This is a genomic window from Bacillus sp. A1, assembly GCF_042296235.1.
Lineage (GTDB): Bacteria > Bacillota > Bacilli > Bacillales > Bacillaceae > Bacillus > Bacillus velezensis.
Genome location: NZ_CP141181.1, coordinates 879,558 through 1,110,243, shown reverse-complemented (window position 1 = coordinate 1,110,243; position 230,686 = coordinate 879,558). Strand labels below are relative to the sequence as shown.

222 protein-coding genes, 17 tRNA genes, 3 rRNA genes, 9 pseudogenes and 1 riboswitch (2 of these 252 only partly in view) are annotated in these 230,686 nt (G+C 46.3%); of the genes and pseudogenes, 92 read left to right on the top strand and 159 right to left on the bottom strand.

Features of this window, described 5'->3' with window-relative positions; all coding sequences use genetic code 11:
• Positions 1 to 171, top strand: the 3' end of a protein-coding gene (locus U2H13_RS05725; RefSeq protein ID WP_014417377.1) for a DUF2777 family protein. The gene continues 372 nt to the left of window position 1, outside the view; the window shows 171 of its 543 coding nt (coding positions 373–543); the start codon falls outside the window, past its left edge; it ends in the stop codon at positions 169 to 171.
• A gap of 200 nt (positions 172 to 371) precedes the next feature.
• Here U2H13_RS05725 and U2H13_RS05720 read toward each other — a convergent pair whose 3' ends face one another.
• On the bottom strand, positions 372 to 728 hold the full coding sequence (locus tag U2H13_RS05720) for a YisL family protein (protein ID WP_003155128.1): 357 nt from the start codon (positions 726 to 728) through the stop codon (positions 372 to 374).
• Between the two features lie 93 nt (positions 729 to 821).
• A complete protein-coding gene (locus tag U2H13_RS05715; RefSeq protein ID WP_031378473.1) occupies positions 822 to 1,727 on the bottom strand; it encodes a fumarylacetoacetate hydrolase family protein in 906 nt (301 codons plus the stop codon).
• Between the two features lie 217 nt (positions 1,728 to 1,944).
• Between U2H13_RS05715 and U2H13_RS05710 the strand changes: the two genes are divergently transcribed.
• The 7 genes from U2H13_RS05710 (at position 1,945) to U2H13_RS05680 (ending at position 4,299) form a co-directional block, all read left to right on the top strand.
• On the top strand, positions 1,945 to 2,160 hold the full coding sequence (locus tag U2H13_RS05710; protein ID WP_014417374.1) for an aspartyl-phosphate phosphatase Spo0E family protein: 216 nt from the start codon (positions 1,945 to 1,947) through the stop codon (positions 2,158 to 2,160).
• Between the two features lie 189 nt (positions 2,161 to 2,349).
• Positions 2,350 to 2,571 (top strand): spore germination protein, encoded by a 222-nt coding sequence (locus U2H13_RS05705; RefSeq protein ID WP_003155135.1) that lies wholly within the window; start codon positions 2,350 to 2,352, stop codon positions 2,569 to 2,571.
• 12 nt (positions 2,572 to 2,583) lie between these two features.
• Positions 2,584 to 2,820, top strand: coding sequence for a spore germination protein GerPB (locus U2H13_RS05700; protein ID WP_007409164.1), 237 nt, complete (start codon positions 2,584 to 2,586; stop codon positions 2,818 to 2,820).
• Positions 2,821 to 2,855: 35 nt separating this feature from the next.
• On the top strand, positions 2,856 to 3,473 hold the full coding sequence (locus U2H13_RS05695; protein WP_003155139.1) for a spore germination protein GerPC: 618 nt from the start codon (positions 2,856 to 2,858) through the stop codon (positions 3,471 to 3,473).
• A complete protein-coding gene (locus U2H13_RS05690; RefSeq protein WP_003155141.1) occupies positions 3,470 to 3,646 on the top strand; it encodes a hypothetical protein in 177 nt (58 codons plus the stop codon). Before U2H13_RS05695 ends, U2H13_RS05690 begins: the two co-directional genes overlap by 4 nt.
• Positions 3,646 to 4,041 carry a spore germination protein GerPE gene (locus U2H13_RS05685; RefSeq protein WP_014417372.1) on the top strand — a complete coding sequence of 132 codons (396 nt, stop codon included), beginning with the start codon at positions 3,646 to 3,648 and terminating at the stop codon, positions 4,039 to 4,041. Before U2H13_RS05690 ends, U2H13_RS05685 begins: the two co-directional genes overlap by 1 nt.
• A 39-nt stretch (positions 4,042 to 4,080) precedes the next feature.
• Positions 4,081 to 4,299 carry a spore germination protein gene (locus tag U2H13_RS05680; RefSeq protein WP_003155143.1) on the top strand — a complete coding sequence of 73 codons (219 nt, stop codon included), beginning with the start codon at positions 4,081 to 4,083 and terminating at the stop codon, positions 4,297 to 4,299.
• A 43-nt stretch (positions 4,300 to 4,342) separates the two neighbouring features.
• Here U2H13_RS05680 and U2H13_RS05675 read toward each other — a convergent pair whose 3' ends face one another.
• The 5 genes from U2H13_RS05675 to addB all read right to left on the bottom strand — a co-directional run bounded on the left by U2H13_RS05675 (position 4,343) and on the right by addB (position 16,469).
• The gene (locus U2H13_RS05675) at positions 4,343 to 4,636 is read right to left on the bottom strand and encodes a hypothetical protein (RefSeq protein ID WP_017417418.1); all 294 of its coding nucleotides are present in this window, start codon (positions 4,634 to 4,636) and stop codon (positions 4,343 to 4,345) included.
• 15 nt (positions 4,637 to 4,651) lie between these two features.
• Positions 4,652 to 8,044, bottom strand: a complete 3,393-nt coding sequence (sbcC, locus tag U2H13_RS05670) for an exonuclease subunit SbcC (protein ID WP_160216804.1) — start codon at positions 8,042 to 8,044, stop codon at positions 4,652 to 4,654.
• Positions 8,041 to 9,213 (bottom strand): exonuclease subunit SbcD, encoded by a 1,173-nt coding sequence (sbcD, locus tag U2H13_RS05665; RefSeq protein WP_029973171.1) that lies wholly within the window; start codon positions 9,211 to 9,213, stop codon positions 8,041 to 8,043. Before sbcD ends, sbcC begins: the two co-directional genes overlap by 4 nt.
• A gap of 64 nt (positions 9,214 to 9,277) precedes the next feature.
• Positions 9,278 to 12,982, bottom strand: coding sequence for a helicase-exonuclease AddAB subunit AddA (addA, locus tag U2H13_RS05660; RefSeq protein ID WP_154817894.1), 3,705 nt, complete (start codon positions 12,980 to 12,982; stop codon positions 9,278 to 9,280).
• Positions 12,969 to 16,469, bottom strand: a complete 3,501-nt coding sequence (gene addB, locus U2H13_RS05655; protein WP_376700725.1) for a helicase-exonuclease AddAB subunit AddB — start codon at positions 16,467 to 16,469, stop codon at positions 12,969 to 12,971. Before addB ends, addA begins: the two co-directional genes overlap by 14 nt.
• 140 nt (positions 16,470 to 16,609) lie before the next feature.
• On the opposite strand from addB, the gene U2H13_RS05650 reads away from it, so the two are divergent.
• From U2H13_RS05650 to U2H13_RS05630, 5 genes are all read left to right on the top strand, one after another.
• Entirely contained in the window at positions 16,610 to 17,323 is a 714-nt protein-coding gene (locus U2H13_RS05650; RefSeq protein ID WP_017417413.1) for a DUF421 domain-containing protein, read from the top strand.
• 68 nt (positions 17,324 to 17,391) lie between these two features.
• Positions 17,392 to 17,901, top strand: coding sequence for a ferritin-like domain-containing protein (locus tag U2H13_RS05645; RefSeq protein ID WP_007610501.1), 510 nt, complete (start codon positions 17,392 to 17,394; stop codon positions 17,899 to 17,901).
• 223 nt (positions 17,902 to 18,124) lie between these two features.
• On the top strand, positions 18,125 to 18,745 hold the full coding sequence (locus U2H13_RS05640) for a TetR/AcrR family transcriptional regulator (RefSeq protein ID WP_376700724.1): 621 nt from the start codon (positions 18,125 to 18,127) through the stop codon (positions 18,743 to 18,745).
• 15 nt (positions 18,746 to 18,760) lie between these two features.
• On the top strand, positions 18,761 to 19,957 hold the full coding sequence (locus tag U2H13_RS05635) for an MFS transporter (RefSeq protein ID WP_204530425.1): 1,197 nt from the start codon (positions 18,761 to 18,763) through the stop codon (positions 19,955 to 19,957).
• A gap of 167 nt (positions 19,958 to 20,124) precedes the next feature.
• Positions 20,125 to 21,282, top strand: coding sequence for an AbrB family transcriptional regulator (locus U2H13_RS05630; protein ID WP_022553582.1), 1,158 nt, complete (start codon positions 20,125 to 20,127; stop codon positions 21,280 to 21,282).
• A gap of 35 nt (positions 21,283 to 21,317) precedes the next feature.
• On the opposite strand, the gene U2H13_RS05625 is transcribed toward U2H13_RS05630, so the two are convergent.
• The 4 genes from U2H13_RS05625 to U2H13_RS05610 form a co-directional block, all read right to left on the bottom strand.
• On the bottom strand, positions 21,318 to 21,839 hold the full coding sequence (locus U2H13_RS05625; RefSeq protein WP_012117244.1) for a MarR family transcriptional regulator: 522 nt from the start codon (positions 21,837 to 21,839) through the stop codon (positions 21,318 to 21,320).
• Between the two features lie 88 nt (positions 21,840 to 21,927).
• The gene (locus U2H13_RS05620; protein WP_376700722.1) at positions 21,928 to 23,406 is read right to left on the bottom strand and encodes a monooxygenase; all 1,479 of its coding nucleotides are present in this window, start codon (positions 23,404 to 23,406) and stop codon (positions 21,928 to 21,930) included.
• A 144-nt stretch (positions 23,407 to 23,550) separates the two neighbouring features.
• Positions 23,551 to 24,066 carry a signal peptidase I gene (gene lepB, locus U2H13_RS05615; protein WP_003155158.1) on the bottom strand — a complete coding sequence of 172 codons (516 nt, stop codon included), beginning with the start codon at positions 24,064 to 24,066 and terminating at the stop codon, positions 23,551 to 23,553.
• Positions 24,063 to 24,689 (bottom strand): TVP38/TMEM64 family protein, encoded by a 627-nt coding sequence (locus U2H13_RS05610; RefSeq protein ID WP_156735226.1) that lies wholly within the window; start codon positions 24,687 to 24,689, stop codon positions 24,063 to 24,065. Before U2H13_RS05610 ends, lepB begins: the two co-directional genes overlap by 4 nt.
• Positions 24,690 to 24,842: 153 nt before the next feature.
• On the opposite strand from U2H13_RS05610, the gene U2H13_RS05605 reads away from it, so the two are divergent.
• From U2H13_RS05605 to U2H13_RS05590, 4 genes are all read left to right on the top strand, one after another.
• Positions 24,843 to 25,202, top strand: a complete 360-nt coding sequence (locus tag U2H13_RS05605) for a hypothetical protein (RefSeq protein WP_012117241.1) — start codon at positions 24,843 to 24,845, stop codon at positions 25,200 to 25,202.
• Between the two features lie 120 nt (positions 25,203 to 25,322).
• Positions 25,323 to 25,523 (top strand): DUF3311 domain-containing protein, encoded by a 201-nt coding sequence (locus U2H13_RS05600; RefSeq protein ID WP_003155162.1) that lies wholly within the window; start codon positions 25,323 to 25,325, stop codon positions 25,521 to 25,523.
• On the top strand, positions 25,520 to 26,989 hold the full coding sequence (locus U2H13_RS05595) for a sodium:solute symporter (protein ID WP_015388467.1): 1,470 nt from the start codon (positions 25,520 to 25,522) through the stop codon (positions 26,987 to 26,989). Before U2H13_RS05600 ends, U2H13_RS05595 begins: the two co-directional genes overlap by 4 nt.
• A gap of 40 nt (positions 26,990 to 27,029) precedes the next feature.
• The gene (locus tag U2H13_RS05590; protein ID WP_003155166.1) at positions 27,030 to 27,347 is read left to right on the top strand and encodes a YbjQ family protein; all 318 of its coding nucleotides are present in this window, start codon (positions 27,030 to 27,032) and stop codon (positions 27,345 to 27,347) included.
• A 32-nt stretch (positions 27,348 to 27,379) separates the two neighbouring features.
• Here U2H13_RS05590 and U2H13_RS05585 read toward each other — a convergent pair whose 3' ends face one another.
• Positions 27,380 to 27,649 (bottom strand): excalibur calcium-binding domain-containing protein, encoded by a 270-nt coding sequence (locus tag U2H13_RS05585; protein ID WP_003155168.1) that lies wholly within the window; start codon positions 27,647 to 27,649, stop codon positions 27,380 to 27,382.
• 195 nt (positions 27,650 to 27,844) lie between these two features.
• Between U2H13_RS05585 and U2H13_RS05580 the strand changes: the two genes are divergently transcribed.
• Positions 27,845 to 28,555 (top strand): YrpD family protein, encoded by a 711-nt coding sequence (locus U2H13_RS05580; protein WP_003155170.1) that lies wholly within the window; start codon positions 27,845 to 27,847, stop codon positions 28,553 to 28,555.
• Positions 28,556 to 28,808: 253 nt separating this feature from the next.
• On the opposite strand, the gene U2H13_RS05575 is transcribed toward U2H13_RS05580, so the two are convergent.
• The 17 genes and pseudogenes from U2H13_RS05575 to U2H13_RS05495 all read right to left on the bottom strand — a co-directional run.
• Positions 28,809 to 29,318 carry a MepB family protein gene (locus U2H13_RS05575; RefSeq protein WP_154817817.1) on the bottom strand — a complete coding sequence of 170 codons (510 nt, stop codon included), beginning with the start codon at positions 29,316 to 29,318 and terminating at the stop codon, positions 28,809 to 28,811.
• A 122-nt stretch (positions 29,319 to 29,440) separates the two neighbouring features.
• The gene (locus U2H13_RS05570; protein WP_376700721.1) at positions 29,441 to 29,812 is read right to left on the bottom strand and encodes an iron chaperone; all 372 of its coding nucleotides are present in this window, start codon (positions 29,810 to 29,812) and stop codon (positions 29,441 to 29,443) included.
• A 26-nt stretch (positions 29,813 to 29,838) separates the two neighbouring features.
• Positions 29,839 to 30,207, bottom strand: coding sequence for an iron chaperone (locus U2H13_RS05565; RefSeq protein WP_022553588.1), 369 nt, complete (start codon positions 30,205 to 30,207; stop codon positions 29,839 to 29,841).
• Positions 30,208 to 30,352: 145 nt separating this feature from the next.
• Positions 30,353 to 30,517 (bottom strand): annotated as a pseudogene (locus tag U2H13_RS05560) (competence protein); the annotation flags it as partial.
• Between the two features lie 383 nt (positions 30,518 to 30,900).
• The gene (locus U2H13_RS05555) at positions 30,901 to 31,719 is read right to left on the bottom strand and encodes a TIR domain-containing protein (RefSeq protein WP_376700720.1); all 819 of its coding nucleotides are present in this window, start codon (positions 31,717 to 31,719) and stop codon (positions 30,901 to 30,903) included.
• Positions 31,720 to 32,063: 344 nt separating this feature from the next.
• Positions 32,064 to 32,228, bottom strand: coding sequence for a hypothetical protein (locus tag U2H13_RS05550; protein ID WP_263121754.1), 165 nt, complete (start codon positions 32,226 to 32,228; stop codon positions 32,064 to 32,066).
• A gap of 137 nt (positions 32,229 to 32,365) precedes the next feature.
• Complete coding sequence (locus U2H13_RS05545; RefSeq protein ID WP_185650147.1) at positions 32,366 to 32,773, bottom strand: hypothetical protein; 408 nt, start codon at positions 32,771 to 32,773, stop codon at positions 32,366 to 32,368.
• 228 nt (positions 32,774 to 33,001) lie between these two features.
• Positions 33,002 to 33,475, bottom strand: a complete 474-nt coding sequence (locus U2H13_RS05540) for an SMI1/KNR4 family protein (protein ID WP_289414568.1) — start codon at positions 33,473 to 33,475, stop codon at positions 33,002 to 33,004.
• A gap of 24 nt (positions 33,476 to 33,499) precedes the next feature.
• Complete coding sequence (locus tag U2H13_RS05535; RefSeq protein WP_376700719.1) at positions 33,500 to 35,428, bottom strand: T7SS effector LXG polymorphic toxin; 1,929 nt, start codon at positions 35,426 to 35,428, stop codon at positions 33,500 to 33,502.
• An 89-nt stretch (positions 35,429 to 35,517) separates the two neighbouring features.
• Positions 35,518 to 36,492, bottom strand: a complete 975-nt coding sequence (locus U2H13_RS05530) for a hypothetical protein (RefSeq protein ID WP_376700718.1) — start codon at positions 36,490 to 36,492, stop codon at positions 35,518 to 35,520.
• 15 nt (positions 36,493 to 36,507) lie between these two features.
• Positions 36,508 to 37,203 carry a hypothetical protein gene (locus U2H13_RS05525; RefSeq protein ID WP_263121876.1) on the bottom strand — a complete coding sequence of 232 codons (696 nt, stop codon included), beginning with the start codon at positions 37,201 to 37,203 and terminating at the stop codon, positions 36,508 to 36,510.
• A 60-nt stretch (positions 37,204 to 37,263) separates the two neighbouring features.
• Entirely contained in the window at positions 37,264 to 37,815 is a 552-nt protein-coding gene (locus U2H13_RS05520; RefSeq protein ID WP_263121875.1) for a hypothetical protein, read from the bottom strand.
• A 438-nt stretch (positions 37,816 to 38,253) separates the two neighbouring features.
• Positions 38,254 to 39,066 (bottom strand): hypothetical protein, encoded by an 813-nt coding sequence (locus tag U2H13_RS05515; RefSeq protein WP_376700717.1) that lies wholly within the window; start codon positions 39,064 to 39,066, stop codon positions 38,254 to 38,256.
• 426 nt (positions 39,067 to 39,492) lie between these two features.
• A complete protein-coding gene (locus U2H13_RS05510; RefSeq protein WP_069448644.1) occupies positions 39,493 to 39,930 on the bottom strand; it encodes a hypothetical protein in 438 nt (145 codons plus the stop codon).
• Positions 39,923 to 42,061: a site-specific integrase gene (locus tag U2H13_RS05505; RefSeq protein WP_045508937.1), complete on the bottom strand. Its 2,139-nt coding sequence runs from the start codon at positions 42,059 to 42,061 to the stop codon at positions 39,923 to 39,925. Before U2H13_RS05505 ends, U2H13_RS05510 begins: the two co-directional genes overlap by 8 nt.
• Positions 42,062 to 42,066: 5 nt before the next feature.
• A complete protein-coding gene (locus U2H13_RS05500; RefSeq protein ID WP_052364747.1) occupies positions 42,067 to 43,146 on the bottom strand; it encodes a site-specific integrase in 1,080 nt (359 codons plus the stop codon).
• 541 nt (positions 43,147 to 43,687) lie between these two features.
• Positions 43,688 to 44,131 (bottom strand): annotated as a pseudogene (locus tag U2H13_RS05495) (competence protein ComK); the annotation flags it as partial.
• A 315-nt stretch (positions 44,132 to 44,446) separates the two neighbouring features.
• Between U2H13_RS05495 and U2H13_RS05490 the strand changes: the two are divergent.
• Positions 44,447 to 44,680 carry an IDEAL domain-containing protein gene (locus U2H13_RS05490; protein ID WP_007610478.1) on the top strand — a complete coding sequence of 78 codons (234 nt, stop codon included), beginning with the start codon at positions 44,447 to 44,449 and terminating at the stop codon, positions 44,678 to 44,680.
• 30 nt (positions 44,681 to 44,710) lie between these two features.
• Here U2H13_RS05490 and U2H13_RS05485 read toward each other — a convergent pair whose 3' ends face one another.
• Positions 44,711 to 45,568, bottom strand: coding sequence for an SDR family oxidoreductase (locus U2H13_RS05485; protein WP_007610477.1), 858 nt, complete (start codon positions 45,566 to 45,568; stop codon positions 44,711 to 44,713).
• A 124-nt stretch (positions 45,569 to 45,692) separates the two neighbouring features.
• Here U2H13_RS05485 and U2H13_RS05480 point away from each other — a divergent pair, with 124 nt between their 5' ends.
• The 7 genes and pseudogenes from U2H13_RS05480 to U2H13_RS05450 all read left to right on the top strand — a co-directional run bounded on the left by U2H13_RS05480 (position 45,693) and on the right by U2H13_RS05450 (position 52,472).
• A complete protein-coding gene (locus U2H13_RS05480) occupies positions 45,693 to 47,216 on the top strand; it encodes an FAD-dependent oxidoreductase (protein ID WP_376700716.1) in 1,524 nt (507 codons plus the stop codon).
• Positions 47,132 to 47,872, top strand: a pseudogene (locus U2H13_RS05475) (protoglobin domain-containing protein); the annotation flags it as partial. The gene U2H13_RS05480 and the pseudogene U2H13_RS05475, both read left to right, overlap by 85 nt.
• Before the next feature lie 243 nt (positions 47,873 to 48,115).
• Positions 48,116 to 48,631: a methyl-accepting chemotaxis protein gene (locus U2H13_RS05470; RefSeq protein WP_369719112.1), complete on the top strand. Its 516-nt coding sequence runs from the start codon at positions 48,116 to 48,118 to the stop codon at positions 48,629 to 48,631.
• A 130-nt stretch (positions 48,632 to 48,761) separates the two neighbouring features.
• Positions 48,762 to 49,319 (top strand): biotin transporter BioY, encoded by a 558-nt coding sequence (locus U2H13_RS05465; RefSeq protein WP_003155185.1) that lies wholly within the window; start codon positions 48,762 to 48,764, stop codon positions 49,317 to 49,319.
• 11 nt (positions 49,320 to 49,330) lie between these two features.
• The gene (locus U2H13_RS05460; protein ID WP_376700715.1) at positions 49,331 to 50,767 is read left to right on the top strand and encodes an acyl-CoA synthetase; all 1,437 of its coding nucleotides are present in this window, start codon (positions 49,331 to 49,333) and stop codon (positions 50,765 to 50,767) included.
• On the top strand, positions 50,755 to 51,846 hold the full coding sequence (locus U2H13_RS05455; protein WP_376700714.1) for an acetyl-CoA C-acyltransferase: 1,092 nt from the start codon (positions 50,755 to 50,757) through the stop codon (positions 51,844 to 51,846). The genes U2H13_RS05460 and U2H13_RS05455 overlap by 13 nt, the downstream gene beginning before the upstream one ends.
• 50 nt (positions 51,847 to 51,896) lie before the next feature.
• A complete protein-coding gene (locus tag U2H13_RS05450; protein ID WP_109566835.1) occupies positions 51,897 to 52,472 on the top strand; it encodes a histidine phosphatase family protein in 576 nt (191 codons plus the stop codon).
• Positions 52,473 to 52,487: 15 nt separating this feature from the next.
• Here the strand turns inward: U2H13_RS05450 and U2H13_RS05445 are convergent, their stop codons facing one another.
• Entirely contained in the window at positions 52,488 to 53,366 is an 879-nt protein-coding gene (locus tag U2H13_RS05445; RefSeq protein WP_376700713.1) for an ABC transporter substrate-binding protein, read from the bottom strand.
• Positions 53,367 to 53,854: 488 nt separating this feature from the next.
• Here U2H13_RS05445 and U2H13_RS05440 point away from each other — a divergent pair, with 488 nt between their 5' ends.
• A complete protein-coding gene (locus U2H13_RS05440) occupies positions 53,855 to 55,003 on the top strand; it encodes a S8 family peptidase (protein WP_077722018.1) in 1,149 nt (382 codons plus the stop codon).
• A gap of 43 nt (positions 55,004 to 55,046) precedes the next feature.
• Here the strand turns inward: U2H13_RS05440 and U2H13_RS05435 are convergent, their stop codons facing one another.
• Positions 55,047 to 56,297 (bottom strand): M48 family metallopeptidase, encoded by a 1,251-nt coding sequence (locus U2H13_RS05435; RefSeq protein WP_376700712.1) that lies wholly within the window; start codon positions 56,295 to 56,297, stop codon positions 55,047 to 55,049.
• 154 nt (positions 56,298 to 56,451) lie between these two features.
• Here U2H13_RS05435 and U2H13_RS05430 point away from each other — a divergent pair, with 154 nt between their 5' ends.
• Positions 56,452 to 56,847 carry a hypothetical protein gene (locus tag U2H13_RS05430; protein WP_048368015.1) on the top strand — a complete coding sequence of 132 codons (396 nt, stop codon included), beginning with the start codon at positions 56,452 to 56,454 and terminating at the stop codon, positions 56,845 to 56,847.
• A 47-nt stretch (positions 56,848 to 56,894) separates the two neighbouring features.
• On the opposite strand, the gene U2H13_RS05425 is transcribed toward U2H13_RS05430, so the two are convergent.
• From U2H13_RS05425 to U2H13_RS05410, 4 genes are all read right to left on the bottom strand, one after another.
• Complete coding sequence (locus U2H13_RS05425; protein ID WP_007409202.1) at positions 56,895 to 58,436, bottom strand: fatty acid--CoA ligase family protein; 1,542 nt, start codon at positions 58,434 to 58,436, stop codon at positions 56,895 to 56,897.
• A 131-nt stretch (positions 58,437 to 58,567) separates the two neighbouring features.
• Positions 58,568 to 59,212: an SDR family oxidoreductase gene (locus U2H13_RS05420; RefSeq protein WP_017417391.1), complete on the bottom strand. Its 645-nt coding sequence runs from the start codon at positions 59,210 to 59,212 to the stop codon at positions 58,568 to 58,570.
• Between the two features lie 80 nt (positions 59,213 to 59,292).
• A complete protein-coding gene (gene lplJ, locus U2H13_RS05415) occupies positions 59,293 to 60,288 on the bottom strand; it encodes a lipoate--protein ligase LplJ (protein ID WP_003155205.1) in 996 nt (331 codons plus the stop codon).
• Positions 60,289 to 60,300: 12 nt separating this feature from the next.
• Positions 60,301 to 61,035 carry an MBL fold metallo-hydrolase gene (locus U2H13_RS05410; protein ID WP_017417389.1) on the bottom strand — a complete coding sequence of 245 codons (735 nt, stop codon included), beginning with the start codon at positions 61,033 to 61,035 and terminating at the stop codon, positions 60,301 to 60,303.
• Between the two features lie 151 nt (positions 61,036 to 61,186).
• On the opposite strand from U2H13_RS05410, the gene yhfH reads away from it, so the two are divergent.
• Both yhfH and U2H13_RS05400 read left to right on the top strand, forming a co-directional pair.
• Positions 61,187 to 61,327 (top strand): protein YhfH, encoded by a 141-nt coding sequence (yhfH, locus tag U2H13_RS05405; RefSeq protein ID WP_012117221.1) that lies wholly within the window; start codon positions 61,187 to 61,189, stop codon positions 61,325 to 61,327.
• Between the two features lie 234 nt (positions 61,328 to 61,561).
• Complete coding sequence (locus U2H13_RS05400) at positions 61,562 to 62,851, top strand: cation:dicarboxylate symporter family transporter (RefSeq protein WP_003155211.1); 1,290 nt, start codon at positions 61,562 to 61,564, stop codon at positions 62,849 to 62,851.
• A 40-nt stretch (positions 62,852 to 62,891) separates the two neighbouring features.
• Here U2H13_RS05400 and U2H13_RS05395 read toward each other — a convergent pair whose 3' ends face one another.
• Positions 62,892 to 63,923 carry a M42 family metallopeptidase gene (locus U2H13_RS05395; protein ID WP_216631575.1) on the bottom strand — a complete coding sequence of 344 codons (1,032 nt, stop codon included), beginning with the start codon at positions 63,921 to 63,923 and terminating at the stop codon, positions 62,892 to 62,894.
• 131 nt (positions 63,924 to 64,054) lie between these two features.
• On the opposite strand from U2H13_RS05395, the gene U2H13_RS05390 reads away from it, so the two are divergent.
• Positions 64,055 to 64,258, top strand: coding sequence for a hypothetical protein (locus U2H13_RS05390; protein WP_021494937.1), 204 nt, complete (start codon positions 64,055 to 64,057; stop codon positions 64,256 to 64,258).
• Positions 64,259 to 64,394: 136 nt separating this feature from the next.
• Complete coding sequence (gene fabHB, locus U2H13_RS05385; RefSeq protein WP_014417343.1) at positions 64,395 to 65,372, top strand: beta-ketoacyl-ACP synthase III FabHB; 978 nt, start codon at positions 64,395 to 64,397, stop codon at positions 65,370 to 65,372.
• A gap of 62 nt (positions 65,373 to 65,434) precedes the next feature.
• On the opposite strand, the gene U2H13_RS05380 is transcribed toward fabHB, so the two are convergent.
• The 6 genes from U2H13_RS05380 to U2H13_RS05355 form a co-directional block, all read right to left on the bottom strand.
• Complete coding sequence (locus U2H13_RS05380) at positions 65,435 to 67,768, bottom strand: YhgE/Pip domain-containing protein (protein WP_021494936.1); 2,334 nt, start codon at positions 67,766 to 67,768, stop codon at positions 65,435 to 65,437.
• 74 nt (positions 67,769 to 67,842) lie between these two features.
• Positions 67,843 to 68,415, bottom strand: coding sequence for a TetR/AcrR family transcriptional regulator (locus U2H13_RS05375; RefSeq protein ID WP_003155219.1), 573 nt, complete (start codon positions 68,413 to 68,415; stop codon positions 67,843 to 67,845).
• Positions 68,416 to 68,563: 148 nt separating this feature from the next.
• Positions 68,564 to 69,997, bottom strand: a complete 1,434-nt coding sequence (hemY, locus tag U2H13_RS05370; protein WP_014417341.1) for a protoporphyrinogen oxidase — start codon at positions 69,995 to 69,997, stop codon at positions 68,564 to 68,566.
• A 27-nt stretch (positions 69,998 to 70,024) separates the two neighbouring features.
• Positions 70,025 to 70,960, bottom strand: coding sequence for a ferrochelatase (gene hemH / locus U2H13_RS05365; RefSeq protein WP_003155221.1), 936 nt, complete (start codon positions 70,958 to 70,960; stop codon positions 70,025 to 70,027).
• 75 nt (positions 70,961 to 71,035) lie between these two features.
• A complete protein-coding gene (gene hemE, locus U2H13_RS05360; protein ID WP_014417339.1) occupies positions 71,036 to 72,097 on the bottom strand; it encodes a uroporphyrinogen decarboxylase in 1,062 nt (353 codons plus the stop codon).
• Between the two features lie 123 nt (positions 72,098 to 72,220).
• Entirely contained in the window at positions 72,221 to 74,362 is a 2,142-nt protein-coding gene (locus U2H13_RS05355) for a transglycosylase domain-containing protein (protein ID WP_103527013.1), read from the bottom strand.
• Positions 74,363 to 74,484: 122 nt separating this feature from the next.
• On the opposite strand from U2H13_RS05355, the gene hmoB reads away from it, so the two are divergent.
• From hmoB to U2H13_RS05310, 9 genes and pseudogenes are all read left to right on the top strand, one after another.
• Entirely contained in the window at positions 74,485 to 74,985 is a 501-nt protein-coding gene (hmoB, locus tag U2H13_RS05350; RefSeq protein ID WP_017417382.1) for a heme-degrading oxygenase HmoB, read from the top strand.
• Between the two features lie 117 nt (positions 74,986 to 75,102).
• A pseudogene (locus tag U2H13_RS05345) lies at positions 75,103 to 75,600 on the top strand (TRAP transporter large permease subunit); the annotation flags it as partial.
• Positions 75,601 to 75,647: 47 nt separating this feature from the next.
• Positions 75,648 to 77,168 carry a recombinase family protein gene (locus tag U2H13_RS05340; protein ID WP_053220186.1) on the top strand — a complete coding sequence of 507 codons (1,521 nt, stop codon included), beginning with the start codon at positions 75,648 to 75,650 and terminating at the stop codon, positions 77,166 to 77,168.
• Between the two features lie 620 nt (positions 77,169 to 77,788).
• The gene (locus U2H13_RS05335; RefSeq protein ID WP_223204400.1) at positions 77,789 to 78,022 is read left to right on the top strand and encodes a helix-turn-helix domain-containing protein; all 234 of its coding nucleotides are present in this window, start codon (positions 77,789 to 77,791) and stop codon (positions 78,020 to 78,022) included.
• A 22-nt stretch (positions 78,023 to 78,044) separates the two neighbouring features.
• Positions 78,045 to 78,401, top strand: coding sequence for a hypothetical protein (locus U2H13_RS05330; RefSeq protein WP_053220184.1), 357 nt, complete (start codon positions 78,045 to 78,047; stop codon positions 78,399 to 78,401).
• 92 nt (positions 78,402 to 78,493) lie between these two features.
• Positions 78,494 to 78,844, top strand: coding sequence for a cysteine-rich VLP protein (locus U2H13_RS05325; RefSeq protein WP_053220183.1), 351 nt, complete (start codon positions 78,494 to 78,496; stop codon positions 78,842 to 78,844).
• Between the two features lie 124 nt (positions 78,845 to 78,968).
• Positions 78,969 to 79,253: a hypothetical protein gene (locus U2H13_RS05320; RefSeq protein ID WP_179155968.1), complete on the top strand. Its 285-nt coding sequence runs from the start codon at positions 78,969 to 78,971 to the stop codon at positions 79,251 to 79,253.
• A 64-nt stretch (positions 79,254 to 79,317) separates the two neighbouring features.
• Entirely contained in the window at positions 79,318 to 79,944 is a 627-nt protein-coding gene (locus U2H13_RS05315; RefSeq protein WP_053220181.1) for an HAD family hydrolase, read from the top strand.
• Between the two features lie 643 nt (positions 79,945 to 80,587).
• On the top strand, positions 80,588 to 81,142 hold the full coding sequence (locus U2H13_RS05310; RefSeq protein WP_179155967.1) for a recombinase family protein: 555 nt from the start codon (positions 80,588 to 80,590) through the stop codon (positions 81,140 to 81,142).
• 296 nt (positions 81,143 to 81,438) lie between these two features.
• Here the strand turns inward: U2H13_RS05310 and U2H13_RS05305 are convergent, their stop codons facing one another.
• On the bottom strand, positions 81,439 to 82,068 hold the full coding sequence (locus tag U2H13_RS05305; protein WP_179155966.1) for a hypothetical protein: 630 nt from the start codon (positions 82,066 to 82,068) through the stop codon (positions 81,439 to 81,441).
• A gap of 719 nt (positions 82,069 to 82,787) precedes the next feature.
• Between U2H13_RS05305 and U2H13_RS05300 the strand changes: the two are divergent.
• Positions 82,788 to 83,693 (top strand): annotated as a pseudogene (locus U2H13_RS05300) (hypothetical protein); the annotation flags it as partial.
• A gap of 69 nt (positions 83,694 to 83,762) precedes the next feature.
• Positions 83,763 to 84,950, top strand: a complete 1,188-nt coding sequence (locus U2H13_RS05295) for a M20 family metallopeptidase (RefSeq protein WP_095060911.1) — start codon at positions 83,763 to 83,765, stop codon at positions 84,948 to 84,950.
• Between the two features lie 28 nt (positions 84,951 to 84,978).
• Here the strand turns inward: U2H13_RS05295 and U2H13_RS05290 are convergent, their stop codons facing one another.
• From U2H13_RS05290 to ecsA, 3 genes are read right to left on the bottom strand one after another with little or no spacing between them, the layout of a single operon-like run.
• On the bottom strand, positions 84,979 to 85,683 hold the full coding sequence (locus U2H13_RS05290; protein WP_095060912.1) for an EcsC family protein: 705 nt from the start codon (positions 85,681 to 85,683) through the stop codon (positions 84,979 to 84,981).
• A 42-nt stretch (positions 85,684 to 85,725) separates the two neighbouring features.
• The gene (locus tag U2H13_RS05285) at positions 85,726 to 86,952 is read right to left on the bottom strand and encodes an ABC transporter permease (protein ID WP_095060913.1); all 1,227 of its coding nucleotides are present in this window, start codon (positions 86,950 to 86,952) and stop codon (positions 85,726 to 85,728) included.
• The gene (gene ecsA, locus U2H13_RS05280) at positions 86,945 to 87,688 is read right to left on the bottom strand and encodes an ABC transporter ATP-binding protein EcsA (protein WP_003155231.1); all 744 of its coding nucleotides are present in this window, start codon (positions 87,686 to 87,688) and stop codon (positions 86,945 to 86,947) included. The genes U2H13_RS05285 and ecsA overlap by 8 nt, the downstream gene beginning before the upstream one ends.
• Positions 87,689 to 88,179: 491 nt before the next feature.
• On the opposite strand from ecsA, the gene U2H13_RS05275 reads away from it, so the two are divergent.
• The 3 genes from U2H13_RS05275 (at position 88,180) to U2H13_RS05265 (ending at position 90,472) form a co-directional block, all read left to right on the top strand.
• On the top strand, positions 88,180 to 88,617 hold the full coding sequence (locus tag U2H13_RS05275) for an HIT family protein (RefSeq protein WP_021494930.1): 438 nt from the start codon (positions 88,180 to 88,182) through the stop codon (positions 88,615 to 88,617).
• Between the two features lie 136 nt (positions 88,618 to 88,753).
• The gene (gene serC, locus U2H13_RS05270) at positions 88,754 to 89,833 is read left to right on the top strand and encodes a 3-phosphoserine/phosphohydroxythreonine transaminase (RefSeq protein WP_121984140.1); all 1,080 of its coding nucleotides are present in this window, start codon (positions 88,754 to 88,756) and stop codon (positions 89,831 to 89,833) included.
• A 120-nt stretch (positions 89,834 to 89,953) separates the two neighbouring features.
• A complete protein-coding gene (locus U2H13_RS05265) occupies positions 89,954 to 90,472 on the top strand; it encodes a tryptophan transporter (protein WP_014417331.1) in 519 nt (172 codons plus the stop codon).
• A gap of 57 nt (positions 90,473 to 90,529) precedes the next feature.
• Here the strand turns inward: U2H13_RS05265 and U2H13_RS05260 are convergent, their stop codons facing one another.
• Entirely contained in the window at positions 90,530 to 90,721 is a 192-nt protein-coding gene (locus U2H13_RS05260; RefSeq protein ID WP_007409223.1) for a hypothetical protein, read from the bottom strand.
• Between the two features lie 116 nt (positions 90,722 to 90,837).
• On the opposite strand from U2H13_RS05260, the gene U2H13_RS05255 reads away from it, so the two are divergent.
• Both U2H13_RS05255 and U2H13_RS05250 read left to right on the top strand, forming a co-directional pair.
• The gene (locus U2H13_RS05255; RefSeq protein ID WP_014417330.1) at positions 90,838 to 91,194 is read left to right on the top strand and encodes a YtxH domain-containing protein; all 357 of its coding nucleotides are present in this window, start codon (positions 90,838 to 90,840) and stop codon (positions 91,192 to 91,194) included.
• A gap of 179 nt (positions 91,195 to 91,373) precedes the next feature.
• Positions 91,374 to 91,985, top strand: coding sequence for an HTH-type transcriptional regulator Hpr (locus U2H13_RS05250; protein WP_021494928.1), 612 nt, complete (start codon positions 91,374 to 91,376; stop codon positions 91,983 to 91,985).
• Here U2H13_RS05250 and U2H13_RS05245 read toward each other — a convergent pair.
• Positions 91,982 to 92,323 carry a YhaI family protein gene (locus U2H13_RS05245; protein ID WP_003155243.1) on the bottom strand — a complete coding sequence of 114 codons (342 nt, stop codon included), beginning with the start codon at positions 92,321 to 92,323 and terminating at the stop codon, positions 91,982 to 91,984. The genes U2H13_RS05250 and U2H13_RS05245 overlap by 4 nt on opposite strands.
• A 210-nt stretch (positions 92,324 to 92,533) precedes the next feature.
• Between U2H13_RS05245 and U2H13_RS05240 the strand changes: the two genes are divergently transcribed.
• Both U2H13_RS05240 and U2H13_RS05235 read left to right on the top strand, forming a co-directional pair.
• The gene (locus U2H13_RS05240) at positions 92,534 to 93,064 is read left to right on the top strand and encodes a DUF3267 domain-containing protein (protein WP_007409225.1); all 531 of its coding nucleotides are present in this window, start codon (positions 92,534 to 92,536) and stop codon (positions 93,062 to 93,064) included.
• Positions 93,065 to 93,124: 60 nt separating this feature from the next.
• On the top strand, positions 93,125 to 93,343 hold the full coding sequence (locus tag U2H13_RS05235) for a hypothetical protein (protein ID WP_376700711.1): 219 nt from the start codon (positions 93,125 to 93,127) through the stop codon (positions 93,341 to 93,343).
• Positions 93,344 to 93,399: 56 nt separating this feature from the next.
• Here the strand turns inward: U2H13_RS05235 and yhzE2 are convergent, their stop codons facing one another.
• Together yhzE2 and yhzE1 are read right to left on the bottom strand one after the other, a co-directional pair.
• Entirely contained in the window at positions 93,400 to 93,486 is an 87-nt protein-coding gene (yhzE2, locus tag U2H13_RS05230) for a sporulation protein YhzE2 (RefSeq protein WP_003155248.1), read from the bottom strand.
• 124 nt (positions 93,487 to 93,610) lie between these two features.
• Entirely contained in the window at positions 93,611 to 93,697 is an 87-nt protein-coding gene (gene yhzE1, locus U2H13_RS05225; protein WP_017417375.1) for a sporulation protein YhzE1, read from the bottom strand.
• 158 nt (positions 93,698 to 93,855) lie between these two features.
• Between yhzE1 and U2H13_RS05220 the strand changes: the two genes are divergently transcribed.
• Positions 93,856 to 94,707 carry a peptidylprolyl isomerase gene (locus U2H13_RS05220; RefSeq protein WP_021494927.1) on the top strand — a complete coding sequence of 284 codons (852 nt, stop codon included), beginning with the start codon at positions 93,856 to 93,858 and terminating at the stop codon, positions 94,705 to 94,707.
• A gap of 38 nt (positions 94,708 to 94,745) precedes the next feature.
• Here U2H13_RS05220 and U2H13_RS05215 read toward each other — a convergent pair whose 3' ends face one another.
• From U2H13_RS05215 to U2H13_RS05190, 6 genes are all read right to left on the bottom strand, one after another.
• Positions 94,746 to 94,973, bottom strand: a complete 228-nt coding sequence (locus U2H13_RS05215; RefSeq protein ID WP_137987995.1) for a sporulation YhaL family protein — start codon at positions 94,971 to 94,973, stop codon at positions 94,746 to 94,748.
• A gap of 115 nt (positions 94,974 to 95,088) precedes the next feature.
• Positions 95,089 to 96,033 carry a 3'-5' exoribonuclease YhaM gene (gene yhaM / locus U2H13_RS05210; RefSeq protein ID WP_003155251.1) on the bottom strand — a complete coding sequence of 315 codons (945 nt, stop codon included), beginning with the start codon at positions 96,031 to 96,033 and terminating at the stop codon, positions 95,089 to 95,091.
• 73 nt (positions 96,034 to 96,106) lie between these two features.
• Positions 96,107 to 98,989 carry an AAA family ATPase gene (locus tag U2H13_RS05205; RefSeq protein WP_215522782.1) on the bottom strand — a complete coding sequence of 961 codons (2,883 nt, stop codon included), beginning with the start codon at positions 98,987 to 98,989 and terminating at the stop codon, positions 96,107 to 96,109.
• The gene (locus U2H13_RS05200; RefSeq protein ID WP_029973199.1) at positions 98,986 to 100,209 is read right to left on the bottom strand and encodes a DNA repair exonuclease; all 1,224 of its coding nucleotides are present in this window, start codon (positions 100,207 to 100,209) and stop codon (positions 98,986 to 98,988) included. The genes U2H13_RS05205 and U2H13_RS05200 overlap by 4 nt, the downstream gene beginning before the upstream one ends.
• 110 nt (positions 100,210 to 100,319) lie before the next feature.
• Complete coding sequence (locus U2H13_RS05195; RefSeq protein WP_053573530.1) at positions 100,320 to 101,579, bottom strand: ABC transporter permease; 1,260 nt, start codon at positions 101,577 to 101,579, stop codon at positions 100,320 to 100,322.
• Positions 101,572 to 102,468: an ABC transporter ATP-binding protein gene (locus U2H13_RS05190; protein WP_003155257.1), complete on the bottom strand. Its 897-nt coding sequence runs from the start codon at positions 102,466 to 102,468 to the stop codon at positions 101,572 to 101,574. Before U2H13_RS05190 ends, U2H13_RS05195 begins: the two co-directional genes overlap by 8 nt.
• A 105-nt stretch (positions 102,469 to 102,573) precedes the next feature.
• Here U2H13_RS05190 and U2H13_RS05185 point away from each other — a divergent pair, with 105 nt between their 5' ends.
• On the top strand, positions 102,574 to 102,759 hold the full coding sequence (locus tag U2H13_RS05185; protein WP_071392043.1) for a YhzD family protein: 186 nt from the start codon (positions 102,574 to 102,576) through the stop codon (positions 102,757 to 102,759).
• A gap of 24 nt (positions 102,760 to 102,783) precedes the next feature.
• On the opposite strand, the gene U2H13_RS05180 is transcribed toward U2H13_RS05185, so the two are convergent.
• A complete protein-coding gene (locus tag U2H13_RS05180) occupies positions 102,784 to 103,551 on the bottom strand; it encodes an enoyl-CoA hydratase (protein ID WP_007409232.1) in 768 nt (255 codons plus the stop codon).
• A 184-nt stretch (positions 103,552 to 103,735) separates the two neighbouring features.
• Here U2H13_RS05180 and U2H13_RS05175 point away from each other — a divergent pair, with 184 nt between their 5' ends.
• Genes U2H13_RS05175 through U2H13_RS05165 form a run of 3 tightly spaced genes read left to right on the top strand, consistent with a single transcriptional unit; the run spans position 103,736 to position 105,836 of the window.
• Positions 103,736 to 104,089, top strand: coding sequence for a hypothetical protein (locus tag U2H13_RS05175; protein ID WP_007610381.1), 354 nt, complete (start codon positions 103,736 to 103,738; stop codon positions 104,087 to 104,089).
• Positions 104,090 to 104,116: 27 nt separating this feature from the next.
• On the top strand, positions 104,117 to 104,614 hold the full coding sequence (locus U2H13_RS05170) for a cation:proton antiporter regulatory subunit (protein WP_003155265.1): 498 nt from the start codon (positions 104,117 to 104,119) through the stop codon (positions 104,612 to 104,614).
• 7 nt (positions 104,615 to 104,621) lie between these two features.
• Positions 104,622 to 105,836 (top strand): cation:proton antiporter, encoded by a 1,215-nt coding sequence (locus tag U2H13_RS05165; protein ID WP_003155266.1) that lies wholly within the window; start codon positions 104,622 to 104,624, stop codon positions 105,834 to 105,836.
• 26 nt (positions 105,837 to 105,862) lie between these two features.
• Here U2H13_RS05165 and U2H13_RS05160 read toward each other — a convergent pair whose 3' ends face one another.
• The 3 genes from U2H13_RS05160 to U2H13_RS05150 form a co-directional block, all read right to left on the bottom strand.
• The gene (locus U2H13_RS05160) at positions 105,863 to 107,152 is read right to left on the bottom strand and encodes a lysine N(6)-hydroxylase/L-ornithine N(5)-oxygenase family protein (RefSeq protein ID WP_003155267.1); all 1,290 of its coding nucleotides are present in this window, start codon (positions 107,150 to 107,152) and stop codon (positions 105,863 to 105,865) included.
• Between the two features lie 102 nt (positions 107,153 to 107,254).
• The gene (locus tag U2H13_RS05155; RefSeq protein ID WP_376700710.1) at positions 107,255 to 108,757 is read right to left on the bottom strand and encodes a coproporphyrinogen III oxidase; all 1,503 of its coding nucleotides are present in this window, start codon (positions 108,755 to 108,757) and stop codon (positions 107,255 to 107,257) included.
• 112 nt (positions 108,758 to 108,869) lie between these two features.
• Positions 108,870 to 109,736 (bottom strand): Cof-type HAD-IIB family hydrolase, encoded by an 867-nt coding sequence (locus U2H13_RS05150; RefSeq protein ID WP_012117197.1) that lies wholly within the window; start codon positions 109,734 to 109,736, stop codon positions 108,870 to 108,872.
• Positions 109,737 to 110,119: 383 nt separating this feature from the next.
• On the opposite strand from U2H13_RS05150, the gene U2H13_RS05145 reads away from it, so the two are divergent.
• Entirely contained in the window at positions 110,120 to 111,259 is a 1,140-nt protein-coding gene (locus tag U2H13_RS05145; RefSeq protein ID WP_021494920.1) for a DNA alkylation repair protein, read from the top strand.
• Positions 111,260 to 111,297: 38 nt separating this feature from the next.
• Here the strand turns inward: U2H13_RS05145 and U2H13_RS05140 are convergent, their stop codons facing one another.
• Together U2H13_RS05140 and U2H13_RS05135 are read right to left on the bottom strand one after the other, a co-directional pair.
• Positions 111,298 to 111,648, bottom strand: coding sequence for a YlbF family regulator (locus tag U2H13_RS05140; protein WP_014720937.1), 351 nt, complete (start codon positions 111,646 to 111,648; stop codon positions 111,298 to 111,300).
• 85 nt (positions 111,649 to 111,733) lie between these two features.
• Positions 111,734 to 112,867, bottom strand: coding sequence for a DUF445 domain-containing protein (locus U2H13_RS05135; RefSeq protein WP_376700709.1), 1,134 nt, complete (start codon positions 112,865 to 112,867; stop codon positions 111,734 to 111,736).
• A 238-nt stretch (positions 112,868 to 113,105) separates the two neighbouring features.
• On the opposite strand from U2H13_RS05135, the gene U2H13_RS05130 reads away from it, so the two are divergent.
• From U2H13_RS05130 to U2H13_RS05105, 6 genes are all read left to right on the top strand, one after another.
• Positions 113,106 to 114,197, top strand: coding sequence for a YheC/YheD family protein (locus tag U2H13_RS05130; RefSeq protein WP_014417317.1), 1,092 nt, complete (start codon positions 113,106 to 113,108; stop codon positions 114,195 to 114,197).
• Positions 114,187 to 115,545 carry a YheC/YheD family protein gene (locus tag U2H13_RS05125; RefSeq protein WP_103527023.1) on the top strand — a complete coding sequence of 453 codons (1,359 nt, stop codon included), beginning with the start codon at positions 114,187 to 114,189 and terminating at the stop codon, positions 115,543 to 115,545. The genes U2H13_RS05130 and U2H13_RS05125 overlap by 11 nt, the downstream gene beginning before the upstream one ends.
• A gap of 82 nt (positions 115,546 to 115,627) precedes the next feature.
• Entirely contained in the window at positions 115,628 to 115,843 is a 216-nt protein-coding gene (locus tag U2H13_RS05120) for a YheE family protein (RefSeq protein ID WP_012117190.1), read from the top strand.
• 224 nt (positions 115,844 to 116,067) lie between these two features.
• Complete coding sequence (locus U2H13_RS05115; protein ID WP_007610368.1) at positions 116,068 to 116,274, top strand: alpha/beta-type small acid-soluble spore protein; 207 nt, start codon at positions 116,068 to 116,070, stop codon at positions 116,272 to 116,274.
• Between the two features lie 102 nt (positions 116,275 to 116,376).
• Complete coding sequence (locus tag U2H13_RS05110; RefSeq protein WP_007409245.1) at positions 116,377 to 116,502, top strand: hypothetical protein; 126 nt, start codon at positions 116,377 to 116,379, stop codon at positions 116,500 to 116,502.
• Positions 116,503 to 116,530: 28 nt separating this feature from the next.
• Positions 116,531 to 117,151: an NAD(P)-dependent oxidoreductase gene (locus U2H13_RS05105; protein ID WP_121984137.1), complete on the top strand. Its 621-nt coding sequence runs from the start codon at positions 116,531 to 116,533 to the stop codon at positions 117,149 to 117,151.
• Positions 117,152 to 117,190: 39 nt separating this feature from the next.
• Here the strand turns inward: U2H13_RS05105 and U2H13_RS05100 are convergent, their stop codons facing one another.
• Both U2H13_RS05100 and U2H13_RS05095 read right to left on the bottom strand, forming a co-directional pair.
• Complete coding sequence (locus tag U2H13_RS05100; RefSeq protein ID WP_103527025.1) at positions 117,191 to 119,212, bottom strand: ABC transporter ATP-binding protein; 2,022 nt, start codon at positions 119,210 to 119,212, stop codon at positions 117,191 to 117,193.
• Complete coding sequence (locus tag U2H13_RS05095; RefSeq protein ID WP_376700708.1) at positions 119,209 to 120,966, bottom strand: ABC transporter ATP-binding protein; 1,758 nt, start codon at positions 120,964 to 120,966, stop codon at positions 119,209 to 119,211. Before U2H13_RS05095 ends, U2H13_RS05100 begins: the two co-directional genes overlap by 4 nt.
• Before the next feature lie 418 nt (positions 120,967 to 121,384).
• On the opposite strand from U2H13_RS05095, the gene U2H13_RS05090 reads away from it, so the two are divergent.
• Positions 121,385 to 121,885, top strand: coding sequence for a universal stress protein (locus tag U2H13_RS05090; protein ID WP_103527027.1), 501 nt, complete (start codon positions 121,385 to 121,387; stop codon positions 121,883 to 121,885).
• 38 nt (positions 121,886 to 121,923) lie between these two features.
• On the opposite strand, the gene U2H13_RS05085 is transcribed toward U2H13_RS05090, so the two are convergent.
• Positions 121,924 to 122,475 carry a hypothetical protein gene (locus tag U2H13_RS05085; RefSeq protein ID WP_014417310.1) on the bottom strand — a complete coding sequence of 184 codons (552 nt, stop codon included), beginning with the start codon at positions 122,473 to 122,475 and terminating at the stop codon, positions 121,924 to 121,926.
• Positions 122,476 to 122,583: 108 nt separating this feature from the next.
• On the opposite strand from U2H13_RS05085, the gene U2H13_RS05080 reads away from it, so the two are divergent.
• Positions 122,584 to 123,171, top strand: coding sequence for a TetR/AcrR family transcriptional regulator (locus U2H13_RS05080; protein ID WP_232489518.1), 588 nt, complete (start codon positions 122,584 to 122,586; stop codon positions 123,169 to 123,171).
• Positions 123,172 to 123,209: 38 nt separating this feature from the next.
• Here the strand turns inward: U2H13_RS05080 and dat are convergent, their stop codons facing one another.
• The gene (dat, locus tag U2H13_RS05075; RefSeq protein ID WP_014417308.1) at positions 123,210 to 124,061 is read right to left on the bottom strand and encodes a D-amino-acid transaminase; all 852 of its coding nucleotides are present in this window, start codon (positions 124,059 to 124,061) and stop codon (positions 123,210 to 123,212) included.
• 256 nt (positions 124,062 to 124,317) lie between these two features.
• On the opposite strand from dat, the gene U2H13_RS05070 reads away from it, so the two are divergent.
• A complete protein-coding gene (locus U2H13_RS05070) occupies positions 124,318 to 125,166 on the top strand; it encodes a polysaccharide deacetylase family protein (protein ID WP_376700706.1) in 849 nt (282 codons plus the stop codon).
• A 32-nt stretch (positions 125,167 to 125,198) separates the two neighbouring features.
• Here the strand turns inward: U2H13_RS05070 and U2H13_RS05065 are convergent, their stop codons facing one another.
• From U2H13_RS05065 to U2H13_RS05055, 3 genes are all read right to left on the bottom strand, one after another.
• Positions 125,199 to 125,930 carry an NAD-dependent protein deacylase gene (locus U2H13_RS05065; protein WP_376700805.1) on the bottom strand — a complete coding sequence of 244 codons (732 nt, stop codon included), beginning with the start codon at positions 125,928 to 125,930 and terminating at the stop codon, positions 125,199 to 125,201.
• Between the two features lie 63 nt (positions 125,931 to 125,993).
• On the bottom strand, positions 125,994 to 127,109 hold the full coding sequence (locus tag U2H13_RS05060) for a mechanosensitive ion channel family protein (RefSeq protein WP_376700705.1): 1,116 nt from the start codon (positions 127,107 to 127,109) through the stop codon (positions 125,994 to 125,996).
• 162 nt (positions 127,110 to 127,271) lie between these two features.
• Positions 127,272 to 127,376 (bottom strand): YhdX family protein, encoded by a 105-nt coding sequence (locus U2H13_RS05055; protein WP_003155299.1) that lies wholly within the window; start codon positions 127,374 to 127,376, stop codon positions 127,272 to 127,274.
• Between the two features lie 169 nt (positions 127,377 to 127,545).
• Here U2H13_RS05055 and U2H13_RS05050 point away from each other — a divergent pair, with 169 nt between their 5' ends.
• The 3 genes from U2H13_RS05050 to crcB are packed head-to-tail and all read left to right on the top strand — an operon-like array spanning position 127,546 to position 129,015.
• Positions 127,546 to 128,262: a glycerophosphodiester phosphodiesterase family protein gene (locus tag U2H13_RS05050; RefSeq protein WP_063636877.1), complete on the top strand. Its 717-nt coding sequence runs from the start codon at positions 127,546 to 127,548 to the stop codon at positions 128,260 to 128,262.
• Between the two features lies 1 nt (position 128,263).
• Positions 128,264 to 128,659, top strand: coding sequence for a CrcB family protein (locus U2H13_RS05045; protein WP_063636878.1), 396 nt, complete (start codon positions 128,264 to 128,266; stop codon positions 128,657 to 128,659).
• The gene (gene crcB, locus U2H13_RS05040; protein ID WP_007610339.1) at positions 128,656 to 129,015 is read left to right on the top strand and encodes a fluoride efflux transporter CrcB; all 360 of its coding nucleotides are present in this window, start codon (positions 128,656 to 128,658) and stop codon (positions 129,013 to 129,015) included. The genes U2H13_RS05045 and crcB overlap by 4 nt, the downstream gene beginning before the upstream one ends.
• A gap of 13 nt (positions 129,016 to 129,028) precedes the next feature.
• Here crcB and U2H13_RS05035 read toward each other — a convergent pair whose 3' ends face one another.
• The 3 genes from U2H13_RS05035 to U2H13_RS05025 all read right to left on the bottom strand — a co-directional run bounded on the left by U2H13_RS05035 (position 129,029) and on the right by U2H13_RS05025 (position 133,108).
• Positions 129,029 to 130,417, bottom strand: a complete 1,389-nt coding sequence (locus tag U2H13_RS05035) for a hemolysin family protein (RefSeq protein ID WP_007610337.1) — start codon at positions 130,415 to 130,417, stop codon at positions 129,029 to 129,031.
• A 229-nt stretch (positions 130,418 to 130,646) separates the two neighbouring features.
• On the bottom strand, positions 130,647 to 131,891 hold the full coding sequence (locus U2H13_RS05030) for a beta-ketoacyl synthase N-terminal-like domain-containing protein (RefSeq protein WP_121984132.1): 1,245 nt from the start codon (positions 131,889 to 131,891) through the stop codon (positions 130,647 to 130,649).
• A gap of 32 nt (positions 131,892 to 131,923) precedes the next feature.
• On the bottom strand, positions 131,924 to 133,108 hold the full coding sequence (locus U2H13_RS05025) for a pyridoxal phosphate-dependent aminotransferase (RefSeq protein WP_015417125.1): 1,185 nt from the start codon (positions 133,106 to 133,108) through the stop codon (positions 131,924 to 131,926).
• 179 nt (positions 133,109 to 133,287) lie between these two features.
• Between U2H13_RS05025 and U2H13_RS05020 the strand changes: the two genes are divergently transcribed.
• Positions 133,288 to 133,713 (top strand): MerR family transcriptional regulator, encoded by a 426-nt coding sequence (locus U2H13_RS05020; protein ID WP_007409263.1) that lies wholly within the window; start codon positions 133,288 to 133,290, stop codon positions 133,711 to 133,713.
• 61 nt (positions 133,714 to 133,774) lie between these two features.
• Positions 133,775 to 135,109: a hemolysin family protein gene (locus U2H13_RS05015; protein ID WP_007409264.1), complete on the top strand. Its 1,335-nt coding sequence runs from the start codon at positions 133,775 to 133,777 to the stop codon at positions 135,107 to 135,109.
• 45 nt (positions 135,110 to 135,154) lie between these two features.
• On the opposite strand, the gene U2H13_RS05010 is transcribed toward U2H13_RS05015, so the two are convergent.
• Entirely contained in the window at positions 135,155 to 135,754 is a 600-nt protein-coding gene (locus tag U2H13_RS05010; RefSeq protein ID WP_007409265.1) for a 1-acyl-sn-glycerol-3-phosphate acyltransferase, read from the bottom strand.
• 242 nt (positions 135,755 to 135,996) lie between these two features.
• Here U2H13_RS05010 and sigM point away from each other — a divergent pair, with 242 nt between their 5' ends.
• From sigM to U2H13_RS04995, 3 genes are read left to right on the top strand one after another with little or no spacing between them, the layout of a single operon-like run.
• A complete protein-coding gene (gene sigM, locus U2H13_RS05005) occupies positions 135,997 to 136,488 on the top strand; it encodes an RNA polymerase sigma factor SigM (protein ID WP_003155312.1) in 492 nt (163 codons plus the stop codon).
• The gene (locus tag U2H13_RS05000; RefSeq protein WP_087920756.1) at positions 136,478 to 137,554 is read left to right on the top strand and encodes an anti-sigma factor; all 1,077 of its coding nucleotides are present in this window, start codon (positions 136,478 to 136,480) and stop codon (positions 137,552 to 137,554) included. The genes sigM and U2H13_RS05000 overlap by 11 nt, the downstream gene beginning before the upstream one ends.
• Positions 137,542 to 137,832, top strand: coding sequence for an anti-sigma-M factor (locus U2H13_RS04995; RefSeq protein ID WP_003155315.1), 291 nt, complete (start codon positions 137,542 to 137,544; stop codon positions 137,830 to 137,832). The genes U2H13_RS05000 and U2H13_RS04995 overlap by 13 nt, the downstream gene beginning before the upstream one ends.
• A 36-nt stretch (positions 137,833 to 137,868) precedes the next feature.
• Here the strand turns inward: U2H13_RS04995 and U2H13_RS04990 are convergent, their stop codons facing one another.
• From U2H13_RS04990 to U2H13_RS04975, 4 genes are all read right to left on the bottom strand, one after another.
• Positions 137,869 to 139,224, bottom strand: coding sequence for a sodium-dependent transporter (locus U2H13_RS04990; RefSeq protein WP_022553614.1), 1,356 nt, complete (start codon positions 139,222 to 139,224; stop codon positions 137,869 to 137,871).
• A 114-nt stretch (positions 139,225 to 139,338) separates the two neighbouring features.
• Positions 139,339 to 140,742, bottom strand: a complete 1,404-nt coding sequence (locus U2H13_RS04985; protein ID WP_014417297.1) for an amino acid permease — start codon at positions 140,740 to 140,742, stop codon at positions 139,339 to 139,341.
• Positions 140,743 to 141,075: 333 nt separating this feature from the next.
• On the bottom strand, positions 141,076 to 141,945 hold the full coding sequence (locus U2H13_RS04980) for an SDR family oxidoreductase (protein WP_021494913.1): 870 nt from the start codon (positions 141,943 to 141,945) through the stop codon (positions 141,076 to 141,078).
• A 79-nt stretch (positions 141,946 to 142,024) separates the two neighbouring features.
• A complete protein-coding gene (locus U2H13_RS04975; protein WP_042893802.1) occupies positions 142,025 to 143,128 on the bottom strand; it encodes a citrate synthase/methylcitrate synthase in 1,104 nt (367 codons plus the stop codon).
• 109 nt (positions 143,129 to 143,237) lie between these two features.
• On the opposite strand from U2H13_RS04975, the gene U2H13_RS04970 reads away from it, so the two are divergent.
• Positions 143,238 to 144,113, top strand: coding sequence for a LysR family transcriptional regulator (locus tag U2H13_RS04970; protein WP_007409271.1), 876 nt, complete (start codon positions 143,238 to 143,240; stop codon positions 144,111 to 144,113).
• 68 nt (positions 144,114 to 144,181) lie between these two features.
• Here U2H13_RS04970 and U2H13_RS04965 read toward each other — a convergent pair whose 3' ends face one another.
• Positions 144,182 to 145,006 (bottom strand): C40 family peptidase, encoded by an 825-nt coding sequence (locus U2H13_RS04965; protein WP_014417294.1) that lies wholly within the window; start codon positions 145,004 to 145,006, stop codon positions 144,182 to 144,184.
• A gap of 458 nt (positions 145,007 to 145,464) precedes the next feature.
• Between U2H13_RS04965 and U2H13_RS04960 the strand changes: the two genes are divergently transcribed.
• A complete protein-coding gene (locus U2H13_RS04960) occupies positions 145,465 to 146,844 on the top strand; it encodes an alkaline phosphatase (RefSeq protein ID WP_043021357.1) in 1,380 nt (459 codons plus the stop codon).
• Positions 146,845 to 146,882: 38 nt separating this feature from the next.
• On the opposite strand, the gene U2H13_RS04955 is transcribed toward U2H13_RS04960, so the two are convergent.
• Positions 146,883 to 148,289: a SpoVR family protein gene (locus U2H13_RS04955; protein WP_159353954.1), complete on the bottom strand. Its 1,407-nt coding sequence runs from the start codon at positions 148,287 to 148,289 to the stop codon at positions 146,883 to 146,885.
• Positions 148,290 to 148,393: 104 nt separating this feature from the next.
• On the opposite strand from U2H13_RS04955, the pseudogene U2H13_RS04950 reads away from it, so the two are divergent.
• From U2H13_RS04950 to U2H13_RS04940, 3 genes and pseudogenes are all read left to right on the top strand, one after another.
• Positions 148,394 to 149,973, top strand: a pseudogene (locus tag U2H13_RS04950) (mechanosensitive ion channel); the annotation flags it as partial.
• 133 nt (positions 149,974 to 150,106) lie between these two features.
• Positions 150,107 to 150,541, top strand: coding sequence for a nitric oxide-sensing transcriptional repressor NsrR (gene nsrR / locus U2H13_RS04945; RefSeq protein WP_007610306.1), 435 nt, complete (start codon positions 150,107 to 150,109; stop codon positions 150,539 to 150,541).
• 178 nt (positions 150,542 to 150,719) lie between these two features.
• Positions 150,720 to 152,174 (top strand): LysM peptidoglycan-binding domain-containing protein, encoded by a 1,455-nt coding sequence (locus U2H13_RS04940; RefSeq protein WP_014417290.1) that lies wholly within the window; start codon positions 150,720 to 150,722, stop codon positions 152,172 to 152,174.
• A 44-nt stretch (positions 152,175 to 152,218) separates the two neighbouring features.
• Here the strand turns inward: U2H13_RS04940 and U2H13_RS04935 are convergent, their stop codons facing one another.
• Complete coding sequence (locus tag U2H13_RS04935) at positions 152,219 to 152,542, bottom strand: DUF3889 domain-containing protein (RefSeq protein ID WP_003155332.1); 324 nt, start codon at positions 152,540 to 152,542, stop codon at positions 152,219 to 152,221.
• Positions 152,543 to 152,733: 191 nt separating this feature from the next.
• On the opposite strand from U2H13_RS04935, the gene U2H13_RS04930 reads away from it, so the two are divergent.
• The gene (locus U2H13_RS04930; RefSeq protein WP_003155335.1) at positions 152,734 to 152,976 is read left to right on the top strand and encodes a YhdB family protein; all 243 of its coding nucleotides are present in this window, start codon (positions 152,734 to 152,736) and stop codon (positions 152,974 to 152,976) included.
• 13 nt (positions 152,977 to 152,989) lie between these two features.
• Here U2H13_RS04930 and U2H13_RS04925 read toward each other — a convergent pair whose 3' ends face one another.
• The 13 genes from U2H13_RS04925 to U2H13_RS04865 all read right to left on the bottom strand — a co-directional run bounded on the left by U2H13_RS04925 (position 152,990) and on the right by U2H13_RS04865 (position 167,118).
• On the bottom strand, positions 152,990 to 153,514 hold the full coding sequence (locus U2H13_RS04925; protein ID WP_109566813.1) for an NADPH-dependent FMN reductase: 525 nt from the start codon (positions 153,512 to 153,514) through the stop codon (positions 152,990 to 152,992).
• Positions 153,511 to 154,158, bottom strand: a complete 648-nt coding sequence (locus tag U2H13_RS04920) for a response regulator transcription factor (protein WP_103527031.1) — start codon at positions 154,156 to 154,158, stop codon at positions 153,511 to 153,513. The genes U2H13_RS04925 and U2H13_RS04920 overlap by 4 nt, the downstream gene beginning before the upstream one ends.
• Positions 154,158 to 155,294 carry a GAF domain-containing sensor histidine kinase gene (locus U2H13_RS04915; protein ID WP_029973220.1) on the bottom strand — a complete coding sequence of 379 codons (1,137 nt, stop codon included), beginning with the start codon at positions 155,292 to 155,294 and terminating at the stop codon, positions 154,158 to 154,160. Before U2H13_RS04915 ends, U2H13_RS04920 begins: the two co-directional genes overlap by 1 nt.
• A 145-nt stretch (positions 155,295 to 155,439) precedes the next feature.
• Entirely contained in the window at positions 155,440 to 157,182 is a 1,743-nt protein-coding gene (locus U2H13_RS04910; RefSeq protein ID WP_029973221.1) for a phospho-sugar mutase, read from the bottom strand.
• Between the two features lie 139 nt (positions 157,183 to 157,321).
• Positions 157,322 to 158,989: a glycerol-3-phosphate dehydrogenase gene (gene glpD / locus U2H13_RS04905; protein ID WP_014417285.1), complete on the bottom strand. Its 1,668-nt coding sequence runs from the start codon at positions 158,987 to 158,989 to the stop codon at positions 157,322 to 157,324.
• Between the two features lie 138 nt (positions 158,990 to 159,127).
• Complete coding sequence (gene glpK, locus U2H13_RS04900; RefSeq protein ID WP_095060939.1) at positions 159,128 to 160,618, bottom strand: glycerol kinase GlpK; 1,491 nt, start codon at positions 160,616 to 160,618, stop codon at positions 159,128 to 159,130.
• A 16-nt stretch (positions 160,619 to 160,634) separates the two neighbouring features.
• On the bottom strand, positions 160,635 to 161,462 hold the full coding sequence (locus tag U2H13_RS04895; RefSeq protein ID WP_021494903.1) for an MIP/aquaporin family protein: 828 nt from the start codon (positions 161,460 to 161,462) through the stop codon (positions 160,635 to 160,637).
• 172 nt (positions 161,463 to 161,634) lie between these two features.
• Positions 161,635 to 162,210 (bottom strand): glycerol-3-phosphate responsive antiterminator, encoded by a 576-nt coding sequence (locus U2H13_RS04890; protein ID WP_007610287.1) that lies wholly within the window; start codon positions 162,208 to 162,210, stop codon positions 161,635 to 161,637.
• Between the two features lie 16 nt (positions 162,211 to 162,226).
• On the bottom strand, positions 162,227 to 163,579 hold the full coding sequence (locus U2H13_RS04885) for an aspartate aminotransferase family protein (protein ID WP_061861304.1): 1,353 nt from the start codon (positions 163,577 to 163,579) through the stop codon (positions 162,227 to 162,229).
• Positions 163,580 to 163,821: 242 nt separating this feature from the next.
• A complete protein-coding gene (locus U2H13_RS04880; protein ID WP_007408451.1) occupies positions 163,822 to 165,360 on the bottom strand; it encodes a bifunctional GNAT family N-acetyltransferase/carbon-nitrogen hydrolase family protein in 1,539 nt (512 codons plus the stop codon).
• Positions 165,353 to 166,042: an HAD family hydrolase gene (locus tag U2H13_RS04875; RefSeq protein WP_003155347.1), complete on the bottom strand. Its 690-nt coding sequence runs from the start codon at positions 166,040 to 166,042 to the stop codon at positions 165,353 to 165,355. The genes U2H13_RS04880 and U2H13_RS04875 overlap by 8 nt, the downstream gene beginning before the upstream one ends.
• A 127-nt stretch (positions 166,043 to 166,169) precedes the next feature.
• Positions 166,170 to 166,592, bottom strand: coding sequence for a CBS domain-containing protein (locus tag U2H13_RS04870; protein WP_007408449.1), 423 nt, complete (start codon positions 166,590 to 166,592; stop codon positions 166,170 to 166,172).
• A 130-nt stretch (positions 166,593 to 166,722) separates the two neighbouring features.
• A complete protein-coding gene (locus tag U2H13_RS04865; RefSeq protein ID WP_007408448.1) occupies positions 166,723 to 167,118 on the bottom strand; it encodes a DUF5365 family protein in 396 nt (131 codons plus the stop codon).
• Between the two features lie 109 nt (positions 167,119 to 167,227).
• Between U2H13_RS04865 and U2H13_RS04860 the strand changes: the two genes are divergently transcribed.
• Entirely contained in the window at positions 167,228 to 168,136 is a 909-nt protein-coding gene (locus U2H13_RS04860; RefSeq protein WP_014417281.1) for an RluA family pseudouridine synthase, read from the top strand.
• Here U2H13_RS04860 and U2H13_RS04855 read toward each other — a convergent pair.
• Positions 168,133 to 168,729 carry a class D sortase gene (locus U2H13_RS04855; protein ID WP_167408964.1) on the bottom strand — a complete coding sequence of 199 codons (597 nt, stop codon included), beginning with the start codon at positions 168,727 to 168,729 and terminating at the stop codon, positions 168,133 to 168,135. The genes U2H13_RS04860 and U2H13_RS04855 overlap by 4 nt on opposite strands.
• Positions 168,726 to 170,780, bottom strand: a complete 2,055-nt coding sequence (locus tag U2H13_RS04850; RefSeq protein ID WP_376700703.1) for a 5'-nucleotidase C-terminal domain-containing protein — start codon at positions 170,778 to 170,780, stop codon at positions 168,726 to 168,728. Before U2H13_RS04850 ends, U2H13_RS04855 begins: the two co-directional genes overlap by 4 nt.
• Before the next feature lie 192 nt (positions 170,781 to 170,972).
• Here U2H13_RS04850 and U2H13_RS04845 point away from each other — a divergent pair, with 192 nt between their 5' ends.
• Positions 170,973 to 171,638 (top strand): spore coat protein, encoded by a 666-nt coding sequence (locus tag U2H13_RS04845; RefSeq protein ID WP_007610275.1) that lies wholly within the window; start codon positions 170,973 to 170,975, stop codon positions 171,636 to 171,638.
• Here U2H13_RS04845 and U2H13_RS04840 read toward each other — a convergent pair whose 3' ends face one another.
• Together U2H13_RS04840 and U2H13_RS04835 are read right to left on the bottom strand one after the other, a co-directional pair.
• Entirely contained in the window at positions 171,639 to 172,541 is a 903-nt protein-coding gene (locus U2H13_RS04840) for a hypothetical protein (protein ID WP_025649518.1), read from the bottom strand.
• A gap of 120 nt (positions 172,542 to 172,661) precedes the next feature.
• The gene (locus U2H13_RS04835; protein ID WP_003155362.1) at positions 172,662 to 173,201 is read right to left on the bottom strand and encodes a YhcN/YlaJ family sporulation lipoprotein; all 540 of its coding nucleotides are present in this window, start codon (positions 173,199 to 173,201) and stop codon (positions 172,662 to 172,664) included.
• 144 nt (positions 173,202 to 173,345) lie between these two features.
• Between U2H13_RS04835 and U2H13_RS04830 the strand changes: the two genes are divergently transcribed.
• The gene (locus tag U2H13_RS04830) at positions 173,346 to 173,918 is read left to right on the top strand and encodes a hypothetical protein (RefSeq protein WP_109566808.1); all 573 of its coding nucleotides are present in this window, start codon (positions 173,346 to 173,348) and stop codon (positions 173,916 to 173,918) included.
• 64 nt (positions 173,919 to 173,982) lie between these two features.
• On the opposite strand, the gene U2H13_RS04825 is transcribed toward U2H13_RS04830, so the two are convergent.
• A complete protein-coding gene (locus U2H13_RS04825) occupies positions 173,983 to 175,374 on the bottom strand; it encodes an L-cystine transporter (protein WP_376700702.1) in 1,392 nt (463 codons plus the stop codon).
• 151 nt (positions 175,375 to 175,525) lie between these two features.
• Here U2H13_RS04825 and U2H13_RS04820 point away from each other — a divergent pair.
• Positions 175,526 to 176,605: pseudogene (locus U2H13_RS04820) on the top strand (GGDEF domain-containing protein).
• Between the two features lie 16 nt (positions 176,606 to 176,621).
• On the opposite strand, the pseudogene U2H13_RS04815 reads toward U2H13_RS04820, so the two are convergent.
• Positions 176,622 to 177,453 (bottom strand): annotated as a pseudogene (locus U2H13_RS04815) (MetQ/NlpA family ABC transporter substrate-binding protein).
• Positions 177,454 to 177,834: 381 nt separating this feature from the next.
• Here U2H13_RS04815 and cspB point away from each other — a divergent pair.
• A complete protein-coding gene (gene cspB, locus U2H13_RS04810) occupies positions 177,835 to 178,035 on the top strand; it encodes a cold shock-like protein CspB (protein ID WP_003155376.1) in 201 nt (66 codons plus the stop codon).
• 90 nt (positions 178,036 to 178,125) lie between these two features.
• On the opposite strand, the gene U2H13_RS04805 is transcribed toward cspB, so the two are convergent.
• From U2H13_RS04805 to queG, 18 genes are all read right to left on the bottom strand, one after another.
• Entirely contained in the window at positions 178,126 to 179,073 is a 948-nt protein-coding gene (locus tag U2H13_RS04805; RefSeq protein ID WP_014417273.1) for an ABC transporter permease, read from the bottom strand.
• Positions 179,066 to 179,983 carry an ABC transporter ATP-binding protein gene (locus U2H13_RS04800; protein WP_012117151.1) on the bottom strand — a complete coding sequence of 306 codons (918 nt, stop codon included), beginning with the start codon at positions 179,981 to 179,983 and terminating at the stop codon, positions 179,066 to 179,068. The genes U2H13_RS04805 and U2H13_RS04800 overlap by 8 nt, the downstream gene beginning before the upstream one ends.
• Positions 179,984 to 180,700, bottom strand: coding sequence for an ATP-binding cassette domain-containing protein (locus U2H13_RS04795; protein ID WP_061862006.1), 717 nt, complete (start codon positions 180,698 to 180,700; stop codon positions 179,984 to 179,986).
• Complete coding sequence (locus tag U2H13_RS04790; protein WP_031304429.1) at positions 180,690 to 181,067, bottom strand: GntR family transcriptional regulator; 378 nt, start codon at positions 181,065 to 181,067, stop codon at positions 180,690 to 180,692. The genes U2H13_RS04795 and U2H13_RS04790 overlap by 11 nt, the downstream gene beginning before the upstream one ends.
• A gap of 2 nt (positions 181,068 to 181,069) precedes the next feature.
• Complete coding sequence (locus tag U2H13_RS04785; RefSeq protein ID WP_109566807.1) at positions 181,070 to 181,837, bottom strand: hypothetical protein; 768 nt, start codon at positions 181,835 to 181,837, stop codon at positions 181,070 to 181,072.
• Positions 181,838 to 181,956: 119 nt separating this feature from the next.
• Positions 181,957 to 182,328 carry a hypothetical protein gene (locus U2H13_RS04780; RefSeq protein ID WP_014417269.1) on the bottom strand — a complete coding sequence of 124 codons (372 nt, stop codon included), beginning with the start codon at positions 182,326 to 182,328 and terminating at the stop codon, positions 181,957 to 181,959.
• Between the two features lie 12 nt (positions 182,329 to 182,340).
• The gene (locus U2H13_RS04775; RefSeq protein ID WP_003155386.1) at positions 182,341 to 182,874 is read right to left on the bottom strand and encodes an NAD(P)H-dependent oxidoreductase; all 534 of its coding nucleotides are present in this window, start codon (positions 182,872 to 182,874) and stop codon (positions 182,341 to 182,343) included.
• 24 nt (positions 182,875 to 182,898) lie between these two features.
• Positions 182,899 to 184,494 (bottom strand): MFS transporter, encoded by a 1,596-nt coding sequence (locus tag U2H13_RS04770; RefSeq protein WP_003155387.1) that lies wholly within the window; start codon positions 184,492 to 184,494, stop codon positions 182,899 to 182,901.
• Positions 184,495 to 184,534: 40 nt separating this feature from the next.
• The gene (locus U2H13_RS04765; protein ID WP_007610259.1) at positions 184,535 to 185,200 is read right to left on the bottom strand and encodes an HlyD family secretion protein; all 666 of its coding nucleotides are present in this window, start codon (positions 185,198 to 185,200) and stop codon (positions 184,535 to 184,537) included.
• Positions 185,201 to 185,236: 36 nt separating this feature from the next.
• The gene (locus U2H13_RS04760; protein WP_003155389.1) at positions 185,237 to 185,701 is read right to left on the bottom strand and encodes a MarR family transcriptional regulator; all 465 of its coding nucleotides are present in this window, start codon (positions 185,699 to 185,701) and stop codon (positions 185,237 to 185,239) included.
• Positions 185,702 to 185,887: 186 nt separating this feature from the next.
• The gene (yhbH, locus tag U2H13_RS04755; RefSeq protein ID WP_017417325.1) at positions 185,888 to 187,066 is read right to left on the bottom strand and encodes a sporulation protein YhbH; all 1,179 of its coding nucleotides are present in this window, start codon (positions 187,064 to 187,066) and stop codon (positions 185,888 to 185,890) included.
• Between the two features lie 190 nt (positions 187,067 to 187,256).
• Positions 187,257 to 189,152, bottom strand: a complete 1,896-nt coding sequence (gene prkA, locus U2H13_RS04750) for a serine/threonine protein kinase PrkA (protein ID WP_003155391.1) — start codon at positions 189,150 to 189,152, stop codon at positions 187,257 to 187,259.
• A gap of 358 nt (positions 189,153 to 189,510) precedes the next feature.
• Positions 189,511 to 190,221 carry a hypothetical protein gene (locus tag U2H13_RS04745; RefSeq protein ID WP_109566805.1) on the bottom strand — a complete coding sequence of 237 codons (711 nt, stop codon included), beginning with the start codon at positions 190,219 to 190,221 and terminating at the stop codon, positions 189,511 to 189,513.
• A gap of 11 nt (positions 190,222 to 190,232) precedes the next feature.
• Complete coding sequence (locus U2H13_RS04740; protein ID WP_053285082.1) at positions 190,233 to 190,946, bottom strand: polymer-forming cytoskeletal protein; 714 nt, start codon at positions 190,944 to 190,946, stop codon at positions 190,233 to 190,235.
• Positions 190,937 to 191,569, bottom strand: coding sequence for a YhbD family protein (locus U2H13_RS04735; protein ID WP_015417094.1), 633 nt, complete (start codon positions 191,567 to 191,569; stop codon positions 190,937 to 190,939). The genes U2H13_RS04740 and U2H13_RS04735 overlap by 10 nt, the downstream gene beginning before the upstream one ends.
• A 136-nt stretch (positions 191,570 to 191,705) precedes the next feature.
• Complete coding sequence (gene trmL / locus U2H13_RS04730) at positions 191,706 to 192,188, bottom strand: tRNA (uridine(34)/cytosine(34)/5-carboxymethylaminomethyluridine(34)-2'-O)-methyltransferase TrmL (protein ID WP_007610253.1); 483 nt, start codon at positions 192,186 to 192,188, stop codon at positions 191,706 to 191,708.
• A gap of 36 nt (positions 192,189 to 192,224) precedes the next feature.
• Entirely contained in the window at positions 192,225 to 193,136 is a 912-nt protein-coding gene (locus tag U2H13_RS04725) for an amidase domain-containing protein (RefSeq protein WP_038461770.1), read from the bottom strand.
• Between the two features lie 76 nt (positions 193,137 to 193,212).
• Positions 193,213 to 194,373 (bottom strand): tRNA epoxyqueuosine(34) reductase QueG, encoded by a 1,161-nt coding sequence (queG, locus tag U2H13_RS04720; RefSeq protein ID WP_022552810.1) that lies wholly within the window; start codon positions 194,371 to 194,373, stop codon positions 193,213 to 193,215.
• Between the two features lie 84 nt (positions 194,374 to 194,457).
• Here queG and U2H13_RS04715 point away from each other — a divergent pair, with 84 nt between their 5' ends.
• Positions 194,458 to 195,081 carry a hypothetical protein gene (locus U2H13_RS04715; RefSeq protein WP_167408959.1) on the top strand — a complete coding sequence of 208 codons (624 nt, stop codon included), beginning with the start codon at positions 194,458 to 194,460 and terminating at the stop codon, positions 195,079 to 195,081.
• 90 nt (positions 195,082 to 195,171) lie between these two features.
• Here U2H13_RS04715 and U2H13_RS04710 read toward each other — a convergent pair.
• Positions 195,172 to 195,245: transfer RNA gene (locus U2H13_RS04710), tRNA-Gly, on the bottom strand.
• 189 nt (positions 195,246 to 195,434) lie between these two features.
• Here U2H13_RS04710 and U2H13_RS04705 point away from each other — a divergent pair.
• Together U2H13_RS04705 and U2H13_RS04700 are read left to right on the top strand one after the other, a co-directional pair.
• A complete protein-coding gene (locus tag U2H13_RS04705; protein ID WP_003155407.1) occupies positions 195,435 to 195,638 on the top strand; it encodes a helix-turn-helix transcriptional regulator in 204 nt (67 codons plus the stop codon).
• Positions 195,635 to 196,102 (top strand): hypothetical protein, encoded by a 468-nt coding sequence (locus U2H13_RS04700; RefSeq protein ID WP_094295644.1) that lies wholly within the window; start codon positions 195,635 to 195,637, stop codon positions 196,100 to 196,102. The genes U2H13_RS04705 and U2H13_RS04700 overlap by 4 nt, the downstream gene beginning before the upstream one ends.
• Before the next feature lie 20 nt (positions 196,103 to 196,122).
• Here U2H13_RS04700 and rpsN read toward each other — a convergent pair whose 3' ends face one another.
• The 6 genes from rpsN to U2H13_RS04670 form a co-directional block, all read right to left on the bottom strand.
• Positions 196,123 to 196,392 carry a 30S ribosomal protein S14 gene (gene rpsN / locus U2H13_RS04695; protein ID WP_007610245.1) on the bottom strand — a complete coding sequence of 90 codons (270 nt, stop codon included), beginning with the start codon at positions 196,390 to 196,392 and terminating at the stop codon, positions 196,123 to 196,125.
• Between the two features lie 174 nt (positions 196,393 to 196,566).
• On the bottom strand, positions 196,567 to 197,703 hold the full coding sequence (ssuD, locus tag U2H13_RS04690) for an FMNH2-dependent alkanesulfonate monooxygenase (RefSeq protein WP_167408957.1): 1,137 nt from the start codon (positions 197,701 to 197,703) through the stop codon (positions 196,567 to 196,569).
• A gap of 24 nt (positions 197,704 to 197,727) precedes the next feature.
• Positions 197,728 to 198,561, bottom strand: a complete 834-nt coding sequence (locus tag U2H13_RS04685; protein WP_014417257.1) for an ABC transporter permease — start codon at positions 198,559 to 198,561, stop codon at positions 197,728 to 197,730.
• Entirely contained in the window at positions 198,561 to 199,550 is a 990-nt protein-coding gene (locus U2H13_RS04680) for an aliphatic sulfonate ABC transporter substrate-binding protein (RefSeq protein ID WP_014417256.1), read from the bottom strand. The genes U2H13_RS04685 and U2H13_RS04680 overlap by 1 nt, the downstream gene beginning before the upstream one ends.
• 15 nt (positions 199,551 to 199,565) lie before the next feature.
• Positions 199,566 to 200,333 carry an ABC transporter ATP-binding protein gene (locus U2H13_RS04675; protein WP_014417255.1) on the bottom strand — a complete coding sequence of 256 codons (768 nt, stop codon included), beginning with the start codon at positions 200,331 to 200,333 and terminating at the stop codon, positions 199,566 to 199,568.
• 222 nt (positions 200,334 to 200,555) lie between these two features.
• Positions 200,556 to 201,491, bottom strand: coding sequence for an amidohydrolase family protein (locus U2H13_RS04670; RefSeq protein ID WP_014417254.1), 936 nt, complete (start codon positions 201,489 to 201,491; stop codon positions 200,556 to 200,558).
• 256 nt (positions 201,492 to 201,747) lie between these two features.
• Here U2H13_RS04670 and katA point away from each other — a divergent pair, with 256 nt between their 5' ends.
• The gene (gene katA / locus U2H13_RS04665) at positions 201,748 to 203,193 is read left to right on the top strand and encodes a catalase KatA (RefSeq protein ID WP_003155420.1); all 1,446 of its coding nucleotides are present in this window, start codon (positions 201,748 to 201,750) and stop codon (positions 203,191 to 203,193) included.
• Positions 203,194 to 203,264: 71 nt separating this feature from the next.
• Here the strand turns inward: katA and U2H13_RS04660 are convergent, their stop codons facing one another.
• From U2H13_RS04660 to U2H13_RS04635, 6 genes are all read right to left on the bottom strand, one after another.
• Positions 203,265 to 204,230: an ABC transporter ATP-binding protein gene (locus U2H13_RS04660; protein ID WP_014417253.1), complete on the bottom strand. Its 966-nt coding sequence runs from the start codon at positions 204,228 to 204,230 to the stop codon at positions 203,265 to 203,267.
• The gene (locus U2H13_RS04655) at positions 204,223 to 205,209 is read right to left on the bottom strand and encodes an ABC transporter ATP-binding protein (RefSeq protein ID WP_014417252.1); all 987 of its coding nucleotides are present in this window, start codon (positions 205,207 to 205,209) and stop codon (positions 204,223 to 204,225) included. The genes U2H13_RS04660 and U2H13_RS04655 overlap by 8 nt, the downstream gene beginning before the upstream one ends.
• A complete protein-coding gene (gene opp4C, locus U2H13_RS04650; protein WP_017417311.1) occupies positions 205,206 to 206,111 on the bottom strand; it encodes an oligopeptide ABC transporter permease in 906 nt (301 codons plus the stop codon). The genes U2H13_RS04655 and opp4C overlap by 4 nt, the downstream gene beginning before the upstream one ends.
• Before the next feature lie 12 nt (positions 206,112 to 206,123).
• Entirely contained in the window at positions 206,124 to 207,080 is a 957-nt protein-coding gene (locus U2H13_RS04645; RefSeq protein ID WP_014417250.1) for an ABC transporter permease, read from the bottom strand.
• A gap of 67 nt (positions 207,081 to 207,147) precedes the next feature.
• Entirely contained in the window at positions 207,148 to 208,869 is a 1,722-nt protein-coding gene (locus tag U2H13_RS04640; protein WP_014417249.1) for an ABC transporter substrate-binding protein, read from the bottom strand.
• A 2-nt stretch (positions 208,870 to 208,871) separates the two neighbouring features.
• Entirely contained in the window at positions 208,872 to 209,051 is a 180-nt protein-coding gene (locus U2H13_RS04635) for an FbpB family small basic protein (protein ID WP_003155431.1), read from the bottom strand.
• Between the two features lie 259 nt (positions 209,052 to 209,310).
• On the opposite strand from U2H13_RS04635, the gene U2H13_RS04630 reads away from it, so the two are divergent.
• The gene (locus tag U2H13_RS04630; RefSeq protein WP_376700698.1) at positions 209,311 to 210,666 is read left to right on the top strand and encodes an FAD-binding oxidoreductase; all 1,356 of its coding nucleotides are present in this window, start codon (positions 209,311 to 209,313) and stop codon (positions 210,664 to 210,666) included.
• A gap of 40 nt (positions 210,667 to 210,706) precedes the next feature.
• On the opposite strand, the gene thiC is transcribed toward U2H13_RS04630, so the two are convergent.
• The 24 genes and pseudogenes from thiC to U2H13_RS04510 all read right to left on the bottom strand — a co-directional run bounded on the left by thiC (position 210,707) and on the right by U2H13_RS04510 (position 224,299).
• The gene (thiC, locus tag U2H13_RS04625; RefSeq protein ID WP_376700696.1) at positions 210,707 to 212,479 is read right to left on the bottom strand and encodes a phosphomethylpyrimidine synthase ThiC; all 1,773 of its coding nucleotides are present in this window, start codon (positions 212,477 to 212,479) and stop codon (positions 210,707 to 210,709) included.
• A 121-nt stretch (positions 212,480 to 212,600) separates the two neighbouring features.
• Positions 212,601 to 212,711: riboswitch (TPP riboswitch) on the bottom strand.
• Between the two features lie 49 nt (positions 212,712 to 212,760).
• Positions 212,761 to 213,459: a peptidase E gene (locus U2H13_RS04620; RefSeq protein WP_128496520.1), complete on the bottom strand. Its 699-nt coding sequence runs from the start codon at positions 213,457 to 213,459 to the stop codon at positions 212,761 to 212,763.
• A gap of 84 nt (positions 213,460 to 213,543) precedes the next feature.
• Positions 213,544 to 213,840, bottom strand: a pseudogene (locus U2H13_RS04615) (Na+/H+ antiporter NhaC family protein); the annotation flags it as partial.
• A gap of 320 nt (positions 213,841 to 214,160) precedes the next feature.
• Complete coding sequence (locus U2H13_RS04610; protein ID WP_053285094.1) at positions 214,161 to 216,008, bottom strand: AIPR family protein; 1,848 nt, start codon at positions 216,006 to 216,008, stop codon at positions 214,161 to 214,163.
• Between the two features lie 543 nt (positions 216,009 to 216,551).
• Positions 216,552 to 216,633: transfer RNA gene (locus tag U2H13_RS04605), tRNA-Leu, on the bottom strand.
• 245 nt (positions 216,634 to 216,878) lie between these two features.
• Positions 216,879 to 216,967, bottom strand: a tRNA-Leu gene (locus tag U2H13_RS04600).
• Between the two features lie 7 nt (positions 216,968 to 216,974).
• Positions 216,975 to 217,045: transfer RNA gene (locus U2H13_RS04595), tRNA-Cys, on the bottom strand.
• Positions 217,046 to 217,051: 6 nt separating this feature from the next.
• Positions 217,052 to 217,126, bottom strand: a tRNA-Gly gene (locus U2H13_RS04590).
• Between the two features lie 53 nt (positions 217,127 to 217,179).
• Positions 217,180 to 217,251, bottom strand: a tRNA-Gln gene (locus U2H13_RS04585).
• 9 nt (positions 217,252 to 217,260) lie between these two features.
• Positions 217,261 to 217,336: transfer RNA gene (locus U2H13_RS04580), tRNA-His, on the bottom strand.
• Positions 217,337 to 217,365: 29 nt separating this feature from the next.
• Positions 217,366 to 217,439, bottom strand: a tRNA-Trp gene (locus U2H13_RS04575).
• Positions 217,440 to 217,449: 10 nt separating this feature from the next.
• Positions 217,450 to 217,534: transfer RNA gene (locus U2H13_RS04570), tRNA-Tyr, on the bottom strand.
• Between the two features lie 11 nt (positions 217,535 to 217,545).
• A tRNA-Thr gene (locus U2H13_RS04565) sits at positions 217,546 to 217,618 on the bottom strand.
• A 3-nt stretch (positions 217,619 to 217,621) separates the two neighbouring features.
• A tRNA-Phe gene (locus tag U2H13_RS04560) sits at positions 217,622 to 217,697 on the bottom strand.
• Between the two features lie 10 nt (positions 217,698 to 217,707).
• A tRNA-Asp gene (locus tag U2H13_RS04555) sits at positions 217,708 to 217,784 on the bottom strand.
• A gap of 10 nt (positions 217,785 to 217,794) precedes the next feature.
• Positions 217,795 to 217,871 (bottom strand) — tRNA-Met (locus tag U2H13_RS04550).
• Positions 217,872 to 217,878: 7 nt separating this feature from the next.
• Positions 217,879 to 217,954: transfer RNA gene (locus U2H13_RS04545), tRNA-Val, on the bottom strand.
• A gap of 10 nt (positions 217,955 to 217,964) precedes the next feature.
• A tRNA-Glu gene (locus tag U2H13_RS04540) sits at positions 217,965 to 218,036 on the bottom strand.
• 36 nt (positions 218,037 to 218,072) lie between these two features.
• Positions 218,073 to 218,163: transfer RNA gene (locus tag U2H13_RS04535), tRNA-Ser, on the bottom strand.
• A gap of 5 nt (positions 218,164 to 218,168) precedes the next feature.
• Positions 218,169 to 218,243: transfer RNA gene (locus U2H13_RS04530), tRNA-Asn, on the bottom strand.
• A 9-nt stretch (positions 218,244 to 218,252) separates the two neighbouring features.
• A 5S ribosomal RNA gene (gene rrf, locus U2H13_RS04525) occupies positions 218,253 to 218,368 on the bottom strand.
• Positions 218,369 to 218,471: 103 nt separating this feature from the next.
• Positions 218,472 to 221,401 (bottom strand): 23S ribosomal RNA (locus U2H13_RS04520).
• A gap of 233 nt (positions 221,402 to 221,634) precedes the next feature.
• A 16S ribosomal RNA gene (locus U2H13_RS04515) occupies positions 221,635 to 223,184 on the bottom strand.
• Together the 16S, 23S and 5S rRNA genes with 16 tRNA genes alongside form the textbook arrangement of a ribosomal RNA operon.
• A 230-nt stretch (positions 223,185 to 223,414) precedes the next feature.
• Entirely contained in the window at positions 223,415 to 224,299 is an 885-nt protein-coding gene (locus U2H13_RS04510) for a nucleotidyltransferase-like protein (RefSeq protein WP_014417244.1), read from the bottom strand.
• 202 nt (positions 224,300 to 224,501) lie between these two features.
• Between U2H13_RS04510 and U2H13_RS04505 the strand changes: the two genes are divergently transcribed.
• Positions 224,502 to 224,855, top strand: coding sequence for a YgzB family protein (locus U2H13_RS04505; RefSeq protein WP_007408568.1), 354 nt, complete (start codon positions 224,502 to 224,504; stop codon positions 224,853 to 224,855).
• Between the two features lie 34 nt (positions 224,856 to 224,889).
• Here the strand turns inward: U2H13_RS04505 and perR are convergent, their stop codons facing one another.
• Together perR and bcp are read right to left on the bottom strand one after the other, a co-directional pair.
• Entirely contained in the window at positions 224,890 to 225,327 is a 438-nt protein-coding gene (perR, locus tag U2H13_RS04500; protein ID WP_003155465.1) for a peroxide-responsive transcriptional repressor PerR, read from the bottom strand.
• A 124-nt stretch (positions 225,328 to 225,451) separates the two neighbouring features.
• On the bottom strand, positions 225,452 to 225,925 hold the full coding sequence (gene bcp / locus U2H13_RS04495) for a thioredoxin-dependent thiol peroxidase (protein ID WP_003155466.1): 474 nt from the start codon (positions 225,923 to 225,925) through the stop codon (positions 225,452 to 225,454).
• 157 nt (positions 225,926 to 226,082) lie between these two features.
• On the opposite strand from bcp, the gene U2H13_RS04490 reads away from it, so the two are divergent.
• Together U2H13_RS04490 and U2H13_RS04485 are read left to right on the top strand one after the other, a co-directional pair.
• A complete protein-coding gene (locus U2H13_RS04490) occupies positions 226,083 to 227,372 on the top strand; it encodes a glutamate-1-semialdehyde 2,1-aminomutase (protein WP_007408567.1) in 1,290 nt (429 codons plus the stop codon).
• A gap of 209 nt (positions 227,373 to 227,581) precedes the next feature.
• Positions 227,582 to 228,646, top strand: a complete 1,065-nt coding sequence (locus U2H13_RS04485) for an aromatic acid exporter family protein (RefSeq protein WP_007610190.1) — start codon at positions 227,582 to 227,584, stop codon at positions 228,644 to 228,646.
• Positions 228,647 to 228,725: 79 nt separating this feature from the next.
• Here U2H13_RS04485 and U2H13_RS04480 read toward each other — a convergent pair whose 3' ends face one another.
• Positions 228,726 to 230,468, bottom strand: a complete 1,743-nt coding sequence (locus U2H13_RS04480) for an ABC transporter ATP-binding protein (protein WP_014417243.1) — start codon at positions 230,466 to 230,468, stop codon at positions 228,726 to 228,728.
• Between the two features lie 82 nt (positions 230,469 to 230,550).
• On the bottom strand, positions 230,551 to 230,686 hold the final stretch of the coding sequence (locus tag U2H13_RS04475) for a DUF402 domain-containing protein (RefSeq protein ID WP_003155475.1). Its footprint extends 395 nt past the window's final position; 136 of the gene's 531 nt are visible here — the last part of the coding sequence; its start codon lies off the right edge, out of view; the stop codon is at positions 230,551 to 230,553.

Here is a 230,686-nt window from a genome sequence, read left to right as displayed (position 1 = left end):
CTGTTTTCCGGTGAAGGCGTTTCGTTTTATCACTTCTCGGCGGATGACGCACAATGCGCCCTGCAGCATCACCGCGGCAGCTCGGGTAAACACGACAGATTTGAATGGACGGCATCTGACGGGCGGCGCTCCATTATGTATTCAGCGGCAAAACAAGACGGCACCGCGTAACAAACAGGCGGCACCTTTTAAATAGGTGCCGCCTGATGGATTTAGCTTTGTTTTTCACGCTGACTGACGCCCGGCGTTTGCTTTTACCCTTTACAGCCGTAGCTTTTGCGGTAACGAGAGTGATTGACGCTGGCACAGTTGCGCAAAATGTATGCGCAACTAAAAAAACCCGGATGCATCCGGGTTTTTAAAGCGACTGATTAAAATACGTGAAAGCCGATCGGCAAGTGAAGGCCGAGCAGCACCGTCAGGACGAGCACGATAATAAAACCGATCCACAGTCCGCCGGTTGATTTGCCTTTTTTCTTGCGGATGACGAGCATTTCCATCAGTCCGATGGTAATGATGCCGAGCAGCATTTTTCCGGCATATTCTCCGTTCCAATTCGCAAAACGGACGAAAAGCTCAGCTCCGGTCAGAATAATAATAATGTAGAATAAGCGCAGAATCATATGCGTAATTTTTGCGCCCTTCGCTTTTCCGGCACCGTACAGCCCGTAGCTGACAAACACCAGGATAAGCGCAACGACCCATGAAGTAATATGCCAATGTGTCATTATGTTCAATTCCCCCTATCAGATCAATCTGCCTCACTTATGGTACCACAACAAGCCGCTCGGAGCATTATCAATCGTGCGAAAGACACACAATTATCCGATTTGGTTCGACAGCGTGCCGATCGGTTCAATTGTAATGTCAATGCGGTCCCCCGGCTTTAAAAATTTCGGCGGCTTAAACCCTTTTCCGACACCGGACGGCGTCCCCGTCGCTATAATGTCACCGGCTTCAAGCGTCATCCCTTTTGACAGCGTCTCGATTAATTCAGCTATCGGAAAAATCATGTCCCCCGTTGATCCTGATTGGCGCAGTTCTCCGTTCACCCGCGTTTCAACTTTCAGGCTTTGCGGATCACTGACGGCCGACTTATGTACAATGACCGGGCCCATCGGGCATGTCGTATCCAGGCTTTTGCCGATAAAAAACTGTTTATGTTTTTTCTGCAGATCGCGCGCTGTTATATCATTTACAATGGTATAGCCGAATATATGATCAAGCGCATGTTCTTTGGAGATGTGCGATCCGCTTTTTGATATGATTACCGCAAGCTCCCCTTCATAATCAAGCTGCTCCGTTACGTCCAAGTGGCTGTCCACTGTTTCTCCGTGTCCTGTAACGGCAGCGGGGGCTTTCGTAAAAACCATGGGATGCTCCGGTATATCAGCCTCACTCCCCATTTCAACGGCATGATCACGATAATTTTTCCCGATGCAGATCACGTTCTTTGAAGGTCTCGGAATAGGCGCGCAAAGCTTTACGTCAGACAGCGCATACATAAATGAACCCGACTCGTCATTCGGTTTTTTCGCCCATTCCGCAAGCTGTCCGGCATGCGCGACAAACTTATCTCCTTTTTGAATGCACTCGATCAGCGAACCCGGAATCGTCTCAAGTTCAAACAATTTTTTTTCAGCCTTTTGCAGATCTAAGATTTTGTCATCATCAATGATCAGACCGACAAATGTTCGGCTGTTCAGTTCCCCTGTCGCAAATTTCATGTTAATCCCCCATCATTTTTAAATCTGGCATTCCTTTATGTATTCTTCCTCCGGGCGGGAAATTCCTCTTTTAAACAGGCTGAAAATAAGTGTAAAAGAGTATCAAAAATTGTCACTTTTTTAGTCATATTGACGAAATAAAACCTTCTTGCCCAAAATGGGTTATACTATTATCATCCTATGTTTTCCAAAATAATCGAGAATTGGAGATCACACGATGAACAAAATTGAAGAAAAAAGATTAACTTTATTCGAGACAGCGCAAAAATTCGGAATCAATGCGACGGAGACCATCAGGTGCAGCCAGGAGCTGGACAGCCTTTTAAACGGGTGCCGGGGCGGGCTCATCCAACAAACGAAAGACAGCGGGCTGAACCCGTCCGTACAGATTGAGCACGGCCGCACCGCAGGAAAAAAAGAGGCTTTCTCATAAACGTGATGTGTATATAAATCTGTATCATTTATGTATAAGGCCCGGCATGCGTATAGCGCCGGTGTTTTTACGTCTAAAGTTTTTTCCGCTCACAAAAATGTGCATTTGTCATAAGCTATTTTAGGCAGGCAGCCCAGATAAGCTCCTGGAGTATAGTCATGAAAATCTTCACGAAAAGGATGTGCTCGTATGCCCGCAATTGTCGGAGCGTTTAAAATTAATGCCGTCGGTACGAGCGGAGTCGTTCATATAGGCGACTGCATCACCATTTCTCCAAAAGCAGAGGTTAAGACATTTGCCGGAGCGGGCAGCTTCAATACCGGAGACAATCTCACACTGACGAATTACAGAAATTCAACGAATGTGTACGATAATGATGTAATCGATCAGCCGATGGCAGGAAACGCATAAAGGAGGCGCCGTATGAATTTTTACGTCAATCAGTCGATCCATATCAATTACATGCGTGTAGAATCTGTCAGCAATTCCTCCATACTGCAAATCGGAAGCGCCGGTTCAATTAAATCTCTTTCCAATCTGTACAATACAGGGAGTTATGTTGAGCCGGCGCCGCCTGTCACCGCGGGGCAGCAGACTGTAACAACAGGGGGAGGTCCCGGCACCTCATCATTTGTACCGCTCCAGCCGCCAAGCCGGTAGTTTTAATGAAGGAAACGAGACGCGAGGTGAATGTCATGTATGATCAATCCGTTTCATCCTACCTGCAGAATTTAAATTCTTTCGTCCAGCAGCAGGCGCAGCAGATTCAGGAGCTCGAACGGCAGCTGAAAGAATTCCAAAATGAAATTTCAACGCTGAAGCAGCAGCCTTCTACAAGAATCGATCGGCTCGAGTATAAATTTGATCAGCTGAAAATTGAACGGCTGGAAGGAACGCTGAATATCGGATTGAATCCGACTGATCCGAATGCCGTGCAAAACTTCGAGGTCGGCCAGACATCTCCGCAGGTCGGAATGATGCAGCAGGAACAGGCGGGCCAGCAAATGCAGCAAATCCGTCAAAACGTCGATATGTACCTGAATGAAGAAATCCCCGCGCTTTTAGAACAGCTCGAAACTCAGTATGAGAGCAGGCTGGACGAAACGAACAAATATCATATTATTGAAGATATCAGAAAGCAGATGGACAGCCGGATTCAGTATTATCTGTCCCATGTCCCGAAAGAAGAAAATACGGCGCCCGCGCAATATGCCGAGCAGATTGCCGAACATGTGAAGCGTGATATTGTCAGGGCCGTCGAGCACTTTATTAAGCACATACCTGGTGAAATGAAAGGTGATGATCCGTCATGATTTTTACAGTGATTAACCGGAATATTGAAGTTGGCGACATCCGGTCTACCGGTGTGTCCAGTTCTTCCTTATTATTAATCGGCGACACCGATTCCGTCTATCTGTCTTCCATCTTTGACACGCCTCCGGAATCTCTTATTATCGGGCCTTATGTGCCGCTGGCGCCGGAATAATGTTAAAGCGCATTTCACGCCTCCGGAACGCCAAAATCAATTCAGTCGGGATTGCGAGTGTCTTTCAAGCAGGCGATACGAATGAAATCAATATGCGGGTCAAAGTATTGGCCGATCAGCGTAGTCTTGCTGTATACAGAGATGATGAAGGCTCATTTAACAAAAAAGAATACCAGATCTTTCGGCAGCCGGCCGTCATGCCGTTACCGGAAACGGGAGTCCAAAGCGCATTCTGCCATGAAAACCCTTCAATTCGGGTAAGGAATGTGAAAGTTCAAGGGGTATCGTCAGCGTCCGTGGTTCAAATCGGATCGACGTCGATCGTTCTGGGAGATTCGCGGCTGAAACATATTAGGCAGATCTTCACATCAAGCTCACAATCACAGCAGCCCTGACATATAATGACGGTGAGACTTCTATAAAGGGTGTCGTTTATGCCAGCAATTACCGGACCTATAGCTATCAATTCCATATCGGGCGGAGTCGTAAACTTTGGTGATTCCTTTTACCTTTCTCCAAAAAGCTCTTCTAAATCTGCGCTCGGTTCGGGAGCAGGCAATACCGGAGATTTCCTGTTATTAAACAACGTTGTCAATGCGACAAACTATATAGACCCCGATGTCAGCGATCAAAATGTGGTCGGAAACGCCTAAAAAGCAGCCGCTCTTTCAGAAGAGGGCTGCTTTTGGTTCAGCGTTATGTTCGTTCATTTGCTTTTTTTGTTTTTACAAGCTTTTTTGGCGGCTGTTTTCTGATCCATTTCACAAACCGCGCGAGTTTCGGGTCACGCCGCAGCTCTTCTATTCCCGCGAGCCTTGCCGCAAGCTCCTGATTCGTATAGAGCGCGTGAACCTGTTTATGACAAGGGATGCAGAGCATTGCGGTCGGAAGGAATGTCCCGCCTTCTTCCTTAGGCGTTAAGTGGTGCTCCGTCAGCCGCACATGATGGCGGCCGCATAATTCACATGTGCCCTCGGCAGAATCGGCCATAATTCCTTCTCCTTTCTACATGATCTCCAATGTGACCCGGGTGCCTTTCCCGCCCGGTTCGGACGGATGAACGATTAATTTTTTCGGCAGACGCGCTCTCAGCTCCTGCACATGGCTGATCACTCCGACGGATAAGTTGTCCGATTGCAGCTTTTCGAGCGCTGTGACAACGGTGTCTAAGAGCCCTTGGTCAAGAGTCCCGAATCCTTCATCTAAGAAAAAGAATTGCAGCGGGTATTGCCCCCGCAGCTGAATCTGGGCGGACAAGGCAAGCGCAAGCGACAGCGATGTCAGAAACGTCTCCCCGCCGGAAAGGCTTGATACGGGCCTTTTGACGCCTCCGTTCGCGTCATCACGCATGACGAAACCGCCTTCTGAATCGACTAATATGGCATACCGCTGCCTTGTCAGCGCTCCGAGACGGGCAGAGGCGTCCCGAGCCACGCTTTCCAGCTGTTCTTCCGCTAAAAATTCGACGAATGTATTGCCTTTACATACAGACTGGAGCTTATCAAGCCTGTCAATCTGTGTCTGCCAGCTTTTCAGTTCGGCTTCAATCTCTTTAAAGCGCTTATGCTGTTTTTGCATAACCGCGTAGGCTTTTGCCTGTGCTCCTTTTTCCTCCATGGCGGCGCCTGACTCAGCCTCTGCCTGCTTCAGCAGAGAAACGGATGCTGTCCATTCTTCCTCCGATATCCGGCGGTCGGCTAATTTATCAGTAACACGGCTGATATTTGCCGATAGCTGTTTTGAGGTGTCCAGGAACTCATCAATTTCTTTTTTCATTTCCTCTGCACGCCCTTGCGGAAGCAGACTTTTTTTGACTTGGTCCGGCTCGGTAAACCCGGTGTCTTTTGACCTCACGCGCCAGTCGTTTTGCGCTTTCTCAAGGGAGGTCTCAGCATCCCTGAGTGACATGAGACTCCCGGATTCCCGGCCTTTTGCGTCATTCAGTGATTGCTGCGCCTGCTTCAGCGCGTCGAATAGGGACTGCTCTTTCGATTTTAACAGCTGTAATTCCTGCCGCACCGCTTCAAGCTTTGCGGAAATTGATGTTTCTTCAGCTGCTGTTCCGAGCTCTTGTTCATATCCGTCAATCACCTGCTGCAGGCGCTCCGACGCATAGTGAAGCTCGAGCCGTTCCCGTTCAAGCCGATGCTTCATCTCCTGCAGGCGTTCTTTCTCCTCTTCATGTTCCTTGAGGAATGCGATGCTTGTTTCAATGCGCTTCTCACATTCTTCTGCCTGCCTGTCCTTCTCATCTATCGAAGCCTGCCAGGCGTCAATCCGGTTTGGCGGAATATCACCGCAGACTTCGTTGTACTGATTCAATCGGCTTTCTGACAGCGATTCAAGCTCTTCTAATGAATGTCTGAGACGGGCGGCTTCTTTTTCCTCGTAGCGGATTCGTTCGGCAAGCTGCTCAGCTTGTTTCACCGTCTGCTGATGCGCGCTGATCAGTCTTGTGACCTTCTCTTTTACCGACAGCATATCCTGTTTCATTTGTTTCCACTCCAAGCGGACGGCGCTGAACGCTTCATCAAGCGGGCGTCCGCTGATGGAGGAAGCGGCTTCCAGCTCCGGAACCCGGGCGCTTTGCAGAAACGGACATTCTTCGGTAAAACGCCCCGACTGTTCTTCTAATGCAACCTTGGCTGTCAGCACTTCCTGAGAAAGAGCCGCCGCCTCAGAAAGCAGTGCTTCAACCTGCTGCAGCTGTTCCTGTACAGCTGTATCAGGCGAGAATGTTTCATGAGCGGAACGCGGGCGGTCATGCTGCGTCGAGCCGCATACAGGACAAGGCTTTCCTTCGATTAGTTTTTCCGATAATTCTTTTGTTAATGCAGCCGTTCTCGCTTCCTCTGAGCGCCTGCGGAGATCGGCTTGCGTTTTGTCAGCCCGTTCGGCTGCGGCTTTCAGTGAACGCTCCGTTTCACAGACCATATGGTAAACGGTTTGAAGCGTTTGATAAGCGCGCGTAATGTCTTCCTCTTCCGTTTTCGCTTTCGCTGTGAGCGACTCGCTTTCTCCGTTCAGCTTCTCCACGTTTTTCAGCTGCGTTGTCAGATTGGCCCGTTCTTTCGTGATTTGTTCCTGTGTCTGCTGAAAGCCCGCCGCCAGCTGTGCTGCGGTCTGGCATTTTTTCCGTTCATCGGCGGTCACTTGAACTGCTTTCAGCTCTTCTTTCAGCTCATTCTGCCTGTTTTGGCCGCGGGTCAGGCGGTCTTTCACTCCGGCCAGCTGTTTCGAGGCGGCTTCGTATTCTTCCTCTTTTTTGCTGTGTTCCGCATTTGTTTTTTCCGCTTCTTTTTTCGCTTCAAGCAGTTTTTGTTCTATGGCTGAAAGTCTTTGATACAGCTCTTCTTCCTTGACAAGCTTCGGCTCCTGTTCGGCCTTATGGGCCCGCCATGCTTCATAGGCTTCATTTTGCCGGGTAAATGAAACGGTTTCCGCCTCTGATTTCCGTTTGGCCAGTTCGTGCTCCTGTTCGGCGCGCTGCTTCCGGCGGACGGCTTCTGTGTAGCGGTCTGCGTACGGCTCAAGGGCGAGAGCTGTTTCAGCCTCTTTAAGACGCTCAGTCAAATCCGTGATGTACGGGCGTCTTTCCTCAAGCTTTTTCTCCCGGCGCTCATATTCATCTCTTTCTGTCTGCAGGTTCCAAATTTCCTGGTGATTCTCAAAACGCTCTTTTGCCCGGACCCGTTTCTTCTCAGCTGCTTCAAGCCGTTCGTTCGCTTCGTGAAACTGCTGTTCAGCCTGCTTCAGCGCATCTTCTCCTGCGTCTCCGAGGCCGGATTGTTCGGCCAGCATTTCATTTTTTTTCGCTGCCGCTTCCTGCGCCCGCCGCCGCAATTTTTTGACAAGCCTGTCCCCGTACTGTTCCAGATTAAACAGGCGCTGGAGCATATGTCTTCTTTCCGCGCCTTTAAGCGACAGAAACTCGGCAAACTTTCCTTGCGGCAGCACGACCGCTCTTGTAAAGTCGTCAATGGTCAGGCCAAGAAGCTCCTCTACCTTTTTGTTCACTTCATTCGCTTTATCGGCCAGCACCGTTTGTTCGTCTTTGATTTCAATCAGGCGGCAGAGGGCGGTTTTTACTTTCGTTTCATCCGTTCTCTTAAAAACGCGCTCGACCTTGTAGGAAACCCGGTGGCCGGATTGAAGCGCGAATGTAAATGAGACGGCGAGCTGATCTTCGGCATGATTCAGGATGCCGTGCGTATTATTTGCGGCGCGCTCCACTTTTCCGTATAAAGCGAGTGTCATGGCATCAAGGATCGACGATTTTCCGCTTCCGGTCGGCCCGAAAATCCCGAACACCCCGGCTCCTGACAGTCCGGCAAAATCAATGGTCTGTTCCTCCCTGAAGCTGTGGAGCCCTTTTATCGTTAACAGAATCGGCTTCATGTCGCATCCTCCTCATCATCTGCTGACGCAAGCTCTAAAAACAGCTTGACCATCTCCTCATCCGGCACGCCGCCGCCCGTTTGTTTTTCATAAAACTTCTTAAATCGATCCTCAATTGATGTGTGTTTCACTTCAATCCGGTCATTGCCGGTCTCTTTTTCTTCAAAAACCGGCCTGATATGGATAAAGCCGGGATGCGCCTTTCTCAGCCGATGAATTTCCTCGAGAGAAAGCTGATCCGTCAAATGGATATCAAGGTCGATCCAGGCATTCCGGTCACGCCCTTCATCGAGCCAGCCGTGAACCTCGCTCAGCCCCTGCGCTTTCCATTTGACGAGCGGTTTACCGGAAGACAGGAAAACCTCTTCCCACTTCGCTTCTCCGCCGGGCTTCGCTTCTACCACCGTGACCGATTTGGCATAACCGGCTTCTGAAAAGCTGTATGCGAGCGGAGAGCCTGAATAACGGGCAGCCGTCTTGGCGCGCTTGATCGTTTGCGGACGGTGGAGATGGCCGAGAGCCACGTAAGCCGCATCAGCCGGCAGGCTGTCAGCGGCAACTGTGTAAGCGCCCCCGACTTCAATCGGACGCTCTGAATCGGTCTGATTTCCCCCCGCGACATAAATGTGGCTCGCCGCAATTTTCACGGCATCGTCCCGGCACAGTCCGCACATGTGAGCAAACGCCTCTCTGATTTTGACATCGTAATGATCGCGAAGAAGCTTTTCCTCAAACGTATCAGAAAGCACTTCGTTTAATCTCGCCTCTGACGGATATGCCAGCGCGGCTACGGCTAACAGCTCGTCCGCCGACGGCACCTCAATATGCACGGGTTCTGTCCGCGGATAGCCGATTAAATGAATGCCGCGCTCATTTGTTAACGGAGAAGCCGCCGCCAGCCTGTCGGGATTGTCATGGTTTCCGGCAATGACGACGACCGGTCGTTTTCCGCCGTCAGAAAGCGCGGAAAGACTTTCGTAATACAATTGTTCAGCGAGCGCAGGCGGGTTGACCGTATCAAATACATCCCCCGCCATAATGACCGCATCAATATTTTCTTCCTTGACAATGGTATTCAGCTCTTCCAATACCTCGGCCTGCTCGCTCAGCCGGCTTCTGCCTTCCAGCGTTTTGCCGAGGTGCCAGTCAGCTGTATGTAAAATGCGCATACCGCATTCACCTCACTTTTTGATAGAAAAAAAGATCCGCTCCAAAAAGGAGCTTCGGATCTTGTTACAGTGTAAGAACGTGACCTCCATCGAAGAAATAGAGCGCACGCCCTTTCACTTTCGTTTTCGTAATTTGTTCAACCGCTTTTGTATACAATTCGATTTGTGTTTCATACCTTTTTTGCAGAATCGGAGCCGCGCCTTCAAATCCGTTCCGGAATTTCCCCTCTATCCGATCTGTCTTATAGTCCAGCAAATAGAGACCGTCCGCAGTTTCGTAGAGGCAGTCAATAATCCCCTGCACGAGCAGCGGTTCACCGGCCGTTTCGGCATCCTTGTACACCTCGCCGGCCGGAAGCGCCATACTGAACGGCACTTCCCGGTCAATCCGCAGCGCCCCGAGAAGGTCTTTACCGATTTCAGTTCCGAAAAACTGAACAATTTCTTCTATATCAATAGCTTCCTGCTGTTCTTCTGTCAGCAGCTCTTTTTCGTAAAGCATCCGGACCGTCCGCTCCGCTTCTTCGGCAGTCGGCACGTGCGTCAGCGGTATGTGCTGCATCACCGTATGCATCGCCGTTCCTTTTTCGGCAGCTGTCAGCCCTTTTTTCATCATAAAACCGGGACGCCTGTATAAAAGCGTGTCTCCTGACGGTTTGATGAGAGAGCGGCCGCTGTATTCATCCTCGTATTCTTGCTTTCTCTTCAGCTCAGAAACTGACTGCTTCGTTCTGATAGCCGTCAGCTCTCGGTACGGATATTCCCATTCAAGCAGACGGCGCGCCTGATCATCAAATGAAAACGAACCAGGAATCGGCTCGCCCTGCTGAATCGCTTTGAGACGTTTGCTCTTTTCTTCAGCACGTTCTTTTGGATTCTCTTCCAGCAATTCACTTTGCTGCAGCATCCGGATGTGAAAACGCGACGGGTCGCGCGCGATATCCTCAGACGATGAAAGTCCCGGCGTCCTGTGCGCCTCCATGTCACGGTGGCGGATGAGCGCCGGCCCGATAAAGTCCAAATAAGATGACGCCTGATAGCGGTCGAATTCAGAAAGAAGCCAATCAGCCCGGTCTGCTTGCGCCTGCCATTTGGCCAGCTGTTTTTCCCGGTTTTTGCAGGAACCGACGAGAAACAGCTTTTCCTTCGCTCTGGTCAGCGCCACATACAATACGCGCAATTCTTCGGATAAGAGCTCTCTGCGCATCTTTTTCTTCATCGCCACAAGCGGAAGAGTCGGATAGCTGATTCTGAGTTCCGGATGAATGTACTTCGTGCCGAAACCGAGCTCTTTATCAAGCAGGTATGATTTGTTGAGATCCATCATATTAAAACTTCTGCCGAGTCCGGCGGTGAAAACGACGGGGAATTCAAGTCCTTTGCTGCTGTGAATCGTCATCAGCCGAACGACATCCTCCTGCTCGCTGAGCGCCCGGGCCGTCCCCAGATCATCGCCGCGCTCCTGCATCCGTTCAATGAACCGCAAAAAGCGGAATAACCCGCGGAACGCCGTCGCTTCGTACGAGCGCGCCCGGTCATACAAGACGCGCAGATTGGCCTGGCGCTGCTTTCCGCCGGGCATGCCGCCTGCATAGTCAAAATATCCGGTATCGCGGTATACTTCCCAAATCAGCTCAGACACCGAATGATTCGTCGAAAATGACCGCCACTTTTGCAGACTGTCATAAAAGGTTCTCAGTTTTTGATATAGTTCATCATGCCTGTCACCGTTCGCTATATATGCTTTCAGCGCTTCATAAAACGGCGCTTTTTTCTTTTCAAGGCGTATCAGCGCAAGTTCATTTTCATCACATCCGACGATGGGCGAGCGCAGCACGGAAGCAAGCGGAATATCCTGATACGGATTATCAATCACCTTCAAGACTGAAAGCGCCGCAGCCACCTCCACGGCTTCAAAGTAACCCGACGTCAAATTGGCGTACACCGGAATGCCCTGGTTTTTCAGCTCTTCCATTAATTGCGGCGCCCACGGCATGGAGCGCAGCAAAATCACGATATCCCGGTACTGGATATTCCGGTGTGTTTTTGTTTTGCCGTCATATACCTTAAACGGAGATGAGACAAGCTTTCGGATCTCCCCGGCTATCGCTTTCGCTTCCCAGTGCACGGTTTCAAAGTCTTCGGCATCCTCGGCGCTGTCTGCGTCATCAGCGCTGTCAATCAGCAGCAGTTCCGTTTTTGCCGCGTCATTCGGCGGATACGATGCGCCGAGCTTCAATGCCGCCTGTTCATCGTAGTCCACTTCACCGATTTTTCCGCCCATCAGCTGCTTAAACAAGAAATTCGTACTGTCCAAAATATCGGAGCGGCTGCGGAAATTTTGGTTCAGATCAATTTTCTGCCCCGCGCCTTCCCCGCTTTCTGTAAACCTTTTATATTTCCCGAGAAACAGCAGCGGCTCAGCAAGTCTGAAACGGTAGATCGATTGTTTGACGTCGCCTACCATAAACAGATTTCCCGCCTCTTCATTCCCGCTTTTAACAAGCTGCAGGATAGACTCCTGCACAAGATTGGTATCTTGATATTCATCAACCAGAACTTCATGAAACTGGTCTTGATAATAAACGGCCGCTTCGCTCGGCACCCGCCGGCCTTCTTCATCAACCGCAGTTAAAATCGCCAGGCAGTAATGTTCCAAATCTGAGAAATCAATAATTGATTTTTCTTGTTTCGCCGCTTCAAATCGTTTTCCGTACGATATCACGAGCTGAACGAGCGTTTCGATGACAGGCTTCATATCTGTTAAACTCTTTAAGTGATCTTGCGGACTTCTTGTAAAGTAATCTGTCTTTACCTTTTCGATCAGTTTCTTCGCGCCGTTTCGCAAATCGGTCGCTTCGTCCAAAAGCGCTTTGTCAAATTCATCACCCTTTACCGCCTTCGCCCGCTTAAATGAGACTGCGGGAACCCGTTCATACAGCGCATCGAAGTCATGCCGGCAGCTGATCAGCTCTTCTATCTGCTGAAGGTCATCCAGAAAATTATCAGCGCGCGGGGCCGGCCCGCCGGGCGCTTTTGTCAGTTCAAGCGCCTTCTCAAGCTTTTGTTTTGCCCCGAAGAGCGCCATTTCAACATCTTCTCTCACATACTGGTAAAACGGAAGCTCTTCCATTTTGCTTTCTTCCGTCACGTCATACAAGCGGACAAAGCTTTGCAGCCACGCTTCCGGGTCAGGATGCGACCGGGAATACTCGTACACCCGTTTGACAAGGTCTTGAAGATCCAGATCATGCCTGTCTGTCGTATATCTGTCCGCAAGCTCAAAAAACGCCTGATTCCCTTTTGCGTATTCATCTTCAAACAGCTCATCAAGCACTTCGTCTCCGAGCAATTCGCCTTCCGTCTGGTCAGCCATCCGAAAACCGGGGTCAAGATCAATCATATAATAATATTTTTTAAGCACTTGCAGACAGAAAGAGTGAAGCGTCGAAATGCTCGCCCGATTTAATAGAGAGAGCTGCCGTCTGATATGCAGAGATCCCGGATTTTTGGCGAGCTCTTTTTCTAATGCTTCCGCGATCCGATGCTTCATCTCCGCTGCTGAGGCGTTTGTAAAGGTCACCACAAGGAGCCTGTCAACATCAAACGGATCTTCTTCCGCGGTTATCTTTCTGATCATCCGTTCCACGAGCACGGCCGTTTTACCTGATCCGGCTGCGGCAGCGACCAGAATATCGCGGCCGGAAGAAACGATGGCGCTCCATTGGTCATCCGTCCATATGCTGTCTTTCGGTTTAGGAATTTGCATCATCATCCGCCTCCTTCTTCAGCCAATCCAGTATAGTGCCGTCTTTTTCCGCTTTCAGGCTGCGGTATTCATTTTCCTTAAGCGACTCATCAAACTGGCACACCGATTGAAACGCACAATACGTACAAGGCGTCTTATCTTTCAGCTTATACGGGGTAATGGACACAAGCCCGTCCGTTATCGCTTCGCCCGCCTGTTCAAATGTCCGCCGCACATGGTCTGTCAGCAGATGAAAATCCTGTTCGCTGACCGCGGCTGAGTCGGATCTTAAAGACCCGTCCTTTTTCAAACCGGCATTGACGATATTTGAACGCCCTTCCTCCAACGTCGTGTCCATCAGGCTGATCGCCTCCCGGTCACCGAGGAGAAGGCCTTTCATTTTAAATTTCTTAAAAATTTCCTGCTCGATTTCATCAAGCCCCATCGGCAGACTGGCCTGAATCATCGGATCATGAATATGGAAATACAAAACGCCTGCCGGGGTCGCTTTCATGCCGAGCCAATCCGCGGAATGTGTAATCGATAAGTCAAGATATGTGAGCATTTGCAGAGCGAGCCCGTAATACACCTCAGCCAGATCAAGCCCTCTGTCGCTTGATTTATAATCAACGATTCTCAGCAGCAGGCCTTTTGAGCTTTCCGCTTTATCCACGCGGTCGATCCGTCCGACGAGTTCCATCGTACAGCCGTTTTTCAGCGTGAAAGTGAGCGGAGGCAGCGGCCCGCTTCCGCCGAAACCGAGTTCAAGACCGACCGGGACGAAACCGCTCGCCTTCGCATGCTCGCTTAATATGCCTGAAACACGCGTGACGATCTTCTGCAGTTTTTCCTTCACATAAAAGTGTCTGTTTGAGCTGAGCAGAATCTCTTTTTGCAGCTTTGGCGCAAGCCGTTCCACCGCTTCATAGGAGAAATTCCGGCACTGATCTTTCGTCAGATCGCGCCATTCCAGCTTCTGCTCACGAAGCCGGTCTGAAATCAGCTTCAGGCTGGAGTGAAACAGCTGGCCGATATCCGGGGCTTCCAGCTTGAAAAACTGCCGCTCTTTTAATTGAAGCCCGTGTGATGCAAAATGGGAAAACTGGCAGGCATTAAACGCCTCCATCCGGGAGACGCTTCCTTTAATATGCTCGCCGTAAAGCTGGCGCGAAACAGGCCGTTCAAGACGCTTCGCCTCATTGCGGAAAAACAGGCTTGAAAACAGCTTTTTCGCACGCCGGTGATCAGACTCTTTCATCAGCACATTGTATGCGCTCCACCATACGTCACTGATCTCGTACTCTCTTGTCCACAGCCTGAGCTGACTTGCCGTATATGTCTGAGCCACCTGTTTATTGACGAGATACTGGAGCTGCTCTTCTTCGCTTACCTGCTCGGGATCAGCCGCTGACAGCTTTTCCTGATGATCGGGAAACAGCTCGCCAAGCCTGTTTACAACGATTGACGGCAGGAGCGTTTTTCCTTCCGCATCGGCAATCGGGTATGACACATAAAGACGGTCAGACGGACTCGACAGCGCCATATAGATGAGAAAATGCTCATCAAGCAGCCGCTCACGCCCCGCGGAAGACAGCTCCACTCCGACCGCTTTCAGCCACTCCCTGTCATCATCAGACAGCACGCCGTTTTCATCCGGGCGCGCCGGAAGAATGCCGTCATTGGCCCCGATGACGAATGTGCAGGACGTGCCGTACATTCTTGAGAGATCCATATTCCCTACAAATACTTGGTCAAGCGCAGGAGGAATTAAAGAAAAATGAAGCGATTCCGTTCCCGTTTCAAGCATTTGCTGGAACAGCGCCAAAGATATTTCATCTTCACCCATCATGCCGGCAAACTCCTCGAGAAGCTGGATAACGGCATCCCACGCTTGGCCGTGCTGCTGCGCTTCGATCATGTTTCCGGCCTCTTCGGCCCGCTGCCTTTTTCGGTCCAGCTTCAGGGGAACATCGGTATCTTCCAAAAAGAGATAAAGAGCCTCCGCCATACTTTGAACCGTTTTCGCCTTTTTCATCCGGTTTTGAAGCCGGACAAGGGGCGCGGCCATCCACTCTTTCGTCTCATTCAGCATTTGCTCCATCTCTATTTCCTGATCTGTCTGCGCGAAATCCACATCGAGCGATACGAAGCGCCTGTATACAAACCGCTCGCCGCTCGTCCAGCGCTCCCCTTTAATGCCGTAGGCGATACAGTAGTTTTCAAGCTGATCAACCTGCTCTCTTATTTTCTGCTCCGGCTGATCAAGCGGGAATAACAGTTCGGTTTTCGCACAGCGGAACACCGCTTCATATCTCCAGTTCCCCTTCACGACATCCAGGCTTGAACGGATGAATTCAATAAGCGGGTGATGCTGCATAGAAGCTTTTCCGTCAATAAAATAAGGAAGCCCGTAATCGGCAAACACTTCCTTCAGCAAATCTTTATAATCTTCCGGCTGACGGATGAGAATCGCCATATCTTTGTACCGGTATCCTCCGTCCCGGACAAGCGATTGAATTTCCCGGGCAATACCTTCAAGCTCAGCTCTTCTGTTTTGCGCCTGCATGACGGTAAAAGCTTCCTGTCCGCCGGTGTACGCCGCGGCGGGACGCACATCGTACTGCGACTCTATACAGGCAAGCTCCGGCACATGCCGATGCCGCTTCGTGCCATGCAGTTCCTTGCAGGAAATATCGGCATTCAATTCCTTTGCCGTCTGATAAAGCTTATAGTATGTGCTTCCCGTCATTCTGAACAGATCGAGCTCATCCGGTGCCTGTTCCGCCGAAGGACTGTCCGCCGTCAGCGAGAATGTGACATGTTCAGCATGCATGATCAGCTGCTCCAGCACCCTTAATTCCTGCGGCGTAAATTGATAGAATCCGTCGACGTAAACACGGGCGCCTTTTACAACGTCCGCCAAAGGAATCTGCTGAGCGAGCAGCGTCAAATAATCCTCTGAATGCAAATAGTGTCCGGCGAGGCTTCTTTCCATCTGCTGATATAAAATGCCTAAATCATGAAGTTTTTCAGACAGCATCCGCTCTCCGCGATATTCTGACGCCGTTCCGCTTTCCGCCATGCGGCGGACGTCTTCAGGCTCAATACAGTACCGCTTAAACTCTGTCAGCATCCGTTCCACCTGCTCAGTGAACCCGGTTTTGTCACTCGCTTTTTGATACACTTTAAACTCGTGCTTATGTTCTTCAATCAGTTTCCTTAAAAGCATCTGCACACCCGTCGTCGTCACAAACGGGCGGTTCATGCCCCCGGTATGCTGAAGCACGCGCCACGCCAAACGCGAAAAACTGAACACTTGAGCGCGTATCATGCCGCCGATATCCGGCGTTTTAGCAAGCTCATATTCCATTAAAAACGTCATTTGATCCGGGACTAGAAAAATGATCGGTTTCCCGAACGGCTCCCGGCGCAGTTCATCTTGAATGCTGTCGATAATCAGCCTCGTTTTCCCACTCCCCGATCTGCCTACTAAAAACTCAACACCCAAATTAGAAGACCCCTCTCTTTTTATCTTTCTACATTTTATCGAAAGTTGACGAAAATGACCAATCTCATCTGCTGGTAAAAACGGGATGACTGTTTTAAAAAGTATCGCTTCTGACCAAAATAAAGAAAAAAGGACTAATGATGATGTCAGAATATCCCGAAGTGATTGTACGGACGGCTCTGTCGTTCAGCATTCTGTTTATCGGCGCCCGGATACTCGGTAAACAAACCATTTCACAGATGACGCTTTTTGATTTCATTGCGGCCATCTCGCTCGGCGCCATCACGGCAAATCTGTCGTTTAATACAAAGCTGCCGATTCATTATAATGTCATTGCCTACATTATTTTCGTGGCAATCATTTACCTTGTCGCATATCTTTCTATGAAAAACAGGGCCCTTAGGGGTTTCTTTGCAGGCAAACCGACCATTATCATTCAAAACGGTAAAATACTTGAGCATAATATGAAAACGATGCGTTATACCATCGACTACTTGAACCAGCAGCTGCGTGTAAATGACGTATTTGACATTTCTCAGGTTCAGACTGCCATCATTGAAACAAACGGCAGCATGTCAGTGGAGGTCAAACCGGAATTTGCGCCCGTTACAAGACAGGATCTCGGCATCTTTGCCGGACATGAAAAGAACTTTGCCGTTGAGCTGATTATGGACGGCCGGCTGGTGATGAAGAATCTGGAAGAAAACCACGTATCGGAAAAATGGCTGAGAGAAGAATTGGACAAGAGAAACCTCAAACCGGAAGACGTCGTATACGCTGTGCGCGGAAGCAACGGCCGGCTTTTTGTCGACACATACGACGACCATATTACATCGCCGCTAGATCAAGAATAAAAATGACATCCGCACATGTCACGGGCTGCCGCCGTATAATACCCTATAAACATCCGGGGGTGAGTCCAATGCACGAGAATTTTTTTCATTATACAGCCATCTGCAGTGACGATTCTGTGCTTATCAAGGATCTGGTAAAATCCATAAACGGTGAATACAGCGCTGTGATTTGCTACTCAATATTAGCCGAAAAAGCGCCGACCGCAGAAATCAGAAGACGAATCGAACATATCAGAGAAGAAGAAGTGCGCCACCTGCACGCTTTCTCTTCACTGTATACGTCAATTACCGGAAAACAGTTGACGCCGAAACAGACGGAGCATTGTCCGCACACATACAGAGAAGGACTGAGGGCGGCGTTTTATGATGAGCAGAAAACGAATGATTTTTATTTGCAGGCATCCGATAGAGCGGTGCATCCGGAAGCGAAGCGGTTATTTGCCCGCACGGCATTTGACGAGCAGCGTCATGCCGTCTGGTTTTTATACGATATGGCCCACTCTCCTTTCCACCATACAGGGGGAACGGTATCAAACGCGCCGAACACAAGCTACACCGAGGTAAATACCGGAAAATAACGGTTCAGGCAGACCGCAGACAAACCCCGTTCTTTCAACATGAGAGAATGGGGTTTACTTTTCGAACCGTTTTTATACTCCCTCTAAACAATGGATAACTTCTTCATTGTATAATCAGCAAAAACCCTTTATAATAAAATAAACCAACTGGTCGGTTTTAAACGAACCGAGCCCCGCTTTGCCGGGACAACGATATGAATGAGGCGGAAAGGATCTGTGTGAAGTGACAAATACAAAAGGCGGTGCCGGAAAGAGCGAAAAGACGAAGAACAGGCTCGTATCCGCTTCGCGTGACTTATTTGCAAAAAAAGGATATTCAGAAACATCGATTCGGGATATTTTAGAGGCGGCCGAAATCAGTAAAGGCAATCTATATCACCATTTTAAAGGAAAAGAGTTTCTGTTTCTTCATATCATGGAAGAGGATCACCGCGTGATGATCGAGACGTGGAGGGAAATGGAAGCTGATCTGAAAGATGCTGCCGAAAAACTGGCGGGCTTTGCGGAGCTGCTCAGCCGGATGAGCATCAATTACCCGCTTATGAGAGCAAGTGAAGAGTTTTATGCGAGTGCGTTTACGTCAGAAGAGGTCGTAAAGCGGCTCAACAAAATTGATATTGAATATGACGATGTGATGAGAGAGATCTTAGAAGAAGGAAATCAAGACGGAAGCTGGTCCATTCATCATGTCGAATCAAAAGTAAAAATCCTGCTATCCGTCTTCTACGGTTTAGATGTGTTATATAAAAACGATACCATTCAGCAAAGAATCGAATTGCAAAAAGAAGCCATCTCCGTGTTTATTCACGGGTCGATCAACGCTGATAAACAGAATGACAGCTGACAAAGGAGAAACAACATGCAAAAACCGATCAGAGAACAAAAGGCTGTACTCATCATCTTATTAAGCAACATATTTATTGCGTTTTTAGGCATCGGATTGATCATTCCCGTTATGCCGCTGTTTATGAATGTGATGCACTTGACGGGCAGCACAATGGGATACCTTGTCGCTGCCTTCGCCGTCGCGCAATTAATTGCATCCCCCATTGCGGGAAGATGGGTTGACCGCTTCGGCAGAAAAATCATGATTCTCGCCGGACTGTTTTTATTCGCATTATCCGAACTGACCTTCGGGTTGGGCACACATGTCTCCATTTTATATTTCGCAAGGGTGCTGGGGGGCATCAGTGCCGCTTTTATCATGCCCGCCGTTACAGCGTATGTCGCAGATATTACGACGGTGCAGGAAAGATCGAAGGCGATGGGCTATGTATCTGCCGCCATCAGCACAGGGTTTATCATCGGGCCCGGCATAGGAGGATTTATTGCCGATCACGGCGTTCGTATGCCGTTTTTCTTTGCGGCGGGAATTGCATTTATCGCAGTGATTTCCTCTGTCTTTATGCTGAAAGAGCCGTTAACTAAAGATGAACGCGCAAAGCAGATGGAAAGCGTCAAAGAATCAACCTTCTTAAAAGATTTGAAAAAGTCGATTCATCCAAGCTACTTGATCGCCTTTATCATCGTCTTTGTTTTGGCATTCGGGCTGTCGGCGTACGAAACGGTATTCAGCTTATTTACAAACCATAAATTCGGCTTCACGCCAAAGGATATCGCCATTATTATTACGTTCAGCTCCATTGTGGCGGTCCTCATTCAAGTGCTCGCGTTCGGCAGACTTGTCAACTTCCTCGGGGAGAAAAAAGTCATTCAGCTTTGTCTGATCATCGGCGCTGTGCTGGCTTTCGTTTCTACGGTGATGTCAGGGTTTTTGCCCGTGCTCGCTGTCACCTGCATCATTTTCCTTGCGTTTGATTTACTGCGCCCGGCACTGACTACTTATCTATCGAAGATCGCAGGAAATCAGCAGGGGTTTGTTGCCGGTATGAACTCAACATACACGAGTTTGGGCACCATTTTCGGTCCGGCTCTGGGCGGTATTTTATTTGATATGAATATTCACTTCCCGTTTCTGTTCGCAGGTGTGGTTTTATTTCTCGGTCTGGGATTGACGCTTGTGTGGAAAGGAAAAGCGGGCGAGGTTTCGGAGTAGGGTGCACTCACCCATCTCCGGAGCTTTTTTTGCGTTTGCGATAAGAAAAATGAATGGATTATGAGAAATAATTCATTATTTATTTATCTCAAAATCTATACTATAGTAATAGTAAGGTTAACGAGCTTAACAATTTAATATGAATGTTTCAGGAAGAAGGGTTTTCATTGAAGAAAGACAAACATCTCCTTACAGATATCTGGTTTATTCTCATCAGTGCGGCAGGGGGGTTTCTTCTTTCGCTTACAGGGATGTCGATCGCCTGGATGCTCGGAACGCTGGCCGCCGGCTGCATCCTATCCATGACGAGGCCCCGCTGGCTGTTCATGGCGCCTGACAGAAGAGGGATTCACCGCAGATGGCTTGCGGCGGGACAAATGATCCTCGGCATCGAACTCGGCCAGAAACTGAACCTGTCCGTTCTGTCGGTTTTACGGGAGCATTGGCTTCCGGTAGGCTTCATGCTGATTTTCTCTATCGTGATGGCGCTTGTTTCCGGATATGTGCTCTTTCGGTTCAGCCGGACGGACATGATGACAAGCTTTGTAGGCACGGCGCCGGGCGGTTTATCCGCCATGCCCGGTATCGCCCAGGAAGTCGGCGCAAACACTGCGATTGTAAGCCTTATTCAGCTGACGCGCGTCCTTTTGGTCGTCATGACAATACCGTTTCTCGTCATTTTCTTATTTACCAAACAAAACGGTACGGCTCAGACATCAGCCGGAGCCGTTTCGGCAGGAGCTTCACATCCGGGCCTTATTCCCGTCTTGTTAACGGCCGGATTTATTTTGGCTGCCTGGCTTGCAAGCAAAGGCGCAAAACGGCTGAAATTTCCCGCCCCTTGGCTGCTCGGCAGCATGATCGGCGTTGCTGCTGCGGAAATCGGCGTGTCCGCCTTGGCGGGCAAAGACATGCTGGCCTGGTGGCCGCCGGAAGCGAACCAGCTGTCACAAATTTTTCTCGGCGCCACAATCGGATCAAAAATGTACAAAAGCATGTTCACCGGCGTGACGAGAGTGCTGACCGTCGGATTTATTTCTTCCGTCGGATTAATCGCCGCCATGATTCTGAGCGCGGTTGCGGTTTCTAAATTAACGGGCATCTCCATGATTACATCTGTTCTCGCCTTTTCTCCCGGCGGGATCGCCGAGATGGCGGCGACTTCGATCACCCTGCACGAAGACTCGACTTTCGTCGTCGCGGTTCAGGTCATCCGGATCGTTCTCGTCATCGCCATGCTTCCGCCCTTCTATCGGCTGCTGCACCACCTTTCTCAGCTGAAACGGGCACACGGCGAAAGAGGCCGGGCAGAAAGAGGAACATGATCCGAATAAAAAACACGCATCCATATGCGTGTTTTTTATTTGAACAGCTCTCCGCCGCCATTTACAGACCGCCAGTTTGCTGAAAGATCACGGAACAGCCGTTCAGCAAATAACAGTTCTTCATCTGTATAGCGGTCTAAAAACGCCAAGAGCCGCTTTTTTATCAATTCATGATATTCATGATGAAGGGAATGCAGCTCTTTCCCGGCAGGAGTCAGCCGGAAATAGACTTCTTTTTTATTGTCGCTCAGCCGGGTTCTGCGCAGAAAGCCGGCTTCCAAAAACTTCGCGCAGCTTCTCGACACGGTCGGCTTTGTCGTCTTCATTTTTTCCGCTATTGACGTGACATTGATCGGTTCATGATCTCCGATACACGACAAAATGTGAATTTCCGTCAAGGTCAGCTGTAATTTTTTCCCGTTTTCTTCACGGAGTTCGTCCATCCGTCCGGCCAACGACGCCCTGATGTCCTCCTGACACCTCTCCTGCTCGTGAAAAATATCTGTCAGCCCTTCAAGAATCATGTGTTTTGCATGGTCTGGCTGTCTTCTGTCCAACTGCTGAGTCACCCTTCCGTATTGATTGTTTCTTTTACTATAACGTTTTGTTACACAAGAAACAATCACACAGGCGCATAAAAGGGTATCAGATGAATCCCCATCTCTCCAAACCGGCCAGAACGGCTTCTTCCGCTTCACGTCCCGAGCGGCCGGCTGCCCATGCCGCGTGGCCGTCCGGCCGGATTAAAACGGTGTGAACATCATCCCAATCGGCACGTGTTTCAGCAAGCTCCGCCCTGACAGCAGCCACGCTGTCCGTATCAATACCGGCGGGAATGCTCCCTCTTAATGACAGAAGCACAAAGCCGCCCTTGCGGAGAAAATCATACAGCCGGGCCGGCCGCCCGTCATGAAGGGTCAGTTCGATATCCGGCAGGCGTTTTCCGTTCAGCGTATGCGGCGGCAGCTCCGCATCCGGTTCATAATGCAGATCAAGCGCGGATACTTTTCCCGCCAATAAACGGTTGGACTCCTGAAAATCCAGCAAAGCGGTCATCGTTTCTCTTAATGCCATCCCCGACTCGGTAAAATCCATGAGCTTGATCTGCGTTTTGATATTGTGCAGCACTTCTTTTCCTGTGCTGTGCCTTTCCTGATGATAGCTGTCCAGAAGATGAGGCGCCGCTTTTCCTTTCATTTGCGCCGCCAGCTTCCAGCCGAGATTGACGGCATCCTGAAGCCCCGTATTCAGGCCTTGGCCGCCTGCGGGAAAATGAATGTGCGCCGCATCCCCGGCCACAAAAACCCGGCCGGAGCGGTACTGCTCAGCCTGACGCTCGGCATTGCCGAACCGCGACATCCATACCGGATCACTCAATCCGAAATCAGTGCCGCATATCCGCCGCAGGTCTTCTTTCAGCTCATTTTCGGTGACCGGCTCTTCCTTCCGCTTTTGCGGGACGTGCGGAGAAACGATGAGGACGCGGAAAAGTCCGTCCGTAAGAGGGATAATCACAACCGATCCCTCCAGGCGGCACGTTGAAAAAAAGGAAGATTCGGGCGGATGTTTCAAAGCGGCATCACAAAGGGTTCCTGTTAAGTCGGCATCTGTGCCCGAAAAAGCGATGCCCGCCTGTTTCCGGACAATGCTCCCCGCCCCGTCTGTACCCGCGGCATATAAGCTGTGAAGAGTGCGGATTCCGCTTTCGTCCCGGAACACCGTCTCCACTCCGTCATCCGTCTGGGTGACAGCCACCGCTTCCGCCCCGCGGATGATGTCTGCGCCGAGACTTGATGCATACTCCTCCAAAATCCGCTCCGTTTCTGCCTGTGGCAGCATTAACGAATAATTCTGCTTCGTATCCAGCCGAGAAAAATCCAGCCGTGTATCCAGCATGGAAAAATGGCCGGAAGACACCTTCGTCCCTTGATCCGCAAAGCGTTCCAATATGCCTCTCATGGCAAAAAGCTCAAGTGTGCGCGGATGCATGATAAGCGCTTTGGAATATGGCACCGTCTTCTTCAATCGTTCAATGACAGTCGTTTTCACTCCGGCCAGCGCCAGTTCTGATGCAAGCATAAGCCCGACCGGACCTCCCCCGATAATGGCAACCTGTGTTTTCATCTCATCAGCCCTCTTTCCTTTTTTGTTACACGCGTAACAAAACCACTAAAAAATAAACGCCTCCTTTTTTGTTTCGCGCGTAACAATTTTCATTATAGTCTTTCCTCCGCTTTTTGACAATCATTTCCGAAAAAAAGACGCCGTTCACTTGGCGTCTGATTCACTGATGACTCCGACAATGTCTTTATCCTTAATCGGACCGAAATGACGGCTGTCGAGGCTGTATATGCGGTTGTCGCCAATAACAAAGTATTGTCCCTTCGGTATGCTTTTGCGCCCGGTCGTTTCCTTCAGCGTATAATCACCGGTCACATGGCTCCCGGCGGACAATGATGACTTTAACGGTTTTAAAAACGGTTCCGCCACCCGTTTTCCATTCACATACAGCTGATCCTCCCTGTATGCGATTGACTCGCCGGGGAGCCCGATGACACGTTTGATCAGCACTTTGCGGTGCGGGCCTTTAAACAGAACAATATCGAAACGGCGGATCGTTTTGTAACGATGGGAAAACTTGTTGACCATCAGCTCATTTCCTTGTTTAAAGGTCGGATTCATGCTGATTCCTTCGACTTTATAATCAATAAAAATGGCATTCTTTAATTGTATGGCCAAAACAACGATAAGCACGCCGGCTATAAACCAAAATCGTTTTTTCAAGATTCCTGTCTCCCTCCGTCTTTCTCATGCTGACTGATTCTCGTCTGTAAACGCCGTTCGATATGCTTTCCGGCATACCACAGCACCGCGATCACCATTATGGCGCCCGCCATCCTGAAAGGCTGTGTCATGAGTGCGTGAAGATCATACCCGATAAAACTGATCATAAAGATCATAACCATTTTCCCCATCGCGGCTGCTGATATAAACTGCAGCGCCCCTACCCGTGACAGACCGGCAACGATATGAACCGCAGCGGACGGCGTAAAGGGGAAGCAAAGTAAAATAAACAGCGGACCGAAACCGTGCCGCTCAACCCAGAGCATCATCCGCCTTATGGTCTGATGCCTGCGGATGAAACCGAAAGCTCTCTTCTGTCCGAAACGGCGGACGGCATAAAACATCAGCATCGATCCTGACGCAGACCCGAGCCATGACAGAAAAAAACCTTCCCACAAACCAAATGCATTCGTATTCGCCACCACAAATACAACGAGCGGCAAAAACGGAAGAAACGCTTCAATAAAAGGCAGTGCAGCCGCAGCCGCCGGGCCGAAAGCTCTATAGCTTTGGAACCATTCCGTCAGCTGTTCCTCAGTCAAATATGATAAAAATTGCTCCAACGTTTATACTCCTTAACGAGTTTGTCTATCCTTATTCTACACATTATCTCCAAAAAACGAAAATGTTTACGAGATTTTCCGACTTGAAATATCGTGTAAGCGAGTATAAAATAAGAACAAATGTTCTCTTTTTTTAAGAAAGAAGGAGTATTTATGCCTGACATTCGGAGCGGCACCCGCGATCTCATCGAAAAAGGGCTGTTTCTGCCCATGGCGGCTGCCATCCTGAACCGGGACCTCGAAGCGCTTGATTCGTGCCCGTTCAAATTAAAACAACCCTATAAACAGCTTATCAGCTGCTCTTTAAAATTAGCACAAAAGGATTTGAGTGATGTTCGAAAAGAGTTAAGAAAGCGTAAAATTAAAATATACGAAGCGGAAAGAGACGAAGCATTTACGCTTTATATATGCACCATTAACGGCTATGAAGAAAAACACCGTTATTTCAACCCGAGAATACGGGAACAGGTCACCGCCTTATTGGAATATTACCTGTCTCTTGCGACCATTTAAAAAGCAGCCGGGACTGCTTTTCCTTTTTAAAAAATAAAATTCAGACTATTCACACTATACATTCGACATGATTTTTTTTATAATCGGGACACGCTGTTTTCAATGAAAAGGAGGAATGTTATGAAACTGATTCATGTTCTCGCCGCCCTGCCCTTTTTCGGAATTCTCGCCGGCATTCCATTTGCAAACCGGGTGACGCCTTATGTTTTCGGAATGCCTTTCATTCTCGCATATGTCGTCATCTGGGCGGTGCTGACTTCCGTTCTGATGGCCGCCGTTTACAAATTGGACAAAGAAAACAAGGCGGGTGAGACGGAATGAATGCAGCATTTCCCGTAATGGCCGCCGTGCTCCTGTTTTGTGTATATCTCGGAATCCGGGCCCGAAAAGGAAAACATATGGACCTTGAACAATGGACGGTGGGCGGACGCGGCTTCGGCACGATGTTTGTCTTTTTATTAATGGCGGGAGAAATATACACGACCTTCACATTCCTCGGCGGAAGCGGATGGGCTTACGGAAAAGGAGGCCCGGCCTTTTATATTATCGCGTACGGCTGCCTTGCCTACATTTTGTCATATTGGCTTCTGCCAGCCGTGTGGACTTACGCCAAACAACACAAACTGATGTCGCAATCAGATTTTTTTATTTCAAAATACAACAGCCCGCTCCTCGGCATTCTCGTATCGCTCGTCGGCATCGCATCCCTCATCCCCTATCTCGTTCTGCAGCTGAAAGGGCTCGGATTAATTGTTTCAGCAACGTCATACGGACAGATTCCGCCCTCCGCCGCTGTCTGGATCGGCGCTGTCTCCATCACAATTTATGTGATGATTTCAGGAATCCATGGTTCAGCGTGGATATCCGTCGTCAAAGATATCATGATTTTAGGCATCGTCCTGTATTTAGGCATTTATCTGCCCATTCATTACTATGGCGGGTTTACGGAGATGTTCAAACAAATTGACGCCGCAAAACCCGGTTTTCTCACGCTGCCGGAAACCGGACAGAGCGTTTCCTGGTTCAGCTCAACGGTTTTGCTGACCGCCCTCGGCTTTTATATGTGGCCCCATACCTTTGCCGCTTCCTATTCGGCGGAGCATCCGCGGGTGTTTCGGAAAAACGCGATCATCATGCCTCTTTATCAGCTCGTCCTGCTGTTTGTCATCTTTACCGGATTTGCGGCAATTCTGCAGGTGCCCGGTTTAAAAGGGGCGGACACGGATCTCGCCTTATTAAAGCTGTCTGTGAAAACCTTTGATCCCTGGTTTGTCGGACTGATCGGATCGGCGGGCATTCTGACGGCGCTAGTACCCGGTTCAATGATACTCATGGCCTCAAGCACGCTGTTCGCCAAAAATGTGTACAAAGCCATTCTGCCCGGCACGACTGACGAAAAAGTCTCACGGCTCGCAAAATACGCCGTACCCGTCATCGCGCTGATATCCGTATATTTTACGCTGAAAGGCGGAAATACCATCGTCACCTTGCTTTTAATGGGCTACAGCCTTGTCACCCAGCTTTTCCCCGCCCTCTTATTCAGCCTGCCGAAGCGGCGTTTCATCACAAGCCACGGCGCTTTTGCCGGCATAACGGCCGGGGTCGGAACGGTGGCCTTCATTACGCTGACCGAATCAACCGTCGGAACCCTCTTTCCGTTTCTTCCGCAGATCGTTAAGGATATGAATACAGGCATCATCGCGCTGGTTCTGAACATTGCCGTCATGTTTGCAGTCAGCGCCGCAGTCAGAAAAAAACAAATCAGCGCAGCCGAAAAGGCGGCTTAATGATAAAATAGCGGTAAGACACATGAAGGGGGAAAGCCGCATGATCATGACAACGACCGAAACCGTCGCCGGAAAACAGATTACGGAAGTAAAAGGCTTAGTGACAAGCAGTATCGTCCAGTCCCGTCACATCGGAAAAGACTTGCTTGCAGGCTTAAAATCTGTCGTCGGCGGCGAATTAAAAAGCTATACCGAAATGCTGGAAGACTCCAAAAAAGCGGTGAAAGAGCGGCTGATCAGAGAGGCGGAGCAGCTCGGAGCGAACGCCATCGTCGGCCTGCGGTTCGAACTGACCGCTGGACAGAACACATCCGAATTAATCGGATACGGAACCGCCGTCACCGCCGAATCCATTTAAAAAAACAAGCCTCTTTAAAGAGGCTTGTTTTTTTATTTCTCACATGCGATATAGTCTTTATCCCGGTCAAGTCTTTTATTTGCATTATAAAGCGCTTTTGATACATACGGCTTGTACTTTGTTCTGCCGCCCTTGTTTTTCACTTTCGACGATTTGGCCACGCCGCCCTTATACACCTTATTCAGCGCCTTGCAGTTTTGATACGTTTTTACCTTTGTTTTCGCTTCTGCCGTCTGCCCCGCTCCGTATGAACAACCGAACACCAGGCCGAAAGACAAAAGCACAGCTGCCGTCTTTTTCATTTCTATCCTATCCCCTTTCCTGAATCATGCTGTATGGCTGAACATATCATAGTTCAAATAATCTCCATTTACAAGATAAATAGGAAAATAGTTTTAATTTATGTCCGCCCGTATATCTTTTATGGAATTTTTCCCAAAACCTTTTATAATATGAATTGATAGCGCTATCTGACTATGATGATAGGAGGAGAAATGATGATGAAAAAAGGGCTTGTTGCGGGTGTTCTCACTACAGCCGTTCTATTCGGCGCATGTACGGCGGATATTCCGGGGGTGATCAGTCCAAATACGGCGGAAGCGGCGTCCCAGCTCAGTAAAGGAATCGGCGGAAGGGCCTATCTGAACAGCACGGGCTCAGTTCTCGTCACGAAAATTCAGCTTCCAAGCTCGATTCAGGTGTCAAATGGGACAGCCTATATTTACTCAGGATTTACCGGAGGCACAGAGGCTGATATCGGGCTTCAGTACAGTGACACCTATCATGTATGGAAACCGATCATGAAAGTCGGTTCAAAGGGACAAGGCCAGGTCCGGTATCTGGAAGGAGAAAGCCAATTCACCTATACGAAAGGCTTCCGACCCGGCAGCACCGTACAGCTGACCATTTACAAAAATCTGAACGGCAATACCCGCGCCACATATTGGGGCACGAATAATGACGGATACACCGGCCGCATCATCTCAGAACTCGCCCAAACAAATGTAGGCTCTGTCTCAAAATGGAAAGCGCTCGCCACCGTCGCGGTCACATCAGAGGATCAGCGCCCTTACATCAAATCAAACTTCTCAACAGCCTTTACGAACATCACGATCGACAATAAAGCAGTCACCCCTGTGATTGATACACAGGATTTTGCCAAATTGACAGTGTCAGGCAGCAGCGTCAGCATGTCTGTCGTCAAATAAAGAATGTTGAACGCACGATTTCTGCCATCGTGCGTTTCGTGAGGGTCTGCCATCGTGCGTTTCGTGAGGGTCTGCCGGATACGCAAATCCTTTATTTTTCGGATTACGTTTAATAAACAAACTCTGTTACATTCAAAATGTCGATTTCTATATAACAATTAGAGGAACCTCATTTGTTGAGGTTCCCCGTTATTCTCCAACTCACGCACCGGTTAACTTCACATACTGTCAGCCGGCTCAGGGCTGTCCAATTTTAGTTAGAATATAGCTTTAACAGGTCTTGTGCTGGAAAACGATCTGCATCGTTCGCCTCTACAAAATATGCCAACTGCCATTTTTGTGTTTTGATAGCTTGTTTGCTAGTGGGATTTTCCCATTTAGGGTAAACTCTAATTGCCATTTTTCCTTTTGCAGCGGCTGTTTTAAGGATATTTTGCTTTACAAGAACTTCTTTTGGAAAAACAAATTGTCCAAAATGATGATTACCGGCAAAAGTATTGATAACCAATAAATCAGCAGCTTTTTCATATGAAAAGGCGTGGTTTTTACCATCTCCATCTTTTTCCCAAAAAGCAACAAACTGTCCTATCTTGTTAGGCGTTATTTTTGCGACTCTGAATCGAACTGATTTTGAATGCAGTTGAAACATACCGGCCCCATACTCTGAATTTTGAGCTTCTTCTTGAATATCATGTATCGTTAAGTGATTTGGTTCATAAAAAATTTTATTTACATGTGTTAACGCCTTATAAAATTCATTCACTGCTTCGTACTCCTTATTTTTTATAGTACGTCATCCATTGCTTCTTGATTAAAATGGGCTGATCATGTGTTTCCAATAAAAAAACAGCCCTCCTCAGGGTTGTTTTTTTAACATTTCTTTCATTATTTCCGCCAAAATGCTGAGCAGTCCGCCTTATCCTGAATATTGAATTGAATCATGCGTTCAAGCAGCTCATAATGCACCGGTTCAGTCCATTGAATTCTGAACAAACGGGAAGTAGCGCTGTAGCCGGCACGGGCAATGTCGTCGGCAAAATGCGCAATTCCAGCTTCTTCGGGGGAAACACTTACATGATGCTTTGCTGCCGCAAAGCCGATAATAAAGGTGCCGTGATCGGTAAACATCGGCGTGTTCCACTTGATCTGCGCTTCTAAGTTCGGAAATTGGCCAGCCGTCCACGACAGGATTTCCTCCATTCGCAGACGATGATCAGGACTGTCGATACTTGATAAATAGTCTTTGAAAACGCCCATGTCTTCCTCCTTCAACATCACGTCCGCTAGCGCCAAAACCCCGGATTTTCAGCTTTTTCCTTGATGTTAAATTCGATGATCTTCTTAAGCAGATCATAGTGCACCGGATCAGTCCATCGAATTCTGAAGAGGCGCGAAGAAGCGCTGTACCCGGCCTGGGCGATGTCATCGGCAAAATGCTCCATCGTCTCTTTTTCAGGTAAAATGCTCAAATGATTTTTTGCCGCGGCAAACATAATGATATAGGTGCCGTGATCGGTAAACATCGGTTTGTTCCACTTGATCTGCGCTTCTAAGTTCGGAAATTGGTCAGCCGTCCACGACAAAATTTCCTCTGCTTTGAGACGGTGATCCGGGTTATCGATTCCTGATACATATTTTGCAAACACATCCATGCCCATCTCTCCTAAAATGAAATATCATTACTCTTTACATCATCATAGCCAACAGACGGACACGATACAACTCTGCCCGGGCATGTAAATCGAAAAAAGCCCTCCCCAAAAGGAGAGGACCCGTCCCTTCACATCACAGCTTTCTCTAATATCTCTCCCCCAGCTCCCGCAAAATAAAGTCGTAGATCATTCTTGTCCGCTCTTCCTTCGGATACAGCATGAATTCCTGCCGCTTCGGGATATGGCTGCCCATCCTGTCCTGAAAAGTGGTTCTGAGATAGGCGGTTCTGTAAACCTGATTTTTTATATTAAAACTCTTAGCATCTAGCAATTCCCTTACTCCCACAAGGGATCAATCCTGTTGTTGCACAAATAACTTGGACAAAGAAAATCCAATAGAGATTCGAAAATGATTATTATACTAACGAAACATTTTCAACGATAATTATACAGGGATTTGTAAAAGGGTATTCGCAGACGATTATCGGAAGAGTTCGTATCTAAGCTAAGACGAGCTACCTAAATCCAAATGATAAATCAAATAAATGATCTCCGCAATTCGGATAACTTAACGTCTTACTTAAAAAGTTCTCGTCTATATAGTAAACAAATCCTAACAACCATGTTATATAGCTTTCCCAACCAAAAAAAGCTCTCCGAAGAGAGCTTCTAAAAAGTCTGATCTTTATGAGCTTAATTAAATAGGGTCTCAATGTTCACATTATATCCCGCGCTTTTTAACTCTTTAATTATTCTGATCTTCCATCCATCATGTTCATCCATTGCTATGTATACTACTCCTGAAATATCATTAGGTGTTTCAATCTCCCCTTTAACAAGGGCAGCAATACGGGATCTTCCTAATCTACCTATTAGATACCCATGCTCAAAAACCACATTCTGTCTAGCTCTATCGTTTAGATTATCTTCTAGACCTTTTTTTGCACCTACATCACACGCTGTATATAAAACAATCCCATATCCAACATCGGCATTTTTTTCAATCTTTTCAATTATTGTTAGGCCTTCGTTCGCAGTATCCCTCAAAACAACGGGTTGCAGCTCTAACTCTCTAATAAATGATTTAGCTTTACTCAAAGCAGCCTCATCATGACCATGAACAATAAACACTTTAGTATTGTCTTTTTCAGACACCCGTTCCTCAGCAATATTTATCTCTAATTGTCTCTCTGCTTTCAAAAACATTTCCTTAGTAATATCGCTACAGTGCTTGTCACCCAAGAAGATGTTGTCCTTACCCATAAAAATAAAAAGTCCTTCCGGTCTATTATAGTCATTTTCCCAGTCTACTATTTCCTGAATCTTCTTTTGTGTTTCCTTTATTAGTATCCTTGCTATGTTTTCAACCTCAATAAAATATCCATTAAAATGAATTCTTTCTTTTTTAAAATACGGTATTAATACTGAGCTTAAAACCTCTTCTTCACATTTATCGTATTCAAATATCCGACTATTTTCTCCATATCTCTCAATCATCACATGTTTGTACACTTTGCTCTAACTCCCATCAAAATTAGTATATACAAAAACAGATCGGAAATATTAATAACCAATCTGACTTTTGATAGAGGTTAATTAACTCTAGAAGCAACCTCAAAGCTTTCGCTTCGTAAAAGGTCTAACTTCGTATTATTAAAAATAAAATTCCACTATTCTTGAAATTGTAATTATACCCGCTATCGTTAGGATTACGCCTCTCAACTCTTTAACCCCATCACCTTCCATGGAAAATTATATCATCATTTTCCTGAGTAGAAAGCGAATTCAGACAAAAAAATCATTTCAAGTAAACTAGTTGCTTTTTCCGTTCACAAATAAAAGCCCCGATTGATTTATCAGGACTCCGCATCATATATTTCTTTATTTTTCATTTTATTCTTCATCTTCATTAAGCGGTTCTGAATTTCCTTTGATTTTATTGAAATTTCCTCTAACGCATTTTCATTGGCTTCTCTAGTCACCTCTTTAGGTGTTGATCCGATATATACTGCTTTTGACAAACAGACACCTCCGTAAAATTAATAAATCATTAACAGCCTAATTATAGCCAAAGCAAGTTAATTTAAACTCGGTTCATGATATTATGTCTATTGTCAAAAACTCTTATATTTTGATTTAAGCAGTTCCCCTAAACCATTCATTTTTCATAATAACAGTAAACCTCGTCCCATGGACAATCAGTAAAGTTGAGCTCAGTTTGTCGTTTCTCTGCTTTGTTATAACAAGTGATTTTTTTCGCATATTCTTTATTTAAATGGTCTCCAACAAAATTGTTGAAAAGTACTTCTCCTTCGTTTTTTTCTCCATAACTTAAACAACCCGAAAATCTCATGTGTAATTCATCAGTGAAGAGGTAAGTTTTATATCTCATGTTCGTTGTACATCTCTGATGAATAATCTTGAGTATATCGTCAGCAGCTTCCATTATAATTTGCTGTACGAGATAATTTTTACTTCCTCCACTTCCTTCTTCTATTGCTATTTGAATTAAGCCCTCAAACTCTGGAAAGTCGCCTTCAATTGGATAGGATTTAATTACAACCAAATAATTGTCTCCTCTCTATTAAAGCCTGCACTGTTAACTTTCAATTAATCCTTTCAAAAATATTTTCAATTCCAATTACCATTTTTTGTATCTATCCCATTTGAATTATTCTGCATTTTTATCTGTTTTCCTCCTTTTTTGATCTGCACTATAAAAGCAGTTCTTCCAGATAAAGATTTCACCTTAATTAAAAAAGACGAGGATTTCTCCCCGCCTGAATTGCAATCTTTATTCGCCTAACATTTCAAGAAATTCAGCAAAATTATTTGCCACCGGATAAGTTACAGGAGCAAACTCCCCTGATTCTTCATGACTCCATACACACACTGCAGGTTCGTTCCTATTTGATCTATAGTCCAAACAAACAAAATCACCTGCAAAGAGAACGGCGATTGGCAAAATCTCAACTCCAACTAAATCCTCGTCATCGATTATTCTCTCATCTAACTGTGACATGGTAGCCCCTATATCGTACCACTCAAGTTCACTTTCACCTGTGATTTTTAAAATACATAGAAACCTATCAATGGCATAGTTATGCCCATTACATAAAAATTGGCTTTCTAAAGGTATTCCTCCACTATTTTGTTTAATAAAGGTTTTATAACTTTGAGGTAAGGTTATTCTCCATTTTCTTTCTTTTTCATCCAGCAGCTCGTCTGTTGGAAGTGGATTTATAATTGAATTTTCCTTCATATCCATAAGTCGTTACCTCCAAAAAAATTTTTATCGTGGTGCATCCGCCCACATCCCTTTCGTTCTGCCTCCATTATGGATTGTAACATTATGAATTCCAAACGGGACTAACTCCATTATCCCAGGAAATTCAGTGTGATGCCAAGTCATGCCATCTCTGTGACCACCAATTGCTTTATCTAAATAATCAAATTGCACCTTATCAGAAGCATGCCACAATTCTTTTGGCAACGGAATTGTCTTTTCTACAACTCCAGCACCTTTGAAATCAGCAAACCCAAATGGCATCCCCTCTACTTTTTTTACTTTTATATTTGGGATTAACTGATTTGTAAGTGCTTTTTCTTTTATCAATTTCTTCTGCTTTCCTGTTAAATTTTCTCCACCTAAGATTGTATCATCCCACGACCATGGTTTATTAGAGTTTACTGTTTCTTTATATAATTGTGCATAGTCATCTACTACATCATCAAAATGTTTATTTCCACTAATAAATTCTTCAATATTTTTTGTGTCTACTTTTTTCGCTAAGTCAGCTTTTTTAAGTCTGTGCGCGGGCTTTTTAGTAACTTTTACACCAGTATTAGCACTTTTAGCCATCATCATCAATTTGTCTTTTAAACCTAAGCCGTCAACCGCATTATAAGGGACCTTTCCTATTCCTGCACCTGCTAACTGATGTTTTGAGGCATAAGGAAGCCACTCTGCTAAAGATATGTCTTTAACCGTTTGTCCGGCCTTGGTCACACTAGTTTTTACTGCTGCCTTTGTAGTCGCTACTCCTGTTTTGGTTATAGATCCAGCACCTTTTGTTCCAAATATTGAAGTTACAACAGTCCCTACAGCATAAGAAACCCAATGTGCTCTAGAATATGAATCTCCATTTACCATATCTCGCTCATACGAGTCGGATATGGATTTTGCAATCATATTGTATGTATCAACAGGATGGATGACGGCCGTTACAACAGCTTCAATCGTACCTGCTGGATTGACCACCAAATCGTAGATGCCAGTGACAAAATCCTTCCCTACATCGTAAAGCCCAACCCCTACTCCTTTTGTAACGTTCCAGACCTGATTTCCTAATTCCTGTTGTGACTTTGCTTGAAGTAGTTGTCCATAGTAAAGTTTTTGATCAGACGTCAGATTTTCATAACCGACTTCAGTTGCAATGTCGATATAATCATCTACTGATAAATCCCCTGGCTTGTCCAATTTAGCCTTTAACTCTTTGATTCTACGTTTCTCTGCTTCTTCCTTTTTAATGCGTAAATATGTTTTCACTTCTGCATCAATATGTTTATGTGCTTTATATACTTCTGATTCATGAAACTTATTCGCATCATAATACATCGGTAGTGCTGATTTTCCTCTTCCTGTAGCAGCCATCAATGCAGAATAGAAAGATTTGATATGCTGCTCAATAGGTTCAGATTTGGCATATTCCATCACTAGTTCATGATCCAATTTATAAACAGCGTCTATTGTTTCTCTTCGGACTTTGTCAGCATCATTAAGTCGATCATTAACTGGCTCACTTGAAAACGGTGTTAAATGAATAATGTCGCTAATACCAGCAAATATTCCGGAAAGATCCTGCTGTTGTTCGTCAATAATAATACGACTGTTTTTGATTCCCTGTTCTAATTGATTTTCGACAAAATGTTCATCAACAAATGTACCACCAGCAAGCCCCATATCTTCCAGCTTTCCTTCAATACTATTGAAAAAGACGATCTGCATCTCAGTGAAGTTCATATAAGTTTCGGTGTACAATGCTAAATCGTTAAAAAAAGCTTTAATGTTATCTGCGCCTCGGCCAGTGAAATCATCACCCAGATTAGACACATCTTCTAATGATTTCTTTAAATCGGATAGTTCTTCACGAAGTTGTTGATATTCTTTGGAGCGTTGTTGTGAGGACGTAATAAGCGATTGTGCATCAAGGATTTTCATAAAGAACTCTCCCTTAATTTAATAAACATTGAAGATAAAAAAACTAAAAGCCCTTATTATTAAGGGCTTTTTATGTACTAACCTTTATTTCAATTATTTAAGTTAGGTCTCCCCTGTTCAACTTCATTAACTAGTCTATCCCTTAAATATTGTAAAAAATCCGATTTTATTTCAGGCGACCAATCAGATGTTTTTACGGCAGTTTTATAACAATCAATAATTATGGGTATTAACTTCATGTAAAGAAAAATAGCTATAGCATTAGTTTTATGCTCCCCAGACAATCTTCTTAGGATACCATTATAAGATTTTATCCAAAACATAAAACTTCCAGTAAGTTTAAGTTCCACTAAAACATGCTCTCTTCCAACCTGTACCTTTGCTTTTAAAGATTTTAACTTAGCATTATTTATTAAAAATGCCGTAGTAGTATACAAATTATCAATACCATTCCCTGCGCCAGTACAAGTATTTTTACCGTCGCCTTCTGAACCAGAATACTTTTCGATATCTGTAATAAAAACTTGTTCCAATTTTGATAAAGACTGATTTCGACTATCTGGATGTAAGTATTGTTTAGCGAACCAAAATAATAGGTCATCGCAAATATCTAAATTTAAATCTGAAACTATTCCCCATGTCTCAGGCGTAAAGAAACTTTTCATAGGCGTTTTAGCATTATGCAGTCCACAGAAAACAATTGCATCTACTGTTCCATCATATTCAAAAACCAATACTTTAGACTCATTAAGTTTAATCCGCTCTTGTCGATCAATCAGCATCTCACCCGAAACCCAACATTTTGTATTCTTCGGACTCTCTGTCAATAAGTTAAAAGAAATATAATTGATATTATTGAATCCCTCTAGATCAACAATGTTTTTTTGAAATAAAGGAAACTCATCAGAATATTGCTCTACTCTTGCATATAAAGTATCTGACAAATTATCTACTGTCTTTTGTCTAGACACAATTAAATTGTTTCTAAGCGTCTCAATGAAGTTATCAATACTTTCATAATTGTAAAATCTAAATACTGAAAAAGTGGTTGATTTATCAGACATAATATATCCTTTCTGCTAATCAAGCTTCCTTGCGTGGATAACATATTCCTCTTCTTTTAAATTGTAAAAAACAAAAATTATTATACAAATAAGGAAGTAATAGAGTTTATTGTTTGTTCTCGGGACAAACGAGGGAATTATAGCTCCATCAAGTCTACTTGTTGCACTAGATATAAACCTTTCCTTGATAATAAATTTAGATTTGGCTGACTTTTTTTGAATATACTTGTCCAAGCTAATTGTAAAACTATTCTCTTGAGCATTTTCACTATTTTCTTCATAAAAAGAATCTTTAATTGCTCCCTTAGGGTAATTAGTGTTCTGATCCCAATCAATCTCTAACCAATAGGGAAAGGACACAACAATTTCAAGACCCCCCAACTTAGTGATTAGATACTTTAAAAAAGACCATCTATAGTTAATAGCACAGTCGATTCTCAGAGTTATTGGACTATTTCTCTCTGGTCTATAGTTTATTTCACCTTGTGAAGCAAACTCATTATCATACACTTTTGAAGAGAAATCAGAAACTTTTCTAAATAATTCACTGATTAAACTGATGATAACTGTACATATTGATACATTCAAAGTAAATTCGAGTGATTCTTTACCATCAAGATGTTCAGTCATTTCTGGAATAAAAAAAGTGATGATATGAGTGAGATTTAGTTTATAATTATACACCAATATAATAGTAAGTATCGGACTCAATAAGGTAATCCATTTAAGTAATTGATTCCTAATTCTTAATAATAATTCTAACAGAATAAATCAGTCCTCTAATATAAATTCTACCAAATTCTGCAACTCATTTGAAAAGTTTTGAGTAGTTGTTATGATCCCGTTATTATAAAAATTCACATTAGAATAAATAGGGTTATCTTTTATTTCCATTTGAATTTTAAGATCTTCTATATCTATCCCTTCGTCCGATACAATCCAATCCAATTCTGAAAAGAGCTTATCTCTATACAGCAATTTTATTTCTTCAGTTCCATCGTTAATTTTATCTAAATATTTCTGTACAAACTCATAGCTATCTTCAGGTACTATTTTAACGAAATTTAGATCTTCTATATATATATTATATCTTAAGCAATATTGTATTATTTTCAAAAATTTATTAGGGTTTAAAATTACTTGTCTTGATCTTGTTGTTCTCATAAAATTTAATACATAACTGTAACTCACATTAGAGTAATTATATCTAACACCTATATACCGATCTGTAAAAGAAATTATATTTTCAGCCTCAAACTTATCCTGAATTTCTGAAAGTGTTGTTTTATTGGCAATCTCATATAATTTTATCTTAATGACCACGGGTTTTCCCCCTTCTGATAGGTATAGTTTATTTTATTATCAACTACCCTAACGTATACAAATTTTCTATATACAGAAAATTTCATTTCGCGACACTTTTCACTTAAAGTAATAATCCTTTTAATTCTTAGGGAATCATTTTAAATTAAATTTCATAAAAAAGGAAGTCCTATGCAGAATTTGTCGAACGCTTTTATATTCATAAAAATCTTCATTCATTACCAGCGTAGAATATATGGTTAAAGATTTTTAAGCAATGTAGCCTTATAAAACTTTATTCTCAATTCTTTTTCTTAGCTTTTTATAAAGTGTCAATAACATAGGTTACTTATACTTTTCCCGAATTTTGTCGAAAAATATCATGTGCATTCTTCGAATTCGTTAACATCAAAATTCTAATTATTCTATTTTCCAAACTTAACTAACACCAATCATAGGTTAAAATAAATGTTGTTTAACAACTTTAATCAGCTTCTCATCGGTTAAGAATATGGTTTCAGCTTTTTCCCTATCTTCAGATTCATAGATAATAATAAAACACTCTTCATTCTCTATTATTCTCATTTCCCAATTAATTGTTTGATATTTGTATACCTTCTCTAACACTTCTTTTAATTCATCTTCGTATTTGTTTCTGTCTTCGTATACCCTTTTTGCCGCAAAATAAAGTTTATTTACTAATCGTACTGTTAACCTTCGGTACAACAAATATAAACAGATTAAAACCACAAAAATGCCTATTATTCCTATGTGTTGCAGCATCGTGTCCATAACAAAAGAATCAACTTCTTTAATTGCCTTAGTTAATAACTTTTCTGTTTTTTCATCCGGGTTTAAAAACCCAGAATTGGCACTCACTTCTCCGCTTCGTCTCAGTTCTTTAACTTTATTTTCAATCTCGCTGGTGAATAAGTTCAATCTAATATTTACACGTGCTAAAATATATGACAGACACGCAGTAGCAGACGAAATAAAGGCTATACTTATAACAACAGATTTTGAAGTGAAATTATTTTTTCGTTCATATTCATCAGATAAGTCATCCACAATTTGAGCTAATTCCTTTATTTTTATTTTCCAAAAAAACTCTTTAATTTGATTCATACGTTCACTATTTAAAATTATCAAAGATAACATGTTCTTTTTTGTCTTATACAGAACATGAACTGATGCTATAGTATACGTTTTCTTTGTCTTCTTGTAATTCAAAATTAAAATATATAAAATAATCAATACCACTATTACCCACATTTAATATCCCCCTTAAAAAATGATGATGACTAGTCCGTCCATTTATTTAATCGTCAAACTAAGATACCTTTTAAATACCTTAAAATAAGATAATCCCTATAAAAATCACACCTTTTCTCTTTTCTCACCTGAGCCTATGAGATCTCTGTTCGTTTTTCCATCTTTTGCTTCTTCATTTGAAAAAGCAATTGACTTTCACTTCTTCATCAGTTATTCTTATAAATGAATCAAAAAGTCCGTCTATAACCTTACTACAGAGGTAAACCGTTTATATAACGGTTTCTGCGTCTTCAACAAGAAAAAGAGAGCGTGCACACCACTGCAGCTCCCTTTAATAAAAAATTACATATACTTAAATGTTATATCACAAGATTATTTTGGCGAATAATTTTGTGGTTTTTTGTCATTTTCTCGTTACAAAAACATCTAAAAAAATTTTTTAGACTTCTTAAAATGCTCTCCATGCCACCTATCCTCATTATCTGCAATATAGTCCAGCGCTTTCAACAAGACTCCAACAACCTCTTGCTTTGTCATCTTCATAAACTTTTTTTCAGCAATTTTTTTATCTCTGCTGGATTTAATCTTCCTGAAGTAGGCATCATCAACTTCAAGTATTCGATTCTTTTTGTCATTTAACCGTTTCTTTTTCCTATACGATATACTGTATTCCTGATAGTAACAATAAAGGTCAGTATTTGTTTTCACAGAGTTTGGATGAATTCCTTTACTTGTTGGATCAAGTTCCTTTGTTCGTTTACTTATACTCTGCCGGGTTACAGGCATTCCCTCTTTAACTAAGGAATCAATCGCTTTTTTTCCTAGTTGAAAGGTACGATCCCAACTTGATCTACGTTCATTCATCTTTTTCTTTTTGCGGAAACACGATTTCTAATTGAAAGTTGCTTTCTTTACGGTATACTTCAATTCCTTTAATCAATTCAAGCTCCCGTTGACCATCTTCCCTCATCTTTCGTATTTTTTTCAATTCAAACTGCAAATTCCATTTGTTATAAAGCTCCTCTGTTCGGTAAGTGTTCTCCAAAATGTCGAGCAACTCTTCTTTTTTATCGGGTTCTGGTATTTTTGCCTGACAGCCAATACAAGCCATGTTTTTTGGACAAGCATCATTAGTCACACAGATTCCACCAGACACCTGATTATAAATGCCGACTTTTTCTTCTCGTTTTTTTAACTCTCGATCCAATTCAGGATAGTCTTTTCTTTTCTCATCAATATTCTCAAAAGACGCATCTAGGTCTTGATAGCGATTCATTAAACCGATAACCTGACTGGCTGTAGGTTCTGCGTAATAGCCAGTAACTTTCAAATTCTTTTGATGCATGATTTTTCCCACAACAGGTAATGGAATAGCAAATCGATTCACAGCTTCTGTAGCAAATCCGTGGCGCAACCCATGAGATTTGACTACTATCTTCTCACCTTCAATTGTACTGCAAGTTATTCCATGCAGTAGCAGTTGCATACATGCATTGATTGCTGTGCCATTAAGCAATCTTCTATTATATTGAAACAAGTACGGCCTTGGCTCCGAAAACAAATGCTCTCGTATATATAATTTATACGGAACAAGTGGAATTTTATCACTTTGGTAATGTTCTTTAAGCATTTCTCTCACTTCACTAAATAGCTTCATGATATCTTCTGTCACAATGTATTCTTGGCGATCGGTATGCCCTTTCGGTACAACGTGAAAAGAATAAATCAATTTGGATTTATGCTGCACTAATTGAATACACTCTTTAGTGTATTCAATTTGTACAAGTTCATTTACCCTCGCCCCATTCGTCGTATAAATATTAATAGCTAGTAGCCCAAAAATAGCAGCTACATACAACGGCTCGATATCAATAAGCAAACCTTCTGCCTTGTCTTGATTTTCACACAAAAAACTATTCTGTTTGAGTATTCCTAAATGACTCGTATAAAATGCGGGAATAACAGCATTTCCCCTTTTAGAACGATGCTCGTATCCCCATGAACGCAGGATGCTGTTTTTCTGCTCCGCAACTTTTGGATCTTTTGTGCTAAATGTACCGATTAGATCGTTATCGATTAGTTCTTTAAACCATAACCCCTCAACTGGATCATCGGACGAACCTTTTTTCTCAACTTTAATAAGTTCAAGAAAAACAAATTCTTTTTTAAACACATCTAACCTTAGCCTTGCTGCTTTTTTACGATGATCATTGAATTGATCTGCATGATGTAAGACAAACGATCGTCTATCCCATAAACGGAAAAAATAACGTTCACCGATACGACCAGGTTCATCATAATAAAAATCTATAGGATACTCACCGTTTGCTTTTTTAACCGCCTTCCTAAAAGCTTCACGCATACGTTTAAGCTTTTGCCATCTTAAGCTCGATTCAGCCCTTATTTGAGGCAATTGATTAACAATAGCATCTGTCTCAGCTTTCCGATTAATTTTGCTTTTCATATATACTGTCTTCATATACGGAAAATCACTGTAATGAAAAGAGCAATGCGGAAAGAGATATTTCTTAAAGTATTCCTTATCACGCATACTTAATGTGTCATACCAACGGCCAGAATCCAGATTTGCGACATGATAACTGCAATAAAATTGATAAAGCTGAGAATCGCTTAATTCATGCTTTATGTTCCCTTTTAAAAATGGATATAGATGATCGTTTATGTTAAAATCGGTAACCTCTTTTAAATTGAAGTAATTAAATAAAATATCTAGGTTTTTTTTGATGGTATAAACATTTTTTCGAATATATGGTGGAGATATATTTTTCCTCGTTAACAATAACGCAAGCAATAATAAATGATTTGCGAATATTGATTTACGAGTATTGTCACGCAGCATTCTCAAATTTGTTTCATACATCTCATCCAAAAGAAAACCATCATTTCCTCTTTTCAAAAGCAAAATTCGTTCGTCATAGTAAGGCTTTAGCTCATTATAAAATGATGTGCTTGGTGTTTTTAAGCTGGTATCCATAATTCTCAATCCAATCCATCCAAAAATTCTTGTATCTCTTTATCCTGTACAATAGGTTCAGAGTCTGATGAATGTGGATTTTCTGCATTTCGACGTAGAATTTCTTTTCTGTTTTTTAAATAATACGCTTCATCTTGTTTCATTTTTTCATGTAGATCCAGCTGCATAACCCGATTCGTTTCATTCGTAAAATGGTGTTCATACGCCCTAATTGTATCTTCATGCTTCCATTTCATATAGACTCTGAACTCCGATATCATACGAGCATACTCATCAGGATTTCGAGCTAACTCTTTTATCATTCTCATTCTTGCTGTTGTAAACCAATGACGTGTTTTATGTGGGTTTAATTTAATTCCTGCAGCTTCCATTGCCCCATTCCAGTGATAATACCAAGCTTGGTATGTTAAAGGTGTTCCTTTCGCTGAAATGAATAAAGGCTCTTCATCAGAAAGCTGCTCATATTTCACTTTGTTGACTGCATACTTCTTACGCTCTCTATTGACGTACCTCATCAAAAGCCTAGCCGTATCTTGTTGAAAAATAATGAATTTAACTCTTCTACCGTAGCTTCCTTTACTAAAAGTGTTAGCTTCATTACTATTTGACCGGCTTCGATAATCACCTATTGTCAACCCTATAATTTCAGAAATGCGAGCTCCTGTTTCATACAGAAGCCTTGCAATCACTATTTCCCTCAATGTCCATCCATGTTTTTTGCCTGCTTCATATGTCAGAGTTGGCAGAAATTTATTATCAATAATTTCCGGAGTCCATGCTCCTTTAGCGAATTTAAAATAGGAGTCCGTTTCGCGTCTAAATGATAACTCTTCCTCCGTTCCAGCCATGTGTGGAAGCCTGGGTGCATCCTTACGAACACCTTTATATCTTGACTTTTCAATTTCAAGTTTTGAATAAATATCAATCAACGGGTTTACATAGATATAATCTTTTTGCTGAATCATGATTGTGTAAAACAGTTTGATAGCTGACAGAAACGTACTTACAGTCTTTGGACTTTTGTGCGTCGGGTTGACATATTTAAATGTGCTCGTCCCCAGAATCTTACAACCCATTCGATCCATCAAATAATACTCAACACATAACCGTACTTCTTCTTCAGGTCCGTTTCATGGAAAATCCCGTCCCACTGTTTTTGTATACTGTTCAAGCCAGTTAAAATAATCTACAAGCCTATTAAGGTATGTCTTGGCAGTATTTGAAGCATAACTTGAACAATGAAAGTAAAAAGTAGTCAGCGGCATGAAAGGTTCCTTGTCCGGCGAAAAGACCATTAGTTCATACAAGCTTTCAATACCTTTTGGGCAAGTCCATATATAATATCGGCTCATCTAATCTCACCCCCTCCCGTCCTTTATAACCTGCAAGGAATACTTTTCCAAGCAAGTTCGCAAATCATTATAGCAAGCATCATAAAAACATGTAAAGATGACTATTTCTACAAGCTCACACATTTAATTTCCAACCTAATGTTATTCTGATATAACTTAATTAAGTTCATTTACACAAAAAAAGAGCATCAGCTACTCTGCTTTGCTCCTTTGTCCAAGTTATTTGTGCAACAACAGGATTGATTCCTTGTGGGAGTAAGGGAATCATCTTTTTTGCACATTTTAGGTTTCTGTTCTCAAAAGAATGATAGGATACTTCCAGTTCCATCGTTTTGCCGTTTGAGAACGTGACCGCTGTATCATCAAATGCCGTCGGTTGAAAATCTTTAACGTGCACATGCGATATCCAGCCGCATTGAGGCCTTGCAGAAGAAAGTGTAGGGAATAAAAAGATGTGATTTGAAGGGTCCACCATAATCGGCGGCTTGTGAGAAATTTTAATCGCTTCATATGTTCCCGCTTTTCTCCCGGCATAGCTGGAGCCAAAGTAGCGGCAGCTTCTGTCGATGATGTGAATCGGCTTCATGCTGACATACAGAATGCAGTCTTTTTCAATGACCTTCGACCCCATTTTACCGTCTATTTCCTCAGGCAAAACAGCGATGGTTGAACGATTTACTTCGTAGCTTTCTAAGGGTGCGTGTGTTTTCTGGCACATGATGTGCATCCTCCAATCCTTTTCTTGAAAATTTATACTAATAATCTATCATCTGTCATTGGAAAACGACAGGTTTTTTTCGAATATAGCTAAAAATCACCTTTTAAAGATGTAATTTAGTCTTAAATTACTATTTAAATATTATTTTTCTTTTTCGTTTCATCTCATTTATACAATGATCATTTACGTTTTTTCGTCAATTTGCAGGATATGTCGATATATTTCCAAGTATTAGTTGTCTAAAGATTATAAAAATTAATTGATTTTTCCGGCCGTTATCCATATACTATAAAAAAGGCATTGGGGGGATTCTTTATGAAAGAGAAAAAGTCGTACACTGAGCTCATGAAGTCCCGCAACACGCAAAAAGCAAACGAATTCGATGTGACAATGGCCGATATTTACATTCAAATGGTGCTTGATGAATCCTTGTATAAACGCCGGATCGCCATGCTGACAATGCAGATTAATAAGGCGCTTGATGATAAAAATAAAGAAGCGTTCCTCACGCTTTCAAAAGAATATGCCGCACTCAAACAGAGTGAATAAGCCAATCCATATGGATTGGCTTTTTTTACATTATCCGTTTACGATGGTGCCGCCGTTCACATGAATCGTCTGTCCCGTGACATATGAAGAATCATCGCTTGCTAAGTACAAATAGCTCGGCGCCACTTCAACAGGCTCTCCCGGGCGCTGCATCGGCACATCTGAGCCGAAGACTTCCACTTCCTTCGCCGAGAAGCTCGCCGGGATCAGCGGCGTCCAGATCGGCCCCGGCGCCACTGCGTTTACCCTGATGCCCTGAGTGACAAGAGATTGGGAAAGAGATCTTGTAAACGTGACGATCGCCCCTTTTGTCGCTGAATAGTCAATCAATGTTTTGTGGCCTTTATAGGCGGTAATGGAGGCCGTATTAATGATTGAACTTCCTTTTTTCAGGTGAGGGAGCGCGGCTTTCGTTAAGTAAAACATTGAAAAAATATTCGTCTGAAACGTTCTGATGAGCTGGTGGCTCGTGATTTTCTCAATCCCCGGCTGCACGTGCTGCTCACCCGCGTTGTTGACCAGGATGTCAATGGAAGGAAAGGCTTGGCCGGCCTGGCGGATGACATCGTTGCAGAAGGCTTCGTCGCCGACATCCCCTGCGATCAGCAGACACTTCGCCCCCTCTTTTTCTACATATTGCTTCGTCTCTTCGGCATCCTGATGCTCATCAAAGTAAACGATGACCACATTAGCGCCTTCCTTCGCGAATAAAACGGATACGGCGCGGCCGATCCCGCTGTCTCCGCCCGTGATGATCGCCGTTTTCCCTTCAAGTTTTTTCGCCGCTTTCGGTTTGTCAAAAACGGGGCGCGGGTCCATTACATATTCAAAGCCCGGCTGCCGGTTTTGATGCTGCGGCGGCAAGGTTTTCTTCTTCTGATTCGCCATTTTGATCACTCCTTTACATTAATTACTATATTATGAGTAATTTGAGCATCTTATACGAATTTCATGTATGAACAGAGCCTTATTGGAAAAATTAAGAATATACAACAGAGGAGGTAAATCTGAATTGACTACTTTTTCAAACGAGGAACCGGCTTCCTATTGGAAAGCAACAGCTGACATTCCTTCCTTTCCCGCCCTCACTGAAGATACGGAATGCGACGTTGCGGTTATCGGCGGAGGAATTACGGGTCTGACAACGGCATACGAACTGACGAAAAGAGGATTCCGTGTCGCTGTCATTGAAGCAGACCGGATTTTAAACGGGACGACCGCGGGCACGACCGCAAAAATCACCGCCCAGCATGATTTCATCTATGCCGATCTTATTCAGCAGATCGGCCTGACCAGTGCAAGGCTGTATTTCGAAGCCCACCTCCGCGCCATGGAAGACATGAAGCAGATCATCAAGGACCTTTCGATTGACTGCAGACTGATTGAACAAGACGCATATCTTTACACCAATACAGAATCAGGCGTCAAAAAAATCCGCAGTGAGCAGGAAGCTTATACCAAGCTCGGTATTGAACATGAGCTTGTGAAAGAACTTCCCGTCCCCGTTGATTGCAGGCTCGGCCTCGCCATGAAGAATCAGGCGCAATTCCATCCGCTTTTATATGGCGCGGCGCTCGTCAAAGAGATCGTTAAAAACGGGGCGCGGATTTTTGAACAGACGGCTGCGATCGACATAAAAAAAGAACCGCAGCCGGAAGTGGTCACGAAAAACAGACACGGCATCAAGTGCAGCTACATTGTCTGCTCTTCCCACTTTCCTTTTTATGACGGAGGCGGGCTTTACGCCGCCAGAATGTATGCCAGCAGATCCTACGTACTCGCGGTAAAACCGAAACAAGCGTATCCGGACGGGATGTATCTCAGCATAGACAAGCCGTCCAGATCACTGCGATACACCGATTTGAACGGTGAAAAACTGGTTCTTGTCGGCGGCGAAAGCCACAAAACAGGCCAAGGAAAAGAAATGTCCGAGCATTACGAAGCACTGAAACAATTTGCGGAAGACACAATCGGAGTTGAAAGCATCCCATATCATTGGTCTGCACAAGACCTTGTCACCATTGACAAAATTCCGTTCATCGGTCCCATCTCGGGCGATGAAGAACATATTTTGGCGGCGACCGGTTTTAAAAAATGGGGCATGACAAGCTCAGCGCTCGCCGCGAAGCTTTTGGCTGATCATATTCAAAACAAAAAGAACCCGTTTTCCGGCCTGTTTATTCCGTCACGCTTCCACGCAGATCCGGGACTGAAAAAACTGATTTCTTATAATGCCGACGTGGCCAAACACCTTATCTCGGGCAAACTTGAGAGGCCGGACGCTTCACCTGAGACTCTTCGGCCCGGGGAGGGAAAAATCGTAACGGTAAACGGCAAACGGGCCGGCGCCTATAAAGATGAAAAAGGCTGTCTGCATCTTGTCGATACGACATGCACCCATTTGGGCTGTGAGGTTGAATGGAATGACGGCGAACGGACGTGGGACTGTCCATGTCACGGGTCCCGGTTCACACCCGACGGCGGGGTTGCCGAAGGTCCCGCCATCAAGCCGCTGAAACGTCTCACCCAAGATTGACTAAACCATTCTGTACGAATGGTTTTATTTTTTTCCGCATTAAAATATTTTTATCAGATTCCTTCATTCAAGTTCCTTCCAAACCGATAAAAAGAAAAAGAGAATATCTGGGGGAACTTATATTGTTATTTAAAAAAGACCGCAAAAAAGAAACAGCTTATTTTTCAGAAGCCGATGGAAAAAAACGCATCGCGCTTTCAAATCAATATGCAGATGTCCAAAAACAGCTGAAAATGGTCAGGCTCGGAAACGAAGAACTTCATGTGCTTGAAGAGCTGCAGCCGTTAATTAAAGAACATATCTCAACAATCGTCGATTCCTTTTACCGAAACCTGGATCACGAAAAATCATTAATGACGATCATTAACGACCACAGCACGGTCGAGCGCCTGAAAAAAACATTACGGCGTCATATCCATGAGATGTTCGCCGGCACAATTGATGATGAATTCATTGAAAAAAGACAGCGCATCGCTTCCATCCACTTGCGGATCGGCCTTGAACCGAAATGGTATATGGGAGCGTTTCAGGATCTGCTTCTGTCGATGATGAACATATATGAAGCAACCATTCCGGATTTGCATGAGCTTTTAAAAGCGATCAAAGCGACGACGAAAATATTGAATCTTGAACAGCAGCTCGTCCTTGAAGCATTCCAGACTGAATATAACTGCCAGCGTGACGAACAAGAGGAAAAGAAAGCCCGCCTTCATCAGAAAATCCAGGAAACATCCGGATCACTCGCTGATTTGTTTTCAGAAACGAGCAGAGCCGTGCAGGAGCTGGTCGATAAATCCGAGGGCATTTCCGAGGCGTCAAAAGCCGGCACCGTCACTTCCGTACATGTCGAAGAAAAATCAATCGGCGGGAAAAAAGAGCTTGAAAGCCAGCAGCAGCAGATGAATAAAATCGACGCCAGCCTTCTGCAGATTGAAGAAGAAATGGACAAGCTGAATGACATCGCCCAGCAGATCGAAAAAATCTTCGGCATCGTGACGGGGATCGCCGAGCAAACGAATCTCCTGTCACTCAACGCTTCAATAGAATCCGCCAGAGCCGGGGAGCATGGCAAAGGGTTCGCCGTTGTCGCGACGGAGGTAAGGAAGCTTTCAGAGGATACGAAAAAAACCGTTTCCACCGTATCAGAGCTTGTGAACAATACCAATACACAAATCAACATCGTGTCCAAACATATCAAAGATGTAAACGGACTTGTAAGCGAAACGAAAGAAAAAATGACGCAGATCAACCGTCTGTTTGATGACATCGTCCAAAGCATGAAAACGAGCAAAGACCAGACAGGCAAAATCGACGTTGATTTGCAGGCCTTTCTCGGCGGCCTTCAAGAAGTCAGCCGCGCCGTTTCCCACGTTGCATCATCCGTTGATTCACTTGTTATCCTTACAGAAGAATAAAGATAAACCGACCGGCCTTTTTCATAAAGGGCCGGTCTTTTTATTGTTAACTCAAAATATAATAGAGTTGACATATATAAAGACTCGCTTTATTGTATAAACATATTTTGATAAGCTGGAGGAATACATAATGAAATTGACAGAAATGATGCATATTGCCGTGTTTACCGCCATTATGGGACTTTTGGGGCTGCTTCCGCCGCTTTTCTTATCCTTTACGCCGGTTCCGATTACGCTCCAGACGATCGGTGTGCTCTTATCGGGAAGCATCCTGAAACCGAAAGCGGCATTTTTAAGCCAATTGCTTTTTTTGCTGATTGTGGCATGCGGAGCGCCTCTCCTTTCAGGCGGAAGAGGCGGGTTCGGGGTTTTTTTCGGGCCGAGCGCCGGATATCTCATCGCATATCCGCTGGCGGCATTACTGCTGAGCCTCAGCATCCAAGGCCTTCGCTCAGCTGCTGTCCCCCATTTGTTTATCAGACAGTTCTTGTTCGGCGTGCTGTTTTTGTATGTCATCGGCATTCCCGTTCAGGCTTTTATGATGCACATTGATATCTTGACTGCCGTAAAGCTCAGCCTCATCTATGTGCCCGGAGATCTGCTTAAAGCGGCCGCAGCCTCATTCGCAGCCGTAAGAATCAGAAAAACTCTTCAAGCTAGCCGGCTTTTGCCGACGAAAGGAAGCTGATTTTAGTCATCATGATTACATCATCATATTCAGATACAGCCGGACAAGCGCCGGAACAGATCGCGATTCAGACAGACACAGAACAGATCACCTATCAAACTTGGAACAGGCTAGTAAACCAAACCGCAAACTGGCTTGGAAGCCTTTCAGATAAGCCGGAAAACATTGCAATATTACTGCAGAACGGCATCCCTTTTTTACAACTTTTCGCAGGGGCGGCGCATGCCGGCTGCACGGCGGTTCCGTTAGATCCCCGCTCGGCTGCGGCGGAACTCGCGGACCAGCTGCACATCAGCAAAACCGATCTCGTCATCTGTGACCGCCGGCTGAGCGGCAGACTGGACGGCATCAAAACGCCTGTCATCCTGTGGGATGAATGCGGGCCTTTGATCGAGGCGGAAAAAGCGGAAGGCGCTTTTATCAAAAACGCCGGCCTGCCCTTTTATACCGGATTCACCTCGGGATCGACCGGTAAACCGAAAGCCTTCACCCGCTCTCACCGTTCGTGGCTGGAGAGCTTTTCTTGTACGAAACGTGAATTCGGCATTTCCCCTGATGACAAAGTGCTGGTGCCGGGTACGCTGCGCTCGTCACACTTTTTATACGGCGCCGTCAGCACTTTGTTTATCGGCGGAACCGTCATCCTTCAAAGAAAATTCAATCCCGCCGGAATGAAAGACCGGCTCAGACAAGCTGACGTTCTATATACCGTTCCGACAATGACGGACGCCCTGCTCTCACTAGAGGCGTTTCCGGATACACCGCTCAAGGTGATTTCTTCCGGTGCAGACTGGCCCGCTTCGTCTAAACAAGCGCTGTCAGAGCGCTATCCCCATTTGCGGTTGTACGATTTTTACGGAACGTCTGAGCTGAGTTTCGTGGCGTTCTTATCGCCTGAAGACAGCACCCGAAAGCCTGACGCGGCGGGCCGTCCGTTTGAAAATGTTACAATCGAAATCCGCCGGCCCGGCGGGGAACGCTGCATGCCGGGCGAAACGGGGAAGATTTTTGTGAACAGCCCGATGAAATTTTCCGGATACATCAACGGCGCAAAGCCTGATGATTCCGGCTGGATGACGGTTGATGACATGGGATATATCGATCATGAAGGCTATCTTTATATCGAAGGACGTGAAAACGGGATGATCGTATCAGGCGGCCTGAATGTATTCCCGGAAGAGATAGAACGTGTGCTCAACCGCTGTCCGGGCGTCAGAAAAGCGGCCGTCATCGGCATTCCTGATGATTATTGGGGCAGCATCGCCGTTGCGGTGATCGACGGACATGCAAATGTAAAGGAACTGAAGAAACAGTGCCGCGAGCAGCTGGCAGCATATAAAATCCCGAAAAAATGGCTGTTTTCAGAAATACCGGAAACAGCCGGCGGAAAGATCGCCCGTGCCGCCGTACAAAAGCAGGCAAAGGACATGATGGAATGGAAGCTGTAATTACGGATGCGAAGCGGACGATTTTCGCCCGGGAAAACGGCCTGTTAAAAGACTGTCTCCCCGAAGATTTGGCAGCTCCGCTGATCCGACATTTGAGCCGGAACATGCCCGAAGACATTGATGAAGTCCTGATCGGAAACGCGACGGGCCGCGGCGGGAACCTCGCCCGGCTGTCAGCCTTGGCCGCCGGGCTTCCTTTGAGCGTGTCCGGTACGGCCATCGACAGGCAGTGCGGTTCCGGATTGGACGCCGTGAGAATCGCGTGCCACTTTGTTAAAGCCGGCGCGGGGAGCACATACATCGCGGGAGGAGCGGAGAGCAGCAGCCGTTCCCCTTTCTCATCCCGGGCGCGCTTTTCTCCTGAACACATCGGCGATCCTGATATGGGCATAGCGGCCGAGTATACGGCACAGGCTTACGGCGTAACGAGAAAGATGCAGGACGAATATGCCCTTCTCAGCTATGAACGGAGCGTCAAAGCACACGAAGACGGCTTGTACCGCCGGGAAATTCTCCCCTGCCACGGATTCGCCGCTGACGAAAACATGCTGAAAAAGCGGAACATGGCGCCTCTCATCGCCCGCGCCAAACTCATCTTTCAGTCCGGAGGCTCTGTCACCGCCGCCAACAGCTGCGGAATTTCTGACGGGGCGGCGGCAGTTTGTGTGATGGAAGAACAAAAAGCGCGGTCTCTCGGTTTAAAGCCGGGATTGCGTTTTATCGGAAGCGCGGTAAGCGGCGTCCATCCGCATTATCCGTCAGCAGCTCCGGTTTATGCCGTCAAAAAGCTTTTGAAGGAACGGGACCTGTCACCGGATGATATTGATATATACGAAATCAACGAGGCGTTTGCCGTCAAAATATGCGTTTTTTCACAGCAGCTTCAAGTGCCGTATTCTAAAATAAATGTCCGGGGCGGCGCTCTCGCCGTAGGGCATCCGTACGGGGCTTCCGGGGCGGCGCTTGTCACCCGGCTTTTTTATGAAGCAAAAAGACGCCCTGATGCCCGCTATGCAGCAGCAGCGATCGGCAGCGGAGGCGGAGTCGGGCTGGCGCTTCTCTTTGAAGTGTTAACGTAACGGCAGTATAATAGATGATATCGATAAAAAATGATCGGAGTGGAGACTTTATGACTGCCGTTTGTTTAGTAAGACATGGAGAGACTGATTGGAATGCCCAAAAGAAGCTTCAAGGCAAATCGGATATTCCGTTAAATGCGACGGGAGAGCGTCAGGCGAAAGAAACAGGAGAGTACTTAAAGGGGTCTGAATGGGATGTCATCGTCTCAAGCCCGATGAAACGGGCCAGAAAAACGGCTGACATTATTAACGGGTTTTTGAATCTTCCCGTTGTCGTCATGGAAGATTTCAGAGAACGGAGCTACGGTGATGCGGAAGGAATGTCTTTACCGGAACGGTCGAAGCGCTACCCGGATAAAAACTACCCGAACATGGAGACCGCAGAAGAGCTGACAGACAGAATGCTTGCCGGTTTAGTGAAAGTTCAGGAGCGGTTTCCTGAGCAAAAAGTACTGATCGTCGCTCACGGCGCAGCCATTCACGCCCTCTTGTCCGCCATTTCTGACGGTGATACCGACATACAAAACGCAAAGCTTGTCAATGCGTGCCTGAGCAATATCGAACGAATTGAAAATAAGTGGCGCGTCAAAGATTACAATGTAAGCAGCCACCTATCAGAATCATAACAAAAAGGCCCGAATTCAGTTTTGGGCCTTTTTAGCGAGCATTTTTTTCTGCAGATCATGTAATATGGCGTCCGCACCGTCAATGCTCCGGCGCTCCGTCCATACCGCCCTGTCCGCACGGTAAACGTGTCCGTTTTTTACGGCAGTCAGCTGTTTCCAAAGGTGATTTTTTTCGAGTTCTTTCTCACCGTCCAGCAGTACGATGTAATCAGGATCGATATGTAAAAGCTGCCCGGGCGTCATTTTGATAGAGTCTGATTTCCCGCCGGAATCCGTCTGGACCGCATATGTAAACCCTGCGAGCGCCAAAAGCCGGGACGTAAAAAACTGATCATCCTTTACGGAAATGCTGCCATTTGCAGCGTCAATTAATAAAATCGTGCCGCCTTCTGCATCCAGCTTTCTTTTGATGTCATTCAGCTTTTCTTCCTGAGCCGACAATTGTTTCTCTATGATGCCCTCTTTACCGACCGCCTTTTCAATGGTAAGGGCAGCATCAACCGCATCCTGATAATCCGCAGCTTCATTTTTCAAAGCGATTGTCGGAGCGATCTTTGTCAGCTCATGGTATATCCCCCTGTGCAGGCTTGAGTCTGCAATGATGAGATCGGGTTTTAACGAAGTGATCTTTTTCAAATCGGGATGTGACGGGGGCCCGACGGACGGCCTGCCGTCGTTTCGCTCTTTCCGGTTATCCGCCGCGGCCGCCGGCTTTATGCCGAGATCATGGAGGGTGTCAATAAAGTCCTCATTCAATACGGCGATGCGCTGCGGGTGCGCAGCCACATGCGCCGTCCCCAGATCGTGCCTGACGGCGGTTTCATGTTCCTGTTCTGAGCATGCCGTTATGAAGAGAACGGATAAGATCATCAGCATACTGAAAATTGGTTTCATCTGTTCCCCCTCTTTCGTTTTTCCGCAATTATATCATTGACAATATAAGTATCAATGATATTCATTATCATTATTTTTATAAAATGGTTTCACAGCTTTTCTCCGTCAAGAAAGCCAAAGACTGATTCATGCCGGCCGCTTTATTTCATTCCGCTTTCGTTTCCATCAGACTTCTGCATTCAACAAAAGGTGACATTTATCCTGTTTTTGCCGCAGCTTCCAAAAATGGAATCAAACCGTTCGACCCAGTAAACAAGAGAGCGATTGCGGCTGTGTACAAATACTCATGTCCTTCCATCGGTTTTTTCCATTAAAATTTAAATATTTCGGGTTCCTATTAAACGAAAGAGAGATGATATACCTAAATAGAAATAAAACAAACTGAAAAAAATTGGGTCTACTAAAATATTATTCCATACTATACAATTAATCCACAGAATAATCTGTCTATTGGTTATTCTGCAAATGAAAAAAGGAGTGGATAAAGAGTGAGAGGCAAAAAGGTATGGATCAGTTTGCTGTTTGCTTTAGCGTTAATCTTTACGATGGCGTTCGGCAGCACGACTTCTGCCCAGGCTGCAGGGAAATCAAACGGGGAAAAGAAATATATTGTCGGATTTAAGCAGACAATGAGCACGATGAGCGCCGCCAAGAAAAAAGATGTCATTTCTGAAAAAGGCGGGAAAGTGCAAAAGCAATTCAAATATGTAGACGCAGCTTCAGCTACATTAAATGAAAAAGCTGTAAAAGAGCTGAAAAAAGACCCTAGCGTCGCTTACGTTGAAGAAGATCACGTTGCACAGGCGTACGCGCAGTCCGTGCCTTACGGCGTATCACAGATTAAAGCCCCTGCTCTGCACTCTCAAGGCTTCACCGGATCAAATGTTAAAGTAGCGGTTATCGACAGCGGTATCGATTCTTCTCATCCTGATTTAAAGGTAGCAGGCGGAGCCAGCATGGTTCCTTCTGAAACAAATCCTTTCCAAGACAACAACTCTCACGGAACTCATGTTGCCGGTACAGTTGCGGCTCTTAATAACTCAGTCGGTGTATTAGGCGTTGCGCCAAGCGCATCTCTTTACGCGGTAAAAGTTCTCGGCGCTGACGGTTCCGGCCAGTACAGCTGGATCATTAACGGAATTGAGTGGGCGATCGCAAACAATATGGACGTTATTAACATGAGCCTCGGCGGACCTTCTGGTTCTGCAGCGTTAAAAGCGGCAGTTGACAAAGCCGTTGCTTCCGGCGTCGTAGTGGTTGCGGCAGCCGGTAACGAAGGCACTTCCGGCGGCTCTAGCACAGTGGGCTACCCTGGTAAATACCCTTCTGTCATTGCGGTAGGCGCTGTTAACAGCAGCAACCAAAGAGCATCTTTCTCAAGCGTAGGTTCTGAGCTTGATGTCATGGCACCAGGCGTCTCTATCCAAAGCACGCTTCCTGGAAACAAATACGGCGCGTACAATGGTACGTCAATGGCATCTCCGCACGTTGCCGGAGCGGCTGCTTTGATTCTTTCTAAGCACCCGAACTGGACAAACACTCAAGTCCGCAGCAGTTTAGAAAACACCACTACAAAACTTGGTGATGCTTTCTACTACGGAAAAGGGCTGATCAACGTACAGGCGGCAGCTCAGTAAAACATAAAAAACCGGCGTCGGGCATGGCCCCGCCGGTTTTTTATTATTTTTCTTCCTCCGCATGTTCAATCCGCTCCATGATCGACGGGTGGCTCCCTCTGAAAATTTTGACGAGAAACGGCGGGTTGACCCGGCTCAGTCCCGTATCGGCCAAGTCCTGAAACGTCTCAATCGCCGCTTCCCGGTTTCCGGTCAGCTCGATGCTGTAACGGTCGGCGGCGTTTTCCTGATACCGGGAGACGGCATTCGTAATCGGATCAGAAGCAAAACTGAGAACGGATATGAGCAGCAATAACAGCGGGAGGGCGGCCAGATCTTCAGGCCCCTTTATATGAAGCATTCGGCCGAAGAATTTGGACAGCCGCTTATAAAGCTTGTCAATGATATAGAACCCGGCTAATGACAGCAGCAGATACCCGGCCAGTCCGATGTACACGTGCTTCATCACATAGTGCCCCATCTCATGCCCCATAATGAACAAAATTTCCCGATCCTTCAGTTTGTTAAGCGTCGTATCCCACAAAACGATCCGCTTATTCGAACCGATGCCCGTCACATACGCATTCAGCGCATTCGTTTTCTCCGACATATTCACTTCATACACATGGCTGGCCGGAATGTCGGCCTTGTCGGCAAGCGACAAAATTTTGCTTTCCAGCTCCTTGTCTTTCAGCGGATAGAAATCATTGTATAAAGGATCAATCACGACCGGCTGCAGGAAAAACAAAAACAGGGTAAACGGCACAGTAAGACACCAAGCGTAAAACCACCATTTTTTTGTATGCTTTGTGATCAGCCAGTAAAACACAAGCACACACACGGCAAACAGCGGAAAACTGATCCAGAAATCAATGACATGGTCTCTTATCCAGCTTGCTGCTGTCTGCGTCGAAATATGATACGCAAGCGAAACCCGATATCCGATCCACTCAAGCGGAAGTGAAGCCGCCGTAATGATGAGTGAAATCACAAATACGAAGCTTACGATTTGCAGCACCCGAAAGCGCACCGCTGCTTCCAGCCAATGCTTTATTTTTTTGGCAAGCCCCGTAATGAGCAGCAGAAAAAATAAAAACCAATCTAACGGCGCTCCGATGAAAAATAAAAAATCCTTTACATTTGAAAAGTTTTCAGCGGCTGCCAGGCGGCCCGGGTCCATAAACGAGGACGGATCGGCTTTTGTTCCCTTTACGGCCTCCGGGACGGCGGAGTCTCCTGTCATAAAGAAATACCAATAGAAAAAAAGGCCGTACAGCACATAGGCAAGTCCCGCTGCCGCTATCCATTTGCGCATGGAAGTCCCCCTCCTTAGCCTTATGACTTACTCCTATTGTAAGCATAAATGCAAATAAATAGAACCAAGCCTCCGAAACGGATGTTAATCTTTTCACAACAGAAAAGAATGGAACAACAGGAAGCGGGAAAGACTAAAAGACGGAGTGATGAATATGAAAAAAATAATCGCGTTTATTGTAGTAATCGCCCTTTTGGTTATTGCTTTCTTCTATGTATACAGCCGGACCGGCGATGTGTTTCCATCAAGCAACGCAGATCTGATTATTCTGTCAGAGCACGGAAAAAAAGAAATCAAAATTAAAGACAGGCAGAATGTAAAAGATATGCTCGATATCTTGAACCAAGGAAAACAAGTCAAACTGACCAAAAGCGTGTCTCCCGATTACGACGGAACGGTCAAATACCATGAAGACCGTTTTGATTCATTCAGTATGTGGCTCGAAAGCGGCAATTATATGATGTACAAGCATAAAAACACGTATTACAAACTGACCCGGCATGATACGAAGCTTGTGCAAAGCATCATCAAGGAAGAATCGCAGAGCTGACCGGATCAGCATGTAAAAGCGAAGCCCCCGGCTTCGCTTTTCGTCCGTCATTTCGGAAGCATGTCCCGGACCGCCCGTCTCAGCAGCTTCCCGGTCGCGTTCTTCGGAATCTCATCAAGAAAAACCACTTCCGCCGGCCGCTTATATTTTGCCAAATGTGTTTCACAGTAATCAAAAACCGCCTGCTCTGTCAGCTCACCGTCCCCAGGCACTATATAAGCATGCACCGCTTCCCCCGTTTTGGCGTCAGGAACGCCGATGACCACGGCTTCTTTAATGCCCTCATGGCTGTAGAGCACTTCTTCTACTTCGCGCGGATAGACGTTGTATCCGCCGACGAGAATCATATCTTTTTTTCTGTCGACGATATAAAAATAACCGTCTTCGTCGCGCTTCGCCAAATCACCCGTGTACAGCCAGCCGTCTTTCAGCGCGTGCTCCGTCTCCTCGGGCATCTTGTAATAGCCTTTCATCACATTCGGCCCTTTCACGATCAATTCTCCCACTTGATGGTCGGGCAATTCGCGTCCGAGCGTATCGACGACTTTATTTTCGACATGTAAAATATTCGTCCCGATCGAGCCGGGCTTTCTTCCCCGGTCAAACGGATTAAAACAAGTAACCGGAGACGCTTCAGAAAGTCCGTACCCCTCCAGAATGGTGACGTCAAAGGTTTGTTCAAACGTCTGCAACAGAGCGACTGGCATGGAGGCCCCGCCTGAAATGCACAGTCTGACGGACGCAAAATCCTCCGCCTTGCCGTGCTCGTATTGATACAGATAGTTATACATCGTCGGAACGCCGGCAAAAATGGTTGCCTGACGGCTTTTAATCAGTTTAAACACAGAAGCCGGGCTGAATTGCGGCTCGATTAAGACACACGCTCCGCTCATCAGAGGCGCATTCATACAAACGGTTAAACAAAAAACGTGAAACATCGGCAATGCCGCCACAATTTTGTCTTTCTCATTCATTCCTAAGTATCCGGCGACATCATTTGCATTGGAGAAAAGATTCTGATGGGTGAGCATGGCGCCTTTCGGTTTTCCGGTCGTCCCTGAGGTGTATAAAATGACGGCAGTATCGTCTTTGGACAATGTCGGATAAGTTCTGCTGCGCTCCGCCGGACGGAGCATTTTTGTAAACGTTGTCATTTTTAAGCGCAATTGAGGGTCTTCTGTCGATGGAGCGTTCTCTGCTGTCTGGCTGATAATGATATGCTCCAGCAGCGGCAGCGAGCCGTGCAGGCTTTCAAATACGGGAATTAATAGGTCGATGCCGGCGATCGCTTTGACATCGCCGTTTTTCAGCATGTATGCGATTTCTGAAGGTGTGTATGCCGGATTAACAGGTATGACGACAATTCCCGCTTTTAACGCGCCGAAAAACGCAATAACAAAGTCAGGCGTATTTCCGAGCAGCAGCGCGAGATGATCCCCTTTTTTCAGTCCCCTGTCCTCCAAGCCGTTTGCAAATGCTTTGATTTTACCTGCCAGCTCCTCATACGTCATGTACTGATCTTGAAACAGACAAGCTGGTTTTTCCGGTTTCTGCGATGCCGTTTCTTCCAATTTGGAAACCAGATTCATTTTCCCACCCCTTTAAAAATGTAATGAATGAATAGTCATTCATTTGTCCGGAATAAACGTTCACTTTTATTATAGAAAAATATAGAAAAACACTCAAGGGCAAAAAGCCCCGAGTGCCGTAAAACCGGAAACTATAATTGTTTCAGCGCTTCACTGACCGGCGTGCCGCCCGCCGTCAGATCGAATGCTTTTTCATACGTATTCGGTTCATCAAGGGATGCGATAACGGTCTTGGCGACATCGTCTCTTGAAATGGAGCCTCTTTCTAAATCGGCCGCGGCTTTGATATTTCCCGTGCCGGGATCATTTAATAACCCGCCCGGCCGGATAATCGTATACGTCAGACCGCTCGCTTCAAGAATTTTATCCGCATAATGCTTTGCGGCGTAATACGGCTTCAGCGCTTCATTCCAATTGCCGCGGTTATGAGCCTGAAGGGCGCTTACCATAATGAACCGCTTGATGCCGGCTTTCTTTGCCGCTTCTATCGCTTTCGCCGCTCCGTCAAGATCAATCAAAAGCGTCTTATCGTATCCGGTGCTTCCTCCTGATCCGGCGGTAAACACAATCGCGTCACAGCCTTCGGCGGCTTTCGCGATGTCTTCCGGGCTTCCTTCCAAATCTGCAAGAACGGCTTCTGTTCCCGCGGCTTGAAGCGCTTCTTTCTGCTCTTGTTTCCGGACCATCGCCCGCAGCGTATGCGTGCCGTCTTTTTGAAACAGCCCGGTCAGCCGCTGTCCGATCTGTCCGTTTGCTCCGATGAGAAATACTTTCATCATGATCCCTCCCTATTCATTATGGTTCTATCATTTCACAAAAACGGGCGCTGATTCAAATCATGCGTTCGGCAAATGTTCTAATAAATCAGCTCGAGGAAATCTTCCAGCTCTATTTTGCCGAAATACTGTTTCAGATCGATTCCGGCCAGCGCCTCCCTGATAGCGGTTCGGTCATACTGTTTTCCGGTCAGTGCCTGTTCGACTTCACTCACATCTTTCGCACCGAAGAAATCACCGAAAATTTTGCAGTCCTGAATGATTCCTTTTTTCACTTCAAGACGCAGATCAATCGATCCGACCGGATAACGTTTCGAATGCTGAAGATTAAATGCGGGCGACCTTCCGAAATTCCAGTCCCAGTTTTGATAGCGCTCTTCGGAAATCTTCCGGATCGCTTTCCAGTCTTCATCGGTCAGTTTATATTCCGGCACTTCGGAAAGATCATTTGTATTAAAAATATGGTGAAGCAGGTGCTTTTTGAATTCGTCCGCCGTCATTTTGTCATCAAGAAACTCGCTGATGTTGGCGACACGGCTTCTGATTGACTTAATGCCTTTTGATTCGATTTTATCTTTTTTCACTTTCAAGGCTGATACAACGTGATCAATGGCGGAATCCAGCATTAATGTTCCGTGGCTGAAAATACGCCCTTTCGTCGAAAATTGAGCGTTGCCGGAAATTTTTCTGCCGTCCGCGACGATGTCGTTTCGGCCGCTTAATTCAGCTTCCACACCGAGCTGGCGCAGCGCCTGAATAACGGGTTCGGTGAATTTTTTAAAATTATGAAAGCTGTCGCCGTCATCCTTGGTGATAAAACTGAAATTCAGATTCCCGAGGTCATGGTAAACCGCACCGCCCCCTGACAGCCTGCGGACGACGATGATTCCGTTATCTTCTACGTATTTCGTATTGATTTCTTCTATTGTGTTTTGGTTCTTCCCGATGATAATCGAGGGCTGATTGACATAAAACAGCAGGTATGTCTGTTCAGGGTCGAGATGCTTCACGCAATATTCCTCGATCGCGAGGTTGATCCTCGGGTCGGTTATGTTTTGATTGTCGATAAATAACATGGTGCTCCTCCTTTATTTCTCCCACTTCAATCCGGAAGCGGCGATTGTCACTTCGCCCCCGAACACGGATTCCGCTTCTTCTTTCAGCTTCCGGTGCTCGCCGAAATGAGGCAGATGCGTGAGAATCAGCTCCCCCGCTCCGGCCTCCTTCGCGATACGTCCGGCTTCCAAACTGTTCATATGGCCGGCTGACGTGCCGTCCTGGTCTGCGTAAAAATTGCACTCACAGATCAGCAGATCGGCATTTTCCGCAAACGGGATAAACGCGTCCTGGTAGCTTGAATCAGCCGTATACACAACAGAAGCTGAACCGTCAGTAATCCGCATCGCATAACAAGTGACCGGATGCACCGTTTTCAGAAAGGTAATGGTGAACGGCCCGGCAGAAAGCGGGCGGTCCGGCTGATAGGCCACTCCTTTTGTATGCGTTTTATATGTAAGACGCTCAAACTGTTCTATATCAGCATCATGCCCGTAAATCGGCAGTGCATGCGTCCCTTTTCCGAGAAAGGAGCCGACCTGTTTGGCAAATTGAAGCGGCCCGATATCAGCGATGTGATCATGATGATAATGGGACAAAATGACGGCATCAAGCTCTTCTGCCGGAACATAGGCAAACAGCTTTGATAATACGGCGCTTCCGCAATCGACGAGCAGAGAATAGCCGCCGGACTGAAACAGATAGCCTGAAGTTGCTTCGTTTGCGGCCGGAAACCCGCCGCAGCATCCAATAACTGTAACTTTCATATAATCCTCCGAATGTTTATGATAAAAAGTTCCTTTCCTCCAATATACCTATTTTTCGTACAAATTGCATGTTTTAAACATTGTGCCAAAACAGCCGTTGATTTTCTCAAACTGTTATAATACAATGTAAAGACAAAACAATGAAAGAGGGATGGGTATGTTGGAAAAGATGTCGGATTTTTTCAGAAATTTACCCGGTAAGAAATGCGAAGAATGCGGAAATGAGATTGTTGAGCAGTATGAGTGTCACATTAATTTGTGTAATGACTGCTTGAAAATTAAGGATATGTGACAATAGGGCGCCGCACAATTCTAAGTTGTGCGGCGCCCGTTTTTTTCGGCCCTCATCATACTTTCTGAATAGGGCGTTATTCACCATTATTAGCAATTATCTGTACGTTTTAAAATATTCAGTATTTTCAATCTATATTTTTCTATAGACGGATTGTTTTCTTTTCTATTATAATTTGTTCTAATAGCTATCTTTTTAGATACTTATTGCACTTTTTTCTTCGGGAGGTAATCTATGAAAAAATTACGCTTTGGACTAGCGACGCAAATTTTCGTCGGACTCATACTAGGGGTTGTAGTCGGTGTCATCTGGTACGGCAATCCCGCCATTCCAACATATTTACAGCCTATCGGCGATTTGTTTTTACGCTTAATCAAAATGATAGTGATTCCAATTGTCGTCTCCAGCTTAATCATCGGCGTTGCCGGCGCGGGAAGCGGAAAACAAGTCGGAAAATTAGGCTTCAAAACGATTTTGTATTTTGAGATCATTACCACTTTTGCCATTATTCTCGGGCTGGCTTTGGCGAATCTGTTTCATCCGGGAACAGGCGTTAATATACATGAAGCTCAAAAGACAGATATCAGTCAATATGTTGAAACAGAAAAAGAACAAAATAACAAATCTATCGCAGACACATTCCTGCATATCGTACCGACAAACTTCTTCCAATCATTAGCCGAAGGAGATCTGCTTGCCATTATCTGCTTTACCGTGCTGTTTGCACTCGGCATCTCGGCAATCGGTGAAAAAGGAAAGCCTGTCTTGGCCTTCTTTGAAGGTGTTTCTCATGCGATGTTCCATGTTGTGAACCTGGTCATGAAAGTTGCGCCGTTTGGTGTTTTTGCGTTGATTGGTGTTACCGTTTCCAAATTTGGGCTCAGTTCCCTGCTTTCACTCGGTAAACTGGTCGGTTTAGTATATGTAGCTTTGGCTTTCTTTCTCATTGTTGTATTCGGAATCGTCGGAAAGCTTGCCGGAGTAAACATTTTCAAATTCCTCGCCTATATGAAGGATGAAATTTTATTAGCGTTCAGTACGTCAAGCTCCGAAACCGTACTCCCCCGCGTTATGGAAAAAATGGAGAAAATCGGCTGTCCGAAAGGTATTGTTTCCTTTGTTGTGCCGATCGGATATACCTTTAACTTAGACGGATCTGTGCTGTACCAATCTATCGCCGCTTTATTCCTCGCTCAGGTATACCACATTGACTTGTCCATTTGGCAGCAGATTACCCTTGTGCTTGTCTTGATGGTCACTTCCAAAGGAATGGCTGCCGTGCCCGGGACTTCTTTCGTCGTCCTGCTTGCGACATTAGGCGCATTCAACATTCCTGCAGAAGGCCTTGCATTCATCGCCGGGGTTGACCGGATTATGGACATGGCCCGTACGGTCGTCAATCTGACCGGAAACGCGCTGGCATCCGTTGTGATGTCAAAATGGGAAGGCCAGTATGATCCCGTTAAAGGCGCGAAGGTCATGAGCCTCGCCAAAACAGAACAAAACACAACCATCTCAGGTTAAAATGAAAACCCTGCACGGAATGATTTCCGCGCAGGGTTTTTTATGCCATCGGCGATAGAACGTACCGATGCAAAAGCTTCGCCGTATTAAGAAGCGATAATTCATGCGTGCGTTCAAAAGCGTGTGAAGCGTCAATTCCCGGGCCGATCAGCCCGTGGACGATGTCATGGCCCGAACGGATGGCTGCTGAGGCATCAGAACCGTAATACGGATAAATATCAAGCTGATAATCAATGCCATAGCGCTCCGCAAGCCCGGCCAGATGTTTTCTGAGCTGATAATGGTACGGGCCGCTCGCATCCTTCACGCAAATGGAGACGGTATATTCATCCGTAGACTGGCCGTCTCCGATCGCCCCCATATCAACAGCCAAGTATTCGACGGTCTCAGGAGGAATGTTGGAATTGCCGCCGTAGCCGATTTCTTCATTATTAGAAATCAGAAAATGCGTCGTATACGGAAGTTCGATTTTCTCTTCCGTGATGCGGCGGATTAAATTCAAGAGCAGTGCCACGCTCGCTTTGTCATCAAGATGCCGGGACTTAATAAAGCCGCTCGGCGTAATCTGCACGCGCGGGTCAAATGAGATGAAATCGCCGACCCTGATGCCGAGATCGGACGTCTCTTCCTTCGTCCGGACAGGCTCATCAAGGCGGACTTCCATATTCTCCTGATTCCGCTCTGCCTTGCCGGCGTCCTTGTAGACGTGCACAGAAGTCTGATGCATTAAGATGGTGCCTGTATAGGTTTTGCCGGAAGAAGTTTGGATCTTGCAATATTCTCCTTCAATCGAGTTATATCGGAAGCCGCCGATCAAGTCAATCTTCAGCCGGCCGTCCGCCTTTATTTCCTTTACCATCGCGCCGAGCGTATCGACATGCGCCGTCAGCAATCTGTGTTTCTTGTCATCACGGCCGGGAATTGTGACAAAAAGACCGCCTTTGCGGTTTCTGTAAGAGGAGACGCCCCATTCTTTTAAAAGACTTTCTGTATAGGCGATAACCTCGTATGTATTGCCCGTCGGACTCGGAATCGACACCAATTCTTTAATCAGTTCCATCGTATGTTTCATATTTTCCACAGGTCATTCCTCCTATCAATTTTATTCTTCTTAAAATATACTCTTTTGATCCATAACCCGTCCAATCTTTTCCTTCTCTTTTTTCATAGAATGAAGGGAGCATGAGCATAGGAGGGAAATGTATGATCAGCCGTAAACCGCACAAGCGGAAAAGATTTCATAATGATTGGTTTGAGGATTGGTTTGAGGATAATTGGTCTGGTGCAGCCTTCTGGGGCTGTAAAAAAGAAAAAGATCACTGTAAAAAGAAAAAAGAAGACCCTTGTAAAAAGAAGAAAGATAAAAAGAAGCATCATCATTCATGCTGCCGCTGCCGTCATTGGTAATCGTTCACACAAGCCCGTTTTACAAATAGATTCTCATGCTCCCCAAACAGCGGATGCTGCTTGGGTTTTTTTATTAAAATTAGTACCAAGTAATAATATCAGGTGTTATAATCTGATATAAAGGAGTGATTTTTTCATGTCAAAATCTAAAATTACAGCAATCGGTACATATGCTCCGGCACGCCGATTAACAAACGCGGATTTGGAGCGCATCGTCGATACATCTGATGAATGGATCGTCCAGCGCACCGGTATGAAGGAAAGACGCATTGCCGGCGAACATGAATTCACATCGGATTTGTGTGTGGAAGCGGTGAAAAACCTTGCAGAACGATACAGCGGAACTCTTGATGATGTCGATATGATCCTTGTCGCCACAACGACGGCGGACTATGCGTTTCCAAGCACCGCGGCACGCGTGCAGGCTTACTTCGGCTGGCCGCAAACGGGGGCGCTTGATATTAACGCCACATGCGCCGGACTCACTTACGGCCTTCAGCTCGCAGACGCATTAATTACCGCCGGTTCCCATCAAAAAGTGATTGTCATTGCCGGTGAAACATTATCAAAGGTAACGGATTATACTGACCGGACGACCTGTGTTCTTTTTGGAGACGCTGCTGGCGCCCTATTGGTGGAACGCGATGAATCAGCGCCGGGCTTTTTGGCAGCCGTGCAAGGAACAGCGGGAGGCAGCGCGGACGTGCTGTATCGCACGGGACTGAGCGCAGAATTAAACGGCGAGCCGCTTAAAGGCGGAGGAAACATGGTGCAAAACGGGCGCGAAGTATATAAATGGGCGGCCAGAACCGTGCCTGAGGAATGCAATGCCCTTTTAGAAAAAGCCGGCTTTTCAAAAGACGATCTGGATTGGTTCGTTCCTCACAGCGCCAACATGCGGATGATCGAATCCATCTGTGAAAAACTGCCCTTCCCGCTTGAACGGACATTGACAAGCGTTGAATATTACGGCAACACTTCATCGGTTTCTATTATTCTCGCTTTGGACGAAGCTGTGAAAGCGAAAAAACTGTCGGAAGGCCAGACGCTGGTATTATTCGGGTTCGGCGGAGGATTGACGTATACCGGACTGTTGGTGAGATGGGGATTTTAATAGTACGACGATCGAAATCTAAAAAAAAGAGGCCCTGACCATCTGCTCAGAGCCTCTTTTTCTTATGCTGTTATTTCTTCTTCCGTTTTGTGTTCTTTTTTGCTTTGCACCGTAAAATACACGATGGTCAGCGCGATCATGACAACGGCGATGCCCAACAGAATGGATGCCTGCTGCCACATATAGCCGTAATCGCCATTTGAAATGACGGCGCGGAACCCGTTGATGCTGTAAGTCATCGGCAGTGCCCCGTGAATCACTTGATAGAATCCCGGCAGGAGTTCAAGCGGGAAGGTTCCTCCGCTTGCCCCGAGCTGGAGCACCAAAATGATGACAGCGATAAAGCGTCCCGGATTCCCCATCGTTGTCGCCAATAATTGAATCATGGACAGGAACGCGATGCTGGTAATCATCGTAAAGAGATAGAACCTCCAAGTGCTCTCCACATCAAGCCCGATTCCTTTCAACAGAACCGTGGCGACAATAACGGATTGAATCAGTCCGACGAGCAGAATAACGCTGAATTTGCTGAGGAACCATTCAAAACCGTTTCTCGGACGCCCTGAAGCTTCACTCAGAGGGAACACGACCGTCAGCATCAAGCCGCCGACATACAAGCCCATAGAGAGAATATAAGGCGTCAGTCCGGTACCGTAGTTAGGCACGGAATGAATCGCGTTATCGTCCGTTTTTACCGGATCGGCAAACATGCTGTACGTTTTGTCATCTGTCTTAATGTCCCCGGTTTGATCGGCCGCATCTTTCAGCTGGCTGGACAATTGTCCGGTGCCGTCTAAAAGCTTGCTTAAACCGGTGCCGAGAGACGCTTGACCCTGCTCAATTTTGGACGAGCCGTCATGGATTTTGTTTTGCGCGTCCAGGAGTTTCGTTAAGCCGCCTGATACTTGGCCGCTCCCTGACACTAACGCTTCTGATCCTGATTTGAGCTGTCCGAACTTGCTGTTGTATTCGCCGATGCCGGCCGTCAGTTTGTTTTGGCTTTCAAAGACGGTCTGCGCTCCGCTGTACAATTTATCAGTTCCCGCTGTCAGCTGGTTAATCGCGTCTTGTACCGCCGCTGCGCCGTTATACAGTTTCGATGTGGACTGAGGCAGTGCTTTCAGCTGATCAGCCTTCGCTTTTACATCTTTGAGCGCGCTTTTTATGACTGACATATCCGGAAGCTGAATATCTCCGCCGGACGGAAGCTGGCTGACGATATTGTCTAAATCCGGAAGGTCGGCCTTCGGAAGCTTCTCATTCAGTAGCTGAACAAGTTTCGCTTTTTGCTCATCCGTTAAGAAATCACTGTCCTTAATCACCTTTTTGACCGCGTCATCCCGGGCATCCAGGTTGTTTTTCAGATCAGAAAGCTTCTTCTTAAACTGCTGCAGGTCCTTTTCAGTCTGCTCGAGCTGCCCAACCGCGTTTTCAATGTCTGACAGGTTGACTGAATTGATCGCATCTTCAAATGCCGCCGCTTTTTGCGACACTTCCTGCGCCTTGCTGTTTAACGCGCTTAATCCATTCGTTAAATCCGGAAGCTTTTGCTGGAGCTGCTTTTGCGCGTCAAGGCTCGTTTTCAGCCCGCTGGCCACTTGGCCTCCTCCTGAAGCAATCTGTCCTGATTTATCTTGAATTTCGGCGCTTGCGCTCTGAAGTTTTGCGATAGAGCTGTCAAGCGTTTGAATTCCGCTTGTCACTTTCGCCGCTCCGTCTGCAAGCTGCTGCGTTTTATCGCTGATGGTGGCGGTGCTTTCAGTAAGCTTCGCTAAATTTTCCTTCAGCTTGGCGCTGCCGTCTTTCGCGTTTTTCGTGCCGTCGTCTATTTTCTTGGCTCCGCTGCTGGCTTTGCCGAGCCCTTTGGCAATATCTTTAAAGTTATCAAAAATGACTTTTGCGTATTGCTCTGTCACTTCTTTCGACACGGAGGCTTTCAGTTTGTCGATCGCCTTTTCCCCGATTGTCGCGCCGACATAGTTTGATCCGGCATTCGTATGATATTTCAGATCCAGCTTCTTCGGATTTTTATCCATTACCGTGCTGGCGTTTTTCGAAAAATCTTCAGGAATCTCGACCAATAAATAATATTTAGCATTTAATAAGTCCTTTAACGATTGATCAAGATCGCTTGAAAAATGCCAATCAAAATTATCATTTTTCTTTAACTCTTTCACAAGATCGTCACCGATCTGAAGATGTTTCCCTTCGTAGTCCGCCCCTTTATCCTGGTTGACAACGACAACCGGCAGCTGATCCACCGTGCCGTACGGGTCCCAGTACGCCTTCAAAAACACTCCGCTGTAGATCAGCGGAACGAATAATATGGCAATGATGGGGATTAACAGTTTCTTGTTCGTTACAATGTCTTTCCACTGGCTTTTTATTGTATTCAACCCTGTTGCCTCCTTCCGCAAACTGACTCATTTGACAAAACGGTCACGGCACCTAAAAAGTGAAGGATCATCTATTATTTAGATAATCCTTGACCAACATACATTTCCAGCAATTCGGCGATCGTCTCTTTTTCAAGAGGCGGATGGTTTTTTTCCCAGTCAAATATCAGCGCGATGTAGAGCTTGAGCATCACAAAAGCGGTCAGTTCCGGATCACACGGTTTAATGCTTCCGTTTTCAATGGCTGTTTCTATCTTTTCTTTAATGTATGACAGAATGGCCCGCTCCATTTTCGCAATGACATCCTGAACGGCTATTGTACCAATCTCGGCGTTCTCCTGAAAAATTTTAATAGTCAGCTGGTGTGTTTTTCTGAATTCCAAAATCGCGACAAGCGCCCGGTGGACATTTTCGTGAAATGAAAGCTCCGGTTTCATCGCTTCGTCTGCGTGTTCCTTCATTTCTCTTAAAATAGTGGTGAAAATATCATCAAACAGTTCTTCTTTGTTTTTGAAAAACGTGTAGATGGTTCCCTTCCCCACATTTGCAAGCTTTGCCACCAGATCCATTGTCGTTGCTTTGTAGCCGAATTGTGTAAAAGACTTCGTTGCCGCTTCCAGAATGAGCTTTTTCCGATCGACGGACATGTTTCCCACCTCGTTAAATTGACCGTTTGAACGTTATAGTCATTTTGTACATAAGATAACTTATCACAGTCGCAAAGAAGATTCAAATGTTTTTTCTCTTTATTGGTGTTCCCTTTACAGAACGGGAACATGCAAAAAAACCTCCGTTTTACGATAACGGAGGCTGGTACGTTTCAAATAAATAAGCCAGTGAATCATATACGGCGGCTTTTCCCTGGTCGATACAGTCGGGGATGCCCACCCCTTCGAATGACGCGCCCGTCGCGTATACGCCCGGATAGGAAGCTTTCAGCGCATCTCTGAACTCTTTGATGCGCTCCTTATGGCCGACATGGTATTGCGGCATGCTTTCGTTCCAGCGGGTCACACAGGTCATTTCCGGTTCGCCATTCATTTTCATTACTTTTTTCAAATCTTCCATTACGATTTTAATGATCTCGTTATCTGAAAGATCTACGATGGATTCATCTCCGGCCTTTCCGACGTACGCCCTGAGAAGCGTTTTGCCCTCCGGCGCCGCGTGCGGCCATTTTTTATTCGTCCATGTGCAGGCCGTGATGGAGAAGTCGCTGTTTCTAGAGATAACGAAGCCCGTACCTTCATGCTCCATCTTGACGGCTCCCTCAGGAAAACCTAAGGCGACGTTGGCAACGGACGTAGAATGCATGTCTTTGAGACATGAAACCGCCGGCAGATCAGAAAGCATTTTCGCCGCGGCTTTATGCGGGGCTGTCACTATGCATCCTTCCGCATAGAGCACTTTGCCGTTATCAAGCGTCACGGAATATCCTTTCTCCTCGCGGCCGATATGGGTGACTTTCGTTCCTTTCATCACCTTTGTCAGCGTAAGCTGCTTTTCCAGCTCCTCCACCAACGTTTGAAGCCCTGTCGTCAGCGTTAAAAACTGGCCCTGCTTTTTGGCCGTCAGCTGCTGTCCCGAAGGCTGCGGACGTGATTTTTTCATACCGAGAATCAGGCTTCTGTGCTTTTGCTCAGTCTGATAGAATTGCGGAAACGTGGACATGAGGCTCAGCTTATCAATATCTCCGGCATAAATCCCTGATAATAGCGGTTCTATTAAATTCTCAACGACTTCGTCACCGACGCGTCTGCGGAAAAATTCACCCAGAGACTGATCTTCCTTCGGTTTGCTCGCAGGCAGGACAAAGTCAAGCGCCGCCCGCGCTTTTCCGGGAACAGAAAATAAACCGGTGGAGATGAACGGAGCGATTTTGGTCGGAATGCCCATCACCGCGCCCTTCGGCATCGGATGAAGCGTCTCGTTGACGAGCACGTAAGACTGTCCGGTCGCATTGTTGACGAGCAGATGCTCAAGCCCCAAATCCTTGACGAGCTGCGGCGCGCTTTTTTTCCTTTCCAAAAAAGAATCCGGCCCCCGCTCAATGATGTAGCCGTCTTTATGCGCCGTCTGAATTTTGCCGCCCGCTCTCGGGCCCGCTTCGATCAGGGTGACCTCAAGCGGCAGCTGTTTTTCCTTGATTTCTTTTTCCATGTAGAAGGCGGCGGCTAATCCCGTTATGCCGCCGCCGATGATGACCAGATGTTTTTTATCGCCACTCATTTTTATCGCCTTCTTTACCGTTTAATTCTACTTGTCCAGCTCTTTCAGCACGACCGCTGCAAGCGCGTCGATAAATTCAGGCTGTGCGTTCGGCATGGCCGGACGATAGTAGCTTGCGCCGACTTCTTCAGTCACAGCTTTGCATTCATAATCATTATCGTAAAGCACCTCTAAATGATCGGCAACGAAGCCTGCGGGCACGTATACAAATGCTTTATAAGGATGCTTTTGATACAGCTCGCGCGTAAGATCCTGCACATCCGGCCCGAGCCACGGATCAGGGGTGTTCCCTTCGCTTTGCCAGCCGACTGCGTAATCGGTAATTCCGGCGCCTTCGGCAATCAGTTTTGCGGATTCCTCCAGCTGGTCAGGATACGGATCGCCGTATTCTTTAATTTTTTCAGGAAGGCTGTGCGCTGAGACGATCAGCATCGCGTCATCCCGTTCTTCTTTCGGCATTGATTCATACGTTTTCTTCACCTGGCCGACCCAATAATCAACGAATTTCGGTTCATCATACCAGCTTTCAACGGACTTGATGGTCAAGCCGCCGAGCTTCTCCGCTTCTTCTTTCGCGCGTTTGTTGTATGACTGGACGCTGAATGTTGAAAAATGAGGGGCGAGCACAAGGCTGACAGCTTCTGTAATGCCGTCTTTATGCATGTCCGCCACCGCGTCTTCAATAAACGGTTCAATATGTTTTAATCCGATATACACTTTGAATGTTACATCATCCTGGATTTCATTTAAACGCTGTGCGAGCTTCTCCGCCTGCTCCTGCGTGATTTTCGCCAGCGGAGAAATGCCTCCGATCGCTTCATATCTGTCTTTTAAATCTTGAAGCATATGAGGCTCCGGCTTTCTTCCGCGTCTGATATGCGTATAATAACGTTCTATGTCCTCTTCTTTGTAAGGCGTTCCGTAAGCCATGACAAGAAGTCCCATTTTCTTTTTGCTGCTCATTTTGTTAAACACCTCTTTTGATGGTCTGTCTACCTTGATTTTGACAGGAAAATCTACTTATAACCAACGATCTGCTCAGGAAGATTGTTCCGTTTTTTTGGCAGCGGAATATTCATGTACAAACGCCGTCAGCTTTTTCAGCGTTTCCGGATTGACATCAGGGAATACGCCGTGCCCTAAATTGAAAATAAACCCGTCCGCTTTCATGCCTTGATCAAGTATCGCTTTCGCTTTTTTCTCGATGACTTCCCAAGGCGCAAGAAGAAGCGACGGATCAAGATTGCCCTGAACCGTTTTTGTAATGCCTTGTTTTCTGGCGTCATCTATGCCGAGTCTCCAATCAAGACCGACGACATCAAGAGGAAGGTCATGCCAATCCCCGGCCAGATGGCTTGCGCCTACGCCGAACATGATCAGCGGAACTTGCTCTGCAGAAAGCTCCCGGAAAATTCTGTCCATCACCGGTTTTATAAACTGCCGGTAATCTTCGCGGTTCAGCGCGCCGACCCATGAATCAAAAATCTGAATGGCTTTTGCGCCGGCGTTAATCTGCGCTTTTGCATAAACGATAATCATGTCCGCGAGCTTGTCCATCAGCATTTGCCACGCTTGCGGCATACTGTGCATAAACGCTTTTGTTTTGTTGTAATTTTTTGAAGGCCCGCCTTCAATCATATAACTGGCCAGCGTAAAAGGCGCTCCCGAAAAACCGATGAGCGGAACATTCAGCTGTTCGTTTACGAGTAATCGGATCGTTTCCAGCACGTAAGGAACATCCTGTTCGGGATTCAGTTCGCCGAGCTTTTCAATATCCGCAGCAGAGCGCACCGGCTGATCGATCACCGGGCCGATTCCGTTTTTTATTTCAACATCCACTCCGATATAAGGAAGCGGCGTCATAATGTCTTTATATAAAATGGCAGCGTCCACTCCGTACTGCTCGACCGGGAGCCTCGTCACATACGCGCACAGCTCGGGCTGATGCGTAATTTCGACTAAGCCGTACTTTTCCTTCAGCTTGCGGTATTCCGGCTGCGACCTCCCCGCCTGTCTCATGTACCAGACAGGGACGTGATTTGTCTTTTCTCCCCGTGCCGCTTTTAAAAACGTATCATTAAACGCTTCTCGTTTACTCATCTGAATTTCCACCTTTCCTCCTGCAACCATACGTTCGTGTTCTTCGCCCATTACACTATACCTTGTTTTTTCAAAAGCGTATAGAATTGAGGCTTAATGTTCAAAAAATCGCCGAATTCATGATTAAGAAGAAAAAAGCTTCGGCTGAACGTATTCCGTTCCCTCTCCTTCTTGATCCGTCTGTGAATTATATGGAACGACTTTGTATGAAGCCCCTGAAAACAGATTGGCGTACGGTATGTCAAAGCTGCCTTTTCCTTTCACCGAATCCAGAAGCTTGTCTTTTCCGTCTTTCTTCTCATATATTCGGTAAACAACCCGATCATCCTTTTGAATATCCCATTTTAATTGAACCGTAATCAGTCCCATCGCCTTAAATGTATAACGGGCCGACAGGGACTTTACCGCCTTCAGCTCAATCGGGCTGCCCAGTTCCTTCACATTTTCAGGCTTTTTGAATGTCCGGCCGTTTTCCCCCGCTTTTGTAACGATATCTTTAAAGAGTCTGACCGGGTATTGGCTTCCGCCTTTCAGGTAATGGGTTTTATCCGTTTTGTCATAGCCCATCCAGACGGCTCCCGTCAGTCCGGGAGTGTATCCCGCAAACCAGGCGTCCTTTGTCGCGCCGGGGACGCCGGTAAATGTGGTCGTGCCGGTTTTCCCCGCCAGGTCACCTTGATAGCTGCCTTGTGAAGCGGTTCCTTCTTTTACGACCTGCTGAAGCATTCTCGTCATATTCCATGCCGTCTGTCCGCTGAAGACGCGCGTTTTGCCGTTTTTAGGCCCGGACAACGTTTCTCCGTCTTCGTCCGAGATGTTCTCTATAAAAAATGGCTTCGTATACATTCCGCTTGCCGCAAAGGTATGATAAGCTCCGGCAAGCTGAAGCGGGGTGACGCCTTCAGACAGACCGCCCAGCGCAATCGCGAGTCCGTTGTCAGAAATGTTTATACCGTTTTTCTCAAGATACGATTTTCCCGTATCTACGCCGATCTGCTTCAATGTCCAGACAGCGGGCGCATTTATGCTGTAAGTGATCGCATCCTGCATCGTCACTTCCCCCTTGTACTGTCCGTCATAATTTTTCGGTTCATACCCGTCGTAGGACGTGAGTTTGTCTTGGAGAAGCGAATACGGTTTGAACTTGTCTTCCTGCATGGCGGGCCCGTATACGGCAATCGGCTTAAACGTTGAGCCCGGCTGCCGCTTCGCCGTAACCCTGTTGTATCCTTTTGTCACGTAGTCGCGTCCGCCGACCGCCGCGCGCACGCCTCCGGTTTTATTATCAATAAAGACGGCGCTTCCCTCTGCCGCCTGATCCGTCCCCGGAAAATAGCCGCTTTCCTTCATGAGGGTGTATGCCGTTTTCTGCAGCTTGGAATCAAGTGACGTCCGGATCGTATAGCCGCCTTGAAGCAGCTGTTCACCCGACATCGAATAACGGGATTCCGCCTCCTTGATGACAAGATCGATATAACTGTCAAACCAAGGCGTTTCTGATGTTTTCTTGACATTAAGCCCCAATGTCCGGCCCTGGGCTCTGACGGCTTCCTTGGCGCTGATATAGCCTTGGTCGTTCATCATTGCAAGAATCGTATCGCGGCGTTCTTTATTTTTATCCGGATGCTGAATCGGCGAATAAAGAGATGGCGCCTTCGGAATCGCTGCCAGAACGGCTCCTTCCGCAACGGTTAAATCTTTTACTTCTTTATTAAAGTAGTAGTGGGACGCGGCTTGAATGCCGTAAACGCCATGGCCGAAATAAAGCTGGTTCAGGTACATTTCAAGCAGCTTGTCCTTGCTGTAATCACGCTCAAGATTGATGGCGATAATGACTTCCTTCGTCTTGCGCAAAAATGTTTTATCATGAGTCAGAAAAATGTTTTTCGCCAGCTGCTGGGTGATCGTGCTTCCGCCTTCCACCTTGCCGCCTGCTAAAACATCCCGGAACACCGCCCGGCCGACAGACTTCACATCAATGCCGTGATGTTCGTAAAACCGTTTATCTTCAACGGCGATAAAGGCATCTCTCACATCTTCCGGAACCTGCTGAATGGATACCGGCTCGCGATTTTCCGTATAGAGGCTCGCGATTTCATCACCGTTTTGATCGACGATTTTTGAAGATGCGTGCAGTATTAATTTCTTTTCATCGATGACATAATGGCCGAGAAATATAATGATAATGTATCCGATTAACGCGAGAAAAGCGGTTGCCGCCGCAATTACAGCCGGAATAAAGAATCTTTTTTTCTTTTTCAGCATAAGTCACCTCGCCTTTCTTAACTTGTAGTATGGGAAATATTGTTTCGAATTATGTCAGAATGAGTCGCCAATAGAAACTTATACCACTCTTTTGATATACTAGCAAGCAGGAGGTGGCTGATATGAAGGTTTATATTACATACGGGACAGCCGATTTTTTAAAGACGATTGCAAAGAAACACCCGAGTGAGAATATGGTGCTGATGCAAGGTGAGGATAATGCGGTTTTAATTCATGAAACAAATGGAGAAACCGTTTTTCAGGCGCCCCATTCCTATGAAAGCATCGACAGCGTCGGGGAAATCAAAAATCCGGGCTACGCCGTCCTCAACAACATCGCCGTTACCCAGGAAGGCCGTCCGCTGTTTGAAAACCGGTTTAAAAACCGCGCCGGCAAAGTGGAAAATGAACCCGGTTTTCAAGCCATCCGCGTATTAAGACCGCTCGAAGGCGATACGTATGTCATTTTGACCCTGTGGGAAGAGGAAAAAGCCTTTCAGGACTGGCAGCAGTCAAACTCTTATCAGGAAGCTCATAAAAAACGCGGAACATCTGCCGGCATCGACACGACGTCTATTTTCTCCCGGCCGTCTTATGTAACCGCTTATTACGCAATAGACTAAAAAACCGCCGGAGATTCTCCGGCTTTTTTAATGTCCCGATTTTACGCTTCGTTCTTGCACCTTCCGCCCGCCTATGAATACCCTGTAGCAATCCTATTTATAAACGGAGTGGTTCAATTGGGGATCGGCGTCTACTCGGTACATCTGCTTTATGTTGCTTTTATCGCGGCCATTATCGTTTTTATGCTCCTCAGGAAAGATACAACCTTTATTTCACTCGCCGGCATTTTTGTGATTGCGCTATGGACGACGCATTCATTCTCCGCTTCGGTCAGCAGCCTGTTTCACAGCTTCACGTATGCCGCCGGAGAATTGCTGCCGACGATTTTTATCATTTGTTTTATCGTGGCGATGAGCGGCCTCTTGACCGAAACCGGTATTAATGAAGCGATGATTTCTCCGTTTGCAAAGCTGATGAAAGGGCCGGCTGTCGCGTATTGGGTTATCGGCTGTCTGATGTTTGCCATCTCTCTTTTTTTCTGGCCGTCACCCGGGGTGGCGCTGATCGGCGCTGTGCTGCTTCCCGCAGCGATCCGGGCGGGCCTTTCTCCGATCGCCGCGGCTATGGCGATGAACCTGTTCGGCCACGGATTCGCTTTATCGGGAGAAAAAGTATGTTATTATAAAGTACATAAATATCATACTAACAGGAGTGAAACACGGTGTATAAACCATTCTCACAAGCTGATTATAAGCCTTCTGATAAGCCTAAAGCACTGTATTTGAGGAAGTCTAAGAAAAGTAAAGGCATGACTGACGCAGAAACAATAGAAAGCCATTTAAAGCGTTTGACTGACTTCTGTAAGGAACAAGGCTGGAAGGATTATGTTATCTATAATGATTATGTGGCAAAGTCAACGAACGTAAAAAGAGAAGAATATAAAAAAATGTTAAAGGCATGTTTAGACGGAAAACACGATTTAATAATTGTTGTGGAAGAATCGAGGCTATATCGTACTGTACACGAACAAACAAACGTATATGAAGAACTGAAAGGTACTGAAATAGCTATCCTTTCAATACGTGAAGGCTACATCTTCCCTAACGATAGAAACCAGTTTTTAACTAATATCATTCGTGGTGCAATGAATCAGCAAGAACTTGAAAACTTTGCTTATAGAATGAATGTAAAAGTTTTGGCAAGTGCAAAGGAAGGTATCTATGTTAATAAGTCACCTTTCGGCTACTTCAAAGATAAGGACAAGCTGATACCTCACCCTATCGAAAGCAAGACATTCAGATTTATTGTTGACAAAGTTCTTGAAGGATATGTAATAGCTGAAATCATAGGACAACTTAACCAACTCGGATATACCACAAAGTCTGGTAAGAAGTGGAAAGACGTTGGTACAATTACAAGAATGTTGGCTAATCGTGTTTATTTAGGTGAAAGCCACTATTACAGTAAGATGTTTGGCGAAGATGTTATTGTTAGAGATACCCACCAGCCTTTATTAACGATAGAGGAATTTCAAGAAGTGCATAATATGATTAAGTCACGCAGTAGGAATCCACAAGGAATTCGTTACACTAAAATAAATACTGTACTGGATAGATTAGTGGTATGTGGTATATGTGGAAATAGATTACCTATTCATAAGTCATGGACTAATAAAGAAGGTGTTACATCTTATCAGATTGGAAAGTGTCAAAAGGTTATCGGTGAATATAACGAAAAGAAATGTCCTAATAAATCAATTTCCATGAAGGAACTACTTCCCCACTTTTATATAGCTGTTGAAAGCTATAAGGAAGCGTTAAGAGAAGAAATAAAAAGCGTTGATATAGATACCACCAATGATAAGAAAATCAGCGTTATGAATCAAATTAAGGACATCAAAAGCCGTATGGGTGAAATACAAACTGAGATACAAAACGCTAAAAGTTATCTAATCAAAGGGATTTTATCGGAAGCAGACTATGTAGGATTAGTACCACCTTTAGAGAAGGACGCAAAAGAATTGAAGGTGAAACTAGAGGATAACGAAAGGCTACTGGCTAGTTTGAATGATTATGATAGAAGTTCAGTTATTCAAAACGCTGTTGATTCGCTAAATAACATTGAAAACGAAAGCATTGAAAATCAGAATAGGATATACAGACTACTGTTTGAACACCTAGAATTAGTAAATACAGTAGATGAATTTGAAATAAGACTAAAAGAAAAGGACGTCTCCAATTAGGAAGCGTCCTTCTTTGTTTCTGTATTTGATTGAGATAATTTTACGATTGCCTCAGCTACTTGTTTATAGTTAGGATTAGTGGCTTTGATTATGGTTACTTTAGGCGTACGTTTATTCTTCATAATCACATCACCCCACGTAAGCCATAATATTCAAATTGATTATTTTGGTTACTTAAAAATCCATCAATTTTATTCTTTAGCATTTCCTTTATGTTTGATTTCCCCATTGTTGTCCGTTCCCCTCAGTATGAATGTTAGAGGCTGTAAAAAAAGCCCTACACCCTGTTACTTGCAAATAAGGGCTGAAATAGGACATTTTGATTCATTTAAATTTATGCCTGTTCAATTCATAAAACCTCTACACTTCTTAACTGATGAAAAACGCTGTTTTTAGGACATTTAAGTTTAAGAAATATAAAGTAATAAAATATGACTTTCAAAACCTGTAAAACACCCTGTTCCCATGAAACTACTAATAGGGAAATCTTAATGGGTTTCCTACGGTGAATAATGACATTGGATTGATCTCCTAATAGCAAGGTGTGGCGTTCGGTTGCCATGCCTATTTTTATTTACTTTAGAAGTCATAAATTATGATGAATTAGTGAGGTGGAAGAATTGAAACTAACAGCAGAAATGTTACCTTTTATTCGTAAATGTCGAGGGCTTAGTCAATCTGAATTTGCTGAATATAGTGGCATACCTCAGGCACGTCTTTCAGATATTGAGACAGGGAAGATTTCTATTACAGGTCACTATACAGGCAAGCTATTCCTTGCCATTGGTAAATTGAAATTTAATGAAAAAGACTTACAACGTATTTCAGAATTGGTAGAAAATCAAAACGAATAAAACTATAAGGTGGTTATTTATTATGGCAAATTTTAATCCTGAATTTATTAAACGCTTGGCTATGGGTGATGATGAAGCACACGAACAAATCAAAGGACTGTCTACCCTAGAAAAAATGGCAATCGGTAACGCTGTTGACCAGCTAAGACGTGACGAAAATATTGTTCCTGTTGACGGTGGCAAAATGTCTATTTATGAACAGCCTAAGAGTTCTTACTCTAATGATGAAGAAGTGGCAAACGCACTGGCAGAACGTAACAGGCTATTACGTGAGGCTGAGGAACGCAGAGAACAGATTAGACAAGAACATTTAGAGAAGGAAATCAAGGCAAGGGTAGAACGTGCAAGGGCTGGACTTGCTATGAATGACAGACGTTAATTAAAAGTATTTCCCTCTACTAATAACCCACTTGGCATTAAATCGCTAAGTGGGTTTTTTCTATTACTTATAAAAGGTGGTTAATTTGATAAATGGAAAAATATATTAAGCAATTAGTTACTAAATCATGTGCGAATTTTATAGACGGAAAATGTATTTTATCGGACAAGGAATGTCCTTTGCTTGTTGGTGGTGAATATCGAGGTAAAAAGATAACAGCTAAGGACTGTTCATGTACTTACTTTGAAAAGGCTGTTCTCCCCGCTGTTAAGACATTAGAGGCGGTTTACTATGGTAAGGAAACAGTATTAAACAAAACGTGTAAGGGCTGTGGCAAGGGCTTTAGTTCTGTATCCAACAGGGCTGTTTATTGTTCAGAAATATGTAAAAGATCAGCAAGGAAAAGCACTCATATCAAATACAATCAAAAAAGGGCTAAATAACGACACTTAGACATAAACAAACCCAGTCATATCAAGGCTTTCAAGCGTTGGAATTTAGGTGGTAAGGTGTTTATACCTAACCTGTTTCTAACTGTCGTTAATCAATAATAAAAGGTGGTCAACAATGGAACAGTACACTAAGGAACGATATACAAACATGATGAAAATCCCTATGTCAATGGAAGGTAGTAACAAGGCATTGTATCATTACAGAAAACCAACTGTACAGAATTGTAAAGTTACTTTTGCAGACGGTTCTACCTATTGGGAAAAAATGATTTTTAATGATAAGTTCTTATCAATTAAAGTTGAACCTAACAAGCTGTATTTAGACGAGGCTTGCACTGTTTTAGCTGACGTGACACGAAAACAGAGAATACAGAAATGTAAAAGAATGGGGCTTATTTAATTTATTCTTCATATCTGTCTATGATAAACTGGTCTTGATTATTAGAAGCTAGGAGGGGTACAGTTTGTTCAAAAATATTATTTTTGATGTAGATGGAACTATTTTAGATACTGAAAAAGCTATATTAAAATCCCTACAAAAAGTCTTAAAAGAAGAAGGAAAAGATTATCAATTAGAGGATTTAAGATTTGCTTTAGGAATACCAGGGATAGAAACATTAAAAAAATTAAACGTGACCGATTTGGAACGTGTCCATCCAAAATGGTCAGAGACTGTACTAGAATTTTCTCACGAGGTAAGTGTTTTTAAGGATTTAGAAAATGTTATAAAAACACTATCAGAAAGCCCTGTCAGAACTGGTATTGTGACTTCAAAAACAAAACAAGAGTTAATTGATGAATTTGAACCATTTGGATTGAGTTCATTTTTTGAGTACACGATATGTGCAAGCGATACTGAAAAACATAAACCACACCCTGAACCTTTATTAGCTTGTTTAAAAGGGTTAAATGCTGTTCAGGAGGAAACTATATACATTGGAGATTCAATCTATGATATGCAATGTTCAAAAAGTGCTGGAGTAAAATTTGCCCTTGCTTTATGGGGTTCTAAAACAACAGAAGGGTTTGAATCAGCAGATTATATTCTAAAAAACCCAAAAGATATTTTAGATTTAATAGCTTTGCGGTAGCCCTAAAAAGTTTTGAAAAAATCCCGCAAAAATTTTTATTGCTGCTTTCACTTTATAATATAGCAAAAACTTGAACCACCCCATCCCCAAAAAAAGTTTTAAAAATGGTGCGTATATTTTGTAAGTACCAGACCGACCCCCAAGCCCCCCCCTGCCCCCCTATGGTGGGGGTATGCTGGTTGGCTGTTCCTCATAGATCTAATTCCATACCTTCCTGTATCGTGCCTGAGTTCGCATATTCCTTTCCTTTCATTGTTCATTCGTTTGTTCTTCATTCGTTCATTGTCTGTTGTCTTTGCCTTGCCTCGTGCTGTTGTCCTTCCTTGCCTCGTGCTGTTGTCCTCGTGTGGTGTCCTCACCTTTGCCCTTGCCTCTTTCCCTATTCCCTTGCCTTTATAGGTGCTATACGTCTATGTGGGGCAGTGGTAGGTGGGGCTATATATCCCTTATTACCCTGTTATTAGTGCTGTATGGGTAGGTATAGCCCTATATGTTAGCACCATTATTTAGTGGTATTATTGATAATCATAGTGTCATAACTTTTAAGTATTGACACCGATTCTAAGGTACTGTAATATCAAGGTATCGAAAGGTGTCATAACTTAGTGCCATAAATAAACTAAAGAAAATGAGGTTTTTACATATGAAATACGGATACGCTAGGGTTTCAACAGTTAATCAGGATTTAGAATCACAAATAACAGCACTAGAAAATGAAGGCTGTGAAAAAATCTATTCTGAGAAGTTCACAGGGACTAAAGCGGATAGACCCCAATTTAAAGAATTATTGTCAATTCTTGAAGCTGGTGACACTTTAATAATAACTAAATTAGACCGGTTCGCAAGATCAACAGGTGACGCTATAGAAACAATTAAGGATTTATTTAAACGAGGCGTTAGAGTTCATGTACTAAATATGGGTATCGTTGAGGACACCCCAACAGGACGACTAATATTTAATATCATGAGTTCCTTTGCAGAATTTGAAAGGGATATGATTGTAGAACGTACACAGGAAGGCAAAGCAATAGCTAAACAGCGTGACGACTTTAGAGAAGGTAGACCGAACAAATACAGTAAAAAACAGCTAGAACACGCTTTAAAGCTGTTAGAAACTCACTCATATAAAGAGGTAGAGGAAACAACAGGGATAAGTAAAAGTACGTTAATAAGGGCGAAAAGGAAGGCGAATAGCTAAGGCTAATCGTCTTTTTTGTGCAAAAAAATATTCTGAGGCGAATGTGTAAAACAAGCAAACAAGCGTTATTTGCCCAAAAAATCACAATAGAAAAGTGTCAAAAACCTATAAGTTATCAGGGTTCACAGCTAAAGCCCTCACTGTGCAACTTGTGACTAATAACACTGATAAACGTTGATTTTATAAGGTGGTTAATCACAAAATTTAATAATCCCTAGACGGTGGTACTAATAACATCTGTAAAGCCTTTTTTCATAGGGTTGTTAATCACAAAAATGATTAAATTAAAAAGCACCCTAATTGGATGCCTTAGCTTTTTCAATAGTAGTAAGTATGTGGGTTAAGTTTTCCAATGATTTTTGATTAAAGTCTCTTCCTGTTGCCCTAAATAAGCCCTTTGCTATATCACATAACACCCTTTCAGAATGAACGTCTACTATAAAGGATTTTTCAGGCAAACTAGCGTCAACGTGTGCACCACCGCTTTTATTAGCAGATTCTTTAATAAAATCAAATATCGTTAATTCCTGATACTTATCGCTAATAGTAATTTTCAAAATGACTTGTTCTAACCATTCTTTTAAATCAATCATTGGTTTTTCAAAATCAAATAATCCATCAGGAATAAAAGCGTCACCCTTTTCATTGAATACAACAAACTCTTTCACAGGATATAACTTAGGTTTAGGATTGATCTTTTTAATTAAGGAATTATCAATAATGACTTTTCCTTTACCTTTTATTCTCTTTACAGATGTATCGCATAATATAAGCCTTAACTGACCAGCAATTACATTGTTAAACTCCTTTATTTCAAAGAATTGAACCATCATTACACTATATTCTAGTATCTTCATGGCTTCATCATATTTTGTTTTCGTACCTCTATTTGACCTATTGAATATTAAATCTTTTCTTATTTCCATTTTTTATCACCCACATATTCAATTCCATAAAACATAGTACAATCCCTTCAAGAAATGAAATTTACCATTGTGATTAACAAACTTTAAAAACCCTTATATATCAAGGGTTCACAGAATTTAATAATCACAATTTTAATAATCCCTGAAATTGTAGCTTTAATAGGTATGTAAATCCTCACAGGTTAATCCCTAAATTTGTGACTTTAAGAAACCCAGTCATATCAAGGTCTTTTGTTAATCCCTAAATTTGTGACTAATAAATACCTGTAAAGTGGGGTGTCGCCAAAGATAAATAGGTAAGGAAGTAAGGAAGTAAGGATAATAAATTATAAATAACAGCTATAACAGTAATAAAGATAAAAGATAACAGCTTCGCTGGTTCGGTGATAAATCACCTCACAAATATTAAAAACAATAACTAATAACTATTCTAATAACAGCTATCAATAGTAACAAAAATAATAGTAATTCTTTAATAGAGTTGTCGAGTTTACGAGACAAGCGTAAGCAATTATCTTTTAATGAATAATTCTATCCAGCATTATAGCTGGTGTGACAATTGAATATTCCTAAACCTAAACCAGTTAACAGCAATAGCAAGGTAACAGCACTTTTCCCTAATGGTCTTTATAGATCGTTAGGGATTCTTTTTTTGTCCATTTTTCACAGCTAAAATTCCACCATACATCCTTTATTAAAACACTTTATAATAATAGGTTTTATCAGGGGATTACGTCATTCAGGCGGCCCCGAAATTAACGGCCGATGCCGCGGGCATTCCCGTGGGCGATGTCATGCAGGCAAGTATTCCGCTCGTTTTGATCATGGGGTTAACGACGACAATCACCGCTTTCTTCCTCATCATGCGGGATCGAAAAAAAACGAAGACCCCCCTCTCCTTGGACAGCTCCGGTTCTTTGGACACAAGTATGTACCTGCCGAAAAAACTCAGGGTGATCCTGGCGGTTTTCATTCCGCTTGTTTTTCTCGCCGATATTATCTGCATGATCGTATACCGTCTGCAGGGAAACGAGGCGACGGCACTCGTCGGAGGAACCGCGATCGGCATTCTCCTGATCGTTCATTTCATTGTATATAAAGAGCGGCATTTAGAAAAGATCACCGAGTATTTTATCGGCGGTTTTCAATTCGGCTTTAAAGTATTCGGCCCCGTCATTCCGATCGCGGCCTTCTTTTATCTCGGTGACGCGGGGTTTAAAAGTATTTTGAACACCCCGCTGCCGAAAGGATCTGCGGGGATCGTCAATGACCTCGGATTGGCCCTGTCCCATTCTTTTCCGATGTCCGGAGAATTCGCCGGCATCGCCCTGGCAGCAGTCGGTGCGATTACCGGGCTCGACGGGTCAGGGTTTTCCGGTATATCTCTTGCAGGCTCGATGGCAAAGCTGTTTTCTGCCGCGCTTCATACGGACCCGGCCGTTTTAACGGCGCTGGGCCAGATTTCAGCGATCTGGGTCGGGGGCGGAACATTGGTCCCTTGGGCACTGATCCCCGCTGCGGCTATTTGTAAAGTTGATCCGTTTGAGCTTGCCAGGAAAAACTTTATCCCGGTTGCGGCCGGGCTAGTCGTCACAACGATCGCCGCCATCATCATTCTCCCGTAGCAAAAGGATTGAAATCTTCTGACATTTTCTATACAATCATGGGAAAAGCAGACGAGGGGGGCATCGCTTTTGACGTTAACGACACTTCAAAAAAGCTTAAACGCTCAGCTTGACGGGCTGTATGAGGAAATGGTTGAAATCAGGCGTCACCTTCACATGAATCCCGAGCCATCGTTTAAGGAGAAAAAAACACCGGCGTTCATCGCCTCATTTTATGAAAAGCTCGGCGTTCCCATCCGGACGAATGTCGGGGGCAACGGTGTCACAGCCTATATTGAAGGCAGTGAACCGGGACCGGCCGTGGCACTCAGAGCTGATTTTGACGCTCTGCCGATACAGGATGAAAAAGATGTGCCCTATGCTTCACAAATTCCCGGCGTCATGCACGCCTGCGGGCATGACGGCCATACCGCGGCTCTGCTTGCTGTCGGAAAAGTGCTGTACCGCAACCGGGAAAAACTGAAAGGGTCATTTGTGATGATCCATCAGCACGCTGAGGAATTATCTCCCGGCGGAGCACAAGCAATGATTGAGGATGGCTGCCTCGAACATGTCGATGCCATTTTCGGCACTCACCTTTGGGCGACTGAACCCGTCGGAACGGTCTTATGCCGCCCGGGCCCAGTGATGGCCGCCGCTGACGGCTTTACGATTAAAGTCATCGGCAAAGGCGGCCACGGCGCGATTCCTCACGATACGAAGGACGCCGTTTTAATCGGCTCACAAATCGTCACGGCTCTTCAGCATATCGTCAGCCGGCGGGTAAATCCGGTGCAGCCGGCCGTCATCTCAGCCGGCTCGTTCACCGCTGAAAATCCGTTTAATGCGATTGCCGATCAGGCAGTCATATCAGGCACCGTCCGCTCGTTTGACGAAAGTGTGCGCAGCCTGCTCGAAGCAGAAATAGAAGCCGTCGTAAAAGGAATCTGTTCCATGCACTCCGCTTCCTATGAATATCATTTCAAGCGCGGTTACCCCGCCGTCGTTAATCATCCTGAGGAAGCGGCGCACGCGGCGGCAGCCGCAGCGGAAACAGAGGGCGTCACGAAGGTCGTTGAAGGAGAGCCGCAGATGGCCGGAGAGGATTTTTCCTATTATCTGCAGCATACAAAAGGCGCATTTTTCTTTACGGGCGCCGCTTTAGAAAACGCGGAAACCATTTATCCTCATCACCACCCGAAATTTGATTTTAATGAAAAAGCGATGCTGACGGCCGCCAAGGTGCTTATCGGCGCCGCGGTAAGCTACCCCCGCTGACATAAAAACATAAAAAGCAGCCGGTACATTACGTACCGGCTGCTTTGATTCTTAAATGAAAAACGTGCCTTGCCGTCTCACCGAGCTGTGACAGCAGTTTATAATTGGCTGCTCCGCCCACGGCGGCTCCGACCACCGGCAAAAGCTGAAACAATTTCACCACGTCCAGATAATCGCGGTATTCCTGCTGAAAAACTCTCCAATCGACATCATGCTTTTTCGAATCCCATTGTTCAATCATTGAGTATATGCGTTTCCGCTGTTCACCGCTTGAGAAAGCCAGCTGAAAAATAAACAGCAAAAACAATCGCTCATCCCTGTCTTTCACATCATAGCCGTAAATGGAGGCAAGATCGAACAGACATTTCATTTTAATGGATAGCAGCAAAGGAAAATCAGCCATCCCTAAAAAAATTCCGCCGGCCCCCGTACCGATACCTTCAGCTGCCGCGACCTTTTGGTACGATACGATGGTTTGTCTGGCAAGGGCATCTTTTTCAGCAAGCGTCATACCGTGTGTATCCCGCTTGCTTTTCACCAGATTTGAACCCGCCATTGTTGCTTCGGTCATTTTTTTAATGCTTTCTGTGATGACGGCATGAATTTTATCGGGAATCCGCTCATTGATTTTCGCCTGCATTCCTTTAGAAAAACGTTCAAGCATAGAATCTTTGCGCAAAAAACGCGCTTTCCATTGCAGTGCTTCCTGTATCAGCTGCTGATCGTCGGTCATCTGTGTCTCCTTCTTTCATTGAGGTTTCAAAAACCCGATTGATTACAGCTTGCCGTACTTTTTCAATCTTCCGCCCATATACGAAGGCATGATTACAAAAATCAGAACGGCTGAAGCAACAGCCGCATACAGCGCCCCGCTGACTCCCGCGGCATAAGCTGACGCTGCACAGAACAGCAGCGCCTGCACGGTTAATGCCGATTTCATCAGCGAAAAGAAACTTTGCAGCTTCGCTTTCTGATTGACCGGGTAAAGCTCCTGCAGAGAAAGATGATGAAAATGCCCGAACAGCGGCAGAAGCTGTATCCCCGTTATAAAGACGGTAAATACGGTTAACGCCGCCGTTATCCACGGATTGGCGGAAACGAGCATAATAATCAGGATAAAAATAATCGTGAGCCTGACCTGAATGCCGAGATAATCATTTGAACGCAGAAAGGCCCGCGCATACATATAGGAGAACGTTTTCCGCTGTTCAAACGGAATCATTCTGAGCAAAAAGTCGAGATACGCCCGGCGTTTTGCCTGTTTCTTCAGGTGAGGCACATCGGTAAACAGATTGGCGATTCTGTAAAACCGCTGCTTCCTTCTTAATTCATATTCAATATGGGCTTCCCATTTTAATGATTTATGTTTTGCGGCCGATATGAAATACACATAAAGGCCGGCCATCACAACATAGACGGCGGCAGCGTACACATAAAACGACTGTAAGACGAAGTATAAAAGCAGCATATTGCAGATAAAGCGTATAACCGCATCCATCATTTTCATGCTTCTGTCATTCATAAACGTCATCCGCCACTCCATGGCCTGATTCCACGCTTTTACCGCCAGCATCTGAATAAATACGGCGGCATACGACGCAAGCGACGCCCCCGGACTTACAGCGAAAAACAGAGGCATGCATACAAGCGACAGGGCAATAAGCGGAAACAGCTGTGACAGATAGCTGTACTTAAATGAATGCTTAAAGTATGTCCCCATTTTCGGTTCAAGCGGCAGCAGAAACACGAGGTCCGCTTCCTTTAACAGCGTCCGGACGTATGAACCGGTCAGCACAAATGAAAAGAGCACCGCCATCACCCAAAATGACGGAAAATGAACGGGAATGTCTTTGACCCACTTGCTGTACCAGCTTGCCGCTCCGGCAATAAAAAAGATCAGCACAATGACGAGATGATCATTGAGCATATATTTCATATACATTCTGGTTTCCTTTATATGCTCTTCAAGCCGGGACTGCCAAATCGTAGACATATTATTCATGGCCGGCGTCTTCCTTCGTCAGTTCGATATACAAGTCATCAAGAGCTGCGTCTTTCATGCCGAACTGCTCTCTCAGTTCTTCCAGTGTGCCGCTTGCCCGCACTTCGCCGTTATGTAAAATAATGAAAGCGTCACAGTAGCGCTCTGCCGTAGCCAGGATATGCGTTGACATCAGCACGCTTGATCCGGCTTTTTTCGCGGCGTCCATCCGCTCCAGCAATGCATTGATCGCAAGCGGGTCAAGGCCGAGAAACGGCTCGTCAATGATATAAAGCGAAGGCTCCGCGAGAAACGCGCACATGATCATGACCTTCTGCTTCATCCCTTTGGAAAAGTGAGCGGGAAACCATTTCAGCCTTTTTTCCATTCTGAATTCTTTCAGAAGCGGAGGAAGCCTTTTTTCAAGAGTTTCTTTGGAAAGGCCGTACGCCATGGCCGTCAGCTCCAAATGCTCTTTGAGCGTCAGTTCTTCATACAGCACCGGCGTTTCTGGGATGTACGTAAATTGCGAGCGGTAGCTTTCCTTATCCTCCGAAAACGTCTTGCCGTTCAGCTCGATCGAGCCTTTATGCGGGTCCATTAATCCGATAATATGCCGGATCGTCGTGCTTTTGCCCGCGCCGTTTAATCCGATGAGTCCGACAATCTGGTTCGGCTCAAGGGTGAATGAAACATTTTTTAAGACCGGGTTTCTCGTATAACCGCCGGTTAAGTCTTTTACCGATAGCAGAGACATAATTTCTCCCCTTCTGATTCGTTTTTCTTCATAGTACCAAAAATAAAGTCTGATTTGAAACGATTCCCTTTTTTTCTCACGTGAAAATCGTGCATAGTTATCGTTTTGGCGGACATCATAATGTATGTAGAAGGAAACAGCTTTAATCAACTGAAAATGAGGTGTTTATAAAAGACGTCTTAGAACAGTTGGATGAAAATCAACATGTCCTGTGCTTACAATTTCTTCACACACTGCTTTGATGATGTTCTTCATTCATGATGAAATAATCAAATGAGGTGTTTGTCCCAGGAATGATTAAGCAGACCCATAAGTCTTCATTTTAAAAACAAATGAGGTGCTTACAAAAGGCATATTCAATTTTCTGTGATAAAGCTTCGTACTTCTGCATCAGGGTGAACGCGCAGCCGTTCATCCTGTTTTTTGTTTTGGCCGTTTTTGTGGTACGATGAGAATATACATATATTTCTTTTCAGGGAGGAAACCCATCTATGCACAAAGCGGACGATTGTATTTTCTGCAAAATCATTGCCGGTGACATTCCGTCTTCAAAAGTATACGAAAATGAACACGTCGCGGCGTTTCTTGATATCAGCCAGGTCACAAAGGGCCACACGCTCGTGATTCCGAAAACACATATCGAAAACGTGTACGAGTTTACGCCTGAGCTTTCTAAAGAATATTTTGAAGCGGTGCCGAAAATCGCACGCGCCATCCGCGATGAATTCGAGCCGATCGGGCTGAATATTCTCAATAACAACGGTGAAAAAGCGGGCCAATCGGTGTTCCATTTTCACATGCATATCATTCCGCGTTACGGAAAAGGCGACGGTTTCGGGGCTGTCTGGAAGCCCCACGCCGAAGACTATACGCCTGACGATCTTCAGGAGATCGCTTCAACCGTCAGAAAACGGCTTGCCTCATCTTAAAGATGAGGTTTTTTTGCGTCCGGAAACACAAAATACATAAAATTATATTTTTTCATATCAAAAAAATCAAAAAATTGTGATAGGATAATTGTATTATTTCTTACACTAAAGCGGAAAACAGGGAGAGATCGTAAACATGGAACGTACAACGAATTTCAATGCAGGACCCGCAGCCCTTCCACTGGATGTGCTGCAAAAAGCACAAAAAGAATTTGTCAACTTCAATGATACCGGCATGTCCGTCATGGAGCTGTCCCACCGGAGCACGGAATATGATGCGGTGCACCAAAAAGCCAAAAGCCTTCTGAAAGAACTGATGGATATTCCCGACGATTATGATATTTTATTTCTTCAAGGCGGCGCAAGCCTTCAATTCTCCATGCTGCCGATGAACTTTTTAACACCGGAAAAAACGGCGCACTTCATCGTAACAGGCGCATGGTCTGAAAAAGCACTCGCCGAGGCGAAACTGTTCGGAACCACATCCGTCACGGCAACAAGCGCAGATTCAAACCACAACCACATACCGGAAGCGGACCTCTCAGGAATCAAAGACGGCGCCTACCTGCATATTACGTCAAACAACACGATTTTCGGAACGCAGTGGAAAGAGTTCCCGAATTCACCGATCCCGCTCGTAGCCGACATGTCAAGCGACATCCTGAGCAGAAAAATTGATGTCAAAACGTTTGATGTTATCTATGGCGGAGCCCAGAAAAACCTCGGGCCGTCCGGCGTCACGGTCGTCATCATGAAAAAATCATGGCTTGAAAACGAAAACGCCAACGTCCCTAAAATTTTGAAATACTCCACTCACACAAAAGCCGACTCACTGTATAATACGCCGCCTACATTTGCGATTTATATGCTGAGCCTCGTCCTTGAATGGCTGGCTGAAAACGGCGGTGTCGAAGCGGCTGAACGGCGCAATCAGGAAAAGGCCGATGTCCTGTACGGCACAATCGACGCAAGCGGCGGGTTTTACGCGGGGCATGCCGCAAAAGACAGCCGTTCTCACATGAACGTCACGTTCACCCTCCGCGACAGCAGTCTAACGAAAAAATTCGTTGAAGAAGCGAAAGCGGCTAAAATGATCGGACTCGGAGGCCACCGCTCAGTCGGAGGCTGCAGGGCGTCTATCTACAACGCCGTCAGCCTGGCTGATTGTGAAAAACTGGCTCAGTTTATGAGAAAGTTCCAGCAGGAAAACGAATAAATTTCTTCTAACATAACGGTTCCTTTGATATACTGTTTGCATATCAATTTTTCCGGCCATCGCAATAAATGACGAGCATATTATTGGATGGCGAAAAAGCTTAGCAGAGGAGAGCTTAGTATGAAAACAAAAGAATTAGTCATTATGGCCCTGTTTGCGGCAATCGGAGCGGTGCTTCATTCCATTATGCCGCCGGTATTATTCGGAATGAAACCCGATATGATGCTTGTGATGATGTTTATGGGTATTCTGTTATTCCCCCGTGTGCAGAACGTACTGATGATCGGGATTGTAACGGGAATCATTTCCGCACTCACGACATCTTTTCCGGGCGGACAGCTTCCGAATATCATTGAAAAACCGGTAACGGCGTTTCTGTTTCTCGCGCTGGCGCTTTTGGTGAAAAAGAGCGTGAAAACAGCGGCCGCCGCCGTCATTACGATAGCCGGCACCTTCATCTCCGGTTTGCTCTTTTTGGCGCTGGCCCTTCTGATTGTCGGCCTGCCGGGCGGATTCACCGCCTTGGTGCTCGCGGTCGTCCTTCCGGCGGCTGCGCTGAACGCGATCGCCATGATCATTATGCATCCGATTGTGCAAACGATCTTAAAACGGTCCAATATGATTGAAACGGTGAAATAACCGCATACCGAAACCTCTTCCGGCCGGAAGAGGTTTTTTAATGTGTTTCAGCATGTTTTATACGAGAAGTTTTGTGAAAAAGATAAGGAACAATGCGAGGGCGGTTCCTGCTGAGCAGACGATGGCCTTTTGGCGGACGACCCGCTTCGGCGGATAAGAAGCGGCCTGGCCGAGCAGTTTCAGGTAATAAACGGCGCCCGCCGCAAAGACAAGAGCCATACAAGATAAAACAATCATAAAGACAGACAACCTTCTCCCTCCTTTTCCCTTAAAAAATATGCTAAAATAAAGCAAGCTATGTATAGAAGTTTATTCTTCTGAACAAAAATGATAAAAGTTATGAGAAAAAAAACGGGGTGATTCAAATGGCTGACGGACGTTCCCTTTTAACAGGCCTTTTCGTAGGCGGATTGATCGGAGGCGCAGCGGTGTTACTCTCGGCTCCTTCATCCGGAAAAGAGCTGCGGGGCAAAATCAAAGAGAATTGCAATTCAATTGAGGACACAATCAAACGGTTAAAAAAAGACGGAATGGCGCTTAAGGACCAGCTTGTCCAAACGGCGAAAGAAAGCGCAGAAGTCATTAAAGACGTAGGCGGAGAGCTTCAGACCAGCATTAAAAGGTGGCAGGAGGAAATCAAGCCGCACCAGCAGGATCTCCAAAAGGAAATCGCTGATATCGAAGAGAAAATCAGACAGCTGGAGAAAACCTTACAAAACTAATATCCTATACAACCAAAAAAAGTGCGGACCTATTGCGTTCCGCACTTTTTTTTGCGGTTTAAAGCCTTTCCCAGCAAAGGATTAAGAATTTATTATAAAATTCTTAAATTTTCATCTTTATTAATCTTTATTTTATTGGCATAATAGAGGAAAAGAAAATGTGAAGCAGGTGATCTGTATTGAATCGTGTTGAACCGCCTTACGATCTAAAAGAAGCTTTAATCTATACCCAAAAAATGGCGCAACTGTCCAAAGCGCTCTGGAAATCTATCGAGAAAGACTGGCAGAATTGGCTGAAGCCCTACGACCTTAATATTAATGAGCATCATATATTATGGATTGCCTATCAGCTTAAAGGAGCTTCTATTTCAGAAATCGCCAAATTCGGCGTTATGCACGTATCAACTGCATTTAACTTTTCAAAAAAGCTTGAAGAACGGGGATATCTGAAATTTTCCAAGCGGCTGAATGATAAACGGAACACGTACATTCAGTTAACTGATGAAGGGGAAAATGTATTCGAAAGCCTGCTTGAGGAGTTTGATCCGTCGAGGAACGCGGTGTTTAAAGGCTCACAGCCGATCTACCACTTATTCGGGAAGTTTCCTGAGGTTGAAGAATTAACCTGTGTCATCCGCCACATTTACGGCGAAGATTTTATGGAGATATTCGAGAAATCATTGACAAACATAAACAATGATTTTGAAAGTGAAGACGGAAGGCTGAAGAAAAAAACGGACGAATCGGCTGTCCATGAAACGGCTGAAGAGCTGGAACCGATCAACAGTTAATCAAAGTGCTTCATAATCTCAATAAACTCTTCCATCAGCGCTGTATAAAGCCCCTGCTCATACAAAGCAAAAATCGTTTCATGAACATCTAATTTTTCGTTCAGCTGTCCCGCAAAAAGCGCAAGGAGCTTGTCAAACGTCACAAAGCCTTGCGCTTTTTGCGACTCCAGCTCGTCCTCCAATTCGCGGCAGATCCGCCCGACCTCTTCTCCTTCTTCTTCGGTCAGCCCTTTTTCAATCATCATCGCATAAAAAGGGTACTTATCCATATCCACCGTTTTCACCAGCAATTGTATGTAATATTCTAAACGCCCGATACGCTGATCCATTGAATCCATCCGTTTCACTTCTTTCTATCTTTAATCTTATTTTAGCTGATAATGAATGGAGAAGAAAGGTTAAACCGTACATTTCCATGTTTCACCGAGCTCTTCTGTTCTTCTCTTTCCAGGTTTATTTTTTTCTTTAAAAAAGGATTGATTTTTTCTCCTGAAGAGAGTAAATTATTTTGAGATTGTATTCCATCTTTGTACGGAAGGATGACTCTGATGAATTGCTGGAAAACCATTAATCTGATCAAAGATTATGGTGCGGTTCGTTTATTATTGACTGCTGTAGGTTTTATGATCCTGTTTTTTATATGCAACTTCTTGGCATTCGGGCTGCTGCGTCCGAATATCAGTTTAAGTGACGGGCACGTGTTTGCTTTTTGTGTTCTGCTCGTTGTTACTTTATTTGTACATAAAGTCATACATGTCCTGCCGATGATCTGTAAAAAAAGAAAAAAGGAAATGAAAATGTACTTCTTGCGGATGCCGACATGGAAAGGCATACCGAAAACGACGATGCTGATTTCTACGATCAGCCCGTTTTTATTCATTACGCCGTTATTGTTTTATGCCGGACTGGCATTTCCGAGACACGCTCATTACTTTTATATGATTTCGAGCATTCATGCGGGGTATTGCCTGCCTGATCTTCTGTTTGCGCTCCATCTGGTCAAAGCGCCCAAATCATGTCTGATTGACCAGGAATCCGACGGTTTTGATATTTTAGTGAAAAAAGTGCCGGAGTCTTGATGTCCCGCTGATTTTTCAGGTTACATTCTATCTTTTTTAATAAATATTTGGTAATGTAATATGGGAGCAGTTCAGAGAGAGGGGGAATCTCCCATCATTTTATTCTATTTTATCGTGACTGCCCTGTTTATTCTTTATTTCATAAACAGGCTCACAAATACATTATGCCTTGTCAGAGAGATTCCTGAAGACCGGCAGGATAAGGTATTCCGTTTTATTAATGTATCTATTTTAATTTTACTGATCTCTTCATTCGTCGAGATCTCCTTTACTGTGTAAACAGGCAAAAAAATATGGCTGACGGAGGTCTGACCCCCGACAGCCATATTTTTTTCTTAATAAAGCCAAGAAGCGCCGATGATGATCAATAAGATGAACAGAACAACCAATAATGCAAAACCGCCTGCAAATACTTCACCCATCTCCAAAAGCACCTCCTACAAAACGTTTTATTTTTCCAATTACATCATATGCAATGTACTTCTGAAACGATTAGGCGCCCGGGTAAGAAAACGGACCGCTTTTAGAAAAAGCGATCCGTTTCGCTTAACAAATGTAAGCTGCACCTACGATGATAAGCAATATGAACAGTACTACGAGCAGCGCGAAACCGTTTGAATATCCTCCGCCCATGGTTCATTACCTCCTTTTCATGATCAATATATTTGTATGTATCAGGAAAAAGTTTGACTAGACGAATGCCCTTTATTTAAAATCTTTTTACAGAAAGCCACAATATGTTATGATACGCATATGCAATTTAATTTGGATGATTAGGAGTGTTTAAAGGAATGAAGAAAATCGCGATAGCAGCTATTACGGCAACGAGCGTCCTGGCTCTCAGCGCTTGCAGCAGCGGCGACAACGACGTAATCGCCAAGACAGATGCCGGAAATGTAACAAAAGGCGAGCTCTACACGAACATGAAAAAAACCGCGGGTGCAAGTGTGCTGACACAGCTCGTACAAGAAAAAGTATTAGCAAAAAAATACAAAGTAACGGATAAAGAAATCGATAACAAGCTGAAAGAGTACAAAACGCAGCTCGGCGATCAGTACAGCGCCCTTAAACAGCAGTACGGCGAAGATTACCTGAAAGATCAGGTGAAGTACGAACTGCTTGCACAAAAAGCGGCGAAAGACAACATCAAAGTGACTGACGCTGATACGAAAGAATATTACGACGGCTTAAAAGGTAAAATCCGTGCGAGCCACATCCTTGTCGCTGACAAAAAGACAGCTGACGAAGTGGAGAAAAAGCTGAAAAAAGGCGAGAAGTTTGAAACGCTTGCGAAAGAATACTCAACTGACACATCAAAAGACAGCGGCGGCGACCTTGGCTGGTTCGATAAAAAGTCAATGGATGAAACATTCAGCAAAGCTGCATTCGGCCTGAAAGTCGGACAAGTCAGCGATCCGGTCAAAACAAAATTCGGTTATCATATCATCAAAAAGACGGAAGAACGCGGCAAATATGATGACATGAAAAAAGAACTGAAAGAAGAAGTTCTTAAACAGAAATTAAACGACAACTCAGCTGTACAGGCGGCAATTCAAAAAGTCATGAAAAAAGCTGACGTAAAAGTTGAAGACAAAGACTTAAAAGACACGTTTAACACTTCAACATCTTCTGAATCTAAATAAAAAAACTGTGCGGGCTCTCGGCGAGCCGCACAGTTTTTTTATGCGATGGAATGATTGGAGTTTTCTTCCGCACCCCCGTTTTCACTTGCGGGCGCAGCCATACGGCGCTCGCGTTCCTGTTCCATCCGTTCAATATACACCCTTCCTTCTTTTTCAATAAACGACTGGTCAAGCTTTTCCTCTTCTTTAGCTGTTGTGAAAAGCTTATATGCGCTGAAAATAATTCCGATAATGCAAAGGTATACCCACCAAGGAAAAAATAGCACGTCGGTTTCCTCCTTTTTTCACCCAGAGTCTTTATTCTAAGCTATGCTTGATAAAGACAAGTTATGAGAGCTGAACGTAAAAAAGACCGATCATAGAGAATCGGCCTTTTTTATCTTATTGATGGAAAGTCGGTTTGTAGAAAGAACGGTTTTCAAGCGCAAATACACGCTCTGTGTATTCGCCCGGCTTCACCCGTTCCAGCGCTCTGTCCATCATGATCATTTTTGCATCCAGATTATCAATGTAGTGCAGAATTTCCGCTTCTTTCACCATCGGCGGTTTCGGGCTTCCCCATTCCGCTTTTCCGTGATGGCTTAAAATCAAATGTTTCAGAATCAGCACTTCTTCAGCGTCAATCTGAAGCTCTTCGGCTGCTTTTGAAAGCTCTGTCACCATGATCGAAATGTGCCCGAGCAGATTCCCTTCCACGGTGTACGTTGTGGAGACGGGGCCTGAAAGCTCTTTTACTTTGCCGAGATCATGCAGAATGACTCCGGCATACAGTAAATCCCGGTCAAGAGACGGATACAGATCGGCAATCGCTTTTGCCAGGTTCAGCATGGACACTACATGATACGCGAGCCCGGAGACGAACTCATGGTGGTTTTTAGCCGCAGCCGGGTAATCCATAAACTCAGCCGCATATTTTTTGACCAGATGTCTTGTGATCCGCTGGATGTTTGGATTTTTCATTTCAAAAATGTATTGAGTGACGGTTTCCATCATTTCATTTTTCGGAATTGGCGCCGTTTCCAGAAAATCATCAATGCTGACATTTTCGTTCTCGCCGGCCGGCCGGATGTTTCTCAGCTTAAGCTGGTTTCGTCCGCGATAGTGATGGACATCTCCGATCACCTTCACGATCGTCTGCGCCGCGTACGTTACTTCATCAGTCGGCTTGGCATCCCACAGCTTCGCTTCGATATCTCCCGATTGGTCCTGCAGCATTAACGTCAGGAATGGTTTTCCGTTGCTTGCGATTCCTTTAGTCGAAGATTTAATCAGAAAGTATTGATCGACCTGCTCGCCGACCTCGTGCAGCATAATACCTTTTGCCATTCTATTAAAAGCTCCCTCCATATCTTACATAATACCAGTATAGCACATACCTCTTTTTTGAAAATAAACTCTTTTATGACAGGAGCCGCATGACTTGTCCGCTGTGAAAAGACCGGCTGACATGCTCATGGCAGGTGAAATAAAGTATCTGCCGCCCGCCTTCTGAAAGCTGATTCAGCACATCAAACAGCCGCTGCAGCCGCTGCCTGTCAAAATGGACAAAACTGTCATCAAGTAAAAACGGCAGTGATACCGCAGACTCCCTCTCTGACGCAAGGGCAAAACGAATCGCCGCATAAAGCTGCTCGCATGCCGCCTGTGACAGTTCGCCTGCAGAAAACACCGTTCCGTCTTTCCGCATGACCATAATGGAATCATCAGCTTCGGAAAAATACAATTTGTGATAGCGTCCGTCCGTAAGCGGTCCGTATAATGCACCGGCGGTTTCTAACAGACGGGGAAGCGTCACTTTTTTATGCCGCTCCATTTTTTCCCTGATAATGTGTCTGACCGTCTGTAATGCGGCCCACTCTTTAGCGGTTTTTTTCACGCGCTCCTTCTGCATTTCTGTCTGCTGTTTTAAATCGGATACAAGCCCCGAGGACTCCAGCTGCTCTTGCTTCACCGTTAATAAAGCGGTTTGCTCACGGAGCTGGGCGCTTTTTTCCTCAAGCGTTTTTTTCTCTGTTTCCTTCTGAACGACTGTATGTTCAAGTTCGGACACTGTGCGGCTCATGTACGGCTCCAGCTGTTTTCCGCCTATGCCGGACAAGTGCGTTTTGATTTCGCGCAGCTGCCGCTCTTTTTCCCGGCGGCTTTCATTCAGCCTGGCGAGTTCACAAAAGTGTTCGCGTTTTTTTGCGCCTGCCGCCATGAAAAGCTGTTTGACCTGCTGTTCGTAGTAATGAACTTCTTCATTTAATTCACGCATTTGCTCTTGTGCATGCAGCAGATCCGTTTCGAGCGCCTGCTTTCGTTTTGCTTCCTCACGGGCCCGTTCCGCCTGCGCCAGCAAAACGTGCAGTCTTTCTTTTACGGACAGCTCCCTTCCGTCTGAAGGACTCAGCTTTTTGACCCGGTCCTCAAAAGCTCTTTGCAGCTTTTGCAGCCTGCCCGCTTCAATGGTCAGCTCATGCTTGTTAAGGATTTCTTTTTTGACATCTTTCATCACATGATATGCGTCAAGAAGATGGGAAGGACTTCCTGAAAACCCCAGTTCCTTCATAAAAAGTTCCGCCTGTTTTTCAAACGGCGCCATTTCCGCCTCCCATTCTTCATATTGGCGGATGACTCTTTCATATGCCGCTTCTTTCTGTTCAAGCACGGCTTGATCCGCAATCAGCTGCTGCCGGTGCCGGCCGTCACGCCAAAGCTCTTCCTGCAGAAGATCAGCCGCTTCTTTGGAGATCGCCGGCTTCTTTTTCTTGTGTCCGGGCCCTCCTCTTTCTGACGGCAACGGCTTTTGCATGCCGGACAGCATATACAGCAGCAGAGCGCCGGTAAAAAGGGCGGCGGGCAGCCATTCCTTTAACATAGCGAAAATCGCAATGAACAGAATGCCCGCACCGAGAAAGAGCTTTTTTTGTTTGGCGCGCTGTTTTTCCAGATGCTGAACATGTGCCTGCCATTCGTTTCCTTCTGTATCAGCCGTTTGCTTATATAATTGTAAAGCGGCTTCTTTTTCTTTCCTGACAGCGGGGTCCAAAATGTTTTCCGCCGTCACGGCATGTTTTCGTTCGGCTTCTTCCAGCTCCAGCCGCGCTTGTTCGAACATCGCATCAAGCTGTGCCTTTCTTTCTCTTGCCTGTCCGGCGCTCTGCACGGCTTCCTGCAGCCGCCATTCATATTCATAATCGGTGTTCAGTGAAAGAATGCCGTCTTCCTCATGTCTTCCGAGCTGCTGCAATCCTGACGAAACGCGGGCAGATGTCTGCCGGATCTGTGATTGGATGGCGGCAAGCTGTTCGCCGCGCGATTCGTACATATGCTGCTCGCCGGAAAGCTCCTGCAGCTGCCGCTCTTTTTGCAGCAAGTCCTCATTTGGAGCGAGCAGCTCAGCCTGCCGCCGGAGTTCATCCGCTTTTGCCCGAAGCCCCTCAAGACGGGCTGCTTTCGGATGGAGATGCGATTCGTATTTTTCAAGCTGATGCATTCCGTCCTTCGGGAATTGCTTCAATGCTTCCGGATAAGAAGAAAGTTCGCTTTCCAAGGCTGTTTTTTTGTCTGCGAGCGGCTTTGCTTCTATCGCTGATTTTACTGTTTTGATTTCTTCAGTTATGTCTTTCAATCGTGCTTCGGCATCCTGCAAACGGCCGCCGGCGCTTTTTTTCTCTTCCAGAAGGCTGTGATAGCCCGCTTCCGCAGCTTCCGCCTGTTTCAGCTGGGCGCTGAGCCGCTTTAATGTATCCAACTCCTGATTTAAGCGGGGGTTCCGCCCGTTCGGCTTATACATCCTGTCAAGTTCTTTTGCCAGCCGCCCGTCAAGCTTTGCCGCCGCTTCCGACCCGAATAAGCTCGAATACAGGAGAAACTCGCCGATTTTGTCCCGGTTAAAAGCTTGAATCTCCTGCAGTCCGAATACATCGAACGAATAGATCGCTTCGTACAGCGCCCGGTCTGTATCGGAGAGAAGCTGTTTGAGCCATTCTCCGTCCTTGATTTCGCCTGAAGCCGTATACACTCTGACTTTTTCGGCAGCGCCTTTTGTCCGTTCGATTTTGACAGCGCCGTGATCGCCATGCTTCAATTCCACAGTGCCGCCGTAAACCCCGCCGTTTTTCGGTTCGTATTTTTTTGATTTCGGAAAACCGAACAGCACACTTTTGATGAAGGACATCAATGTCGTTTTACCCGCTTCATTTAACCCGTAGATCACTTGCACGGGAGAATCTGACAGCTGAAAACTTCGGTCGGAAAATTTTCCGTATTGGTAAATATGCATCGCCGTTATTTTCATCGCTGAAGCTCCTTCATCTGGCGTCTTAAAACGGCTTGAGCCTGCCGCTTAATATCCAGTATCTCTTCATCTGTAAATGAAGCCATCTGACGCCGGTATACGGGATGACGCTCAAGGGCTTCAAATACACCGCTCATGTCCGCGCATTGTTCTATGTCCTGAAGCAGCCCTTTAAAAAACGGATCGGGCGGCACGGTGTCTGTTTCATCCGTCCGATCCTCAAGCGCAAGCGGCCAGACGAAACGTTCCTCTTCGGCCTCTTCCTCCTGTAAAGCGGAAAGAAGCTCCTCCGCGATGCCTGCGGGCGCCTCCGTCCAAAAGCGGGGCGCCGCGCCGCGAAGCACCAGCCTGACACATGCCGGGCGGCCCGCCGCGCGCAAGCCGGAGAATGTATCCGATGCGGCTTTCAGAAGTGAAGTCATATGTTCAGCTCCGGAGATATCAAGATCAATTTCCTCCCATAACACATCATGCGCTTCTTTGAATTCCCAAGACATCTCACCGTTTGCCGCCCGGACGAGATAATATCCCTTAGGCCCGGTTTCTTTTAAATGCCGTGCTTGAATATTCCCGGGGTAAATGGCGGCGGGATGCTGGGCGGACAGAACCTGCCGTTTATGAATGTGTCCGAGCGCCCAGTAATCCATGCCGCTTTTTTCAAGGTCTTCTTTCGTAAACGGGCAGTACGGGTCATGCCCTTCCGCTCCTGATAACATGCCGTGGAGCATGCCGATATGATAAGGCGCGCCGGTCATTTTCCGGTAACGGGCTGCCTGATTGACCATTACGCTTCTTTCTTGATAGCTGCATCCGTATATGCTTGCCGCAAGCTCTCCGTTTTTAAAGAAAGATTTTTCCTCCGGTGTATCTGAGGTGAAGATATGTACATTTTCCGGCCATTCAATCGGCGTCCACTTACCGCCCAAATGATCATGGTTGCCGAATATGACGAACACTTGGATATCCGCTTCCTGTAATCTCGTAAACTGTTTTCTCAAAAACAGCTGGGCTTTTAAACTTCTGTTGGCTTCGTCAAACAGATCCCCCGAAAGCAGCACGAAATCTGCCTGCTCCCGGAGTGCCCCGTCCGTCAGTCGGCGGACGCTGTGAAATGTGCTTTCTTTAATACGCGCATATACCGGTTCAGGCAGATTCGAAATGCCGTAAAACGGGCTGTCCAGATGCAGGTCAGCTGCATGAATAAACGTCAGATCAGTCATCTCGCCCTCCCCTTTCTGCAAATTGAATTACCCTTATTTTAGCACCGTTTTTATACGAATGCACGTTCTGCAAAATAAAAAAACAGCCCGGCTGTTCCGGGCTGTTTCTCTTATTTTTTGGAGATGCGCAGCGCTTGTTTAATCGCTTTGAATCCGCTGGCGTTTCCGTAAATCAATACGCCGCCTTTGTAAATTTTCGCGCCGACCGCCGCAAAGATCACGATAGTGACCAGTGTCAGGGCGATTCCGGCCGCAGCCTGCCAAAACGGGATATCGAGCATCCCGACGCGTAAAAACATAATCATCGGCGTGAAAAACGGAATGTAAGATGTAACGGTAATAAAACCGGCGTCAGGATTGCCGATGCCGAACATGGCGATCATAAAACCTGCCACGACTAAAAAAACCATCGGCTGAATCGTCTGCTGTACGTCCTCTATCCGGCTGACAACACTGCCGAGAAACGCGGCAAGCGTGGCGTAAAGAAAATAGCCGAGCAAATAGAAAATGACGGCATAGACTATCGTCGAGACTGGAACATCCGTAAAATTGAGAAATGCACTGATCGGCGACGACGCCTCATTATGAGGGTTCAGCTTCAGTGAGAGATAACCCGCTGCAATCAGCACCCCAAACTGTGTGATCCCCACGAGCGCGATACCGAACAGTTTGGCAAACATCTGCTGAATCGGCGGCATGCTTGAAATTAAAATTTCCATGACCCGTGACGATTTTTCCGTCGCCACTTCCATCGCAATCATGCTTGCGTACATGATAACTGAGAAGTAGATGACAAACAGCATGATGTATACAAGCCCCATTACCTGACCGAGCTCTTCCTCAGATTTCGCCCCTTTTTCCAGCGCGTCTTTGCTGACTTCCGGCGGAGTGTAGAGGCTGCTGACTTTTTCTGCCGAAATGCCGAGCTTGGCGGTTTCGACAGCGGTTTTTGTCTGGGTTAAAGCCTGCTTGAGCAGTTTATACGCTGATTCATCGGAAATGGTCAGCGCCTTGTATGCTCCTGTTATCGTTCCTTTTTGATCTTGTCTGATGATAAACAGTCCGTCCCATTCACCGTCTTTGACACGCTTTACGGCATCTTTTTCGGACTCCTTCGTCTCCATTGCCTGCAGATCATTGTCTGTATCCGCCGCTTTAAGCTGTTTTGCAAACGCCGGGTACAGCCCGCCCGTTTCATCAATCACCGCGATTTGCTGCTTGCCGTCATCCGATTGAAACACGGAAATAATCGATTGCAGGTTGGTCACCGCTAATACTAATAAAACGGTAATGGCGGTCGAAATAATGAATGACTTTGTTGCGATTTTGTTTTTATATGTATGAAACAGCATAATCCAAAATTTATTCATATACGGCCCCCACCTTTTCTATAAAAATATCATGCAGTGACGGCTCTTCCAATTCGAACTTCCGTATAAAACCTTTCCCTTGCAGCGCCCGGAAAATATCCTGCGAAACCGGTTCATTCGCGACCTGCAGTCTGATTCCGTCATTTGTTTCCTTCCATTTCACGACACCTTCATGCGTTTTTAAAAAGCTGAGGTCATCATCTGAATGAACGGTGACATTTTTTTTGCCGAAAGACCGCTTAATGTCTTTAAGATTGCCTTGAACGACGGGTTTTCCCTTCTGGAGAATGCACAAATTCTCGCAAAGTTCTTCCACATGCTCCATTCGGTGGCTTGAAAAAACGATGGAAACGCCGCTGTTTTTCAAAGAAATAACCGCTTCTTTCAGCAGCTCGACATTCACCGGATCAAGACCGCTGAAAGGTTCATCGAGAATCAGCAGTTCAGGCTTATGCAGGACGGCCGAAATGAACTGGATTTTCTGCTGGTTTCCTTTTGACAGCTCTTCGACTTTCTTATTCTTGTAATCTGTAATGCCGAAGCGCTCGAGCCATGTCATGAGCTCTTTTTCCGCCTCTTTTTTGCTCATTCCTTTTAATCTCGCCAGATAGACAAGCTGGTCACTCACCTTCACTTTCGGATACAGCCCCCGCTCTTCCGGGAGATAGCCGATTTTTTCACTGATGGAATAATTGACCGGCTTCCCTTTCCAGGTGATATGCCCGTCAGTCAGGCTTAAAAGACCTAAAATCATCCGAAAGGTCGTCGTTTTTCCCGCGCCGTTTGCGCCGAGCAGCCCGAACATTTCCCTTTCAGGTATTTGCAGGTTCAAATTGTCAACAGCGGTAAAGCTGCCGAATGTTTTCGTTACGTTTTCAATTGTAAGCACGAATCCAACTCCTTCCTTGACCCATTATATACTAATAATGGGTAAAAATTAATGGAGGATTTTAAATTCTTTATCAGAATATCATTCTATAAAGGGGGTGACATGATGGGACAATATGTATTGACCGCATTCCATGCGTCGGGAGAAACGATGCTGGATGAACGGATCGAAGCAGATAATGAGGCGGAGGCGAAGGCCGCCGGAGAGGCTTTGTTAAAGGAAAAAAAGCTTGAGAACAGTACTCACCGCTTGGTAAATGAAGCCGGAAAGCTGATTTTATTCCACAGATAACAGAAGCTTTCCGGCTTCTGTATTTTACCGGTTAAATTGCGGCGTCCGTTTTTCTAAAAAGGCGCGGATGCCCTCTTTATGATCATCCGTTTTTCTCATATTTTCCTGGGCCTTTCGTTCAAGAGACAAAACGTCTTTTAACCGGCTGATATGAAGGCTCTGATAAATAGCCTTCGTTTCAATCATCGCTGACAGCGGCGCATGCAGCAATCGGTCGATATACGGTTGTGCCCCCTCCGCAGGGCCGCCGCTGAACAGCCCGTCGGCAAGCTTGAGCCGCACCGCTTTTTCAGCCGGCAATTTTTCACCGCTCCAAATCAGTTTTTTCGCTTCGATCTCACCGACCCGTCTCATTAATAAATAATGGCCTCCTCCGTCGGGAACCAATCCGATGCCGATGAAATTCATCGCGAGTCGGGCGTTTTCTTCGGCGAGCACCACATCGGCGCACAGCGCGAAACTCAGCCCGAGCCCCGCCGCGGCTCCGTGGATGGCGGCTATCACAATTTTTTTCATATCATAGAGCGTCAGCGTAATGGATTCAATCATTTTCATGAGCCGTTCATATTCTCCTGAATCATGATCCGACGTCATCATCTGGATATCACCGCCCGCGGAAAATCCCCTGCCTTCCCCCCGCAAGAGGACGATAAGCGCTTCGCTGTCGGCTGCCATAACGCATGCATTTTCCAATTCCCGGAGCATTTGTTCATTCAGCGCGTTGTAACTGTCAGGCCGGTTCAGCACAATCTCTGCGATCTTTCCCTTTTCTTCATAACGAATATACTGCATGTTTACTCCCTCCTTGAATCCGCTTACATATTTTGTTCAAATGATATATTCCTTCCCCCGAAGCCAAACTCCTTTATTTTTCAAGGTCAACAGATACCGAAAAATGCATATCATTTGAAACTGAACATACATTTTTATATAGTGAAATTGATATACAAAACAAAAGGGGGGAAGAACACCGATAATGAAATATGTGATACTCAGCTTGTTACTGAGCTTTTTTATGGTGCTGTTCCCCCCTTCGGATGTCGCTCTTCCTTCCCAATTGGTGACAGAAACAGACAGCCATGTACAAATTTCGGTTTACCCGCAGGAAACGGAATCGGCAAAGACACCGGTTCAAACCAAAACCGCTCCGCAAGGCCTGTCAAAAGGATACGGTGCGTTATCCCGGATGATCTCCCTGTTATCTGTCAAACCTCTTGATCAATTCATTGATTCCACAATGGAAAGGACATGCGCCATTCCGATACAATACCAGTCAAATTACCTCCGGCATCAGACCATTTCTCATTGCCAATCTGTATTTACGGTGTAAAAACAGTATATTCCGGAGGGATTTTTTATGAATATTAAAGAAAACGATCTGCCCGGCATCGGGAAAAAATTCGAAATCGAAACGAGAAATCATGAAAAAATGACGATCATCATTCATGATGACGGCAGGCGGGAAATTTACAGATTTGATGACCGCGACCCTGATGAGCTTCTGGCAAGCATTTCACTTGATGATGCGGAAGCAAGACAGATTGCCGCGATTATCGGCGGGATGGTGTACAAACCGCAGGCGCTTGAATCGATTGAAATGGCGTTCAGCGATCTGATTATCGAATGGTTTAAAGTTGAAAAAGGGGCAAAAGCGGCAGGGCGGACGCTCGGCGAACTGGATGTGCGCCAAAACTATGACGTGACGGTTATCGCCATCATTAAGCATGACCAGAAAAAGTTTTTAAACCCGGGCGCTGATTCGCTCCTTGAAGCAAACGATACACTCGTCCTCTCAGGTGAAAGAAAGCATCTGAAAAAACTGATCCAAGACTTCCTCTCCAGAGACGGAGTGTGATCTGTTTATGGATCATCTCGTATTTGAAGTCGGTACGGCGTTAGTTCTTGTGGCCATTGCGAGTGTCATCGCCAATAAAATTAAATTCTCGATCATCCCCTTCCTGATCATTTTAGGAATGCTTGTCGGGCCGCACGCGCCCCAAGCGGGCATCATTGACCTGACGTTTATCGAAAGCCGGGAAGTGATTGAGTTTTTCGGACGGATGGGCGTCCTGTTCCTCCTCTTTTACCTCGGCCTTGAATTCTCGGTCGGAAAATTAGTCAAATCCGGACGTTCAATCGCCGCCGGCGGAACGATTTATATTCTGATTAATTTCAGTTTAGGGCTGATCTACGGCTTTATCACGGGCTTTTCCTTTTTGGAAGTGCTTGTATTGGCGGGTGTCATCACGATATCATCAAGCGCCATTGTCGCAAAGGTGCTTGTCGACTTAAAGCGCACGGCCAATCCGGAAACGGAGCTGATTCTCGGCATCATTATGTTTGAGGATATCTTTCTGGCGGTTTACTTGTCCGTCGTTTCCGGGCTTGTTCTGGGAGACGCGACGTCTGTCGGGGGCGCGCTGATGTCAATCGTGATCGCTTTCGGATATATGCTGCTGTTTTTCATTGCCGCTCGGAAATTGCCGCCTCTGCTGAACAAGCTGCTTGATATCCGTTCAAACGAGGTATTTGTCATCGTCATTTTCGCCGCGCTCTTTTTCATTGCCGGCTTTTCCGAAACGATTCATGTCGCTGAAGCGATCGGCGCGCTCTTGCTCGGACTCGTATTTTCGGAGACGGCCCATTCTGACAGGATTGAGCATCTTGTCGTGCCGTTCCGTGACTTTTTTGGCGCCATGTTTTTCTTCAGCTTCGGCCTCAGCATTGATCCGTTTTCACTCGGAGATGCGGTATGGCTCGCCCTCGGCGCCGTTCTGCTGACGATTGCCGGAAACTTTATCGCCGGCATGATCGCCGGGCGCCGGGCGGGGCTTTCTCATAAAGCATCGTCCAATATCGGGCTGACCATTGTGTCCCGCGGCGAATTCTCCATTATCGTCGCAAATCTCGGCATCGCCGGCGGCCTGTCCGCTTCACTTAAACCTTTCGCCGCCTTATATGTTTTGATACTGGCCATCTTCGGCCCTTTGCTCACGAAAGAATCGAAGCGGATATATCTCCTGCTGAACAGCGTATTCAAATGGAAGACGCCTGAAAAGAAGCCGCAGAAATCATAAAAAAAAGCTGACCTCTTCATAAGAGGTCAGTTTTTTTGAGCGGGAAGAAATTGCTGAAAAGCCGTTTTTTTATTAATGGAGAAATGCTCTTTTCCCAGAATGGTATTGATGATTTTTTGGTTTCTGTAAACAGACAGCTTCAAATTCGTAGCGCCCGTTCCGTGAGCATGATCAAGATTCGTTAATGTGAAAAAGTGATGCCGCCTGTCGTCCTTAAAGACAAGACGGGAATCGGCCGTCACTTTAAACCGTTTCTCATCCTCCCATTCGATATCGGGGGCAATTGCCGTAAACCATTCCGGAATATGAGGTTTAAAGCCGGTCGCCAATATCACTTTTTCTGAATCGGCTGTAAAGGTTTCATCCATCTGCCATTGATGAAAGCTCAGTACGCAGCGCCCGTTTTGCTTTTCAATTTTTTCAAGCTCCGCCATCGGCTGAATATACACGTCAGGCGAACCTCCGCTGATCGATCTGTGATACAGGGCATCGTAAATGGCGGCAAGTGTGTCAGAATCAATGCCGTGGCGCAGTCCGTCCAGCTCAGGGAGTGTGTTCAGCCGTTCTTTAAAAGGCAGGCGGTTAAAATATTCCACATAATCAGGTGTAAACATTTCCTGCCCGAGCTTGGCGGTTTCCAATTCTCGAAATCCGGCGGAGCGTGTCACCCATTGCAGCCGGCTGCGGCGGTATTGTTCATCATGCAATAAGTCAGAAAAGATCTCCGCGGCGCTCTGTCCGGAGCCGACCACTGTAATTGATTCGGCGCCGGCGAGCTCGTCTTTCCGGAACAAATATTCCGTGCTGACCATCGTGTCCTGACGCGCTCCGTCATCAATCTCTGCGGGAATAAGCGGTTCAGACCCCGTCCCCATGACGAAATGCTTCGTCTGATAGACACTGATGCTTCCGTCCTCAATGTTCTTGACGCTGACTTCATAATGTCCGCCGGCATTTTTCACGCCGATTACCTCTGAGCCGAAACGGCATGATTTGATTTCTGAAGCCGCCCAGCTTAAATAGTCGTTAAATTCCCGTCTCGGAATATCAAATTCATTAAACGTATAAAACCGGTACAGCCGGTCATGTTCATGGAGAAAGTTTAAAAACGTGTAGCGGCTTTTCGGATCGGCGAGCGTGACCAGGTCTGCCAGAAACGCCACCTGTAAATCCGTTCCTTTAATTAATAGACCGGGATGCCACGCAAATTCTTTCTTTTTATCGAAAAAAAGAGCGTCTGTTCCGGGTATATCCTCTAACAATGCGGCAAGCCCTAAATTAAACGGCCCGATTCCCGCTCCTATGACATCATACATATTATGCACCTCTTGCGAATAACAGTCTGATGAACTTTTCCCTTTTTTACAGACGGTTAAACATAAAAAAAACGGCACGCTGATTCCGTGCCGTTTTTGATATTATAATGCAGATTTGACGAACATCTCATCTAAGTATTTGATTTTCTCTTCTGTATAATGCTCGAATCGGTCATTATATGATTTCGGGTCTTTCGGATTGGCGAAGTGCGTGATTTTTCCGGTTTCCGGATGAATGAATTTGCTTGCCGCGCCGCAGCCGATACCGATAATCGTCTGCGCTTCTTCCATAATCATAATGTTGTAGATGCTTTCCTGACCCGGGAAGGAGTAGCCGACATTTTCAAGGTTTCCGAGAATATTTTTCTGCCGGTACAAGTAGTAAGGCGTATAGCCGTGCTCTTTTGTCCAGCGGACGGCGTCATCCATCATGCGGGACACTTCCTGTCTGTCGGCAACTTTATACTTATGCTTGTTTCTCGTCATTTCTGACGCCCGTTTAAAAGAAAGCGTATGAACGGTCAAAGATTCAGGCATCAGCTTTTCCGTTTCTTCAAGACTGTGCCTGAACTCAGCCGTCCCTTCTCCCGGCAGACCGATGATCAGGTCCATGTTGATATTATTCATGCCGTGCTTGCGGGAAAGATGGTATTTTTCGATGGTTTCTTCAACTGTATGGTGTCTGCCGATGGCCTTAAGCGTTTCGTTTTCATAAGATTGCGGGTTGATGCTGATTCTGTCAATCTTATACTTATTTAAAACGGCAAGCTTGTCCTCCGTAATCGTGTCTGGACGGCCCGCTTCAACGGTAATCTCCCTGATATTTGCGACATCCGGGAAAGAGCGGACCATTTCTTCATATAAAAGATCCATTTCTTCAGCGGTAATGCTTGTCGGCGTGCCGCCGCCGAAATAAATGGTCGTCACTTTGATATCATGCCGCTTCAGCCATTCTCCGATTTTCTGCATTTCATAGTGAAGCCCCCATAAAAAGGAGCCGACTCTTCCCGCCTGTCCTTGAATGGCATAAGCCGGAAACGTGCAGTAGGCGCACTTCGTCGGGCAGAACGGGATGCCGATATATATGCTGACTTCATCTTTGACCCGGTACAGATCGGGAACCGCAGCGAGCTGGCGGTCGACAATCTCCTGCATCAGATTGATTTTTTCATCATGGATCAGATAATCTTTTTTCAGATCGGCATGCGCCTCTTCTTTTGTCAGGCCGCTCTGCAGCTTTTTATGAAGAAGTTTAGTAGGCCTGATGCCGGTTAAGATTCCCCATTTTTGTGTCATGCCCGTATGCGATTGAAGAAGATTTAAGTAGACATATGACAGCGTGTTTTTCACCTGTTTAAATACTTCTTTTTCGCTCCATCCGGCAAGAAGCGGTTTCGTGTGATGTTCCTTTTCGCCGGTTCCTTTGATTTCTCCGGATACCGACACGCTGTCTGCATCTTGAGAAATGGCAAGTGAGATGACGAGATCAGAGGGTTCCTCCGTTTCGCCGTACGCAAGAACACACTCTTCAAAAAATAAATTCGCGATGTTTTGCAGCGGACGATGCAGCCTGTCATCCGTTATGCCGTCTATTTTTATTTGCAATGTGATCACCTTATTTTTCAGATTCAAAACTTTCTTTAGTGTACAGAAAGAACAGGCTAAAATCAATCCGCGAAAAAGCCGCAGACCGGCCTTTCGCGTCTGCGGCTCTTGATTACGGCCGTTTCATATGGAACTTATCGAGAAAGCCTTTGCGGTGCTGCATGCGGAAATATTCCTTAATCATATAGGCGACTCCCTGTTCATCATTTGACCTTGTCACCCAGTCCGCTTTTCTTTTTAATTCATTTGAAGCATTCCCCATCGCGACGCCAAGACCGGCCAGCTCGATCATCGGCAGATCATCTTCCTGATGGCCGATAGCCACAACCTCTTCCATTGAAAGCCCGAGTTCAGCGGCGACCATCGAAAGTCCGCTTTCTTTTGAAACCCCTTTAGGCACGATGTTCAGTTTTTCTCCGTTGACGCGGATCACATCGACGGCCGGGAATGCTTTCATTATCGTATCCGTTATATCAGCCTGCAGGCCATCTTCGGCATGCACTTCAATGACGGGCGCTGAAACCGGCTCATCAAGGAGCAGGTCACTTAATGATTCGACAAACTGCACCGGATAAAAAATCGGGTCAGACGGATGAATCATTGTTTTCCCGACCAGATTGGAGTTCACTTTCTTCTTGTTTCCGATCGAATATTTTTCGTGAAGAAGCCGGATATTGCATGGATAGCTTTCCAGCACCTGAACGATATTAAACGTGTGATCTTCTGATATTTTCTTTTCAAAAAACGGCTCATCTATTTTTTCAGAAATGTATGCGCCGCTGTGGGTAATCAATTTTGCATTCAGCTTTAATATTTTCGCCACTTTTTGAGCGGAGCGAAAATGGCGGTTTGTGACCAGTGTGACGTAAATTCCTTTTTTCTTGACGTATTCGATGGCATCCTTTGTCGTCTGATGAAGTTTGCCGTTGGAGCGAAGAAGCGCTCCGTCTATATTTAACGCCAGCATTTGTTTTGACACAGAGAAGTCCCCCTCCTTGATGACTGTACTTGTCATTAGGATATGACCCTGTCTCTTTGTTTAGAACAACCTTTTCTCCGCAGCAAAAAAGCCTGCCTCAAGCAGACTTTGAACTGTCGTTTTGTTGGGATACGATCGATTTGCTGCCTTCTCCCCAATGTGTATTTCTATTTACGAAATATATCAGGAACCCCTTATTTGACCGTTGATGCGCTCGTTTCACTTACTCTCTGTTGCTACCCCTTAACATACCAGGCAGTATAGGCGACCGTATCCTTAGATCATCTGTAAGTGTAGGCGCTTTCAGAGTTATTATCTCAATTATATTGTTAAAAAACAAGGGTTTTTTTAACTAAAAAAATCAGAGGAAATATCTATGCTGAATGTATGATAAAGTTGAAAGGGAACATACATTCTCATATAATAAAAGAAAAAAAGCGGTGACTGTCATGTCTCTATTAAAAGATATTTATAACGAAGAATTTGCAGAAGCACTTCTGAACAGAATCAAATCGGCGTATCCGGCTTTTGAGCGGGACAAGTGCCGGGCGCTGATGTTTCAGGAAGATTGGCCCGGACTGACGTTAAAACAGCGGATGCGCCGGATCACAGACTTTTTATATGAAACACTGCCGAAGGATTACATACGGGCGCTTGACGTCTTATATGGGACAGCTCCCCGCTTCTCAGGGCTCGCCGGGATTATTTTTCCCGATTATGTCCAACAGTACGGAACGGATCACTGGGACGAATCTATGAAGGCGCTTCAGTATTTCACTCGTTTTTCCACTTCCGAATTTGCGGTCCGCCCGTATATCAGGCTTGACCGGGAGCGGATGTTCAAAGAGTTCCTTTCCTGGACGGAGCATCCGGACGAACATGTCAGAAGGCTTGCCAGCGAAGGCTCAAGACCGCGCCTGCCATGGGGAATCTCCATTCCGGCTCTTCTTGACGATCCTTCCCCGATTCTCCCTGTTCTGGACCGCTTGATGCAGGATGACTCGTTATATGTCAGAAAAAGCGTGGCGAATAACCTGAATGACATCTCCAAAACACATCCGGATCTTCTGCTACAGATCGCAGCCGAGCGGTTCGGAAGCTGTCCGCACACGAACTGGATTTTGAAGCACGCCTGCAGGACACTGTTAAAAAGAGGAGACAAACAGGCGCTTGCGGTTTTCGGGTTTGAAGACGCCTCCCGGATTTCATTGGAACGTTTTACACTGAATTCGGAAACGGCCGCCATCGGAACAAGCATACATTTTTCTTTTCAGATCCGCTCATCCGCCCGGCAAAAAGTCAGGGTTGAATACGCGATTGATTTTGTAAAGAAAAGGGGGCACCGCAGCCGCAAGGTGTTTAAGATGTCGGAGTCCGCCATGGATAACGGGGACGTAAAAACCTTCAGCAAACATCATTCCCTTAAAGATTTAACCACCCGCAAGCATTATCGGGGAATTCACACTCTGTCTATCATCATTAACGGAACGGTAAAAGGTTCGCTTGATTTTTCTGTTGAATAAAAAAACCCCTCCATTTCATAGATGGAGGGGTTTGGAGCTTATTCCGGGCTGCCGTAAAGCTCTTCAAGAGGTTTCATAATGATTTTGTTTAACTCGCCGATCAGCATGCTCATGCGCTGTTCCGCTTCCATCAGCTGAGAAATCAATTCATGCTGCTGTACGAGAGCAACCGTTTTTTGTGCCTGCTCTACCTCTTCCTGAGTGATTTCTTCACCTGACATCTGTTTCTGCTGAAGCTGCAGCTGTACATTGCGGAAGTTATCAAACATGCGTTTTGCCGATTCATCTGCGTTTACTTGATCATAAAGCCCTCTCAGACGGCTGTATTCATCACTGTTTCGCAAAGCTTTTTCAAGATCATATGCTGCATCATAAAAATGAACTGCCATAGTAACCGCTCCTTTCTTCCTTTCGGACATACCACTCCACTATAACAGACTGCGGAGCGACTTTCATCATCGGCGTATGTTTTCCTTAGAAAAGAATGACAAACAAAGCCTGAATTGCTCCGATTATCCCGCCGAGCAAACCGCCTAAATACGTTATCATCTTAAATTCTCTCTTGGAAATCGACAGCACCATTTCCTCCAGCCGTTCAACGGGAAACTGATCAACCTGCTCTTTGACCACTTCCTCAAGACGCAGCCGTTTCAGTACATCCTCCAAATGAGCGGCAATACTGCCGAGTGCCGCATCAAGCAGCTTCGGCGCGTACGTTCCCGTAATCTCCCCTTCATAACGGGAGATGATGTCACCGAGCCGGCATTCGAAAAAGGGCGCGGTTTGAAGTGCGGCCAAAACCCGCTTTTTCATGCTGAACAGCAGATCTTTCGCATTCCACTTTTCATCGGCCTCATAAAGTGTATAAGATTTGAGCTTGCCCCATTCTTGAGAAAGCAGATCAGCCAGAAGCTTTTTCGTTTCCTCATTGCGCAAAAACTTTAACAGCTCAGGCAGCACACGGTCTGCCAAGCTTGAATTGCCGAGGAACATCTGCACCATGCTGCCGAGCATCCCCCGGGAATTCAAAAAGTCGTCAATCATATTTCCGAGCCTGTCTTTCCCTTCTTCGCTCTCAAAATAATCAATGCTCCGCTTCAGGATATAATCTGCGGCCATCGGGACTTTTTCATCCAGCTTTTCCTGAAGCTCATCAGGAAGCCAGTCTTTTATGGCGCGGTGCTCATATTTCCGGTACAGTTCCGAAAGCTTTTCATCGGTAAAACGGTCAATCCAGGCATCCGTTTTTTCCTGCGGATTCCGGATGCCCGCGGCGGCCAAAGCTTCGTGCACCGTCATCTCGGAAGCGGCCATTTTTTGCGTGAATTGTTCGGCGAAAAGAAGCGCCTGGTTTTTAACGGTATCTGATAAAAGCCGTTTTTTTATTCCTTCCGGGGTTAAAAGGTGGTTCGTCACCATGAGCCCCATTTGTTTTGCCAATTCATCCCGCCTTTTCGGGATCAGCCCCGGCGTAAACGGAACCCGTTTTCCGAACAGGTAATACGGCCGGTACGGACGAAATAACATCTGAATGGCAAGATGATTCGTCACCGCGCCGATCGCGGCTCCGATCACAATCATAAATAGAAACGTTCCTGCTATGCCCATTCCTTTTCTTCTGCCTCCATCTAATGTTCTATTTTCTTGATGATATATCTATTCGTATTATAGAGGCTGGCGTGCATGCGGGCAAATGAAGAACCTGAATTGTTGTTTGTGAGGAATAAGGCAAGATGCTGTTTCGTACTCTTTACAGTAGATCATCTTTTATGATGCGCCTTAGCATATTTATTGGATGGAAGGGCCGTTCCATCAGCGGCTTTTTGAATAAAGGGGGAGTAATAATATGACAACACTCGGTTTTATGTCTGTATCCCGCCGGCACGAAGAAGATTACGCCGGGGAATTGGCTGAAAGAGCGCCTCAATATAATGTGCGCTTAGCCCGCTTTACACCGTTTGATATATTTCCGGATTCTTTGCGCGTAAAAGCGCTCGTCTATCACCCGCAAAGCGGAAAGTGGAACGAAACGGAAATCGATATTCCCGAATATATTTACGACCGCTGTTTTTACGGAAAATCCGCTGAAGCGCAAAAAGCCAAACCGATCGTCGAATGGCTGAAAAAATATCGGAAAACGGAATTTATCGGCCGGGGGCTTCCTGATAAATGGACGGTCACGGATGCGCTCCAAAAACATCATCTGATCAGTCCCTATATTCCTGAAACCGCCGAAGTCAGCCGCTATGAACAGGTGCAATCATACTTAGCCAAGGAAAAAGCATGTATACTTAAGCCCGCTTTCGGTGCGGGAGGCAGAGGCATCATCCTGCTTGAAACAGGCAAAAAATCAATTACGGCCACTTACTATATCGGAAAAAACAAACAAACAAAATCATTTTCCAATCACGTGTCTTTTAAGTCCTGGTGCAAAAAAGTGCTGCAGCACCGCTATTTGCTTCAATCCTACTTAAATATCCAGGATAAAGAGCGGCATCCGTGCGACATCCGTATTTTCATGCGTAAAACTGAGTCAGGCGTTTGGGAAACGGTCGGAAAAGCGGTCAGAAGGGGTTATCAGAACGGTCTTTTATCTCATTTCCCCGGAGGATCTGAACCGATTAAGTTTGACACATGGTTTGAGGAAATTCCGAGAAAGCAGCAGGCCGTTTTATTGGATGATGTCTTTTCGATCACCCAATCCGTCCCTTATTTCCTTGACGAACGGTTCGGGCCGCTGTTTGAGCTGGGGCTCGATATTTGTTATGCCAAAGACGGACGCATCTGGCTTTTGGATGTCAACTCAAAGCCGGGACGGAAAGCTATTTTAAGCGTGGCTCCGGAGGCGAAAGAGGATTTGTATACGAGTCCGCTGAGACGCTTCCGCGAACTTCAGTCACAGGAAAGCCGGAAAGGAGTATTACCGCGTGAATCATAAAGGGATGATTGTCGGCATCGATAAAAAAAGCAAAAATACGCTGTTTCTCCCCTCCTCCATGAAACGGGAAGGGCTTTTATCCGCTGCCTTCGGGACCAAGGTTGTCAAATGCCGTGTAGCCTTTTCTCAATCACTTGAAAAAAGCGCGCTCCTTTCTGAAGATTTGTTTGAGGAGCTGTTGATACCGCATAAAAGCCGGGCTGATTTTCTCATACACGGCCAGACGGTGCACATCGGACCGCTGATCGGCGTTTTCACAGCCGGGTTCACATCATCGCCGACCCGCCCGTTAAGAGACCGCACAGACTTCTTTTCCAAGATGCTCTCTCTTCATGAACAGGCGAACGGATATTGTTTCGTTTTCGGGGCCCATCAGATCAACTGGGAAGAAGGCACCGTCCAAGCGCTGATTTATAAAGAAAACAGCTGGAAACGGACGGCCGTCCCGCTTCCGAATGTCGTATATGACAGACTCCCGAGCCGAAAAACGGAAGAAGTTCCGCTTTTACAGCAGACAAAACAAAGGCTGATGAATGTCTATCAGATTCCGTGGTTTAATCCGCAATTCTTTAATAAATGGGACATTCATAAGCTTCTGGAAAAAAACAGTCTCACCGCTTCACTTCTGCCAAAATCTGTCCTGCACCCGAATGCAGAAGCGTTAGAAACGTTATGCAGCACGTTTGACACCGTCTATATCAAACCTGCAGACGGCGCACTCGGAACGGGGATTTACAAGGTGGAAAAAACAGATGCCGGCTTATCTGTCAAACACACGAATGAGGAAAAAACGGTGGTGACGGCAGAGTATTCAGATGCGGCATCCTTCATGACATCATTTAAAGAAAACAATGACCCGTCCGCATTTTTAATTCAGCAAGGCATTGACCTGATTCGGCTGGATGGGCGCCCCGTCGATTTCAGGGTGCACACGAATAAAAACGCCGAGGGGAAGTGGACAGTGACGGCCATTGCGGCAAAAATTTCCGGTGAAAACAGCATCACGACGCATCTGGCAACCGGCGGAGAAGTCAGGACGTTAGCTGAATTATACGGCGATCCGCGCGAGAGAGTCGGCATGATGCGGAAACTTTCAAAAGCCGCCTTGGCGGTCAGCCGCGTGTTAAATGAGCACATTGAAGGTTTTATCGGCGAAATCGGTTTTGACCTCGGCGTCGATCATTCAGGGAAAGTTTGGATGTTTGAAGCCAATTCCCGCCCCGGGCGCAGCATTTTTTCCCATCCGAAGCTGAGATCGGTCGATTACCTGACAAAACGGAGAAATTTTGAATACGCGTCTTATTTATCAGAACGGTCCATCACCGCCCCGGAAAAACTTTGGCGGTGAGGCTGTCTTTTTTTTGGTTTACCCGGGACAGGCAATGAACGATGAGCTACAATGAACAAGATCAACATTTCCCATAAGGAGCGTGAACGTCATGATTTCGCACTTCAGCTGGAAACCGTTATTCAAAAAAGAGAAACTGCCCGGATGGCGGATTTCATTTTACTGGCAGGGTACGCATTACGAAGGGATTTACCATAAGTCCGGAGACATTGAATGGGGACACACACATCCGGGAAAAGAAGAGCCGGCTCTCGTAAAAGAGCTGCATGAATTAATGCTTTATCACATATATGACTGAAAGCTAAAAGCTCAGCCGCACCAGGCTGGGCTTTTCTTTTTCCTTCCGCTATTTACCACACCCTTTTCCGAATGAGATGCCGTTTGATTCACCATAATACGTAGTACAAAGCGGCAAACAGCATTGGGTGAAGCCGAGCTGGCAATGGTTTTCATTCCGAAAATCATAGGCTGGTGCAATTCCAGCAAACCCAACCATACTACTTTATAAAGGAGATCATACAAATGGCAAACAACAACTCTTCAAACCAACTCGTAGTACCCGGCGCTGCTCAAGCAATCGACCAAATGAAATACGAAATTGCTTCTGAGTTCGGCGTAAACCTTGGCGGAGAAACAACTTCTCGTGCAAACGGTTCTGTCGGAGGAGAAATCACGAAACGTTTAGTATCTTTCGCACAGCAGAACATGGGCGGCCAAGGCGTACAATAACTCAATAAATGGCTTACAGAAGGCGCGGGATACCGCGTCTTCTTTTTATGCCGTCACCCTTTTTTCCTATTCCACATACCCTAGGAAAAAAGGAGGGAAAACATGTCATTCATTGCCTCAGTCAATTGGGAGCTGATTCAGTTCGTAAGTGTCTCTTTGGTCAATGAATATGTTGCCCACCATTTCCCGTTTATTCACAGGTATTCTTTTCCCCGCTGCTTTGAATGATATAATGAGCGGCGAGGAGGTTTTTTACATGAACATCGCTTTATTCGGAGCAACGGGAAGAGTCGGACAGGCTTTTATAAAAGAAGCGCAGAAACATGGACACATGGAGATATTCGCTCTTGTCAGATCAGCCGGAACAGTCCTTCCCATTCCTGATAAACATATCATAACAGGGAATGCGAGGCGGCGGGAAGATGTAAGCCGATTGATTTCCAAAGCGGACACAGTCGTGAGCTGTCTCGGCACGGACGGTGACGATACCCTTTCAGCCGCTATGACCCATATCATAGACGGTATGAAACGGCATCATGTTCAGCGTCTGATTACGATCGGCACCGCGGGTATCCTTCAATCACGGCTTATGCCTGATCAATACCGTTTTGAATCGGCAGAATCAAAACGAAAATCAACAAGAGCCGCAAAAGAACACGCCCGCGTATACGAGATGCTGCTGGCAGAGGATCTTGACTGGACGATCATCTGCCCCACCTACCTTCCTGACGGAGATGCTGCCGGAGTTTACCGGTTCGAACAGGATCGCCTTCCTGAAGACGGCGCTGAAATCACCGTCGGAGACACGGCGCATTTTCTGTACCGTGAGCTGATCAGCCCGCAGTTTGTCAGAAAACGGGTGGGACTGGCTTACTGAATGAAAAAAAGGGCGAATCTTTAGATTCACCCTTTCCGATTACACCGCGGACTTCGCCGTTCCTTTCTGCAATTCATACATTTGATGGTACTGCCCCTTTTGCGCCATTAATTCGTCATGGCTTCCCTTTTCAATGATGCGGCCCTTTTCCAGCACGAGAATCTGGTCTGCGTGTCTGATCGTGGAAAGCCGATGGGCGATAATAAATGTCGTGCGCCCTTCTTGAACGACTTGCAGCGCTTTTTGAATGACTGCTTCTGTTTCGGTGTCAATGTGCGCCGTCGCCTCATCCAAAATTAAAATGGCCGGATCAAACACAAGCGCTCTTGCAAAAGAAATCAGCTGACGCTGGCCTGAGGACAGTGTGCCGCCTTTTTCAGTGACGGGCTCTCTGATGCCCTTCGGCAGGGATTGCAGAAGACTTGCGGCGCCGACTTGGCGAAGCGCTTCTTCCGCCTGCTCCAAAGAAATACGCTGATCATCGAGTGTCACATTGGAGCCGATCGTGCCCGAGAAAAGATACGGGTCTTGCAACACAATGCCCATATGCGACCTCAGCTCCTGCCTTGACATGCCGTATATGCTCTGACCATCCAGCAGAATATCCCCTTTTTGAGCATCATAAAAACGGAACAGAAGATTCAGGATGGAGCTTTTGCCGGACCCCGTATGGCCGACGAGGGCGACCGTCTCCCCTTTTTCAGCTGTAAAGCTGATGTGTTTCAGCACCTCTTCCCCCTTTCGATATCCAAAAGAAACATCGCGGAATTCCACAGTTCCTTCCGCCTTTCTGTCTGCGGGAGCGCCTTCTTCTTCCGTTTCCTCCTCCTGTAAAAGCTCGAATACTCTGGCGGCAGAGACACGGGCCAATTCAAGCTTCGAAAATTGGTTGACAATTCCCGTAACCGGCTGGAACAAACGGTTTAAATAATCAACAAATGCATATAAAACGCCGATCGAAACAATTCCGGCCGCACTCAGACTCGCGCCTCCGAAATACCATATCAGCCCGACAAACGCCAGATTGCGCAACACATTGACAAGACTGTGGGACATGAGGGAATTTAAGGACAGCATTTTGTTTTTGTAGCGGAAATGAGCTTCATTCAATTCTTCAAATTCCTTCATCGTTTCCTTCTCTCGGCGAAACGCCTGAATAATCGGCATTCCTTGAATGGATTCGTTCATTTTCGCATTGATGTCACTGTTAATGGAACGGATTTTTTGGTTGAAGACGGATGCGTATTTGCGGTACACAACCGACCAGATCATTAAAATCGGGATAATCAGAAGGCAAACGGCGGCCAGCCTGACATCAAGCATAAACAGCGCCGTAAAAATGCCGAGCATATAAACGCCGCTTGTGATAAATGTCGACAGCACCGTTACATATAAATCCCTGACCGCTTCTGTGTCATTCGTAATGCGGGCCACGACTTTTCCGGCAGGCAGATTATCAAAGTAGCGGATCGGCATTTTCTGAATGTGTGAAAATACATCCTGCCTCATGCGCTGTATGATCCGGTTCGCTCCCATCTGCAGCAGATAATGCTGGCCGTAATGAAAACACACGGAAAACATGAGCAGCCCCGCGTAAATGGCGGTCAGCGTCAGCAATCCTTTTATTTCGGGACGGTAAAATTGAAAAATCTCCTGTCTTGATAACGTAATGGCGGAATATGACCTGCTTTCTTTACCGTTTGATATTGTCAGCCGGCCGTCAGACACAGAACGGTTTCCGTCAAAACTGACGGGACGGTCAACAAAATAGTAGCCCGGACCGACTTGATAAATGTGCGCCTCTCCGGTTTTGTCCGCCCCCGGTTTGAGCCGGTCCTCCCTGACATAATCATGCCCCCGGAACCTGACGGCGCCCGGATCGTCCGCAGAGGCTTTAACCCATGTTTTTTCAATGCCGAGAATGTGGTCGTCAATCATTTTTTTTCCGATAAACGGGCCTGTCAGCTCAGTGCCGACCGCAATAATGAGCAGGACGACCGCCCATATCAGCAGCTTCTTATATTGAAGCGCGTAATTCCATAATCTTCTCCCGGTCTTCATGCGCCCGTCCCCCCTTCTTCAAGAGAGGACAGCTGCTGCCTCTCATATTGTTTTCGATACCAGCCGTTCTGCGCCAATAGCTCCCGGTGCGTGCCTCTTTCAGATACCCGGCCTTCATCCATGACGAGAATGAGATCTGCGTGTTCAACTGCCGAGAGCCGGTGGGTGGTGATAATCGTTGTTTTATGCCGCCGTTTTTTACGAATGCTGTCAATAATGGCGGCTTCCGTTTTCGCGTCTACGGCAGAAAGCGAATCATCTAATATGAGAATGTCCGGATCGGTCAAAAGCGCTCTCGCAATTGAGATGCGCTGCTTTTGTCCGCCCGAGAGCGCTACGCCCTTCTCGCCGACAAGCGTCTCAAGCCCGTCGGAAAGCATACCGATATCGTTTTCAAAATGCGCATCTTTCAGCGCGCTGCCGATTTCCTCTTCGTTTGCATCCTGCCGGCCGTAAAGCAGATTCTCCTTTACAGTCTTTGAAAATAAAATATGATCCTGCGGCACATAGCCGATCCACCCGCGGAGCTCCTCAAGCGGAATCTCATGAATCGGAACGCCTGTAAACATGATTGCTCCCGCACCGGGCGGATATTCACGCAACAGCTGCTTAATGATCGTCGTCTTTCCGCTTCCCGTCTTCCCGACGATGCCGAGTGTCTGCCCTTTCTCAACGGAAAATGACACATCGGAAACCGCCGGTCCAGCTCCGATCGGATATGTGAAAGTCACATGTTCAAAAGCAAGACGCCCGGGCTCCTTGATGCCGGCGGGGTGCTTGGGTCCTGTCACGTCAGGCTCATAGGAAAGCGTCTCATTGACACGATCCAAGGAGGCATTTCCGCGCTGCATGATATTGATTAATTCTCCGATCGCAAACATCGGCCAGATCATCATTCCGAGGTACACGTTAAACGATACCAGCTCTCCCAGCGTCAGCCGGTTTTGAAAAACGAGATAAGCGCCGTAGCCGAGACCGATAAGATAGCTGAGGCCGACGAGAAGCTTCACAGTCGGTTCAAAAAGTGAATCGATAAACGCCACCTTCATATTTTTCTCATATACATCCGCCGTCATATCACCGAACCGGCTGACATCATTTTTTTCCTGCACGAATGCCCGGATGACCCGGACGCCGGATACCGACTCCAGCACCTTGTCATTTAATGATCCGAAAGCATCCTGCGCTTCCGTAAACCGCTCATGGATCTTTTTTCCGTACAGGCTGACCGCAGCCGCCATTATCGGCAGCGGAATAATCGCGGCAAATGTCAGCTTCCAGCTGATGAGAAGCCCCATTGTCAAAAATATCGTCAGCATATACATCGTCGAATCAACGAGCGTTAAGACCCCGAAGCCCGTCGTCATACTGACGGCCTGCAAGTCATTTGTCCCCCGCGCCATTAAATCGCCCGTTCTGTATTTCTCGTAAAACGGCGGTGACATTTGAAGAAGCCTTCCCATCAGCTTTGAACGGAGAATCTTCTCCATGACATTCGCCCCGCCGAAAAGCTGATACATCCAAAAATAAGACAGTAAATAGACGGCTGCCGTTAATGCGAGAAAAACACATATGTAAAACAGCATCCCGCTTTTTGTAAACACGCCCGCCTTCATATCGTCTATCGCGTTACCGAGAAGTTTAGGCGGAAACATTTCAATGACATTCACAATCAATAACAGAACAATCGCTGTCGTATAGCGCAGCCAATAGGCTTTAAAAAACCACGCGAGCTTTTTTAATACAGTAAACAAATACCGTCATCCCCTTTCATCAATCAGCCGCCCTCAAGCTTTTCCGGATTGTTTTTCATTGTTTTCGCTAATACCGCCACATGCATCACACCTGTCTTTCTTTCATTTTTTTGTATAAAAAAAGACATGAAGCCTCAGCTCCATGCCTCTTATTATAAATAAGGTACAGACCCGCCGTTTATGCGCGACTGCCCCGTTTTTAAGCAAATGTTCAGAAAACGGAAGCTGTATGGAAGTCACGCCGGTATTCAGCTGAAGATGAGTTGACAAGCTTTAGTTTTGACATGATCCATACCTCCTTTTTCCCTATATTGTTCCTTCATCATATAAACAAATCCTTTTTTTGTCAATGCAGGTTTTACATTTCGGCCATACGGGTATTGTAAAACAAACCTTTTTTACTGAAAGGATGAGGCCGATGTTTCACGCGGACCGGTTGATAGCAGCTTTTGACGGAAGTGATGATAGTAAAAAAGCGCTCCAAAAAGCCATAGACCTTTCAAAAACGTTTCACGCGGATTTAACGGTCGTACATTCCTACAATGCAAAAGATACCCGGACGATTGTTGATCCCCCGAGGCCGGGAGCCGGGGCAACGTATATCGGCGGCGGGATTGCAAGCGTTCCTGACCCGCTCCAGGCGGAAAGAATCTCCCCTGATCCGATGATTTATGAAGACCGTACGGAAGAAATCGTTGCGGAAGCGAGAATGCTGATGAATGACAGCCAGATTGACGGGGATATCGACATTTTAGAAGGTGATCCCGCTGATGCTATTATCGAGCATGCCGACCGTATATCGGCGGATTTGATCGTCATGGGGAGCCGGGACCAGAACAGGCTGAAAAAACTTTTATTCGGAAGCGTCAGTGAAAAACTGTCATCGAAATCCGATATTCCCGTGCTGATCGTAAAATAATTCTTTCTGTAAAGCAGCTTAGTCAAAAGCTGCTTTTTTTACAGCTCCCGGCTGTTTCTTCTTTTTTTCGGCATCACAAAAAAACTCGCCATGATCAAAAAATCGATGCACAATACGACAGACCAGCCCTTTAACAGTACGCTGAGCGCTTCGGTGCGGGAAGCGTCCTGAATGAGAAATACCGTTCCGGCTAAAAGAACGCCGCCGATGACAAACGCTAATACATGTCTCCCCCACCCTTTTGCATAATGTTTGGCATAATCCAGCCCGTACCGCTTGACCGGTTTTGCCCCTTCCTTGACCACATAATAGCGGAACCGCTCATCCGCCCATTGAATCATGCTTTTCCCGAAGGCGACAGACACTCCGATATAAATGGCCGCCACCGCATGCGCCATAGTCGCCGCCGCCCCTCTGTATAAATCAGCTGCGGCCGCCAGAAACAGTACGGCATCCAATAAAGGAATGAGAGCGAAAAAAAACATTCCGAGCTTTTGCCGCCTGAATATATAGCGCGCCGCCAATCCGAAGATGACAGCCGCCCAAAACGCAGCCTCACAAATGACAATCAACCAAGCAATCGCGTTCAATCCGGTTCCCCCTTATCGTTTTCTAAAATGCATTGTATCACTGCTTTTTATTTAATACAACTGTATTACAAAATTGCAAGAAAAAATATTTCCTGTTACACTGGAACCATGCCTAAAATAATCGATCATGAAAAAAGAAGAAAACAAATAGCCGAAGCCACTTGGCGGACGATTTTGGAGCGGGGAATGGAAGGAGCGACAGTGAGAAACATCGCCCAGGAAGCGGGTCTTTCTTTAGGCGCGCTGAGGCACTATTTCACCACCCAGGATGAGCTTTTAGGGTATGCGATGACACTCGTAAAAGAAAAAGCGGCCGCCAGAATTAACGAAGTTGCCATGAAAGATCTGCCGCCGAAAGAAAAAGCGGTGCGTCTGATGCTTGAAATCATCCCGACAGATGAAGAAACGATGGCTGAAATGGAGGTATGGTTCGCTTTCACAGCTTATGCCAGACATAAGGGAGAAGAGTTTCAACCCCAGCAGGACGGGATCTTGGCATATATCCGCGGCCTGATTGACTGGCTGGATGAAAATAAGCTTCTGAAACCGAATCTTGATAAAGAGATCGAAGCGGAGAAAATGTACGCCATCGCCGACGGATTGGCGCTGCATGCCATGCTTGAACCTGAGCGTCTTTCAAAAGAGAAGATCTCCCGTGTGCTCGTGCAGCATATCGAATCTCTTTTATCTGACTGAAGCAAAAAGGCCGGATGTGTTCCGGCCTTTTTTTCAGCTTATGACTGAACGCCGAGCTCCTGCTGAATGTGCGACTGAAAAGCCTCCTGAATCGTTTTGGCTACAGGTCCCGGCGCGCCGCTTCCGACCGGTTTTCCGTCAAGGGTTACGATCGGGATTAATTCAGCCGTCGTTGACGAGATGAAAATTTCATCCGCATCCCTGAGTTCGTCTTCGGTAAGGGCCTTCTCCCGCACCTCAATCCCGTTTTCTTTCATCAGCTCTAACAGTTTCATCCGCGTAATGCCGTTTAAAATCAGCTCATTTGCAGGATGCGTCCGGACAGTGCCGTTTATGACGGCGTATACATTGGAAGAGGTTCCTTCCGTGACCGCTCCGTCCCTTATCAGCACCGCTTCATAAGCGCCTGCTTCATAGGCTTTTTGTTTAATCATCACATTATACAGTAAATTCAGACTCTTAATGTCACACCTCAGCCAGCGTTTGTCTTCCGCCGTTATGGCCTGCGCTCCGGCTTTTTGTTCATTTTCCGGTTTTTTCACTGAAAAGGTGTATGCCGTCGTCTGCGGTTCCAATCCTTCGTCATACTGGTGCTTCCGCGGCGCCTTCCCTCTCGTCGTCTGTATATAGACCCCGCCGTCAATGAGTTTGTTTTCCTGTACGAGCTTTTGCAGATCCCATTCTATGTCCTCTGCGGAGAACGGCAGGGTGATGCCGATTTCTGCGGCGCTTCTGAAAAGACGGACGATATGCTCACGCAGACCGAATAAGGCGCCGTTATACACTCTGATGACCTCATACACACCGTCACCGAATTGATATCCGCGGTCCTCAATATCAACTGCCGCTTCTTCACGATCAATCAACTGGCCGTTTACTAATGTCTTCATGTAAACCCTCCTCATCGTTATCTGCCGTGATGTACATTCTCAGCTGTTATTGTCAACTATTCTATCATACTGAACGAGCCGGCTGCGGAGTTTATTTTTTTCTTAAAATCTTATTATTCGACATCTTTTCTATGTCTTTTCCAGTTTTGTTCCTGTATACTTGATTCGACATACATATGCTGTTAACTTATGGCACTTCGCAAGCCTCCGCTGTTATCGGCATTATGCAGAAACTTATGCTACTGGAGAGATTGTTATGCGCAACACAAAAGAAGGTGCTTCCCCTTCTCTGTTTTCATTGGCTTTTAAACTTACGAGTTTAGCAGTTTTGTGCGGACTGCTTCTGGTAATCGTCATAATGGGATATTCCGCTTCCGCCGCAAAAAACAAACAGGTCACCGTGACCGCAAACGGGCAGCTTCGGGATGAAGCAGAAAGCCTGCGGCTGAAAAATGATTCTCCCGACGTCTTAATAAAACATTTGCAGAAAGAGCGTGACCCAGGGAAAAAAACGGTATATTTAACCTTCGACGACGGGCCGTCTCCATATACTGAACAGCTGTTGAATGTATTGAAGGCAAATGGCGCAAAGGCCACTTTTTTTATGCTTGAACCGCGGATGAAAGCCTATAAGCATTCCGTGCAAAGAGCGAAGCAGGAAGGAATCGCGCTCGGCCTGCACGGCGTGACGCACGATAATCACCTGTTTTATCAAACACCGACATCACCGCTGAACGAAATGCAGCAGGGACGCGATACGCTCGAGGCAATCACCGGAGTAAAAACGGATCTTGTCCGCACGCCTTACGGCAGTAAACCGTCATTGACGGCTGCCCAGATTAAGAATCTCGAAAAAGGCGGATTCGTGTACTGGGACTGGACGATAGACAGTGAAGACTGGAAGTACAAAAACGCACGGTACGTGCCGGAAGTATTGAATCAGCTCGCATATTTGGAAAGCGTTCATACGAGCAGGCCGCATGTCATTTTAATGCACGATCTGCCTGCGACGGTGCACGCTTTGCCTAGCCTGATCCAAAAACTGAAAGCCCAAGGCTACTCCTTTGATGTTCTGACGGATCAAATGATTCCCGTCCATGAATAAGAAAAGCCGGATCTGTATATGATCCGGCTTTTTTATGTCGCGGCGCTGATCCGTTTTGCAAATTCACCGATCTTCTCATGGATGACAAGATCAAATAAATGGTCGCAATATGTCGGCTCAAGGTTAATGATCACCTGCTTCAAACCGGGAATGCGGCCCGCATCCTCAGGGACAAACCTTGCCGGCGCCACTTCAAGCGAAGTGCCGATCACAAGAAGAAGATTAGCTTTATCAAGCTTTTCATAAAGGGTTTCAAAATGCTGAACGAGATCGCCGAACAGCACGACATCCGTTTTTAATACGGTGCCGCATACCGCATGATCACCGATTTCCGCCGTACATTCCGGCACTTCGTCCTTCAGCAGATGAGAAAGCCCGTAGCGCGCTCCGCAGCGGGGGCATGCGGCGGTCTGAATTGAACCGTGAAGCTCATAGACACTGCTGCTTCCCGCTTTCTTATGCAGCCCGTCAATATTCTGCGTGAAAATGTCTACCTGCTTTCCCCGCTTTTCAAGATCCGCCAAATACGTATGGCCGGCATTCGGCTCATAGCTTCCGCTCATTTTCATCTGAAAGAGCTGTTTGAATTTAGGCCAGAATTCACGCGGACGGCGTTCAAAGTATTCCCTGCTCATCGCTTCCATTCTGGAGGTGTCTTCGGTCCATATACCGCCCGCCGAACGAAAATCAGGAATGCCGGATTCCGTGCTCATTCCCGCTCCCGTCAGCACCACGATACGTTCCGCCTGATTGATCAATGTCATAAACGCTTCCACTCTTCCACCGCCTTTTCTTTTTATCATATCATGAAAAAAGAACGGCGCCTGTTATGCCCGTTCTTTTTCTCCGGAATGATCCTTCACATGAACCGGATCATCGTGGCTCTTCTGTTTTACGAATACATTCTGGCCCGGATAGGCGAACTCCACGCCTTCCTCAGCAAAAATATCAATAATCCGGCGGTTGATATCCTGCCGCACGTCCAAGCTTTCCGCCCAGACGATGGTCTTTGTGTAAAAGTTGAAAAACAGATTATAATAGCTGTCCGCAAACACGTCAAAGTTAACCATAATCGTATCATCATGCACGCCTTCATGTTCACGAAGCATTTCTCTGAGCCTTGTGATGCACCGCTCTAAACGATCAATCGGCGTCGCATAAGAAACACGAACAGAAAACGTGACCTGGCGCTTCGTCATCCTCGTCCAGTTTGTGATGGCTTCCATAGACAGCGTTGAATTGGGCACGGTAACAAGCGCCCCCTGCGCCGTCCGGAACCTTGTGCTTCGGAATGTGATATCTTCAACGCCCCCCGTTACAGATGACGTCTCGACCCAGTCGCCGATCGTAAACGGCTTTTCCGTAATGATGATAATGCCGCCGAAAAAATTGCTGATCGTATCTTTAGCCGCGAGCGCGAAGGCCAATCCGCCAAGTCCGAGTCCGGCCACGAACCCGTTTACATCATAATTGAATTCCTGCGCGATCACACTGACGCTGAGCGCCAGAATGACAAAGCGCAGCACCTTGGATAAAAACGGCGCCAAAATGTCATCCATATCAAGCTCAAAACGCTGATTGACTTTATGAAATAAAAACGAAGACGCCGATGTCAGATTGCAAAGCCCCCAGGCGATCAGCGCAACGATCAGAGAGCGGTACATTTTTTTGATAATGTCCATCTGCCCGTCTAAAAACGGCGAATACTCAATCGCCCAAAACAGACCCAGCGCCACGAAAAACCATCTGGCCGGCTTGTCAAACGCTACGGCAATCTGTTTGAATATGTCGGTTTTCGGCTTGTTCGCCAATTTGTAAATGAGCTGAAAAAAGTATTTGACAAACAGTTTTCTCAAAACGAGAAAAGCCGCTAAAATTCCGATGCTGATACTGATCTGCGACATATGGTCAAGCGTAAAAAAGCTCTGAAATTGTGTCATCATGGCATATGCTCCTTTGTTTTGTCGAAAATCTATTATACTAAAACATTCGGACATCAGCTTCTTTTAATGTCTTTAGGCAGCCTGAAAAACCCCGGCATCAGAGCACAGCCGGGGTTTTCACACATTCGTTCATCTTTCAGCCAGATACAACAGGGTCAGGCACTATTTCTTCTTTGATTGTGTCTGTTTCAGGAGAGTCGCTTTTTGGATTTCAGCATCGGTTTCGGCCTTAATTCTTTCTTCCACTTTCAATCTCCCTTTTCCCATGATCTCGCCTCCTTTTTGCCATTATAAATCATCACTGCGGATTGTAAACCGAAAAAAGCACTATCTTTATTCCGAAAAAATACTGTTTTGCACATTCACCAGTTTGAATCGCTGTGCATATACGAATCTGATATAATAACAGAAATGCCCATGAGGGGAGCTGACAAGCTTGTATACCATCGCTCATCGCGGCGCATCCGGTTACGCGCCCGAAAATACATTTGCGGCATTTGATATCGCTGCCGAAATGAACGCTGATTTCATTGAGCTTGACGTCCAGCTCACAAAAGACGGCCAGATTGTCGTCATCCATGATGACAAAGTCGACCGGACGACGGACGGCTCCGGTTTTGTAAAAGATTTTACGCTGAAGAAGCTGCAGTCTCTGGACGCCGGCAGCTGGTATGGGGCTGAGTTTAAAGGAGAGCGGATTCCCCTGCTCGAAGAGGTCTTGAAGCGTTATCATTCTAAAATCGGATTTTTAATTGAACTGAAAGGGCACGTTTCTCAAGTCGGTCTTGAAAAAGCAGTCGGCCAGCTGTTAAGCAGGTTTTCCTTTTCCATCCACCCTATCGTTCAATCATTCAGCCTCAAGTCGATTCAGACCTTTCACGGCATGTATCCGTCCGTTCCGACTGCAATTATTGCAAGACCCAGCTTCGGGATGTTTTCCAAAAGCCAGCTGGCCGCCTACAAATCAGCCGTACATTATGTCAATATTAAATATACCCGCCTGAATCGGTTCTTGATTTCCACCGCTCACAGACACGGCCTGAAAGTATTTGCCTGGACGGTCAGAAATCAAAAGACGGCCCAAAAGCTGCAAATGATGGCAGTTGACGGCATTGTAACTGATTTTCCGGATTTTATTTCTAAGGATGGCTGATATGAAACAATACATCGCAATTTTTATCGGAGGCGCGCTTGGCGCTTTGCTCCGCTTTGAAATGAGCGCGCACATTCACAGCGGTTCTTTCCCGGCGGCCACTTTCCTCGAAAACGCGGCGGGAAGCCTTTTACTCGGTCTTATTACGGGTTATTTCATCATTCGGGCTAAACGCCCTCTTTTGACCGCCTTTTTAGGAACCGGTTTTTGCGGAGGTTTCACGACGATGTCAACCTTCGCAAAAGAAACCATTTTTCTGCTGCAATCGTCTCCCGCAGCGGCTTTTTGTTATGCTGCCGCGACTTTAATCTCTGGCATTGCCCTTGCATACGCGGGCATTTTCTGGGGACGGCGGATTGCCCTTCACTCTGCGGGAAGGGGGCATGATACGCCATGACGATTGTCCTGATGCTTATCGCAGCGGGTATCGGAGCGGTATTACGGTCTCTGCTGGGTAAAACAATTTCAGAAAGAACAAAAGGTTTTCCGATTCCGCTTGGAATGGCTGCGGTCAACCTGCTCGGCTCCTTCGGCCTCGGCATGTTCACCGGACTGGGCCTGGATAACCCTTCCGCCGGCATCATCATCGCGACAGGCTTTTTCGGTGCGTTTACGACCTTTTCCACGTTCAGTATTGAAGCCGTGCAGCTGATGATGAACAACCGCATAAAGGAAAGCCTGCTCTACATCGCTGTTTCAGCAGCCGGAAGCCTTTTGGGGTTCTGGTGCGGCTTCATTATCATGTCCATTTAAAAAAACCTTGAGCTTATTTTTCGCTCAAGGTTGCGTTATGAAGCATGACCGTTTCAGGCACGGGCAGCTGGCGGTTTATTGTTCCCTGACCGCCCGGGCGGCCCTGTTCTTCTTTGAGTTCAAGCTGTTTAATAAACCGGCCGTCCATTTCTAATATGAGGGCAGTGTATCCCCCGATTTGTATCGACTCACCCGCACAGATGTCAATATTCCGTTTCAGCACAAGACCGCCGATCGTGTCGACTTCCTCTTCAATCCCTGCGCCGAGAAGATGATTCACCTGATCAATCCGAACCTTTCCGTCCAGCACATAATGGCGTTCGGACAGCTTTTGAATCTGCGGCTGTTCGTCTTCATCAAATTCGTCTCTGATATCGCCGACGATTTCTTCAAGGATGTCTTCGGTCGTCACAAGACCGGACGTTCCGCCGTATTCATCAGACAATATCGCCAAATGAATCCGTTCTCTCTGCATTTTTATCAGCAGGTCGTGTATCGGGATCGTCTCGATGACTTCAATCACCGGGCGGACGTAAGACGTGATGGATACTTCCGCTTTTTCATCTTCTGTCATAAACAGCAGATCTGAAAAGAGATGCTTCGTATTGATCATGCCGATGACACTGTCTTTGTCCCCGTCCGTTACGGGCCAGCGCGTATATTTGTCTTTAAGCATCATATCAAGCATTTCCGGCACGTCCATATCAGTGGAAACAGCCGCGATTTCTTTTCTCGGGATCATGATTTCCTTGGCGATCCGATTATCAAAATCAAAAATTTTATTCACAAATGTATATTCAGACGGATTGATTTCTCCGTTTTTTAAACTTTCTGACAGCAGGATCCGCAGCTCTTCTTCAGAGTGGGAGCCTTCATGCTCAGATGCCGGCTTTAATCCGGCCAAACCGGTCAGAATTCTCGCAGAGCCGTTCAACACCCAAATAAACGGGAACATGAACACGTAAAATAACCGAAGCGGTCCGGCAATCCATAACGTCAGCTTTTCCGCTTTTTGAATCGCAACCGTTTTAGGCGCAAGCTCACCGACGACGACATGTAAAAACGTAATCAGCCCGTACGCCGCCGCAAAAGCAATCACATGCTCAGCAGAATCCGGCAGCCCCATGCCCTGAAACACAGGATGAAGCATCCGTTCAAATGCAGGCTCTCCCAGTACGCCGAGCCCGATGGATGTGAGTGTAATGCCAAGCTGCGAGGCGGATAAATACTCATCAAGATCCGTAATGATACGCTTTGCGAGCACCGCCCGTCTGTTCCCTTCTGAAATGAGCTGATCGATTCTGGATCTTCTCACTCTGACGATCGCAAATTCACTCGCCACGAAAAATGCCGTTAACGCAATGAGCACACCGATTAAAATCAAACTGTCAATATCGTCCATTTCACCTTATCCCGAATTGAAGGATAAGGACGTCACCTCCTGATTTCATCGTTTTTTCTTAAGCGAGAGGAACGAAATGGGTGATTGACTACACAGAGGGCCCCATCCTGCCACCTCCTAAGTCAAAGCATGATTGTCATTTGTATAGTTTATTGTATCACAACTCCATTCTTTCATCATTTTCAGATTTTTATCATATAAAAAACAGCCTTCAAAAAGAAGGCTGCCGTTATCTGCTTCGGAAATGATTTTCTAAACAAAGCGCCGTATTAATCCCCCCGAATCCCATGCTTAAGCTTAACGCATGGTGTACGGTATGGATGCTCGGCCCGTCGGTCACCCACTGAAATGAATCGTCAATCGGCTCCGTTAAGTTTCGGATCGGATGAAGCTTGTTTTCCCGCATTTGCAAGAGAGTAGCAATGATTTCCACCGTTCCGGCCGCACTCAGACCGTGTCCGGTAATCGATTTTGTCGCATTAATCCGCGCGTGCGACAGGCCGCTTTCAGAAAGCGCCCGGCATTCAGTCTTATCACCGATCGGCGAACCGGTGCCGTGCGGGTTGATGTAATCGATCTCTTTTACTGAAAGACCGGCCCGCTCCAGCGCCTGGCGGATCACCGTCATTTCGCCCTCTGCTGAAGGATTCGGGTTGCGGTTTGCATCGGAAGCCATCCCCCAGCCCTTTAAGCCGGCCCACGAACGCGCGCCCCTCTGTTCGGCAGATTCAGCGCGTTCCAGCACAATCGCCCCGCACGCCTCTCCGAATATAAACCCGTCCGTATGCCGGTCAAACGGGCGGCAGGCGGCTTCAGGCCGTTCAGCGTATGTATCAGTGCCCATCGCTCCCAAAGAACGGAGAGCATGACACTCCATGTACGACAGATCGGCCAGCGCCCCGATCACGATACATCGGTCAAACAGGCCTCCTTTGATTCCTTGAGCAGCCTGGATAACCGCCGCCTGGCCGCTTGCCGACGCGCCGCCGACCGTAAAGGCCGGCCCTTTTATCCCGAATTGCTCCGTACAAAGCCCCGACAAATCACTATCCATAAAAGAAAGCCCGTATGTCGGATTTACAAATTGCGGCGTTTCACCGTTTTTCTCAAAGACCTGCAGCAATTCGCGCTGCGTCATATTCGAGCCGCCGATGATCAGACCGGTGCGGCTGTGGTCAGCGCCGTCTAATTGAGCGTCATGCCACGCTTCATATAAAGCGATAAGCGCCGTCTTTCCTGATAATGCGGCCCTTCGGTACAAGCGCTTGGACAGCGCGTCCGGCGGCGTTAATTCGCTAAGCTCCGCGCCGATAAACGAACTGCCTTTCTGCCGGCCGGGCCGTTTCATCACATCAAAGGCGTGCCGCCCCTCCATGAGCGCATCGAGAAACGCCTCCTTGCCTTGTCCGACCGCGGTTAAGACTCCGATTCCTGTAATGCTGATGTCTGACGTGCCATTATTTCTCCTCGACATTTGTCCGTTCTCCCATCTTTATGTATTGGAAGCTATGAAGAAAAATCTTGATACAGTGCTTTGAAAATATCGCGCGACTGTCTGATCTGTTCTGAAGGCACGCTGAAAGATAATCGGAAATAGCCGCTTTTTCCAAATCCGCTGCCGGGTACGATCAATAGTTTGTATTTCTGTGCGGCATGCATGCAGAACGCCACCTCGTCTTCAATCGGTGATTTCGGAAAGACGAAAAAGCCTCCTTTCGGCATTTCAAATTCGAAGCCGGCTTCTGTGAGGATGTCCACCATAAGGTCTCTCCGCTTTCTGTAAGGTTCAGCGTCAATCGAAAGATCATCCATTTTCGCCACGGCGCGCTGCATCATGACCGGAGCGTTCACAAAACCGAGCGTCCGGTTGCAGAAAACGAACGCATCCGTCAGAAGATCGCCCTCAGGCATTTGGGCGTCTGCCGCGATATACCCGAGCCTTTCCCCCGCAATGCCGAGATCTTTACTGAACGAACTGACTAAAATCACGCGGTGATACGCCTGAAACGGATTCGCCTGCTCTTCTCCGTAGATCAGCTGGCTGTACGGTTCATCAAATAAAATAAATATGCTTTGGCCGTTCCGCTCTTCGGCTTCTTTTAATAAGGCGCCCAATTCGTTAAGGTTTTTCTGGCTGAGCACAGTCCCCGTCGGATTATGCGGCGTATTAACGATCAGTCCTTTCGTACGGGGGGTGATCGCACCTTTAACCGCTTCAATATCAATCTCAAATGAGTCAGTCAGCGGGCAGATGACGGGTCTGCCGCGGTAATTTTCAACATACGCTTTATATTCCGCAAAATAAGGCGAAAGGAGGATGACTTCTTCCTCCGGGTTTAAAATGCTCTTCAGCGCGACATTCAGCGCCCCGCCGGCTCCGACCGTCATGACTGTATGCCTGGCGGAAATTTCTGTCTGAAACCGCTCTGACAAAAAGCGCGCAACCTTTTCTCTCGCCTCCGGAAGCCCCTGGTTTTGTATGTATCCGTGCCGCCCTGTTTCAGCCGCTTCGCAAAGCGCCTTTTTAAACGTTTCAGGCGGCTCCGCAACCGGATTTCCTATTGAAAAGTCAAACACCTTATCGGCGCCGAACTCTTTTTTCAGCCGCGCGCCTTCATCAAATAGTTTGCGTATCCATGAACCTTTCTCCAGATTCTGTGTCACTTCCCGTGATAAACCGGCCACTGTCATCTGTCCCTTCTGTCTTTTTCTTCCGTTTCTATTTACAATGATTATGAAAGATTTACCTGGCGCAGTCAACGCTTTTTCAGACAGCCCGCCGCGCCGTTTCAGGAGAAAGACGGAAAACAATAAACTTGTGCAAACTCCCCTTCATATATTAAACTATTCTCATAACTATAACGTGATGGTTGGGGAGGGATTTAGATGGGGCTGAGACTTATCGCATCAGTGAATTAGCAGAGCTTGCCGGTGTAACGAAACGCACGGTGGATTACTACACAAACCTCGGGCTTTTAAAGCCTGACAGGTCTTGTTCGAACTATCGTTACTACGATACACTTGCACTTAATCGGTTAAAGTTTATAGTCGCTTGTAAAAAGCAGCGATTGGCCCTGTCTGATATAAAAGATCGACTGGAGAACCAGTTTCCCTCTTCAGCCCTGCCTGACGATATTGGAAATCTGGCATCGGAAATTGATCACATGAATCAAAACATCTCCGTGATCTTGAATCGGTTTGAAAAGCTTGAACCAGAGGAGCGCGCCCAGCTGAAAAAAAGGCTGGCTCCTGAAAAGCTTGCAGTGCTTCAATCATTTATGCTGCTGTTAAGTTAAACCATTATCTTACTAACAGGAGGTGTTACCTTCATCTTCCCAAAAGGAGTGAAGGTTCTAATTGGACATTGTGAATTTGATTTTAGTCGCGGTTTTAATCGCGCTGACGGCATTTTTCGTAGCATCTGAGTTTGCGATAATCAGAATCAGAGGCTCACGGGTTGACCAGCTTATAGCAGAAGGAAATAAAGCCGCAATCGGTGTCAAAAAAGTGACCACGCATTTAGATGAGTATTTATCGGCGTGCCAGCTCGGCATAACATTGACTTCCATCGGTCTTGGTGTCCTAGGCGAATCAACGATTGAACGCTTGCTTCATCCGCTTTTCACAAAGATAAACGTACCAAGCTCATTATCGCATATTATTTCATTTATTCTCGCCTATGCGATCATTACATTCTTACACGTGGTCGTGGGAGAATTGGCGCCGAAAACAGTCGCCATCCAGAAAGCGGAAGCCGTTTCAATGCTGTTTTCGAAACCGCTCATTTGGTTTTACCGCATCATGTTCCCGTTTATCTGGCTTCTGAACAACTCCGCCCGTCTTTTAACGAAGGCGTTCGGTCTGGAGACGGTGTCTGAAAATGAGCTTGCCCACTCTGAAGAAGAGCTGCGCATTATTTTATCGGAAAGCTATAAAAGCGGTGAAATCAACCAGTCTGAATTTAAATATGTGAACAAAATCTTTGAATTTGACGACAGACTTGCAAAAGAAATCATGATTCCGCGTACGGAAATCGTCAGTCTGCCGCATGATATCAAAATCTCTGAAATGATGGACATCATTCAGATTGAAAAATATACCCGGTACCCTGTCGAAGAGGGTGACAAAGATAATATTATCGGCGTTATTAACATTAAAGAAGTGCTGACCGCCTGCATAAGCGGCGAAGTATCAGTCGACTCGCCGATTACCGATTTTGTCAATCCGATCATCCATGTGATTGAGTCGGCACCGATTCACGATCTGCTTGTAAAAATGCAGAAGGAACGGGTTCATATGGCGATTCTGTCGGATGAATACGGCGGAACAGCGGGGCTTGTCACCGTTGAAGACATTATTGAAGAAATCGTCGGGGAAATCCGTGATGAATTTGATATCGATGAAATCAACGAAATCCGTAAACTCGGCGACGGCCATTACATGCTTGACGGCAAGGTCCTGATTGATCAAGTGAACGAACTCCTCGGCATCCATTTAGAAAATGACGAGGTCGACACCATCGGCGGCTGGTTCCTTACCCAGAAATACGACGTCGAACAATACGACTCGATTATCGAAGAAGGCTGTGAATTTATCATTAATGAAATTGACGGCCACCACGTCGCATATATCGAAGTGAAAAAACTGGCGTTTGATGAACTGCTGGAAACCGCCGAACAAAAAGAAGCATAACAAAAAAGCTTGCGCGTCTGATACAGACGGCAAGCTTTTTTTCATTTACAATTGTTCAAGTTTTTTCTCAAGCTCTTTAATTCTGGCATTCAGCTCTTCTGTCATGGCCGCAAGCCTCTCCTTCGGCGCAAGATCGGAAAAGTCCTCCAAAAAAATCGGCTCTCCGATGATAAGCCGCATTTTTCCCTTTTTAAACAGCGCTTTTCCCGTAGACGGCCCTTTATATGCGGCCGGAACGAGCGGCGCTTTTCCCATTTGGGCGATGGTCACGGCCCCTCTTTTCAGCGGGACGTCTTCTGATGTTCTCGTACCGCTCGGAAAAATCCCGACAATCTTCCCTTCCTTCAGAAGCTTAATCGGCGTTTTAATGCTGCTCGGGCCCGGATTTTCACGGTCAACCGGGAACGCGTGAATCTTCTTCAAAAAACGTCCGATCCACTTTTTCTGAAACAGCTCTTTTTTCGCCATATAATGAATCTGATGGGGCAATATCCCGACACCGAGCGTGAGGACGTCCACCCAGCCCGCATGCGTGCACGCGATAACGAATCCTTTATCAGACGGAAGATTCTCTTTATTGTACACTTTCACTCCTCCGCGCAGGGATAGAATGCATTTGATGGCATTTGCACAAAACTTATACATAACGCACTTCCTTTGTTGTAATGATCAAAAGTGTTCTCTCTCTCTCTATTATAACAATATTTTTTATTACCTGGTACTAATAATTATATTTTTCCTCCGCCGATCTCTATCTTTTATGACGGATTTTGGGTACTATAGAGAAATGGTGTTTGATGAGGTGAAAATGAATTTAAGCCGTTTGCATGGAACGTGCAACTTTAAACCTTTCTTATGCGTGTATAACATAGAGGGGAGAAAAGGCAGTGACGATCGATGAAATTTACCAAATGTATATGAATGATGTTTACCGGTTCCTGCTCTCCATGACAAAAGACAAGCATCTCGCTGAAGATTTGCTGCAGGAAACCTTTATGAGGGCATACATACACATTCACTCCTACGACCACAGCAAAGTAAAGCCATGGCTTTTTCAAGTGGCGAGAAATGCGTTTATAGATTATGTCAGAAAACATAAAAAGGAAGTGACCATTTCCGATGACTTAATTGGGAGCCTTTTTCAGACGGCTGTTCAAAGCCCGGCTCATCAGATTGAAATCAAGGAAGTGCTGACAGGGTATATGTCCGAACTTCCCGACAATTATCGGGAGGCCTTAACACTGTATTATTTAAAAGAACTGAATTACAAAGAAGCATCCCATATTATGAATATTTCAGAGGCTAATTTTAAAAGTGTTTTATTTCGTGCCAGACAGCGGCTGAAAGCACTTTATAATAGAGGTGTTAATGATGAATGAAGAATTTAAAAAGCGTTTTTACCAATACAAAAATGGAGAAATGAGCGACCGGGAAATGGCCGCCTTTGAAGAAGAGCTGGAAAAGCTGGAAGTCTATCAGGAATTGATTGAAAGCGAAATGCAGGACGATCGGGAATGGGACGTCGGCATCAGCCCGGAAAAACAGAAGGCCATTTTATCATACGGAAAACGCAAATCGTATTTGCGGATTTCAGTTCTCGCCGTCATCTCCACTTTGATGATTTTGCCGCTTTGCACTTTGGGAAGCTACCTCTATTACGGTCTGGGAGGAAAGGAAAGCACCGGCAATCAATTAATGGAGACCGCGGCAGTGACGGTGGCGACCACAATGCCGAACGTCCTCGTCGATACCTCCGGACTGAAAAGCCAGGTGAAGCTGTTTGGAATGAATACGGAATTTCCGCTGCAAAAGCAGATCGGCACAAAAACGAAATCCGTCGGCGGAGAACGGATTGAAATGTTTTTAGATACGGTCAAATCGCCTGCCGTTAACTACTATGATCTAGACGCGGCACAGGCAAAGCATTATTTCGCCCATCCTTCCGGCTTAAAGGAACGCACGATTGAAAAAGCCGGTCAGACATTAAAAAAATTGCCTGAAGGAAGCGTGGCGGAGGTCTATCTTTCTTATGACCGGGCCTACCCTTCTTCTCAAGTATATTCAACTTTTAAAAAATACGATGTGAAGTTTTTATGGAATGCGGTCGAAACGGAGAAAAATCTGAAAGACAGTCCTTATGCCGAGCCGTTAGGATTTCCCGGGAAAGATTCTAAGATGGTGTCCTCTTTCGAAACGCAAGGACAGACAGACCGTGAACAATTTATCAATGCCCTTGAATTTATGTCCCGCCATAAAAAATGGGCGCATGCAATATCGAAACGCAAAGACATGAATCTGGGCAGCCGAATCGACTATGTTGAACATCACGGAATGAACGTATACGGCTCTGTCGTGACGGGGCCGACAAAAGAAATCGAACGTCTGCTGAAAAACAAAACAGTAAAAGCAGCAAACATCGGTGAGGTGGAATTATGGAATTGGTAAGAATTTTTAAAGAGCATAATGTTTTCGGCTGGATATCAGTCGGTACCGCGATTTTGTCGCTGCTGCTTTTGAACGTGGCAATCATCAGCAATGTGACTTTCTATTCTTATCAGATGCTGCCGTTTGCGATGGCCGCCGTGCCGTTCGGCATCATTGAGCTGTTTATTAAAAAAGGACGGACGGGCCCGGGACTGCTCGGTGTCATTCTCAATCTGTTCGTCATTGTCTGTGTATATACGATCGTTGCCGTTGATACGAATCTGCAATTCGGTTTTTAAACATAAAAACAGGCCCTTTTACGGGGGCCTGTTTTTTTAAAATGAAAGAACGCCGATTAAATGCAGCAATACGACGATGATAGCCAGCGGCACGAGATATTTCAAAAGGAAATACCACAGTTGAAAGAAACGATAGCCGATGGCGGAACCGCTTTTCATCTCGGCAAACAGCTCCTGCTTCGGTATTTTCAGCGGGACGAAGATTGATATTAATAAAGCGCCGAGCGGAATCAGCACATTGCTGACGGTGAAATCCGCAAGATCAAAAAACGTTTTTCCGAACAAATGAACATCACCGAGAACACCGTATGATAAACAGGACGGAATTCCGACTAAGAAAATGAGCAAACCGCTTGTCCACGACAGCTTCTTTCTTTTCGTTTCATCACCTTTCCCGACAGTCGCCACGATAATTTCCACCATCGAAAAGGCCGAAGTCAGAGCGGCGAAGAAAAAGACAGCCAAAAAGCTGATAAAAAACAGCGAGCCGAACGGCAGCCGGTCAAACACAGCCGGCAGCACGGTAAACAGCAGTGTAGGCCCTTCATCCGGTTTAAAGCCGAACGAAAAAACCGCCGGGAAAATGGCCAGTCCCGCAAACAGCGTGACGAGCACATTCATCAAAACAATGGAACCCGCCGAACCCGGAAGATTTTGGGTTTTCGGCAGATACGAACTGTATGTCACCATGACCGAAACACCGAGCGTTAATGTAAAAAACGCCTGTCCTAAAGCATATAGGATGGATTCCGGCGTCAAGTCTTCAAAGTGCGGAACCAATAAAAATTTAATCCCCTCAACGGCATGATCGAGCGTGACTGATCGCAGCACTAGCAATAGAAACAGCACGAATAAAATCGGCATCAGCACCGCACTGACACGTTCAATCCCTTTCTGCACGCCTTTTGCGACGACCGCCACCGTCATGATCATAAATACAAGCTGCGCAATGAGAGTCTGGATCGGATTTTCAATGACCGTCCCGAACACCGTGCCGTACTGCTCCTGAGTGAGCCCGGATAAAGAACCGGTAACGGCTTTTAACACATAAAGCAAAATCCACCCGCCGACAACACTGTAAAAAGACAAAACTAAAAAACAGGCCGCCACACCCACATAACCCGTGAGGTGCCATACCGACTTCGGCGCGGCTTGTTTGTAGGCATCAATCGCATTTGTCTGGCTCCGTCTTCCGAAAATAAATTCACCGAGCAAAAGCGGATAGCCTAAAAGCACGGTAAAGAGGACGAATAAAAGAAAAAAAGCGCCTCCTCCGTTCGTACCCGCTACGTAAGGGAACTTCCAAATGGCTCCCAGGCCGATCGCCGAACCGGCAGCGGCCATAATAAATCCTATTTTCGAGGCCCATTGAACCCTTTTTTGGTCAGACACGACTTTCCACTTCCCTTCCGCCCTATATTATCCCTTATTCGCTGCGATAACTTAAGCCCATTTCAATATGTTTCATTATTCCGAAAAATAAAAAGGAGCGGCGGGTGCCGCTCCTTACAAATCCCCGTTTAATTTCGAATGCTTTCTCGAATATAAGAAATAAATCACCAGACCGATGATCAGCCAGATAAAGAAACGGAATATGGTGGTAGCGCCGAGGTTAATAATCAAAAACACGCAGAACAGAATGGACAATATCGGAATAAAGGGAACCCCCGGACATTTAAAAGCCCTCGGCAGATCAGGCTGTTTCTTTCTCAATACGATAACCGCCACGGAAATCAGGACAAACGCGGCAAGCGTGCCGATGTTCACCAGCTTCGCCAGTTCATCAAGCGGGACGAGCGAACCGAGTAATGCTGACAGGATGCCGAACACCCATGTCACCACGTGCGGCGTTTTATGCTTCGGATGGACTTTTGAAAGCGCCCCCGGTACCAAACCGTCACGGGACATGGCAAACATCACCCTCGTCTGGCCGTACAGCATGACGAGCATCACCGTTGTCATCCCCAACACTGCGCCGATATCAATAATCCCGGCCACCCAATTCTGTCCTGCCATCTGCAGGACGAGAGACACGGGATGGTCAACGCCTTCAAAGCGGGCAAACGGAACGACGCCCGTCATAATCGCCGATACGGTCACATACAGCACAGTGCAGACGATTAATGAAAAGATAATTCCTTTCGGCAGATCCTTTGCCGGATTTTTCGTTTCTTCAGCGGCGGAAGAGACGGCGTCAAAACCGATAAAAGAGAAGAAAACGAGCGCCGCGGCACTGAAAACACCGCCGAACCCCATCGGTATAAACGGCTGCCAGTTGTGAGGTTTGACATATACGGCCGCAACGGCGATAAACAATAGAACAACCAGAACCTTCAAAATGACCATAATATTATTGACCCGCTTCGATTCCCTAATGCCTAAGTAGAGGAGGAATGTAATCGCAAGCACGATAACAAATGCGGGGAGATTAAAGAATGTGACCGTGCCTTTAATGGATCCCGGCGCGGCCGTTAATGCGGTCGGAAGATGAATGCCGAAGCCCGCCAAGAATGATTGAAAATAGCCGGACCACCCGACCGAAACCGCGCTGACGGCGAGCATATATTCCAAGATTAAATCCCATCCGATGATAAACGCGAGAAGTTCACCCAGTGTCGCATAAGTAAACGTGTAGACGGAACCTGAAACCGGGACGCTTGAAGCAAATTCGGCATAGGACAGAGCCGCAAATAAACACGCAAGAGCGGCGATGACAAATGAAACGGTCAGCCCCGGCCCCGCCGTGACAGCGCCTGTTCCGGTTAATACAAAAATCCCCGTTCCGATGATGGCCCCTATCCCCAGAAGGGTCAAATCAAAGGCCCCTAACTCTCTTTTCAGCGACTTTTCCCCGCCTGTTGCGGCAAGCAGGTCCTGAATGCTTTTCTTTCTGAATACGCTCCCCTTCATCTGCTTCACTCCTTGTAAACCAATATATGTTAGAATATTCAGATAACAATAGCGATAATGACTAAATTCTTATTTTTCGCATGAAATGTTTCAGCACATCATTCCTTTCTCCTACATCATATTATAGCGAAAAATATAAAAATGAAAATAACTTTTTTGAAAATTCTATATATTATTTTTAGTTTTCATAAAACAAAACTCAGCGGATTTTCCACTGTGAAATATTAACATTAGTGATTCAGCCGGAGACTTCCATTTTTTAAAAATCGTATTCATATGTACGTTCAAATAAAAATCCCGCCCTTTTTAAAAGCGCGGGATAAAACTTGCGTATTATGTTGAAATAAATCTGCCGCCATTTACGTGAATGGTTTGCCCCGTTATATAGGAAGATTCGTCTGAAGCCAGAAGCACGTAAGCTCCGGCGTGTTCCGCAGGCTGTCCCGGTCTTCCCATCGGAGTGTCCAGACCATGCTTTTCCACCTTTTCTTCAGTAAACGTTGCCGGAATCAGGGCGGTCCAGATCGGGCCAGGGGCCACCGCATTTACTCTGATCCCCTGATCGGCCAATGACATCGCCATTGAACGAGTAAAGGAAACGATGCCGCCTTTCGTGCACGAATAGTCGATCAATGATGTGTCTCCCTGATAAGCGGTAATCGACGTTGTATTAATGATGGCGCTCCCTCTTTTGAGATGAGGCAGCACGGCTTTTGTCATATGAAACATGGAAAACATGTTTGTACGGAATGTCTTCTCCAGCTGTTCAGCTGTAATATCAAGAATCCCGTTTTGCGGATGCTGCTCAGCCGCATTATTAACGAGAATATCTATTTTTCCGTAGTGATCTAAGACTTGCCGGACCGCCTTCTGACAATGCGCCTCATCACCGACGTCCCCCGGAATTAACAGGCATTCGGCCTGGTATTCTTCCGCACGCTTTTTCGTTCTCTCGGCATCGGCATGTTCGTCTAGGTACAGGATGGCAAGATCCGCCCCTTCCTTCGCGTAAGCGATCGCAGCCGCTGCGCCGATGCCGCTGTCTCCGCCCGTGATGACGGCGACTTTTCCTTTTAATCTGCCCGACCCTTTTACATCCGGGTCCTCCAAGAGCGGCTTCGGCTCCATGTCTGACTCAATGCCGGGCTGGCGGTTTTGCACCTGCGGCTTTTGTCCTTCCGTCTGTCTGTCCATCGGATTCATATTCTCACACTCCTGCAATTGGTATTACTGAGACGATACCACGCAGTGTGGGGAGTTAAACGGACAAATATGCCGGTGATTAAAGCTGCTGAGCCGTTTCGGGAAAAGCGCCGGTGTATTTGGCAGACGGCCTGTAAATCATGTTGTCAGCGGACTGTTCAAGCACGTGTGCGCACCAGCCTGCCATTCTGCTTGCTGAAAAGGTCGGCGTAAATAAATCATTGTCGACATCAATGGCCTGCATCACAGCCGCTGCGTAAAACTCCACATTCGTATACAGCTTCCGTCCGGGCTTATATTGCTCTAACAGGCGGATGGCTTCCTTCTCCACATAAAGCGCCAAGTCAAGCGACGGATCATTTCCCGCCACTTCTTCAGCCTTTATGCGCAGCGCTTCCGCCCGCGGGTCTTTTGTTTTGTACACCCTGTGCCCGAAGCCCATCAGGCGTTCTCCCCTCATAAGCTTCGCTGTCAAAAACGCTTCTGCATTTTCTTTTTCTCCGATGTCTTCAAGCATTTTCGTGACGCCTGAAGGCGCGCCTCCGTGCAGCGGTCCTTTCATCGTACCCAGTGCGGCAGTGACGGCAGACACTAAGTCCGATTCAGTCGAAACGGTGACTCTCGCTGAAAAAGTCGATGCATTCATGCCGTGCTCCATCGCCAGAATCATATACGTCTCAAGCGCTTTCTTTTGGGCTGCGGACGGCTGCCTGCCTGTCAGCATATACAAATAGTTTTCAACGTGTCCGTATCGCGCCTCAGGTGACAACGCTTCCTTCCCTTGTTTACGGCGGTATCTGTACGCAATAATCGTCGGTGTGACGGCAATCAGTTTAATCGCTTCTTCCGGCTTGGGCGGATATGTAAATGAATCTGTGCCCAAACCTGAAACAGCCGTTCTCAGCACCGCCATGTCGTCCATTTCATCCGGAAGCGTTTCCAGTAAGCCGATCAAATGTTTCGGAAGCCCGCGCTCGGCTGCAAGTTCTTCCTGAAACGCAAGCAATTGCCGCTCATCAGGAAGCGCCCCGTTCAAAATGAGATACGCCGCTTCTTCAAAACTGGATTGCAGCGCGATATCCTTCGCATCATAGCCGCGATATATTAAATGCCCCTTTTCTCCGTCAATGTGGCTGATCGCCGTTTCTGCACAAGTAATCCCTTTCAATCCACGATAAATCAATTTCATTCCCCCTTATCCTCTTTCTGTTATTATAGTAAATATAATATTTAAAAAATAATGAATATTTTTAAGGGAATTAATTAAAACTTTTAATCAGAGGAGTGCATCTATGGATTTTAAATGGCTTCACACCTTCGTCACCGCGGCAAAATATGAGAATTTCAGAAAAACGGCGGAAACGCTTTTTTTATCTCAGCCGACCGTCACCGTTCATATAAAATTATTAGAGAAAGAAATCAGCTGCAAGCTGTTTCAGCGAAGCGGCCGGAAAATACAATTGACGGAAGAAGGAAAAGCATACGTGCCGTTTGCCATGAGGCTTTTGGAAGACTATGAAAACAGCATGGCGGAGCTGCACAGGGTGCGCCAGGGCTACTCGCACACACTGACACTCGCTGTTTCGCCGCTTATCGCCGACACCGTTCTCCCGTCTGTCATGAAGCGTTATACAGAGGACAATAAAGAAACCGAAATGACGGTCACCATTTTCGAATCGGAAGAAATCGCCTCTCAAATCAGAAACGGCTCAGCCGATATCGGACTGAGCTGCTTAAAGGTGCAATCATCTTCCCTCACTTGCCGCCCCCTGTACAATGACCCCGTTGTCCTCGTCGCGCCGCCCGGCCGAAAACCCGGGACAGGGAAGGCGGATGAAGTGAAAGACCTGTTCGGACAATATCTGCTTTTGACCCATAACCACCCTGACTATTGGGATGATTTGCTCCGCCAGGTCAGAATACAGTTCCCTTTCGTCAGGACAATGAAGGTGACACAGACGCATATTACGAAACGATTTATTAAAGAGGGGCTGGGTGTCTCATTTCTGCCGCTGTCAGCGGTACGGGCCGAACTCGCCGCAGGCAGCATGATTGAAATTCCGTGCGAATTCGCCCAGATGCCGAGCGCGGGCGCGTACGCCATTGCCCTCTATGAAAATGAGAAAAAGAAAACCTTTTTAGATTTTTTATCACATTTTCATTTTTAGGTGAAACAAATGGAGCTCTGTCCCGTCTAAATAAAAAACCCGTTCTGATGAACGGGTTTCTATCGCTGCTAGAATCTTTTCGCGCCAAGGTAGCGAGGTTTCCAGTAGCTGTTATTCAGATCACTTGTTGTGACGCCGTCAGAACCGGCATGGATGAACTTGTTGTTTCCGATGTACACACCCATGTGTGAAGGGCCGGCCTGATATGTTGTAAAGAAGACGAAGTCTCCTCTTGACGGGCTGGACACGCTCTTCATTGAGCTCCAGTATCCCGCAGTGCTTGTTCTGCCGACACTCGTCTGTTTGTTTAACAGGTACCAAATAAATCCGCTGCAGTCAAAGCCGGAAGTCGTTGTTCCGCCCCATACATACGGCGTGCCGATTAAAGATTGCGCATCAGAAATCAGCTTGTTTACATTCAGGCTCGTCTGTGCAGCATTATGGCTGGATGAAGGCTGCTTTGATGACGAAGACCCTGAAGACGTTGAACCGGAAGTTGATCCCTTTACTTTAAGAACTTGTCCGATGCGGATCAGGTCCGTTTTTAAACCGTTTAAACTTTTTAATTGGTTTACCGTCATTTTATATTTATTCGCAATTTTCCAAAGGCTGTCGCCTTTTACGACTTTATATGTAGACGATGATGACTTGCTGCCCGAATTTGAACCTGAAGATGATTTACCGTTGATCGAAAGCGTCTGGCCGATGTAAATGATATCCGATTTTAATTTGTTCTCAGATTTAATGGAATTAATTGACGTTCCGTACCGATTTGAAAGTCCCCATAATGTATCGCCTTTTTTTACCTTAATCGTTTGCGCAGATGCCGCGCCCGCAAACAAAGTCGTCCCCAAAACCACTGCCGTTGTTGCTGTAACAAGTTGCTTTTTCATGTTTTCCTCCCCGAATGATTCTATCTATTTTATGTGTCTCTTTTTTAAAGTTTTTATCTGTTTCCTATTATAAGGTTCAATTTCCACTAGAAATAGACTTGACTTCCCGTGACAAATTTCTTACTAATTCGTTTTTAAAAAAAGTTTTTAAGGGTATTAAATATTTCAATTTGATTTCAAACGTGACGAAAAACGAGTCAATTTGTCATGTTTTTTTCCTGTGATCCTCGTATTTTGGAAAAACAAAGCAGTTTATTTTCCAAATAACCCCTTGTTAAAAAAATCCTCGTCTTTTTCAAAAAAGTGAATGGTTTTCACTCTTTCTTGAAAACATAAGTTACACCGGAATTTACATTTCTAACAATGTTTCACCTGAAATTTACAGGAGGAACAGGCGCTCTTTACAAACATCCCCTACCATTAGACATGCAGACAAGATTAAAGGAGGACGAGTGAGAATGAGTCTATTTAAACAGGTTCGATCAAAACTTCTGCCGGCGGCAGCCGTATCCGTGCTGACAGCCGGTCTGATTGCGGGCGCGGGGCTTCAGCACTCCGAACAGGCTGCGGCAAAAAAACAGCCTGACAAAAACGAAATCAGAAACGTCATCTTCATGGTCGGCGACGGAATGGGCGCTCCCTATATGAACGCCTACCGTTCGGTCATTAACAAAGGAAAGCCTTCGGATGGCATGAAACTGACGGCATTCGACCCCAATCTCACCGGTATGATGATGACTTACCCTGACGATCCTGATTCCAATATTACCGATTCCGCGGCGGCAGGCACGGCAATGGCCACAGGCGTGAAAACGTATAACGCGGCGATCGGAGTCGATAAAAAAGGAAAGCGGGTAAAATCCGTCCTCGAAGAAGCGAAACAAAGAGGCAAATCCACCGGACTTGTCGCAACTTCGGAGATTGCCCACGCCACTCCTGCGGCATTCGGAGCCCATAACAAATCCAGAAAAAATATGGATGACATCGCAAGCAGCTACTTTGATGACCGCATCAACGGAAAACAGAAAGTCGATGTGCTCCTCGGAGGCGGCAAATCAAACTTTATCCGTAAAGACCGCAATGTAACAAAGGATTTCAAAAAAGCGGGATACAGCTACGTTACATCAAAACAGGAGCTCAAAAAGGATCGTAACAAGAAGATTCTCGGCCTGTTTGCCGATGGCGGACTCGACAAAGCAATCGACCGCTCAAACGCCGTCCCTTCATTAGAAGACATGACAACGGCAGCGATCGACAGGCTGAACAAGAATAAAAAAGGGTTTTTCTTAATGGTCGAAGGCAGCCAAATTGACTGGGCGGGACATGACAATGATATAGTCGGCGCAATGAGTGAAATGAAGGATTTTGAAAAAGCGTATAAAGCAGCGATCGCATTTGCCAAAAAGGACAAACATACGCTTGTCGTTGCCACGGCCGATCATACCACCGGCGGATTGACGATCGGCGCGAATGACGATAAAAACTGGCATGTTGAACCGATTCTTGCCGCCAAAAAAACCCCGGCATTTATGGCTGACCAAATCAAAGCGGGCAAATCCGTATCTTCCGTGCTTGCGCGTTATACAGACCTGAAATGGTCAAAAGCTGAGATCAAACAGATCGAAACGGCCGCAAAACAGGATGCTGACAAGAGCATCTACAAAGCGATAATTAAGCTCTTTAATGCGAAAACCAACAGCGGCTGGACAACCGGCGATCATACGGGCGAAGAAGTTCCCGTTTACGCGTACGGTCCGGGAAGAGAGTCATTTACGGGGCTTTTAAACAACACGGACCAGGCCAAAAAGATCTTTCACATCCTGAAACACGGAAAATAAAAAAAGGATGCGGGGAAACTCCCGCATCCTTTCTTCTTTTACAGATATCTCCGGTGCACTCCTTTGCCGTCATAAGAAAACATCACTTCTCTGTCTTCAAGAACAGATTCGATGTGCACGCTCCTGCCCCACAGCTGGTACAGATACGGCAGCACTTTCTCCAAATATTTCAGATCAAGCTCAATTCCCTCATACCAATGTTTAATATAAAGCTCATTATTCTTCAGGTAATCCCCGTCATTGACGGTCAGATAAGGAAATCCCCCGTTGACCCGCATGTTCACGAGCTGGTCGCGCACGGCCTTCCATTCTTTGTCGATCACTTTATAGTCCCTGCCCTGCTTTTGGAATAAATACAAATCCTCACGCATCACGAGATCTTTCGTCAAATAATTGCGGATAAATGATATATCCGATTCAATTTCCCTGACCTCAAACATTTTCTCGCGGCCGGAACCGGGCTTTACTCCTGTTTTTTTCATTTCATCTGTCGGGTTGTCATAACGCTCTTCGATGTCTTCAAAAATTTTCAGCCCTAAATAATACGGGTTGATTCCCGTTTTTGACGGCTGAACGACGCCTGCGTTCAGCTTCGCAAATTCGATGGCTTCATCTGAAGTCAGGTCAAGCTCGCGGATAATCCGCTGATGCCAATAAGATGCCCAGCCTTCGTTCATGATTTTCGTTTCCAGCTGCGGCCAGAAATACAGCATTTCTTCTCTCATCATGGTTAAAATGTCACGCTGCCACGGTTCAAGCTCCCGCGAATGTTCTTCGATAAACAGCAGAATATCTTTTTCCGGCCGGGGCGGAAACGGTTTTTTCCCTTTTTTCTTTTTCACCTGCTTCGGCTTATCCATTCCCCATAAATCATCGTAAGGCGATGGCGCGGTTTCTTCTTCGTCCTCCTCTTCGTCATCCACGCTCCACAGCAGCTTCGGCCTGACGAGCGACGGATCGATATGCTCCTGAATCGCCAGAATGGCATCTAAAAAGGACTCCACCTCTTTTATCCCGTGCATTCTTTCATAATGCTTAATCCGCTCCGCCGCAGCCGCCATACTCTCAACCATGTCCCGATTCGTATTTTGAAAGCGGCAGTTATTTTTGAAAAAATCACAATGGGCAAGAACATGGGCTACAATTAATTTATTTTGGATCAGCGAATTGCTGTCCAGCAAAAAAGCGTAGCAAGGGTTGGAATTAATGACAAGTTCATAAATTTTGCTCAAACCGAGATCATAATGGAGTTTCATCTTGTGAAATTGTTTGCCGAAACTCCAATGGCTGAATCTCGTCGGCATGCCGTACGCTCCGAATGTATAAATAATTTCAGCCGGGCAAATTTCATATCTCATCGGGTAGAAATCAAGGCCGAAACCCTTGGCAATGTCGGTTATTTCCTCAATTGCCCGCTGTAAACCTTTTGTCTCCTCCGCGTTCAACCGAATCCCCCCTACTTGGACTTATTTATAATGTATGACCCCTCCTCTCAAAAGATGAAATAACAGACCGGTTTCCGGCTGAAAACTTTCGGCACATCCGCCCCGTTTGCTTTATATGTAAGTGGGTAAAACACACACCATACCCCAAAAAGAAAAGGAGCGATTCTACTTGAATACAGCAGACATGCTTACGACGTATCTCAGCAAACTCCCGAATCTGATCATTGCACTGCTCGTCCTGCTTATCGGCTGGGGCATTGCCAAAATCATTGAAAAAGCCGTATACAAAGGCCTGCAAAAAACAAAAATCGACGACAGGCTGTTCGCCGAAAAAAAGCCGGCGCGCTATTCCTCAGAAAAAGTCATCAGTAAAGTCATTTATTTTATCGCATTAATCATCGTTTTTATTCTATTCTTTAACATTCTGCATCTGACAACCGTGGCTTCGCCTTTTGTCAGCATGCTGTCAGCGATAACGGCGGCTGTGCCGAGCATTTTAAAAGCCGGCCTGATTCTGCTGTTGGGCTGGGCGGCCGCTTCGCTTTTCAGCTATCTCGTCAAAAAAGCGGGCATGAAACTTGCTGAAAACGGCCGGCTCAGAAAATGGACAATGGTGTCTGAAGAAGCGGAGATGAGCAGATCCGTTACGGCCGCTTCACGAATCGTTTTTTACTTCGTCTTGCTCTTGTTCCTGCCCGGCGTCTTGGCCGCTCTCCAAATCAGCGGAGTATCAGGGCCGTTTACAAATATGATCCAAAGCGTTTTGTCCTTTATACCGAAATTATTCGCCGCGGCGCTGATTGTTTTAATCGGCTGGCTTGTTGCCCGTCTCGTCCGTGATATCGTCACAAACTTTCTGGCGAGTATCGGCACGGAAAGGCTTGCCGCACGTATGGGGCTTTCTATTTATCTGAAGGATACAAGCCTGTCGGCAATCATCGGAACGATTGTCTACGTGCTGATTTTCATTCCGGTGATCATCTCTGCGCTTGACCGGCTTGATGTGGCGGGTATTTCTGAACCGGCGTCAGCCATGCTGCACACGGTCTTCACAATGCTCCCTAGTATCATCATCGGTATTGTGCTGATCATCGCCGGCATCTGGATCGGAAAATGGGTCAACAGCATTGTATCCGGGCTCTTGCATCGGGCCGGTTTCGACTCTCTTCTCGGTAAAATGGGCTTTGAACAGGCGGGTACCCTGAAGCTGACGCTTTCTCAGACGGTCGGCATGATTGTTCAGATCATCATCGTCCTGCTCTTTACCGCAGAGGCGCTGCAGCTTGTCCATCTCGAATTTCTCGTCGTTATCGCAACAGGTATTATCGCTTACCTGCCTAATGTTCTGGCCGCTGTATTTATTCTCGGAATCGGGCTTTTGGCCGGACAGCTCGTCAGCAGGCTGCTTGCCGGCATGCTGAGCGGAAAGGAATTCAGATTCCTGGCGCCGCTTGCGAAATATACCATTATCACTCTTTCAATCTTTATGGCGCTGGATCAGCTCGGTGTCGCCGACACGATCGTAAATGCCGCGTTTATTCTGATTCTGGGCGGTTTCGCGCTTGCCTTCGGACTTTCATTCGGTCTCGGCGGAAAAGAATTCGCCTCCCGTTATCTCGCAAAATTGGATCGCAAAATTGAAAAACATCAATCGGCTGACGATCGTAATCCGCCGATGTCTTAACGAGAAAAACGTGTGCTCAGAGGGAGCGCACGTTTTTTTTTTGAGTTAAAGGGGCAAATTCCTTTTTTTTCATTTTAGATTCATATATGATAGACTGTAACAGAAGCAAAATCTCTTTTTTCGAGGTCATTCTATGAAATTAACGAACTATACTGATTATTCTTTACGCGTTTTGATTTTTTTGGCTTCCAGACATTCCGACGAACTTTCCAACATAAAAGAAATCGCAGATACTTATTCCATCTCTAAAAACCACCTCATGAAAGTCATTTACCGCCTCGGACAGCTCGGATATGTCGAAACGATCCGGGGCCGGGGAGGCGGAATCCGATTAGGAATGACACCGGAAGACATAAACATTGGAGAAGTCGTTCGAAATACAGAAGACGACTTTAACATCGTAGAATGCTTTGACTCCAAAAAAAATCTCTGTATCATATCTCCCGCCTGCAACTTAAAGAACCTTCTGAATGAAGCCCTGCAAGCTTACCTGGCCGTTTTAGACAAATATACGTTAAGGGATCTGGTCAAAAACAAAGAGGAGATTATGAGACTGCTCAGAAGCTGAAGGAATGTCCGCATTCCTTCTTTTTTTATGCCGGCATAAGAAAAAAGGACTATTTCTATTAATATGATAAACGATTGCAGACAAGTGCCGATATAAAGATTATCATTACTGATATCCTCACCTTGCGGCTGCAACGAATGGGGATAGAAAAATTATCGCAGGAAAAGGGAGATTCACTATGAAAAAAAAGGTAGCGGTCGGTTTGACTGCATCTGCGATCGTCGGGTCTGCGTTAGCTGTAACACCGGCAGAAGCACAAACGATTAAGGTTAAAAGCGGAGATTCATTATGGAAGCTTGCCCAAAACTACAATACAAGCGTGGATGCCATTACATCAGCGAATCATCTAAAATCCACCGTTCTTTCTATCGGGCAGACGCTCAACATTCCTAACGGCAAATCAGATTCCGGCAGCAAAAAGCCATCTTCAAAGAACAGCGGCACGACTAAAAGCGTTTATACAGTGAAAAGCGGAGACTCGCTGTGGCTGATCGCATCTGATTTTAAAATGTCCGTACAGGAACTGAAAAAATTGAACGGTCTGACAAGCGACTTAATCCGCGCCGGACAGAAGCTGCAAGTGACGGGGAAAGTTTCCTCAAGCACCGATCAGAAAAAAACCGCTCCTGGCAGCAGCTCAAACAGCAGCAAAAATCAGTCATCATCTTCCGGGACGTATAAAGTCAAACTCGGTGATTCCCTATGGAAGATCGCAAACAGCGTCAATATGACCATTGCGGAACTCAAAGTATTAAACAACTTAAAAACGGATACGATCTACGTAAACCAAGTCCTGAAAACAAAAGGAACGTCTTCTTCGGGAAACACGCCGTCAAAAGACAATTCAAACCAAAATAAAAACCAGACGCAAACGTCCTCTTATACAGTAAAAAGCGGAGACTCACTCTGGAAAATCGCAAACGCATACAATATGACGGTTCAGCAAATCAGAAGCATCAACAAACTGACGTCAGACATGCTGCGGGTCGGACAAGTGCTTAAGCTGACCAAAACGTCATCTTCCGGCTCTTCGACTTCACCGTCAACTCCGAACCAGTCCGGAGATACAGGGAAAACCACTACATATACCGTGAAAAGCGGGGATTCTTTATGGGTGATCGCCCAAAAGTTCAATGTGACCGCCCAGCAGATCCGCGAGAAAAACAATCTGAAAACAGATGTTCTTCAAATCGGACAAAAGCTGACGATTACCGGGCAGCAGACAAACACAACACCGAATCAGTCCGGCAACACAGGCGGCACAGGTTCAACAAGCGCGAAGATTAATGTAATGATCGATGCCGCAAAAGCTCAGCTGGGCGTACCGTATGTATGGGGCGGGACAACGCCGAGAGGCTTTGACTGCAGCGGTTTCATTTATTACGTTCTCAATAAGGTCACTTCTGTATCCAGACTTTCAGCCGCAGGCTACTGGAATACGATGACATCAGTCAGCCAGCCGGCGGTCGGTGACTTTGTCTTTTTCTCAACTTATAAAGCCGGACCTTCCCACGTCGGTATTTATCTCGGGAACGGCCAGTTTATTAATGCCAACGATTCGGGTGTCGTTATTTCCAGCATGAACAATTCCTATTGGAAACAGCGCTACCTCGGCGCAAAACGCTTCTTCTGATATCTGACAAGCTGTACGGCCTCAATTAGGCTGTGCAGCTTTTTTTACAGTCTGAAAATATTAATGCTGATCACATGTTTTGTTACGGGATGGAAATACACTTCAGCACGGGATGAAAACGTTTCTTTTGCTGTTTGCACCGTTACGCGAAACACATCTTTCGTCTGTTCCCGGTTCACTTTTGTACGGCCCATGTACGAATAATCGGTAAGCTCGGCCCCCTTGTATTCACGTTCAAGCTGGTTCCATGCGAGCTGCTCCCATTTTTCAACTGATGGATCGAGGTGTTCTGTATGCCCTTTTTCAGCGATCGAGGCAATGAGAATGCCGCAAAACAAGAGGGCAAGCGCAAATGGAAGGGATTTCATCTTTATGTTCTCCTGAGTCGTTTTTTGTCAATCTTAGCGTGTCCAAAGAAGAGACGGATATGCGGTTTTATTTTATGTCTCCCTCATATTGCTATGCCGCAGTGATAAGGACACCAACTTTTCCCCCGTTGCATCCGGGCTTCGACGGCATAAACTAACGGAGAACTTCTCATTGAAAGGAGAAGCGTTAGATGGATCATGCCGATTATGACAAAGCCTTGTATTACACACACCGTTCTCAATGGGACAATTTGTTAATATTGATGGTTCGTACAAAAGATGATTTATTATCAAAGCGTATTGAGCACTTTCTGCACGCGTATCATTTCGAATATGATCATGCGGTGCTTGAAAAAGAGCTGTATTCTCTTCTCGGGTATATTGATCATGCGACAGAGCTCGCTTATGAAGATCAATTAGCCATGCTGACATAAAACAATCCCGGCGTCAGACGCCGGGATTTCTTGTGTTTGTGAACATATTCAATTCTTCAATCATGTCTTTCAGGCTGACCGCCATATCCTCAGATACGGTCCGGCGATCCATGTCGATGTGAATCGGGTCTAAGACCAGCTGTTTCGGGATGACATTTGCATAGACGCCCCGCATGACCGTCCGCATATTCGCCAGCGCGTTCATGCCTCCTTTTCCTCCGCCCGCCGCGGCAATGATTGCCACCGGTTTGTATGCCCAGTGATCGCTGCTTAAAAAATCGATGGCGTTTTTTAAAGCGCCGCTCATGCCGCTGTGATACTCGGGAGATAATAAGACGACGGCCGCCGACTTTTTCACCTGCCGCCTTAACTCTTGCACTGAAGGCAGCTCGTTCTGTTCTTCTTCACCGTTATAAAGCGGCAGTTCACTTTCGCTCAAATCAATAAAATCGGTATGAAACCGATCTCTGATATAAGAAGCGGCAATTCTAGTCCGCCCGTTTTTTCTCGGTGTTCCGCTGATCACTAATATGCTCATAATTTTACCGCCTTTCCAAAAACATTATATTTTACCGCATACAATGCCGCCTGCGTCCGATCGGAAAGATTCAGCTTTGAGAGCAGGTTAGATACGTGGGTCTTCACTGTTTTTTCGGAAATACACAGTGCCGCCGCAATTTCCTTATTGCTTTTCCCTTTGGCTATTTCTTGAAGAACATCTTTTTCACGGGGGGTCAGCTGATAATATTTTTCCTTATCCTGATCATCCTGAACCATATGGGTCAGCACGTGAGGCACAATATTCGCCGACAGCCGGTAACGTCCGGAATACACTTCCCGGAGCGTTTTTACTAAATCATCGGGCTGGGCGTCTTTCAGCTGATACGCTTTTGCGCCGGCTTTAAGGGCGGGAATGACATGCTCCTGATCAGAATAGCTCGTCAAAATGACGATACTGATGTCCGGAAATCGTTCAGCCGCAATTTTTGCCGCTTCTATGCCGTCCATATCAGGCATTGATAAATCCATCAGAATGATGTCCGGCTCCGTCTTTTCAGCTTGCTGAAGCGCTTCAGCACCGGTGGATGCCTCACCGACAACTTCAATGTCTTCCTGAGTGGCGAAGAAATAGCGCAGTCCTTTGCGGACAACGTGATGATCATCAGCAATCACAATTTTCATCAATCAGACCTCCTATCCCGAAACGGAAGCCGAACTGAGACAATCGTTCCGGCGCCAAGCTCGGATTGCAGTGTAAAGCGGCCTCCGATCGCTTCAGCCCGCGCTTTCATGCCGGCCACGCCGAGCGATGGGAGCACAGCATGCACATCAGCGCTGAAGCCCGCTCCACGGTCGCTGATGTGAAGCTCAGCGCAATCCGGCTTTTTAACGGCGGAAATGATAACCCGGTCCGTTCCCGCATGCTTTTTACAGTTATTCAAGGCTTCCTGGGCGATCCGCCAAAGCGCGTGTTCCTGTTCATCTGTAAGCTCCAGCTCATCCTCCATTTCACAAACGGCTTCCAGGCCGATGAGAGCGGCATAGCTTTTGATCGACGCATACAGCCCTTTCGTCAAACTTTCCGGCTTCAGCTGCCAAATAAGCGCCCTCATTTCTGTTAGCGCATCCTGAGACAGCTCTTGAATAAACATAATCATCTGCCGGAGCCGATCATCATCTGTAAAGCTCTTTGCGGCTTTTGCCGTTAAGCTGACAGAAAACAGCATCTGATTGACGGAATCATGCAGCTCTTGCGCAAGTCTGCTTCGTTCCATCAACAGGGCGTTCTGCTGCTCAAATTCGGCCAATTTCATCCGCTGGATCGCCGTTCCGATTTGAAATGCAACCGCTTCAAGCAGATGCAGTTCTTCTTCGTTGAAAAATGTCTTTTTACTTGCGGCGACGTTTAATAAACCGAACTTCCGGCCGCCGTCCTCAAGCGGTACGGTCGCATGATGGGTAATGCCCTCCGTATCGCGGCAGTTCGTCGTCTGTTCCGCAAATTCAATCCGTTTACAATTCATTATGTTTACGGCTTTTGTCAATCCGCCATTGCTGAATTTGGTCAGACAATAGCATTCCCCGCTGCACATGAGTGCATTTTCCCGCTGACCGAGAGCCGGCGGTAAATAAGCGGATGCGGCGAGCGTATAAGATCCGTCCGGCTCAATCAGAAAAATCCACCCTGTCTGCAGCCCGGTCAAGCTGAGCAGTTCGCGGAGCACTTTATCAAGCGCTTCCTTTAAATCGTGGCTTTGGTTTAAGGTTTCCGCAATCGCTTTTAACGTTTTTAACGTTTCTACCGTCGTTTTCGTCAATTTCCCTCACTCCGGCCAATCAGAATTATCCATATTATATCAATTCTTTTCTGTATATTCCTTTGTTTTCAGCATGAATTTTCCTCATACTTTCGGATGAGGCGTATAAAAAAACCGCCGGATGTCGCTTCCGGCGGTTTGTTGTTTATTTCGTTTTTTCCACTATGCCATCCACCGTTTTCATGACGGCTTCAGATAATGCGGCAAGACGCTGTTCGCTGTCTTGTAAAGAAGTTCCCTTCACGGCGAAATAGAACTTCACTTTCGGCTCCGTTCCCGATGGACGAAGGCAGAACCAAGAGCCGTCTTCAAGGAAATATTTCAGGACATTTGACTTCGGAAGATCAATATCTTCTTCACGATGATCGGCAAATACAGTCCGTTTTCCCGTTGAATAGTCTTCAGCCTGCGTGATTTGTTTTCCGGCCATCTGCTTCGGCGGATCGTTTCGGAATGAAGTCAGGATAGCGGAAATCTGCTCTGCTCCCTGTTTTCCTTTTAACGTCAATGACTTCAAGCCTTCACGGTAATAACCGTATTCTTTAAAAATGGACAGCAGCGCGTCATAAAGCGACATGCCCTGCTTTTTATAAAAGGCGCATACCTCGACGGCTAACAGCGCAGCCTGGATCGCGTCTTTGTCACGCGCGAAATCGCCGATTAAGTAGCCGTAGCTTTCTTCATACCCGAACTGGAACGTGTATTGGCCTGATTTTTCATATTCTTTGATCTTTTCACCGATAAATTTGAAGCCTGTCAGCGTGTCAATCGTATCTAACCCGAACGATGAAGCGACGGCGCGGCCCAATTCGCTCGTGACAATCGTTTTCATGACGACACCGTTTTCAGGAAGGGTGCCCTGTTTTTTCTTCTCGGAAAGCAGGTAATGCAATAAAAGCGCGCCTGTCTGGTTTCCCGTCAGCACTGTGTACTTGCCTTCGCTGTTTTTTACGGCAATGCCGAGACGGTCGGCATCCGGGTCCGTAGCGACGAGAATATCGGCATTTTGTTCTTCTCCGAGTTTAATGGCATATTCGAATGCCGCGTGCTCTTCCGGATTCGGCGATTTGACGGTTGAAAAATCCGGGTCCGGCAGCTCTTGCTCCTTTACGACGGTGACGTTTTTGTAACCGAGTGCTTCAAGACCGCGGCGCACCGGTTTATTTGCCGTGCCGTGCAGCGGAGTGAACACGACGCTGACATCCACTTCATCCGAAAGCTCGGGATGTACGGAGATGGAAGTCAGTTTTTCAGTATACGGTTTATCAATTTCTTCACCGATTATTTTAATCAAACCTTTTTCTTTCAGCGACTGTTCATCTTCAACTTGAATCGTTAATTCATTTTCTATGGCATTCACTTCCGCAATGACGATGTCCGCTTCTTTCGGCGGCAGCTGTGCGCCGTCATCGCCATACACTTTATATCCGTTATATTCAGGCGGGTTATGGCTGGCCGTCACGACGATACCGGCATAAGCGTTCAGCTTTCTCACCGCAAAAGACAGCTCAGGCGTCGGGCGGAGCTCATCAAATACGTATGTTTGAATGCCTTGGGAAGCAAGGGTTTTTGCAGCTTCCATCGCAAACTCAGGAGATTTATGACGGGAGTCGTATGCGATCGCAACCCCTCTTTTTTTCGCGTCTTCTCCCTGTTTTTCGATATACGCCGCAAGTCCGGCAGATGCTTTGCGGACCGTGTAAATATTCATCCTGTTCGTACCCGGCCCGATTTCTCCTCTCATGCCTCCTGTTCCGAACTCAAGATTTTTGTAGAAAAAATCTTCCAGCAGCTGCTCGTTTCCTTCTGCGTCCGCCAATAATTTTTTCAATTCTGAATCTAATTGTTCGGCCTGATTCCAGCGTTCGTAGCTCTTACTCCAACTCATGTTCGTCCTCCTATAATTTCAGCTTATGACCATATTTTAATATGAATCGGCTGCCCGTGTCACTTGATAACCTAACCAAATGCTTTATGTAAGAAGATAAAAGAAGGGCTCATGCCTTTTCGGCACAGCCCTCCGGTTATTATTGTTCGAGCGGAACAACCGCGTCGTGCAGCAGCGTATTTAACCACTCAGTGTGTTTTTCTTTCGTTGCGTCATTCCATTGGAATCGGTCGCTCATGTAATCAATCACGGCCGTTTTATACGTTTGCACCCATTTGATGTCGAAGAACAGTCTTCCCGTTCTGCGGACGAAGAAATCGGCAGGTGTCGCAGCCATTTCTTCTTCGATGCTGTAAGCCGCTTCAGCCAGAATGTGAACCGGAATCTGGCGTTTTTCCGCTTCGTCTTTCAGACCTTCAATCCGGCTGAATACATTTTCAACGTTAGAGCCGTATCTGATGGCTAACTGCTTAGCGGTTTCCTGTGATAAACCGATTTTCAAGCCGTCTTTTGTCTTTGCTTCCACAAATGACTCGAAGTTTTTAGAGCCGCCGACATGTCCGCCGGAAATCGGCATCGTCTTCGTCTTGCAGCCGCCGAAGTCCTGGCCGCCCTCTTCTTTCAAGCGGTCGCGGACAAGATCGACAATGTGCTCAGCCATTTTACGGTAGCCCGTCAGTTTTCCTCCGGCGATCGTAATCAGGCCTGATTGAGATGTCCAGATTTCATCTTTACGGGAGATCTCAGACGGGTCTTTCCCTTCTTCGTGAATAAGCGGTCTGAGGCCGGCCCAGCTTGATTCAATATCGTCCGCCGTAATGTTCAGTTCCGGGAACATATAATTGATGGAGCTGACGACATAATCGCGATCCTGCACCGTCATGCGCGGATGCTCAAGTTTTTGTTTGTAAACCGTATCGGTCGTACCCACGTATGTTTTTCCTTCACGCGGAATGGCGAACACCATCCGGCCGTCCGGCGTATCAAAGTACACCGCCTGTTTAAGCGGGAATACGGATTGGTCGAATACGAGATGGACCCCTTTTGTGTGCTGAAGATGTTTTCCGCTTTTACTGTGGTCTTTTTCTCTCAGCTCGTCGACCCACGGACCTGTCGCATTGACGATTTTTTTGGCGTAAACTTTGTATTCCTTGCCTGACAGCAGATCTTCAATTAAAACGCCGACAACTTTTCCTTTTTCATAAAGCAGTTCTTTCACTTTAGAGTAGTTGACAGGCTCCGCACCGAATTTAACGGCTTCTTTCATGACTTCAATCGTCAGTCTCGCATCGTCCGTCCGGTACTCTACATAATAGCCTCCGCCTTTTAAGCCGTCTTTTTTGACGAGCGGCTCTTTTTGCAGCGTTTCTTTAGCAGACAGCATGCTTCTGCGCTCTGATTTTTTTACTCCCGCTAAATAGTCATACACACGCAGGCCGATGGAAGTAGAGAATGAACCGAACGTGCCGCCTTTATGAAACGGCAGCAGCATCCATTCCGGCGTCGTGACGTGCGGGCCGTTTTCGTACACGATGGCACGTTCCTTACCGACTTCTGCAACCATTTTGACTTCAAATTGCTTCAGATAACGCAAACCGCCGTGGACAAGCTTTGTGGATCGGCTTGATGTGCCGGCCGCGAAATCCTGCATTTCGCTCAAAGCGACTTTCATTCCCCTTGAAGCTGCGTCAAGCGCCGTACCGGCACCCGTAATACCTCCGCCTATAATAAACAGATCGTATGTTTTTTTAGTCATGTCTTCCAGCATATGATCCCGTTCCAAACTTGAAAATTGGTGATTCATCATTACGTTTCCTCCTTGTTGTCACGGTATAGAAAAAGAGACCACAACAGCCAAAGCGCATGTCATCACTTTGGTGCTGTGGTCTCTCCTCATCTCAGGACCGTTCCTATTAACTTGTTTTCAGTATACCACATTTTTATCTTATTTAAAAGCCATAGCTGCATTTACTGCTTTTTTCCATCCGCCGTACAATTCATCGCGTTTTTTATCTTCCATTTCCGGTTTGAATTGCTTATCAAGGTTCCATTGATCGGCGATTTCAGTGCTGTCCTTCCAGTATCCGACAGCGATTCCGGCCAAATACGCGGCACCGAGCGCCGTCGTTTCATTAATTTCCGGACGTTCGACCGGCACATCAAGCAAGTCGCTTTGGAACTGCATGAGGAAGTTATTTTTTACCGCTCCGCCGTCTACACGCAATGTTTTTAAAGAGATGCCTGAATCAGCCTCCATGGCATCAAGTACATCTTTCGCCTGATAAGCGAGAGATTCAAGCGTAGCCCGGATAAAATGCTCCTTCGTCGTTCCGCGTGTCAGGCCGAAAACTGAGCCGCGCACGTCACTGTCCCAGTACGGTGTGCCTAATCCGACGAAAGCGGGCACGACATAAACACCGTCAGCGGAATCCACACGCTCTGCGTATGTCTCGCTTTCTTTTGAATCCTGGAACATCCGCATGCCGTCTCTCAGCCATTGGATGGCAGAACCTGCGACAAAGATGCTTCCTTCCAGTGCATACTCGACTTTTCCGTCTAATCCCCAGGCGATTGTCGTCAGAAGGCCGTGATCAGAAGTGATGGCTTTTTCTCCGGTATTCATCAGCATAAAGCAGCCTGTGCCGTATGTGTTTTTCCCCATGCCTTCTTCAAAGCACGCCTGGCCGAACAGCGCTGACTGCTGGTCTCCGGCCGCTCCCGCAATCGGAATGTTTTTACCGAAGAAATGATAATCAACCGTTTTCGCGTACACATGAGAAGACGGTTTCACTTCCGGCAGCATTGATTTCGGCACGCCTAAAATATCAAGCAGCTCGTCATCCCATTTTAATTCATGAATATTAAACATCAGCGTTCTTGAAGCGTTGGAATAATCCGTTACGTGCGCCGCCCCTCCGGACATTTTCCAGATGAGCCATGAATCAATCGTTCCGAACAGAAGATTTCCGTTTTCCGCTTTTTCCCGCGCGCCTTCTACATTGTCAAGAATCCATTTGACTTTCGTTCCTGAGAAATAAGGGTCGATCAAAAGTCCCGTTTTTTCTCTGAATGTATCATTATATCCTTTTTCACGAAGCTCTTCGCAAATGCCGGATGTTTGTCTCGATTGCCACACAATCGCATTGTATACCGGCTTTCCGGTATCTTTATCCCATACGACCGTCGTTTCCCTTTGGTTCGTGATGCCGATGCCGGCAATTTGATCAGCGCTGATTCCGGACTCGGAGATCACAGTCGCGATAACGGCGAGCACCGATCCCCAGATTTCGTTCGCATTGTGCTCCACCCAGCCCGGCTGAGGGAAATGCTGTGTGAATTCCTTTTGAGCGGAATGCACGATTTTTCCTTCTTTATTAAAAAGAATCGCTCTTGAACTTGTTGTGCCTTGGTCAATTGATAAAATATAGGTCTCCATGATGCCGCTCTCCTTTTTAAATATATTCAGAATTTGATAATATTTTCCGTGATTGAGATTTCTTGGTATAAATATAGAGTATGAAAAGCACTACAACCATTATAACGCTTACAAACCAAAAGCTAGGTGTCACATTTCCTTTAAACGCGGCATTGTAAAATACGCCGCCGAACGCACCGCCCATGATCGGACCGACTACGGGAATCCAGGCATATTTCCAATTTGACGGCCCTTTTTTCGGAATCGGCAGAAAGGCGTGAGCGATTCTCGGCCCCAAATCCCGCGCAGGGTTGATCGCATATCCGGTCGTCCCTCCAAGAGAAATCCCGATGGCAACGATGAGGAATCCGACAATCAGCGGGTTCAGCCCTTTTGTAAATTCATTCGCTCCGATTGCCAAAATGCCGAGCACAAGCACAAACGTACCAATGACTTCACTTATCATATTCCCAAATGTATGAGGAATACTCGGGCCGGTCGAGAAAACGCCCAGTTTAGCGGCCGGATCATCCGTCGCCTTCCAATGCGGCAGATAATGAAGGTACACAACAACCGCACCGATCATTGCTCCGATCATCTGCCCCGCAATATAAACAGGGACCTCTTTCCAAGGAAAGCTGCCTTCAAGCGCAAGGCCTATCGTTAAAGCCGGATTCAAGTGGGCGCCGCTGATACTGCCGACGGCATATGCCGCCATGGCTACTCCCAATCCCCAGCCGAATACAATAACAATCCATCCGGATTGGTATGAAAGCGATTTCTTTAAATTGACTCCCGCACAAACGCCGCCGCCGAAAATAACAAGCAGCATTGTACCGATTACTTCTCCCCAAAATGCTGTCATCATCATTCCTCCTAAATGACAAAATAGCAGGTTTGACAGAGTTATAGAGAATAAAAAACCCACAACAAACCGCTTTACGCTTTATTGCTTCCGTAAAGAGCTGTTGTGGGTCTCCGGGTCTCCATCACATAGTATTAACCTAGGTCTATTGTAACAATGGGTGTAAGCGGTGTCAATCTTTTTTTGTCATAGAATGTTCATATTTAGCCCATAGTTCGGTGTCTGAAGTCGTCACGGCTGTGGCTCCTGCCTGCAAGGCGTTTTCAACGTCCTGCTCCGTGCGGATGAAGCCGCCGGCAAAAATCGGAATCCCCGTCATTTCTTTAATTTCTCTGATTAAAGTCGGAACGATGCCCGGGAGAACCTCGATAAAGTCAGGCTTATGCTTTCCGACGAATTCCATGCTTTTCTCCATGGCGCTCGTATCCAAGAGAAACAGACGCTGGATCGCGTATATTTTCTTTTGTTTCGCTTTGACGATGACTGATGATCTCGTCGAAATGATGCCCGCGGGCCGGATATCCTGACAAATAAACTCCGCACCGTATTCGTCATGCTTAATGCCGTGAATTAAATCGACGTGAACCATCAGAAGTTTTCCGTGTTTTTTTGCTTCATTCACGACACCTTTTAATTGACCGAGGTGGATATCTAAAATGACGCCGTATAAGAACGGACTTTCTAAAAATGCATCGAATTGCTTCATGTTCCGGATTGCCGGTAGAATCTGCTGGTTGTGAAAACTCATGTTTTACTCCTTTACATTAAAAATCAATGCTCAGCACGCTTTCCTTGACGGTCGAAATGATGAAAGAGAGCTCCTCGTCCGACAGGCAAAAAGGCGGAGACAGCTGAATGACATTATTATATCCCGCTACAGTATCGCCATTTTTCCCGACAAGCAGGCCTTTTTCTCTGCAGGCGGTGATGACGTGCTGCACAAGGGCGGCATCAGCGGGTTCCTTCGTGACTTTGTCCTTGACGAGCTCAATGCCGGCAAGAAGGCCCTTGCCCCGTACATCTCCGACCGCCGGATGTTCTCTGAGCGGCTCAAGCTCACGGAGCAGCCTTTCTCCAAGCTCACGGGAGCGGGCGATCAGATTTTCGTCCTCCATCAATTGCAGGTTTTTCAAGGCCAGGGCGCAGGCTGCCGGATTGCCTCCGAATGTATTCACGTGCCGGAAGCGGCCGTACGGCTCACCGCCCGAATACGCCTCAAAAATCTCCCGTTTTACTGCCGTTGCCGACAGCGGCAGGTAAGCGCTCGTAATGCCTTTTGCCATTGTGACGATGTCCGGTGAAACGCCGTAATGCTGAAATCCGAACGGCTCTCCCGTGCGGCCGAAACCGCAAATGACTTCATCACTGATCAGAAGCGCGCCGTGGCGGCGGCAAATGTCCTCTACCTTTGCCATATACCCGTCCGGAGGCATCAGTATCCCTCCGCCTGTAATAATCGGTTCCATAATAACGCCGGCAATCGTTTCGCTTAACTCCCACGTCATGATCCGGTCGATGTCATGCGCGCTTTCCAATGTGACGGCATCTCCGGGATTCCGATAAAGATCAGGCGGCGCCGCATGCAAAAACCCTTGTGAGAGCGGCTCATATTTATATTTTCTCTGCGCCTGGCCGGTAGCGGCGAGCGCCCCCATCGTATTGCCGTGATAGCCTCTGTACCGGGAGATGAATTTGAAGCGGCTGTGATCGCCGTTTTCAATGTGGTATTGGCGGGCAATTTTGAACGCGGTTTCATTTGCTTCCGATCCGCTGTTGGAAAAGAAGATCACATAATCGCCGCCGAGCCATTCATTCAGTTTTTCCGCAAGCTCAATCGCGGGTTGATGGCTTTGGGTCAGCGGATAATAAGGAAGCTCCTTCAATTGGCTGTAAGCCGCATCGGCAAGCTCCTTTCTCCCGTATCCGATATTGACGCACCACAGGCCTGACATGCCGTCCAAATACCGTCTGCCGTCAATGTCCGTAACCCAGGCGCCTTCCCCTTTTTGGACGATTATGCTGTCATCCGGCTCCGCCCCTTTCATCGCGTGCCAAATCAGCTCTTTATCCTTTTGTTTGAGTGACTGATTTTTTTGTACATGTTCCACACCGCTCATCTCCCTTTCAATATCATTGCACTGTATCGAAAGCTGCCCGGCTTCTGACGCCGATTCTCTTGGTGAAGTTTTCCTCTTAATAAGAATATAAAGGCGCGGCATGGGCGAGTCAATAAAGCGGCGGCAATTAAAAAAACGCTTTCTCCCAGAAAGCGAAAGAGCTACAAGAGCATATCCCGAAACCGGGGCCGGCGCAAGTGTTTTTATAAAAAAACCCGCCCCTTAAGCGGAGCGGGCGTTTTTTATTTAAGATGCGTAATCCGGTAAATGTCTTTGCGCCGGTCTTTCAGCTGGCGCACGGTTCCGTTTTCACGCTGCCTTCTTAAGATTTCAAGGTCCACGTCCCCGATCACGACCATTTCGATATTCGGATTCGTTTCACCGACGATTCCGTCTCTGGCAAATTCAAAATCCGACGGAGCAAAAATGGCTGACTGCGCGTATTGAATATCCATATTTTCTGTTTGCGGCAGGTTTCCGACCGTACCTGAGATGACGGTGTAAATTTGGTTTTCAACCGCTCTCGCCTGAGAGCAGTACCTTACGCGCAAGTAGCCTTGGCGGTCTTCAGTGCAGAACGGCGTAAAGATAATTTTCGCTCCTTGATCCGCGGCAATTCTCGCAAGCTCCGGAAATTCGATATCGTAACAGATCTGAATGGCGATCTTTCCGCAGTCCGTATCAAATACGCGCACCCTGTCTCCGGCGCTGATGCCCCACCATTTCCGCTCATTCGGCGTAATGTGAAGCTTATATTGTTTTTCAATCGTGCCGTCACGTCTGAATAAGTAGGCGATGTTATAAATTTTCCCCTCTTCTTCAACGAAGTGGGAGCCGCCGATGATGTTGACATTATATTTCACCGCGAGATCTGTAAAGAGGCTGATATAGTCCTCGGTATATTCGGTAATCCTCTGAATGGCCAGACTCGGAGAACGCTCCTCGAGAAATGACATGAGCTGCGTCGTGAAAATCTCCGGGAACACCGCGAAATCAGATCTCGCATCGGAAGCCACATCGACATAATATTCAACCTGATTGGCAAATTCCTCGAAGGAGTAAATCTTTTTCATTTCATATTGAATGACGCAAATGCGCACCGGAAATGCCGATTTGTAATAGCGCTTCGACTGCGGCAAGTAATCGACATTGTTCCATTGCATTAATGTCGCATATTTAATGGACGCGGTGTCATCCGGGAGATAATTCGGATTGATCCGCATGAGCGTAAATCCGTTCATCAGCTGGAAAGAAAGCACCGGATCATAAATCTGATGGCGCGTCACCTGTTCGACATAGGCTCTCGCCGTCATTTCTTCCGCATACTTATGATAATTCGGAATCCGCCCGCCGATAATGATGCTTTTCAGATTCAATCGTCTCGCCAAGTCTTTTCTCGCCTCATACAGCCGGTGTCCGATCTTCATCCGTCTGTATTCCGGGTGAACCATTACCTCAATCCCGTACAGATTCAATCCGTCCGGGTTGTGGTTCGTGATATAACCGTCGTCTGTAATGTCCTGCCACGTGTGGCGGTCATCATATTCATCGAAATTGATGATCAGGCTTGAGCATGAACCGATAATTTCTCCTTCATACTCGGCGCAAAACTGACCTTCCGGAAAGTGCGCGAGATGGCTGATTAAATGCTCAGGCTCCCACGGCTCCATCCCCGGAAAACAATCCTTTTGCAGCTCAATTATTTTGTTGATATCTTTCTCTTCCATATTCCGTATGACCATTTTCTTTTCAAAACGGGTCAGATCAAGTTTCTCAGACAATGCTGCTTCCCCCTGCCGGTTCGTTTTGATCGTTCAATCGCTGTAAGAGTAATTCAAGTTCCATTTCCGCCATCGATTCCAGTCTGTGATCGTATTCTTCAAATAACAGGGCGCTTGTTACCTTATTCGGGACGATGACACATTTCATGCCGGCGCGCTTGGCTGCGATTGAGCCGTTGACCGAATCCTCAAAGGCCAGACATTCAGATGGTTCAACGCCTAAATGTTCCGCAGCTTTCAGATAGAGTTCCGGATTCGGCTTCACTTCTTCTACGTCGTCAGCCGTCTGAATCACTTCAAATTCATCAAACAGGCCTAATTCCTTCAGATGGCCCGACACCCATTTAAAATCTGAGCTGGAAGCGAGCCCCACCTTCAATCCTAATTCTTTTGCCGCGGCTAAATAAGCCTCCACCCCGGGACGCGCCGTTTCCGTCTTCATCCGCTGTTCGAAGCGCCCGCGCCTGATCGCCGTCAGTTCATCATGATCGAGCTTTCTTCCCAGCTGCTCCTCTAAATATGCGAACGGCTTAAACCCCGCGGCCGTTCCGATCACCTTTCCCCAGACGGATAAAGGCAATGTTGAACCGTGTTCTTCAAACATTTCCTGCAGCACTTCATATTCATGGGTTTCTGTATCTAAAATTAACCCGTCAAAATCAAAGATTAATGCTTTTATCAATGGTTACAGCTCCTTTAGCTAAACGTACTGACCTATGTATACACTATACCGTGAATTTCTTTCGCGTTCAAAATGTAACATTCTGACGGAAAGAAGAGCCTGCATGAGTGCAAGCTCTCTTCATCCGTTACTGTGTGTTTTGACTGGAAATATTGGAAAGAGCTGCTCCCGCAGACTCATTTGAACGCTGATCGACCGCTAAGTCTCCAAGCGCAACGATCCCGACCAGATGATTTTGATCGACAATGGGAAGGCGGCGGATTTGGTGTTGGGCCATCAGATGTGACGCCTCTTCAAGACTCATTTCCGGGTTTCCGGATACAACTGCAGAAGACATCACGTGTGAAACAGGTGTTTGGCCGTCGCGGCCTTGAGCCGTTGTTCTCAATGCGATATCACGGTCTGTCAGCATTCCTTTTAATTCCCCTCCGTCAACGACGGGAATTGCTCCGACATTATGCTGGTGCATCAGCGCAGCCGCTTCCTGAATCGTTTGATTGGGAGAAACGGTAGCCACGTGGGTAGTCATTGATTGTTTGATTGAACTCATTGTAAAGCACCCCTTTCGACATTTATTATGCTCGGGGATTTGTCTCATTATAAAGGGAGTTAGAGGAAAGAAATTGTGGTATCATGTCAAAGAAGCAAAAAAGAGCCTGTTAAAAGGCTCTTTATACCCGTCAGATCAGCCTTCTGTGACCGCAGGCTTCTGATCCGGCCCCTGTCTCGAAATCATCATAGGTAAAGGGAAAATTCATTCCGCATTCATTCAGCAAAGCGCAATTTTTATCAAACAGCGCCCGCTCTTTGACGTCATATACCGGGTGCGGCTTTGACAGCATGATATGTACCGTTTGCAGACAAGCCATAATTTGAAACGCTTCTTTTAAAGTTCCTTGGTAACGTTGGTTTTGTAATGATAATACGCCCCTTTTTTTAAAGCGCTGAATTTCCAGTTCGGAGAAATAAAGAGGAAAGACATTTTGAAACAATTCAGAGGAAAGCTCTTGTATCGCGCTTTCTTGTCCGTCAGTCGCTGCGTTCACAATTCTCACATCAATCACCTTTCTTGCCATGTGAATATCCTTAATCTTTATCAAGAATAGCATAGAAAAAAACGCGAAAGCTAAGGTAAGTGTTTCCTATTGAAACAGCCGCTTTCCGCTTGAAAAGGAGCTTTATGATATGAAACAAAATGACCGCGGTCTGGAACTCCTGATTACGGAAAAGCACGCCGGACAATGGCTGTTTTCAGTCCTGAAATCTGAATTCCAGGCGTCAAAACCCGTAATTACGGAATGGATGAACCAAGAAAGCATTCAGGTGAATCGGACATCCCCGAAAAACAATATCATACTGAAGACCGGAGATCGCTTATTCATTGATCTTCAGGAAAAAACGGGTTCTTCGGTGACTCCGGAATACGGAGAGCCGGACATTTTATTTGAGGACAATCATATGCTGATTGCAAATAAGCCGGCGGGAATGCCGACTCATCCAAATGAAGAGGGTCAGACCGGCACCCTCAGCAACCTGATCGCTTACCATTTTCAAATTAACGGCGAGCAGGCGAAAGTGCGCCACGTTCACCGTCTTGACCGTGACACGTCAGGCGCGGTCGTTTTCGCGAAACACCGCCTGGCCCATGCAATCCTTGACCGTCAGCTCGAAACCAAAACATTAAAACGCACCTATATCGCCGCGGCGGAAGGAAAAATCACGCCGAAAAAAGGCACGGTTGACTCGCCGATCGGCCGCGACAGGTCACATTCCGTCAGACGGCGCGTCTCACCCGGCGGACAAGCCGCCGTCACCCATTACAAAGTGAAAGGCTATCATCCCGGTGCGCAGCTTACATTGGCAGAGCTTGAACTGGAGACCGGGAGAACACATCAAATCAGGGTGCATATGGCAAGCATCGGCCATCCGTTGGCGGGCGATGACCTGTACGGCGGAAGCAGGACGCTGTTTCACAGGCAGGCGCTTCACGCCAAAAAAGTCAGTGTCGTCCATCCGATCTCAGGAGAAGAAATCGTTGCCGAGGCGCCGATGCCGGCTGATCTGGCTCATTTTACCGAAACGTATTTTTCTTAAACCGGGTCGGCATATATAATATATCGTTTCGGCGCATTTCCAATGTAAGAAAACGGATAGCAAGTGGTCAGGATCAGTTCCTCCCGCTTGTGCTGAAGGGTGATGACAGATGTATCATTCCGGCTGACGATTTTTGTACGGCTGATTTTATAAGAAAACGTGCCGTAAGACAAAATCACGTTCAGTCTGTCTCCTTTTTTCAGTTCGCCGGTCCGGCGGAACACCGTGTCCCTGTGGCCGGATAACACAATTTGGCCGTGATCGCCCGGATAATAGCTGTCCTTATAATGTCCGACGCCTTTTGCTAAATCATCTGCGTCAGTCCCTTCGACGATCGGGAGCTCAGCGTCGATTTCAGGGATTTCTAAAATGCCGCTTGCCTCACCCGTTTCGGGGTGAAATTCTTTTTTGCGCTGTGCCAGCACGGCGCTTTTTGTTTCGTTCTTTTCCAAGACAGGTTCTGTTGCTTGTTTTGCTTCTTCAAGCGATTGGTTCGTTTTCATATGTGAATCAATGATCTTCCAGCTTCCGTAACATGTGATGATGATACCGGCGATGATGACGAGAAGCGGAATATGTTTCAGTTTGTTCATCGTGTGCGGGTTCCCCTTTTCTTTCTGAAAAGCCAATATACGCCGGCACCCGTGATCACCAGTCCGGCCAATGCCGTCTGATGGCTGCCCGCTGAAGTATCAGGCAATGGGCGGCCTTTTTGTGTGCCGCTTTCAGTCTGTTTTGTGCTTTGTTCCGAATTTGCGGCAGACGCCGGACGGGATTCGGGAATTGACTGCACTGTATCAGATGCTGTTTCTTTTACGACAGGACGTTCAGGTTTTTTGGTTTGATCAGGCTGTTCTGCTGCATCCGGTTTTTTAGCGGGTTTTTCCGCTTGAGGTTTTTCTCCTTTATCAGGCCTGGTGCCGCCCGGTGTTTCCCCGCTTCCCGGCTGATTGCCGGTGTCATCAGATGTTTTTGCGGCTGATGCCGTGCGGATGCGGCCATCGGTTTGATAAGAAATCGGTGCGGAAAAGCTTTTGACATAGTCTGCTGTCGCTTCCAAATCCTCAGGCCCCGTCACCGGATTCTTGCCGAGTTTCCCGATCGGACCGTATTTTGCCCCCGCTGCCGTCGCCATAAATTGATTGACTGTTACTGTATATCCTTTTTCGGGCTGTATGTCTGTCCCGTCCGCCATTTTCAAATCAACCGCTTGTCCGGTTTCCGTGTTCCATGTATAGGAAAATCCGCTGATGCTGTAATCCGGACCGTACACCGGAGAAATTTGCGCATTAATAATCTCCCGCAAATCTTTTCCTTTGATTTCAAGCTTCGTCAGCACATTGCCGAACGGCTGTACATTATAAAGGTCTCCCCATGTGATCGGCCCTTTTTTTATGCCGTCCCGGATGCCTCCCCCATTCATAAGCGCAAAATCGGATTTCATCTTCGCTTTCATACCGTCGGCAATCAGATTTCCGAGCGCCGTGTCGCCGTCATTTGAATACCCGCCCGTTATATCATGGGCCGCTTCCCCGACCGTTTCGCTGATAATCGGTTTCACTTTCTCTTCATATTTGCTTAATATGCCTGCCGCAGCCAGGTCAGGCTTGATTTTACTTTGATCGATATATTGGATTTCCGCTGATTTTTTCACGATATCCTTCGACTCTTTATCAAGTTCAAGATCGGCGATTCCGATTGCTTTTCCGTATTCAAATGCCTGCACAATCAGCTTGCCGTTGATTTCTCCGTTTACGACTTTATGATTGTGCGCGGCGAAAATCACATCAATCTCTGAGTCTGTTCCGCTTGCAAGCTTTGCGGATTCTCCAGTGATTGCTGAGCCATTTTGTTCAGCAGACATATGGGCGAGTACGGCGATTGCTTTAATTCCTTTTTTCTTCAAGTCAGCGGCGGCGTCATTGACGGCCTTTACCTCATCCGTAAACGTAATATTTTTAATTCCGTCCGGGATGACCATGCCTGCCGCCGATCTGGTTACAACCCCGATAAATGCGACCGGAATTCCGGAAACGTATTTGATTTCATACGGCGGCAGAAAGGACTCCCCTGACTTCAGTTTACAGTTTGCGCAGACGAGCGGGAAATTTTGGCCGTCATAACCGCTTGTCCCCTTACCGTCCGGATGATCTCCTCCATTGATGATCCGTTTAAGCTCATCCGTTCCTTCATCGAATTCGTGATTGCCGACAGTTCCGACATCAAAACCGATGTCTTCCATCAATTCTACTGTCGGTTCATCCTGAAAAAGGGCTGACACGGGAGAGCTGCCCCCGATCATATCGCCCGCATGCACGACAAAGGCGTGTTCTTTCTCGGCTTTCGCCTTTTTAATGTACGCGGCGGCGTAGTCCATCCGCCCGAAAGTGCCATCCGGTTTACCGTCTCCGTTAAGGTCAAGCTCATATTGCTGATCAATTTTTCCGTGCAGATCATTCATGCTGATGATTCTGAGCGGGACACGGCCCGAGTCTTCAGTCTGCCGTTCTTTATACGCTTTATCCGTTCCAGCTTCATTCAGTGATCCGGCTTGTCCGATTGCTTCCGCATCTTTCACGCTGAACATCATAAAACAAACCGTCAGCAAACAGCACGAAAGACGCATACCCCTTTTTTTCTTCATTCATTTCCCCCCTGTCTTCTAAGAAATACGTTAGCTTATTTTCTTAAAAATCACATCATTTTTTTGTAAAGATTGTCTTCGCTGGCGCAAAATAGTAAATAATCCCCACGTAACGAAATAGGTCTTGATGTATAATGGATCGGCTTTTTTCACATCTTAATGATGATTTGACATGAAGGAGGAAAACAACCAGTGGAACAGCAGCAGAATCAGCAGCAGCCGCCAGTAAATCAGGGGATCCCGGGTTCACCGCAAGTGAATCACGGAGGACATGAGCTTTTCGATATGCATGAAGTGCTGGCCGGAACAGTCGGCGTTTTGGATCAATTTATGATGCTCAGACAGTTTATACAGGATCAGCAGCTGGCCGACATCCTTGACCGCCAGTATCAATTCATTCTCGGACTCTATAATCTGACGGCAGAATGCTTTAAGACCGGCCAAAAGCCTTCTCAGGAAACGTCGACATATATGATGAAGGAACAGAACCAGGCCGTCTACGGTATAAAACCGACTCAGCCGAAAAAACCGAATCAATCATTAAATGATGTCAAAGATCTCGGGATCAGCGGCCATATGCTCGGCCTGATAAAAGCTCAAGCTTCTCTCTTGACGATGAGCTCGCTTGAAATGACCAATCCCGTCACAAGAAGAGTGCTCTCCGCCCAAATTCAGCAATATGTCGAAATGGCGTTTGAAATCTTCTTATACCAAAACAAACACGGTTATTATCAGGTTCCTCAGCTCAATGCACAAGATATGCAGACCATGCTGAATTCATTTGCGCCGGCCCAGGGACAGCCGCAAATGCCTCCGATTAAAGGACAAATGGGACAGCAGCAGCAAAACCTCCATTGATTAAAAAACGGCGTTGGAAACCTGACTCTCCAATGCCGTTTTCTTTTTTTCATATGCTTTTGTGAAATCATGTTCAAATCGTTTCAGGCTTTCTTTCGTAGCCGCTTCAAAGCCTTTTTCAAAATCCTGTGTTTCGGCGGTTTTGTTGATAATGGTTAAGATAATGCCTTCTCCGAATGTTTCGGTTAAGTCCTTTATCATATAGAAGCTTTGCAAATAGACATCCGTTTCATATTCCATACGCGATTTCTGCCATTTTCGGTCGGTCGTTAATTGATCAAACGGCACGACGGAAAATGCAATCGGATCAATGACTACATCATAATGCGCGACCCACTCGCTCAGCCCCTCATGAAACCAAAGCGGAAATACAGACGTATCCGTCCCCAATTGCCGCGTTTTTTGATGAAACGCGTAGTGTGTGTATTCATGTATAATCAATTGCTTATACATGAAAACGGCCAGCTCATCTTTTTTCAAAAGCTGTTTTTTCTCTTCAGGCAAAAGCCCCATCATCTGCTCCTGTTCTGAATAAAAACCGACTACATTTTTCAATCCTGAATATTGCTCCATTTCAGCTTCATCCGAAAAAAAAATGAGTTCAAGCGGCGCTGCACCTTTATAGCCGACAATGATTTGATTGATACGCTTTGCGTGGTCCAGCGTAAGCTTGGTCAGATCCAAGAGCGGCTTTTCATCCGCCGTATAGTAAATCGCTGTATGTTTGTAAATTTCTTTATTCATGTGTTCAGTCACTTGTTCCTTCGTCGGAACAGAGCGGCTGTTTTGGCCTGACAGGACGTACATCATACTTACTGAAACGGCTGAACTGACAGCCAATATGACAAGGACTCCGCACAGGATCAGAGTGAATGCCGCCCGTTTCCCCATGCCGTCACGCAAACAAGCTCCCCTCCCCGATCCTTTAATTTTCATCTCATTCTTTACTTTATGCTCAGGAGCGCTGGGTCGTGACGGCAGATAAAATAAAAAAGCCGCAGCAAATGCGGCTTTTCCATTCATTTATTTATTGGGGTTTGGGAATACACGCTGCACCATTTGACCGAATTCATCAAACAGACCGGATACAGGATGTCCGTTTTGGATTCGTTTTCCGTAGCCTTGCATACGTTCAACGAAGTCCGGGTTCGCTGATACATATACAGTCCGGACATGTTTATCGGCTGATTTCACCTTATCGGTAATTTTATTTTTTAAATGGTTGGCGATGGCGCCTTTTTGCCCGTTTGTCAGAACAACGGCAACATATGCGCTGTTTCCGGCAACGATCACAGTCGCATTTTTAACTTCTTTTAAATCAGTCACCTTGTCAGCGGCTTTATCAGCCACTCTCAGGTTACGATTGTCATTGTGATCGGTGTTTTGGTTATGACGGTTCACTGTATTCATATTTGTCGCACCGTCGTTAGGCGTGTTGCGGTAATTTACATTCTGGGTGCGGTTGTCATTTCGTTTTCCTTCCCCCTGGTTCCCCATACTGCACCCTGCGGTAATCAGCATCGGCAGAAGAAGGGCAGAGATAACTGCTTGCTTTTTTATCATGTGAATTCCTCCTTTCTCACTTTACGTATAGGTTTTTCTATTCGGCGGGATTTATGCACGCCGTTTGCATTCTGAGCGGTTTGGATAAATATCAGAAGGAAAGGGAAAGGTAAGCGTAATCAATTGAATGAGGAGGGATTTAACTTGTTCAGAAAAAAAAGCGGCGTCAGCCCGACAGCGCTGCTGATCGGATCATCGATTCTGATTGCAGCTTTATCACCCGAAATCCGCCGGAAAATCTCCGGAATGGTTTCAGGCAGTATGCAGCATAAAGATGGCACACATTCCATGCAGCCTGCTGACCTGATTCAACAGGCGTTCGGCGGGGAATCCGGCGGACAGCAGCACACGGACAAAGCCCGGCATTCACAAAACGGCTCATTGCAGCCTGCCGAGCTGATCAAACAGGCGTTCGGCGGGGATTCCGGCGGACAGCAGCACACGGACAAAGCCCGGCATTCACAAAACGGCTCCACGCAGCCTGCCGAGCTGATCAAACAGGCGTTCGGCGGGGATTCCGGCGGACAGCAGCATGAGCAGACTTCCCGCAATCACTCCGGCTCATCCCATACAGACGGACAGGCAGACCGCAGTAAAGAAACTTCGCCGAAGCCTCACTATACCGAGCCGATTCACTTCGAAGAAAGCGCGGTAAATGTTTTAAATGACAGCACCGTGATGAATATGCTGGAAGAAATTGAACCCGGAAATCATTAGAAACGAAAAAATCCTTCATTCGTTCAACGATGAAGGATTTTTCGTTTTAGCGCTCGATCTGCTTTTAAGCTTCTTCAGCTTCAATGACGATTGAGGAATCATTGTACACCGCGGTATCGGTTTCCTTCGTCATTTTACTTGTTAACAGCCCTGCGGTCATACTGCCGCTGACATTTAAGGCGGTGCGCCCCATGTCAATTAACGGCTCAATTGAAATGAGCAGCCCGGCAAGCGCGACAGGCATGTTCAAAGCGGATAGGACGAGCAGAGCCGCAAATGTCGCGCCGCCTCCCACGCCTGCTACACCGAATGAACTGATTGCCACGATGGCGATGACGGAGATGATGAATCCCGGTTCAAACGGGTTTTGTCCTACTGTCGGCGCAATCATCATCGCGAGCATCGCCGGGTAAATGCCGGCACAGCCGTTTTGGCCGATCGATAAACCGAATGAACCGGCGAAGTTCGCAATTCCTTCAGGGACGCCCATGCTTTTTTGCGTTTTAATATTAAGCGGCAAAGCCCCTGCGCTTGAACGGGACGTAAACGCAAACACCATGACAGGAAATGCTTTTTTCACGTATGTGATCGGATTTAAACCGCTGAACGTAATCAGCAGCAGGTGAATGATAAACATGACGATAAGCGCGGCGTATGAAGCGATCACAAACATCCCCAGTTTCGCAATGCTGTCGATGTCGCTTGTCGCGATCGTCTTTGTCATAATCGCCAATACCCCGTAAGGCGTCAATCTTAAAATTAACGTCACGACGCGCATAATAATCGCGTATACCGCATCGACAATTCCGCTGAACGTCGCAGCGTGCTCCGGCTGCTTCCGTTTCACGCCCAGAAAAGCGATGCCGAGGAAAGCGGCGAAAATAACGACTCCGATGGTGGAAGTCGGTCTGGCCCCCGTGAAATCAAGAAACGGATTTCCCGGCAGAAGCTCAACGATTTGCTGAGGCAGCGTTTTGGCCGTCATATCCTCAGATTTTTGCTGCAGCTCCTGGCCTCTTGATAACTCGGTGCTTCCCTGGTCGATATGAACGGCTTTCAGATCAAAGGAAAGCGCCGAAACAATTCCGACTGCCGCAGCAATTGCTGTCGTAGCGATCAAAATTCCGATGATCAGTCCGCTGATTTTCCCGATGTTATGGGTCAGTTTCAGCTTCGTAAATGCGCCGAGAATAGAAATAAAGACTAGCGGCATGACGATCATCTGAAGCAATTTGACATAACCGCCGCCGGCAATATTAAACCAATCGGCCGTTTGTGTCACGGTATGTGAAGCCGGCCCGTAAATCAATTGCAGTGCAAAACCGAATACAATGCCTAGTCCGAGCGCGGTAAAGACACGTTTAGAAAAGGAAACGTGTTTTTTTTGCATGACAAACAAACCTGCTATAAGCAAAAGCATAATAAAAACATGTAAGACTACAAATAAATTCTCCAAAACAGGTAAACACTCCCTTGCTCATTATCCTTTAACACTATATTATATGAATTCCGATCGGTCAAGTAAGAATTGACAAAATATGTATTTTTATAGACTTTTCTCTTTTCTTTCCACCCTTTCTCTAGTAACTTATATAAGGGTGATTGTTATGCTGAAGGAACTGTTTCTTAATTTGACGATTTTAATTACATTTAATTATCTGTTCACCCTTCTTTTTAAAGAGTCGCTTTCGTATAAAGAAGACCGTCTGATGTTTCAATTACTGAAGGGGACGGTCTGCGGGCTTTTAGGGGTTTTTCTGATTGCTTTCGGCTTTTCTTACTCCGATTCCATCATTGATCTCAGAAATATCCCCATTATCATCGCCGCTCTTTACGGAGGCTGGGTGTCTACGGCAGCCGCCTTTGCGATTATCGTCGCAGGCCGTATCCTGATCAATTTCAATGCCAGCGCCATTTTTTCCATCGCCGCCGTCGGGGTTATTGCGATACTTTCTGCGGCCGTCCTCAGAGGAAAAAAGCCGGATCACAAAATGGCGTTCGTTATGCTGCTTTTTTCAAATGTTATTTTCACCCTGACGCTGCTGTTTCTTATGCCCGAACAGCCTGCCGGGGCCCTCGTTTAGTATTGGCTCATTTCCGTCTTGGGCGGAATGCTGTCGCTGTATATTATTAAACACGAAGCCGATGCCCGCCTTTTGTTCAAGCAATACAAGTTTCAAGCGAATTATGATTTTCTGACGGGGATTTTTAATAAGAGAAAATTCGAGGAAGTCTCGCGCGTTCTGTACGATCGGGCGTCTCAATCCCCCTCGTCTCAGCTCGCGCTTATTTATTTGGATATTGATCACTTTAAGCAGATCAATGATCAATACGGCCATTATGAAGGGGATCAAGTGCTGAAGGAACTGGGGGCGCGCCTGAGGTTCTTACTCAGCAGTTCTGATCCGTCAGCCCGCATCGGCGGGGAAGAATTTGCCGTGCTTATGCCCAATTGCACGTATACGAAAGGGCTTCACCTCGCAGAGGAAATCAGGCACACGATTGACGCGAACCCGATTCTGCTGACGAGCGGAGATACAATTCCCGTGACCGTTTCCCTCGGCATCGCGCATTATCCGACAAATACATCGGATCCTCAGACATTGCCCCTGATCGCAGACCGGATGCTGTACAAAGCGAAAACATCAGGGCGCAATCAAGTGTGCAGCACTGAAAAAAAAGAATGATCGCCCGAAGAGGAAATCATTCTTTCTTTTCAGTGAGAAAGCCGCCCCTCAGGAAAACAGGAATCAGGCTGCCCTCATATTCTTTTTCAATAAACGCCGCGGTATCATCTGATTGATACAAAGACAGGAGTTTTTGCATCCGTTCATCATCTTTATCCTCAGCTCTGACGGCGATCAGATGAATATACGCTTCCTTCATTTGCGCCGATCGGATCAGCGCGTCCTTCTCCGCATGAAATCCTGCTCTTTTCGCCTCGCTTTGACTGAGAACTGCTGCGTCAGCATGTTCCGCCGCCTGATATGCGTTCTTTTTTGTTTCCGTTTTTAAGGTCAGATGCTTCGGGTTGTCCTTGATCATATCAGTTGAACCCGTACCGGTGAATCCCTTTTTCAATGTCATCAGTCCGGCCTCCTGCATGAGAAAAAGCGCCCTGCCGAAGGCCGCCGCTTCATCAGGCACGGCAATGACCGCTCCGTCCGGTATATCCTTCAGCCGTTTATGCTGCTTGGAATACACCCCAAGCGATACCGCATATGTCGTTCCTAAAGGAGCCAGCTTCTTTTTCACATGAGGCGGCAAAGATTGAAAATAAGAAACGGATTGAAACGCATTGGCGTCGAGATCCCCGCCGGCAAGCGCCAAATCGGCCTCGGCATAATTCGAAAAACGTTACCAAAGAAAGCTGCAAACCTTCCTCACCGGCTTTTTTCGCGACAAACTCCCAGATCGATTGATCAGATTCATTGATTCCGATAGTAATTGTCCGGTTCCCGTCAGGATAATGGCATGAAGTAAGTAACATGATCAAAATGAAAAGAAACAGACTGTTTATAAGCCGCAGGTTCAAGTTGACCTACTCCCTATCTATTTTTATGTACAGAGGCGGCACCATGGTATTCGGGCTCATGATTACATACAATACCGATTAAAAAAGGGTTGTCAATTGCTTCCTTAAGAGGCTGCAAAGCGGTTTTTATCAGCTGAAAATGGGCTGTTCTAGTCTCAAATCAGATTTCCGTATCAGAGCGTTCTCCTCTTAAAACATGTTATTTCGAAAAAAGTTACATTTAGCAGTTGTTTTTTCTTCGAATTACTGGTAGAGTAAAGGTAATTATTTTTGTTCGAACTATCTTTAAGAAGAAAGTTTTGTAAGAGTTTTCGTCTTGGAAGTTTGTTTTAGAGCAAGAATAGTGAATTTAAGCGTTATGTCGCTTTAGGAGGAAATTTCATGTTAGAAGGTAAAGTAAAATGGTTCAACTCTGAAAAAGGATTCGGATTCATCGAAGTAGAAGGTCAAGACGATGTATTCGTTCACTTCTCTGCTATTCAAGGCGAAGGCTTCAAAACTTTAGAAGAAGGCCAATCTGTTTCTTTCGAAATCGTTGAAGGAAACCGCGGACCACAAGCTGCTAACGTAACAAAAGCATAAATTGTTTAAAAAACCTGCCGGTTTACGCCGGCAGGTTTTTTTCATCTAAAACGAAAAGCTGTTTTGCAAAGGCAAAACAGCTTTTTTATATCAGGTGGCAATATCGCGTTTTAAGAAGACGCCGAATGCGAGCGCCAGAAAAATAACGAAGTAAATCACAAGCATCACAACCGAAAATGTCATCGTCATCCCCTCTACTAAAGGAGTCCCGTTCATATATTGCGACAAATCTGTGTTCGCAAATAAAATATATTTGGTCCATTCAAATTTCGCAGCAAGAAATACCGTCGCCGTGTTCCCCATAACCAATAGAAAAATAGAAAATCCGACCGCTAATGAGCTGTTCCGGAATACCGCAGACAGCATAAACGCCATCGTCGCAAGCATAAAAGCGGAGACAGATTCATAGACATATGTTTTAGCGAGGAAAGCGATGATATTTTGCTCAAAAACATGGCCGTCTTTGTATACGAGATGAACATCAGCCGCAGTATCTCCGCCTGTACCGAAAAAGACCAATCCCAACAGAGCGGAGCCGGCAAATAAAATCACAAGCATCAGCAGTCCGAACAGCAGCACCGTCATATATTTAGATAGCAAAATCTGAAAACGGCTGAGCGGACGGATGGCCAGCAGTTTGATGGTTCCCCAGTTGAACTCATTCGCCACGATGCCTGCGGCAATGATAATCGTAAACAGCCCGGTCAAAACAGTCATCATCGAAGAATCAGCTACGTATGACCACACTGTGTACCCTGTATCCTCGGGGATGTTATGATCCATACGGTATTGATTTATCGCGACATTCTGTTTCAGGTTATCAATGAGCGTCTGGTTTCCGGTTTCCTTCATCTGCTGTTTCATTTCTTTGTTTTCAGCTTGGAGCTCCTGTTTCCAATTCGGATTGGCTTCGTTCGAGGTGAAATGGTTTGACAGAAGCGCAAAACCGATCATCGAAACGCCTAAAATTACAATCATAGCCCACGTGCCGACGCGGCTGAAAATTTTTATCCATTCATTATAGATCAGCTTAAACATATTGAACCTCCTCTTTCGTCCCGCCGGTAATCTCCAAGAAACGGTCTTCCAAAGATTTTGTCATGATTTTCACTTCATATAAGCGGATGTTTTCACGGACGAGCAGAGATATCACATCAGGCACTTCCTGTTTTGACAGCTTGATCTCAATACCGTTTGTCTTCTTCACACAGTCAAACTGACTCAGAACGGCAAGAGCCTCTTCTCTTTGTTCAATATGGAAGAAGTATGTATCTTTGTCCTCTTTTCCTTCATCCCTTACTTTTTGAATATCGACAAGCTCCCCTTTTTGCAGAATGCCGATTCGGTCGCACATTAACTCCATTTCTGACAGCAGATGGCTAGAGACGATGACAGCCATTCCTTTTTCACGTGTCAGCTTTTTCAGATGGTCCCTGATTTCCCTGATGCCCGCGGGATCAAGGCCATTTGTCGGTTCATCCAGAATCAGCACCTTAGGATTATGCAGCAGGCTTTGGGCGAGGCCGAGACGCTGTCTCATTCCGAGAGAGTAGGTTTTTACTTTGTCATGTATTCTGTCCTGCAACCCGACGAGCTCGATGACCTCATCTATTTTTTCTTTCGTAACGCCTTTTACCATCCTTGCGTACTGCTGTAAATTTTTATAACCGCTCAGGAATTTGTACAGCTCCGGGTTTTCCACGATGGCTCCGACGTGCCTGACCGCTTTTGCATAGTTTTTCGTAATGGATTCCCCGCAGATTACGATGTCTCCCTGAGACAGTTTCATTAATCCGACCATCATTCTGATCGTAGTGGTTTTCCCCGCTCCGTTCGGCCCTAAAAATCCAAACACTTCGCCCGCCCGGACGGAGAAGCTCAGATCATGAATAATCGTTCGTCCTTTTATCGTTTTCTTTACCTGTTGCAGTTCTAATACCGTTTCCAATTAGAATCCCCCTTCTATTTCGTGCGCCTGCATGACGCTTCTGTACCATTGCAGCACAGACATTCCTTCCTGTTCCCGGATTTCTTCGACCTCGCGCCGTTCAGCGATTTTCCCTTTTATGAAAACCATCACTTCGTCTAACAGCGTCTCAATCTCGCCGATCTCATGCGTGGCGATGACGACGATCTGGCTGTCAAAATCAATATAAGATACGAGACTGTTGACAATCGATTCTCTGACCGCCGGATCAAGACCTGAAAACGGCTCATCCAGCAGAATGACGGATGCTTTTCTCGAGAGGGCCAAGACGATTTTCAGCCTGCCCCGGCTGCCTTTGGACAGCTCTTTTATCTTCTGCTTCGCTGAAAGATTCATTTCCGTTAATAGGTTATGTGCTTTTTCGAGCTGAAAATCCGGGAATTGCGTATGATAAAATGTGAGCATATCACCGACGGTCGTCCGGGCGGAAAACATATCATGTTCGGTTAAATAAGCCGTACGAAACAGCATGTTCCTGCTTACTGCGCAGTCTCCGATCCGGACGGCGCCCGATGTCGGGAACGCAAGCCCGGCAAGCATTTTAAGCGTTGTTGATTTCCCGCTTCCGTTCGGCCCTAAAATTCCGTAGATTTTACCCGGAGACAATGAAAATGATACATCGCTGACCGCAAGCCTGCGGCCGTATTTTTTTGTTACGCGTTCAAAATCAAGATTCATCGTTTGCTTCCTCCGCATATCGTTTGATCCCGTCGAGCATTTCCTCAGGAGATAACCCCAGCTCCGCCATTTCCTGAATAAAGCGTTTGAAAACGTCTTTTGTCAGCCTGTCTTTCAGCTCCGCTTTCAGATCGGATCTTTCCGCTATAAAGGTTCCCTGTCCTCTTCTCGTCTCCACGATCCCCAGCCTTTCCATTTCACTGTACGTTCTTTGTATCGTGTTCGGATTCACTTTCATCTGTACGGCCATCTCCCTTACGGACGGCAGTTTGTCCCCCGGTGAAAGCTCACTTCGGATCAGCCGGTAATATACACGATCGGCAATCTGCAGATAAATCGGCTTGGATGACTGAAATTCATTCTCCATCATTACACCTCAACCTTTCGATTCAGCAGCATAGAGGCCAGCGCAAGACAGAGCGCCGCAAGCACGATCACTGCCAAGAAGCTGAAAAGCGAAATGTGGACGGTTTTCAGCTCCATCGTCCATCCGGTCAATTTTGTATAATGAAAATGAAAATTCGCATACACTTTTACCGGCCATAAATCATGTTGAGATGAAGTGAAAGGCGTAATGATTTTATCGTCAATATAGGTCCAGACAAACGCAAGCACGATGCAGATCACCCAACGGAGGACGGGAACATTTTTTAATGAGTGAAAAACAGTCCAAAATACGGCCACGATCACAGATAAGTACGCTGAACTGATCAGCAGGTAAGCATTCAGTCCGGTTAATGTGCCGGCCAGGGGAATGGCGTGTTCCAGCGCTCCTTTTGCAGAAAGCATCCGGTACATCCAAATGCCGTAACCGGTCAGCGCCAGCTGCCCGATCAACTGATACAGCAGTGAGGCCGTCAGCTTGGAAGCCAGCAGATAAAATCCTCCATTCGGATTGTAAAGCCACAGCTGGTTTTTTCCTTCTTTATGAAGGTGATAGTACATAAAAAGCGGCGCTACAAGAAATTGAAAAAACCCCATTGCCGCAAAAAAGCCGAAAATGACGAGCGGTTCTTTCTGACGGGCAGCGATGACGTGGGCTGCAAACGCCAAGCAAATCATGCCGAAAAGCCACACCGCGAGCCAAATCCATGAAACCTTCGCATCTTTTTTCAGCAAACCTAAAAACGATGTCATTCTTGCTCTCTCCATTCGGATCAAGTGTATGAGTAACATAGTACACTAGATCATCATGTATTACAATATCTTCAATAAAAAAAAGACAAATCCGCTCTTACGCAGATTTGCCTTTTCAATTACTTCTTTTTGTTTTTTAAGGAGAGCAGCGCATCACGATAGCTGCTATCCTGCATTTTGCCGCCGCTATCAGGATCGTTTGTTTCCCGATCCGTCTCAGAAGTCTTAAACTTCTGAAGCGCCTGACGGTACACATCATCGCCCATTGTATTCTTTTTCTCACGGGGAGATTCAGATTTCACAACGACGGGAGCATGCTCGGCTGAGCGCTCCTCGGCCGGATCATGCTTTTCCGGCTGTTCGGCTGTAGTGCCGATCGCTTCTCTCTTTTCTTCTTTGACATCCTGTCCTGCAGAAGTGCTGCGGACATTGAATGTGATAAGAAGTGCAATCACAATGACAGCAGCAATAACCGCTATAATAATGGCCATATAACCCTCTCCTTACTGTCGTCCGGCAGTTAGATTACCTGTGACTTGGCTGACACGTCTGCCAAGCGCACGGCCTAATTGAAGGCCTTCTTCCGTCATCAGCACATCGCTGTCAACCGGGCATGTGACGCCCGCGCCGTAGTAAGAGCCGTACAGCGCGTTTTCTGGAACGTTGCCGGGAAGTCCGACAACAATCATGCCTTGGTGAAACATAGGAGTGATCAGATTGTGCATTGTCATTTCTAATCCGCCATGTGTTGTCGCCGTCGTACAGAATACGGCGCCGACTTTATCAATCAGCTCGCCTTCAGCCCACAGATAGCCGAGTCTGTCGATCCACGCTTTTAAGCCTGAACTGATGGTGCCAAAGTGTCCCGGGCATCCCCAAATAATGGCATCCATGTCTTTCAGCTTGCGGATGTCTGCTTGATCGACATGGTCGATCAGGACTTCAGCCTCAGCGTTTTCTCGTGCTCCTTCGGCAATGGCTTCAGCAAGGTGTTTTGTATGTTCGCCTTCACTATCGTACACTACGTAAATTTTCATTCAGGAAACCTCCCATTCAGATGATTAAGATTCCTTCACTTCTTTAGGGGCCGGAAGCAATGACAGCTCCTCTTTTTTCTTCGCCCGCTGTTTGTCTTTCCGTACGTCACGCAAGAACAGGCTCAGGACTACGCCGATAACCGCAAAGATCGTCGCCCACATAAACGCGTCATTAATCCCCATAACGTTGGAATTAAGTGAAGCTGTTTTGTAGAGATATGAATAAACGGTTTGTTTCGCCGCATCAAGCGACATGTTCATGTTGACCATTAAATTCGAAACCGCGCTTTGGAACGACTGCATGAAGCTTGGATCAGCCGTGCTCGTTTTATCCGCAATCTGCGAATAGTGCATTGTCGTACGGTTCGTATAAATCGTTGTGATCAAACTTGTTCCGATTGAACCGCTGATCTGGCGGAGCGTGTTGCTCATCGCCGTGCCGTGGCTGTTCAAGCGTGCCGGAAGCTGGTTCATTCCGGCTGTCATAACAGGCATCATTAACAGTGACATACCGAATGCGCGGATGGCATAGACAAGCATAATGTGCGTGTAAGGTGTGTCAATTGTCAATTTTGTGTACTGGAATGTCGTTGCGACCGTGATGACCAGCCCGATAATCGCAAGCGGTCTCGGACCGATTTTGTCAAACAGAATACCGGAAATCGGCGACATGATCAGCATGACAATCGCGCCCGGCAATAGCAAGAGACCCGATTGCAGCGCCGTAAAGCCGACTAAGTTCTGCAGGTAAATCGGAAGCAGGAACATTCCTGTGTAAAGCGCAACGGTAATAATGATGTTAATCACACTGGAAAGTGAGAAAATATCATATTTAAATACCCGGAAGTCGAGCATCGGTTTTTCAGAGCGCAATTGCTGAATGACAAACGCGGCAATCGCGATGACACCGACAATGACGGTAGAAAGCACGATCGGATCTCCCCAGCCGTCGCTGCCCGCTTCACTGACTCCGTAAAGCAATGAGGCAAATCCGACAATGGATAGAATCGCACCCAAGCTGTCGAGTTTGATTTTTTGCGGTTCCACCAAGTTCTTAAAGAGGAAAAACGCTATGATAATAACGATTGCCCCGATCGGAACAAGACCGTAGAACATAATGCGCCATGTGTAATGCTCGATGATCCAGCCGGAAAGAGTCGGTCCGACCGCCGGAGCAAACATCATCGCAAGACCGAAAATCCCCATTCCTTTCCCCCTGCTTTCAGGCGGGAAGATAAGCAGAATGGTTGTCATGACCAGCGGCTGCAGGATACCGCCGCCGACCGCCTGAATTAACCGGCCGATCAGCATAGTTGAGAAGTTAGGCGCGATTCCGCAGACTAACGTTCCCGCTGTAAAACAGAACATGGCTACGAGAAAGAGGCTTCTCTGTCCGAACCGGGTAATTAAGAACGCAGATAACGGAATCAAAACACCGTTGACCAGCATGTATCCGGTCGTAAGCCACTGAATCGTCGTCGCACTCACACCGAACTCGGTCATTAAGTGCGGCATCGCCACGTTAAGAAGCGTTTGGTTCAAGATCGCCAGGAATAACCCGGCCATAAGCACAATAAGCAATGTTTTAGGACTTTTTACTTGATTATCTGATTTAGCCACCTAAGACAACCTCCCTTCATGGTTTGATGACTGATCTGTATTATTCAGAGATTTTTACAGATGCGTTCATACCAGGAAGCACCTTGTCAGATGGGTTGCTGAGTGAAATTTTAACAGGAACTTTTTGCGTTACTTTTGTGTAGTTGCCGCTTGAGTTTGAAGAAGGCAGCATATCAAATGTTGAATTTGTCGCATAACCGATTTCTTCTACTGTTCCGTCAAATGTTGTATTAGGGTCGCCGTCAACAATTACGTCTACTTTGTTTCCTACTTCAATGTCTCTAATGTCTGTTTCTTTAATGTTTGCAGTGATGTAAAGATGTTTCATGTCAATTTCCTGGGCAATTGTCGTACCGGCTTGCACCATTTGGCCGTTTTTCACTTCGTTTTTCACGATTGTTCCATCCATGATGGCTTTTACGTCAGCATTTTGCTGTCCTTTAATTTTTGCAACAACGTCGTTTTTGCTTACTTCTTTCCCCTCATCAAGGTTCCAGTCAGTTACTTTACCCGCAGCAGGAGCTGTGATAGCAGCCATATCGCCGGCAACTTTTGCTTCATCGGTTTTTACATAGTGTGTGCTTTGATAATAGTAGTAAGCACCTCCGCCTATAATTGCAAGAACAACAATCAAACCGATAATGTTGGTCAGAATTAAACGTCCTCTGTTCATTTTGTTTTCTCCTTTCGTTTCTTCCTCTATCATTTTGTGGAATGATGATAAAAATATGTGGGGATTTTTTTATTTTCCGTTTTTCACTGCACAGCCGTTTGCAAGCTTCGTTAAACTTTCCGCAAGCTTGCGCAGGTACTGCAGTTCAGCGGTATTGAGCTGCCGGTATAAGACCGCCGCTTTTTCGGCATATTGAACAGCAGCTTTCTTTAGAAGTTCTTCCCCCTCTTCGGTTAACTGAATCATAACAACACGCCGGTCGTCGTGATAGTCGCTCCGAACCATTAGGCGGCGCTTATACAGAATATCGGTCATTCTCGTGACAGACGCCGGTTTCAGATCAAGCGACAAAGCCAGCCTTGAAAGCTGCGTGCTTTTGCTCTTATGTATTTTGAACATCAGCAGATACTGCAGTACTGTAATATCAAAAGGTTCAAGAACTGTCTCCAGAATCATTTTCTGCTTTTTATAAATCGATCTGGAAGTATCAAACAGTTGTTCAAAACTGAGCAAAGCGAGCTCTGATTCAATCACCGTATTTTCACCTCATTCCCTTAATAATAGTTCACAAGATAAAATATTAATAAATGAAAGAAGGTTTGTAAAGAGAAAAGTTTCATTTTTTAAGGATTTTTTTTATGCCGTTTTTTCTCTTTATTTTTAATTTAAAAAAGCCGGGTGAAGAACCGCGGCCGCACGATTCTTCACTCGGCTTTATATTTAATACGATGCTTTGCTTACACCGGCTTCCTCATTTTTAAAAAAGCTTTTCAGCGCTTGAAATACGTCTGATTTCTGTTTCAGGATGTAGTATTTAAATTTATCATCTTTGACATTTTTATAGGCGGACATGAGGGTGGAATGCCTGTTATATTGATTGACCTCCCCGTAACAGAACAGATTCGATTTTTTCATGATGTCATTGACGAGCTTTACGCACCGGGCGTTATCCGAAGTCAGGTTATCTCCGTCTGAAAAATGAAACGGATAGATGTTGTAGCGGGCGGGGTCATATTTTTCATCAATTAATTCAAGAGACTTCCGATAAACGGAGGAACAGATGGTGCCCCCGCTCTCGCCTTTCGAGAAGAAATCTTCTTCCGACACAACCTTCGCTTCCGTATGGTGGGCGATAAATTCGATATCAACCGTTTCATACTTTGTCCGTAAAAATCGTGTCATCCAAAAAAAGAAGCTCCTCGCCATATACTTTTCCCATACGCCCATCGAACCGCTTGTATCCATCATGGCTAAAACGACAGCTTTCGATTCCGGCTTCGTCACATCATTCCATGTTTTGTATTTCAGATCTTCCGGATAAATAGGGTAAAACGACGGCTTGCCTGTCATAGCGTTTCGTTTATAGGCCGACAGCATCGTCCTTTTCTTATCGATATTCCCTGTCAGCCCGGTTTTCCGGATATCATTGAACTCGATATCGGTATGGACGATATTGTCCCTTTCCTTTTGCTGCAGATTCGGCAGTTCTAATTCCTGAAACAGCGCTTCTTCCAGATCCATCAATGAAACTTCCGCTTCATAATAATCCTCGCCTGCCTGATCGCCGGCTCCCTGGCCTTTTCCGGCACCCTGCTTTTTATCTGCGCCGTCTCTTGCGACGACATCGCCGACTTCGCTGTCGCCGTCGCCTTGGCCGACATGTTTATTTTTATCATAGTTATAACGGATTTTATATTCATCAAGCGAACGAATCGGGATTTTCACGACATCTTTTCCGTTGGACATAATAATGCTTTCCTCAGTGACAAGGTCCGGAAGGTTGTTTTTTATCGCTTCCTGTACTTTCTTTTGGTGGCGCTGCTGGTCGTCAAAGCCTTTGCGATGGAGGGACCAGTCTTCCTCTGAAATCAAAAAATTTCCGCTGTCATTACGGGACATGAATTCCCCTCCTTAACCGTTATGGTCGTTTTACATGTGTATTCCGGCTTGGTCCTGTTTATGAAACAAGTCCGGCGAAAAGATTTATTTTTATCTTATGCCGGCCGGACTCTCCAATTGACAAACAATTGCGAAAAACAGACAAAAGAACCCGTCCTTTTACAGACGAGCCTCTCAATGAAATCAAACATCAGCGGTTTAACAAGCTTCCGACATACTTCAGCAGTTCATTAGCGCTAGTCGAATTATAGCCGTGTTCATCTATTAACCTTGCCACTACCTCATTGACCTTTTTAAGCTGCTGCTCATCCGGCGTTTTGGTGGAGGTCGTAATTTTCACCACATCTTTTAAGTCTGCGAACAGCTTTTTCTGAATCGCTTCGCGGAGTCTTTCGTGCGAATTATAGTCAAAGCGTTTTCCTTTTCTTGCATATGCGGATATGCGGATTAAGATTTCTTCGCGGAACGCTTTTTTCGCGTTTTCTGAAATGCCGATCTGCTCTTCAATGGATCTCATCAGTTTTTCGTCAGGATTCATTTCTTCACCCGTCAGCGGATCGCGGAGCTTATTTTTATTGCAGTACGCTTCCACATTATCTAAATAATTGTCCATGAGAGTTTTCGCGGATTCTTCATATGAATAGACGAACGCCTTCTGCACTTCCTTTTTGGCGATGTCATCGTACTCTTTTCTGGCGGCGGAAATAAAATTCATATACCGCTCTTTGTCCTCGGCGGAGATGGACGGATGCTGGTCGAGTCCTTCTTTTAAGGAACGCAGCACGTCAAGCGAATTGATCGATTCCATATTTTTTCTGATAATCGTTGAGGAAATGCGGTTGATGACATAGCGCGGGTCAATTCCGCTCATTCCTTCATCATGGAATTCCTTCTTCATATCCTCCAGATCAACGGAATTGTAACCTTCAACGCTTTCTCCGTCATAGAGCCTCATTTTTTTGACGAGATCAATATCAGAGCGGTTCGGTTCCTTCAGCCTGGTCAAAATAGAAAACATCGCTGCCACTTTTAATGTATGGGGGGCGATGTGTACGTCAGAAACATCACTTTCAGAAATCATTTTTTCATAAATCCGTTCTTCCTCTGACACCTTTAAATTATAAGGAACAGGCATCACGATGATCCTGGAGTGAAGGGCTTCATTTTTCTTATTGGCAATAAACGAGCGGTACTCCGTTTCGTTCGTATGCGCAACAACCAATTCGTCGGCTGAGATGAGCGCAAACCGTCCGGCTTTGAAATTGCCTTCCTGCGTGAGTGACAGAAGGTGCCACAGAAATTTTTCATCGCATTTCAGCATTTCCTGAAACTCCATCATTCCGCGGTTCGCTTTATTTAATTCACCGTCAAACCGATAAGCGCGCGGATCTGATTCCGAGCCGTATTCGGCAATCGTTGAAAAATCAATACTCCCCGTCAAGTCGGCGATATCCTGTGATTTCGGGTCAGACGGGCTGAAGGTTCCGATTCCGGTACGTTTATCCTCCGAGAAGAATATACGTTCAACCTTTACATCCTCAATTCTGCCGCCGTATTCTTCTTCAAGCCGCATGACATTAAGCGGAGAAAGGCTGCCCTCAATTCTGATGCCGTATTCTCTGTAGAAGTCGTCGCGCAGATGATGGGGAATGAGATGGAGAGGATCTTCATGCATCGGGCAGCCTTTAATGGCGTAAACAGCGCCGTTGTCTGTCAATGAGTAGGCTTCAAGCCCTTTTTTCAGCATGGTGACAAGAGTTGACTTTCCGCCGCTGACGGGTCCCATCAATAGTAAAATCCGTTTTCTTACATCGAGCCGCTTGGCAGCCGGGTGAAAGTATTCCTCCACGAGCCGTTCCAGAGATTCCTCAAGGCCGAACAGCTCCCTCGAGAAAAAGCTGTATGTCTTTTTACCGTCATCCTCCTCGATTCCGCTGTCTTTTATCATATTAAAAACGCGAGAATGAGCAGACTGCGCGACCAATGGATTTTCTTTTATGATCTCCAAATAATCAGCGAACGTCCCTTCCCATTTGAGACGCTGCTCTTCCTCTCTGTACTTTTCAATTTTCTTTAATATATCCATAAGAACCTCCTCTATCATGGTTAATGCACTAGAAATAAGGTACTTTGTTACAATCTATGCGGTGACGTGATAATACATGCTTTTCGTTTCTTAAAAATAAAGACGTTATAAGGCCGTCATTGACAAGGGTCCGGTGCACCGTTCATAATGAAAGAAATACAGTTTCATCCAGACTCGGACATCAAATGGAAAAGCAAAGAGGAGGAGAAATGATGAAAACGATCATTTTACTTGGGGTCATTCTCACTTTTTTAGTATCCATTTTTACGGCGGGTTACGACAGCAAACCTGAAAACAAATAACGGCAAAAGGGTGCTCTTCATAAAGAGCACCCTTTCCTGTACAACATAACAATGTTTCATATTTGAATATGTTCTTGGACTGTTGATTTTTCATGAGATTTGCAGCTTGTTTGATACTCGATTTTTCCGATTTTGCAGCCCGGGCCGATTTCCACATGCTTTCCTCTGACGATGTCCGCTTCCGTGTATTCGAGGTAAATTGCGTCTCCTTCGATCAATTCAGCAGAAAGCGTGCCGGGTTTCCGTTTAAGAAAACCGGGTTTCCGTCTGACGTTGATCGATGTGCCGCCGATTTCTTTCACGCGGCTTCGGTCATAACGCAAATGGATGTTTACGTCCCCCGCGTTTAACAATCCCGCCACATTGATACATCCTGTTACATGAAGCAGCTCCGTCTCGCAATCGCCGCCGACGGTGAGACTGCCTTTTATATGACACTGCTCTCCCGCGGCCCCGCCGCCAATTTCAGCAAGTCCTTTCAGCCTCATCGTGGCGAAACGCATGGAGCCGCCGACTTTCAATGTGCCCATCACATTTGCTGAACGTGCTGATAAATCTCCTGCAACTTCATGCTCTCCGAAAATTTTCAGCCTGTTGATCTCGGCATCTCCGAGAAAAAGTCCCGTACCGAATATCCGGCAGCGTTCGCTTTGAAGTCCTTCGCCGACAGTTCCTTCCCCTTTAATGCTTACGTTTTGGTAGGAGCCGCCGGAGGCGTGTCCGGCTCCGTACATTTTTAAATGACTCAATTTTTTTGTCGTTTCCATCGCAGTTCCTCCTATCGTTTCACGACTTTGTTAACCAAAGCGGAAGGATCACATGTAAAATCGCCGCTGTATTCCACCGTCCCAATGGTGCAGCCCGCGCCGATCCGCACATGATTTCCGCGGACTGTCTTCGCGTTCGTGTCCGCCAATTCAATGATGTCACCCTCAATCAGCTCTGCTGTCAGCACCGGGGCCGGCATCAGCTTAAAACGCGTAAGCACGCTCTTTCTGCTCATCACTTTCAAATGGCGGCAGCCGATTTCTTTCACCCGGCTTTCTCCCGCCGCCAGCTTAATACTGACTTCATCGGCATTCAGCAGGCCGCCGATCTTGCATTTGCCTTCCGAACGGAACGTCTCTGTCTCGCAATCGCCTTCAATCCCGGCTTTCCCGGATATGAAAATATCATCAGCTTTCACACCGCCGCCGAAAGATGAAAATCCCGCGACGTTCAGCCGCTCCGTTTTGACATCATCTTTAATGACACCCGTTCCGTTGATACGGATGGATTCAGCTTCGGCGCTGCCGGAAATTTTCCCCGAACCGCTGATCGTCAGCGTTTGCGTCTTGACATGTCCGTCTGTTTTTCCGCTGCCGTTAAACAAAAGGCTCGTGCACTCCACATCACCTGACACCGTGCCGCTTCCGTTGATCTCCACTGTATGAAAACGGCCTCCTTTTGAACTTCCTGAACCGTTGATGACTAATTTATCTGTTACTTCCATTGATGGTCCTCCTGCATCCATTTCGTTTTTAATTCTTCCGATGCCGCAGCAAGCGCCACCCGTTCAACCACTTTGACAGTCGGTTCAAACAAAATATGTTCCGCGTCTGCGATGAAGCACGTCGTTACGCCAAGCTTTCGGAGCATGACAAGCTCCGTATTCGCTTTCAGCTCGGAAGCCTCATACGTTTTCAGCACCCCTGCCGCCAATTTTCCTTCCTCAAGGCTGATATTGCCCGATTGCAAAAGCCCTTCAAGCACATATAAAGACAGCAGCGCGCGGGACGTGAATGTCACGCCGTCTTCGCCATAAACTTGCAGCGCGGCTTTTGAAATCAGTCCCTTTTGAAGCAGTTCCGCAGACGTTATATTGACATCAGTCATTTGCGGAGACAGCATTTCTCTCATTTCATCCAGAGACAGATTTTCTTTCATTTTCTGTATTTTTGAGATGCGTTTTAATATTTCCGCTCTCGGAAAAAATGTTTCCTGGCCTGTAAACGTCGATTTTCGGATAAACCATTCTTCAGGAATTAAATTTTTCCGTTTCCACCGGTACAGCTGCCCGTATGAAATTGATGTTTCTTCCAGCAATTCTTTTTTAGAAATCAGTTGCTCCTCCATGAATCCAGCTCCTTCGATGAATGTATTGTAACATAACACTGTTACGTTGTTAAGCCTGAAAATATAAAAATGCCGTGAACCGCTGCTGCCCGTCTTTTTATTCAATAAAAAAACGCCCGGATGCGGGCGTTTTTTCTCACGTCAAATCTCTGTAATTTTGCTGGCGCAGCGCTTCATATACAAGAATCGCGGCCGTGTTGGACAGGTTTAATGATCTCACATGCTCGGTCATCGGCAGACGCAGGCAGCGGTCCATATTGTTTTCGATCAATTCTTTCGGAAGTCCGCTCGTTTCTCTGCCGAATACGAAGAAAAAGTCTTCCTCCGTATTTGAGTAATCAAATGATGTGTGCGGCTTTTGGCCGAATTTTGTAATGAAGAAAAACTTTCCGTTCTCATATGCCTCAAATAATTCTTCCAATGAATCATGATATACGACGTTGACGAACTCCCAATAATCGAGTCCGGCGCGCTTCAGCATTTTATCATCAGTTGAGAATCCGAGCGGGCGGATCAAATGAAGCGTTGTGTCTGTTGCCGCACAAGTACGTGCGATATTTCCCGTATTGGCCGGGATTTCGGGTTGATATAAAACGACATGTAATGCCACGATGTTCACCTCTGTTTTTTATTCCGCCCACCATTATATCATTAATTACTCTTTTGTCGTATCATCCGTAATATGAAAAAACGCATATCTGATGGAAGGAGTATACGCCGTTGAATCCTCATATGACCAATATCTCATTCTGCTGTCATACGTTTGGGCATTGACGAGCGGCATATTGCTTTTATCTTTTGCGACCACGATCGCCGTATGATTAAAACGGCCGTCTCCTTCAAAATCATAGCAAATGATATCTCCGGGCATCAGTTCTTCAGCTCTTGATACTTGCACCGCGCGAAGCCCTGCCTTGGATTGGGCCAGATACATCTTCATCGAATGCGCGACCGTCCAGCTGTAGCTCCACGAGCTTGCCTTCATCCACCAGCCTGAGCCTCTGTTCGGATGCCCCCGCATCGGTGCTTTTCCGGCATGTAAACATTGGGAAATAAAATTGGTGCAATTATCGCTGAAATTTTTATAAGCGGGATTTCGTTTATTCCAAAACTTCTCCGCGTACTGCACGGCAGCCAGACGGTCGTATTGAAACGCCCGCCCGAAATCTTCCCGTTCACTCCGCTCATATTCAATTACGCTGTTTCCGTCAGAAAATCCAGCCGGTTTTTTCTTTACTTCCCGGTCTTTAATCAAAAGCTCATCATAGAGAAATGCAATCCGTTCCTCAATCTGCTCTTCTAAGTAAAGGTGTCCGTCATGCTCCTTGCACAAATATTCGAAATGAATCGTGTACATGACACATAACGTGCCGTCGTCCTCAAGACTGCTTTTGACAATGACGGCTTTTGCCTTCGCCTTCACGATATCAACTTTCCGTTTTTCAAACAGCTCTTTTTTTCTCGTCAGGACCTCAAGATCGCCGGCCTGCCCATTCTGCCTCATCTCGGTTCCGTTGATTAAATAATGAAGCCGGGCCTCCGCTAAATCTTCAATAATATGCTTCAAGCGCTCCACCCACCATACGATTTTATAAAGAAAAAACACTTGAACTCCGGCCAAGTGCTTTTTCTCTATACATATGTCAGGACCGGCCGGTTTTAGTCTTATCAGAAACCGATAACAGCTCCAGTCCCTTTTCAATTTCCCGTATGGCGTCCTCATCCTGCTCCTTTTGAAGCGCTTTTTCTAATTCCTCCGCATAATCAGGATCACCGATTTTCCCGATGGCCCAGGCGGCCGTACCCCTGATGACGGGGCGCGGATCTTGGTGCATCAAGGCCGTTAATTCCGGAAGAGACGAGGCATCTTTAAAATGAGCCAAAGCTAAAATCGCATTCCGCTGTATCGGCTTCTTGCCGCGCCATGATCCCGATACATGTCCGAATTTTTCTTTGAATTCGCGGTTGCTTATGGTCAAAAGCGGCTTTAACAGCGGCTTTGCGATTTCCGGATCAGGCTCCATCTGCGGATGAAGATGAAAATCTTTCCCCTTATTAATCGGACAGACCGTCTGGCACGTGTCACAGCCATACAGACGGTTTCCGATTTTCGTGCGGAACTCATCCGGCAAAAATCCCTTTATCTGGGTCAGGAACGAAATACAGCGCTGGGCGTTAAGCTGTCCGGGATTGACGAGTGCGCCGGTCGGACAAGCGTCTAGACATTTTGTGCACGTACCGCACATATCTTCAATCGGCACATCCGGTTCAAAGGGCAGATTGGTGATCATTTCAGCCAGATAGACGTAAGAACCGTATTCAGGCGTGGTGATCATGCAGTTTTTGGCGCTGAAGCCGATTCCCGCCCGTTCAGCCACGGCCCTGTCGGACAATTCTCCTGTATCCACCATTGACTTTGTGCGGATATCCTCATGTTTGCTTTGGAGAAAATTTTCCAGCAGATCAAGCTTTTCCCGCAGCACATCATGATAATCCTTCCCCCAGGAAGCTCTGCAAAAAATGCCGCGCCGCCCGTCTCTCGTGCTCCTCGGCGCATCTTTCATTTTGGAAGGATAAGCAAGGGCGATGGCGACGATTGATTTGGCTTTCGGGAGAAGCAAAGACGGAGTAACCCGTTTTTCAATATCCGGCTCTTCAAAACCGGATAAATAGCCGAGTGATTCCTGAAGAATCAGCCGGTCCCGCAGACTGTCGAACGTATCAGCCGTCGTAAACCCGATTTTGTCAACTCCGATGCTTTTGGCGTATTCGATTAATTCCTCTTTCAGTTTATGAATATTCATTTTTTGCACAGCCTCCTTTCTTTGTGATCAGGCTCCCGCACAGGTATAATAGAGTTTTATCATCCCGAAATGGAGTGAACACACTTGAACATCAGTTTAGATCCACTTATTGCTGAACGGGTGCCGGGGATCAAAGCGGCAGCCGTCTTATATGAACAGATCGAAGTCGGGCCTGCTCCGCAAATGCTGAAAGGCCGCCTCCGTTTATTTCAAGAATCTCTTTACTTTGATTATGCTGACGGCGGTATAGATGAGCAGCCTTTTGTTAAAGAGTGGGCGCGTATGATGGAACAGCTCAGTCCCGCCTTTTCAGGACAAAAAACGCCGATGGAGCTTATGCTCGGCGATATTTCCCGGGAACGATTCATTGAAAGTGTGAATTCAGCCCATGATACCATACTTTTTTTCTCCTTGAAATATTCATTGCCTATCATGGCGTATGACGCCGCAGAAATAGATGAACCGATTTCGATTACGATCGGAGAAAAAGAAAGCGTACTGTCCTTCTCCGGACCGGACGGCGTTTTCGGCGATTTCACCGGACATATCAATACATGCCCTGTCACGCCCGGCACAAAAGAAATGCTGCAGCTGATCTTTTTCCCGCCTTCATTTCATGCCGACGCGGCGGATGAGCTGCTATCATCCTTAACCAAAATGTTTGAACAAATTCACGGAGGCACGCATACCGTCTCTTGGCTTTCATAAAAAGACACGCCTTTCGTGTCTTTTTTCACATAAAAAAACGCAATACTTCGTTTATCAGAGAAACGAAACACTGCGTTAATAACGTATGTATGGAGCGGGTGATGAGAATCGAACTCACGACATCAGCTTGGAAGGCTGAGGTTTTACCACTAAACTACACCCGCATCAAAATTCTTTTTGTCAGTACCGCTTTGACGTTTCTAATATTACATGTTTATTTTTTTTTCGTCAAGGGAATGTTAAAAAATTTGTCGAAAAAAATTCTTTTTTTGTCCACATGTTAAGTTGGGTTTACATTTTGTTAAGAATTTCATACAATACGAAAAAGAAGAAAACTTGAGGTATGCGTGATGATGAAAAATAAAGTAAAAGAGCTGAGAGCCAGATTCGGCTATTCTCAGGAAACGCTCGGAAAAGAAGCCGGAGCCACCAGACAGACGATTGCAGCGATTGAAAAAGGAGATTATGTGCCTTCACTTTTATTGGCGCTTAACATCTGCCGGGCTTTCTCCCTGCCGATGGAGGAAGTTTTCTGGCTGGAGGAGGAGAAAAAATGAGTTTGAAAAGAAAAGCGTGTTTTCACCTTGCACTCTACGGATTGGCCTGCTGGACGCTTATTTCCTTTATGGAAGCGGCGCCGCGGATCGCCCAGTTTTTCCAAACGGAGGGGAGCGGTTCATTTGAGCTGAATATCACTCCGTTTCTGCTGTTTACCGTTTGTGCCGCATTGTATATCTATGCCGAAAAGAAAAAACGAAACGGCAAAAAGCACAAGCTTGTGCCCGATGAATTTGAGGAACAGGATGAAAGAGAACGAATGATGACGGCTAAAGCTTGCCGTTCCTCGTATATCGCCGTTTACTTCTCATTGCCGGCCGCAGCCGTTCTGCTTTTGTTTTATCCGCTGATTCAGCCGCATCTTCCCTTTTTTCCGATTCTTTTGATTTTCATTCTGATGATGATTCAGCATTTGGCTTATGTTTTCACTTTTCATAAGCACGGCAAAAACTCCGGTTCATGACAGATCCGGAGTTTTTTACATTACCAGCTCGCTTTTTTCACCCCGGGAATCCGGCCTTTATGGGCCAGCTCCCTGAATGCGATTCTGGACAATTTAAATTTTCTCATATATCCGCGGGGCCGCCCCGTCACCGTACAGCGGTTATGAAGCCTGGCCGGAGCAGAATCACGCGGCAGTTTGCTCAGCGCTTCCCAGTCTCCTTTTGCCTTTAATTCTCTTCGGATGTCCGCATATTGTTCAACAAGCTTCTGCCGCTTGAGCTCTTTGATCACTTTTGATTTTTTGGCCATTTCAGCACTCCTCTCAAATCGTAATTATTACGTTTTGTATCATATCATCCATATGAGTATCGTGCAAGCTAAGCGCTTAAAAAGGCGGGTGAATACCCGCCTTCACTGCCGGCATTTCCCCGGAAATGAATCCGCAGAAAGCGCCCGCCGTCAATTATCCGCCTTGCGACGTCATCAGACTGTCGCTTTATTTCCTCTTGCAAAATGGTCGTTTCCCATTGCTTCACCCAGTCTGCGCTCAAGCTTTTTAGTCCGTTCATTCTGAAACGGCAGAAGCGGAAACACGAGTTCAGCCAGATAATAAGCTTCTTCCAGATGCGGATAGCCTGAAAAGATAAACGACTCAATGCCGAGTGCCTGATACTCTAAAATTCGAGCAGCGACGGTCTGCGGACCACCGACAAGCGCCGTGCCCGCTCCGCCTCTGACCAGTCCAATGCCGGCCCAGAGATTCGGGCTGATCTCAAGCTTCGTCCGGTCGCCGTTATGAAGATCGGCCATCCGTTTTTGTCCCGAAGAATCAGCGCGCCGGAGCGCAGCCTGCGCTTTCGCAATCGTCTCTTCGTCTAAATGGCTGATTAATCGTTCTGCCGCTTTCCATGCCTCTTTCTCAGTCTCCCGGACAATCACGTGAAGCCTGATGCCAAAACGCATTGTCCTTCCTTTCTTGGCAGCCTGTTTTTTAACGGTTTCAATCTTTTCTTTTACCTGCTCCGGCGGCTCTCCCCATGTTAAATAGACATCTGTATGTTTCGCCGCAGCCTCAATTCCCGCCTGTGATGAACCGCCGAAATATAATGGCGGATGCGGAGACTGTTTTGGCGCAAACAGCAGATTGCTGTTTTCCACTTTGATATGGTCCCCTTCATATGTCACCGTTTCGCCCCGCATGAGTCCGCGCCAGACGGTTAAAAATTCTTCAGTCGCCTTATAACGTTCATCGTGGCTGATAAACATGCCGTCTCCCGCCAGTTCATAAGGATCTCCGCCCGCTACGACATTTACGAGCAAACGGCCGTCTGACAGCCGGTCCATTGTCGACGCCATTCTCGCGGCGACAGACGGCTGCATCAGTCCCGGACGGACCGCCACTAAAAATTTCAAGTCACTCGTTTCCCCCGCTAAAGCGGCTGCCGTCAGCCACGGGTCTTCACATGATCTCCCCGTCGGCAGCAGAACCCCCGTATACCCGAGTCTGTCCGCCGCCTGTGCCACTTGCTTAAAATAAAGATGATCCGCCGTTCTCCCTCCCGTTTGCGTCCCTAAATACCGGCCGTCACCATGCGTCGGAATAAACCAAAGAATCTCCATATGAATCTCTCCTTTTTTAATAGGTTACCCTTCATAACTGTTCCGCCATTTTAATAGTTTCCGTTCGAGCATTCTGACCAATGCATCTGTCAGCTTGCCGACAGCCGCAAAAATGATAATGCCGACAAACACCTTATTTGTCTGTGAAAATTGTCTGGCATCCATAATCATATAACCGACGCCTTCGCTCGAGCCCATCAGTTCCGCCACCACAAGACCGAGCCACGCAATGCCCAGAGAGAGCCTGATGCCGAGCAGGATATTCGGCAGAGATGCCGGAAGAATTAATTTCGCCATCTGCTGATACCAGCTAAATTCCAGCACCCGCGCGACGTCAAACAGCTTCGCGTCCACACTGCGGATTCCGAGAAACGTATTAATGTACACGGGGAAAAAAGCCCCCAATGCGATCAGCAGAATTTTTGATGTCTCATCAAATCCGAACCACAAAATGAACAGAGGAGTCACGGCCAAGTGCGGAACCGTTCTGAGCATTTGCAGAGACGGATCAAGATATGCTTCCGTCCGCTTTGAGAAACCGACCAGCAGCCCGAAAACAAGTCCGAGGCCCGCGCCAAGCAGAAATCCGGCAGCCGCCCGGTATAAGCTGATCTCTAAATGACCCCAAAGCTCACCTGAAAGAAGAAGTTCCTGAAACGTCTGCAAGATGACGACAGGCGACGGGAGCACCGTGGCCGAGACGATACCCAGACTTGCGATAAACTGCCATACTGCGATGACCGCAGCCGGGAGTACAACCCCCTTCATCCATTGGTATGAATACTTCCGGGATCTTGCCAGAGCTTTCTTTTCTGATTGGCTTATTGCGCCGGCAGCCGTTGATGCTTCTGCTTTCATTACTTGCCATCCCCCGTTTCAAGCGCTTTTTTAATAAATGAATTGTCGACAACGTCTTTTACATGAATTTTCTTATGAATCGCTTTTGTTTGATATTGAAAATCAGCGGTTTCCTGCTGGGCTTTGACAATATCATCATTGATCGGTTCATTGAGAGGCTCAGTATTGTTAAGCACGTTTCTGACGACTTTCGGATCAAGATGTTTGATTTTCGCATATAAGGAGACAGCTTCATCTTTGTGTTCCTTTTGCCATGTAACTGCTTTATTGAACACTTTCAGAAAACGGACAACCTCATCCGGGTGTTCTTTGGAAAATCCCGTTCTGACTAACGTGAAACCGGGAGAATATAAATCTGTGCTTTCTCCGTTCGCCAATATTTCCGCCCCGTGCTGCAGCGTTTCAATCGACAAATACGGCTCCCAAATGGACCATGCGTCAACTGATTTGTTTTCAAAAGCGGAAACCGCCTCATCAGGCTGAAGCTGGATGATGGTGACGTCATCGGCGGAAAGCCCCGCTTTATCTAAAGCTTTATAGAGAAAATCAAAGCCGCTGCTGCCTTTGGCTACGGCGATTTTTTTACCTTTCAATTCTTTCAGGCTCTGAATCCCGCTGCCCTTGTTTACGAGAATACCGTTTGCCTTTAACCCGTCCTGAGACAGCCCGATCTCTTTAAAATCAATTCCAGCCGCCTGACCGGAAATGACCGGTGAATTGCCGACCTGGGAAAAATCAAGCTTATCGGCGGCAAGACCTTCAAATTGCGGAGGACCGCTTTGGAATTCGACCCATTTTACTTTTATTCCGTCTTTTTTGAAGGCCTCTTCAAACCAGCCTTTTTCCTTGGCAATGAGAAGCGGGCTTAAACTCTGCTGGATGCCGATCCGGATTTCTTTCACCGTTTTCCTGCTCCCTCCTGTCCCGTCTGCACTGCATCCGGCTGACATCATGACTGCTGCGGCTAAAAGAATGATGATTTTTTTCACTTCGCTTCGTCCCTTCTATATCCCGGACCCATCCGCAAACCGGAGGTCTTCCGTTTTCTCAAACTCAGAAAGCACCTTCTGCCGGACAGCCTGAAAATCCGCTGACGTCCGATTGCGCGGATGCGGAAGCTGAATCGGCATCAGACTGTGCAGCCGGCCGGGCTTTGCCCTGAGGATCGCCAGCTTATCGCCTAAATAGACGGATTCATCAATATCATGCGTGACCAGAATCATCGTCGTTTTTTTCTCGCGCCATATATCAAGCAGCACATCCTGTAAATGTTTTCTCGTAAAAGCGTCAAGCGCCCCGAACGGTTCATCTAAAAGCAGCACCTCCGGCTCGCGCAAAAGGGCTCGGGCGATGGCAACCCGCTGCGACATGCCGCCGGATAATTCGCGCGGATAAGCGTTCTCCGCTCCCTGCAGCCTGACAACCTCAATCAGATCATCCACTTTTTTCCGAACGGCCGGGTCGTTCATATTGAGATCGGCAGCGATGTTTTGTTTTACCGTCAGCCAGGGAAACAGCCGGTGCTCCTGAAAGATAAATCCCTGCCGGATGCCCGGTCCCGACACATTGCGGCCGTTTATTGTGACAGAGCCTTTATAATCGGTATCAAGACCGGCAATCAATTTTAAAAGCGTGCTTTTGCCGCATCCGCTCGGCCCGATGACAGTCAAAAATTCTCCCGAAGCAATTGACAGCTCAATATCATTCAGCACCGGTGTTTTCCGGCCTTCATGCTCAAAAGCTTTTTCTTGTATGCTGATGGTTACAGCCATCTGTCTTCCCCTCTCTTTCTGCCGCGTGCGATCGAAAAACAAAAAGGCCCCCATCTCCGATTGCTTGCAGAGATGGGAGCCTTCGGCGGTCCGATCGGCAACCCGTTTGTTTTTAAATTTGAATATCATGTTAATTCAAATTATTCCGACTTGTCAACTATTTTTTATAAGGATTAAAATACGCTCTCCGGCATAACCCTGCCAGAGAGCGCATCGGCTGTATCACGTGTTTACTTCCTTTTCTTGCCGGGCGATTTTCAATAATGTTCGCGCATTGTTGCCGAATATGTTTTCTATATCTTCTTCCCGCATATTGATTTCCCGGCAGGTTCTCACCTGCTCCTGAAGATATCTGTATACATATCCTCTCGGAAATCCGTTCGAATCCGTCCCGAAGATGATCCGTTCAGCACCGATTAATTCAGATGTCTTTCGAAACAGAATTTCCAAATCAAGCGGGTACGGCATCCACCTCATCCACTGATTTGAGCCGGACGTATCAATATACACATTCGGGCAGCTCCAGCACAGCTGAAGCAGTTCCTGATAATATCCGGCGCCGAAATGCGGAATGATGAACGGGATATCAGCATACTCTCTCGCGACGCGATAGATGGAGAGCGGGTTGATGTTGCGATGGCTGACAATACCCCCCGCTCTCCCTAAAAGCCCGAAGTGAATTAATACAGGCAGCTTTTTGTCAGCCAGATACGTCCACAGCTTTTTCAGCGACGGATCATGAAAATCGATGTCTGTCAGCGGTCCGAACAGTTTATATCCTTTCAGACCGAGCTCTTCTACCGCTCTTTTCAGCTCTTCATACGCATTCTCCCGCTCCAAAGGATGATATGCAAATCCGGTAAATCTCGCGGGATTGGCTTGAATAAACGCCGCCATCCGGTCATTGCTCTCTGCTGTTAAAAAATTCAGCACGTCAATGCCGTACTTATCTAATTCATTCTCCCATCTTGTCATCAAAGCGATTTCGCCGTCATCCCCATCAACATCATGCGGATCAGGAAAATCCCAAGTCAGATTCATTCTTTCTGACCGCTCCCGGTTGTAATCGGAAAATGTCTTATCGTTTTTGCCGAAATAAAGGCTGTACGGCAGATGACCGTGAATATCGACAGGTTTAAAATGCTGCCGGAAAAGCATACAATCGCCGCCTCCCTTACCGCCTGACAATAAAAAAGGCCCTTATCCAGTGAAGAATAAGAGCCTCTTGTGTCCAAGTCAGCGGTTTCTATTTTTTCTCATCTTAAACCCATTATTCCCGTCAGTCAAGTAGGCTTTCAAATCCAAACCCTTTTTTTCGATAATAAAAATAATTATTTTATAATCATTATAAAATAATATTGACTTTTTACTGATAGGTGATATTATGTTTTTATAAATCTAAAGAGGTGATCACATGAGTTCAAATAAATTGACAACCAGCTGGGGCGCTCCTGTCGGAGATAACCAAAACTCAATGACGGCCGGCGATCGCGGTCCTGCTTTAATACAAGACGTCCATCTGCTTGAGAAATTGGCGCACTTTAACAGAGAACGCGTTCCGGAGCGTGTCGTTCACGCAAAAGGCGCGGGCGCACACGGTTATTTTGAAGTCACAAATGACGTTACAAAATATACAAAAGCCGCATTTCTGTCAGAAGTCGGTAAACGCACGCCGCTCTTCATCCGTTTCTCAACCGTTGCGGGCGAACTGGGCTCTAGTGACACAGTGCGCGACCCGCGCGGATTTGCCGTTAAGTTTTATACAGAAGAAGGAAACTACGACATCGTCGGAAACAATACACCCGTGTTCTTCATCCGCGATGCCATCAAGTTCCCTGACTTTATCCATACACAAAAAAGAGATCCGAGAACACATCTGAAAAACCCGACGGCCGTTTGGGATTTCTGGTCTCTGTCACCGGAATCCCTGCACCAGGTAACCATTCTGATGTCAGACCGGGGCATTCCGGCGACTCTTCGCCATATGCACGGATTCGGAAGCCATACATTTAAATGGACAAATGATAAAGGTGAAGGCGTCTGGATTAAATATCACTTTAAAACAGAGCAAGGCGTGAAAAACCTTGATGTTAATACAGCCGCAAAAATCGCGGGCGAAAATCCCGATTACCATACGGAAGATTTGTTCAATGCGATTGAAAACGGCGATTTCCCCGCATGGAAATTATATGTTCAAATCATGCCGTTAGAAGACGCAAACACATATCGCTTTGATCCGTTTGACGTCACAAAAGTATGGTCTCAAAAAGACTATCCGCTCATTGAAGTCGGCCGCATGGTTCTGAACCGCAATCCGGAAAATTACTTTGCGGAAGTAGAACAGGCGACGTTCTCTCCCGGCACATTAGTCCCCGGCGTCGACGTCTCACCTGACAAAATGCTTCAAGGCCGGTTGTTCGCATACCATGACGCGCATCGCTACCGTGTCGGCGCGAACCATCAGGCGCTGCCGATCAACCGTTCCCGCAATGAAGTGAAAAACTATCAGCGTGACGGACAAATGCGTTTTGATGATAACGGCGGCCGCTCCGTCTATTACGAGCCGAACAGCTTCGGCGGCCCGAAAGAGTCACCTGAAGATAAACAGGCGGCATATCCTGTATCAGGTTTCGCTGACAGTGTAAGCTATAACCATCATGATCATTACACACAAGCCGGCGACCTGTACCGCCTGATGAGCGAGGAAGAGCGCGCGCGCCTTGTCGCCAATATCGTCAGTGCGATGAAACCTGTGGAAAAAGAAGAAATTAAGCTGCGCCAGATCGGCCACTTCTACAAGGCTGATCCTGAATACGGCAGACGCGTTGCCGAAGGACTCGGACTGCCATCACCAAAATAGCATCAAAAAACCTGCCGGTCTGCCCGGCAGGTTTTTCCTGTTTATTATCAATAAAATCGTTTTTTTCTCAATTACACGAAGTGGCATGCCGCAAAATGATGAAGCCCTTTTTCTGACAGCGCCGGACTTTTCTCAGCACATATCTTCTTGGCTGCCGGGCATCTCGTTCGGAATTTACAGCCTGAAGGCGGATCAGAGGGGCTCGGTATATCACCCTTTAAAATTATCCGCTCCCTTTTCGCTCCGGGATCAGGAACAGGCACGGCTGATAACAGCGCTTTCGTATAAGGGTGAAGCGGCCGTGAAAAGAGCTCCTCCTTTGACGCGTATTCCACAATCGTCCCTAAATACATAATGGCGACCTTCGTACATAAGTGCTCCACCACGCTTAAATCATGAGAAATGAACAAATATGACAGCCCGTGCTGTTTTTGAAGGCTGCTGAACAAATTGATCATCTGCGCCTGGATGGAGACATCTAACGCCGCCACAGGTTCATCCATAATGATAAATTGCGGCTTAAGCGCCATCGCTCTTGCAATCACGATCCGCTGCCGCTGCCCTCCGGAAAATTCATGCGGATATCGGTCGATAAAGTTTGCGGAAAGCCCGCAGGCTTCAAGAACCTCCGCCGCTTTATCACGCGCATTCCGCTTCACCGCCAATTGATGCTCGATCATCGCTTCACCGATGGCTTCTCCGATCCGGCGCCGGGGATTTAAAGAACTGAACGGATCTTGAAAGATGAGCTGCGCTTCTGATCTGAAAGTTTTGAGCTCGCGCCGGCTCATCCGAAACACATCACGCCCCTGAAAAAACACCTCTCCCCCTGTTTTCTCATGAAGCCTCAAAATGGTCTTGCCGATTGATGACTTTCCGCTGCCCGATTCTCCCGCTAAGCCGAACACTTCTCCTTTTCCTATCGTAAAACTGACACCGTCGACCGCTTTTACGGGATTTTTGCGGGTCTTTCTCATCCCCCCATGTTCCTCGTAATATTTTTTCAGCCCCTTGACCTCCAGCAACGCATCACTCATCTGCTTTCTCCTCTCTGTAAAGCCAGCACGCCGCCTGATGTCCCTTCCCGAATTCAGTAAAATGCGGGCTCGATCTCCGGCATATTTCCGTGCTGTGTTCACATCGCTCCGCAAAATAACAAGACGATCCCGACAGGTCCGCAAGCTCGGGGACCTGCCCCTGAATGGTGTACAGCATCTCCCTTCTTTGACCGATAACCGGCTTGGCCGCGAGCAGCCCTTTCGTATACGGATGCTTCGGATCAGAAAACAGCTTTGCAACCGGTCCTTCCTCCACAATTTTTCCCGCATACATGACAATCACATAATCAGCCATTTCAGCAACCACGCCCAGGTCATGTGTAATGAATAAAATAGACGTGCGAAATTGCTTTTTCATATCCCGCAATAAATCCAATATCTGCGCCTGAATGGTTACGTCAAGCGCTGTCGTCGGCTCGTCGGCAATGATCAGTTTCGGATCGCAGCTTAGCGCGACAGCCGTCATGATGCGCTGCAGCATGCCGCCGCTCAGCTCATGAGGATATCGGTGCATAACCTGCTCGGCATGCGGGATCTCCACTAACGTGATCAGTTCAACGGCCTTCCGCCATGCTTCTTTCTTACTCAGCAACAAATGTTCGCGAATCGGTTCGGCCAGCTGCTCACCGATTGTAAACACCGGATTCAAAGATGTCATCGGTTCCTGAAATATCATCCCGATTTCGCTGCCGCGGATTTTCTGCATGTCTTTTGGTTTCAATTCCAACAGGTTCCGTCCGGAAAAATGCACCGCTCCCCGTTCGATTCTCCCCGTCTCGGGAAGAAGCTGCATAATGGACAATGACGCCATGCTTTTCCCGCAGCCGGACTCCCCTACAATACAAACCGTTTCCTCCTCATGTATCGTAAAGCTGACATCGTCCACAGCCTTTACCGCCCCCTCCTCTGTATAAAAAGCCGTTTCCAAATGCCTTACTTCTAAAAGCGGTTTTTTCATTTCACTTTCACCTGCCGTTTTACCTTAGGATCAAAAGCGTCTCTTAAACCGTCTCCAAGCAGATGAATCGCCACAACGGTCAGAAAAATGGCCGTTCCCGGCGGAATCCACAGCCACGGGCGGAGTGTAAAATCCATAAAATGATTCGCCGCTTCCATCATGTTTCCCCAAGAAGGTGTGGGCGGAGCAACGCCAAGTCCGAGAAAACTCAGCGCCGATTCACTCAGCATCGCTCCCGCCACATGCAAAGTCGCCGCTACCAGTAATAACGGCAATGTATTGGGAAGCAAATGATAGAGGATTTTCCGTTTATCACTAAGCCCCAAAACTTCCGCGGCCATCATAAACGGCTGCTCCTTCAGCGACAAAATCTGTCCGCGTACAAGCCGCGCCAAACCGGGCCATCCGATCAGGCTTAACATCATCATAATCAGGTACATTCTGTATTCAGAAGGCACTTTCCACTCCGACATCACCGCAGCCAAAATCAAAAGCAGCGGCAGGCCCGGGATGGACATGAGCATATCAGCGATGCGCATAATGATCATATCTGCGGCTCCCCGATAAAATCCGGCCGCAGCCCCGAGTAAAGAACCGATGACAAGCGACATCACCATTGAAGCAAGCCCCACGGTCAGAGAAATCTGCCCCGCCAGCATCAGCCTCGTCAGCACATCTCTCCCGTACTGGTCGGTTCCCAGCCAATGATGGATTCCCGGCTGCTGATTGGCATTTGAAATATCCGTCCGATCTGTTATGTACGGAGAAAAAGACGGCCCGATAAAGCACAATAAAAACATAAAACATAAGAAAAGAAGACTGATGACCGTCAGCTTATGCTGCAGCAGGCGGCGGTACGTCTGCTTCCAAAGAGAAGGCGGCACCCCTTTTTGTTTTTTCATTCCGAACACCCCCTATTTCAGCCTGACCCGCGGATCAACCGCGGCATAAGCGATATCCGCCAAGAAGTTCCCCACAATCGTTAAACAAGACAAAAACAAGGTAAACGCCATCAAAACCGGATAATCACGATAATGCACAGATTCCAGCTGAATACGTCCGACACCCGGCCACCCGAAAATCTGTTCAATAATGATAGCTCCGGAAAACAGTCCCGGCAGTTCAAAAGCAAGCAGGGTGATGGCCGGAATGAGCGCGTTTTTCAACGCATGTTTCCAGATGACGGTGCGCTCTTTCAATCCCTTCGCTCTCGCCGTTCTGATATAATCCTGTCTGATCACGTCCAGCATGCCGGAGCGGAAATACCTTGTCAGCGAGCCGATGCCGAGCATAGATAAAATCACGACCGGAAGAATCATATGTCTGGCGGCTTCAAGCACGTACGAAAAACCTGTACTCGTGCTTCCGGTATCAATCATCCCGCCGACGGGCAATAATTTCAAATCCACCCCAAACCACTTAATAAACAGAAGGCTGATAAAAAAAGACGGGAACGCCATGGAAGCAAACACAAGAAACGTCACGATCCCGTCAAACCATGAGTATTTCCTGACAGCGGATATGACACCCGTTATCATCGCGGCTGACCATGTGACAAGCAACGCCAAAAACGCGACAAAAAACGAATTCCAGACATATTTCCGAAGCAGTGACAGGACGTTCTCCTGATATTTCAAAGAAAACCCAAAATCTCCGCTGAGCACATTACCGAGCCACGTCACATAGCGCTGCCAAATCGGCTGATCCAGCCCGTAAAGCGCTTTTAACTCCTTCGCTCTTTCAGGAGTCAGGTTTACATTGGAATCAATATAGTCGCCCGGCAGCATGGCGAATAAGAAAAAAATAATAAAAGACGTACCGAATAAGATCACAAGCATTTGAATGAATCGTTCTGCGGCATACCGTTTCACAAAAAGCCCCTCCTTTCCGCTGAAAGGGCAAAATCCCCAGGATGCACCGGGTTTTTGCCCAACCGTTCTATTGAATTGAGACATTTGAGAGACTTGAACTGATTCCAGAATAATTGTCAGGCTCAAGCCCTTTTATTTTTCCGCTGACCGCCCTTGCGCTCTGACGGTAATGAATCAGAATGTAAGGCGGGTTTTCCCCGAGCTCCCGGTACAGCTGGTGATAAATCTCTTTTCTTTTGCTGATATCAAGCGTGCCGGCTCCTTTCTCTATCAGCCGGTCCGCTTTCGGATTGGAATATCCCGTTACATTATTGGGATGGCCGGAAGCCAGCTTTTCCACCGTGTCATTCGGATCAAGAATCTGCGAGGTGGAAACGGCGGCAAGGTCGTATTGTTTGTCATTTATTTTCGCTACTTCTGTATTAAAATCCATGACTTCCGGTTTTAATGAGATTCCGATGTCCGCGTAATTTTCTTTCGCGATCGGGATGAAATCATCATCCGCTTTAGACGTGTAATAGCTGATTTCAAGCTTTTTGCCGTTTTTTTCACGTACACCGTCTTTGCCCGTTTTCCAGCCTGCATCATCGAGAAGCTTTTTGGCTTTTTCAGGGTTAAACGCGTACCGATTGACACCTTTGTCATCATAAGCCCACGAAACCGGAGACACCGGAACATTCGCGACCTCTCCGTAGCGTTTAAAGCGGACATCGACGATTTTTTGACGGTCAAGTCCGTAAATAAGCGCCTGGGACACTTTCTTATCTTGAAAAGGCGGACGCTTGTGATTGACGTACACAAGCCCGTAATCATTCACGACAGATACGCTTATATTAGCAAAACCGAGACTTTTTAAATGCTGAACCGTATCATCATCAGGTGAGAAAGAAGCGTAATCAAGGTTACCCGTTTCAAACAGCTGAAGAGAAGTTGACGGATCGATAATTTTATAAATCAGCTTTTCGGTTTTCGGTTTTCCGGCATAATAGTGTTCATTAGCCTGATAGCGTATTTCCTGTCCCGGAAGGTATTCTGTAAATTGATAAGGTCCCGCTCCGAGCGGTTTGGCATAAAGCTCTTTTAAATAGTCCAGTTTGCCGAATTGATATTTCTTCCCGTAGTAGGCTTCTGACAGCACCTGCCCTCCCAAAAGAAGCAGCGACTTCGCACTGACTTTCTCAGTCGTAATTTGAATGGTTCTGTCATCAAGGACGCGTATGCCCTCTATCGTCTTTGCCTTTCCTTCTTTGTAAGCCTTACCGCCTTTAATATAGGCCGTGGTGATATCTTCATAGCCCGCGTATGCAGGATCATGCAGCAGTGTTAAAGTGAATGCGGCATCCTTTGCAGTCAGCGGTGAACCGTCGCTGAAAACGAGATTTTTTCTTAAACGGAACGTGTATGTAAGCTGATCTTTGGAAATTTTCCAGCTTTCCGCAAGAGCCGGGGCAGGCTTCCCCGTTTTATCCAGTTTGACTAACGGTTCAAAAATAGGATCTGTCGCATTTCCGTCCCAGCCGTTTTCGTAAAAGTACGGCAGAAACACGCCGCCCGGCGCGGAAATCCCAGCAACAAAAGTGTCAGTTCTGGCTTTCGATTTAGCGGGAATCGCCGCCGGATGAGAAGCTTTAAATTCCTTTGTCTTGACATGGGCAATACGTGTTTCTTCCTTTTTATCAGCCGCAGATGACGGTTCTTCTCCGGCACTCCCTAACGCGCACCCTGATAACATGATGGATACCGACAGCGCAAGTACCGTTGTTTTTATCCTCCATTTTCTCTCCTTCATCTTTATCGAACCCCCGCATGCTTTTCATCTATCTTTATATAAATCTGCTCCATCTGTTCCTCATTTCTCATAATCTCCCGTTTGTTTTTCTCTACAAGCAGTTCGAAATTCAATGTGTGTTTTCTGTACTTTTTTCGTTTTTTGCTCTTTTTGCGCACATGTGATACCTTTTTTAACGCCACTTTTCATCCCTCCGCTTTTCATTTCATTCAATGACTTTCACGCAAAAAAGGCCCTTATCTGTTTAAAAGATAAGAGCCTTCGGTGATCCGATCAGCCATCGTTTGGAAATATGTAATGATTATGTTAATTCATACAATCCCTACCTGTCAACTATAATTTAAAATATCGTTTCCTTCCGGGGGTTTTCTTCATACACTCTCTCATTTTTCCGCATATGCTAGAAAACATAGCAGAGTACAAGTGAAAGTGAGTGAGAATGTGGAAAAGACAACATTGACCGGTCGCATCGTCAAAAAAGATGACCCGGACTATAATACTGCAAGAACCAATATCAATTTAAGCCTGCAAAGATATCCAGACATCATTGTGTTTTGTCAAAATAAACATGACGCCCTCAATGCGCTGAGATGGGCGCGTGAGAACAATGTGCCTTTCCGTATCAGAGGCGGAAGACACAGCTACGAAAATTTTTCCCTGTTAAATAACGGACTAGTCATTGATCTCAGTGAAATGAAGAAAATAAGAGTAAATGAGGATACACGGCTGGTCTCGATTGAAGCGGGAGCCGAATTGGGAGAAGTCTACCGGACACTCTGGCGGTACGGCTTGACCCTTCCGGCGGGAACCATTGCGAATGTGGGAATCACGGGGCTGACGCTCGGGGGAGGAATCGGATATTTAACAAGGACAGCCGGACTTACTTGCGATCGTCTCCTCCAGCTCGAAATGATCATAGCGGACGAAAAAGCGGGTGCTGACTTGGTCACAGTCAACCGTTCAAAGCACTCTGATCTATTTTGGGCGTCTCAGGGAGGAGGGGGAGGCAACTTCGGCATTGTCACATCCATGATGTTTAAAGCCGTGCCGATCTCGTGCGTGTCTGTTTTTTCTGTCACTTGGGGCTGGGATGATTTTGAGGAAGTATTTAACACGTGGCAGCGCTGGGCTCCATTTACAGACAACCGGCTTACCTCATCCATTCAGTTTTGGCCTAAGGAAGTCAACCGCATAGAAGCGCTCGGTCAATTTACCGGGACAAAGGATGAGCTGAAAGAACTGCTGGCTCCGTTAATGAAAGCGGGAAAACCGGCAAGCGGCATGGTCAAGACAGTGCCATTTATTAAAGCGGCAGCCTTTTTTAACAGCCCGGGAGGCAATCAGCCGCAAAAGATGAAGCGGTCAGGATCCTTTATTGAAAAATCATTATCTTCACGCGCGATTTCCACTTTAAAGCGCTATTTAGAGCACGCTCCGAACGAAAACGCCAGTGTCTGGCAGCAGTCTCTCGGCGGGGCGGCCGGACGGATCGCTCCGGACCAAACGGCATTCTACTATCGCAACGCAATCATTGCCCAAGAATATATTACAACTTGGACATCTGCTGAAGAAGAAAGACAAAATGTCCGCTGGATCGAAGGACTGAGAACGTCCCTATCAAGAGAAACGATGGGAGATTACGTGAATTGGCCTGATAGAGAAATCAGAAACTGGCTGCAAACATATTACGGAGAAAATGTTCACCGCCTCCGTCAAGTCAAAACGAAATACGATCCGGAAAATATATTCCGATTTGAGCAGAGCATTCCGCCGCTTCGCCGTTCACCGTTTTTCTAAAAAAGATGAAGATGGGCAAACTCCATCTTCATCTTTTCTTTTATTGATATAAGCGGCTTCCCTTCTCCGCAAACTCTTTTGCTTTTTCTTTCAGCCCTTCATTGACGGCCTCGTCTTCAGTAAGTCCGTTTTCCTTCGCATAATCACGAATATCCTGAGAAATTCTCATGCTGCAGAACTTCGGACCGCACATCGAACAGAAGTGAGCCGTTTTTGCGCCTTCAGCCGGCAGCGTTTCATCATGATATTCCATTGCTCTTTCAGGATCAAGCGACAAATGAAATTGATCACGCCACCGGAATTCAAACCGCGCCTTAGACAGGGCATCGTCACGGATCTGTGCACCCGGATGCCCTTTAGCAAGGTCTGCGGCATGTGCCGCGATTTTGTACGTAATGACGCCTTCTCTTACATCATCACGATTCGGCAGCCCCAAATGCTCCTTCGGCGTGACATAGCAAAGCATCGCCGTCCCGTACCAGCCGATCATCGCCGCGCCGATTGCTGAAGTAATGTGGTCATAACCCGGAGCGATATCCGTCGTTAATGGCCCGAGCGTGTAAAAAGGCGCCTCTTTACAAATTTCCAGCTGCTTGTCCATGTTTTCCTTAATTTTATGCATCGGCACATGACCCGGTCCTTCGATCATCACTTGCACATCGTGCTTCCACGCGATCCCCGTCAATTCTCCGAGAGTCTCCAATTCCGCAAACTGCGCCTCATCATTGGCATCCGCAATCGAACCGGGGCGAAGCCCGTCACCAAGTGAAAAAGCGATATCATAGGTCTTCATGATTTCACAAATTTCTTCAAAATGCGTGTACAGAAAGCTTTCCTGATGATGAGCCAGGCACCATTGCGCCATAATCGCCCCGCCGCGGGATACGATTCCCGTCGTGCGTTTGGCCGTTAACGGGACGTAACGAAGCAGTACGCCGGCATGGATGGTAAAATAATCCACACCCTGCTCCGCCTGCTCAATCAATGTGTCACGATAAATGTCCCACGTTAAATCCTCGGCAATGCCATTAACTTTTTCAAGCGCCTGATAAATCGGCACCGTCCCCACAGGCACGGGACAGTTGCGGATAATCCATTCACGCGTCGTATGAATGTCTTTTCCCGTGGATAAGTCCATCATCGTATCGGCGCCCCAGCGAATCGCCCACGTCATTTTTTCGACTTCTTCTTCGATAGAAGATGTAACAGCCGAGTTGCCGATATTTGCATTAATTTTCACATGAAAATTCCGGCCGATAATCATCGGCTCGCTTTCCGGGTGGTTGACATTAGAAGGAATAATCGCCCGTCCGCTCGCCACCTCTTCCCTGACAAATTCGGGAGACACATGCTCACGTATTGCGATAAACTCCATTTCCGGCGTAATGATGCCTCTTCTCGCATAATGCAATTGTGTTACATTTTTCCCCGGCTTGGCCCGAAGCGGTTTCCGCTGTAGGCCGGGGTATTCGGCGGCACGGCCCTCTTTTTTATAACCGTTGTCTTCAGGCTTCACGGTCCGGCCGTTATATTCCTCTACATCTCCGCGCCCGGTAATCCACTTTGTGCGGAGCGCCCCCAGCCCTTCATGAATATCAATTTGTACATCCGGGTCTGTATACGGCCCGCTCGTATCATAAACACGGACCGGCGCATTCTCCTCTTCCCCGAATGCCCCCGTAGTCGCACTCAGGCTGATTTCCCGCATCGGCACTCGTATATCGGGCGAAGAACCTTCTGCATAAACCTTTTTACTGCCGGAAAAACTCGACATAATGGAAATGTTCGCTTGCTGTACTGATTGATTTTGCATACAAATCTCTCCTTTATCATTTGAATAACAGAACCAAGCTCAGCACCAGCACAAAAAAACCGGGTTCAAAGAAGAACCCGGTTTTGCAGTCAGAAAGAAACTATTATTGTTTTCTTCAACAATAATAAAACCTTTACTTCCCCACGCTGGTACGAACCAGATCAGGTCCAAAGGGTTAAGAAGCCGCCGCTTCTCTCTCAGCCCGCTCAGACGGGCACCCCCAGTAACTATTGATTTCGCTCTCATCGTAACATAAGTTGTGTACAAAAAAAAGCATATTATCAAAATTCAGATAATTGGACAGTCATAAGCTCTATTTCTCGAACGCCTTCTTCGGTATTAAAAACCCGATAACCCTTTGCGGTTTCCCGGGAAGAGACAGCCCGGAACAGCTGACCGTCTTTATAATGAAGCGCAGCGCCGTCATCAGCGGCATAGCCCTCCCTGAGTTTCTTTTCTGAAATCAGACGGTGATACACCGGCCGGCGCTCCGCTTCTCCGTCATAGTGCGGACAAAAGCTGCCCGGCAAAAATCCTAAAGCTCTTAACTCTCTCAAATCTCCAGCTGAATCCGTCAATCCTTCTTCATACCAGCAAATCGCCCCGGCGCTGAGACCCGCCAACATGATGCCGTTTTCCCAAGCCTCACGAAGAATAAGGTCAAGCCCCCACTCTTTCCATAATACAAGCATATTGCGCGTATTTCCGCCGCCGACATATATAATATCTTTCTTCATGAGAAAGGATCTGAGATCAGAACCCGGTGGTTTAAACAGCGTCAAGTGATCCGGCTCACACCGCAGCTTTTGAAAGGCCTGATAAAACCTGCCGATATAATTCTCCGAATCTCCGCTTGCCGTCGGCAAAAAACAAACTTTCGGCTTTGACCGCGCCGACTGCTCTAAAATATACTGATCCAGCACAAGATGATCCGGCTCCATGGAAAAGCCTCCGCCGCCCATTGCAATAATCTGCTTCACGTCATCACCTCTTTTTTTCTCTAGTATAACAGCTCATAAAAAGGCGTTATCCCATTTTCGGATAACGCCTTCAAAAAGTATTTGTTATCTGAAAAATGAAAACGCACCGTATAACACAACGGAGATCCCTGCGGCGATAAGCGCCGGAACAAGCTTCGAACGGGCATACTTCACAACATCGATCCCCAACACCGTACAGGTTGTCACCGTATTATCACTGAGAGGAGAAGCAAACGCTCCAAATGTTCCGCTCGCAAACACAGCCCCGATCGCTAATAATAAGCTGGTATGTGACTGAACCGCCAGCGTTACGCCGAGCGGCATTAATAGCCCCCAAGTTCCCTAAGATGAACTGATATAACAGGATATAACCGGCCGCAGACTTATCATTTTTCACAAGCTTTGGAGGATATTTTCATACAACAAAAAAAGCTTCTACATATGTAGAACCCTTTTTATACCGGTGCCGGGGTCGAACCGGCACTCCAGAAGGAACACGATTTTGAGTCAAAAAAGTTCCTTCTGGAGCTAATATTATTATCGTTAATTTCCAGGTGTATTAAGTAATTCTGCAGATAATTGAAGTCTAGAATAATTTAATAATTTTGTATTAACACGACTTATACTTAATTAACCTATATCCTTCAGAGATTAATAAAGAATATTTTCGTGCGTTATGTTACAGGGACAATGTTGTAACGTCAGATATTTTTTGAAATTATTTCCTTTATCTCTTCATAAACTTCAATATTCTCAAATTCTAAATCATCTAGATTATGATAAATTTTTCTTTCAAGGATAATCCAGAAGGTGCTTCCTTTTTTCATTTTATTTTGTACGAAACCTCTTAAGTTATCTCCTATTGCTTCTTCAATTGAAAAATCTTTAAAGAATGACCTAAGCGTTCTATTAGTAATCAGTAACAATTGCTTATTAAGGTTCTGATTATTAAAGATATCTTTAAAAACTTCAACATTTATTTTGTCGGCAGAATCGTATTCCTTATCTGCATGTTTATTGACCATTTCTGTAATTAGTAAATAATATGTTGCAATAAAAAGGAATGCTGAATTAACTCTAAAGTCATTTGATCCACTCTTATATTTTAGTTCTTCTTTAGCATACATTAAAATTAAATAAGGAAAGAGAAAATGTTCTAAAGGTAGACCTTTAGTTTCTTCATTCATTATATCTTTCCACCTACTACCTACTGGAGTCAATTCGTTAGCTCGCCCATAAGCTACATTCGGCATTAGTTTTATAGCAGCTGTAAAAGATTGAATTACTTCTTTCGCAGGCAGAACGTATTTTTTCTTTCTATTAACACTTCCAAGCAAATAATTATAACTATCATTACCTCTATAGGACTCTTGTTCTTTTCGATCTAAAGTTATGAATGCCCCTCTTTGTATTTCATAAAAATAACCCAAATTTTTCATTCGATCTTTTAAGCCATTTTGAAATCTGTCTAAAGCATAAAAATCCAGCCCTCTAACAGCATTTTGGCTATTTGTGTACCTTGTAATATTGTCTCTTAACTCTTTCTTTTGAGATTCCTCAGCACTTCGTTTAGTTTTAATCACTTTCACAAGCAAGTGTCCATTGGATTCTAAAGCAGAGAGTTCTTTATTGGTCTTGTGCTTATAGAAATCCCCCAGAGTTTTGGCAGTTTGGCACCCATTAACTATTTGCGGTGCTTTCATTACTAAACTCCCCATAGTCTCATAGTACTCATCACAAACCACAGTAACCCCATTATTGTAATACCAAAAGTTCTCAGGTTCATTTCTTATAGTATCTTTAATACCTTTGTTAATTTTAGTACTCTTTAGATAGTTTCTTATATTTGAATGGAAGAGAAGGTTTTCACCTTCGTTAACAAATTGAGAAAAGTCTTTAACTCTTACTTTTGCTACAGTCGTTTCAAAAGTAGAGAAATTCTCTTCTATATTCAACCTGAATGTTTTTTCACGAAAGTCTTTTGGTAACAGTCCCTTTTTTATTTCTATACTTTCCTGAATATCATCTAAATCATGTAAGAAGAAATTTAAATTCTTAAATTCCATACTAAGATGTTTTAAGTTGGATTTTATTTGCACTCTTTCCCAATCACTTATATGGTTGTTCGTAATATAGTAACAATTTATAGTCTCATCATTCTGATATGACTCTCTAACATTTTTACATGCTTCTTTTACAGAATCTCTTTCTGTAGTTGGTTCTTCTATACATACTCGTTGGCAATCAGCTATAAATCTTTGTGTGGAGTCAATATTGTGGGATGTCTTATACTTACTTTGTAATAAGTGAACTTCACCGTTATATTCAAAAACAGCATCTAAACCGTTATCAAACTTCCCACCTATTTCTTTAGCTTCTGCTACTTCGTCTTCTCTTAACTCGAATATATTATAAAGTATCCACTCACAAAAACTGTCCCCGACACTTACGGAGTCATTACTGCTACGTTCAGTAAGATACTCTTCTATAGATTCTTCAATTTGATTTTGTAAAATTTGGTCGTATTTGTTCTTTTTTCCTACACTCACACTCATCTCTCCTTAGGTATTAACTTCACAGGATAATTTTAACACTAAATCTTTTGAAAAAGCACGTAAAACCCTTAAAGAGAGTATTGATAGTAATTATCCTGTTCCCTTTATAATTCTTCATGTACAGTATTACATTTCCCTTTGCGTGGTCAGGAGTAAAGTTGTACAGATTTAATAGTTGAGTATCTATTCTTTGATCCTCTTAAGTTTACCAGAAAAGCACTAAATTCATTCGTATATTATTTTATAGTAGTCTTAAATTTCGCAACTCACAGTTTATTGACTCCTGAAATGATTCTATATATGACTTTGTTTCGCTTTCTAGGATAGTCAATCCCTTTTCAACTAAGGTGTTTTCTAGCCATCATGACAATTCCCCTTTCTCTGTGAAAACGATTAGTGCACACGATTTGAAATTATATTATCGTGTAAATAAAGGCCATTAAAACAAGAAAAAACGCCTTCCTACATTATTGTAGAAAGACGTTAAAAACGTTGATATTACTTAATTTTTCTGTAATTGACGTTTTATAAAATTAATACCGGTGGCCGGGGTCGAACCGGCACTCCAGAAGGAACACGATTTTGAGTCGTGCGCGTCTGCCAATTCCGCCACACCGGCATGTAATGCGTCGTGTTCAACCGACATATATAAATATAACATGTATTTCATAAAACGTCAACGGTTTTAGCAAAGTTTTTTAAATGGTAATGCAGTATATACGATACAAGCAAAAAGCTTATATTGATAGTCATTACGTTTTTATTATATAAAAAGAGTGATCTGCAATATGCAAATCACTCTCATATATGTTTTATAATGTGAAAATTGATGACCAATTTAACATAGTTCGTTCAAAGTTAAATTGGTGCCGAGGGCCGGACTTGAACCGGCACGGTAGTCACCTACCGCAGGATTTTAAGTCCTGTGTGTCTGCCAATTCCACCACCCCGGCAATAGAAAGGCGACACCCGGATTCGAACCGGGGATAAAGGTTTTGCAGACCTCTGCCTTACCACTTGGCTATGCCGCCGTAATTTGGAGCGGAAGACGGGATTCGAACCCGCGACCCCCACCTTGGCAAGGTGATGTTCTACCACTGAACTACTTCCGCAACATGTAAAAGAACTTAATACATCTTATGCTGTTGTTTTTTAAAAAATGCAACTGGGCTAGCTGGATTCGAACCAACGCATGACGGAGTCAAAGTCCGTTGCCTTACCGCTTGGCTATAGCCCAATGATAATATGGGGCGATTGATGGGAATCGAACCCACGAGTGCCAGAGCCACAATCTGGTGCGTTAACCACTTCGCCACAACCGCCATAATCTGAAGATGAATAAATAATATAATGGCAGGGGCAGTAGGAATCGAACCCACACCGGAGGTTTTGGAGACCTCTGTTCTACCGTTAAACTATGCCCCTATTTATAAAATGGTGGAGGGGGGCAGATTCGAACTGCCGAACCCTGAGGGAGCGGATTTACAGTCCGCCGCGTTTAGCCACTTCGCTACCCCTCCATCATTTAGAGTGCCGGCCAGAGGACTTGAACCCCCAACCTACTGATTACAAGTCAGTTGCTCTACCAATTGAGCTAGACCGGCAAATGGTGGCTCGGGACGGAATCGAACCGCCGACACACGGATTTTCAGTCCGTTGCTCTACCAACTGAGCTACCGAGCCTTTTTATAAATGGCGGTCCGGACGGGACTCGAACCCGCGACCTCCTGCGTGACAGGCAGGCATTCTAACCAACTGAACTACCGGACCATTTAATTTTTGGTTGCGGGGGCAGGATTTGAACCTGCGACCTTCGGGTTATGAGCCCGACGAGCTACCGAACTGCTCCACCCCGCGATAATAATGGTGGAGGATGACGGGCTCGAACCGCCGACCCTCTGCTTGTAAGGCAGATGCTCTCCCAGCTGAGCTAATCCTCCATCATATAAGTGACCCGTACGGGATTCGAACCCGTGTTACCGCCGTGAAAGGGCGGTGTCTTAACCGCTTGACCAACGGGCCCTGGTATTTTTTCGTTTGTTATGTATTAATAATTAGTGGCGGAGAGCAAGGGATTCGAACCCTTGAGACGGGGTTACCGCCTACACGATTTCCAATCGTGCTCCTTCGGCCACTCGGACAGCTCTCCATAAATGGCTCCGCAGGTAGGATTCGAACCTACGACCGATCGGTTAACAGCCGATAGCTCTACCACTGAGCTACTGCGGAATGAAGTCTGCCTGGCGATGTCCTACTCTCACAGGGGGAAACCCCCGACTACCATCGGCGCTGAAGAGCTTAACTTCCGTGTTCGGCATGGGAACGGGTGTGACCTCTTCGCCATCATCACCAGACGTTTTAGTGACATGTATTATTATACTATGTATTTCAGAAAAAGCAAGAGTTTTTTTGAAAAAAATTCTCTCAAAACTAGATAACAGTAAGCATACATTCAAATTGGTTAAGTCCTCGATCGATTAGTATCTGTCAGCTCCATGTGTCGCCACACTTCCACCTCAGACCTATCAACCTGATCATCTTTCAGGGATCTTACTTCCTTGCGGAATGGGAAATCTCATCTTGAGGGGGGCTTCATGCTTAGATGCTTTCAGCACTTATCCCGTCCGCACATAGCTACCCAGCGATGCCCTTGGCAGAACAACTGGTACACCAGCGGTGCGTCCATCCCGGTCCTCTCGTACTAAGGACAGCTCCTCTCAAATTTCCTGCGCCCGCGACGGATAGGGACCGAACTGTCTCACGACGTTCTGAACCCAGCTCGCGTACCGCTTTAATGGGCGAACAGCCCAACCCTTGGGACCGACTACAGCCCCAGGATGCGATGAGCCGACATCGAGGTGCCAAACCTCCCCGTCGATGTGGACTCTTGGGGGAGATAAGCCTGTTATCCCCGGGGTAGCTTTTATCCGTTGAGCGATGGCCCTTCCATGCGGAACCACCGGATCACTAAGCCCGACTTTCGTCCCTGCTCGACTTGTAGGTCTCGCAGTCAAGCTCCCTTGTGCCTTTACACTCTGCGAATGATTTCCAACCATTCTGAGGGAACCTTTGGGCGCCTCCGTTACCTTTTAGGAGGCGACCGCCCCAGTCAAACTGCCCACCTGACACTGTCTCCCCGCCCGATAAGGGCGGCGGGTTAGAAGGTCAATACAGCCAGGGTAGTATCCCACCGATGCCTCCACCGAAGCTGGCGCTCCGGTTTCCAAGGCTCCTACCTATCCTGTACAAGCTGTACCAACATTCAATATCAGGCTGCAGTAAAGCTCCACGGGGTCTTTCCGTCCTGTCGCGGGTAACCTGCATCTTCACAGGTACTATAATTTCACCGAGTCTCTCGTTGAGACAGTGCCCAGATCGTTGCGCCTTTCGTGCGGGTCGGAACTTACCCGACAAGGAATTTCGCTACCTTAGGACCGTTATAGTTACGGCCGCCGTTTACTGGGGCTTCAATTCGCACCTTCGCTTACGCTAAGCGCTCCTCTTAACCTTCCAGCACCGGGCAGGCGTCAGCCCCTATACTTCGCCTTACGGCTTCGCAGAGACCTGTGTTTTTGCTAAACAGTCGCCTGGGCCTATTCACTGCGGCTCTCTCGGGCTTGCACCCTAACAGAGCACCCCTTCTCCCGAAGTTACGGGGTCATTTTGCCGAGTTCCTTAACGAGAGTTCTCTCGATCACCTTAGGATTCTCTCCTCGCCTACCTGTGTCGGTTTGCGGTACGGGCACCTCTCACCTCGCTAGAGGCTTTTCTTGGCAGTGTGGAATCAGGAACTTCGCTACTATAATTCGCTCGCCATCACAGCTCAGCCTTCACGGGAAACGGATTTGCCTATTTCCCAGCCTAACTGCTTGGACGCGGATATCCAATACCGCGCTTACCCTATCCTCCTGCGTCCCCCCATTGCTCAAATGGTGAGGAGGTGGTACAGGAATATCAACCTGTTATCCATCGCCTACGCCTTTCGGCCTCGGCTTAGGTCCCGACTAACCCTGAGCGGACGAGCCTTCCTCAGGAAACCTTAGGCATTCGGTGGAGGGGATTCTCACCCCTCTTTCGCTACTCATACCGGCATTCTCACTTCTAAGCGCTCCACAAGTCCTTCCGGTCTTGCTTCACAGCCCTTAGAACGCTCTCCTACCACTGTTCGAAGAACAGTCCGCAGCTTCGGTGATACGTTTAGCCCCGGTACATTTTCGGCGCAGAGTCACTCGACCAGTGAGCTATTACGCACTCTTTAAATGGTGGCTGCTTCTAAGCCAACATCCTGGTTGTCTAAGCAACTCCACATCCTTTTCCACTTAACGTATACTTTGGGACCTTAGCTGGCGGTCTGGGCTGTTTCCCTTTCGACTACGGATCTTATCACTCGCAGTCTGACTCCCAAGGATAAGTCATCGGCATTCGGAGTTTGACTGAATTCGGTAACCCGGTAGGGGCCCCTAGTCCAATCAGTGCTCTACCTCCGAGACTCTTACCTTGAGGCTAGCCCTAAAGCTATTTCGGAGAGAACCAGCTATCTCCAGGTTCGATTGGCATTTCACCCCTACCCACACCTCATCCCCGCACTTTTCAACGTGCGTGGGTTCGGGCCTCCATTCAGTGTTACCTGAACTTCACCCTGGACATGGGTAGATCACCTGGTTTCGGGTCTACGACCACGTACTCAATTCGCCCTATTCAGACTCGCTTTCGCTGCGGCTCCGCATCTTCTGCTTAACCTTGCACGGGATCGTAACTCGCCGGTTCATTCTACAAAAGGCACGCCATCACCCGTTAACGGGCTCTGACTACTTGTAGGCACACGGTTTCAGGATCTCTTTCACTCCCCTTCCGGGGTGCTTTTCACCTTTCCCTCACGGTACTGGTTCACTATCGGTCACTAGGGAGTATTTAGCCTTGGGAGATGGTCCTCCCGGATTCCGACGGAATTTCACGTGTTCCGCCGTACTCAGGATCCACTCAGGAGAGAACGAAGTTTTGACTACAGGGCTGTTACCTCCTATGGCGGGCCTTTCCAGACCTCTTCATCTACCTCGTTCCTTTGTAACTCCGTACAGAGTGTCCTACAACCCCAAGAGGCAAGCCTCTTGGTTTGGGCTGATCCCGTTTCGCTCGCCGCTACTCAGGGAATCGCATTTGCTTTCTCTTCCTCCGGGTACTTAGATGTTTCAGTTCCCCGGGTCTGCCTTCTCATATCCTATGTATTCAGATATGGATACCACTCCATTACGAGTGGTGGGTTTCCCCATTCGGAAATCTCCGGATCAAAGCTTGCTTACAGCTCCCCGAAGCATATCGGTGTTCGTCCCGTCCTTCATCGGCTCCTAGTGCCAAGGCATCCACCGTGCGCCCTTTCTAACTTAACCGTTAAAAAGAATCACTACGTGATATCTTGTATTACTAATTGAATGTGAATTACTTCTGTTATCTAGTTTTCAAAGAACAACGCATAGGACATGCTAACACATGCGTTGCCACAGGAAGTGGCGCATTTAGCAGGTGTTCCTATGTTTTGAAGGAATGATCCTTCAAAACTAAACAAGACAGGGAACGTTCTGTTTATAAGACCCAAGGTCTTATATTCCGTTAAAATCCTTAGAAAGGAGGTGATCCAGCCGCACCTTCCGATACGGCTACCTTGTTACGACTTCACCCCAATCATCTGTCCCACCTTCGGCGGCTGGCTCCTAAAAGGTTACCTCACCGACTTCGGGTGTTACAAACTCTCGTGGTGTGACGGGCGGTGTGTACAAGGCCCGGGAACGTATTCACCGCGGCATGCTGATCCGCGATTACTAGCGATTCCAGCTTCACGCAGTCGAGTTGCAGACTGCGATCCGAACTGAGAACAGATTTGTGGGATTGGCTTAACCTCGCGGTTTCGCTGCCCTTTGTTCTGTCCATTGTAGCACGTGTGTAGCCCAGGTCATAAGGGGCATGATGATTTGACGTCATCCCCACCTTCCTCCGGTTTGTCACCGGCAGTCACCTTAGAGTGCCCAACTGAATGCTGGCAACTAAGATCAAGGGTTGCGCTCGTTGCGGGACTTAACCCAACATCTCACGACACGAGCTGACGACAACCATGCACCACCTGTCACTCTGCCCCCGAAGGGGACGTCCTATCTCTAGGATTGTCAGAGGATGTCAAGACCTGGTAAGGTTCTTCGCGTTGCTTCGAATTAAACCACATGCTCCACCGCTTGTGCGGGCCCCCGTCAATTCCTTTGAGTTTCAGTCTTGCGACCGTACTCCCCAGGCGGAGTGCTTAATGCGTTAGCTGCAGCACTAAGGGGCGGAAACCCCCTAACACTTAGCACTCATCGTTTACGGCGTGGACTACCAGGGTATCTAATCCTGTTCGCTCCCCACGCTTTCGCTCCTCAGCGTCAGTTACAGACCAGAGAGTCGCCTTCGCCACTGGTGTTCCTCCACATCTCTACGCATTTCACCGCTACACGTGGAATTCCACTCTCCTCTTCTGCACTCAAGTTCCCCAGTTTCCAATGACCCTCCCCGGTTGAGCCGGGGGCTTTCACATCAGACTTAAGAAACCGCCTGCGAGCCCTTTACGCCCAATAATTCCGGACAACGCTTGCCACCTACGTATTACCGCGGCTGCTGGCACGTAGTTAGCCGTGGCTTTCTGGTTAGGTACCGTCAAGGTGCCGCCCTATTTGAACGGCACTTGTTCTTCCCTAACAACAGAGCTTTACGATCCGAAAACCTTCATCACTCACGCGGCGTTGCTCCGTCAGACTTTCGTCCATTGCGGAAGATTCCCTACTGCTGCCTCCCGTAGGAGTCTGGGCCGTGTCTCAGTCCCAGTGTGGCCGATCACCCTCTCAGGTCGGCTACGCATCGTCGCCTTGGTGAGCCGTTACCTCACCAACTAGCTAATGCGCCGCGGGTCCATCTGTAAGTGGTAGCCGAAGCCACCTTTTATGTCTGAACCATGCGGTTCAAACAACCATCCGGTATTAGCCCCGGTTTCCCGGAGTTATCCCAGTCTTACAGGCAGGTTACCCACGTGTTACTCACCCGTCCGCCGCTAACATCAGGGAGCAAGCTCCCATCTGTCCGCTCGACTTGCATGTATTAGGCACGCCGCCAGCGTTCGTCCTGAGCCAGGATCAAACTCTCCGATAAAGTAGTTTGACTGACTACGCACATCGCTGTGCGATTTATTTAAAACTTTGAATTAACAGGTACGTTTTGTCTTGTTTAGTTTTCAAAGATCATCTCAACCTCATCTCGAGGCGACTTTTTCAGTATAACATTCCAGCAAGTTGCTGTCAAATGTTTTTTTTGTTTTTATTTCTCCGCCGCTGTGAGCTTTTTGTTGAAGCGCATCAGCGACGTTTAATAATATACCATGCCTATGATTCAGCGTCAACACTTTTTTTGAAAGAATATCCTCGATGATATACTTCCTGCCCTTTGGTCTCTATTTGAGATACTTCAACAAAGCCTTTTTCCGTCAGGTAATCAAGCATGACACCAAGATCTTGGGTGAAGTGCAGCAGTTCAGGGTGCTGCAGCAATTCTCCAAACTGCCACATTTCTTTTTCTTTCATCACTTGAAAAAGGTGCGCAGAACCGATTTCAGCTTTTGAATGGATGAGAAAATCATTTGCTAAGAATAATAATTCGAGCCTTTTCTCCAAACTTTCGTGACTCTCGACAAGTTCGGAATATAGCTTATATACCTGCGGCTCAATGTGACGGACCTGGTTCCAGACTGTCGTTTCGGGATAAAACCCCCGGTCAATCACTTCTATGCGGGCCAAGTGGTGAAGAGCATGCACTACCGCATAATATGCATCCAGAAAATGATCAGCTTCAAAAAACGCTTTTCCTTCTACAAATCTTCTGATCAGCTTGCCGTATTCCATTCCGATCTTTAATTTCCGCTCGGCGAAAGGAAAAGTGCTGAGCCGGTCATTGAGTTCAGATATATATTCATTGCGGTCAAACAGCACTTTGCCGTTGATGATCCAATCTATGACTCTTCTATTTGTCCCAAGCAGAATCCATTCCTGAAGCAGAGCATCCGTTACAATATGTAAAGAAGCGGTTTTTTGTTCGAATTCATAATGCTTTATAAAAAGAGGTTCATCAGCCTGTTTGACAATGACAAGCATGACCGCATCAAAGTTATCCGTGATGGATGATGCTTTACTCCTTCTCTCAATCATAAGGACGGCCAGCGTATCGGGATGACTTGCTCTTTCTTGGTAAATTGGACGGAGAAGATTGTCCATTACGATTCCTCCAATGCGATTGTTTCACTAGCTATTGTTTCTACATTTCTATGATAAAACATGAAAGTCCTTTTTTCTAAACACATTGCACTATTATAACAAATTTCCTTTCAGGTGCCATATTTATTCTTCCCTTTTCTTACGAAAACATGAAGAATATGCCATCTGTTTTGTGCTATAGTTAAACGAGAGGGGGATGGACATGGCGAAATACTCAAGCAAAATTAATAAGATCAGAACGTTTGCGTTAAGTTTGGTTTTCGTTGGGTTTATCATTATGTACATCGGGCTGTTCTTTAAGCAGTCTGTTTTGCTTGCCAGCTTGTTTATGATTCTCGGCCTGCTGTCGATCGGGCTCAGCACCGCCGTTTATTTTTGGATCGGCATGCTGTCCACAAAAGCGGTCCGGGTGATGTGCCCCGCTTGCGAGAAAGAAACGAAGATTCTGGGCAGAGTGGATATGTGCATGCATTGCAGAGAGCCGCTTACATTGGATAAAGGATTGGAAGGCAAAGCGTTCGATGAGTCTTATAACAGAAAAAACAGTGTAAAATAAACGAAGCTGACCGTATCAAAGCGGTCAGCTTCGTTTAGTGGTTTTCTTTTTTGGAACATTCTTGGCAGACGCCGTAAATCTCCAAACGGTGGTGGCTTACCTTAAACCCCGTGACGTGAGCCGCAAGCTGTTCCACTTCGTCAAGCCCGGGATAATGGAAGTCTACGATTTTTCCGCAACTTTCACAAATGGCGTGATAATGGTCAGAGGTGACAAAGTCAAATCTGCTGGACGCATCTCCGTACGTCAGTTCCTTTACAAGCCCCGCTTCCCGGAATACACGCAAATTGTTATACACTGTCGCAACACTCATATTAGGGAATTTCCCTTCCAAGGCTTTATATATATCGTCCGCTGTCGGATGTGCCATAGAATCCACGAGATATTCCAGAATGGCATGACGTTGAGGAGTAATCCGGACTCCCGTATCCTTCAACGTGTCTAAGGCTTCTTTTAATTCATGTGCAGCCATCCGTCATGCACCTCTCTTCTAAAAAAGATTCTTACTTTATAATGTTTATAATTAGTGTACATCTTTTTCCGGTCTCCTGTCAAATGTAATCTGAAGAAAACCCCGTGAGTTCAGCATTTGTCCATTAATTAGACGCAATTTGTTCCAATTCGCGAAGCGCCTCGGCAACGTGATCTTTCACTTTTACCTTTCTCCACTCCTTCACAAGACGGCCTTCTTTGTCTAACAAAAAAGTAGATCGCTCGATACCCATATATTCTTTCCCAAAATTCTTCTTCAGCTTCCACACATCAAAAGCTTCCGCCAGTTTGTGCTCATCGTCAACGAGGAGCTGGAAAGGAAGATCGTGTTTTTGCTTAAATTTTTCATGTTTATCACGGCTGTCAGGGCTTACTCCGATGATAACCGCATCAAGTCCCGCGAAACTTTCGTGCTGATCACGGAAATCACATGCTTCCGTCGTGCATCCGGGTGTCATGTCTTTCGGATAAAAATAGAGAACGACGTACTTCCCTTTAAAATCCGTCAATGCTACTTCTTCCCCGCTGTCATTCACTAATTTCATATCCGGTGCTGTTTGTCCGATTTCAATCGTCATTTCTTATACCTCCGGGTTTTTTATTAAGCGTATCCAATTCACGTTAAGATTACAACCGTTATCCTCCCGCTCTTTTCTGGAAGCATGAACCGTTGTGCTTGCAATGAAGCATGCTACAATAGAACATGATGTAAGGAGATATTAGGAGGGTCATTTTTTGTATACAAAATCAGTTGAACTTCATAAGGAAGCGTTAGAGCATATCGTCGGAGGCGTGAACAGCCCGTCCAGATCCTATAAAGCGGTAGGCGGCGGTTCACCCGTTGCGATGGAAAAAGCGAACGGCGCTTATTTCTGGGATGTAGACGGGAATCAGTATATCGATTATTTAGCGGCTTACGGCCCGATTATTACCGGACATGCCCATCCGCATATTACTGAAGCGATTAAAACAGCGGCTGAAAACGGCGTGCTGTACGGGACGCCGACCAAACATGAGGTCACTTTCGCCAAAATGCTGAAGGAGGCCATTCCTTCACTTGATAAAGTACGATTCGTAAACTCAGGCACTGAGGCGGTGATGACAACGATCCGGGTTGCACGCGCTTATACAGGCCGGACAAAAATCATTAAATTCGCCGGCTGCTATCACGGCCATTCTGATCTCGTACTTGTCGCTGCGGGTTCCGGTCCGTCTACGCTCGGCACCCCTGATTCCGCCGGCGTGCCGAAAAGCATCGCCAATGAGGTGATTACCGTTCCTTTCAATGACATTGAAAGCTACAAAGCCGCGCTGGATAAATGGGGTTCGGAAATTGCAGCGGTTCTCGTCGAGCCGATCGTCGGCAACTTCGGCATCGTTGAACCTGAAGAAGGATTTTTAGAACAGGTAAATGAATTGACCCATAAAGCGGGCGCGCTCGTCATTTATGATGAAGTGATCACGGCGTTCCGTTTTATGTACGGAGGCGCGCAGGATCTTCTTCAAGTGAAGCCTGATTTAACGGCGCTCGGTAAAATTATCGGGGGCGGCTTGCCGATCGGCGCTTACGGAGGCAAAAAAGAGATCATGGAGCAGGTTGCTCCGCTCGGCCCGGCATATCAAGCCGGTACGATGGCCGGAAACCCGGCATCTATCCTATCTGGCATCGCCTGCCTGGAAGTGCTGAAGGAAGAAGGCGTTTATGAGCGGCTTGATGAGCTCGGCGCCAGACTTGAGCAAGGCATTCTCGCCCATGCGGAGACACACGGCATTACCATCACCGTCAACCGTTTAAAAGGCGCGCTCACGGTTTACTTCACTGATGAAAAGATCGTCAATTACGAGCAGGCGGAAAATACGGACGGAGAAGCATTCGCCAAGTTCTTCAAGCTGATGCTTGAGCGCGGCATCAATCTCGCTCCATCGAAGTATGAAGCTTGGTTTATCACAACCGCACATACTGAAGAGGATATCGACGCCACTTTACAAGCCGTTGAAGATGCGTTCAGACATATGAAAAAATAACTGCTGAAACAAGCGGGAGCCCGGGGCTTCCGCTTTTTCTTTTTGTCCGATTTGTGAGATAATGGTTTTTTCAAAAAAAGACCTTGAATAATTGGTATGATCCCTGTATATTACTTTATTGTTTAGCAAATCAGCCGACAGGGAAATGTAAGTGTCAGCCGTTCGTTCGGCACATAATTTATTAGAGAAAGGAATGCACGCACAAACCAATGAAACTTGGTGCCCGCATTTTTAAAACAGGGATTGCGATTACGCTCGCGCTCTACTTAGCATCATGGATCGGACTTCCGTCGCCGATCTTTGCCGGGATTGCAGCTATATTTGCCATACAGCCCTCTATTTACAGGTCTTTTCTTATCATTATTGATCAGGTTCAGGCAAATATCATCGGCGCTGTCATCGCTACGGCATTCGGACTGATTTTCGGACCGAGTCCGATTATGATCGGATTGACCGCAGTGATTGTCATCACGATCATGTTAAAACTGAAAATTGAACACACCATTTCGATTGCGCTCGTGACGGTTATCGCGATTTTAGAAACACCGGGAAACAGCTTCCTGACGTTCGCTCTGATACGAACAAGCACCGTTATTTTAGGCGTGCTGTCTTCTTTTATTGTGAACCTTGTGTTTCTTCCGCCGAAATACGAAACTAAGCTGACTCATCATACGGTTGAATATACCGATGAGATCATGAAATGGATCAGGCTGACGATGCGCCAGTCCACGGAACACTCGATATTGAAAGAGGATATTGAGAAGCTGAAAGAAAAGATGATGAAGCTTGATCATACGTACCTTCTTTATAAAGAGGAGAGAAGCTACTTTAAGAAAACGACGTATGTAAAGTCGCGCAAGCTTGTTTTATTCAGACAGGCGATTATTACGGCGAATCGGGCGCTTGATACGCTGAAAAAGCTGCACCGCTATGAAAACGAGATTTATCATATGCCGGAGGAATTTCAGGAGACGCTGACAGAAGAAATTGATTATCTGCTTCATTGGCACGAAAGGATTCTGATGCGGACGGTCGGCAAGATCAAGCCGCATGATGACGATGCTGAAGAAAGCATAAGATATAAACAGCTTTTGACGAAGTCTTTCTTGAAAAATCAGCAGAACTGCGAGGATGAACTGCTTGATTACAATATGCTCAGCATTATGGCTGCGGTTGCGGAATACCGCGAGCAGCTGGAGCATCTCGATACATTAATTACGAGTTTTCAGACATACCACCCGAAAGACAGCGAATTAGAAACAGACGAAGAGTAACCCGGTGCTTCCGTAAAACCGGGTTTTTTTGCATTCAAAAAAACTTATGCCGCCCATTCGGACGGCATAAGTTTTTGTATCAGTTCAAATTCTGAATCGTAAATAAGTGTCTGTACTGGCCGCCTTGGGCCATTAATTCCTCGTGCGTGCCGGTTTCGACGACGGCGCCGTTTTCCATGACGACAATTTTATCCGCATGCGTAATCGTGGACAGCCTGTGGGCGACGATAAAAGTCGTCCGGTTTTTCGCAAGCTTTTCCATCGCTTCCTGAATGTAGTGTTCACTTTCAAGATCAAGAGCCGATGTCGCTTCATCCAAGATTAACAGCGGCGGATTTTTTAAGAATACACGCGCGATAGAAATCCGCTGTTTCTGCCCGCCTGACAATTTGACGCCCCGTTCGCCGACTTTGGTTTCGTAGCCTTCGGGGAAGTTCATAATAAATTCATGGGCATTTGCCGCTTTCGCTGCCGCAACCACCTCATCCAGAGACGCTCCCGGTTTACCGATGGCGATATTTTCACGAATTGTCTCACTGAACAGAAACGTATCCTGAAGCACCATTCCGACTTGATTGCGGAGGCTTCTCGCTTCATAATCGCGAATATCTGTGCCGTCAATCAGCAGGCTGCCGCCGGATACATCATAAAAACGCGGTATGAGGCTGACAAGCGTCGATTTTCCGCCGCCGCTCATCCCGACGAGCGCGACGGTTTCCCCTTTTGTCACCTTTAAGGAAACGTCCTGCAAAATCGTTTCTTTTCCTTCCTCATAACGGAACGAGACATTTCGGAATTCAACTTCGCCCTTAATGCCGTCAGCTTTTACTGCATTCGGTTTATCAGTCAGTTCATACGGCTCGTCGATAAATTCAAATATGCGGTCCATCGAAGCGATCGACTGGGTCAGCGTCGTCGATGAGTTGATCAATCTTCTGACCGGATTGTACATTCTGTCAATGTAGCCGACGAACGCAACCATCGTCCCTACCGTCAGGGGACCGTTTATGACAAAATAACCCGCAAACGCGATAACAAGCAGCGGCGCCAAATCCGTAATGGTATTCACGACTGCAAACGTTTTTGCGTTCCAATTCGTATGACGGATCGCTCTGTCCAGAAAATGTCCGTTTTTTTCATCAAAATTGGCTTGTTCATAATCTTCAATGGCAAAACTTCTGATAACGGGCATCCCCTGAACTCTTTCGTGCAAATGTCCCTGAACTTGGGCGAGTGCCTGAGAACGCTCACGTGTCAGTTTTCGGAGGCGGCCGTAAAAGTATTTCACTGAAATTCCGTATAACGGAAACAAAATGACAGATATCAATGTCAGCTTGACATCGAGTGTAAACATAATACAGATGACGATCAGCACCGTCATCATATCAAGCCAGATATTCATCAGTCCCGTTATGACAAAGTCTTTTGTCTGTTCGACATCATTTATCACCCGGGAAATGACTTCGCCCGTTCTCGTGTTGGCATAAAACCTCAGGCTCAATTTTTGAATATGATCAAACAATACCCCCCTGATATCGTAGAGCACCCGGCTGCCCGTCCATTGCGCGAAGTATTGCCGATAGTACTCTACCGGGGGGCGCAGAATTAAAAACAGCACGAACATGATACCCATTATCGTAAATAGCGATGATGTTTTAGCGCTTGCCGTTCCGCTCCCTTGAATAATGTCATCGACCACGTATTTTAACAGAAGCGGGAGAGCCAGCGGGATGGAGAATTTTATGATGCCGATTAACACTGTGATAAAAATTTGTTTTTTATAAGGTTTTACAAATTGCATATAGCGTCTGATTACGCCCACACTTTATCCCCCTCTCTCTTTAAGGCGTGTGAGCCCATGTGAAAAACCTGTTGACACCCCAACAGGTTTTTTATTGTATTCTTTATTTTGTATAGCGCAGATACCGTTCATACCACATATCAACAAATTCCGGAGCAAACGGTCCTTTCCGCTGATGAATCCAGTGCAGCAGCGTATTCAGATACTCCTTCAGAATGCTGTCGATCTCTTTAGGGTAA

Coding starts and splice junctions, on each gene's coding strand:
- U2H13_RS05375 (WP_003155219.1), bottom strand. CDS start 68,415: ATGTCCGTCGATCGGAAAAAGCTCATTCTGGAAGCGGCAACGAAGTCT.
- U2H13_RS05135 (WP_376700709.1), bottom strand. CDS start 112,867: ATGGGCATAGCAGGAACGTTTCTATTTATGATTGTGATCGGAGCCGCG.
- U2H13_RS04510 (WP_014417244.1), bottom strand. CDS start 224,299: ATGGACAATCTTCTCCGTCCAATTTACCAAGAAAGAGCAAGTCATCCC.
- U2H13_RS05690 (WP_003155141.1), top strand. CDS start 3,470: ATGATTTTTACAGTGATTAACCGGAATATTGAAGTTGGCGACATCCGG.
- U2H13_RS04925 (WP_109566813.1), bottom strand. CDS start 153,514: ATGAGCATATTAGTGATCAGCGGAACACCGAGAAAAAACGGGCGGACT.
- U2H13_RS05565 (WP_022553588.1), bottom strand. CDS start 30,207: ATGGATGTGTTTGCAAAATATGTATCAGGAATCGATAACCCGGATCAC.
- U2H13_RS05325 (WP_053220183.1), top strand. CDS start 78,494: ATGGAAAAATATATTAAGCAATTAGTTACTAAATCATGTGCGAATTTT.
- U2H13_RS05715 (WP_031378473.1), bottom strand. CDS start 1,727: ATGAAATTTGCGACAGGGGAACTGAACAGCCGAACATTTGTCGGTCTG.
- U2H13_RS05490 (WP_007610478.1), top strand. CDS start 44,447: ATGAAAGAGAAAAAGTCGTACACTGAGCTCATGAAGTCCCGCAACACG.
- U2H13_RS04920 (WP_103527031.1), bottom strand. CDS start 154,158: ATGAAAATTGTGATTGCTGATGATCATCACGTTGTCCGCAAAGGACTG.
- U2H13_RS05510 (WP_069448644.1), bottom strand. CDS start 39,930: ATGAATGAACGTAGATCAAGTTGGGATCGTACCTTTCAACTAGGAAAA.
- U2H13_RS05265 (WP_014417331.1), top strand. CDS start 89,954: ATGAAAACAAAAGAATTAGTCATTATGGCCCTGTTTGCGGCAATCGGA.
- U2H13_RS04485 (WP_007610190.1), top strand. CDS start 227,582: ATGAAACTTGGTGCCCGCATTTTTAAAACAGGGATTGCGATTACGCTC.
- U2H13_RS05355 (WP_103527013.1), bottom strand. CDS start 74,362: ATGCTGAAAAAGAAAAAAAGATTCTTTATTCCGGCTGTAATTGCGGCG.
- U2H13_RS05080 (WP_232489518.1), top strand. CDS start 122,584: ATGCCTAAAATAATCGATCATGAAAAAAGAAGAAAACAAATAGCCGAA.
- U2H13_RS05330 (WP_053220184.1), top strand. CDS start 78,045: ATGGCAAATTTTAATCCTGAATTTATTAAACGCTTGGCTATGGGTGAT.
- U2H13_RS05185 (WP_071392043.1), top strand. CDS start 102,574: ATGGGACAATATGTATTGACCGCATTCCATGCGTCGGGAGAAACGATG.
- U2H13_RS04775 (WP_003155386.1), bottom strand. CDS start 182,874: ATGAAAATTTACGTAGTGTACGATAGTGAAGGCGAACATACAAAACAC.
- U2H13_RS05285 (WP_095060913.1), bottom strand. CDS start 86,952: ATGAATAATATGTCTACGATTTGGCAGTCCCGGCTTGAAGAGCATATA.
- perR (WP_003155465.1), bottom strand. CDS start 225,327: ATGGCTGCACATGAATTAAAAGAAGCCTTAGACACGTTGAAGGATACG.
- U2H13_RS05530 (WP_376700718.1), bottom strand. CDS start 36,492: ATGTCTGATAAATCAACCACTTTTTCAGTATTTAGATTTTACAATTAT.
- U2H13_RS05220 (WP_021494927.1), top strand. CDS start 93,856: ATGAAGAAAATCGCGATAGCAGCTATTACGGCAACGAGCGTCCTGGCT.
- U2H13_RS05680 (WP_003155143.1), top strand. CDS start 4,081: ATGCCAGCAATTACCGGACCTATAGCTATCAATTCCATATCGGGCGGA.
- U2H13_RS05010 (WP_007409265.1), bottom strand. CDS start 135,754: ATGTATAAGTTTTGTGCAAATGCCATCAAATGCATTCTATCCCTGCGC.
- U2H13_RS04660 (WP_014417253.1), bottom strand. CDS start 204,230: ATGAGTGATGCGTTGCTGGAGGTCAAGGGGCTGAAAAAATATTACGAG.
- U2H13_RS05035 (WP_007610337.1), bottom strand. CDS start 130,417: ATGGACGATATTGACAGTTTGATTTTAATCGGTGTGCTCATTGCGTTA.
- U2H13_RS05435 (WP_376700712.1), bottom strand. CDS start 56,297: ATGCGCAAATGGATAGCGGCAGCGGGACTTGCCTATGTGCTGTACGGC.
- U2H13_RS05645 (WP_007610501.1), top strand. CDS start 17,392: ATGCACGAGAATTTTTTTCATTATACAGCCATCTGCAGTGACGATTCT.
- U2H13_RS04675 (WP_014417255.1), bottom strand. CDS start 200,333: ATGGCTGTAACCATCAGCATACAAGAAAAAGCTTTTGAGCATGAAGGC.
- U2H13_RS04930 (WP_003155335.1), top strand. CDS start 152,734: ATGGATCATGCCGATTATGACAAAGCCTTGTATTACACACACCGTTCT.
- yhzE1 (WP_017417375.1), bottom strand. CDS start 93,697: ATGGGCGGAGGATATTCAAACGGTTTCGCGCTGCTCGTAGTACTGTTC.
- sbcC (WP_160216804.1), bottom strand. CDS start 8,044: ATGAAGCCGATTCTGTTAACGATAAAAGGGCTCCACAGCTTCAGGGAG.
- U2H13_RS05175 (WP_007610381.1), top strand. CDS start 103,736: ATGAAATATGTGATACTCAGCTTGTTACTGAGCTTTTTTATGGTGCTG.
- U2H13_RS05110 (WP_007409245.1), top strand. CDS start 116,377: ATGTCATTCATTGCCTCAGTCAATTGGGAGCTGATTCAGTTCGTAAGT.
- addA (WP_154817894.1), bottom strand. CDS start 12,982: ATGCAAATTCCTAAACCGAAAGACAGCATATGGACGGATGACCAATGG.
- U2H13_RS04745 (WP_109566805.1), bottom strand. CDS start 190,221: ATGGAAACGACAAAAAAATTGAGTCATTTAAAAATGTACGGAGCCGGA.
- opp4C (WP_017417311.1), bottom strand. CDS start 206,111: ATGAAAAAACAAAAAGGGGTGCCGCCTTCTCTTTGGAAGCAGACGTAC.
- U2H13_RS04640 (WP_014417249.1), bottom strand. CDS start 208,869: ATGAAGGAGAGAAAATGGAGGATAAAAACAACGGTACTTGCGCTGTCG.
- crcB (WP_007610339.1), top strand. CDS start 128,656: ATGACGATTGTCCTGATGCTTATCGCAGCGGGTATCGGAGCGGTATTA.
- U2H13_RS05060 (WP_376700705.1), bottom strand. CDS start 127,109: ATGATGACACAATTTCAGAGCTTTTTTACGCTTGACCATATGTCGCAG.
- hemH (WP_003155221.1), bottom strand. CDS start 70,960: ATGAGCAGCAAAAAGAAAATGGGACTTCTTGTCATGGCTTACGGAACG.
- queG (WP_022552810.1), bottom strand. CDS start 194,373: ATGAATATTCATAAACTGAAAGAGGAATTAATCGAATACGCCAAAAGC.
- U2H13_RS05600 (WP_003155162.1), top strand. CDS start 25,323: ATGAAACTGATTCATGTTCTCGCCGCCCTGCCCTTTTTCGGAATTCTC.
- U2H13_RS05465 (WP_003155185.1), top strand. CDS start 48,762: ATGAAATTGACAGAAATGATGCATATTGCCGTGTTTACCGCCATTATG.
- U2H13_RS04795 (WP_061862006.1), bottom strand. CDS start 180,700: ATGAATCTTGATTTTGAACGCGTAACAAAAAAATACGGCCGCAGGCTT.
- U2H13_RS04855 (WP_167408964.1), bottom strand. CDS start 168,729: ATGAACAAACTGAAACATATTCCGCTTCTCGTCATCATCGCCGGTATC.
- U2H13_RS05580 (WP_003155170.1), top strand. CDS start 27,845: ATGATGAAAAAAGGGCTTGTTGCGGGTGTTCTCACTACAGCCGTTCTA.
- U2H13_RS05070 (WP_376700706.1), top strand. CDS start 124,318: ATGCGCAACACAAAAGAAGGTGCTTCCCCTTCTCTGTTTTCATTGGCT.
- U2H13_RS05145 (WP_021494920.1), top strand. CDS start 110,120: ATGTATGATAAAGTTGAAAGGGAACATACATTCTCATATAATAAAAGA.
- U2H13_RS05140 (WP_014720937.1), bottom strand. CDS start 111,648: ATGGCAGTTCATTTTTATGATGCAGCATATGATCTTGAAAAAGCTTTG.
- U2H13_RS04685 (WP_014417257.1), bottom strand. CDS start 198,561: ATGAAAGCAGAAGCATCAACGGCTGCCGGCGCAATAAGCCAATCAGAA.
- U2H13_RS05605 (WP_012117241.1), top strand. CDS start 24,843: ATGCCTGACATTCGGAGCGGCACCCGCGATCTCATCGAAAAAGGGCTG.
- U2H13_RS05425 (WP_007409202.1), bottom strand. CDS start 58,436: ATGAATCTGGTTTCCAAATTGGAAGAAACGGCATCGCAGAAACCGGAA.
- U2H13_RS05305 (WP_179155966.1), bottom strand. CDS start 82,068: ATGGAAATAAGAAAAGATTTAATATTCAATAGGTCAAATAGAGGTACG.
- U2H13_RS05515 (WP_376700717.1), bottom strand. CDS start 39,066: ATGTGGGTAATAGTGGTATTGATTATTTTATATATTTTAATTTTGAAT.
- ecsA (WP_003155231.1), bottom strand. CDS start 87,688: ATGTCTCTGCTATCGGTAAAAGACTTAACCGGCGGTTATACGAGAAAC.
- U2H13_RS05205 (WP_215522782.1), bottom strand. CDS start 98,989: ATGAAAATAACGGCGATGCATATTTACCAATACGGAAAATTTTCCGAC.
- U2H13_RS05275 (WP_021494930.1), top strand. CDS start 88,180: ATGCACAAAGCGGACGATTGTATTTTCTGCAAAATCATTGCCGGTGAC.
- dat (WP_014417308.1), bottom strand. CDS start 124,061: ATGAAGACATTAGTAAACGGCCAGTTGATTGATCGTGAAGAAGCGGCA.
- U2H13_RS05455 (WP_376700714.1), top strand. CDS start 50,755: ATGGAAGCTGTAATTACGGATGCGAAGCGGACGATTTTCGCCCGGGAA.
- U2H13_RS05420 (WP_017417391.1), bottom strand. CDS start 59,212: ATGAAAGTATTTCTCATCGGAGCAAACGGACAGATCGGACAGCGGCTG.
- ssuD (WP_167408957.1), bottom strand. CDS start 197,703: ATGGAGATTCTTTGGTTTATTCCGACGCATGGTGACGGCCGGTATTTA.
- U2H13_RS04870 (WP_007408449.1), bottom strand. CDS start 166,592: ATGAGTTCAATCAAACAATCAATGACTACCCACGTGGCTACCGTTTCT.
- U2H13_RS05585 (WP_003155168.1), bottom strand. CDS start 27,649: ATGAAAAAGACGGCAGCTGTGCTTTTGTCTTTCGGCCTGGTGTTCGGT.
- U2H13_RS05485 (WP_007610477.1), bottom strand. CDS start 45,568: ATGGCGAATCAGAAGAAGAAAACCTTGCCGCCGCAGCATCAAAACCGG.
- yhfH (WP_012117221.1), top strand. CDS start 61,187: ATGGGTATGTTGGAAAAGATGTCGGATTTTTTCAGAAATTTACCCGGT.
- U2H13_RS05430 (WP_048368015.1), top strand. CDS start 56,452: ATGAAAAAAATAATCGCGTTTATTGTAGTAATCGCCCTTTTGGTTATT.
- U2H13_RS05310 (WP_179155967.1), top strand. CDS start 80,588: ATGAAATACGGATACGCTAGGGTTTCAACAGTTAATCAGGATTTAGAA.
- prkA (WP_003155391.1), bottom strand. CDS start 189,152: ATGGATATATTAAAGAAAATTGAAAAGTACAGAGAGGAAGAGCAGCGT.
- U2H13_RS05290 (WP_095060912.1), bottom strand. CDS start 85,683: ATGACCGACGATCAGCAGCTGATACAGGAAGCACTGCAATGGAAAGCG.
- U2H13_RS04655 (WP_014417252.1), bottom strand. CDS start 205,209: ATGAAAAAACCGCTTTTAGAAGTAAGGCATTTGGAAACGGCTTTTTAT.
- U2H13_RS04960 (WP_043021357.1), top strand. CDS start 145,465: ATGAGTCTATTTAAACAGGTTCGATCAAAACTTCTGCCGGCGGCAGCC.
- U2H13_RS05710 (WP_014417374.1), top strand. CDS start 1,945: ATGAACAAAATTGAAGAAAAAAGATTAACTTTATTCGAGACAGCGCAA.
- U2H13_RS05165 (WP_003155266.1), top strand. CDS start 104,622: ATGGATCATCTCGTATTTGAAGTCGGTACGGCGTTAGTTCTTGTGGCC.
- U2H13_RS04890 (WP_007610287.1), bottom strand. CDS start 162,210: ATGAGTTTTCACAACCAGCAGATTCTACCGGCAATCCGGAACATGAAG.
- U2H13_RS05450 (WP_109566835.1), top strand. CDS start 51,897: ATGACTGCCGTTTGTTTAGTAAGACATGGAGAGACTGATTGGAATGCC.
- U2H13_RS04965 (WP_014417294.1), bottom strand. CDS start 145,006: ATGAAAAAGCAACTTGTTACAGCAACAACGGCAGTGGTTTTGGGGACG.
- U2H13_RS05535 (WP_376700719.1), bottom strand. CDS start 35,428: ATGAAAATCCTTGATGCACAATCGCTTATTACGTCCTCACAACAACGC.
- U2H13_RS04995 (WP_003155315.1), top strand. CDS start 137,542: ATGGAATTGGTAAGAATTTTTAAAGAGCATAATGTTTTCGGCTGGATA.
- U2H13_RS04670 (WP_014417254.1), bottom strand. CDS start 201,491: ATGCTTTTCCGGCAGCATTTTAAACCTGTCGATATTCACGGTCATCTG.
- lplJ (WP_003155205.1), bottom strand. CDS start 60,288: ATGTTATTTATCGACAATCAAAACATAACCGACCCGAGGATCAACCTC.
- hemE (WP_014417339.1), bottom strand. CDS start 72,097: ATGAGTAAACGAGAAGCGTTTAATGATACGTTTTTAAAAGCGGCACGG.
- hemY (WP_014417341.1), bottom strand. CDS start 69,997: ATGAGTGGCGATAAAAAACATCTGGTCATCATCGGCGGCGGCATAACG.
- U2H13_RS05105 (WP_121984137.1), top strand. CDS start 116,531: ATGAACATCGCTTTATTCGGAGCAACGGGAAGAGTCGGACAGGCTTTT.
- U2H13_RS05400 (WP_003155211.1), top strand. CDS start 61,562: ATGAAAAAATTACGCTTTGGACTAGCGACGCAAATTTTCGTCGGACTC.
- U2H13_RS05320 (WP_179155968.1), top strand. CDS start 78,969: ATGGAACAGTACACTAAGGAACGATATACAAACATGATGAAAATCCCT.
- hmoB (WP_017417382.1), top strand. CDS start 74,485: ATGAAGGTTTATATTACATACGGGACAGCCGATTTTTTAAAGACGATT.
- katA (WP_003155420.1), top strand. CDS start 201,748: ATGAGTTCAAATAAATTGACAACCAGCTGGGGCGCTCCTGTCGGAGAT.
- U2H13_RS05395 (WP_216631575.1), bottom strand. CDS start 63,923: ATGAAACATACGATGGAACTGATTAAAGAATTGGTGTCGATTCCGAGT.
- U2H13_RS04765 (WP_007610259.1), bottom strand. CDS start 185,200: ATGATAGAGGAAGAAACGAAAGGAGAAAACAAAATGAACAGAGGACGT.
- sbcD (WP_029973171.1), bottom strand. CDS start 9,213: ATGCGCATTTTACATACAGCTGACTGGCACCTCGGCAAAACGCTGGAA.
- U2H13_RS04700 (WP_094295644.1), top strand. CDS start 195,635: ATGAGTTTGAAAAGAAAAGCGTGTTTTCACCTTGCACTCTACGGATTG.
- U2H13_RS05200 (WP_029973199.1), bottom strand. CDS start 100,209: ATGACTGATCTGACGTTTATTCATGCAGCTGACCTGCATCTGGACAGC.
- U2H13_RS05255 (WP_014417330.1), top strand. CDS start 90,838: ATGGCTGACGGACGTTCCCTTTTAACAGGCCTTTTCGTAGGCGGATTG.
- yhbH (WP_017417325.1), bottom strand. CDS start 187,066: ATGTCCCGTAATGACAGCGGAAATTTTTTGATTTCAGAGGAAGACTGG.
- U2H13_RS05235 (WP_376700711.1), top strand. CDS start 93,125: ATGGGAGCAGTTCAGAGAGAGGGGGAATCTCCCATCATTTTATTCTAT.
- U2H13_RS04740 (WP_053285082.1), bottom strand. CDS start 190,946: ATGGAAGTAACAGATAAATTAGTCATCAACGGTTCAGGAAGTTCAAAA.
- U2H13_RS05540 (WP_289414568.1), bottom strand. CDS start 33,475: ATGGATATGAAGGAAAATTCAATTATAAATCCACTTCCAACAGACGAG.
- U2H13_RS05445 (WP_376700713.1), bottom strand. CDS start 53,366: ATGAAACCAATTTTCAGTATGCTGATGATCTTATCCGTTCTCTTCATA.
- U2H13_RS04940 (WP_014417290.1), top strand. CDS start 150,720: ATGAAAAAAAAGGTAGCGGTCGGTTTGACTGCATCTGCGATCGTCGGG.
- U2H13_RS05025 (WP_015417125.1), bottom strand. CDS start 133,108: ATGACAGTGGCCGGTTTATCACGGGAAGTGACACAGAATCTGGAGAAA.
- U2H13_RS04735 (WP_015417094.1), bottom strand. CDS start 191,569: ATGGAGGAGCAACTGATTTCTAAAAAAGAATTGCTGGAAGAAACATCA.
- U2H13_RS04850 (WP_376700703.1), bottom strand. CDS start 170,780: ATGAAGAAAAAAAGGGGTATGCGTCTTTCGTGCTGTTTGCTGACGGTT.
- U2H13_RS04910 (WP_029973221.1), bottom strand. CDS start 157,182: ATGAGTTGGAGTAAGAGCTACGAACGCTGGAATCAGGCCGAACAATTA.
- U2H13_RS05675 (WP_017417418.1), bottom strand. CDS start 4,636: ATGGCCGATTCTGCCGAGGGCACATGTGAATTATGCGGCCGCCATCAT.
- U2H13_RS05720 (WP_003155128.1), bottom strand. CDS start 728: ATGACACATTGGCATATTACTTCATGGGTCGTTGCGCTTATCCTGGTG.
- U2H13_RS05100 (WP_103527025.1), bottom strand. CDS start 119,212: ATGAAGACCGGGAGAAGATTATGGAATTACGCGCTTCAATATAAGAAG.
- U2H13_RS04780 (WP_014417269.1), bottom strand. CDS start 182,328: ATGGCCATTATTATAGCGGTTATTGCTGCTGTCATTGTGATTGCACTT.
- U2H13_RS05650 (WP_017417413.1), top strand. CDS start 16,610: ATGATGTCAGAATATCCCGAAGTGATTGTACGGACGGCTCTGTCGTTC.
- U2H13_RS05055 (WP_003155299.1), bottom strand. CDS start 127,376: ATGGGAAAAGGGAGATTGAAAGTGGAAGAAAGAATTAAGGCCGAAACC.
- yhaM (WP_003155251.1), bottom strand. CDS start 96,033: ATGGCAAAAGGTATTATGCTGCACGAGGTCGGCGAGCAGGTCGATCAA.
- U2H13_RS04935 (WP_003155332.1), bottom strand. CDS start 152,542: ATGAAATCCCTTCCATTTGCGCTTGCCCTCTTGTTTTGCGGCATTCTC.
- U2H13_RS05635 (WP_204530425.1), top strand. CDS start 18,761: ATGCAAAAACCGATCAGAGAACAAAAGGCTGTACTCATCATCTTATTA.
- serC (WP_121984140.1), top strand. CDS start 88,754: ATGGAACGTACAACGAATTTCAATGCAGGACCCGCAGCCCTTCCACTG.
- U2H13_RS05045 (WP_063636878.1), top strand. CDS start 128,264: ATGAAACAATACATCGCAATTTTTATCGGAGGCGCGCTTGGCGCTTTG.
- U2H13_RS04785 (WP_109566807.1), bottom strand. CDS start 181,837: ATGACATCGTTTTTAGGTTTGCTGAAAAAAGATGCGAAGGTTTCATGG.
- U2H13_RS05390 (WP_021494937.1), top strand. CDS start 64,055: ATGATCAGCCGTAAACCGCACAAGCGGAAAAGATTTCATAATGATTGG.
- U2H13_RS04805 (WP_014417273.1), bottom strand. CDS start 179,073: ATGTTTAAGCTGATCTATAATGAATGGATAAAAATTTTCAGCCGCGTC.
- U2H13_RS04505 (WP_007408568.1), top strand. CDS start 224,502: ATGGCGAAATACTCAAGCAAAATTAATAAGATCAGAACGTTTGCGTTA.
- U2H13_RS05570 (WP_376700721.1), bottom strand. CDS start 29,812: ATGGGCGTTTTCAAAGACTATTTATCAAGTATCGACAGTCCTGATCAT.
- U2H13_RS05195 (WP_053573530.1), bottom strand. CDS start 101,579: ATGAATAAATTTTGGATTATGCTGTTTCATACATATAAAAACAAAATC.
- U2H13_RS05695 (WP_003155139.1), top strand. CDS start 2,856: ATGTATGATCAATCCGTTTCATCCTACCTGCAGAATTTAAATTCTTTC.
- U2H13_RS04835 (WP_003155362.1), bottom strand. CDS start 173,201: ATGATAAAAAAGCAAGCAGTTATCTCTGCCCTTCTTCTGCCGATGCTG.
- nsrR (WP_007610306.1), top strand. CDS start 150,107: ATGAAATTAACGAACTATACTGATTATTCTTTACGCGTTTTGATTTTT.
- U2H13_RS05160 (WP_003155267.1), bottom strand. CDS start 107,152: ATGTATGATGTCATAGGAGCGGGAATCGGGCCGTTTAATTTAGGGCTT.
- U2H13_RS05170 (WP_003155265.1), top strand. CDS start 104,117: ATGAATATTAAAGAAAACGATCTGCCCGGCATCGGGAAAAAATTCGAA.
- U2H13_RS05065 (WP_376700805.1), bottom strand. CDS start 125,930: ATGACATTGATCAATCAGGCGGAACGTATCGTGGTGCTGACGGGAGCG.
- U2H13_RS05245 (WP_003155243.1), bottom strand. CDS start 92,323: ATGGATTCAATGGATCAGCGTATCGGGCGTTTAGAATATTACATACAA.
- U2H13_RS05505 (WP_045508937.1), bottom strand. CDS start 42,061: ATGGATACCAGCTTAAAAACACCAAGCACATCATTTTATAATGAGCTA.
- U2H13_RS05180 (WP_007409232.1), bottom strand. CDS start 103,551: ATGCAGTATATTCGTTATGAAGAAAAGGGAAAGATCGCAGAGATTGTG.
- U2H13_RS04790 (WP_031304429.1), bottom strand. CDS start 181,067: ATGGAGAATGAATTTCAGTCATCCAAGCCGATTTATCTGCAGATTGCC.
- U2H13_RS04885 (WP_061861304.1), bottom strand. CDS start 163,579: ATGAGCGGTGTGGAACATGTACAAAAAAATCAGTCACTCAAACAAAAG.
- glpD (WP_014417285.1), bottom strand. CDS start 158,989: ATGATGAATCACCAATTTTCAAGTTTGGAACGGGATCATATGCTGGAA.
- yhzE2 (WP_003155248.1), bottom strand. CDS start 93,486: ATGGGTGAAGTATTTGCAGGCGGTTTTGCATTATTGGTTGTTCTGTTC.
- U2H13_RS05240 (WP_007409225.1), top strand. CDS start 92,534: ATGAATTGCTGGAAAACCATTAATCTGATCAAAGATTATGGTGCGGTT.
- U2H13_RS04865 (WP_007408448.1), bottom strand. CDS start 167,118: ATGGCAAGAAAGGTGATTGATGTGAGAATTGTGAACGCAGCGACTGAC.
- U2H13_RS05460 (WP_376700715.1), top strand. CDS start 49,331: ATGATTACATCATCATATTCAGATACAGCCGGACAAGCGCCGGAACAG.
- U2H13_RS05705 (WP_003155135.1), top strand. CDS start 2,350: ATGCCCGCAATTGTCGGAGCGTTTAAAATTAATGCCGTCGGTACGAGC.
- U2H13_RS05685 (WP_014417372.1), top strand. CDS start 3,646: ATGTTAAAGCGCATTTCACGCCTCCGGAACGCCAAAATCAATTCAGTC.
- fabHB (WP_014417343.1), top strand. CDS start 64,395: ATGTCAAAATCTAAAATTACAGCAATCGGTACATATGCTCCGGCACGC.
- U2H13_RS05030 (WP_121984132.1), bottom strand. CDS start 131,891: ATGTCGAGGAGAAATAATGGCACGTCAGACATCAGCATTACAGGAATC.
- U2H13_RS04985 (WP_014417297.1), bottom strand. CDS start 140,742: ATGAAGGGGAGCGTATTCAGAAAGAAAAGCATTCAGGACCTGCTTGCC.
- glpK (WP_095060939.1), bottom strand. CDS start 160,618: ATGGAGACCTATATTTTATCAATTGACCAAGGCACAACAAGTTCAAGA.
- U2H13_RS05500 (WP_052364747.1), bottom strand. CDS start 43,146: ATGGATCGAATGGGTTGTAAGATTCTGGGGACGAGCACATTTAAATAT.
- U2H13_RS05595 (WP_015388467.1), top strand. CDS start 25,520: ATGAATGCAGCATTTCCCGTAATGGCCGCCGTGCTCCTGTTTTGTGTA.
- U2H13_RS05000 (WP_087920756.1), top strand. CDS start 136,478: ATGATGAATGAAGAATTTAAAAAGCGTTTTTACCAATACAAAAATGGA.
- U2H13_RS05130 (WP_014417317.1), top strand. CDS start 113,106: ATGACAACACTCGGTTTTATGTCTGTATCCCGCCGGCACGAAGAAGAT.
- U2H13_RS05700 (WP_007409164.1), top strand. CDS start 2,584: ATGAATTTTTACGTCAATCAGTCGATCCATATCAATTACATGCGTGTA.
- U2H13_RS05590 (WP_003155166.1), top strand. CDS start 27,030: ATGATCATGACAACGACCGAAACCGTCGCCGGAAAACAGATTACGGAA.
- U2H13_RS05115 (WP_007610368.1), top strand. CDS start 116,068: ATGGCAAACAACAACTCTTCAAACCAACTCGTAGTACCCGGCGCTGCT.
- U2H13_RS05470 (WP_369719112.1), top strand. CDS start 48,116: ATGAATAAAATCGACGCCAGCCTTCTGCAGATTGAAGAAGAAATGGAC.
- U2H13_RS04970 (WP_007409271.1), top strand. CDS start 143,238: ATGGATTTTAAATGGCTTCACACCTTCGTCACCGCGGCAAAATATGAG.
- U2H13_RS04705 (WP_003155407.1), top strand. CDS start 195,435: ATGAAAAATAAAGTAAAAGAGCTGAGAGCCAGATTCGGCTATTCTCAG.
- bcp (WP_003155466.1), bottom strand. CDS start 225,925: ATGACGATTGAAATCGGACAAACAGCACCGGATATGAAATTAGTGAAT.
- U2H13_RS05090 (WP_103527027.1), top strand. CDS start 121,385: ATGTTTCACGCGGACCGGTTGATAGCAGCTTTTGACGGAAGTGATGAT.
- cspB (WP_003155376.1), top strand. CDS start 177,835: ATGTTAGAAGGTAAAGTAAAATGGTTCAACTCTGAAAAAGGATTCGGA.
- rpsN (WP_007610245.1), bottom strand. CDS start 196,392: ATGGCCAAAAAATCAAAAGTGATCAAAGAGCTCAAGCGGCAGAAGCTT.
- U2H13_RS04895 (WP_021494903.1), bottom strand. CDS start 161,462: ATGACAGCATTTTGGGGAGAAGTAATCGGTACAATGCTGCTTGTTATT.
- U2H13_RS05620 (WP_376700722.1), bottom strand. CDS start 23,406: ATGAAAACACAGGTTGCCATTATCGGGGGAGGTCCGGTCGGGCTTATG.
- U2H13_RS05410 (WP_017417389.1), bottom strand. CDS start 61,035: ATGAAAGTTACAGTTATTGGATGCTGCGGCGGGTTTCCGGCCGCAAAC.
- U2H13_RS04980 (WP_021494913.1), bottom strand. CDS start 141,945: ATGAATCCGATGGACAGACAGACGGAAGGACAAAAGCCGCAGGTGCAA.
- U2H13_RS04860 (WP_014417281.1), top strand. CDS start 167,228: ATGAAACAAAATGACCGCGGTCTGGAACTCCTGATTACGGAAAAGCAC.
- thiC (WP_376700696.1), bottom strand. CDS start 212,479: ATGCAAAATCAATCAGTACAGCAAGCGAACATTTCCATTATGTCGAGT.